Here is a 176,253-nt window from a genome sequence, read left to right as displayed (position 1 = left end):
GAGGCACCGCCAGACGAAAGAGGCGGCAAACAGATATGTTCAACCTACCGCCACCGCGCCACATCTCGACTCTACGCTTTCTGTCCGTTCAGATCGATGACGGCAATGCGAGCTTTCCACCCTGAGCGGCCCTCGGCTCCGGTACCAAGTGTCAGATTTTGACCACTAGCAGCACGGCGCCGCATCTGGAGCACAATGAGGCGCTCCCCTTGGTCTAGTATCGGGTCTTTGACCTCACTGGGGAAGGAAAGCCCGCGCTCCTCCTCCGAGCGCGGGCCGACCGGCTGCTCCCGATCTGCAGTGGGCTGGCTGGGCGGGGGTTGGCCTATCCGAATAGGCGGCCTAGTGTTCTGCCGGAAGCGGCTCGTGCTCCGGCTGGGCATGATGAAATACCTGCCCGAAATCGCGCGCGTCGAAAGTCTGCCCACAAACCGGGCAGGGGATGAAGTGTTTCGATTCGTCCTCTACGGGGCCAGCGTGCGGCTTGCCTCTGTGGCCGGTCCCAAGGATGTCAGTTCTGACCCGCTTCATCTCTTCGGAGCCATCGGAATGAGCACACTAGTGGTGAAAACCTGACGCTCGGTACCCGCAGGGTATGGCAGGAATCGACCCGGAGACCCTTCATGTAGCGAAATAGAAGGAAGGGCGGTATTTTGAGCGATTGAGTCACCTTGGAGGATGCTCATGTCTCTAGATGTCATTGGCGCGGGCTTGGGTCGCACCGGCACGTATTCGCTGAAACTGGCATTGGAGCATCTTGGATTCGGGCCTTGCCACCATATGGCAGACGTGAATGCCAACCCCGAACAGAAAAAGCTGTGGCGCGCCGCTGGCCAAGGACAACTCCCGAACTGGGATCTGGCATATGCCGGCTATCGTTCCGCTGTCGATTGGCCAACGGCGCATTTCTGGCGCGAAGTGAGCGATCACTACCCTGATGCTAAAGTTGTTCTCACAGTTCGTGACCCCGAAGCCTGGTATGACAGCGTGGCGCAAACAATAGGACTTTCGATGGACGCTGCCAGCAATGACCCACAGTCCTTTGGTGTGGCAGTAGTTGGCAATGGTGTCTTTGGAGGTCGCTTTAATGACCGTCATCATGCAATCGCCGTCTATGAAGAACATAACGCTACGGTGAGAGCAACGCTGCCGCCCGAGCGCCTTCTTACTTATCATGTCTCCGAAGGGTGGGGGCCGCTTTGTGCCTTTCTCGGTGTACAATTGCCTTCGGAACCGTTTCCCCGAACCAATTCGACTGCCGAATTTCGTGCTCGCATGGGGCGCTGAACGACCGGTTGCCACCTGGAGCCGCCTTCTGCGCCGGGTACCAAGCGTTAGGCTTTCACCACTAGCAGCAATGGTGTTGTTTCTGGCTGCTGACGAGAGCGCACTCTGGGTTTGCTGGTGTGGATGCTATTTCGAGCGTATTCTCTTCCTTTGGGAAACAAGCCAGGTCGACCTCGATTGGCGGTCGCTTGCGCTCGGCCGCCCCGCTCGGGAGGAGCCTCTGATTGCGATGGCGCGCTTTGCTCACCTTGCCCTTCTCGCCGTCGCCTTGGGATTGTTGCCTGGAATTGCACTGGCTGGGGAGCCTTTCGTCCCGAGCTGGATCAAGAATGATCCCGCAGCCAAGACAGTGGCCATAGAGATTGTTGCCGATTGGAACCAAGTCGAGCGGTACCGCAGGGACAACATCCGGACCGACATTATCGACTTCAACGGTTACTGGGGCGGCAATCTCACCATCGTCGTGCCAGCGGAATGGTCGGTAAAGATCGAGTTCATCAATGGCTCCTCGTCTTTCCGGCACAGCCTGATGCTGACCAGGGTCTACGCTCAGTCAGAGATGCCGGTGAAGTTGACGCCCGAGGATGCGATCTGGGGGGTGTACACCGATCCGCCAGAGGGAATTAAAATCAATGAGCGGAGGCAACTCAACTTTGTTGCGCAGCAGGCCGGTAGCTATTTCCTCGCCTGCGGGAGGCAAACGCATCTAATGGACGGACATTGGATCGGTTTCGGGGTGAGAGACAGCATCGAGCAGGCCGTGGCAATCATAGACGAAACCAAATTTCCGCAGGAGCAGCCCCCAGGACGGCCTTAGGGGCTAATCGAACCTTCCCCGTCCCTGATATCCGCGTCACGCGAGCAATTGTAGTCTCGGCCCGGGACCTCGACTGAGAATCAGCCGAGGCGGTGGCTGGCTGATCATGGTGACTTTCAACGCACTGGACTTTTTCGACTGGTGGGCTCCGTGAGCTGCGAGATGTCTGGACGCGGTTTGTCCCGAAGCAAAAGCGCTCATTTACCAGCGGCTGGATTGTCAACATGGCGCACGATGGTATCCAAATGGTTCAACTCACTTTGCGCCTCAGTCGATTGGTGGCCCCAAACTGTCAACCCTTATACAGGAAAGCCCATCTCCAGGGACGATCCGCTTTGCGCACATTTCTAAACTAGACCAAGGAGCTCTTCAGATGAAAGTACTACGAGATAGGTTGGTTGGAAAGACTTTTAGCAGCTTGGTGAAGTCACTGGATACATGTTCAATAATGTTCTCGGTGGAAGTGCAATTACCGTATACACGGCCATCAAAGCATACATTATGATTAAAATTACTCCAGATATTGTCACCGACGTTACTGACGAGCAAAATGGAGTTTTGTTAACTTTTGGAGAAGACTCGTGGATATTGATTTCTACAGATGATGCCGTCATATCGTCTCCGGAAATTTCGTATTTCAGGACACTGATGGAACTCACATTGTGGAGACCGTCTAGCGGTGCTGTTGCTCACGGCGCTGCAGATGCTGCTGGCTGGCACCACATTCCCCTAAGCGACAAGGGCAACACTGTACGGTTTGGTCGTTCTGGGCGCTGTCATGGCGCTGCGCGAACGGCGGCTGCAATGAGGAAGGACAGGGGACGATGAGCGTCATGGTTATGAGTAAAGGGGCGCCGACATCGGCGGACGATTTTCTAACCGGGCTGAAGGGGCAGCGCGTGCTGGTGACGGCAGGTGCCGGCGGTATCGGCTTGGCCATTGCCGACACGCTGTCGCGGCTCGGCGCGCGTATCGTCGTCTGCGACGTTTCCGACGAGGCGCTGATCGCCGCTTCGGACAAGATCGCCCTCGTCGCCGCGGTCAAGGCCGATGTCTCGCGCGAAGACGACGTCGACCGGCTGTTCGAGACCGTCAACGAAAAGCTCGGCGGCCTCGACGCGCTGATCAACAATGCCGGCATTGCCGGGCCGACCGGCGGCGTCGACGAAATCGAACCGGCGGACTGGCGGCGCTGCATCGACGTCTGCCTGACCGGCCAGTTCCTCTGCGCCCGGCGTGCCGTGCCGCTGATCAAGGCGGCGGGCGGCGGCTCGATCGTCTCGATGTCGTCCGCCGCCGGCCGCCATGGTTACGCTTTCCGCACACCCTATTCGGCGGCCAAGTTCGGCGTCATCGGTTTCACGCAGAGCCTCGCCAAGGAACTCGGGCCGCACGGCATAAGGGTCAACGCCATCCTGCCCGGCATCATCGAGGGACCACGCATCGACAAGGTCATCGCCGACCGGGCCAAGCAGCTCGGTGTTTCGAACGAGGAGATGACGGAGCGCTATCTCCAGAACATCTCGCTGCGCCGCATGACCAGCCCTTATGACGTCGCCGCGATGGTCGCCTTCCTGTTGTCCGATGCGGCGATCAACATCTCCGGCCAGTCGCTCGGCGTCGACGGCAACGTCGAAACCCTATGAGGAGCCCGACCATGGTGAAAGTAGCAATTGTCGGCAGCGGGTTCATCGGACGGGCCTGGGCGATCAGTTTTGCCCGCGCCGGTCATGACGTACGGATGTGGGACCAGTCGCCGGCCGCGACGACCGGCGCGCATGATTATATCGCCGGCGTGCTCGGCGACCTCGCTGCGAACGATCTGCTGCGGGGACAGGCAATCGACGCCGTGCTTGGTCGCATCGCCGTCGTTGCTGAGCTGGAAGAAGCGCTGGCCGATGCGGTCCATATCCAGGAGAACACGCCCGAAAGCCTCGATGTGAAGCGCGAGGTATTCTCTCGGATCGATGCAATTGCCGCTCCGCAAGCGGTGATCGCCAGTTCCACCTCGGCGTTGCTGCCGTCGAAATTCACCGACCATCTGCAAGGGCGGCACCGCTGCCTGGTCGTGCATCCGATCAATCCGCCGTATCTCATCCCAGCCGCGGAAGTCGTGCCGGCGCCATGGACCTCCCCCGAGATGGTCGAAAGGACCCGCGCCTTCCTCGTCGCCGCAGGCCACGCGCCGCTGGTGATGAAGCACGAGCTCGACGGCTTCATCATGAACCGCCTGCAGGGCGCGCTGCTGGAGGAGGCTTTTCGTCTTGTCGCCGACGGCTATGCCAGCGTCGAGGACGTCGATATCGGCATTCGCGACGGGCTGGCGCTGCGCTGGTCGTTCATGGGGCCGTTCGAAACGATCGACCTCAATGCGCCGGGCGGTGTACGCGACTACGTCGAGCGCTATCAAGCAATCTATTCCAACATTTTTCCGCAGACGCTGCGCCGCGTTGACTGGGCCGGCGAGGTCATCGAAACGGTAGAGGCCGACCGCCGCAAGCGGCTGCCGCGGGAAGAACTCGGCGAACGGCAGGTTTGGCGCGACCGCCGGCTGATGGCGCTGGCGGCGCACAAGAAAAAATCGGATCAGGAGTTTGGAAGATGACGGAAACAAGCCGCAAGCCCGGCGCCCAGCTGCCCAAAGGCAAAGTTATCATCACCTGCGCGGTGACCGGGGCGATCCACACGCCGACCATGTCGCCCTATCTGCCGATCACGCCGGACCAGATCGCCGCCGAGGCGATCGCGGCCGCGGAGGCCGGTGCGGCGATCCTGCACCTGCATGCCCGCGACCCCGAGACCGGCAAGCCTGACCAGACGCCGGCGGCGTTCGCCCGCTTCCTGCCGCGCATCAAGCAGGCCACCAATGCCGCCATCAACATCACCACCGGCGGCAGTCCCTACATGAAGGTCGAGGAACGCGTGCGCCCGGCCGCCGAGTTCAAGCCTGAGGTCGCCTCGCTCAACATGGGCTCGATCAATTTCGGGCTCTATCACCTCGTCGACAAATACGAGACTTTCAAGTTCGACTGGGAAAAGCCGCATCTGGAAGCGACGCGCGACCTTGTCTTCCGCAACTCGTTCAAAGACATCGAATACATTCTTGCGACCTGCTACGACAACGGCACGCGCTTCGAGTTCGAGTGCTACGACATTGCCCATCTCTACAATCTCTCGCACTTTGCCGATCGCGGGCTGGTCAAGCCGCCGTTCTTCGTGCAGTCGGTGTTCGGTCTGCTTGGCGGCATAGGCACGCACCCCGAAGTCGTCGCCCATATGAAGCGCACCGCCGACCGGCTGTTCGGCGACCAGTTCCGCTGGTCGGTGCTCGGTGCCGGCGCCAGCCAATTGCGGATCGCGGCCCAATCGGCAGCGCTTGGCGGAAACATCCGCGTCGGGCTCGAAGACAGTCTGTGGGCCGGCAAGGGTAAGCTTGCCAAATCGAACGCCGAGCAGGTGGTGCTTGCCCGCAAGATCATCGAGGGGCTTGGCATGGAAGCGGCGACGCCCGACGAGGCGCGCGAGATCCTGTCACTGAAGGGCGGCGACAAGGTCGCGTTCTGAGGCGGCTCGCGAGATCTGGGCTTATGACTGTGACATCGCGACTGGTGCTGCCAGCAACCGGCGCACCTTCGCCCGCGTCGACACCGGCCGGGGTGGCGCTGCCGATGGGTCGACCGTCGATGCCGAAGGCTTCCTCTGGCATGCCCTCGTCTACGACGGCCGGCTGGTGCGCTATGCGCCCGATGGCAGCATCGATCGCGTCATCGACATGCCCGTCAAGAAGATCACCAGCGTGATGTTCGGCGGACCGAAACTCGACACCCTCTATGTGATCTCGATGGCAAACCGCCGTTACCGCGCTTCCCCGGCGATGGCGTCCTGCGCGGCAGCCTGTTCGCAATAACCGGCCTTGGCATCAAGAGCGTTGCGGAACCACGCTTCGCCGGATGACGGCGGCTGCAAAAGGGGATAGAGGCGAATAAGGAAAACGAGCGCTCGCTCGATTTCTAGACGATGGCGGTCACCTCGCTTCGCTGAGAGTTTGTCCATGAATTTCGACATTCCAGCCCGCACCGAAGATTACCGCGTCCGCATTGCCGACTTCGTCGAGCGTGAGATCCTGTCGCTCGAGGCCGACAAGATGTCCTATGACGCCCATGGAAATATTGCCTTGCCGCTGCTGGAGGCGCTTCGCGCCAAGGCGCGGATGGCGGGCTTGTGGTGCCTGCAGCTCAAGCCCGAAACCGGCGGCGCCGGTCTCGGCAAGATGGACATAGCGGTCTGTTACGAGGAGATGAACCGGTCGATCTTCGGACCCGTGGTGTTCAATTCGGCAGCGCCCGACGATGGCAACATGATGGTTCTGGAGGCGCTCGGCACGCCAGCACAAAAGGAAAAATGGCTGAAGCCGATTGTCGAGGGCAAGGTGCGCTCGGCCTTTGCCATGACCGAACCGCACCCCGGCGGCGGTTCGGACCCTTCGATGATCATGACGCGTGCGAAGCGGCGCGGCGACAAATATGTCGTGACCGGCCGCAAATGGTTCATCACCGGCGCGGAGGAGGCCAGCCATTTCATCCTGATCGCGCGAACCTCGGACGACCCGCGCCATGGTCTGTCGGCTCTGATGTTCCACAAGGATCAGCCGGGCTGGCGCATCATGCGCCGTATCGAGATCATGGGCCCGGAGGAGCATGGCGGGCATTGCGAGCTGGAATTCGATGGGCTCGAAATTCCTGTCGAAGACATGCTGGTCGGCGAGGGCAGGGGCATGAAGGTGACGCAGGTGCGGCTCGGCCCGGCGCGGCTTACCCACTGCATGCGCTGGCTCGGATTGTCCAAGCGCTGCGTCGAGATCGCGCGCGCCTACGCTGCCATGCGCCATGGTTTCGGCCAGCGCCTCGCCGACCGCGAAAGCGTCCAGCTGAAGCTCGGCGACCTTGCCATGCGCATCGAGATCGGTCGCATCCTGGTGATGAAGGCTGCGTGGGAGTTGGACCGCGGCGGCTTTGCCCGCAAGGACGTGTCGATGGCCAAGGTCCAGGTCGCCAATGTGCTGCATGACGCCGCCGATGTGGCGATCCAGATCAATGGCGCGCGGGGCTATTCCAAGGACACCGTGCTCGAATGGATCTACCGCTATGCGCGCCAGGCGCGGCTGGTCGATGGCGCCGATGAGGTCCACAAGATGGTGCTGAACCGTTTCCTCAACGAGGAAGAGAGCAGCTTCTGGCGCTGGACTGTCGAAGGCGAGGCATAGGCGACGCGGGGTGGCATCTCAGGAGGAAAAGATGCCGTTGAATGCGGATTTCGATCCTGCGGCATTGAAGGGCTTTCTCGCGAACCGCTTCGGCGATGCTGTAATGACGCTCGAGCGGATCGGCGGCGGGCAGTCCAACCCCACCTATTTCGTCGACTATGGTGCGCATCGCATGGTGCTGCGCAAGAAGCCGGCCGGGCCGATCCTACGCGGGGCGCATGCCGTCGACCGCGAATTCCGCGTGCTTGAAGCGCTCGCACCGACCAACGTCCCGGTGCCGCGGCCGGTGCTCTATCACGACGGTGTCGAGCCGCTCGGCACGTCCTTCTACCTGATGGAGCGGCTGGATGGTCGCGTCTTCCATGACTGTTCGCTGCCTGGCCTCGTCCCCGCGGAGCGACGCGCCATCTATTTCGGCATGGCCGAAGCGATGGCGAAACTGCATGCTGTCCGTCCCGACGAGGTCGGCCTCGGCGACTACGGCCGGCCCGGCAACTATTTCGAGCGCCAGATTGGCCGCTGGACCAGACAGCTCAGGGAATCGCCGAGTGACAGAATTCCGGCTCTCGAAGCGGTCGCCGACTGGTTGCCGCAGCATCTGCCTGCGGATGATGGACGCGTGTCGATCGCCCATGGCGACTTCCGCCTCGGAAATCTGCTGTTCCATCCCGGCAAGCCGGAGGTGATCGGCATTCTCGATTGGGAGCTGTCGACGATCGGCCATCCGCTCGCCGATCTCGGCTTTTGTTCGATGACCTGGCATTCGACCCCGGACGAATATGGCGGCATCCTCGGCCTCGATCATGCCGCCCTCGATATCCCCAGCCAGCGCGAATTCCTCGACCATTATTTCGCGCACGCCGTGCCCACTGCGCCCCTGGAACGCTTCCACCTGGTTTTTTCGCTGTTTCGTTTCGCGGTGATCTTCGTCGGCATCGCCGACCGGGCGCGGGCAGGCAGCGCGGCGTCGGCCGATGCGGCCGGCAAGTGGCCTCTCGCCGGTCGCTTTGCCGCACGTGCTCAAGAGATCATCCAAGGAGCGAGACCGTGGAGTGGCTCCTGAGGGAGCGTTCGCGCCGGTCCTTTCCCTACCCCGCGGCGTCAGCAATCCAATCCGAGAGGCTTCGCGAAAAACTTCGCGGCACGATGAGTTCGCACGCGGTATCGCCGGTGCGCAGGAAAAGCACGGGCACATGGTGCAAGGATGTCAGTACGGCGCGGCCCGGGGCGGCCGCCGGCGCGGGCCAGTCTACGGCGATACATTTGGAGAGAACCCGCGCGATGTCAGCCCCAGCCATTGTGAAGCGCACGCGACCTTCGCCGAGAGAGACTGAACAGCCGAGATCCGGGTCGACGGCAAGCGAAGGTACTTGCGCGCCGTCGTCGAGAGCCAGCCAGAGACGGCGAGGTGCAACGCGGATCACGAGGAGACCTTTTTGGCGAACCGTCTCTCCGACCGAGGCGGGAAGTTTCGTACCGAGCGACGCCGTGACGCTCTTTTCGAATTGCCTCAGCGTCCCGTCCCAGCCCTCAACCTGGATGAGCGGACAATCGGCCACAGACAGGCTGAACTCCTGCGAAGACATAATGCTAGCCATGCAGCCGCTCCCCCTGCGGATCGAGGAATACCGGCAAGACGATGCGGGCACGCACCGTTTCGGCCTTCATCGGATAGACGGCCACGACCTCGCTTCCTTCGCTAGCGACATCGCCGGCAAGCAAGGCCAGCCCGATATAGTGGCCACGTTCGGGGCTGAAGGTGACGGAAGTCACGCGGCCACGCCCGTGGCCGTAAGGTTTCTCGCCCGGCAAAAACAGGATGGCGCCACCGCGAAGGCGTTTTCCCTCCTCGATGCATTCCAGTCCGACCAGGCGCTGGCGGTCGGGCGCCTGGAAGGCGGGGCGCCGTCGCAGCACGTCGCCGACGAAGCCGGTACGCTTGCCCGCCATGCGGCCGAGGCCAAGATCGTCGAGCGTCGTGCGGCCATCGATTTCAGGTCCGGCGACATGGCCCTTTTCGACGCGCAGCGCGCCGAGCGCCTCGACGCCGTAAGGTTTCAGGTCGAGCGGCCTGCCTGCTTCGAGCAGGCGGCTCCAAAGCTGTTCACCGGCAGTTGCGCCGACATAGATTTCGTAGGCGCGCTCGCCGGAATAACTGAGGCGCAGGATGCGGAGCGCACGGCCCTGCCATTCGCTTTCGAGCAATCCCATATGCGCAAGTGCCGCGTCGGAAACATCGAGAGCGGGAAACGCGGCACTCAGAATTGCGCGGCTTTTCGGTCCGGCAACCGACATCGCCGCCCACTCATCGCTCACCGAGGTCACGGCTACACGCAAATCCGGCCAGGCCGTATCGAGCAGGAATTCAAGACGCGACAGCACGTCGGCGGCCTTGGCGGTCGAGGTGGTCATGAAGAACCGGTTCTCGGCCAGCCGCGTCGTGGTGCCGTCGTCGAAGACGATGCCGTCGTCGCGCAGCATGACGCCGTAGCGGGCACGGCCAACCGGCAGTTTGGCAAAGCCGTTGGCGTAGATGCGATCGAGGAAAATCGCGGCATCCGGGCCCTGGACGTCGATCTTGCCGAGGGTGGAGATGTCCATCAGGCCTGCGGCCTGGCGCACACTCCGCATTTCGGCGACATAGGCTTCGTTCACGTCGAGCCCGGATTGCCTGTAGAAATAGGGCCGCATCCAGAGCCCAACCTCCAGCATCTCGGCGCCGTTCGCCATGTGCCAGTCGTGCATCGGCGTGCGGCGGATCGGCTTGAAATGATGGCCGATGGCGCGTCCGGCAAGCGCACCGATGGCGACCGGCGTATAGGGCGGTCGAAAGGTCGTGGCGCCGGTCTCGGGGATCGTTGCATTGCGTAAGGCCGCCATAGAGGCAAGCGCCGCAAAATTGCTGGTCTTGCCCTGGTCGGTGCCCATGCCGAGGGTGGTGTAGCGCTTCAGGTGCTCGACCGATTCATAGCCCTCGCGATGGGCGAGCTCGATATCCCCGGTCGTCACGTCCATCTGGAAGTCGACGAAGGCTTTTCCACGTCCGAGAGAAGGGATTTCGCGAAACGGGGCCGTGGCGGTCTCGCGGAGATCGAGTTTCGACGGAGCGGGCACCGGCGCCGACTTGCCGCAGAACGATGCCGCCTCGGTGCCGGCGCGATGACCGTCCTCGACGGCATCGGCGGTCGAATAAATTCCCATCATCGAGCCGGCGCCGAACCGGTCCGCCGGAAACGCCCCCGGCACGAAGCCGCCAATGTCGTTGCGATGTTGAGGTTTGACGCCCAGGTGCGAAGTGAGATGCACGGTTGGCGACCAGCCGCCGGACACGCAGACCAGGTCGCAGGCGGCCTCGGACTGGCCGTCCGGTCCGCTGAGCGTTGCACGCCTGACGGCATGGCCGCCATGCAGGTCGACAATGCGCGCTGCGGCCCGCACCATCACGCCGAGCCGTGCGGCTTCTGCGGCAAGTGCTGCGGGTGGTGCTGCGCGCAGGTCGGCAACCGTCACCTCTGCGCCGGCATCGGCAAGGTCGAAGGCGGCGCGCCAGGCGCCGTCATTACTGGTGGCGACGATTATTTTCTTGCCGGGCAGGACGGCGAAACGGTTGAGATAGGTCCGGGCGGCCGACGAAAGCATGACGCCGGGCCGGTCGTTATTCGAGAACACTATTGGCCGCTCGATGGCGCCGGTGGCGAAAACGATCGAGCGGGCGCGAAGCATGGTGAACGTCTGCCGCGCTTCGCCGGCCAGCTGCGGATTGGTTGGGTCGCGTTGCTCGACCAGTCCGATGACATTGCCGTCATAGATGCCGAAAGCGGTTGTCCGCTTCATCAGGGTGACGGTTTCGGAGCTCTCCAGCTCGGCCTCGGCCTGTCTCAACCATGCGGCCGCTGCGCTGTCGGACGGCTCCGCCAGAAGCTGGCCGCCGAGCAGGAAATCCTGCTCGATCAGCGCCACCCGCGCGCCGGCCGCTGCGGCAGCACGCGTCGCCGACAATCCTGCCGGGCCGCCGCCGATGATTGCGACATCGGCAAAGGCATGACTGATGTCGTAGCGGTCGGGATCAGGGTCGGTGCCGGCTCTGCCGAGCCCGGCCGCCTTGCGGATGAAGTGCTCGTAGAACATCCAGGCGCGGCGCGTCGGGCCCATGAAGGTCTTGTAGTAGAAGCCGGCAGAAAGGAACGGCGCCAACAGGCCGTTGACGCTTTGCACGTCAAAGGCAAGCGAAGGCCAGCGGTTCTGGCTTTCTGCGACTACGCCGTCTGCAAGTTCCAGTGTCGTCGCCGGCAGGTTCGGCTCGCGCTTACCTGCGGTTGCGAGCGTGACCAGCGCATTCGGCTCTTCGGGCCCGGCGGACAAGATGCCCCGTGGACGATGATACTTGAAGCTGCGCCCGACCAGGGTGACGCCGTTGGCGAGCAGCGCGGAGGCGAGCGTGTCGCCGCGATATCCAGCCAGCGTCCTGCCATCGAAGGTAAACTCGGCCGGCTGCTCGCGGTCGATACGGCCACCCATCGACAACCGCTTGTGGTTCGAACTCATGCTGGTGATTTCCTGGCCGGCAATTTCCTGGCCGATAATTTCCTGGCGAGATCGACGGATGCGATGGCGTGGTTGCGCGTGTCGCGTTCGACCACCAGCCATTGGCGGCAACCGATCACGTGCTGCCAGAATTCGCGGTGCGGGCCTGCCGGGTTCGCCCTGAGATAGACATAAGCGTACCAGGCCTGCGGATCGGGATCGTCGTGGGCCGGACGCGTGACCGAGGCATCGCCGCCGTAGCGGAACTCGTCATGGTCGCGCAGACCGCAGCATGGGCATTCGATGCGCAGCATTGTCTTCCGCCTCCTATTGCAGCCAGGCTGAGGGGCCGGCGCCAGCCTCATCGAGCGTGTGGCCGGTGCGGAAACGATCGAGCCCGTAGGCTGCGATCAAGGGATGCGGCTTGCCGGTGGCGATCGTGTGGGCGAAGCACCAGCCGGAAGCCGGCGTTGCCTTGAAGCCGCCATAGCACCAGCCGCCGTTGAGATAGAGGCCCTCGATCGATGTCGGGCAGATGATCGGGCTGGCATCGGGCGTCATATCCATGACGCCGCCCCAATGGCGCAGCAGACGGACGCGCGAAATGCACGGCATCAGCGCAATCGCCGCCTCCGCCACCTCGCGCACGACGCCGAGATTGCCGCGCTGGGCGTAGGAATTGTAGCCGTCGAGATTGCCGCCGAAGACCAACCCGCCCTTGTCCGACTGGCTGACGTAGAAATGGTCGGCACCGTAGGCGACGACGTGGTCTACCAACGGCTTCAGCGGTTCGGTGACGAACGCCTGCAGGACGTGGCTTTCGATCGGCAGTTCCAGGCCGGCCTTGGCGCCGAGCACGGATGTATGACCGGCAACAGCGAGGCCGACCTTGCCGGCGCCGATCCGGCCTTTCGTCGTTTCGACGCCGACGATCCTGTCGCCGTCGCGGAGGAAGCCTGTCACCTCGCAGTTCTGGATAATGTCGACGCCATGACCGTCGGCGGCGCGTGCATAGCCCCAGGCGACGGCGTCGTGGCGCGCCGTGCCCGCCCGGCCCTGGAAGATGGCGCCATGGATCGGAAAGCGGGCCGTGTCGGAAAAATCGAGGTAGGGCACCAGCCGGCGCACCTCGTCGCGGTCGAGGATATCGGCATCGATGCCGTTCAGCCGCATGATGTTGGCGCGGTGACTGAAACCGTCGAGCTGATCGGCCGAATGCGCCGTGACGAGCTGGCCGCGTTGCGAGAACATGACGTTGAAGTTCAGCGCCCGCGACATGCCCTCCCAGAGCTTCATCGAGAATTCGTAGAACTGGGTGTTGCCGTCGAGCAGGTAGTTGGAGCGGATGACGGTGGTGTTGCGCCCGACATTGCCGCCGCCGATATAGCCTTTTTCGAGCACCGCGACATTGCGGATGCCGTGGTTCTCGGCGAGGTAGAAGGCGGTAGCGAGGCCGTGTCCACCGCCGCCGATGACGATCACGTCGTAGGCCGGTTTTGGCTCCGCTGCCCGCCAGGCGCGCTGCCAGTTCTTCTGACCAGACAGCGCGTTGCGGAAAATTGAAAATGCCGAGTAGCGAGACATGCGTGCGGGCCTAGCGGACAATCGGGCCGGCCGGCGTGCGGGTAAGCACTTCGGCGCCCGCATCGGTCAGAAGTACGGTGTTGGAGACGAAGTCATCACCGCGACCGGTGCCCATCAGCCACGACAGGATGTGGAAGCTCATCCCCGTCTCGATCTCTAGGTCGGAATCGTGCCTCAAGCCGGTCACCGAATTGCCGCCGGTCCATGATGGCGGCTGGCCGGCGCCGACAAGATAGCCGCAGTGATGGCGGCGATAGTGGGAAAGACCGGCCTCGTCCGCGACTGCCTGCCAGGCAGCGTAGACGTCATGCGCCTTGGCCCCGGGCCGCAGCGCCTCGACGACGGCATCGAACGCCTTGGCGGTCACTTCCGCCATCGCGGCGTCTTCGTCGCTGATAAAGCCGATGCGAACGAGCCGGCCGAGCGGCGCGTGATAACGCGAGATGCAGCCGGACAGTTCGACGAAGACCGGCTCGCCCTTGCGGTAGATCCCGTCGCCCCAGGTCGTGTGCTCCTCGCCCAGGCGCGCGGCCGGGCGGATGAAAGGTCCGAAGCCCGGAGCATGACCGCCGGCGCGGATCATTGCTGAAACACATTGGGCCGCGACCTCCTGTTCGGAAGCGCCGTCCGAGATCGCGGCGATCGCGGCGCCGGCGGCGGCGTCGGTCACTTGTGCCGCCTGACGCATCAGCGCCTGTTCCTCGGCGCTCTTCACCCGCCGCATCCTGTCGACCAGGCCGGAAACATCGCTCCATCTGGCATCGGCCTGCGTCTGGAGTGCGACGGCAAGCCCATGGCTGAGGCCCGCCGTCCAGTATTCGAGGCCGATCCGCTTGCCGGACAGGCTGATCTCCGCAATGACCCGCGCGGCAAGATCAGCTGCCGTTTCGCTGTCGGAATGGCCGCGGAATTCCGCTGCCGTCACCTGTTTTTCGATCGTCACCTTTTCCATCGAGCGGGTGACCAGAACAGGTTTTCCCTCGAGCGGTACGATCAGCAGGTGAGGGGCGAAATATCCCCAGTGATCGAGCCCGGTGAGATAGAAGACGTTCTCGGGCGAAGCAAACACCGCCGCGTCGAGCTTGCGCTCGGCCAGCGCCGTGCGGACCCTGACAAGGCGGCCGGCGATTTCGGCTTCGGAAAACGGATTGCGGTCCATCAGGCGTCCTCGTGCTGGTTACCGGTTTCGTTGCCGGCATGATTCTTTCGTCAGCGACCGGCTTCCCGTCCCCATGCTCAGTCAATGACGATGAGTTCGCGCGCCACGTCGCAGAGGCGTTCGCCGCCGCGATCCGTGACGACGAAGGATTCCGAGATTGCGATGCCGAAATCGTCGAGCCAAACGCCGGCCATGAAATGGAAGCACATCCCGGACTGCATCTCGGTGGTGTCGCCGGGACGAAGGCTTGCGGTGCGTTCGCCCCAATCGGGCGGGTAGGCGAGCCCGACCGGATAGCCGACGCGGCTCTCCTTCTTCAGCCCGTTCTTCCTCAACACTGCCTGCCAGGCGGCTTCCACCTCTTCGGCGGTGTAGCCGGGGCGCGCCTTCTCAAGGCCGGCGTCGACGCCCTCGACGATCGCCTTGGCCATGTCGACGATGGCTTGCGGCGGCTTGCCGAAATGTACGGTCCGCGTCAGCGCCGCATGATAGCGCCGCCGCACCCCGGCGATCTCCAGAATGGCGAGGCCGCTGTCCGGCAGCGGCGCGTCGGACCAGGTCAGATGCGGCGTGCTGGTGCCCTCGCCGACGGGCATCAGCGGACAGATCGCGGCATAGTCGCCGCCCGCTCCAGGCACGCCCATGATCTGTGCGTGATAGATTTCCGCAATGACATGGTTCTGGGGCACGCCGGGCCGCATTTTTTCGATGGCGCGTTTCATGGCGTGCGTGCAGATCGCACCGGCCTCGCGGATCAGCACCAGCTCGGCTTCGGATTTGACCAGCCGCGCCCAGTTGACGAGATCGTGGTTGTTGGCGAAGCGCGCTTCAGGCAGCCCGCTGACGAGATGGGCATGGCAGCGCGCGGTGTAATAATGCGCGTCCATCTCGACGCCGATGCGGGCGTTTCCCCAGCCACGCGACCGGATCAGCTGGGCGAGTTCGTCATAGGGGTGTTCGGCGGGCTGCTGCACCAGCCGTTCCGAGAACGGCACGATGTTCTTCTCCGGCAGGCCGGTGGTCAGGCGTGCGCTCCTGGCGTCCTGCGCCCTGCCGAACCAGATCGGCCGGTCTTCCTCCAGATGGACGAGCACGCATTGCGGAACATAGAACGACCATCCGTCATAGCCGGTCAGCCAGCACATATTGGCTGGATCCTGACAGATGATGAGGTCGAAGCCGGCCTTCTCCATGCGTGACTTCACCCCGGCCAGGCGCTGCGCATACTCCGCTTGCGTGAAAGTCCCGAAACCGCTCGCGCTCGCCACCGAAATCCCACCTACCGGTACGCTGTTTTTCTTAAATTGTGCACAACCAGGGCAATAATTTGTGGTTTGACTACGAATTATCGCCGAATTTATGTGGTTTTTATATCTTCGCTTGCGCAATGTCTAGGGTAGTTGTATACGTCTTATCAAGTGGGTGTCGACCTCGAAGAAGGCCGCGCCCTGGGAATCATCAGTCAGTTGTTCAATGGGAGAAAAGCATGTTCAAATCATCGATATCGCGCCGGATGGTCGTGAAAGCCGCCGCCTGCCTCGCGCTTGCCGCGACATCACTCACGGCGTTGCCCGCTTATGCGGAAACCACCCTCGAACGGGCCAAGAAGGACGGCTACATCCGCGTCGGCTTTGCCAACGAGGCGCCGTTCGGTTACGCCACGCCTGACGGCAAGCTGACCGGCGAAGCGCCGGAAGTTGCCAAGGCGGTGCTCGCCAAGATGGGCATCGCGCAGGTTGACGGCGTGCTGACCGAGTTCGGTTCGCTTATTCCGGGTCTCAAGGCCGGCCGCTTCGATATCATCGCCGCCGGCATGTTTATCAATCCGAAGCGCTGCGCCGAGATCAATTTCTCCGAGCCGTCCTACGGCATCGGTCAGGCCATGCTGGTGGCGAAAGGCAATCCGAAGGGCGTGAAGGACTTTTCCAGCATCAAGGAAAACCCGGATCTCAAGCTCGCCGTGATGGCCGGCGCCGTCGAGGGTGGCTATGCCAAGGACGCTGGCGTCGCCGAAGGGCAGATCGTTGCCTTGCCCGACCAGTCCAGCCTGGTCGCCGCCGTCCAGTCGGGCCGCGCGGACGCTGCCGCACTAACCGCTCTTTCGATCGCCGACATGGCCAAGAAGGCCGACGGCGTCGAATCGACCAAGCCGTTCGGCGAGGTTGCCGGCAAGTCGGTGAAAGGCCATGGCGGCTTCGGCTTCCGCAAGGAAGATACCGATCTGCAGGAGGCGTTCAACGCCGAGCTGAAGACGTTCCTCGGTTCGCCGGAGCACATCGCGCTGGTCGAGCCGCTCGGCTTCGGCAAGGACTACCTCCCCAACAAGACCACCGCGCAGCTTTGCGCGGGCGAGTAGGTTCCCAACTGCTGGCGGCGCGAAAGCGCCGCCCTTTTTCTAGGGGAATCGCATGGGAATCCGTACGCTCGTTGCCATGCTGGTCACCGCGCTTGTCGTGATCGGTGCCTTGGCAACACAGGAATCTTATAAGGTGTTTATGCCGGGGCTGCTGCAAGGCGCGGTCCTGACGATCGAGATCGCTATCCTCGGTAGCCTGCTGGCAATTGTCATGGGCGTGCTGGCGGCTCTGGCAAGGATGTATGGCCCGGCGCCGCTCAGATGGCTGGCCACGGTCTATGTCGAGATCTTCCGCGGCACGTCGGCGCTGGTGCAATTGTTCTGGCTGTTTTTCGTGCTGCCGCAATTCGGCGTCACGCTCAACGCATTTCTGGTTGCCGTTCTGGCGCTCGGCCTGAACGTTGGTGCTTACGGATCGGAAGTCGTGCGCGGCGCAATCCAGTCCGTTGCCCGCGGACAGTGGGAGGCGTGCACTGCATTGAACATGAGCCGCCCCCAGATGCTGCGCCGGATCATCCTGCCGCAGGCTTTCGTCGCCATGATCCCGCCCTGGGGCAATCTGTTCATCGAGCTTTTGAAATCGACGGCCCTGGTCTCGCTGATCACGCTCTCGGACCTCGCCTTCAAGGCGCAGCAAATGAACCAGAACACGTTCAAGACCATTCCGATCTTCACCCTCGTCCTGCTGATGTACCTGGCAATGTCGCTGGTTGTGACCATCGGCATGCGGCTTCTCGAAAGGCGGGCTTCGCTCGGATTGGCGGGGGGGAAGGCAGCATGATCTGGGACTGGGCCTTTGCTTTTGAAATCCTGCCGGTGCTCGCCCGCGCCGCCATCGTTTCCATCGAGGCGACGCTGATCGGTTTTGCGCTTGCCGCCTCGCTTGGCCTGGTGCTGGCGGTCGTCCGCATCGCCGTGCCGTGGACCGGCTGGACGATTTCGGTACTGGTCGAACTGATACGGTCGACCCCGCTGCTGATCCAGATATTCTTTCTCTATTTCGTCTTTCCGAAATTTGGCATCGTGCTCGACGCCTTCACTGCCGGGGTGCTTGCCATCGGCATCCACTACGCAGCCTATTGTTCCGAGGTCTATCGCGCCGGTTTCGACAACATCCATCGCGGCCAGTGGGAAGCCTCGGTCGCGCTCAATCTGTCGGCCTGGACGACGTTCCGCGACATCATCATTCCGCAGGCGATCCCGCCGATCGTTCCGGCGCTCGGCAACTATCTGGTTGCCTTGTTCAAGGAGACGCCATTGCTTTCCGCAATCGCCGTGCTGGAGCTGATGCAGACGGCCAAGATCATCGGCTCCGAAACCTTCCGCTACACTGAGCCGATGACGCTGGTCGGCCTGTTCTTCCTCGCCATGAGCCTGGTTTCTGCCGCGCTCATCCGCTCCCTCGAAGGCCTGCTCAACCGGAGGACCATGCGATGACGGAACAACCGATGGTCCGCTTCGACAATGTTTCGAAACGCTACGGCTCGCTGACCGTTCTCGACGGGCTCAATCTGGAAATAGCACGCGGCGAGAAGGTCTCCATCATCGGCCCTTCAGGTTCCGGCAAGACCACGGTGCTGCGTATGCTGATGACGCTGGAGACGATCAATGACGGCGTCATCTGGGTCGAAGGCGAGCCGCTCACCCACATGGAGAGGAACGGCAAGCTTGTTCCCGCCGATCTCGCGCACATCCGCAAGATCCGCGCCAAGATCGGCATGGTGTTCCAGTCGTTCAACCTGTTCCCGCACATGACGGCGATGCAGAACTGCATCGAGGCCCCGATAACCGTGCTCGGCATGAAGCGCGCCGATGCCGAGGCGCGTGCGGCCGAGCTGCTCGACATGGTCGGCCTGTCGGAGAAGAAGGACCACTATCCCTCGCAGCTTTCCGGCGGCCAGCAGCAGCGTGTCGCCATCGCCCGCGCTTGCGCCATGCGGCCCAAGATCATGCTGTTCGACGAAGTAACCTCGGCACTCGACCCCGAACTCGTCGGCGAAGTGCTTGAAGTCATCCGAAAACTCGGTAGGGAACATGACCTCACCATGCTGATGGTCACCCACCAGATGGGATTTGCCAAGGAATTCTCCGATCGTGTCTGCTTTTTCCATGCCGGCAAGATCTGCGAGCAGGGGCCGCCAAGCGAGTTGTTCGGCGCCCCCAAGAACGAGCGGACACGGCAGTTCCTGCACGCTGTCCTGGAGGCTGGATGACGGTTGAGACGGATGCCACGCCTCTAGCCGTGACCGCCGCGCCGCCGCGCCCGCTGTCGGCGCGGGAGCGGTTCGAGCGTATCTACCGGATACTGCGCGACCGCATCTGCCTGCTCGACTACGCGCCGGGTAGCCATCTCTCCGAGGAAGAGCTTGCCCAGGAATTCCAGATCAGCCGCACGCCGGTTCGCCGTGTCCTGGCGCGCCTCGAATCCGAGGGTCTGGTTCAATCCGTCCATGGTGTCGGCACGATCGTCACCGACGTCGACATCGAGGAATTGCAGCAGGTCTATCACTTGCGCCTGGAGCTGGCGCTCCTCGTCGGCAAGCTTTCGCCGATCCCGCGCACGGCGGACGACCTCGACCGGATAAGGGCACTCATCGCGCGCTGCGATTCCGATGTGCTCAATCCCGACCAGCGCGCTTTCCTGCGCCTCAACATGGATTTTTTCTACGAGCTCACCGCGATGACCGGCAACCAGCCGCTGCGCGAGATCAGCGAGCGCCTGTATTTTCAGGTCGCGCGCGTCGTCCTGAAGATGATGCCGCAGTTGGGCCTTGTGGAGGAGTTCACTGCGTTCCGCCGCGAAATGGAAGAGGTGCTTGCCGCCGCCGAGATTGGCGACTGGGAGTCCATCGGGCACATAAGGCGAGCTCATATCTCGATGAGTTTTCGCCGCATGATGCGTCACGCAGGCGAGGCCGGCACGTCCGGCGGAACTCTGTAATTTACGCTCTGAATTCCCTCTTCCGCCGGGAATGACATTTGCACAAAATCGACTGCCATCGCCATGTCGGGGCCAGGTCGCGCGCTGGTTGCCGTTTGATCCGGCGAGCGCCGGATCACGACCGGCGGACAGCGCTTCGTCGGCTGCCAACCAGCTTCAGCCAAGGCGCCGAATGGAAGGCGCTCATCAGCAAGTACATCATCGCCATTCCGCTCAGTGGTGACGCATCTTGCGCCGCCGAGCAGATCATCTCGGCATCGCCGGTGACGGCCGTCAGCAGCGCCATCATTGCGAAGGTTGGCGCGGCTGCCAGGGATAGCCAGTCGGCCGCGCCGCGGGCGGCGACATTGTCGCTTGGGAAATCGGCAGATCCGCTGCCTGCGGGCGGCATCTTCTGCGTGTGGTTGGAGTGCAGTGTCATCGAACGTCAGCCCTGGCCGTACTCGTCGTGGCGGCGCCACCAGACGCCCGTCTCGTTACGCCCTCGGGGCGCGCGGTCGAGCCACTGATACATGCCCCAGAGGCCGTCCAGTCCGCGCGCATAGGTGGAATAGGCGTGGTAGACGACGCCGTCCTCGAGCACGAACGTGCTCATGCCTGGCCTCTCGCGCGTGTACGTGGCCATGTCTGTTCCGCTCATTGCAGCGAACGTCTCGGAGCCGTCGGCAGTCGTACGCGAGGGTATTTTGGCGAGAGGCGCCTCGCGTACATAGTTGTATTCGATGCCTTCCTCGCGCTGCTGTTCCTCGGTGAACGAAACGTCGAAGTCGAAATTGAAGTCGCTGCCGTGTGAGGAGGCCCAGGGGAACGTCCATCCCATCCGCCGCTTGTACGCCTGCAGCTTCGCGAGCGGTGCCCGCGATACCGCCGAAAGCGTAACGTCGTGGTTGGCCAGGTGGACGACGGAGCCGTCGAATCCGTCCGCGATCGCCGAGCAGGCCGGACAGCCCGCCGTGTAATCGGGCCCGAACATGAAGTGGTAGACGAGGAGCTGCGAGCGCTCTTGGAAGAGGTCCGCCAGTGAAGCACTGCCTTCGTCGGTCTCGAATCGGTAATCCTTGTCGATCCGAACCCAAGGCAATTCCTGCCGCCGCCGAGCCACCTCGTCGCTTTGTCGGGTGAGCTCCTTCTCCGCCTTGAGCAGATCAAGCCGCGCTGCCAGCCACTCCTCACGTGTTCCGGTTCTGTGTGTCGGCATCGTTCGTCTCCTTCCTCGTTGTTCGCACCGTTTTCGATACGGCGCGTTTCGATACAGCGCGCTGGCTGTTGGTCCTGAGATAGATTAGGACCTGATTTCGAATGGTGAGAGTTACAAGTGTGACGGGATTCCGATGGACTCGCTGATCACCGCTGCGGCGCGCGCCCTCGCAACGGGTGATCCCCTCGGCGCATTGAAACGGGTCGCCCTGCGTGACGATGCGCCTGCGCTTGCGCTGCGCGGCATCGCGATGGCGCAGCTCGGCGATCTCGTTCGCGCAAAGGCTCTCCTCAAAAGTGCTGCGCGCGCCTTCGGTCCGAAAGAGGCCGTGGCCCGCGCGAGGTGCGTCGTCGCCGAAGCCGAGATCGCACTCGTCTCGCGCGACCTCGGCTGGCCGGCGAAGGCACTCGACGCCGCGCGGTCGACGCTTGAAAAGCACGGCGACCACGTCAATGCCGCGCATGCGCGCAATCTCGAGGCTCGGCGCCTGCTCCTGATCGGACGCCTCGATGAGGCCGAGCGCAGGCTCGCCGGGTTCGACCCGACAACGCTCCCACCCGCGTCGAGGGCCGCCCACGAGCTGGTGATTGCGGGGCTCGCGATTCGCCGCCTCCGAACCAAGGCGGCGCGCGTTGCGCTCGCTCGGGCCGAGCACGCCGCCCGCCAGGCGGACATTCCCGCGCTGACGGCCGAGGTTGAAGGCGCATCCCTCGTGATGAACACGCCCGCTGCGCGCCTGATCGCCCGTGGTGAGGAGCGCCCACTCCTGCTTGAGGAGGTCGAAACGCTGCTGGCGTCGGGGGCGCTCGTCGTCGATGCCTGCCGCAATGTCGTGCGTGACGACGGCATGATCGTCTCGCTCGCGACGCGCCCGGTCTTGTTCGCGCTTGCGCGCACGCTGGGCGAAGCCTGGCCCGCGGACGTGCCGAGGAGCACGCTCGTCGCCCGCGCCTTCGGCGGCAAGCACGCTGATGAATCGCATCGCGCCCGTTTGCGGGTCGAAGTCGGCCGGCTTCGCGTAGAGCTGCGGTCACTGGCGGACGTGAGCGCGACCAAGCAAGGCTTTGCGCTTAAGCCGCGCCGCCCACGCGATGTCGTGGTGCTGGCGCCGCCCGTCGACGAGCAGCATGCAGCGGTGCTCGCCTTCCTCGCCGACGGCGAGTCGTGGTCGAGCTCGGCGCTCGCAATTGCGCTCGGAGCCAGCTCGCGCACCGTGCAGCGATCGCTCGAGCAGCTTGCGGCAGCAGGCAAGGTGCAGTCGTTCGGTCGCGGACGAGCGCGTCGTTGGATGACCCCACCCGTGCCGGGATTCCCGACAATCTTGTTACTCCCCGGCTCGCTGTCGGGCTACTAGGATAGAAGCATGAAGCGATCTGCAGCCGAAGTCCTCCGCGAATATGGACCCTTTCCGGGTGTCGACCAGGTGGCTGGGGTTACGTTCGACGGTCAGCACGTCTGGTTTGCGTCCGGAGACAGACTGAACGCCCTGGATCCTGCGAGCGGGAAGGTGGTGCGCGCGATCGATGTCGCCGCGCACGCAGGAACGGCCTTCGACGGTCAGCACCTGTTCCAGATCGCCGAAGATCGCATCCAGAAGATTGACCCGAAGACCGGCCAAGTGCTGGCCACGATCCCGGCGCCAGGTGGCGGCGGCGACTCCGGCCTCGCCTGGGCCGAAGGGACACTTTGGGTGGGGCAGAATCGCGGTCGCAAAATCCATCAGATCGATCCCCAGACAGGGGCAGTTCTTCGCACAATCGATTCCAACCGTATCGTCACAGGGGTCACCTGGATCGACGGCGAACTCTGGCACGGCACCTGGGAAGGTGACGAGAGCGACGTCAGGCGGATAGATCCTGAAACGGGAAAGGTCCTGGAGAAGCTCGAGATGCCGCCTGGAACAGGCGTGTCGGGGCTCGAGTCCGATGGTAGCGATCAGTTCTTCTGCGGCGGTGGAAACAGCGGCAAGGTGAGAGCCATCCGCCGGCCGAGGCGAGGCTCCACGAGCAAGTAACCGAAGCGGCGCTCGCGGGCGCGCTTTCCGCCTTGACGAACCGATTGGACCGCACGGCAATGTGGACAGCGCAAACCTGAAGCGATGGAATTGCAACTGTAGGTAGTTTCAACTTGGACAGGTGAAGCCCGCCGCCAAGGCGGGTTTTTTGTCTCGGGGTTTCGGCGCCATCTTTCACAGGCCCGCGAGATCGAGGCTGGCGGCACGAGTTGACCTAACCGTCAGCCACTTCCGGGAGCTTGAGGCCTGGCTAAAAAGCGCGTTTTGTCAAACTGAGCTCGAAGCGCTGTTGGGCTTGTCGCGGCGCTCGACGATGTAGATGTGGTCGGCGACCAGGACCACATCGCCATGCTGGTTGATCACTTCGCAGCGCTCGATGACCCGGCCCGAATCCGGCCGCTTCGGGTCGTCCTCCTTGACCGAGATGGTGGTGCGGGTCTTAATCGTATCGCCGATGAACACCGGCTTGATGAAGCGCAACCTGTCATAGCCGTAGGAAAAGGCGACCGGGTTGATGACGCTTGCCGTCAGCCCGACGCCGACCGAGAAGACCAGCGTGCCATGGGCGATGCGCTGGCCGAACGGCGTCGTCTTCATGAACTCGGCGTCCATGTGGTGAGGAAAAAAATCGCCGGTATGGCCGGCGTGAACGACGAAGTCGGTCTCGGTGATGGTGCGCCCGCTGGTCATGCGCGACGAGCCGATCTGGTAGTCTTCGAAATAGACAGTCTGCTCCATGTCAGGGCCTCGCCGCGATCGGTGTTGCCGGCGCCGCGCTCGATTGGTAGGCGGCTTCAACCAGTGCCATGGTGTTCCAGGCGTCCTCGACGGAACTGACAAGTTCGGCATCCTCGCCTAAAGCGTAGCGCTGGACGTTGGCCATGCGGCCGACAAAGGCGTCCGGAAACCATTCGCCGACGAGCGGCACCGTAATCCAGTCGGCGCCGCCCTTCGGATGGATTTCAAGGATGTCGGGCTCGCCGCGCGGATAGTCGAGATTGAGCCCGAGCTTGAGATAGGCGGCGCCCGCGGTGCCGCAGATGCGAAACTCACAGGCCTGGTGTTTTCGGCCAAATTTATGATCGTGATTGATCGACAGCGCGCAGCGCACGGTGTCGCCATAGTCGAGGATCGCGCTGGTGCGCGTTTGCGCGACCGTGTGGCCGGGATGACCGAGCGTCTTGGCGTGAACGCCTCCGGGATCGCCGAGCAATTGCCGGATCAGGTCGAGATAATGGATCGAATGCATGGCGATCTCGACGCGCGGCGCCTTCAGCAGGAACTCCCAGAGTTGCCAGGGAGTGGCAAGCGCCAGCCAAGCGTCGAAATCGACCAATTCGCCCAGCCAGCCCTTGGCGATCGCATCCTTCAGCGCCAGCATCATCGGCGCGAAGCGGAGCTGGAAATTCACCGCCGCCTTCAGGTTTTTGGAGCGGCAGATTTCGAGGATTTCGGTCGCCTCGGTGAGGTCGCTGCCCATCGGTTTCTGGATCAGCGCCACCGCGCCATCGGGCAACGCCCTGAGCACGCCGGCATGATGAGCCGGCGGGGTCGCCAGGTCGAAGACGACGTTCTTGATCGCTGCGGCTTCCTCGACCGACCGGTAAGCGGCGACGCCCCATTTTGCGGCGAGTTTTTCCGCCTTGGCCTGGTCGGGATCAAAAACCCCGGCGACCGGAAAGCCGGCTTTCCCATAGGCCGGGAAATGCGCATCGCCGACGATCGACCCGGCGCCGAAAATCACGATCGGCCTGGGCTTCGATGGCTTCGCCCAGGACTGGGAGAGCGAGGCTGGATCGAAAACACCATCAGTCATGATGGAAGACTTCGTCCATCGTCGCCCACCACTCGCCTTCCCCACGCGTCGGCAGCGGCTCCTGGCAAGGCATGCACAGCGCCCACCATTCCTGCGTCTTGGGATCGGCGGCCATCTTGGCCATGTCGGCGGCATAGTCGGTACCGTGATATTCGAAATAACTGAACAGCAGGTGCTCCGGCTCGTTGAGATAGATCGAATAATTCCTGATGTTGCAGGCGGAAATCATGGCCAGCACTTCGGGCCAGACGGCGGCGTGAAGCCGCACATATTCAGCGACCTTTTCCGGCTTGAGGCCGAGCACCATTCCCATCCGCTGCATGTCGGGCTCCTACTTTGTCATATCGGTCGTGAATTCCGCGACACTCTTCGCCTCGACGGCGTCCCAATCCCAGTCGATGCCGATGCCGGGCTCGTCCGGCGCCAATGCGTTTCCGTGTTCGATGCGCATTTTCCTGCCCGTCAGCTCGTCAAGCTGGGGAATATACTCGACATATCGGCCGTTCTGAATGGCGCAGGTCAGGCTGACATGCAGTTCCATCAGGACTGCACCGCCTTATTCATATACAAACAAAACATTCACGCGGTCGTCAAGCTTGAAAGTTCTTTGCGGACGGAAGTCTTTGTGCATATATAAAAGCCAAAATTCACTGGAGAAAGCCAAAATTCACTGGCGAGTGTTATGGCGGAGGACGAGGACCGTTATCGCGCCCCGGCGCTCGACAAGGGGCTCGACATCCTCGAGCTGCTGGCCGGCGTCGACGGCGGCCTGACGCAGGCGGAAATCGCCAAGAAGCTCGACCGCAGCCCCAACGAGTTCTACCGTATGCTGGACCGGCTGGTGCGGCGCGGCTACGTCACGCGGTCCGACGGTGATCGTTATTCGCTGACGCTCAAGCTGTTTGGCCTGGCGCAGTTGCACGCGCCGGTGCGGCGGCTGGTTTCCTATGCGACGCCGCTGATGCGTGAACTTGCCGAAACCTCGCAGCAGGCAAACCAGCTTGTCGTCTTTGATCGCGGTTCTGCCGTGGTTATCGCGCAGCAGGAGGCGCCGGACTATTGGGGCATTTCGATTCGCGTTGGCGCGCGTGTCAGCCTGTTCGACACCGGCTCCGGCCATGTGCTGCTGGCGTTCCGCTCGCTGGAAGAGCGGCAGATGATGATCTCCGAACATCTGCGCAGCACCCACAAGCCGCCTCAATCGCCGGAATTCTTTGCCCGCCTCGAGCAAATCCGGCAACGCGGCTATGAAATGATGGCATCGATGCAGACCGCCGGTGTATTCAACCTATCGGCGCCTGTGCTTGGCTCCGACAGCAGGGCGATCGCCGCGCTGTCGATCCCCTACATAACTCTGATCAACGCACCCAAGGCGCCCGACATTACGAGGACGATAGAATTGCTGCTGGCCGCAACCGAAAAGCTATCGCAACTGGCGGGAGCCGCGGCCAAACAGGCGAAATAGATTCTTGTCTGAATGACCAATTTCTACGTGAGATGATTTTAAAACGCCGAAGGAGGAGCGCGCCGTCATGATCTTCGATACCCATCTGCACCTGATCGACCAGTCAGCGCTACGCTATCCCTGGCTCTCCGGCGTGCCGGCGCTCAACCGCGATTTTTCCTACGACGAATATGCAATCCAGGCCCGGCGTGCCGGCATAGAGGGCGCATTGCATATGGAAGTCGATGTCGATCCAGCCGACATCGAGACGGAGACCAGTCATGTGAAAGCGCTGTCACAACGGAAGAACAGCTTGCTGAGGGGGGCGATTGCCTCCTGCCGTCCGGAAGCGCCGGGCTTTGCCGCCTATCTCGAGCGCCAGCGCGCCGATCCTTTCGTCAAGGGTTTTCGACGTGTGCTCCACGTCATGCCGGACGAGCTTTCGGAAGGCGCGCTGTTTCGGGAAAACATCAAACGGCTTGCCGGCACGCAATTGACCTTCGATCTCGTCGTCCTGCCGCACCAAATCCCCAAGGCGATTGCACTCGCCGATCTCGCGGCGGACGTGCAGTTCATGCTCGACCATTGCGGCGTGCCCGACATCAAGGGCCGCAGTGAGCATCCCTGGCGCGAGCATATGGCGGAGATTGCGCGGCGCCCGAACGTCGTCGGCAAAATTTCCGGTGTGGTCGCCTATGCGGACACTGGATCGTGGACTGTCGAAACGCTGCGTTCCTATGTGGAGCACACCATCGAATGCTTCGGCTGGGACCGCGTCGTGTGGGGCAGCGACTGGCCGGTCTGCACGCTTGGCGGCGGGCTTGCGACCTGGGTGGCGGCGACGCACGCGCTGCTTGCCGGTGCAAGCATCGATGAGCGGCAAAAGCTGCTCTCCGGCAATGCGAAGCGGCTTTGGAGTTTGTAAGCGGCTTCAGATCGTCGCCGACGTGCCTCTCGCGGCCATAGAACGACACAAGCAGCACGATCACCAGGCCAAGTGCAGCCTGCACGGTCGACGGCCGGAAGCCGAGGCCGATCAGCAGCGTGGGTTGCCGCGGATCAGACTGTTCATGTTCTCCTTCGTTTAGTTTGGTTTCAGGATTCTCCACCGGCAGCGCCGGGTGCCGGGAAACTCTCCACAAACAGGCGATTGAGATCGGCAACGACGCGGCCGGCATCGTGCTTCTCGGTCAGGCCGAGATTGATGCGATCGGATGCGGCCTGCTGGAAAGTCATGTAGCCATCGTGGCGTGGCCTGACCCAGGCACCCTCGAGCGTGGCGCGGGTGTCCATGTAGAAATTACCGGTGGCTGGGTTGACGGCTGCATCGTCCCAAGCTGCGGCATGGCCGGGCTGGCCGCCGGCCGACGCATAGGGGCCGCGCTGCACCTCGCCGCTGGCGATCCAGTAGGCAAAGTCGATGGCCGCCTGCTTCGCCTTCGAAAAGGCCGACACGGCAATGCCGGTTCCGCCGAGCGCCGAGCCGACCGGACCGGCATTGCCCGCAGCCGGAATGTCCGCGAAGGCAAGGCGGTTGCTCCGAAAGCCGGCGATGGCATAGGAGACATAGCCATAGATCAGCGGCGCGCAGGCGATCCGCGTGCCGGAGCTGGCCATCTCCTCCAGGACGTCGATCGGGTCCATGCCAAGGCAGGCCGGACCGACGAGAGCCGCGACCTCGCGCATCATCTCGAAAACGCGGCTGCCCGTGTCAGGATTTACGTGGGCGCCAGGCTCTTCGACGGCGGGCCGTCCGAGATTGCCGGAAAGCGTGTAGAACACCATCAGCGAATGCGGCGGCCTGAGCGGCAGCAGCACGCGACGTTGCCGCGCCAGGTCGAGCACGTCGGACCAGTTCGCCGGGGCGGCGGAAAGCATATCCGGCCGCCACGCCTGCACCTGGCTCGCCGTGTCGATCGGAAACGCCCACTGCCGGCCTTGCCAGTTGTAGCTCGGATAGGACCGGCCGACGCTCCCCGCCGCCAGCGCCGCGCGCTCCGCTTCGCGGCCAACGACATCGAGTGGCGCCAAACAAGTTTCGGCGGTGATCTGGCCGACATGCGGGTGATCGATGACGATCAAATCATAGGCACGGGCCAGTTCTTCGACCGAAAAGGATTCGAAATCCTGCAGCGAGCGCTTGTCCCATTCTATGGTGACGCCGGTGCGGTGCTTCCACAGCGCCGAACAGGCGACCATCGGATCGTAGCCGCGTGGATGGCTCCAGGTCATGCCTTTGAGCGTCACGTCGCTCACAGTCCGAATTCCTTGCGGATCTTTGCGCTGTGCTCGCCGATGCGCGGCGCGGCCCGCTCGACCTTGGCGCGGACGCCATCGACCCTGAGCGGCGAGCGCGTGGTGAGGATCGAGACGTCATCCTCGCGCGTCACCGTCTGCAGCATGTCGAGCACCTGGAAGCCCTCGCTGGCCATCATTTCCGGCCAGGTCAGCACTTTGGCGCACCAGATATCGGCAGGCTCGAGGATGGCAAGCCATTCGCAGGCCGTCTTCGTCGCGATTTTTTTCGCGATGATCGCCTTGATCTCGTCGCGGGCGGTGAACCAGGTCGACGGCTGATCGCGATAGGGCGCAAGCTCTTCGAGCTCCAGGATATCGGCCAGCTTCGGGACCGGCGTCATCGCGATCGCCAGATAGCCGTCCTTCGCCGGATAGACGCCGTAAGGCGCCGACAGATAGGCATGGGCGCTGCGGAAGGACGATCGCCGCGGCAGGCGGCGTCCGTCATTGAGATGCGTGGTCAGCACCTCGAACTGGAAGTCGACCAGCGCTTCGAGCAGGCTGGTCTCGACATGGCTGCCAGTGGCGGTCACGCCGCGCCGCACCAGTGCGGCAAGGATGCCTTGCGCTGCGGCGGAGCCCGCCAGCATGTCGGCGATCGCCAGGCCGAACGGCACCGGACCCTGGTCCTCATCGCCGTTCAGCCACATCACGCCGGAACGGGCTTGCGCCAGCAGATCCTGCCCGGGCCGCTTGACCCACGGGCCTTCCTCGCCATGGCCGCTGATCGAGGCATAGACCAGGCGCGGATTGATCTTGCGCACCGCCTCGTAGTCGAGACCCAGGCGCTCGATGACGCCGGGCCGGAAATTCTGGATCAGCACGTCGGCCTTGGCCAGCAGGCCGCGCAGCGCCGCAAGGTCGGCCTCGTCCTTGAGGTCGATGGCAAAGCTTTCCTTGGCGCGGTTGATGGCGTGGAAGATTGTAGAGTCGCCGCCGATCTCGGTGTCGCTGAGATAAAGCCGGCGCGACAGGTCACCGCCATCCGGCCGCTCGATCTTGATGACGCGGGCGCCAAGGTCGAGCAACCTCAGCGAGCAGTAGGGCCCGGACAGGAACTGGCTCATGTCGACGACGACGAGCCCGGTCAGCGGCAATTCGGCAATGGCGGCCATTGCCTATTTCTCCGTCTTGCCGGCGAAATCGGCCGGCTTGCGGGACTTCACCGGCTGCAGGTGCTCGCAATAAAGCACGAGCTCTCCTTCGCGATCGCCAGTGCCGACGAACCCTGGAACAGCGAATTGCATGATCTATCCTCCCGTCAATCTTCTTTTGTGAATGGACTTTTCACATATGGGATTGCGTGGCAAGCGTGAACAGGCGAAATTTCGCGCGAATCCGCAGCAGCCAACGCCGGCGGAACAAGGGAGGATTTATGCGGAATGCCTGTCTGGTCTTTGTCGGCAGTCTCAACCGCGAGGCGCCTTATTTTCAGGGCGCGCGCGGCGTCGGGCTCGGCGTCTACAGCTTCGACGAAGAGACGCTGGAGACGAGGAAACTGACTGAGACGGGTGACATCGACAATCCGACCTTTCTGTCGGTGACGCCAGACGGCTCCCACGTCTATGCCAATTCCGAGGTGCTCACCTGGCGCGAAGGCGTGGTCTCGGCCTACCGCTTCGACAGGCAAACCGCCGCGCTCTCCTACATCAACAAGCAGCCGACCCTCGGCAGCATCACGGCGCACAACACCATCACGCGCGACGGAACGAAGCTGCTGGTCGCCAATTACGGCATCGGCGAAGGCGGTCCCGATCGCTCGGTCGTCGTCTATGGGCTGCGCGAGGACGGTGGTCTGACCGCGCCGTTATCGAGCGTCACCCATGCCGGAACGGGCCCCGATACAGCTCGCCAGGAACGCTCCCATGCTCACAGCGTAACCGAGACGATTGCCGGCGGCGTGGCGATCGTCGCCGATCTCGGCATCGATCGGCTTGTCTCGTACCGCATCGGGCGTGACGACAGCCTGACCAGACTGGCGGAGTCGATGCTTGCGCCCGGCGCCGGCCCACGTCACGTGGCGCTGCACCCAGGCGGGCGGTTCGTATTCGTGATGAACGAACTGGATTCAACGGTGGCGTCGCTTGCGCTCGACGATACGTCAGGAAGGCTCTCGGTCATCGACACGAAGCCGGCGGTCCCGGAGCAGGCGCGCGACGGCAATCATTGCGCCGATATCCAGATCTCGCCCGATGGCCGCTTCCTCTACGGTTCCAACCGCGGCCATGACAGTGTCGCGGTGTTTTCCGTCGATCAGCAGACAGGCACGCTTGCGCTGGTCGACTATGCGCCGTGCGGGGGCGCCACGCCGCGCAATCTGGCACTGACCCCCTCGGGCGGCCATCTCTTCTCGGCCAACCAGAACGCCGACCGCATCTCGATTTTCGCGCGCGATGCTGCCACGGGCCGGCTGGCCGACACCGGACGGTTTATCGATGTCGGCACGCCGATGTGCGTGAAGATCGTGCGTTGAAAGCCTCGGTCTCCTTCCAGCAGCGAGGGCGTGCACGGTCCTGTGATTTCGGCTGAGCCATCAGCGTGGTAGCTTCCAGTCGTTCCGCTGCGGAGTCGTCATGCGTACCAAGCTGCTAGAAATCACCCTTGCTATGCTGCTGCTGGTTGGCGGCCTTCCAGCCGGCCATGCGGAAGTGGCCGAGCGGCCGTCGCCTTCGGGCGGCGTTCTGTCGCTGCTTCCGCCGCCACAGGTCTCTGATCATTCGATCGTGATCGCGGGACGTACGCTCAACTATCAGGCAAGGGCCGGCACGCTGTCGTTGCTAGCGGGCAAGGGCGACGTCACCGCGGAAATCTTTCATGTCGCCTACACGCTGCGTCCCGAGCCAAGCCGGGAACCTGATCCCCAGCGCCCGATCACGTTCGTATTCAACGGTGGTCCCGGAGCAGCTTCCGCCTATCTGCATCTCGGCGCGCTCGGTCCGCGCGTGATGGCGACGGCGGCTAATGGAAGTTTTCTCCCATCGCCGCAGCGGCTTTTGGACAACCCGAACACATGGCTCGACGTGACCGACCTGGTCTTTGTCGACCCGGTCGGAACGGGTTACAGCCGCGAAGCACCCGGAACCGAGGCACGCAGCTTCTGGGGCGTCAACCAGGATGCCGCCGCGATGGGCGCCTTCATCCGGCTCTACCTGGCGCAGGCGGGCCGCACGGCGTCGCCGGTGTTTCTTGCCGGCGAAAGCTATGGTGGGTTTCGGGCGGCACTGCTTGCCAAGACGCTTCAGGATGATATCGGCATCACTCCTCGCGGCATCGTGCTCATCTCGCCGGCGCTCGAATTCACACTCGTGCGGCCCGACGAGTTCCAGCCGCTCCACTGGGCGCTTGAGCTGCCGTCGCTGGCGGCGGTGCGCCTGCGCAGCGAAGGCGTCACCGGTTCCGAGCTGCAGGAGCGGTTGGCCGATGTCGAACGCTATGCGCTTGGCGACTATCTCGTCGCGCTTGCCAGCGGGCTCGAACAGGGTGGGCGCCTGGCGAGCCCGCGCGTTGCCGAAATCACCGGCCTGCCGCTCGAACTCGTCAAACGAAACTTTGCACGCATTCCCACCGCCCTCTTCGCCAAGGAGTTTGCGCGGGCAAGGGGCAATGTTCTCAGCGCCTATGACGGCATGATCGAAACCGCAGACATCGCTCCGGAAAGCCCAAGGCCTCGCGGCCCTGATCCGGTGCTCGACCGAAGCGTGCCGGCGCTCACATCCGCCTTTGTCAGCTATATCAGGGAGGAACTGAAATTCCGCACCGATCTAAGCTACCGGCTTCTCAACCGCGAAGTCAGCGGCAATTGGGATTACGGGACGAGCCCGACGCGTCAGGGCTATGTCGGCGTGATGGATGACCTTCAGCAGGCTCGCGTGCTAAATCCCGGCCTCGGCATTTTGATCGTCAACGGCTACACCGACCTGGTGACACCCTATCTGGTGTCACGCTACCTGGTCGGCCAGGTTCCTTCGCTTCCCGGCGCAAAGCCCATCCGCGTCGACCTGCTGGAAGGCGGCCACATGATGTATTTCAGGCCAGACAGCCGGCGCGCGCTGAGAGAGGCCGCGACCGAGCTTTACCAAGCGCCGAAATGAAACGGTTGAAGCCGGGTACAAATGATCTGGATGAGATCGTAGCCGCCTCTTCGCATCAGCGACGGACAAGGCAAGACGAACTGGAGAGACGAGCAAGTCGATGACATCTCAGAATGCAGAGCTGACCTGGCTCAACCCGCCACCGCATCATGCTTTCGGCGACAGCTCCGTGCATGTGCGGACCGGCAAGGAGACCGATTTCTGGCGCGAGACGTTTTATGGCTTCTGGCGCGACAATGGCCACTTCCTCTACCGGCAGGTCGAGGGCGACTTCAGCGCCGAGGTCACCGTCAAGGGGGACTACAAGGTTCTCTATGACCAGGCCGGCTTGATGGTCCGGCTGAGCGAGACGCACTGGGTCAAGGCCGGCATCGAGTTCACCGACGGGCTGGAATATTTTTCCGTCGTCGTCACCAATGATGCTTCCGACTGGTCGTTGGTCAGCATCCCGGCTGGTCCGGACGGCGTCAGGATCCGGCTGACCCGCCATGCCGGGACCATCCGTGTTCAGTATCTTGATGCCTCCGACCATCACTGGAAGCCGGTGCGGCTCGCCTATTTCCCGCCCTCGAAAACAGTCGATATCGGCATGATGTGCTGTTCGCCGCAACGTGAAGGTTTCGAAGCCACATTCAGCGATTTTTCGGTCGGCCCGGCGATCTCGAGGGAACTCCATGACTGATGCGTTCTGTCACCGGATCGGGGCGCCGCTTCACAGCAGCATCGTTCCGACAGCGGAATTGCGCGGCAAGGTGGTCGTGCTCATCGACTGGCCAGCAAGAGAGTCCGGGGCATTCTTTCAGGCACTTGGCTGAAACGGATTGGCGATACGCAGCCCTTCGTCGAGCGCCATCCCATGTTGCATACCTTCTGACCACAGTGTGTCGCAGTCAGCGTGAAGCGCTGCGGCGGCGATCATGGCATCGTAAATGGGAAAGCTGTAACGCTCGGCCAGCGCCAGCCCGGTCTCGTGCGTCTCGATAGTGATGGGATGGACGGTCAGCAGGCCGCGTAGCGTGGCCAGAAACGTGTGGGTCTCCATCCACGACAGCCGCATCTTGCGGCGGGCGACATTGGAGAGCTCGTTGAGAACCTGCACGCTGATCGCGCCGCCAGCGGCGATGGCCATCTCCGCCTGGTCGGCTTTTACGGAATCGCCCGACGCGATATAGACAAGGACATTGGTGTCGAAGAAGCTACCGGGCATTCGCCTCATCCCGATCGAACTTGAAATCGGCGGGAAGGCGACCGCGGAAGGCGCGAAGCCGCTTCAGCAATTCCTCGCGCGCAGCTTTGCGCTTGACGCCGAGTCGTCGGGCTTCGGCGACATGGATTTCAATCTCATCGCCTTCTTTGAGTTCGAGGGCCTCGACCACAACGGCAGGAAGACGGATGGCGAGGCTGTTGCCCCACTTGGCGACCTGCATCACACTCTCCTATGGATATACGTTAAGCGATATGTATATCGTCAGGAAGCTGGGATCAAGAGACCGCTCGATGCCGAAGCTATTGCTGCTGGATGCAAAGACCGTTTCATTCCAACAGAGTTCATCGGGCTGAAAGTCCAGATCCAGAAGCATCCGTCAGCGCGAATGCTTGAAGGTTTCGCCAAACCAGTTCCGCCACTTGGGTTCGCCCTCTGCGGCGCGCTGCTCGGCGTCGTCGCCATAAAGATACAGGGCCATGCTGGCATTTGCGCTGCCGTCGGTACCATAGGTTCCGATCAGGGCGATGCCGGGAGCAGGCGCATTCAGGCGCAGCACGACGAATCGCTGCTTCTCGTCCTGCCGCACGCGTTCGATCATGCCGGATAATCTCTCCGGCTGTTGCGGGCCGCTCCGCTCCTCACCGACGTTTGCGCCGGCCAGACCGAGCGTCTTGGTGAGCCGCCTCCAAGTCGAGAGCTGGCCGGCCTGCGTGTTGGACATGACGCTGAAGCTGGCGGCCTTTTCGCCGGCGAAGTGCGACAGGTAAACGCGCAGCACCTCGAAAAAGCCGAGCCAGCCGCTCTCGAATCCTTCCAACTGATCGTCCCAGTCGTCGGTCGAGGAAAATAGCGAATGGACCATGCGAACAACGCAACGATCACCCGACCGGCTGGTCACGGTGATCTCCGTTGCGACAGGCGGCGCGCTTTCGCTCCACTCGCGTTCGACATAGCCGAAACGGAACGGCGGCTCCCAGATCGTCACTTCGCCGGTGGAGGCTCCATTGGGACCGAAGTCGAAATGAAGCCTGCCGCCGACATGCTCGTCGATCGTGGTTTTTGTGAACCAGGCGGTGTTGCCGGGACCTGTTGCCATTGCCCGCCACACCTGCTCGGGCGTCCCGGGCGTGATGAACTCCATCTCGACCCAACGCTTTCCGGTTTCGTCTTTCTTGATTGGCATGGGAACTCCTTTCAAGGTTTGGCATCGCCAGGGGCAGGATACGACGCCACTACTGGCCGACAGGCGGTCGTTGGCGCGTCCCGATCGACCGCTATAGGACCCAGCGCCGCCGGTAAGATGACATACGACGATGCAGTTGCGACCATCAGGCGTTCGGATAGACCGACCCATTGGCGTTCCTCCGCCGGCTGGACCAGCTTGCAGTCTTCCAGCGCCGCAAATGATACTTCACTCTTTGCCGCGTGAGGCCGAGCCGACTAGCAAGCGAAGCGGCCGATGCAGGTTCCGCAAGCTCCTGGATCAAGCGGGTTTTCATGGGGTCTAAGGCCAGCGCCGCCGCTGCCGGTATCTTAATGACGTCAAACTCAAGCACATTCTTTTCCTCATTGACAAAATATTTTGTCAAGGCAGGGCTATGGCGCATCGTTGCCTTGTCAAGCAATCTGCGCGCCCGTAATCAAGCCGCGCCTGTCACTACTCCTAATGTGCGCGCACCAGCGGCAACTTTGCCGTCATGGGGCTGCAAGTCGGCGGAACTCAGGCTTTTGGCCTCTGACACCATCGCGGTGGCAATTTGTTCTGGAAGGCCGCGCCGGGCGTGGAAACATACGTCACGGTCGGGACCCTCGACCGGCCGACAGGCCTTCGTCTCGGCGAACATATTTATGTCGGCTCGAAATCCGACTTTCGATCTGACCGACGGTCCTGCCTTAGGAATACGAGTGGTAGGACCTGAATCGCCAATCCGCTGCACTAGAATCCGTACCACACCAGAATCCGTAAAGGAGAAGCTTCATGACATCGGACGTGGCAGTTATCGCGGGAGCAGGGCCGGGGCTGAGCGCCTCGCTTGCACGTCTTCTCGCCAAGGAGGGCTTTCGCGTGGTCCTGGCTGCCCGCAACGTCGGCAAGCTGAGCGCGCTGGTCGACGAGACCGGAGCGTTGGCGGTCGTCGATATCGGCATGATGTGCTGTTCGCCGCAACGTGAAGGTTTCGAAGTCACATTCAGCGATTTTTCGGTCGGCCCGGCGATCTCGAGGGAACTCCATGACTGATGCGTGCTGTCACCGGATCGGGGCGCCGCTTCACAGCAGTATCGTTCCGACAGCCGAATTGCGCGGCAAGGTGGTCGTCTCAATCCGACCGGAATCCTTCCGCTTCAACCGGGACAACGACACCACGCAATCTGCGGTGGGACGGGTCGAGGATGTCATCTTCATCGGCAGCAGGTCTTTTTACACTATCTGCCTGGCCGACGGCGTTCGCGCCGTCGGCAGCCATCCACGATGCGATCGAAGACGAAATAGACGAAAGCCGTCATTCCAATCAATCCGCGTGAAATGACGTTGTTGCACTCGAGGCTTACTGCTGTACCTTCAAGGTTAAGGAGGCGTGAGCTTTTATGCTGCTTGAGCGAGAGGGGCCACTTGGAACTTTGTTGGCCAGCGCCGAGAGAGCTGCGGCCGGACACGGCGGGACCGTGCTGGTGGACGGCGAAGCGGGCGTCGGCAAGACTTCCCTCCTGCGCGAATTCGCGGAAAACGCGGATAGGAATTACCGGATGCTGTGGGGCTGGTGCGAGGCGCTCTTCACACCGCGCCCGCTCGGTCCTCTTCAGGACATGGCGCACCTGCTAGACCCCCGCGTGGCGGAGCTGCTCGAGGAGACCGCGGCGCCGGAGCGGCTTTTTCCGGCGTTGTTGAATGCGCTTCAGCACACCAAGGGCACGACCGTGCTCGTCTTCGAGGACATGCAATGGGCCGACAATGCGACACTTGACCTGGTAAGATACCTCGGTCGCCGCGTCTCCCTGCTTCGCACGATGCTGGTGCTCAGCATGCGCAGAGACGAGATAAGTGCCGATCATCCTCTGACCCACGTGCTCGGCGACCTTCCGTCCGTCTCGGTGAGCCGCGTGACCCTGGAACCGCTGTCTTCCCAGGCGGTGACGGTGCTGGCCGAGCAGGCCGGCCGCTCCGCCGACGGGCTTTATCGCATTACCGAGGGAAATCCCTTCTTCGTCACCGAACTCCTGTCTAGCAGTGAGGTCGAATCGGGGCGCGTGCCCGATTCCATACGCGATGCGGTCTGGTCGCGCTTGTCGCGCCTGACCCCAGGAGAGCGCGAGGTGCTGGAGGTCATGAGCATCATGCCGGGCAGCGTTGAGCCGTGGCTGATCCGGGCACTTCTCGGGGACGAGACCGAAGTTCTCGTGGATCAGTGCGTGGGACGGGGATTGCTGCGGCGGGATGTTCAAGGCGCGCTGACGTTTCGCCACGAGCTTGCCAGGGAAGCGACGCTCGACCGCCTCGCTCCGTCTCTCCAACGGTCGCTGCATGCTAAAGTCGAAGCGGCACTCTCCGAACTTCCGGCGGCGCAGGCAAGCGCTCTACTTTCGCGACGGGTGCACCATGCCGGCGGCGCCGACAACGGCGAACGCGTCCTGGAACTCGCGCCGCAGGCCGCCGAGCAGGCCGCGCGTCTGGGCGCGCATAGAGAGGCGGCTTCACATCTGGCGACCGCACTCCGATACGTTTCAGAGGCTCCGTCGGCGCTGGCTGCCCAGCTTTGTGAAGACTGGGCCTACGAGGCGGGCCTGTCACTGTTCGTCTACGATGAAATCATCGAGGCGCGGCATCGCGCCATTGCGATCTGGCGGGAGCTTGGGCGCATCGACAAGGTCGGGGCCAATCTGCGCTGGCTGTCGCGTCTCCACTGGCGCCGCGGAGAGGGGCAGGAGGCGGAAGACTACGCGGATCAGGCAGTGCGTGAAGTGGAGAACCTGCCGCCTGGGCCGGAACTGGCGATGGCCTACAGCACGCGCTCGCAGCTACACATGCTGCATTATCGCTTCAACGAGGCGATCGAATGGGGCGAGCGCGCGATCAGCCTGGCGGACCGGTTGGGTGAGGTCGAGACACGCGTCCACGCCCTGAACAATGTCGGCACAGCGCTGATGTTCGCCGACCGCCCGGGCGGGCGCGAGCGGTTGGAGGAAAGCCTTACCCTGGCGCTCGATCACGGGTTTCACGACCATGCGTCGCGAGCCTATACGAACTTCGCCGAATGCGCGGTAGTGGCCAAGGACTTCGCCTTGGCCGAACGGCTGCTCGCGGAAGGGATTGCGTATTGCGCCAGGCACGACCTCGATTCGGCGGCGCAATACCTGCTCGGCCGGCAGGCACAGCTTCGTACCGAGCAGGGCCGCTTTCGCGAGGCCGAGACGATTGCCCAAGGCGTCATGAATCTGGAACGCCTGCCGATGGTGATGCACCTGCCGGCTCTGACGGAACTCGGCAGGGCGCGGATCCGGCTGGGTGAGCCCAGTGGCGCGGCCCTGCTGGAGCAGGCGCTCCAGGAGGGTCTGACGACCGGCGAGGCTCAACGCGTCATACCGGTTCGCTTGGCGCTGGCCGAGGCCGCCTGGCTTGCCGAGGAGCCCGGCGCCGGCCACGAGCAGCTGACGGCCCTCACCGAAATGGACCTCGACAATTTCCGTCCCTGGGATATCGGTGAACTGGCAGTCTGGTGGCAGCGCTGCGGAATGGCGGGATCGCTGCCGGTGCCGGCCGGCCGCATTCCTTTGCCGCAAGCATTGGAACTCCGCGGCGACCCGATGGCGGCCTCGGCAGAATGGTCCCGCCTGGGTCTTCCCTATGAGTCAGCGCTCGCCCTCATGCAGGTCCGCGGAACCGATGCCGGCGCGGCGCTGGCTCGCGCCGTGGCTACATTCGAGGGCGTCGAAGCGCGCCCCGCGGCAGCGCTGGCGCGAAAGCTGGCGCAGCGCATCGGAGCTGCCAATCAGCTGCCGAAGCAGCGCCGGGGGCCATACACCGTGGCTAGGCAGCATCCACTGGGCCTGACGAGGCAAGAACAACAGGTACTCACAATGATCGCTCAAGGTTTGGGCAACAAGGAGGCGGCACGGCGTCTGTCGCGCTCGCCGCGGACAATCGAGCACCAGGTTTCCGCCGTGCTCGGCAAATTCAACGCAGCAAACCGGATGGAAATTCTGCTCCGCCTTCGCGGCGAGCCCTGGCTTTTGCCGTCGGCAGACGCGCTGCAAGTCCGTGAAAACTAGGCAAGCCCGTGAAAACTAGGAGATCAGCTGCCGGGAAACTAGGTGACAGTACCGATGTGCGCGAATGCCCCCGCGCATAGGTTGCGCTTGTGAGTTTGGAATAGACTGCGAAGCAGTCCATGAGCTCGCCAATCGGAGAGAATAGCAATGATCAGATATTCTACCGCATTTGCGACGGTCTTGCTCGCCACCACGAGCGTGGCCGCGGCCTCGGAACTTGCGCCGGGGAACGGCCACAGCATCCATTTCGGCCACGTCAAAGGCGTCGTCTACTACACGGTCGAGCAGGACGGCTACCGGGTCGTTGCGACCCTGGCTTCAGGGGCCGATGCGCAGCCGATGCGGTTCGTCTCCACGCTCGGACCGGGGCAACACATGGTGATCTCCTTGCCTCAAGCCGTCGGTCAGCCATCTCTCGATTTCGAGATCATGCGGGACGGCACCACGGTTCTCGTGAGCGAGCCCGCTGCCACTCCGATGGCCGATCCGATGGAACAAGCAGCGATCCAGGACGCTCTCGACCGGTGAGCCGGTAATGGGCCGCCGCTCAGCGCGGTCTCGACGGGTGAAACGATGCAGGCCCGCACCGAGGGCCTCGGTTGCGAACGGCCGGCAGATCAAAGCCTTGGACGCCGAGCCGCCGTACATCGAGTGCTTCCTCGAAGTCCACGAGGTTTTCTATGACCAGGATCGAAATGGCGCTCCTTGCCTTCACTTCATTCGATGCGGTTCGCGTTCTCAGATGGCAGCAATTGTCCCGGATACGAACGGTGCGACTGCGGTCTCTTATTGGACCTGGAGCCTTTTCGCCGCATCGCATCTTTTCATTGTCGCCTACACCCTCGTAGCGGTGCGGGACTGGCAGATGGTGACGGCGTTCGCGATCAACGCTGTTTGCTGCATTTCCATCATCCTGCTCGGTTTCATAAGCGCCGTGAGCATCGGAGCCACCGCCGACTGCATGGCGATACCGCTGCATACAAAAACGCGTCGTTCCCGACGGGCGCCTATCGCCTGGAACCGCACGAAAAGTAGGTAATTCCCGCAAAAGCAAGAACACGCCCGCGAAAACTGGGAAACCGGCCGCCCAAAAATGGGTGATCGCACCGATTTGCGTACCCGCCGGCACGCATAGAGTTGGGCTCGCAGCGTGGAAGACTTTCCCAAGATCATTCACGCCTTCCTGATCCGAAGGAAGAGGGCAGTGGGGTGAGGCACAGGAAGCCGCCGACGGCGTCGAAATCGCGCGCCGTCGGCGGGTGCGCGCACCGATCCTTCAAGTCGGTAGCGCCGCCCCTCTGCGATCCACGCAAGATCAGGAGGGTGCCGTTCGAATTCGCCCTAATCCCGCAGCAGATCGAACATCAGTTTGAAGAAGCGGTCCGCATCGACCTCGTGCGCGGTGCGGGCATTGTCCTTTTCGCTACGCAGGGGCCATTCACCACAACAGCGGCTGTGCTGGCGCCGAAACCCTCGATGTCATAACAATCCAACCGCACTACTCGATTGCGGCGGATCACGGAGGACCGGATGGCGACGGGACGTTGTCTCTGCGGCGGCGTGCGCTACGAGATTGCAGGCGAGCTTGCTCAGCCGATCGCCTGTCATTGCTCAATGTGCGCGCACCGGCGGCAACTTTGCTGTCATGGCGGGCTGCAAGTCGACCCTCGACCGGCCGACCGGCCTTCGTCTCGGCGAACATATTTATGTCGGCTCGAAATCCGACTTTTACGATCTGACCGACGGTCTGCCTGAGAAACACGAGTGGTAGGACCTGAATCGCCAATCCGCTGCACTAGAATCCGTACCACACCAGAATCCGTAAAGGAGAAGCTTCATGACATCGGACGTGGCAGTTATCGCGGGATCAGGGCCGGGGCTGAGCGCCTCGCTTGCACGTCTTCTCGCCAAGGAGGGCTTTCGCGTGGTCCTGGCTGCCCGCGACGTCGGCAAGCTGAGCGCGCTGGTTGACGAGACGGGCGCGCTGGCGGTCGAGACGGACGTTGCCGATGTTGCGTCGGTCGAAAACCTGTTCGACGTCGCCGACAACGCCGGTCCGCTGTCGCTTGTGGTTTTCAACGCCAGCGGCCGCGCCCGCGGACCGATCGCCGACCTCGAACCCGAAGCGGTCAGACAGGCATTGCTGGTCGGCGCCTATGGCGGGTTCCTGGTCGGCCAGCAGGCCGCGCGCCGGTTGCTTTCCCGCGGCTCCGGCTCGATCCTGTTCACCGGCGCCACCGCCAGCGTCAAAGGGTTTCCGGGTTCGGCCGGCTTTGCCATGCCAAAGTTCGGCCTGCGCGGACTGGCCCAATCCATGGCCCGCGAACTTGCGCCGAAAAACATCCATGTCGCGCATTTCATCATCGACGGTGTGATCGCGGCGAACGAGCCCGGACAGAATAGGCCCGGACAGGCCGGCGAACCCGACCGGCAGGATCGCCGGCTGTCTCCGGACGCGATCGCCGAAACCTATCTCGCAATCCACCGGCAGCATCGCAGCGCCTGGACTTGGGAGCTCGAACTCAGGCCGTGGGTCGAAAATTTCTGAGTCTCTGCCGGACTGCAATTCGTGCATGTGTTTGCCATGACGCCTTCATGCCATGGAACACCCGTTCGGACGTTATTTGCCTGCTGGCCGCTAAACGCATAGCGGACTTTCTTCCATTGGCATCGAGATTGGATCGACCATTGCTTTGATCGCAACGACCTGCGTGTCACCGTAAGGGCCTGATCCAAGCCCGAGGCAGGAGGAGGTTGACCATGGCCAGGATTGTACCCGTGCTCGATCTCAGCCGTCTCGAACAGGGCGCGTCGGAGCGTCGGACCTTTCTGTTCGACCTGCGCACGGCGGCCCGCGATGTCGGCTTCTTCTATCTCAGCGGCCACGGAATTTCGGCTGTGGAGATCAACGAGGTGCTCGACGCCTCGGGCCGGTTCTTTGCCCTGCCGGAAGCCGACAAGCTGGCCATCGAAATGGTCGAGTCCCCGCAATTCCGCGGCTACACGCGCACCGGTGGCGAACTGACCAAGGGCAAGGCCGATTGGCGCGAACAGCTCGACATCGGCGTCGAGCGTCGACCCACACCACAGGGGCCGGGCATTCCTGCCTGGACGCGGCTGCAAGGGCCGAACCAGTGGCCTTCGGCCCTGCCGGAACTCAAGCCGGCGCTGCTGGCATGGCAGACCAAGGCGACGGCGGTGGCGATCCGCCTGCTGAAGGCTTTCGCGCTGTCGCTCGACCAGGTCGAGGACGCTTTCGATCCGATCTATAGCGGTGAGCCCAACCACCGCATGAAGATCGTGCGCTATCCCGGACGCGACGCAACCGGCGGCGACCAGGGCGTCGGCGCGCACAAGGACGGCGGTTTCCTGACGCTCCTGCTTCAGGACGAGAATAAGGGACTGCAGGTCGAATATGACGGAAGCTGGGTGAATGTGGATCCCATCCCCGGAACGCTGGTGGTCAACATCGGCGAGCTCCTCGAACTGGCATCGAACGGTTATCTCAGGGCGACGGTCCACCGTGTCGTCACGCCGCCGGCCGGTGTCGAGCGGATTTCCGTTCCGTTCTTCTTCAGCGCCCGGCTCGATGCGACGATCCCGTTGCTCACCCTGCCTGAAGAACTGGCTGCCGAGGCGCGCGGACCGGCGAGCGATCCGGACAATCCGCTGTTTCGCGACGTCGGAACCAACGTGCTGAAAAGTCGCCTGCGCTCGCATCCTGACGTGGCGCGCCGGCACTATGCCGATCTCCTTGAGACGAGGGCGTCACCTGTCTGAAGACGTCTGAGCAAATAGAACGGGAATTTTCGTTATCCCGACGGCTTTGGAATTTTGTTCGTCGCCAACACGCCCAAACAAGCTCAAGCAGGTAAGATCGTTCGACGGTTTCCTCCCATTCCGTTGAACGGCGTTCCCCTCTGAAGGTTGTAACCTTCTTTTGGCCGGGCCGTATTCGAGCCCGGCCATTTTTTTCCGCGCTCCCTTGGCGAAGGCGCCAGAGCCGCGCCTTCAAAAAGCGCGTCGCGTCATAAGGAATTCACGCGACGCGCTTTAAGTTCTTGTTTTTATGCATGTCGTCATCCCAAAACCGCTGCGCACTTTTGGGCGACATGCATTAGCTTCCCGCCAACGACAATCCACGGGCGCGTTCGCACAGCAGGGCAAGCAATTCGCTGCGCCGCGCTTCCGGTGTGTCGACCGGCAACACGAAGCAAAGGGTCTTGTTGATGGCGCCGTAGCTATCGCGGATGGGCGCGGCCATGCACCACGTGAAGCGGTCGGCGAGGGCGGCGGTCTCGCTGAAACCTTGCCGGCGGGCCAGGGCGACATCGCTGAAGAATTCGGCTGGCGCAATGACGCGGCCGTCGGGCAGCTTGTAGTCGCCAGGCGGGATGAAGTCCTTCAGCTCTTCCTCACTCATATGGCCGAGCAGGAGCCGCCCGGACGCCGTCCAAGGGATCGGCACCTCGACCCCGACATCGCTTGAAATCCGGAACGGGCCGGATGAGTCCCGGCAATCGAGAACGATATATTTGTTTCCGCGCAGGCCGCACAGTTGCACGGTCTCGCCTGTCTCCGCGGCCATCTTGTCCAGCGTCTCTATGATGCGCCGATAGTGGGCGTTGTGATGCGAATAGGCCCAGCCGAACAGATGCATAGCCCGCCCGAAATAGACGTAGCCTTCCGTCCCGACATTTTCGAGCATTTCGGCTTCAAGCAGGCTGTTGACGATTTCGTAAGTGGTCGAACGCGGTGCACCGATCATCTTGGCGATGTCGCCGACGCGCATCGGCGCGCGGTGCCGCAAAAGCGCTTCCAGCAGCATGATGACGCGGTCGATGCCGCGGCGTCGTTCGCCATTGCGCGGCTCGGCGCCGTCGTCCGTTTCGATCAGACCAGTGACGCCATCGCTCATGTCGGCCGCATCCGTGCAAAAATCAATTCGGCCCTCGTCTCAAGACGCTTGAAAGATGTCAAGGCTCAGTCTAGCATCCCATTTGTCCGATATACAGACATATTGTCCGAAATATCAGACAATAACGAGCCAGGCGCAGAAAGTTCTGACGAGAAAACAGGCGGTTTCCGGATGCGGCAACCGGCGGGTTTTCTCGTCTCGACCCCGCACGTCCGGGCCTAACCTCAGAAGGGAACAATCATGACGAAATCATCGTTTTTCGCATCCGCCAGCGCCCTTTGCCTCGGTCTCCTCCTGAGCCTCGGCGCCGGTTCGCAGGCCAATGCCGCCGCCAAATGCATCAATGGCGACCGCAAGGCGCCGTACACGATCGGCTGGGCCAACATCTATTCCGTGCCGACCTGGATGAAGCAGACACAGGGCACGATCGAAGCCGAAGTCGAGACCCTGAAGAAGCAGGGGCTGGTCGACAAGCTTGTCGTAACCGACGCCCAGGGCGACGCAAACGTCCAGATCCAGCAGATCCAGTCGATGATCGATTCCGACGTTGACGCCATCATCCTGATTGCCGGCTCGTCGACCGCGCCGGCGCGTGTGCTGGCGGACGCCTGCGCCAAGGGCATCGCCATCATCAACTTCGACAGCCTCGTCGACACCGACCAGGTGACCGCCAAGGTCAACACCGATTCCGCCCAGTGGGGCGATCAGGCGGCCAAGTTCCTGATCGACGCGATCGGCGGCAAGGGCAAGATCCTCATCCTCAACGGCCCGGCCGGCGTTTCGGTCAGCGACGATCGGCGCAAAGGCGCTGACGCGGCGCTCAAGGCCCATCCTGACGTGACGGTCCTTGCCGAGACCAACACACCCTACAATGTCGCGCCTGCACAGGAAGCCGTCACCAGCCTGCTGTTCGCCAATCCCGAGATCGACGGGATACTGTCGCTCGGCGGCGCCTTGTCGGCGGGCGCGGTGCTCGCCCTCGACAAGCAGGGCCGCGAACAAGTGCCGATCACCGGCGAGAATGCCCGCCAATTCCTCGAACTCTGGAAGGAAAAGGGCCTCAAGAGCTGGGCAACCATGCAGCCGAACTGGCTCGGCGCTTTCGCCACCTACACCGCCGTCCAGGCGCTGGAAGGCAAGGATGTGCCGGCTTTTGTCAAGATCCCGCTGCCGGTGATCGACAATTCCAATATCGATCAGTACCTCGCACGGGCGGCCGACTTTCCGGCCGACGGCTATATCTATTCGCCCTACGACGAGGAGTTGTTCAAGAAACTTCTGGCTGAGCAATAAGCCTGAAAGGTCGCAGAAAGTGCTGGCCACGGCTCCGCTTCTTGCCGCGCGGGGGGTGTCGAAGTCCTTCTTCGGCAATCCCGTCCTGCGCGATGTTTCCATCGCTCTCCAGCCGGGCCGCGTGCATGCGCTGCTCGGCGAGAACGGCGCCGGAAAGTCGACGCTGATCAACCTTTTGTCCGGTGCCTTGCGCCCGGACGGCGGGGCGATCGAGGTCGATGGGCGCCCGGTGTCGCGCATGAGCCCTGCCTATGCGCAACAGGCAGGGATTGCCGTCGTCCAGCAGGAACTCAGCCTGACGGCCAGCCTCTCGATCGCCGAGAACATCGGCCTTGGCGCCTATCCGCGCCGGTTCGGTTTGCTCGACTATCCCGAACTCGCAGTGCGGGCCAGGGCAGCATGCGACCTTGTCGGACTTCACGAACCGCTCTCGATGCCGGTCGGACAATTGTCGCTTGGCCGCCGGCAGATGGTGGAGATCGCCAAGGCGCTTTACCGCCGGCCGCGCGTGCTCATTCTCGACGAACCCACTTCATCGCTTTCGGCAACCGAAACGAAAGTCCTGACGGACCTGTTGGAGAGGCTGCGCGGCGAGGGCATCGCCATTCTCTACATTTCGCACCGGCTGAACGAAGTCATGGCGCTGTGCCAGCACGTCACCGTCCTGAAGGACGGCACCTGCACGGCGGACCGCACCCTGGAAGGAACCGACGCCAGCGGACTGGTACGGCTGATGGTCGGGCGCGACCCCGGCGACCTCTTTCCGCATTGGCAGCCTTCGGCATCGACTGCCAACGCCATTTCGGTTCGCAATTTTTCGGCCGGCCTGATGCGCGATGTCAATCTCGACATCAGGACGGGTGAGGTGCTTGGCATCGGAGGTCTGGTCGGGCAAGGGCAGGAAGATTTGCTGCTCGGCCTCTACGGTGCCATTCCGGCCAGGACGGCATCCGCGATCGTTAAGGGGGCTTCGGGTTTGCCCAGCGGTGTGCCGAAAGCCAACGCGCTTGGCCTCGCCTATGTCCCGGCCGACCGCAAGCGCGAGGGCCTGCACCTGATCCATTCCATCATCACCAACATGATGCTGCCCGCTTTCGCAAGACTGCCGGCGCTGAAGCTGCGCAGCCGCCGTGCCGAGCGCGAGACGGCAAGAGGTCTCGCTGCCCAGCTTGGCATCAAGGGCGACCTCGACCGGCCGGCGCAGGCCCTCTCGGGCGGCAACCAGCAGAAGGTCGCGCTGGCGAAATGGATGCCGCACGACCCGCTTGTGCTTCTCCTCAATGACCCGACACGCGGCGTCGATGTCGAGACCAAGCGCGAAATCTACATGATGCTTCGCAACTTCGCCGCCGCCGGCAAGGCGGTCGTGCTGCTCAGTTCCGACACACCCGAACTGGTGCACCTTTGCGACCGCGTCGCGGTGGTCCGGGAGGGTCACATCGTTGCCATGCTCGAGCGCGGCGCGCTGAGCGAGGAAGCGATCGTTTCCGCCGCGATGGGCGCCGAACAGCGAAAGGTGGCGGCGTGAATACGGTGGCTCCCTCAGGGCAAGCCGGCGCTCTCTACTGGCCGGTTCAACTGCGCCGCAATGTCGGCGTGCGCAGCCTGTTCGCCGTGGTCATGGCGTTCCTCGTCGCCTATGGCTTCCTCTTTCCTGGCCTCTTGACCGCTTCCGGCTTCGCCAAATTCACCCAGAGCTGGTTTCCGCTGGCGCTGGTCGCCATGGCCCAGGCGATCCTCATGCTCACTGGTGGCATCAGCCTGGCGATCGGCGCAATGGTCAGCCTGGGCGCGGTGATCGCCGCGACGACGATGACCGGGCCGCTGGGCGTAGCCGGCGGTGCCGCTGCGGTGGCGCTGACCGGTGTCGGCATCGGTGCCGCGACCGGGTTCATCGTGGTGAAACTTCGGTTGCCGGCGATCGTGGTGACGCTCGCCGGCTCCTTCATCATCGGCGGTGCTGCGCTGCTCATCCTGCCGAGACCCGGCGGCGCCATTCCAGAGTGGCTGTCGGACCTGCTTGCCGGCAACACGCCCGCAGCCTTCGTGCTGCTGATGCTCATAGTCCTTCTGTGGAAGCTCTATCTCGCCACGCCGCTTGGTTTGAGCCTCTATGCTGCCGGCGAGAATCCGGTCGGCGCCTATCGCTCCGGCGTGCCGGTCGATGGCGCACGGATAGCGGCTTACGCGATCAGTGGCCTGCTTTGCACAGGTGCCGGTCTGTTCGTTGCCGCGCAAACGGGTTCGGGTGATCCGGTCATCGGCACGGCCTTCACGCTGAATTCCATCGCCGCCGCCGTGCTCGGCGGCATCGGCTTCCTCGGCGGTCAAGGCACGATGCGCGGCGCTCTTGCCGGCAGCCTGCTGCTCAGCCTGATGATCAGTGTGATGTTCTTCCTCGGCTTCACGCCGGTCGCCCAGTATGTCGCACAAGGCCTCATCATCATCGGGGCGGTCGCCATCCCGCAATTCCGCAAGGTGCAGCAATGACAGCATGGAAAGAGAGCGCAGGCGGCAGGCGCGCCCTGACAACCCTGCGCAGCCGGCCTTTTCTCACCGTTGCCATCGTTGCCGCGGTGTGGATCGTCGCGAGCTTCGTTTCGCGTGGCTTCGGCGCCTATGGCCATTTGCGCTATCTGGTCGAACTGGCCGCGGTAATTGGCCTGGTTGCGGCGGGCCAGACCTTCGTCGTGATTGCCGGCGGCATCGACCTTTCCGTCGCGGCTATCGTCACAGTGAGCGCCGTCAGCCTGCCGCTGCTGTCGTGGCAGGGGGATCCGACCGGGCTCACCGCCGTCCTTGCCGTCCTTGCATTGACGACGACAATCGGTCTGGTGAACGGGCTGGGCGTGGCGCTGCTGCGCGTTCATCCGATGATCATGACCCTGGCCATGGCGACATTCCTGCAGGGTCTGCTGATCATCATCGCCGGCGGCAGCGCCGTGACCGCCGAAAACCCGCTGGTTCGATGGCTCGGCAATGCGCGGCCGGCCGGTATTCCCGCAGGTGTGCTCTTGTGGGTGGCCGTCTCCGTGATCGTTCTGGCCGCAATGCATGCCACATCCTTTGGAGCACGGCTCTTCGCCATGGGCGCCAATCCGCTCGCCGCGGCACTGTCAGGGGTTCCAGTGACCTCGACGACGCTGGCGGTCTACGGCATCAGCGGCTTCACTTCAGGGCTTGCGGGCGTGCTGGTGCTCGGCATGAACGGGCAAGGCTATGTCGGGATCGGCGATCCCTATCTGCTCGCCTCGATTGCGGCCGTGGTGCTCGGCGGCACCTCGATCCTCGGCGGGCTCGGCACCTATGCCGGCACCATCCCCGGCGCCATCCTGCTTGTCACGATTACGGCTCTGATCACCGTCGTCAACGCATCACCGGGCTGGCGCAGCATCCTGTTCGGTTCGCTGATCCTGGGGCTGCTGCTTCTCTCAGGCAGGGAGCAGGCCCGCCGATGACATATCGTCCAGCCGGTAGATGCGCCTTGCGTTGCCGAAGAACAGCGCCGTCTGCTCGTCTGCGGAAAGCTCCCCGGCAATGGCCTTGAAGCTATCATATAGGGCATCGAACGACGCGTGCAGACCGGCTACGGGGAAGTCACTGCCGAACATCGCGCGCTCCGTGCCGAAACAGTCGATGCAATGCATGACAACCGGGCTCAGGCTGTCGAGTGTCCAGTCATGATCGTAGGCGACCAGATCCGATATCTTGATGGCGACGTTGTCACACTGGGACAAAAGCCGAAGCGCTGCGCGCCACGCCCGCATTCCGTCGGCGTCGCGATCGATCGGGCTGCCGCAGTGGTTGAGAACGAACTGCTGGTTCGGATAGGCCGCTGCAAGGCGCGCTACACCGGCGAGCTGGCGCGGAAACACCATCAGGTCGAAAACCAGCCGGTGGCCGGCAAGCAGCGCCAGGCCGGCACGCCAGGCTGGGTCGTCCATGATGTCTTCACGGGCAGCGAAACGGCGGGCAGGATCTGGATCCCAGCTCAGTATGTCGCGCACGCCGACGACACGGACGAATGCCGCCTGCGCCTCGACCAGCGCCGGCGCTTGGCGGTTCGCGAGCGGGACGTGAACGACGTAGCGGGCGGCCACACCCCGCGACTTGTCGAGCGTTTCAAGCCATCGCGTTTCGCCGACGCAGTCATCCCCGGCCCAACCGGCCTCGACATGGACGGTGGCGACGACATTGTGCCGGCTGGCATCGCGCAAGTAGTCCTCAGGAAGATAGTTTCGCCGCAAGGGGCCAAGCTCGCCCAGGCCGCCGCGTTCGCCAGCCGTTGTGGCGAGCCAGGGGTGCCGGCCGAGGCCGAGATCCCAAAGATGATGGTGGGCATCGATGATCGGTCCGGAGTAACGCTTTGGCACGCATCTCTCTCATGCTGTGGCCGGCATCGGAAATCGATCCGGACTTCATCCTGCGAAGGCGAAAGGACTAGCACCGCATGACCGAAAACTCACCCATGCCGGCGCTCGCGACCGATGAAAATTTCCTGCTTGACGACCGTATCCGCGGCGTGCCGCCCGGCACCTTCGGGCTGGACAGCAGCCTTGTCGCATCTGAGCGCTGGCATCCGGCTGATGGGCGCATGTCGTTGCCGGTGCTGACCCTCGACGAGGAGGCCTTCATCGCCAATCGCGACCTGTTTCTGCGCTACGCGCGCGAACAGGGCGCCATGATCGCGCCGCATGCCAAGACCCCGATGGCGCCCGACCTTGCTCGATCGTTGGTAGAAGCCGGAGCATGGGGCACGACCGTCGCGGATATCAGGCAGGCCGCGGTGATGCTCAGAGCCAGGCTCCCTCGGCTGATCATCGCCAACGAGGTTGGTGGATCAGGTGGCGCGAACCGGCTCGCAGCCCTTGCCGGTGCCTGGCCAAGCGCCGAGCTCTTCGTCTTCGCCGACTCTGTCGCCGCCGTGAATGCACTTGCCGAAGCCTGGAGGGCCAAAGCGACGCTGCCGCCGTTGCGCGTGCTCGTCGAACTCGGTGCGGGGAGGGCAGGCGCGCGGACCACTGCCGAAGCCGAGGCGATCGCTGATGCAGTTGATGCAGCCGGCGGATGGCTGCTGATCGCCGGCGTCGCAACCTACGAAGGTGCCGCGGCGCAACCCGATCCTGGCCGCACCGATGAGGCGATCTGCGATCTGCTGGCGATGACCGCCGACATGTTCCTGCGGCTGCGCGCCCGCGTCGGCGGCGATGTGCCGATGATCGTCACGGCCGGCGGCTCGGTATTCTTCGATAAAGTGGTCGCAGCGCTTTCGCCCGCCGTTTCCAGGGACGGCAATGCGACGCTGGTGTTGCGCAGCGGCGCCATCTTCTTCCACGACCATGGCATCTATGATCGCTCACTTAGCGCACTCGATGCCCGCAAGGGCTTTGCGGTCGGCGGTGTCAGTGTTTCCGCACGAAATTCGTTTCGTCCGGCTTTGCGCCTGTGGGCCGAGGTGCTGTCGCGGCCGGAGCCCGGCCTTGCGATATGCGGCATGGGCATGCGCGACGCGTCGTTCGATCAAGGCTTTCCGATCGTGCTCGCGGTCTTCCGGGCCGGCATGCCGCTGCCGGTAGCGCGCGCCGAGGTCTTCAAGCTCAACGACCAGCACGCCTTCCTGACAATCGCGCCGGGCGACGACATTGCCGTCGGCGACGTCGTTGAATTCGGCATCTCGCACCCCTGCACCTGCCTCGATCGCTATCGCGTGATCTTCGGCGTCGACGCGGCCGGGCATGTCCGACACGCCTTTCCCACCTATTTCGGCTGACCGGATATTGCGGCGGCCCAAAGCGAACTCGAAAGGATCCGATATGATCAAGTATTTCCAGTCCGGCTCCCGCATGTCGCAGGCGGTCGTCTATGGCGGCCTCGTCCACATCGCAGGCCAGGTAGCCGACAATCGCAAGGCCGGCATCGAAGACCAGACCAGCGATGTGCTCTCAAAGATCGAGGCGCTTTTGGTCGAGGCCGGCAGCAGCAAGTCGAAGCTTGTGGCGGTCAACATCTTCCTGCCGCAGATCGGCGACTTCGACGCCATGAACAGCGTCTACGATGCCTGGGTGGATCCTCAACGCCTGCCGGCGCGGGCCTGCGTCGAGGCGCGTCTCGCCGATCCCGACCTCCGCATCGAGGTCACAGCGATCGCCGCCGTCTGAGTTGCCGCCATGCACACCGGCCTCACCCATACGCTCGACTTCGACCGGGACGGCAAGACATCAGGTTATCTCAGCATTCCGTTCTCGATAGACCGTTCGCCCTATTTCCAGGTCAAGGTCCCGATCTGCCTCATACGCAACGGTGAAGGCCCATCGCTGCTTCTGATAGCCGGCAATCACGGTGACGAATATGAGGGCGAGCTGTCGCTGGCAAAGCTGATCCGCCGGCTGGATCCCAAGCGGATCAAGGGCCGCATCACCATTCTGCCGATGGCGAACGCACCGGCGGTCATGGCCGCCAAACGCTGTTCGCCGCTCGATGGCGGCAATCTCAACCGAGCCTTTCCCGGCGATCCGTTGGGCACCCCGACAAGCCGGCTTGCCAATTTCCTGGAGACGGAACTGTTTCCCCGCCACGACGTCATCTTCGATATTCATTCGGGCGGCACCTCGATGGAGCATCTTCCCACGGCGCTCATCGAGCGCAATACCGATCCCGACAGGCATGGGCGCGGGGTGGAGCTGATGCGGTCGCTCGGCATGCCGTATGGGTTCGTGGCCGACAATGGCCGGGCCTCGCCGACCTCAATGGGCGCAGCCCGCCGGGCCGGCGCCATCGGCGTCAGCGGCGAGTTCGGCGGCGGCGGCACCGCCACAGTCGATACGATGGCGATTACCGCTCGCGCGATCGACAGTCTGATGGTCGCCGTCGGCGTGCTCGAAGCGCCGGTCCTTGCGCCCGAGTCAAAGCCTTCGGCGCCGACGCGACTGCTCTCGCTTTCCCGGCACAATCAGGGCCTCTACGCCACCCGCCGCGGCTGGTTCGAACCCGCCGTCAGGCTCGGCGACGGCGTGAGCGCCGGACAATTGGCTGGCTGGTATCATGACCTCGAACGGCTCGATCTTGCCGAGGAAGCCCTGCATTTCGCCGAAAGCGGTATCGTACTTTCGCGCCGGCTGCACACGATGTGCGAGGCAGGAGACTGCCTCATGCAAATCGCCGAACCGGTGGAAGGCTGACGGGAGCCCAATCGGCGTTTGCTCACGGCGCCATTGCAGAAAACTGAGGATATTTCATGCAGCTTTCGATGTGGACCTACCCCTGGGATGTCCAGGATTTGGGCTTGGAGACGGTCGAACGCGATCTCGTCGAGCGTGCCGGGCTCAACATGATCAGCTTGGCGACGTCCTATCATGCCGGCCGGTTCCTGCAGCCGCGCAGCCCGCGCCGCAAAGCCTATTTCCCGGAGGACGGCACGATCTACTTCAAACCAACCGCCGCGCGATGGGCCGATCTCGTGATCCAGCCCAAGGTGGCGGACGTGATCACGGAAGGTGGCGACGTTCTGGCCGAACTTGTCCAACGGCGCGAGGCAGGCGGACTCCAAGTGTCATGCTGGACGGTCTGCCTGCACAACACCCGCCTCGGCATGCTTTACCCGCAAGCTGTCACCCGCAACGCCTTCGGCGACCCCAACTATTACAATCTCTGTCCGTCACATCCGGATGCGCGCGCCTATGTCCGTGCGCTGGTCGCGGATATCACGCATACTTACAAGCCGGACAGGATCGAACTTGAAAGCCCGTCCTTCATGGGCTTCGCCCACGAATACCATCACGAGAAGGATGGTGTCGGGCTGACGCCGGAAGACGACTTTCTTCTGTCGCTGTGCTTTTGTCCGTCCTGCCTCGCCCGCGCCGCTGCTGCCGGCATCGAAGGCCAGGCGGCGTGTGAGCTCGTCAGGCAGTGGATTGCCGAGGCGTGCGAGCGCGCGGTGCCTGAGCGGCGCTTTCCCGAATTTCCCGCAAGTGGCCTAGACGCCTTTCTGCCCTGGCCGCAACTCCACGCCTATCTGTTGTGGCGGTTCGAGCCGGTGACCAGCCTTGTCGCCGAGCTGCGCGAGGTTGCCGATCCGGGGACACGTGTCCTCATCATCGACCTGAAAGACGGCTGGCTCGGCGGCTGCGATCTGGCAGCGCTCGGCAAGGTCTGCGACGGGGCGATCCTGTGTGCCTACGATATGCAGGCCGGCGATGTCGCAGGCCTGACGGCGGCTGGCCGCACCGCGCTCGGAGCAGAGAAATTCCTCGGCGTCGGCTACCGGCTCTTCTATCCGGAAATGGCAGGTCCTGAAATCCTCGCCGCCAAGGTGAAACCGGCGCTGGCGCCGGACGTCGACGGTATCAATTTTTACAATTACGGTCTTGTCCCCGCCGCACGACTCGATTGGGTGCGTGCAGCACGACCTGTTTGAACAAATCGATCAATGTGCCGCAGTCTAGCTGTTAGTCCAGGTCCGGTCCTCGAACCGTGAACCTGGAACGGGACTGCCGGCTTTGCCGTAAGCGATCCATATGCGCCTGCCTTCCACGCTGCGTCGCGTAGGAGGCGGCAGATGCAGAAGGGTGCGCGACCGAAAAAGCCAGGTGACGTGACATGACAGCCGACGCCCTGTTGTCGCCGGCAGCGGTGTCCGGCTTCGTGTTCGGCCTCGGGCTTATCTTTTCCCTCGGCCCCCAGAACCTCATGCTGATCCAGGCGGGACTGACGCGCAGCCACCCCTTTGCGGTCGCTTCCACCGGTTACGTCTCGGAAATCGCTTTGGTGACCATGGGAATCGGCGGGCTTGGAACGCTGCTGACGCACCATCCCGCAATCTCCGGTGTTCTGCAGGCGGTATGCGCCGTATTCCTCGCCTGGTGGGGCGCGCGCACCTTGCTCAACATCAGCCGCAAACGCAGGACGGCAGCTGCCACGACAGGCGGCAAGTCCCGATCTCGGGCGATCGGGTCGATGCTTGCCGTCACCTGGCTCAATCCTCTGGTTTGGCTCGAGGCGATGTTTCTCGTCGGCGTTCTCTCGTTCAGCTACGGCAGCGAGGAACAGGCGGGGTTCGCAGCCGGGTTCCTCACGGCCTCCGCAATCAAGTTCTATGGCTGGAGCCTGGCCGGGGTGAGCCTGTCGCGCCGCTTCGACCGCCCGATCTACCGCAGGCGGATGGACGCGATCGCCGGTCTCGTTCTGATCCTGGCAGCCCTTCTCCTGGCTGCAAACATCCTGCACGGAGCTCGAGTGATGACCGCCGGACCGACGATAGCCCAGGATTTCGTGAGACAGCGCGGCATATAGACTTCAGCGCGTGTGCCGCACAAGATAGGGGTCGACCAAGGCGCGTATTTCCACAGCGGGCGCCGCTTCTCCGGCAGCACGCAGCGCCCGTTCGTAGCGCGCATAATCGTCGACCGCGCCTTCGAAATCATGGCGCGACAGCCGCTCCTTGATCAGCGCCTTGCAGACGGGGCCGGCATCCGGATAGAGGTCCAACGTCCTCAGATAGATCGAGCGCGCTTCATGGGCGTTGGTCGCCTCCAGCCGCTGGCCGATCCGCAATGCGAGATCGATCAGATCGCGACGCACTTTTTCAGCGGCGGCGAGCGACCAGAAGCTGGCTCGCTCGTGCAGAAACAGCGGACCGGGGAATGCGAGGAAGAGCGCTTCCGCTTCCGGGCGCAGTCCCGCCGCCCCGCCATTGACGGTCGTGACGGACCTGAGCCGTGTATCCCAGTCGGCGAGGTCGACCCAGACCTTGTCCGATGCGAGGCGAAGCTTGCTTTCGCGCTGGACGATGAGGTCGGTCCGCCCGAGCAGCTTGCGCAGCCGATGCAGCGCTTGCTCGCAGGCCGCCCGCGCCTGATCGCCGTCGAGGTCGGGCCACAGCCAGTCCTGAAGGGTCTCCAGCGAGCAGGTGTTGTCTTTCGAGATCGCCAGCACCCGCAGTATGTCGAGAGCCTTCGTCGGTGGCTTGGCGCCGAGAGGGAGAGGCTTTCCGTCGAGGTCGAGCCGAAAGCCTCCGAGAACGTGGACCTTGAGCGGCCATGGCCAGGCCGCGGGCCGCCGCTGCGGCACATCCAGCCGGCGTTCCCCGATCAGCGACCGGCAAAGCTTGGGCTCGATGCCGCGCTCAAGCGCATCGCCAAGCAGTTCGGCGAGCAGGCCCGGAACGTTGAGGAGCACCATTGGCCAGCTGATGTCGCGCAGCGCCTCCATGAAGAGCTTCAGCCGATCGCGATAGTGCGGATCCCCGTCCCACAGGCTCTCCAGCGCGGCCGCTGCCAGAATGCATATCTCAGTCCGTTTGCGGGCGCCGCCGTCCAGCCGCGGCAGCAAATCGTCGAGAAACGTGGCGGCTTCGCGCGGCTTCCTGTCGGCGAGCAGCACCTGGAACTTCGTGATATAGTGTGCCCAGCGCTCGACCATCGGCTCGTTGGCGGCCTCGCTCGCCGCCATGAAACGCTCGCAATCCTGATAGGCGGCCGCGAAATCGCCTTGCCTCGCATGAAGCGTAGCGTAGCAATTGGCGACGACGGTGACTTGCGTGCTGAAACGGCTGTCAGCGATCTCGGCCAGGCGCTCAACCACCTGCTGGAACTCGGCAAAATCGTTGCGGAACTTCATCTGCATCTGAAGGTGATAGAGGCCACCGAACTCCACGCCCTTAAGCGATTCGCGCTCGCCGATGGCGATCGCCTCCCGCAACGCCGCTTCGGCCGAAGGATAGGGAAAACCCCGTCTCTTGTAGGGAAAATAACGGCCGCTCTTGGCGCCAAACTCGACCAGCCACATGCCGAGGACCCAAGGCAGCATCTCCTTGTCGCTCAAATCGTCAACGACGCTGTCGACGGCCTTCGTGAACAAATCGGCCCGCATGATCGATACCGAATGCTCGATCAGGGATTCGCTGGCAAGCAGCCGCAAGCCGCTCGGATCCTGCTCGGGATTCCGGGTCAACCGCTGCAGGAGTTCGGTTTCCAGCGCTTGTCCGGCCTGGCTGTTGCCATAGTAGTCGTCGCCGAAGTTCAGCGCCCGCACCATGCCGATGCGCACCAGCATCGCTTCCTCCGAAGGCAGTTCCGGCAGGCCGCGCTCGATGATTTCGAACGCCCGGCGAGTCCAGGCCGAAAGACCCTCGTAGGTGCGCCAACTGTCCGTCTTGACCAGCACCGCGCGCGACACCGTAAGACAAAGCCCGCGCTGATCGTCGGCCTCGCCAAAGGCGTGCCATGCCTTCGACAGCCAGTGCTCTGCCGCCGCGTCGTCCGGCATGTGGGCCACGCCCAGCCAATAGAAATGCCAGCCATTCATGAAAGCTTCCGGCAACCGGCCGACCCATTCGATGAAGGTTGTCCGATGTCCCTGCGCCAGCACGGCCTCCGCCCGGCTCAGCATGAGTCCGTTCGCCCGGTCCCAGTCCTCTGCCTGCAAGGCGAGGTGTATGGCTTCGTCATAACGACCGGCGTCAGCGAGGACCTTTGCCGCCCTTTGTTTGAGCGACTTCTGCTCTTCAATCGGCACACGCTGCGCGAAGCGTCGGTCGAGGAAGTCCCGCAAGAGGTCGTGCAGGTGGAAGACGTCGCGGCTGTTTTCCGTTCGCGTGACCAGCAACTGTCGCTTGTAAAGCCTGTCGAGCAGCTTTCCCGCTTCGCCCGACCCGATCATAACGTCCGCCAGCTCGGCGCTGATCTCGGGCAGCAGGTTCAGCTTCAGGAGCATTTCCTGGTCGGCGGCGGGGAGGGAAAGGAAGAAATGACGGCCGAGAACGTCCGACAGGGTGTTCTGCCCGCCGGGCGCTGTCCCGTTCGTGTCGTCAGGTCCGACCGCCGAGCCGTGATCAGCGAGGAGAACCAGCCCGATCGCCCAGCCGCGCGCCGCTTCGACATCGACTGAAACGGCGCCGTTCCTCGAACGCAGCTTGACGAAATCGCGTGCTTCCGATGTCGAGAATTCGAGCGCCCACCGGTCGATAACGGCCAGTTGACCCTTGAGAACGAGATCGCCCAATTCCTCCTGAGGCAGCGTGCGCGAGACGCAGATGCAGCGGACCGTGTCAGGAAGTTCACGGAACATCACGGAAAGCACCGCCCGGAATTCGGGCGTGTCGGCATCGTGCAAATCGTCGAGGACCAGAATGGTGCCGGGTTTCAGCCGCGCGAAATAAGCCCTGAAGAAGCGCCTGGCGAACTCCTTCGGCTGCTCAGCATACTCCACGCCGAACACCGGCATGTCCGCGGCCGAGGCAAGTGACTGCGCCAGATATTGAAAGAAGCGCGCGATATCCTGGTCGCCCTCATCGATGCGGAACCACACATGCGGTGCCGCGACGCTTTCGAGGTAGTCGATGACCGCCGTCGTCTTGCCGTAGCCGGCCGGCGCCGCCACCCAGCATATGGTTGATCGCGATTTCAGGTCGATCGCATCGAGAACGCGGTTCCGCCTCAATATCCTGGCGCTGCGCGGCGCCGCAAGCTTGGCGATCCGGCCTGTGCCCGAGAGCGGGCGCTTCGCATCGGCTTCAACTGCGTCTAGGGCGGTCATGGGGGCTCCCGCTCGACCAATCATCGAGCGTCGGTCGTGCCGCCATGACCGTCCCGCCGCCCAGATTGACCTTAGGGTAGCGCAATCATGCGACAATTCGTAGGGGCTTCGCAGATGAAGCGGCAATGGGCCGATTCCGGGGGTGCGGACCCCGATCTGCGCAACCCGAAATCAGGCAGCAGACGGGGCCGAATTGCGAGAGGGATTGGGCGACCGGTCGATCCCGCGCTCCGTCTTCGACCAAATGCGGTAGACTTTCAGAACATTGCAATTCCCTCCGATTGGCGAGATCATGGGCTGCTTGGCAGTCCTTTCCAGACTCACGAGCTCATCGTTTGCGCGGCAGCATCCTCGCACATCGGTAAGGTCACCTAGTTTCCCGGCAGCTGATCTCCAGTTTTCGCGAGCTTGCCAGTTTTCAATCATGTGACCTTCTACGCCTTCCTTCTGGACAGCCATACGACAACCCGTGACCCGCAACAGACATTAGGAACGTCAGAGACGCGCTATTACCAGACATTGTGCGGCTCGGTGGCGCACGCTTGGGCGCGGACATTGTTCGAGAAAAGTTAAGTCTCGTAGTAGTGAAGCTCGAGCAGCAGGCACCCGGTATGCGACCGGAAGGGACCATGATAGACGCCAGGCGGCCGGCAGGCGTAGGTGTTCGGGGCAAAACTCAGCGACGGCTCTTCGACTGAAGATCCGCCGACGATGAGATCTCCCGATACGAGATAGACCTCTTCCCAGTATTCATGCACGAACGGCACCGTCGTATAGGTGCCCGGCGCAAACCGCAGCAGCCGCGTTCGGTGCCCGGTCTTGCCCGCGTCGTCGAGCCGGCCGGCGAGAATCTTCTGCTCGATGCCGGGCGGGTAACCAGGTGGCGAATGCCAGTCCTCCCCGGTCATATCGATCGTGTGAAATTCCTTGTGTTCCTTTCGGATCGGCATGGCATACCTCAAGCGGCAACCGGAGCGGCACGGTCGACTTCGTCGTCCAGCGAATAGCTGTCAAGCATGTGGTCGACCAGCTGCGTGCAGCGGTCCCAGTCGAAGGTGCGGAAGCTGTGCCCCTTAGTCACGAAGGTGGCGCCGGCATAGAACATCTCGTATTGCGTGTGGCGCGAGGCGAACTCTGAGCCGATCGCATCCCAGGCCAGCTTGAAGAATTTTACCCGGCCCTTCGACGAAGTGACCGGCGATTGCTGTGTCTTTTCAATCAGACTGCACAGCTCCGGATCGGCGAAATCCTGGACGGAAGACGGCAGCATGATCAGTCCACCGCCCGCCAGGTCGCGCAAGGCGAGGATCACCCCGGCATAGAGTTGCTGTGTCAGCACCTGAGCCGAATAGAGCGTATGCGCGTCGGGCACGAAATAGGCGCCAAGAATGCGGCCCTTCACCTCCATGGCGTGTACTAACGCGTCGACCATGGTGTTCTGAGCGGCAAGCACTCCCAGCGTCTCGCGCACCTGCGGAAAGTTGATGACGCCGTTGGTCTCGGCGATGCGCCGGGCGATGCCGACAAGGAAGCGCATTTTCACCATCAGGCGGATCTGCGCCTGGTAGTTCTGGAAGACATGCGCCGGCGTGGCATGGAACTGCCGTTGGCACATGGCGATGTCCCCGTTGATGAAGACGCGCTCCCAGGGAACTTTCACATTGTCGAAGTAGAGCACGGCATCGTTCTCGTCGAAGCGGCTGGCCAGTGGATTATCGAAGACACTGGCGGCGCTCTCCTCGTAGGATTTGCGCGACAGGATCTTTAGCCCGCCGGCATTCATCGGCACGGCGAAGGACACAGCATACGGCTCGTCGCCTTCGCGCAGCGGCTGGATGCAGGTGACGAACACCTCGTTTGCCATGATGCCGCCGGTCGCCAGCATCTTGGCGCCGCGGATTGTCAGGCCTGCTGCGTCCTGGTCGACGACGCCGGCGGTGAGGAAGCGGTCTTGCTGCTCACCCGCGGACTTCGAGCGGTCGGCCTGTGGATTGATGATGACGTAGGTGAGATAGAGTTCGTTGTCCCGGGCGTAGCGGTAATAATCGGCAAGTGCCGCGGCTCGCACCTTGTCATAGGCCTCGAAGACCTCGATCCCCATGAACATGCCGGAAATGCAGGAGGCGACATGGTCTGGGGCGCGGCCAAGAAAGCCGTAATGAAGCTCCGTCCAGGTTTCCAGCGCCTTGCGCCGTTCGACGAGCTCGGCATGGCTGCGCGGCAACTGCCAGATGCGATTGGCCCGCTGGCCGCCGCTATCGGGAACTTCAAAGGTCATCAACGCCCGGTTATCCGGCCGCGCCTGGAAGTCGTAGAGCGTGCCGACCGACCGGATCGTCTGGCGGAAGGCTGGATGCGTGGTGACGTCGCCGGCCGTCTGGCCATCGATATAGACTTGCCTGCCATCTCTCAGCATCTCGATATGCTGCGCCCCAGTCTTGATCATCTTACCCTCCGCGATCAGTAGTGGATGTCGAGCGGCCAAAGCGGCGCCGCGAACTCCGTTGGCTGCAGTGATGCGTAGCGCCCCTTGCCGAAAACGAGCGGTTGCCGGTCGGCGAAGGACTGAAAATGCTTCACCCTGGCGATGAACAGCTCGTGGTCGCCGGCTTCGTGCCTAGCCCACGGCTCACAGTCGAACAGCGCCGCCGCGCCGGGCAGCACCGGGGCGCCAGAGCGGCCTTGCTCGAACCGCATCCCCTCCCACTTGTTGGAAAGCGGCTTGGCGAAGCGGTTGGAAATGTCCTTCTGATTTTCCGAGAGGACGTTGATCGTGTAACTGGCGGCCTTCTGCCAGAGCGGTAAGCCGGCTGAACGACGGTCGATGCTGAACAGGACGAGGGGTGGATCGAGAGAGAGCGAGTTGAACGAACTCATCGTCATGCCGAGCTGCTCGCCATCGGCCACACAGGTGACGACGCAGACGCCGGTCGGAAACTGTCCCAGTGCCTGGCGGAACGCGCGCACGTCGAAAGCCGTTTCCCTGTCGATGATCATGCCCGGCCCTTTCGGCACCGATCTGTTAGATCACGATAATCAATTCACCAATTCCGTTGACCAACTGCCTGGCGAACCCCGCCGCCTTCCTCTTACTGCGCCGCAACCGCCGGACTGCGCTCGGCTGCAACCGAACCCCAGCCTGCCGCGATCGGCAGCCGCAACGCGACCAGCGTCCGCGCCAGATGCTGGGCGACGGCTGCGGCCGCCTGTTCGGGCTGTCCGCGGCGTATGCCCTCGACGATCGCTGCGTGCTCGGCAAGCACGCTGTCGCCGCGTCCGCCGGAGATTGTGATAGCGCGCACGCCCATCCGCAATTGGCGGTCGCGCAGGCTCTCATAGAAGTCGGCGAGCACCGGATTGCCGGCGGCGCGCACGATCGTACGATGAAAGTCCCGGTCACATTCGATGAACGCAACGGTGTCGTGTTGCACCTCCACCTGCCGGGCCATTAGCCTGTCGAGTTCCGCGGCAAGCATGTCGCCGAAGCCGGCCGCCTGCCGTGCGCACCACTCTTCCACCAAGCCGCGTGCCTGCATCACCGCTTCGATCTCCGTCTCGGTGATCGGCGGTACATAGGCGCCCTTTTTCGGCACAATCTGCAGGAGGCCGTCTGCTTCGAGCCTCAACAGCGCCTCGCGCACTGGCGTCCGCGACGTTCCCGTCTCGCGGCAAACCTCAGCCTCGGTAAGGAACGTGCCCTCGCGGCTAGGCAAGGTCAGCACATATTGCTTCAGCCAGCGGTAGACGATGTCCTGCGCAGCATCGGCGCGCTGGCCTATGGCAGGGCGTTGTGATTGATAGGGGTTAGTCATAGACAGAATGTATACATGTCGTCGACGATAAGGTCAAGCTAATTTTCGACCTGGCTGCGCCGAGCGTAAACGTCAAGAAATGGCGCTAGCTTCACATTCCGGTGTCAGCTCAGACGGCAAGATTCCATCCGGGGGCCTGTTGCATCGGGGTAACCAAGTGTGGCTTTTCACCACTAGTTTCCGGCAGCTGATCTCCTAGTTTTCGCGAGCTGCCTAGTTTTCAATCATTACGACAATTGGTAGTGGCTTCGCAGATGAAGCGGCAATGGCCGATTCCCTGGGGGTGCGGACCTCGATGTCTGCGTAACCGGAAATCAGGACGCGGAGGAGACTGAATTGTGTGAGGCAATGGGCGATCGGTGAATCCCGCACTCCATCTTCGACAGTCCGCTCCAGCGACCCGCGCGCGGATTGTCCGCGCTGCCGCACGCGACCGTGCAGGGCGCGCAGCCGATCGAGAGGAAGCCTTTTTCGAGGAGCGGATGCCGGGGAAGATTGTAGTGATCGAGATAGGCCTCGATCTGTTGGCGAGTGAAGCGGGCAAGCGGATCGATCTTCAGACGCCCGTCAGTTTCCTCGAGCGTCGGAACATCCGCGCGAAGCCCGCCATGATATCGCTTGCGACCGGAAATCCAGGCCTTGAAGCCGGTCATTGTATTTTCGAGCGGCAGAACCTTGCGGATGTGGCAGCACCGGTCCGGATCGCGGCGGTGCAGCGATCCAGCGCCGTCGAGCGCCCGCAAGACATCCGATTGAGGCGTGACGACGCGCAGATCGGTGAGGCCGAGCAGAGATGTCAGCTGCGCGCGATAGGCGATCGTTTCCGAAAACAGTTTTCCGGTGTCGAGCGTGATGACGGGGAGCGAACGGTCGATCGAGGCCGCCATATGCAGCAGCACCGCGGATTCCGCGCCAAACGAGGACACCAGCGCTATGTTCCCACAAAACAGGTCACTGACGAGCGGCGCCAGCAGCTCGGGTCCGTCGAGATGGTTCAGCTCTGCGATGAGGGCTTCATACATGGCGGTTCGGCCGATCAAAAACGGTGGTGGCGTGACGAGGCCGCATCATAGCTTCGCCACGAAATCGAGGAGCGCCTGGCGGTCGGTCTCGTCCAGGTCGAAGAAGCGGTCGCGCACGATCTGCGCTGTGCCGCCATGGGCGAAGACGGCATCGCGCAGCGTGGTCGCGCGGCCGTCGTGCAGGTAACGTTGGCGCAGGCGGATGCCGACGAGCGGCGTGGTCCGCCATTCGGCGCCGATGGCGTCGCCCTGGACGATCTTGTCGTCGAGCGCCGGCCCCATGTCGTGCAGCAAAAGGTCGGAGTAGAGCTGGACTTCGCCGTTGACACCCTCCAGCGCCGGCACATGGCATTTGGCGCAGCCGGTCGAGGCGAAAAGCCGTCCGCCATGGCTGCCGAGCATAGCGCTTTGGCTCGATGAAGGTGATGCGGCCCGGAAGGTCGCCGAGAACGGGATCAGCGCAGCATAGGCTAGGGCCGCCGACAGAGCCACCCCGACTAGGCCCACGCCGACCAGGCGCCAGGCGTCGCCGGCTTCTCCGAGCCGGCCGACCCGGGTGGTGATGCCAAGCGCGATCATCACCATCAGGAACAGGAACTGGTCGATATCGAGGATGACGCGGCGCAGTTGCGGATTGAGGGTGATCTCCGAATTGAGCATCACCACGCCGATGAACGCAACGATGAACCACGGGAACGGGAGCGGTGCGGCCTCTTGCGCCTTGCGACGGCTGCGAAACACCAGGCTGGCGGCCAGCAGAACCGGGACGAGCATCAGCACTTTGCTGAGCTTGACCAGCGTGGCGGTATTCAGTGCGCCGTCGGAAATGGCGAAGGAGGCGCCGTAGACCTGCGCCAGTTCGAAAATGCTCGCCCCGACGAACACACCATAGAGGCGGTCGTCGAGATGCGGCAGCCAACCGCCCAGGAACATGACCGGATAGGCGAGCAACGCCACCGTGCCGCTCAGCGTGATCAAGGCGATGGCGATGCCGGCGCTCTGGTCGCGTGCACGCACGAGCGCGGCCATCGAGAGGATCGCCGCGGCGCCGCAGACGGCGCTGCCGACCGCGACAAGCAGCGCGATCTCGGCGTCGAGCCTGAACAGCCTGCGCACGATGGCGTAGAGCAGCGTCAGCACCAGGATCAGCTCGATGGCCGCCACCGCGAGCGGCATGAACCCCAGGTCCAGGAACAGCCGCGTCGTGATACGGAAGCCGACCAGCACCACGGCGAGCCGCAACAGATAGCGCTTGGCGAAGTCGAGCCCTGGGCGCAAGGCGTCCGGACAGGCGAAGCTGCTGCCGATCAGCAGCCCGAAGAGCATCGCGACGAGCACCGGGTTGCGCGACAGCGGCTCGCCCAGTCCGCCGGCGATCCAGCCGGCCGCAAGGGCGAGTGCCGCAGCAACGATGATGCCGGGCAAGACGGGGCGCATTTTTTCCGGCGCATGGGAGAGCGTCAGGGCGAGGCTCATGGCTTTGCCCCATCGGGCAGGCGGAGCGCTCGCAGATAGGAGGCGACCGCATCGATCTGTGCGGAATCGCCCTCGATCGGCTGCGCGCCCGCCTTGCCGCTGACAGTCGCGCTGGTGACGCCGAGTTCGTTTGCGAAAGCGTTCGCCACCATATCTTCGAGGGTGGCCATGTCAGCCTTCCAGCCGTATCGGCCGACGCGCGATGCGCCTTGGGCGTCGACGACATGATGCGCGCGGCCTTTGATGCCGTCGCCCTTGCTGACCGCCTGCGCTTCGATGACGCTGTCGGGTATCTCGTCGATCCTGGCGATCCCGTAGAGAGCCAGCGGCATGCGCAGCGAGATCACATTGGCCTGGCGCGGCATCGCCGCCGGCACGGTCGCGTTGCCGGCGCCCCCGTCGAGTGTATAGCGCCTGGCGACCGGACTGTTGGGATGATCGATCGGAACCGCGCGCCCAGACCCCGGATCCATATGGGCTATTCTGCGCGCAAAGTGGCCTTCATCGACGCTCGCGCCGCCAGGGCCGGGATGGCAGGCCACGCAGGACGTTGCATTGAACAATGGGCCGAGGCCCATCCGCGGCGTGATATCGGTCTGGAACGACTTTTTTCCGCGCGCCGCAAGATTGGCGTCGGCGGCAGCGCTCTGTGTCTCCTGCGTCGCTGCCGCCGCGCCGTGCTCATCGAAGGCCCCAACCTCGACGAGCGCCCCTTCGTGGCCCGGAAATCCCGGAACCTCGCCGCCAATCGTTATCCAGATATGCTGTGCGTCCGCCGACGTCGCGATCGCGTGAAGGCGATCGGGCCCGAGGGGTCCGAGACCGGGAACGTCGATCGTCGCCCGGGCGAGAAGCCGGCCGTCCTGGCTCAAGCGCAGCAGCGAGCCGTCGCCGCGATTGGCGACGAACAGATCGGACCCTCCGGCCAGCGTCGTATGGCTCGAGAACTGCGGATTAGCGATTTCGGGAATGGCGGCGGCGACATCGACCGGGCGGTCGAATTCCGGCAGCGAGATCGTGCGGGCCCTGGCGACCGTGAAATGCCGCCGGTCGTCTTCCAGTTCAAGCAGCACCAGCCGGTCGCGGCCCGGATCGGCGATGTAGAGAGCGCGGTCCGGGTTCCACTTGAAGGCGATGCCGATGACGCCGGGATCGTCGCCGATGCCGTGGCCGGCACTCACCGTGCCACGGTCGGTGCTTGCCGTGCCCTGGCCGGTGCTTGCCGTGCCATGGCCGGTGCTTACCGTGCCAGGCCCGGCCAAGCCGTCGACGCCGTCCTGGACATGGATTTGAACAACGCCGCCATCCGCGGTGACGGCGGCGAAAACGGCAAAGCCGCTGCCTCCGGCGACGGACCGAGAAACGCCGTTCCGAGCGCGCCCGTCTGCATTCCGCCCGATGTCAGCTGGCCGCTTGCCCGATAATTCAGCAGCTTGCCAAGCCAGCCGCTGGGCTGTGCTTTCGGCGTCTGCTCGCGATCGGTATGCCGGCCGGCAAACACGCCGCCGGCCTCGCGGCTTGGCGCGTTGGCGAGTGGCGCACCGTCGGGGTCGACGACGGTGACGCTGCCCTCGCCATTAATCCCGCTAGGCGCGTTAGCGATCCAGGGCCTTCCGAAGGCGTTGTTGATCGAAATATATCGCGGTCCGGATGCGGCTGCGAAGCGCGCGGTTCGGGCTCCGGCATTGTACCGCTGGTTGAGAAACCGTTCGCTCTGCGCCGTGTAGAGCTGAACCCTCCCATCTCCATTGTTGAGCTCTTGCGGAACGATAATGGTGCCATCGGACTTGCCGGCGCGCGGATCGATGGACAGGATCGCCCCGGCCTCAAGCGCCGGATCGCCCGGTGGTGCGCCGAAATTGCTGCCCACGGCCACCAGAACCCTGAGCGGATCGAGCACCCGCCCTTCGCGCGTCGCCATAAGGAATTCCGGATTTCCCGGTATCGGCCCGCCGACATGAAAGCGCCCCACCTCGCGCACGCCGGCCACGTCGGGCAGCCCGACCGCGACGATGCGAGCGCTCAGGCGCCAATCGGGAGTCTGCTCCCCAGCGACACCCGAAGCCGGCAGCAGGCTAAGAAATATCGCCGCTGCCTTCGACCGCGTCCGGCGTGAAGAAAAATCCGACAGCACGGACCATCGCCGGGTCTGATGAGTCCCGACGAAATCTGTTGCGGCCACTGCACTGCCTGTTCGCATCGCGAGGTCTCCGCCAGTCGCAAGCGCTTCGTGACGCCTGCCACTCACGGTGCAACTTTCGAACACCCGCGCTTACGGATCGCTTACGGCATTCGGCGTGACTGGCTCGCCGAGCATGCTGCTATGATTTGAGGTCAGCTGCCGGCGCGAGTGGCAGGTCGTTCAGCCGGCCGGAACGCTCTCCAGTCGCTCTCTGCCGGCTTTTGCGATGAAGCTGCGCCAACCGCCATAGGCTGAAATGTCGACAGCCTGTGACAACCCGGCGGTTTCGACCAGGAAGCCTTTGGCCGATGTCCCGTCATCGAGCTCGATCGTGCCTATGCCGAGCGGCGGCGGGATCGCGGCCACGAAGCGTCCGAACGCGTCTGCTGAAAGCCGCCAAACCTCGACATCGATCGACTTCCCGTTGCCATCGGCAACACGCACGAGCCCCGGCTTCGGCACGGATTGGCCGGCGAGTGCGTAGAGCTGATAGGAAGCAACCGTCCTGGCGGCTCTGCTCAATCGCGCACCAAGCGCGCATAGTTGGCCGTTGAGCGGCATTCCCGACAGATGCGCGCCGACGACCACGATCTCGATCATGCCGTCATCGAACTCCGGGATTTTGGCGACATTGGCAGGCATCGCCCAACCTGTCGCGCCAAGGTCGAGACCGCTGGCCGCATGGAGCTCGCTGGCCAGCGTCGCCGTCAAGGCGTCCTTGCCGGCGGCGGCAAGCAAGGTGACGCTCATCGGCAGATCGTCGTCGCGCTTGCCCGTCGGTATGGCGATGCCACACATGTCGAGCAGATTGACGAAGTTGGTGTAGGTGCCGAGCCGGCTGTTGGTGACGATCGGATCGGCCAAGACGGCGCCGACGGTGTAATGCGTCGGCGCCGTCGGCACGCAGAAAAGGTCGACCGACGCTATGACCGGCGCGAGCCTGGCCTTGTAGGCCTGCAGCGCATAGAGGCCTTTGAAAGCATCCGCTGCGGAAAGTTTTCGCGCCCCGCCGATGATCTGGCGCGTCACCGGATGCATGGCTGCCTCGTTCACGTCCATGAAATCCGCGATCGCCGCATAGCGCTCGGCCACCCAGGCGCCTTCGTAGAGCAGGTTGGCGGTGGCGTAGAAATCGCCGAAGGGGATTTCGATCAATCGGCAGCCGAGCTGTTCCAGCGTCCGCAGCGCCGTTTCGAATCCCGCCTGCATGGCCGCGTCGCCAAAAAATTCCCGGTCCGTCTTTGCCGGAACGCCGACAGACAGCACGGATGGGCGCGGACCGAGCGGCGCCGCCGCGATAGCGCGCGAATAAGGATCGGCGTCGTCCTCTGCCGCCGCGGCCCTGAAGACGCTGTAGGCGTCATCGACGGTGAGTGCGAAGACGGAGACGCAGTCGAGCGTACGGCAGGCCGGCACGACGCCGGCGGCCGACAGCGCGCCGACCGTCGGCTTCAGCCCGACGATGTTATTGAGGCCGGCGGGGATACGGCCGGATCCTGCGGTATCGGTGCCGAGCGCGAAAGAAACAATGCCGTGCGCCGTCGCCACGGCCGAGCCGCACGAGGAACCGCCCGGCACCAGTTTCGGATCGATCGCGTTTCTCGGGATCGGATAGGGCGTGCGCACGCCGACTAGCCCGGTGGCGAATTGGTCGAGATTGGTTTTTCCGACGACCAGCGCGCCGGCCGCCCTCAGACGCGCGACGACGGTGGCGTCTTTCGCCGGCAAGTAGGCATATTCGGCGCAGGCGGCCGTGGTCGGCATGCCGGCAACATCGATGTTGTCCTTGACCGCGAACGGCAAGCCCCAGAGCGGCTTTGCCACGGGATCGAATCCGCCGAGTGCCTCGGCTTCGGCGAGCAGGTCCGCCTTGCCCGCCAGATGGATGAAGATGCCTGGATCGTCCGCTTTCGCTATGCGCTGAAACACGGTTTCAATAATGGTAGCGGCCGACATGCCGGAGGCATAGGTCGCGTGCAGGCTGCCGATATCGAAGCGGATGTCGCTCATTTCGCCTCGTCCAGAATGATCACCGGCAGATTCCACTGGATCAGCACGACGCAGCCGTGTTTCGTCCACACCGAATGCTCGGTCCCGACCGGGTTCAGGATCACGCTTCCGGGAAGATAGTCGCCATTCTCGTCGCTCTGGGTGCCTTCCAGCACAACGATGGTTTCCAGTGCGACATGGCGATGGCGCGGCACGCCGGCGCCGGGCCGATAGTTCAGGATCGCGACGGAGGGTTCGGCCGGTCCGCCCTTGAGCAGCCAATGCACCGTGATGCCTTCGCGAAAATGCTCGAATGCCAGATCTCGCCAGCCCCCATGGATGAGAGCCGGGTATGCAATGTTAGGCATCCGCAATTCCTTTGAGCACCTGGTCCGTCATCGCCGTCCAGCCGACGATCGCGCCCTGCGCCCTGATCATGGCCAGTGCGGCCGCCTTGAATTCCGGAAAATAGCTTTCCGTCGCATCCTCCGCCAGAAGGCATTCGTAGCCGCGGTCGTTGGCCTCGCGCATCGTCGTCTGCACGCAGACTTCCGTCGTGACTCCGGCGAAGACGAGCTGCTGCACGCAGAGCCGCTTCAGGTCCTCGCCGAAGCTGGTAGCGTAAAACGCGCCCTTGCCGGGTTTTTCGATGACGATTTCGCCAGGCAGCGGGGCCACCTCGTCGAGGATCGCCGTTCCCGGCTCGCCGACGACCAGCACGCGGCCCATCGGACCGACATCGCCGATCCGGATCGACGGATTGCCGCGATTGCGCTTGGCCGGCGGCAGGTCCGAAAGGTCTGACCTGTGGCACTCCATCGTGTGGATCACCGGCAGGCCGGCGGCGCGAAATCCCTGGATCAGTCTCTTCACCGTTGGCACGATCGCCACCACCCGGCCGACGTCGTTGCCGAGGCTGGCGCCGAAGCCGCCCGGCTCGGCGAAATCGCGCTGCATGTCGATGACGACCAGCGCCATCGCCTCAGGCTTGAAGGCAAACGGAAACGGCAGCGCGTCGATCTCTGCCATCAGTGATGTCCCGCCATGTGCTCGCCGATCGTCTGCACGCTCGCCTTAGCGATCGGCGTCTCGTAGACCAGCGCGCCGTCGGACATGACGAAGATGCGGTCCGAAAGTTCAAGGAGCTCATCGAGATCTTCCGACATCAGCAGCACCGCCGCGCCGGCGTTGCGCGCCTTCATGATACGGGCGCGGATTTCGGCGACGGCAGAGAAGTCGAGGCCGAAGCACGGGTTCGAAACGATCAGCAGATCGACCTCGCCGGTCAGTTCGCGGGCGAGCACAGCGCGCTGGACGTTGCCGCCGGAGAGCGATGAAATCGGCGAGGCGAGCGAGGCGGTCTTGACCTTGAACTGCTCGACCAGGCGCGTCGCATAGTCCCTGATGGCGCTCATCCTGATCCAGTTGATCGGTTTGCCGGCCTCGTTCAGGTCGAAGGTCCGGAAAGCCATGTTTTCGGCAACCGTCATCCTCGGCGCGCAGGCATTGCGCAACGGTTCCTCCGGGATGAAGCGCACATTGAGCGTGCGTGCCTCGGCGCGGCTGGCGCCGTAGGGCGATCCCTTCACCAGAACGTCGCCGGCATCACGCGTACGCTGCCCGGCAAGGACTTCTAAAAACTCCTTCTGGCCGTTGCCGGAAATGCCGGCGACACCGACGATCTCGCCGGACTTCACATCGAGCTCGCCGATATTGATGGTTTTCAGGCCGGTGCGGTCGGGCGCCTTCAGTGACTTCACCGTCAGAATTTGCCTGGCATCGGCCGGCACTGGAGCGCGCGAATCGAGCGCGGCAATCGGCTGGTCGCCGATCATCATCGCCGCCATCTGCTTGTGAGACAGCTCCGATACTTCCCCAGTTCCGGTCAATCTGCCCTTGCGCAGCACCGTGATGTCGTCGGCGAACGCCGTCACCTCGTGGAATTTGTGTGAGATCATCAGCACGGTGAGGTCGCCCGCCTTGGTCATGTCGCGCACGAGGCCCAGCACTTCCTGCGCCTCGCCGGGGGTCAGCACCGACGTCGGCTCATCCAGCACCAGAAAGCTGCGGCCGAGATAAAGCTGCTTGATGATTTCGAGCTTCTGTTTCTCGCCGGCGGCGAGTTCGGCCACTTTGACGTCGAGCGGCGCCTTGAACAGCATCCGCTCCATGAATTGGGCAAGTGCGGCGCGCTCCTTGCGCCAGTCGATAATTCCCGGCACCTTCTCGCGGGAAATGACCAGGTTTTCCGCACCCGTGAGCGACGGGACCAGGGTAAAATGCTGGTAGACCATGCCGAGGCCGAGCGCCGAGGCGTCCTTCGGACTGGCGATCGTGACCTCGCGGCCGTCGACCAGAATGTCGCCGGCGGTCGGGTGATAAAAGCCCATGATGCATTTGACCAGCGTCGACTTGCCCGCGCCGTTTTCGCCAAGCAACGCATGAAACGTTCCCGCCGGCACCTTTATGGACACGTCGTCGAGCGCGGTGAAGGCACCGAAGCGCATGCTCATGCCGATCGTCTCGACGCCGACGGCCTTCATGCCGCTTTCACGCATCACGACACCCTCATGGCAACTGGGCGACGAAGGACGCCGAATTGGACACCGCGCCGAACACGCCGCCTTGCATCTTGATCATCTTGATCGCGGCGAGATGGTTGCCGTAGTCGGTCGCCCCGCAACAATCCTCCAGCATCACGCATTCGAAGCCGCGGTCGTTGGCTTCGCGCATCGTCGTGTGCACGCAGACGTCGGTGGTGATGCCGGTCAGCACGATGTTTTCGATGCCGCGCTGGTTGAGGATCAGCTCCAGGTCGGTGGCGCAGAACGAGCCCTTTCCCGGCTTGTCGATGATCGGCTCGCCTTCGGCCGGATAAAGGTCGGGGATGATGTCCCAGCCCGGCTCGCCGCGCACCAGGATGCGCCCGCAGGGTCCGGGATCGCCGATGCCGGCATTGATACGGCGCGAACGCCAGCGTTTGTTGGCTGGCAGGTCGGCGAGATCGGGTCGGTGGCCCTCGCGCGTATGAATAATGGTGTAGCCCTTCGCCCGCATGGCAGACAGCACGGAACTGATCGGTTCGATCGGCGCCCGCACCAGCGAGAGATCGTAGCCCATATGATCGACATAGCCGCCCGGCCCGCAGAAATCGGTCTGCATGTCGATGATGATCAGCGCCGTGTTGTCGGGCCGAAGCTCGCCATTGTAGGGCCATGGATAGGGATCGGCATCGATGTAGCGTTGCGTGACCTCGGCTCTGGCGTTCATTGAGAAAAACTCCAGTCTGGAAACGTCATTTGGTGATCGACAGTTCGCCCGGCGCGCCGGCCAGCGAACGGCTCGGCGACGAGGTGGCGATCATGATGACGAGGGTGAGAATGTAGGGTGCGGCGTAGAACAGATAGTAGCCTTGCGTGACGCCGACCGATTGCAGCGCCGGCCCGAGCGCGCCGGCGCCGCCGAACAGCAGCGCGGCGGCAAAGCAGCCGAGCGGGTTCCAGCGCGCGAAGATGACCAGCGCCACCGCCATCAGCCCCTGTCCCGACGAAATGCCTTCGGTCCAACTGCCGGGATAGTAGAGCGACAGATAAGCGCCGCCGATGCCGGCCAGCGCGCCGCCGATACCGGTGGCGATGAGGCGCACCGTATTCGGGTTGAGGCCCATGGCGCGCGCGGCGTCGGAACTGTCGCCGACCACGCGCAGGATCAGGCCGGCGCGGGTGTTGCGGAAAGCCCACCACAGGAACACGGCAAGTGCTGCGCCGATCAGGAACAGCACATTGACGTTGAGCGCCGCCTGCACCTGCGGAACGTCGGACCAGCCGCCAAAAGGGATGGCCGGCAGGTCGGGCGCCGAGGGTTGGATGAACGGTTTGCCGAAGAAGAAGGCGAGACCCGAGCCGAACAGCATCAGCGCAATGCCGATGGCAATGTCGTTAACCCCACGGAATTTGCAGATCCAGCCGTGGAACAGGCCGAAACAAAGACCGGCGGCGGCGGCGGCCAGCAGACCGAGCCATGGCGAGCCGGTCATCACCGCGACGGCATAGGCGGTCATCGCGCCGAACACCAGCGTGCCTTCGAGACCGAGATTGATGCGCCCCGAACGCTCGGTGATGGCTTCGCCCAGCGACACGAAGATGAAGGGCGTCGACACGCGGATGGCGCCGCCGAGCATGGCGAGCGGAACGCCCCAGAAGCCGATCTCGGTCGAGTCCATCAGGCAATCCCCTTCAAGAGATCGGGCCCCTTCAAGAGATCACCCCTCTGCCAGAGGTCGGGATTGAAGGCCTTGAAGCGGCCGTAGAAGGTTTCGCTGAACAGGATGACGACGAAGAGCATGCCCTGCAGCACCAGCACGGTGGCGTCGGGCAGGTCCATGCGGCGCTGGATCAGCCCGCCGGAGGCGTCGATGCCGCCAAGCAGGAAGGCGACCGGGATGATGGCGAGCGGATTGTGGCGGGCGAGGAAGGCGACCAGGATACCGGTATACCCATAGCCGGCGGCGAGCGAGGCGTTGGCGCTGCCTTGCACGGCGGCGACTTCCAGCATGCCGGCGAGGCCGGCGAAGCCGCCGGCCAGCGCGGTGAAGCCGACGATCAGCGGTCCGACGGCAAGTCCCTGCACCTGGGCTGCCCTGACATTGCCGCCGGCGATGCGAGCGGCGAACCCCCAGCGGGTCTTTTCGATCAGCAGCCAGGACAGAATGCAGGCGATAACGCCGACGACCAGACCCCAATGCACGTCCATGCCCGGAATATTGCCGATGCGGTAGGCCTCCGCCAGCGGCTCGGTCGACGGTTTGTTGAGCGAGGCAGGATCGCGCAGCGGCCCTTCCACCAGATGGTTCATCAGGGCGATGGCGATATAGGCCATCAAAAGGCTCGATATGGTTTCGTTGACGGCACGGTAGTGGCGTAGCGCGCCGACGGCACCGATCCAGATGCCGCCGGCGGCCAGGCCCGCCACGCCCATGGCTAGAATAACGAAAAAGGCGGGGGCACCGCTGGTGGCCACGCCCATCGCAGCCGCGGCAACGCCGCCCAGCACGATCGCGCCTTCGCCGCCGATGACGACAAGGCCGAGCCGGGCCGGCAGTGCCACACAGAGCGCCGCAAGCAGCAAGGGTGCGGCCCGCGACAGCGAGTTCTGGACCGAGAACCACGAGCCGAAGCCGCCGCGCCACATCATTTCATAGAGCTGCGCTGGCGATTTGCCGACCAGCGCGATGAACAGGCTGAACAAGGCCATGCCGACGATCAGCGCCGCGAGCTGGATGACGAAGGCCTCCGCCCGCCGGGCGATCCATTCGAGCGCCGTCGGATAGCCCCGGGCGCCGAGCATCACTGGCACGCTCGCACTGCTCACGGTGTCTGCCATGGCCCCCGTCTCCGATCCATGCTCAAGCGGTCGAGCCGACGACACCCTCGACGAGATAGTCCATGCTTTCCAACTCGATCGCGGCTTCGACGAAGGTCTGGCCCTCGGTTGCGACGACGTCGCCCTTGTTGTTCTTCAACGGCCCCTTGATCACCGAAAAGCCGCCCTTCATCATTTCGGCGAGCGTGCCGTCGAACTGGGCGCGCGCCGCCTCGCTGACGGCGGGGCCGAGCGGGCTCATCTTGACGAAGCCGTCGGCCAGTCCGCCGCGCGTGAAATTGGGCAGCGGCTTGCCGGCCATGAGGTCGTCGACGAACATCTTGTAGACCTTCGCCCAGTTCCATTCCGCGCCGGTCAGATATTTTTCCGGCGCCAGCGGGCTCTGATTGGCATGGTAGCCGCAGATGAAGGCGCCGCGTCCCGCCGCCGTTTCGACCACGACTTTCGGGCTGTCGACATGGCAAGTGATGACGTCGGCACCCTGATCGACCAGTGCATTGGTGGCTTCCGCCTCCTTGACCGCCAGCGACCATTCGCCGGTGAAGATCACCTGGCAGGTGATGGTCGGGTCGACCAAGCGTGCGCCGAGCAGGAAGGAATTGATGTTGAGCAGGACCTGCGGAATGGGCTTTGCGGCGACGAAGCCGATCTTCTTGGTCTTGGTGGCGTGGCCGGCGGCGACGCCGTTGAGGTACTGGCCCATGCCGATATAGCCGAAATAGGAACCGGCATTCATCGGATGCTTGTCCTTGTTCCACATGCCGCCGCAATGGCGGAACTGCATGTCGGGGAATTTCTCACACATGGCCAGCATATGCGGATCGAAATAGCCGAAGGAGGTCGGGAAGATCAGCGAGGCGCCGTCGAGGTTGATCATCGATTCCATCGACTTCTGGACATCGACCGTTTCGGGGACGTTCTCCTCCTCGACCACGGAGATGCCCTCGATGGCCTTCAATGTGGCGGCACCCTCGGCATGCGCCTGGTTGTAGCCGTAGTCGTCCTTCGGTCCGACATAGATGAAGCCGACGGTGACGGCAGCGGCGAACGCCCTGCTGATCGGGAATGACGCCGAGGCCAGGCCGAGCGCCGCTCCGGCGGCGGAGGTCTTGAGCAGATCGCGGCGGCTAAGCATGAATCTCTCGGTCATGTGAATGCTCCCTGTTGGACCCTTTCCGGGTCGATTAATTCCCTTCTCGTAAAAGTGCATGCAATCGCCGTGCCAGTTCAAAAGTCGGAATTTATCCAATTAAATCAGTTGGCGTGCCGATTTGCCGTGCTCAAGCGAAAGGCAATTGCATACACTTTTTGCCTTTCAATTAGCCAGTTTGACATCTAGATTAAAATAAAGGCATAGAGGGCGCGCCCGAGTCGAAACTTCCGGCGAGCCACTTGCCGCACGGCCGCGAAAAAGACTGGACGGAGGAGAATTGTCGGGGAAGCGCAGCTTGATCAGGTCGGGCACGACGGTCGATCAGATGGTGAGGGCGATCGGCGACCGGATCGTCACCGGCTTCCTGCGCCCCGGCGAAAAGCTCGACGAGGCCTCGCTGGCTGCCCGTTTCGATGTGTCGCGCACCCCCGTCAGGGAGGCGCTTGGCCGGCTGAGCGCCATGGGGCTGGTCGAAAGGCGGCCCAACCGCGGCGCCACCGTCGCCGTGGTGACGCAGGAGCATCTTGCCTCGATGTTCGAGAGCATGGCCGAGCTTGAAGCGATCTGCGCGCGGTTCTCGGCCGAGCGCATGACCGCCGGCGAACGCCGCGCGCTCGAAATCGAGCACCAGGCATCGGCGCGCCTCGTGCAGTTGGGTGCGGAGGAGGACTACGAGTATTTCAACACCGAGTTCCACACTCGGCTCTATCGCGGCGCGCACAGCAAGCACATCTATGAACTGACCGTCATGACACGCAGCCGGCTGGCGCCGTTCCGGCGCGCGCAGTTCATGCTGCCGGGCCGCCTGGCCAAATCCTGGCAGGAGCATGACGTCATCGTTACCGCAATCATGCGCGGCGACAGCGCTGCCGCAGGACATGCAGCCAAGGATCACGTTTCCATCGTCAGCGAGGCGAGCGCCGTCTTTGCAGCGGTTGACCCGATGAAACCGGCGGCGGATTCGTTCGGAGTGTCTTCCTTGTAGTGAAAATCTGACGCTTGGTACCCGATGTGGAAGACGTTTTTTCCGACCCACCCCATCGCAGACTCTCGCCCAATGGACTCGCAGCGTGGCCCCCAATACAATCCCGGTCCCGTGGGCCTCCGAAGGCTGATGCATGACATGGCAGAAGAACGCGTCCAACGCCGCCTTGCTGCGATATTGGCAGCCGATGTGGTCGGCTACAGCCGCCTCATGGAGCGGGACGAGGCTGGGACCCTTGTTGCCATCAAGTCCCGTCGCAAAGACATCCTACAGCCACTGCTCGCCAAGCATAATGGCCGCATCGTCAAGCTGATGGGTGACGGGGTGCTGGTGGAATTTGCCAGCGCCGTGAATGCTGTCCAATGCGCGGTCGAGCTCCAGAACGCGATGGCAGCTGCCAACGCCGACGTGCCCCAAGATTCCCGGATTGTGCTGCGCGTCGGAATCAACCTGGGCGACGTGATGGTCGAAGGCAGCGATCTCTATGGTGATGGAGTCAACATCGCGGCTCGGCTCGAGGCCTTGGCTGATGCTGGGAGCATCGTCGTCTCTCGCACTGTCTTCAACCACGTCCGGGGCAAGGTGAAGCTCGGATTCGATGATCTCGGCGAGCAGCAACTCAAGAACATCGCCGAGCGGGTGCGGATCTACCGACTGCGGCCGGACCGCGAAGCGGCGATGGCGCGGCCTGCCTTGGCGCTTCCCGACAAGCCGTCGATTGCCGTTCTGCCGTTCACTAACATGAGCGGCGATCCGGAGCAGGAGTATTTCAGCGACGGCATGGTGGAGGACATCATAGCGGCGCTGTCCCGGGTGCGCAGCTTCTTCGTGATCGCGCGGAATTCGAGTTTCACCTACAAAGGCAAAGCGGTCAATGTGAAGCAGGTCGGGCTCGAACTCGGCGTGCGTTACGTGCTGGAAGGGAGTGTCCGCAAGGCGGGCAATCGGGTCAGGATCACGGGACAGCTCATCGAGGCGGAAAGCGGGAATCATGTCTGGGCTGATCGCTTCGATGGCAGTCTCGAAGACGTATTCGAACTGCAAGATGGGGTGACCCAGAGCGTGGTCGGTGCGATCGCTCCGAAGCTTCAGCGAGCGGAAATCGATCGCACGTCGCGAAAGCGAACCGAAGATTTGACTGCTTACGACTTTGTTCTGCGTGCCCTGCCGCATGCCTGGTCAGGGTCGCCCGAAAGGAGTGCAATCGCCCACGATCTCCTTCAAAAAGCAACCGCCGTCGATCCTTCTTATGCGTATGCTTACGCGATGGCGGCCTGGTCTTTGATGTTCAGCAAGAATTCAGGTTGGCGTTCTTGGCGGCCCGACCAGCAGGAGTTGTGTGTTCGGTTTGCCAGGGAAGCGCTCAAGCTCGATATGGAAGATCCAGCCGTACTGTGGGCATCCGCTACGGCGCTCGCAAGTGTCGTACACGAACATGAACATGCTCTCGAGCTGATCGAGCGCTCGTTGGCAATCGACCATAATTCCGCACAGGCCTGGGCAGCAAAAGGTTGGGTGACTTCCTGGATCGGACTTGATGGGATCCCTTCGTTGGAAAGGGCAATGCGATTGAGCCCGTTGGACCCGCTGTTGTACCTTTTTCATGCCTCGATTGCTGAGTGCCACCTTGCGGCAAGAAGGCACGAGATGGCATTGGAATGGTCTCTCCGCGCCATGCGAGAACATCCAGAACCTCCTCCATTCGTGCGGCGGGTGCTCGCCGCCTCGTACGCTCGCCTCGGGCTAGTTGAAGAAGCGCGACGGGTGGTGGCAGGCATACTGGCGGAAAGCCCAAGCTTTACTGTGAGGACCTGGCTAGAGATAACCGCCCAGCGTGGTCCGCACGTCCAATACCTCGCTGAGAGCCTCCGTCTCGCTGGGCTCCCCCAGTGAGTAGGCATCGAGTCGCACGCGTCAAAGAGAATCTCCAGTCGGACTCTTATGTCAAGCGGGAACCACTAGCAATCAGGCAAACTGCCCAATCCGTCGGCGATGCGATGATTTTCGCGTCACTCGTGCGAATGCTCGAAGCCGCACAGCTCCCACAAATGCCGGCCTTTTGGCACAATTCGGCTTGGCATGCTCCTTGCTTCGTTGATGGTGTGCAGAGCGTCTAGGGTTCCGGCCGCGACAAAGCGGTGCTGGTCCAAGAGATGCGACCGCCAGGGATGCACTGAGGCATCCGGCGGAACACGGCGGGCCAAAATCCCGGGAGAACCCTGCACGGGTTTGCTGGCGCGAACCTCTCCCGGATGCGCGCTCCGCAAGCCCCAACATAAAGTCCGGACGCAATCCGGATCGCGAACAGGGGTACGCAATGCTTCGCAAGCTGGCCGCAATCATCCTAGCCGCATCACTCAGCCTTCCCATCGTTTCCGCCGCCGACGCGGCGCCCAAGAAAGACTTCAAGATATGCTGGTCGATCTATGTCGGCTGGATGCCGTGGGGCTATCTGTCCGATAGCGGCATCATGAAGAAATGGGCTGAAAAAAACGGCATCAATGTCGAGATCACCCGCATCAACGACTATGTCGAAAGCATCAACCAGTATACGGCCGGCGGTTTCGACGGCTGTTCGATGACCAACATGGACGCGCTGTCGATCCCCGCAGGCGGCGGCGTCGACACCACCGCCTTGATCATCGGCGACTTCTCCAACGGCAACGATGCCGTGATCCTCAAGGACAAGGCCGCGCTCGCCGACATTGCCGGCCAGAAGGTCAATCTCGTCGAGCTCTCCGTCTCGCATTACCTGCTGGCGCGGGCGCTGGACACGGTCAAGCTCGCCGAGAAGGACATCACCGTCGTCAACACGTCCGACGCCGACATGGTCGCCGCCTACGGCACCAGCGACGTCACCTCGGTCGTTACCTGGAACCCGCTGGTTTCCGAGATCGTCGCCATGCCGGGTGCGCAGAAGGTTTTCGATTCCTCGCAGATTCCCGGTGAGATCATCGACTTGATGGTCGTCAACACCGAGACGCTGAAGGACAATCCGGCGCTGGGCAAGGCGCTTGTAGGCGCGTGGTACGAAGCGATGGACCTGATGACCTCCGACACGCCGGAAGGCAAGGCAGCCAAGGAGGAGATGGCCAAGGCGTCCGGTACCGACCTCGCGGGCTTCGACGCGCAGCTCGCTTCGACGGCAATGTTCTTCGACCCCGCCAAGGCGGTCGAGTTCACCAACGGCACCGAATTGCCGAAGACGATGGATCTGGTCCGCAACTTCCTGTTCAGCCACGGTATCCTCGGCACCAATGCCACGAGTGTCGACGTGGTCGGCATGAGTTTTCCCGACGGATCCACGCTGGGCGACGCCAAGAACGTCAAGCTGCGTTTCGATCCAGCCTTCATGGCCGAGGCCGCCACCGCAACGCCCTGACATGCTGGCCAAGGGAATGAGTGCCAGGGATGCAGTCTCGGAAACGGGCGGGGAGGGTACGCGCCCTCGCCAGCCAAAGCCGAGGGTGCGCCTTCGCTTGATCAATGCGAGGGTCTCGCGCGGCGGCGCCTTGTTCCTCGGCGGCTTGCCGTTCTTGTTCGTGGCAATCGCCTATCTGATCGCTTCGGCGCAACGACTGGCGGTCAATCCCAGCGACAAGCTGCTGCCCTCGCCGGCACAGATGTGGTCGGCCTTTCTTGACCTGGCGACGGTTCCGGACAAGCGCTCCGGCGACCTCATCCTGTGGGTCGATACCTATGCCAGTCTCCTCAGGCTGCTCGCGGGCGTGGGCGTGGCCACGTTTGCCGCGCTTTCGCTCGGCATCGCCATTGGCTTCATCCCGCGGGTGCGGGCGTTCCTGCTGCCGTTCGTCACGGTCGTCTGCGTCATCCCACCGCTGGCGCTGCTGCCGATCCTGTTCATCGCGCTCGGCCTCGGCGAAACGGCCAAGATCACGCTGATTGCCCTTGGCGTCGCGCCGGTGATGGTGCGCGACATCGCCAACCGGGTGCTGGAATTGCCGTCCGAACTGGTCGCCAAGGCGCAAACACTTGGCGGCAACAGCTGGACCATGATCTTGCGGCTGGTGCTGCCGCAGGTCATGCCGCGACTCATCACTTGCGTGCGGCTGGCGCTCGGGCCGGCCTGGCTGTTCCTGATCGCCGCCGAAGCCATCGCCTCGACCGAAGGGCTGGGTTACCGCATCTTCCTCGTCCGCCGCTATCTCTCGATGGACGTCATCCTGCCCTATGTCGCCTGGATCACGCTGCTTGCCGTCATCACCGACTGGCTGCTGGTGCGGCTTTCCCAAGCGGTGTCCCCTTGGGCGCACCCAGTGGAGACCGGATGAGCCGCATCGTCGTTCACGGGCTGGAAAAGAGTTATGGCGATGCCCGCGTGCTCGAGCGGGTCAACGTCACCGCCGAGGCCGGCGAATTCCTGTCGCTGGTCGGCGCCAGCGGCTGCGGAAAATCGACATTCCTGCGCATTCTGCTCGGCCAGGAGCAGCAGAGCAGCGGTGTCGTCATCGTCGGCGATGGCCCGATCGTGCCCGAGCTGACGCCGCAGCGCGGCATTGTCTTTCAGCGCTATTCGGTGTTTCCACATCTGACCGCCATCCAGAACCTGCTGCTGGTCGAAGACTTTCGCTCGGGCGGGCCGTTTGGCCGCGTCTTCGGCGCCAGGCGCAGAAACGCCAGGCAAGAGGCCGAGGCCATGCTGGCGCGCGTCGGGCTCGCTCATGCGCGCGACCTTTATCCGGCATCGCTTTCCGGCGGCATGCAGCAGCGGCTGGCAATTGCGCAGACCTTGCTCGGCCGTCCGCAGATCCTGCTTCTCGACGAACCGTTCGGGGCGCTCGATCCCGGCATCCGTGTCGAGATGCACGACCTGCTGACCGAGCTCTGGACCGAGCACGGCATGACGGTGGTGATGGTCACCCACGATATCGGCGAGGCCTTCAAGCTCGGCACCCGCGTGCTGGTCTTCGACAAGGTGCGCCACGATCCGCAGTTCCCGTCCGCTTACGGCGCGACGATCACCTACGATCTGAAGCTCGATCGCAAGACCCGGGCTTCCTCTCATCACTTGGCCAAGGTGGCCGCGATCGTCGGGACGACCCGACCGGAAACAGCAATGGCGACGACGGCGTCGTAACGGAGACCGTGAATGTCCAGAAATATCCCCGAACGCAATCACCGCCGCGCAGGCCTCGTCACCCGGGGGGCCAGGGAACGCTTTCACCACCCCGATTTCGACGCGCGCGGCACGCAGGGCTGGAAATCGATCGAGGCCGAGGGCAAGCTGCCGGAAAGCGGCTGGCGCAAGGAGCAGCAATGGGCGCTCGACATGGGCCTGCCGGGGTCGGAGTCGATCGTCGACAAATCGATCCCGACATTCGCGCGCGGCGAGCTGCCGCATTTCGCCGGCATCAACACCTTTCTCAAGGCGCCCTATGTCGAGAACGTCCGCGATGTCGGCAAATATGATGCTGCCGTCATCGGCATCCCTTTCGACAGCGGCACCACCTACCGGCCGGGAACCCGCTTCGGGCCGCAAGGCATTCGTCGCATCTCGGCGCTCTACACGCCGTACAATTACGAGCTCGGCGTCGATTTGCGCGAGCAGATGACGCTGTGCGACGCCGGCGACGTCTTCACCATTCCCGCCAATCTCGAAAAGAGCTTCGACCAGATCACCAAGGGCGTCAGCCATGTCGCCTCGTCCGGCGCGCTGCCGATCATGCTGGGCGGCGACCATTCGATCGGTTTCCCTTGCGTGCGCGGCATCGCCGACGTGACCTCGAAACGCATCGGCATCATCCATTTCGATCGCCATATCGACATCCAGGAAAAGGATCTCGACGAGCGCATGCACACCACGCCCTGGTACTGGGCGACCAACCTGCCGAACGTCTCGGCGACCAATCTCGTGCAGCTCGGCATCGGCGGCTGGCAGGTTCCCCGCTACGGCGTCGCCGAGGCGAGGAAACGCGGCACCAACGTGCTGACCATTGCCGACATCGAGCAGATGGGCCTCGAGAAGGCGGCGGAAATCGCGCTCGAACTCGCATGGAAAGACACCGACGCCGTCTACATCTCCTTCGACGTCGACAGCCTCGATTGCGGCTTCGTGCCCGGCACGGGCTGGCCTGAGCCAGGCGGCTTCCTGCCGCGCGAGGCGCTCAAGCTTCTGGGATTGGTGACGGCACCCGGCATTTGCGGACTGGAAGTGGTCGAGGTTTCGCCGCCTTACGACACGTCGGACATTACGGCGCTGTTCGGTGTGCGGGTCGTCGTCGAGGCGCTCGGCTCGATGGTCGCCCACGGTAATCTCGGCAAGCACAAATCCATCATCGACAAACCGGCGAGTTTTTAACCATGCACGATGATCACCACCACAGTCACGATCATGGCGATGGCCATCATCATCACGGGCCGAACGGCCATCATGACCATCCGCACGTCCTCGGCCACAACGGGCCCGCGGGCAAGCCGCTGCAATGGCAGACGCCGCATCTGCCGGACCAGGCTCACGAGCCGCCGGCCGATCCAGCGACGGTCGACCTCGACCTTGTTGAAACCGCCTTCCTCGAAGGCTTTGCGCGGGCGCCGGACCCATCCAGCTTTCTGCGCCTGGCCGGCATACCCTTTGTCGGCGAGACGGCAGACGGCGTGCGGCTTCATCTGCTTCGCGTCGAGACCGAGGATCTGGTCGACGTCGGCGCGGTCATGCCGCTCGTCGGCGGCACCGGCGTCGCCTATCACCCGTTGCCGGCGCGCCTGACATCGCACCGCCGCCGCCTCGCTTTCATCTATCACGATGGCAATGAGCAAAAGCCGCTCGGCTTCGCCGCGGCGCGCGCCCTTGCAGACCGTTCCGCCGCTTCGCAATTCGCCGTTCCCGGCCACTGAAACCAGAACCCGTCACTCTCATCGAACAGGTACAACCATGAAAACATTTGCAAGACTTGGCATCCTTTCAGCCCTCGCCGCCCTCACACCGTCGCTGGCGTTTGCCCATAGCGGCGGCGCTCACATCCATGGCTTTTTCGCCGGCCTCGAACATCCGCTCCTCGGCATGGACCATCTGCTTGCCATGATCGCGGTCGGCATCATTGGCGCTCGCGCCGGCGGGCGCAGTATTGTCCTTGTCCCCCTGGCCTTTGTCTCGGCCATGGTCGCCGGAGCCTTGCTCGGCATGACCGGCATCGGCCTGCCTTCCCTTGAAGCGGCCATCGCGCTGTCGCTTGTGGTCTTCGGCGCCATGGTCGGTCTTGCCAGGCCGCTGCCGCTGGCCGCCGCAGCAGCATTGACGGCCCTGTTCGGCCTCTTTCACGGCAACGCCCACGGCCTTGAGGTTCCCGAGAGCGCCGGCGGCATCGCCTACGCCGCTGGTTTCATGCTCGGCTCGTCGATGCTGCATGCGATCGGCATTCTGTCCGCTGTCAAGCTGGCTGGTTGGCCGATGACGGTCCGCACCGCGGGGCTCGCCACCTCGCTGGTTGGAATGGCCATGGCGGCCCAAACTTTCTGAGTGTGGCGATCAAGCGCAGGCAGTCGGCAAACAGAACTGGAATGCAGATGAGCCAGAAATTGTCGATGAGGCTGCGGCGCATTCGCGATTTGCTGTACCAGATCCTGAAGATCCGTGCCGAGCGGCTTTGAAGGGCGCGGTTATCGCGTCCCTCCGGTCGAAATGAGCGTCAGAACTCGAGCGCCTGCCTGAGCGCCGGACCGCTCCTGATGCGCAGATCGAGGTCGGCCTCGATATGGTCGATGTGGTGCAGCATCAGTGCGCTGGCGCGTTCGGAATTGCCATTTTCCAGCGCCTCTAGGATATTCATGTGCTCGCTATGGCCGCAGCTCGAGACGCCCGAGCGGCCATAGAGCGCGATCACCAGCGATGAACGCGCGACCAGTTCTTCCATGAAGCGCTGGAGGATGATGTTTCCGGCGACCGACGCCAGCAGCAGGTGAAAATCGCCCGAAGCCTTGATCTCCGATCGTCTTGCGCTCGGTCCGCGTTCGGCAATGAAGCGGCCTTCTTCCTCGAGCTGCGCCTTGAAGGCAACGACATGCGCCGACGTCATCCGCCCGGCCGCGGCGATTGCGATGCCGGGTTCGATGAGCCTGCGCGAAGCAAAGACCTGGCGCGCTTCCTCCGGCGACGGATTGGCGACGAAGGCGCCGCGGTTGCGCTCGGTCCGCACCAATCCCTCAAAGGAAAGCATCTGTAGCGCCGCGCGCGCCACGGTGCGGCTGACATCGAACAAAGTGCCGACCTCGCCTTCCGACAGCTTGGTTCCGGGCGCCAGCCGACGATCGACGATCGCGTCGCGCAATTGGTCGCGGATCGTCTGGGCGCGATCCTCGTTGGCACTGTCGACAGCAGGGAAAGTCTGGTCGGCTATATTCATGATGGTAGTCCCTGCACCCCTTCTACCCTGAATCGGGTCGCGTGCACGAGGGCCAAAGTGAATACGATGTCAGAAAAGATTGCATACGATTTTTGCGAGAATCGCCCGCTATCGCCTATAATTTGTGCATTGCATAAGCATGCTGTTTCGGCAGGCAGCCGGATGCAATCCCGATTTCCCCAAGGTTTCAATCGCTTGCGGCCGAAGTAGGGCAATTGGCATGCATGATGCTTTGCTTAAGTTGATTTAGAGAGGAAGCCGGATGTCCAAAGCCGCCGAAATCGACATCGTGTCCGTTTCGAAAATCTATGGCGCAACGACTGCCGTCGAAGACATCAGCTTGAAAATCCCCGCGGGAACCTATTGCTGCCTGCTCGGGCCGTCCGGCTGCGGCAAGACCTCGACGCTGCGCATGATTGCCGGGCACGAGAGCATATCGAGCGGCGACGTGCGTCTCGGCAACACAGTGGTCACCGACCTGCCGCCGGCCAGGCGCGGCACCGCCATGATGTTCCAGTCCTACGCGCTGTTTCCGCATCTCGACCTGGTCGACAATGTTGCGTTTAGCCTCAAGATGAAGGGTGTCGGCAAGGAGGAGCGCCGCGCCAAAGCGCTCGATATGCTGAAGCTGATGCAGATGGAGGGCTATGCCAGCCGCCGCCCGGCGCAGCTTTCGGGCGGACAGCAGCAACGCGTCGCTCTGGCCCGCGCGCTGATCACCGACCCCGAAGCGCTGCTGCTCGACGAGCCGCTATCGGCACTCGATCCATTCCTGAAGATCCGCATGCGGGCGGAACTGAAGAAGCTGCAGACCTCGCTCGGCATCACTTTCGTCCACGTCACCCACAGCCAGGAGGAGGCGATGGCGCTCGCCGACCTGATCGTGGTTATGAATGACGGCCGCATCGAGCAGGCGGCGCATCCGCGCGTCGTCTTCGAGCGGCCGGCCACCGCGTTCGTCGCCCGTTTCATGGGCGATCACAACGTCGTCTCCGGCCGCGTCAGCGGCAGCCGCGACGGCATGGTTGTCTTCGATGTGCCGGGTGGCGCCTCGCTAGCGGCCAGCGGGCAGGGCAGGGCGATCGGCGAGCCGATCGATATCGCCATTCGTACCGACCATGTGCGGATCGGTGATCCGCCGGCCACCGGGCTGGGCTTCACCGGCATCGCCTCCAACGTCGAATACCGCGGCTCGACCGTGAAGCTCTCGGTCAATGGCGCCGGCATCGAGGATTTTACGGTGATCGTCGACGACACCAGCTTCTTCGCCAAGCCGGTCGCCGTCGGCGACGCGGTGCCGATCGCCTGGGACGCCGAGGACGCGATCGTCCTTGGCCGTCTCGATTCCTGAACCAGAACAACCAATCAAAACAGGGGAACTGACATGACCAACACCACCGACAAGAAGACAGGAATTTCCCGCCGCTCGCTGCTCAAGACCGGTGCTGCCGCCGTCGGTTTTGCCGCCGGTTCGGGTGCCATATCAGGGTTCCCGACGATCTGGGCGCAGAACCCGATCACGCTGCGCCAGTTCGGCACCGGGGTGTCGAACCTCAACGCCATTGCCGACAAGTGCAAGGCTGATCTCGGCATCACGCTGGAGATGACGGCGACCGATTCCGACGCCGCCGCCCAGCGTGCTGTAACCCAGCCGGACAGTTATGACATCGCCGACATCGAATACTGGATCGCCAAGAAAGTGTATCCGTCCGGCGTGATGCAGCCGATGGATGTCCAGAAGCTGAAATATTACGACAAGATCGTACCGCTGTTCATCACCGGCAAGCTGACGCCCGACAGTGTCATCGCCCAGGGCACTGCGCCGCATACGGTCGGTTTCGTCGAGGCGCAGGACGCCAAGACCTTCGCCAAGGAGCCGACGCAGTGGATGACGATGGTTCCGACCATCTACAACGCCGATACGCTCGGCATCCGCCCCGACCTTGTCGGCCGCGAGATCACCACCTGGGCTGACATCATGGATCCGGCCTTCAAGGGCAAGGCCGCCATTCTCAACATCCCGTCGATCGGCATCATGGATGCGGCGATGATCATGGAAGCCATGGGCAACATCAAATATGCCGACAAGGGCAACATGACCAAGGAGGAGATCGACAAGACGATCGACTTCCTGATCAAGGCCAAGCAGGACGGCCAGTTCCGGGCATTCTGGAAATCGTTCGACGAGAGCGTCAACCTGATGGCTTCAGGCGAAGTGGTCATCCAGTCGATGTGGTCTCCGGCGGTCGCGGCGGTGCGCTCCAAGGGCATCGCCTGCAAGTACCAGCAGCTTAAGGAAGGCTATCGCTCGTGGGGCGGCGGCCTTGGCCTGGCGGCGCATCTCAAGGGCGCCGAGCTCGACGCCGCCTACGAGTATATCAACTGGTACTTGTCCGGCTGGGTCGGCGCTTACCTCAATCGCCAGGGCTACTACTCGGCCGCCATGGATACGGCCAAGCAGTTCATGTCCGAGGACGAATGGGGCTACTGGGTCGACGGCAAGCCGGCCAAGGGCGATATCATGGCGCCGGACGGCAAGATCATGGAGAAGGCGGGCGCCGTGCGCGACGGCGGCTCCTTCGTCGAGCGCATGGGCAAGGTCGCCTGCTGGAACTCGGTCATGGACGAGGACCGCTACATGGTGAGGCGCTGGAACGAGTTCATCGCTGCGTAGCGCAAGGCAGCAATAGCTGAGATGTTGCATTCCTTCGCGCCCCCCTCTGTCCTGCCGGACATCTCCCCCACTTGGGGGGAGATTGGCAGCTTCGTTGTTGGCTCCTCTTCTTGCAATGTTGGAGATTGGCGAAAGCAGCGGCGACGGCCGATCTCCCCCCAAGTGGGGGAGATGTCCGGCAGGACAGAGGAGGGCGCGAAGGATCGTACCTTGCCAGATTATCGGCCCTCCGCGACACGCCAGGGCTGTTCCAGATGACTGTGACTCTCGATCAGCCTATAGCCGCTACCAAACCCGCCAGACGACGCCTGTCTCTTGCCCACCTCGTCCCCTACCTCCAGGCGACACCGCTGGCGCTGATCCTCGGCGCGTTCCTTTTGCTGCCGATCCTGATGATCGCCGTGGTCTCCTTCTGGGATTACGATTTCGCGGCGATGTACCCGGATTTCCTGACCACCAACTATTCCGACACGCTCGGCTCCTGGGTCACCTGGAAAACCTATCTGAACACGCTGAAATACGCTGCCATCGTCTGGGCGCTGACGCTGTTCATCGGCTTCTGGGTCGCCTATTTCCTCGCCTTCCATATCAGGACCACAGCCATGCAGATGGTGCTGTTCCTGGTCTGCACGGTGCCGTTCCTGACCTCCAACATCATCCGCATGATTTCGTGGATTCCGGTGCTTGGCCGCAACGGGCTGGTCAACTCGACGCTGGTTGAGATCGGGCTGATCCCGAAGCCGATCGAATGGCTGCTCTATTCCGAATTCGCCGTGGTGCTGGCCATGGTGCATCTCTACACGCTGTTCATGGTGACGCCGATCTTCAACACGCTGATGCGAATCGACAAGTCGCTGATCGAGGCCGCGCGTGATGCCGGCGCGTCCGGCTGGCAGGTCCTGTGGAACGTCGTCATTCCGCTTGCCAAGCCGGGCATGGCGATCGGCACCATCTTCGTCGTCACGCTGGTGATGGCCGACTTTTCGACGGTGCAGGTGATGTCCGGCGGACAGAGCGCCTCCGTCGCGCTGATGATGAAGAACCAGATGTCGCTGCTGCAATATCCGGCGGCCGCCGCCAATGCGGTCGTGCTCCTGGTGCTGGTGCTGCTGATGGTCGCCGGCATCCTGCGCATCGTCGACATTCGCAAGGAGCTGTGAGGCGATGAGCCACGACAAGCGCCCACTCGAATTTTACGTGCTGGCGGCCTTCTTCGCCCTTTTCGTGCTGTTTCTCTACGGCCCGCTCTCGGCGATCCTGATCCTCTCTTTCCAGGGCGAGAATGGCGGGCTGACATTCCCATTGAACGGCGTTTCGCTGCACTGGTTTGCCAATCTGTTCGAGCGCCAGGCAGTCGGCGATTTCGGCGGCAGTTTCAAACGCTCCTTCATCCTTGGCCTGATGGTGATGGTCGTGACCGTTGTCGTGTCGCTTCTCGCCGGTCTTGCCTTCCGCCAAAAATTTCGTGGCGCCACCGCATTGTTTTATCTGGCCGTCGCCAGCCTGGTCGTGCCGTCGATCATCATCTCGCTCGGCATTGGCGTCGTCTTCCAGCAGATCGGCTTTCGTCCCGCCTGGTACACGTCCGCCTTTGGGGCGCATCTGACATGGACCTTGCCTTTCGGCGTGCTGATCATGTTCGCCGTCTTCAACCGGTTCTCGCCGGCCTATGAGGAGGCCGCGCGCGACCTCGGAGCGTCGTCCTGGCAGACCTTCGCGCATGTCGTGCTGCCGATGATCGCGCCCAGCCTGATCGGCGTCGGCCTGTTCGGTTTCACCCTGTCCTATGACGAGTTCGCCCGCACGCTGATGACCTCGGGCACGTTCAACACGTTGCCGCTCGAAATCTACGGCATGACGACGAATGTAACGACGCCGGTGCTCTATGCGCTGGGCACCGTGACATCAGTATTTTCCTTCCTGGTGATCCTGCTGACGCTTGGCGCAATCGTCTATGTCGGGCGTCGCCGAGCGCGTGCATGAGACCTTCAGTGCAAATCCTCGTTGTCAATCCGAACACCACCGCCAGCATGACCGAAACCATTGCAGCTGCGGCGCGGTTGGTCGCCGGCGCCGGTACGGACATCGTCGCCGTGACCTCGACGATGGGTCCGGTTTCGATCGAAGGCTACTATGACGAGGCGCTTGCCGTGCCGGGCCTGCTGGTCGAGATCGCCGCCGGCGAGCGCTCGGGCGCGCAGGCCGCGATCATCGCTTGTTTCGACGATACCGGCCTCGATGCCGCGCGCGCCATGGCCAACATTCCGGTTATCGGCATTTGCGAGGCAGCGCTCAGCACGGCCTCGTTCATCGCCCAGCGCTTCACCGTCGTCACCACGACCGAGCGCTCGCGCGTGCCGGTCGAAGGGCTGGTGCAGCGCTATGGCATGGCGGGGCGGGCACGCGTGCGCGCCGCCGATATCCCGGTGCTTGCTCTCGAAGATCCGGCATCGGACGCGATCCTGAAATTGCGGGGCGAGATCGCGCGCGCGCTCGACGAGGATCGCGCGGAGGCCATCGTGCTCGGCTGCGCCGGCATGGCCGATCTCGCAGCCGAGCTGCAGCGGGAACTCGGCGTTCCGGTCATCGACGGCGTCGGCGCAGCGGTCAAGCAGGCCGAGGCCTTGATCGCGCTTGGCCTGTCGACCTCCAAGCGTGGCGCCTATGCAGGCCCACTGGCAAAGCCTTATCGTGGCGCATTGAAATCCTTCGCCCCCGGATCTGTTGCCGCCGAGTGACCGCAATGCGCCGAACGATCAGAACGCTCGCACTTGACGAAGTAAAAATCCTTGTCGACTGGGCGGCAGCGGAAGGCTGGAATCCCGGTGTTGGCGATGCCGTGGCGTTCCAGGCAGCGGATCCCGAGGGCTTCATCGGCGCCTTTGTCGATGGCGAGATGGTGGCCGGTATTTCTGCTGTGGCCTATGGCGACGATTTCGGTTTCATCGGCCTCTACATCTGTCGGCCGGACCGGCGCGGTGAGGGCCATGGCAAGGCAGTCTGGGACGCCGGCATGGCGCGGCTCGGCAACCGCACGATCGGCCTCGATGGTGTCGTCGAGCAGCAGGCCAACTATCGCAGCATGGGTTTTGCGCCGGTCTACCGAACGATCCGGTTCGTCGGATCGCCGGATGTTCCGGCAACCGCCGACAGTGGTATTCGCACCATAGACCCGGAACTCATGCCCAATGTGCTGGACTACGACAGCCGCTTCTTTCCCGCTCCGAGGCGATCCTTCCTGGAGCACTGGCTGCGTCCGCCGCACATGGCGCTTGCGATCGTCAAGGACGGCGTAATCGAAGGGTACGGCGTCGCGCGCCGATGCCGAGACGGTTGCAAGATCGGGCCGCTTTTTTCCAACAGCCTGGACGCGGCAAGTCGTCTCTTCGCCGCGCTCGCCGGCATCTCCGGACCCGGAAATGTCCATCTCGACGTGCCCGAGACCAGCGGGCAATTTGCAGTTCGGCTGACGTCCGCCGGCCTTCAACCGGGCTTCGAAACAGCTCGAATGTACAAGGGAAAAGCGCCGCAGTTAGCGCAATCCGGGGTCTTTGCAATAACGACCTTGGAGCTTGGTTGATTGGACGCAGGGTGGCCCTAATATAGCGGCTTGGCCATGTGCCGGGGCGCCGGCCATTCCGTTGTGATCCCGGGCTGCACCGGCCGCTCCAGATAGGTCGACAGAACCACATAGCTTCGCGTCGAGGTGACGCCGGGCGTTTCGTAGAGACGCGACAGCAGGCCTTCGAGCGCCCGAGTATCCTCGGTGCGGACCTTGATCAGCATGCATGTGTCGCCGGCCACCGAATGAATCTCCTCGACTTCGGGGTGCTCGGAAATCGCCATCAGTTCGGGGGTCTTTCCCCAGCCCTTGGTGTCGATGTGCACGAAGGCGAGCAACGGCTTGCGCACCGCCTTGGGATCGATGATTGCCGCGGTGTTGCGGATGGCGCCGCTGCGCCGAAGCCGCTTCACCCGTTCGTGCGCTGCCGGCGGCGACAGGCCGACGCGATCACCGAGCTCGGCATAGCTGACGGTGGCGTCGTCGACCAGAACGCCTAATATCTTTCGGTCGGTTGCGTCGACATCGCGGGCAGCAGGCCTGTTCTGCAGAATGCCATCTGTTTCTTCATCCATGGTGAAATTCCTTATTGATACAGAATTTAATACGGCGATTATCGTCGTATGACGAACAGTGATCAAGTCGCAACATTGACGGCAAGGCCGCCTATCCCGGCGCTCGCCTATCTGCTCACCGGATGCATCGCCGTGATCGGCTCCAACTCGCTGGTCCTCGGTCCGATAGCACCGGCGGTGGCGGCGTCGTTTGCGACAAGCGTGCCGGCTGTCATGATCGCGTCCGCCGCGTTCGGCCTCGGCACATCGGCAAGCGCCTTATTCCTGGCGCGCTATATCGATCGGCTTGGCGCTCGCCGCATGCTGCAAGGGGCGTTGCTGCTGCTGGCGATAGCGCTCCTCGCCAGCGCCGCCGCGCCGAAGGTAACGGCGCTGGTTGCGGCCCAGCTTCTCGCTGGCATCGCCGCTGGCGTCGCCATGCCGGCAATCTACGCCAGCGCCGCTGCGATCGCGCCGCCTGGCCGCGAAAGCGGGACGATCGGCGTCGTGCTGACCGGATGGACCCTGAGCATGGTCGCCGGCGTCTCATTGTCGGCGGTGCTTGCCGATCTGCTGCACTGGCGCGCTGTTTTCGCGGCGGTCGCAGCGCTTGCGGCGCTTGCATTGACCGGTCTTACGCTGACGTCGCTAAGCGATGTCAGGAAAAGCGGCCCGGCGCCGACGCCGCTCGGCGCCTTGGCCGTTCCCGGCATAGTGCCGCTTCTGGTCGCCTGCGGCGCCTTCATGACCGCCTTTTACGGCGTCTATGGCTATCTCGGCGATCACCTTCACAACGGCTTGGGACGGCCGGTCAGCGCCAACGGCTTGGCCGCGCTCGCCTATGGCGCCGGCTTCGGCATGGCGGCACTTCTCGACGGCGTGATCGATCGGCTTGGCGCGCGACGCGTCATGCCGTTCGCCTATCTGCTCGTCGCGATCGTCTATGTCGCGCTCGCCGCGGCAGGCGGTAGTTTCCATCTGACCATCGCGATGGTCGCGCTCTGGGGCCTTGCCAATCATTTCGGGCTGAACGTCCTGGTGATGCGCCTCTCGGCGCTCGATCCGGCGCGGCGCGGCACGATCATGGGTTTGAACAGCGCGGTGACCTATCTCGCGGTGTTTGTCGGCACCACTGCCTTCGGGCCGCTTTATTCCAGCTTTGGTTTTGCGGCATCTGCAATGGTCGCAGCGCTGCTCATGCTGGTTGCCGCTTCGGCGGCGGCGTGGCGTTCGCCGCGGCCCGTGTAGTCGCGGAGCCACGCGGCGGCAGAGCTTGCGCTCCCCTCCTGTCCTTCGACAAATGCAAATGAAAGTGCGATAGCATCCGGAAGGACGCGGCGCTGTATACCGGTATCCGGTTGTGAGCCTGTCTGGACATGCGATGAACATGACGCTTGAAACCACCGCCGACCCTTCGCCGAAAGAGCTCGCTTTTCTCGGGGAGCGACTCAGCGCGTTCAACGACAGCGATGTCGGTACGGCCAACAGGCAGGCGCTCGCCGTGTTCGTGCGCGATGAGCGCCGTGCGGTTGTCGGCGGCATCTCGGGATATACCGCCTGGGGCTGGCTCTATGTGCAATGGCTCTGGGTTGATGAGCGACTTCGCGGCCGGCACATGGCCGGCAGGATGCTGGACGCAGCCGAACAGGAAGCCGTCGCACGCGGCTGTCATGGCGCCTTGATCGACACTTTCAATCCGAAAGCGGCAACCGTTTATGAGCGTCAGGGATATCGGCCGTTCGGCGTGCTTCCCGATTTTCCCGTCGGCCGCAGCCGCGTCTTCCTGCAGAAGAAATTGTCGACTTGATCAGCCGGCAAGGCGCCCGCCGCGCATCGGCTGCGGCACACCGGTGGTGGTCGGGAAGCTGATCGGCAGGCCCCTGAGCACGCGGACCGCAAGGAAGGCAAAGCACTCCGCCTCGACCGCGTCACCCTTCCAGCCGAGCGCCTCCGCCGGCACGGCTTCGACGGCGGCGCGGCTGGCAAGCATGGCCATGATCGTCGGGTTGTGGCGGCCGCCGCCGCTGACCACCAGCCGCTTCGGCCGGTGCGGCAGGAGGTCGAGCGCCCTGCCGACGGCCGCGGCGGTGAAGGCCGTCAGCAGTGCGGCGCCGTCCTCGGCGTTCATCCCATCCGCCATGGCTGCGCCGAAATCGAACCGGTCCAGCGATTTCGGGTAGGGCTTGGCCAGGTAGGGATGCTGCAAGAGCTTGGCCAGCCGGGCTTCGTCCACAGTGCCGGCGCGGGCGAGCGCGCCGTCGCGATCCATTTCGCCAAGCCCTTTCGATTTGATGAAATCGTTCAACGGCGCATTGGCCGGTCCGGTGTCGAAGGCGACGACATTGTCCTTGCCGTCCCACCAGGTGATGTTGGCGACGCCGCCGAGATTGAGCACCGCCGTGTAGCCGCTGATATCGGCATCGCGCAGCAACGCGGCATGATAGGCGGCCGACAGCGGCGCGCCTTGCCCGCCGGCGCGCATGTCGGCCGAGCGGAAATCATAGGCGACCTTGGTGCCCAGTATGGCATGCATCAACGCTCCATCGCCGAGCTGGCGGGTCTGGCCGAGCCGGCCGGTTTGCGGGGCGCGATGCAGCACGGTCTGGCCATGGAAGCCGACGACGCCGATATCGGCCATCGTCAGCCGATAACTTTCGACCAGATCCTTGACGGCCGCCGACTGGGCGCGCGTCAGCGCTTCTTCGGCTTCGCGAAAGATTGCCGGCTCCGGCCCGGTGAAACTCCAGGTCCTGGCCTGGCGCAGCGTCTCCTCCAGCAGGCTCCGGATCGACCTGGGGTAGGGCGCCAGCGTGTAGGTGCCGAAATCCGCGATCCGCTCGCCGTCGGTCTTGATCAGCGCGACGTCGATATTGCCGTCCAGCACGGTGCCGGTCATCAGGCCGACGGCCCAGATTGGTTCCCCACTTTTCGCAATCATCACTTGTTAGGCTCCGTTGACGAGATCGCCGACCGATTGGCGAATCTCGATAATCCCGCTGTTGACGTGTCGGATGGATCCGGTTGGTGAGCAAGGTCGATGCCTTGCCTTTGTCGAAGTCGATCCGTCCTGTATACCAGTATCCCGGTATCCAGGCGGCTTCACAGCGTCTTTTCGCCTATCGCCTTTCGCAGAAACCCGCCCGCATTGTCGAGCGCCTTCCGCGCCTCTTCGATGCCCATCCCGGTGATTGTCACCAGTATCGCCAGCTTGACGTCTTTGCCGGTCTGGTCGAGCGCCCGTCGTGCCTGCTGCGCTGTGCAGCCGGTGGTCTGCATCACGATCCCAACCGCCCTGGCGACGAGCTTTTTGTTGCTGGGATTAAGGTCCACCATCAGGTTCTGATAGCTCTTGCCGATCCGGATCATGCTGGCTGTCGTCAGCATGTTGAGAACCAGCTTTTGCGCGGTTCCCGACTTCAACCGGGTCGAGCCGGCGAGAACCTCGGGGCCAACAAGCGGAGAGATGGCAATGTCGGCAATGCCGGCAATGACTGACCTGGGATTGCAGGAAAGCGCCACGGTCGTTGCTCCCACCTGCCTTGCATAGGTCAAGCCGCCGATGACGTAGGGTGTGCGGCCGCTGACCGCGATGCCGACCACGACATCGTCGGCGGTCAACTTGATGTCCTGCAGTGCCTTCATGCCTTGTTGCGGATCATCCTCGGCGCCTTCCACAGCCCGCACCAGCGCTTTGGGGCCGCCCGCGATCAGGCCGAGCACCATGTCCTCGGGCACGCCAAATGTTGGCGGACACTCCGAGGCGTCGAGAACTCCCAACCGGCCGCTCGTGCCGGCGCCCATATAGACAAGCCGCGCGCCTTTTTGAAACGCACTAACGATCCGGTCTACCGCGGCAGCAATTTCCGGAATGACCTTCTCGACGGCGGCCGGAACGCCGCTGTCCTCGTCATTGATCATGCGCAGGATATCGATGGTCGGCAGCAGGTCGATATCCATCGTCCTCGGGTTCCGATCCTCGGAAACCAACCGCTCCAGCTCCGACATCAACTCCTGTTCATTCATCCGCTTACTTTCAAACTTCTTGTCATCGGCATCAAGTAATGTGATGCGGCGCCAAGCGTTGACCAGTACCAGCGGCTGGCATTGGCGGACCCTGTTGGTCCAAACAAATGTTGACAACATCATCTGTTGTTGATCAGTGTTCAGTGATGATTGCGCGGGCCGGGTGAGGCGATGGACGACCTTGGAGCACAGGAACAAGCGGTTCTGGATCTCATCGCGGCGAACCCTTTCGCCGGCCAGCAGGACATTGCGAGCGCGCTCGGCATTGCCCGTTCGACCGTCGCGGCCCACATCGTGCAGCTCGTCAACAAGGGCTACATTCTTGGTCGCGGCTATGTGTTGCCGGCCTCGAAGCGCATGATCTGCATCGGCGGCGCGGTTCTGGACCGCAAGTACCACGCCAAGAAGGATCTGATCTTCGGGACGTCGAACCCGGTCGACGGCTATCGCAGCTTCGGCGGCGTCGCCCGCAACGTCGCCGAGAACCTTGTCCGCCTCGGCGTCGACGTAAGCTTCGTTTCGATTGTCGGCGACGACGAGACCGGCCGCTCGCTGGTGCGGCATCTGCGCGACCTCGGCGCCGACGTCAGCCAGGTCATCACCACAACGGAGCGGCCGACGGCGGAATATGCAGCGATCCTCGACCTCAATAACGATCTCGTGCTCGGCATCGCCGACATGGAGATCTTCGATCTGCTCTCGCCCTCCTATCTCGACCGCTTCTGGCCGCATCTGGCTTCGGCGACTTGGGTGTTCATCGACTGCAACCTGCCGGCCGCGACGATCGCAGCGCTGATGTCACGCAAGCAGGGCGCGCGCTTCAAGCTCGCCGTCGACACGGTCTCGTCGCCGAAATCGACACGCCTGCCGAAGGACCTGTCCGGCATCGACCTTTTGTTCACCAACCATGACGAGGCCAATATGATGCTTGGCATCACCGATGCCGACAAGCGGCTTAAGCCGAAGGAGGCTGCTGCAGCGCTGCGCGCGGCCGGCGCCAGCGAGGTGATCGTGACCATGGGCGCGCATGGATTTGCGGTCGCGACCGAAGGCGGGGTGGCAACGATGCGTTCCGTCCCGGCCCGCGCCGTCGACATCACCGGCGCCGGCGACGCAATGATTGCCGGCACCATGTACAAGGTGCTTTCGGGCGATCCCGTGCTCGACGCGGCGCGCACCGGCGCGCTGCTCGCCACACTGACCACCGAGAGCGAATCCAGCGTTCATCCTGATCTGTCGCCGCGCTTCCTCACCGCCGGCATGTACCGCATTCCCGCCTGAAAGCGAGACGACCCTGAAAGCGAGACAACCATGAAACCTTCACTTCTCCACCTGAACGACGAAGTCGCGGCAGCAGTTCAAGAAGGCCGCGCAGTGGTGGCGCTGGAATCGACGATCATCACCCACGGCATGCCCTATCCGGCCAATCTGGAGACCGCGCGCGGTGTTGAAACCGTGGTGCGCGAGAACGGTGCGGTGCCCGCCACGATCGCGGTGGTCGCCGGCAAGATCAAAGTCGGGCTCGGTGACCGGGAGCTGGAGCAGCTGGCAGCGGCAAAAGACGTGGTCAAGGCCTCCGGGCGCGACCTCGCCGCCATCATGGTGCGCGGCGGCTCGGCCGGAACGACTGTCTCGGCGACGATGCGGATCGCCGCACTCGCCGGCATCGGCATTTTCGCGACCGGTGGCGTCGGTGGCGTGCATCGTGGCGCCGAGGCCACTTTCGATATCTCGGCCGACCTGACCGAACTCGGCCAGACCGGCACGACCGTCGTCTGCGCCGGTGTGAAATCGATCCTCGATATTGCAAAGACGCTGGAATATCTGGAGACGCAGCGCGTGCCGGTGATTGCCTATCAGAGCGACGATTTTCCGGCCTTCTATACACGCTCCAGCGGATTGAAAGCCGATCACCGCCTCGATACGGCCGAGGACATTGCGCAGGCCATGCTGCTGCACGAGCAGATCGGCTCGGGCACCGGCATCCTCGTCGCCAATCCAATTCCGGAAGTGGATGCGCTCGATCCGGCCTTCATCGACGGCACGATCACGGCAGCGGTGGCAGAGGCCGAGACACGCGGCATCGGGCGCAAGGACCTGACGCCGTTCCTGCTCGCCCGCATCAACGAGCTTTCGCAGGGTCGCAGCCTGAAGGCCAATATCGCGCTGGTCCGCAACAACGCCGTGCTCGCTGCCCGTATTGCCGTGGCGCATGCGGGATTGAAGCCCGTGGGCAGATAGACTCAAGCACCCGGCCAGCGCTACCGGCCTTCGATCTCCAGCCTCATTGGGGCGGCACGTCACGTATGCTAGCCGCCGGTGCGAGGTCGAAGACCCGCCCGGCATTGAGGATATTGTTCGGATCGAAAGCCGCTTTCAAGCGCCGCATGGCCGCGATCTCGGCATCGCTGCGCACCAGGTGCAACCATTCCTTCTTGTCGAGGCCGATGCCATGCTCGGCCGAGACGCCGCCGCCGGCCGCAGCCACGCTGCGATAGACGATGTCATATGCCGCCGCCGGATCCACCGTGCGCACCTGATAGTGCAGATTGCCATCACCGAGATGGCCGAAGACGTAGATGTCGGCGTTGCGGTCAACGGCCTGGACCGCAGCTTCCGTTTCCCGCAGGAAAGTGCCCATCCTCGCCAGCGGGATGCTGACATCGACGCCGACCACGCCTTTTATCGAAAACAGGAAGCGATTGGCGTCCTCTCGAACCGCCCACAGCGCGCGGAATTCGCGCGGCGACTGCGAGACCACTACGTCGTCGATCACGCCGTCCTCGACCGCCTGCATCAGCACATCGGCAAAACGTTCGCCGTCGCGGTCGGGCTCGCTGCCCTGTATCTCGGCCAGCACATAAACGGGCGAGCCGACGGGCAGCGGCGCCGGCGCGTCCATGCCGGCGATCATGGCGCCGTAGAGCGGTTCGAAATTCACCTCATAGGCCGAGAGCAAGGGTCCGAGCTTCTGCCTGAGCAGCGCAAGCAGCGCGATCGCCGCGTCGAGCGAAGCAAGCGCGCAGAAGGCGTTGACCTCGGTGGCCGGCTTCGGGTGCAGCCGCAGGCAGGCCCGCGTGACGACGCCGAGCGTGCCTTCGCTGCCAATGAATAGCTGGTTGAGATCATAGCCGGAATTGTCCTTGGGCAAGCCCTTGAGCGACGTCAGGATGCTGCCGTCGGCAAGCACCGCTTCCAGGCCGAGCACCTGCGCGCGGTACATGCCATAGCGCAGCACGCGGATACCGCCGGCATTGGTGGCGACATTGCCGCCGACCGTGGCCGTGCCGCGCGCGCCGATGTCGACGCCGAACAGCAAGCCTGCCGCATCGGCCGCGTCCTGCACCATCTGCAGCGGCGCGCCGGCCTCGGCGACGATCGTCGCCGCCTCGCGGTCGGGAGTCTCGATCGCCGTCATGCGCTCCAGCGACAGCACCGCTTCGCCGGGCTGGATGCGAGCCGCACCGGCAAGCCCGGTTCGGCCGCCCTGGACGACAAGCCTCTGCCGCGCCTCGTTGCACAGGCGCAGTATGTCCGCCACCTCGCCGGCAGTGCGCGGACGCAAGACGAACTCCGGCGGTGCGCCGGTCTTGCCGTCGGGATCTTCCCTGTAGCGCGGTCCGGCCTCGTCGGCCGAAACGATCGCTGATCTGTCCAGCCGTTTTTCCAGCCGCGACAGGAGCTCGGCGACCTTCTGTGACATGGGGGCTCACTCGTTCGCCCTAGGCGCCTCGGCCTCGGCGCGAACCAGCTTGATGTCGGCTCCCGCCGCCCAGGCGCCGATATCTTCCCGGCGCAATGCCGCCGCCATCATGTCCGGAAACAGATCCGGCGTGCAGGCGAAGACCGGAATGCCAAATGCGGCAACCGAACCTGCCATTGCCGGATCGTAGCCGGGCCGGCCTTGGTCGGTCAGTGCCAGAAGCACGACGACATTGACGCCGGATCGAACCAGCGCCGCCAGCCGCCGCAGCAACTCCTGGCCATTGCCGCCTTCGTAGAGGTCGGTGATCAGCACCAGATGCGACTTGGTTGGCCGCTCGATACGGTCGGCGCAATAGGCAACTGCCTGGTTGATATCGGTGCCGCCGCCAAGCTGCACGCCGAACAGTACTTCGACGGGATCGCTGAGTTCTTCGGTAAGGTCGACGATGGCCGTATCGAAACAGACGAGCTTGGTGCGCACGACCGGCAGCGAGGCCATCACCGCCGCGAAGATCGAGGCGTAGACGACCGAGCTTGCCATCGAGCCGGACTGGTCGACACAGAGAACGACTTCGTCAAGATCGACCAGCCGGCGCTGCTTGCGCATGAAACCAACCAGCTTCTCCGGCACGATAGTTTTGTGCTCGGGCTGGTAGTGGCGAAGGTTCGCCGAGATGGTGCGCTGCCAGTCGATATCGCGCGCACGCGGACGGTTGGTGCGCTTCGATCGGTCGAGCGCGCCGCGTATCGCCTCGGCGGTCTTCTGCTCCAGCTTCTGCATCAGCTTGGCGACAATGTCGGCGATGATCGTGCGGGCGATGTCCTTGGTCTTGGCCGGCATGACCGAGCGGAGCGAAATCAGGTCGGCGACCAGGTTGACGTCCGCCTCGATCGCCTTGAGGAACTCCGGCTCCATCAGCATCTGCTTCAGGTCCAGCCGTTCGAAAGCGTCCTTCTGGACAATCTGAACGACCTGCGCGGGAAAGAAGGAGCGAATGTCCCCCATCCATTGCGCAACGCGCGGTGCCGAGCGGCCAAGACCGCCACGCCGCTTGCGCGGGTCACTGGCCGCCGCGCTGGCACCATCGCCGTAGAGAGCATCGAGTGCCGCCGAAAGTCGTTTGTCGTCGCTGGAAAGTGCCGCCGACGCCTCGTCATCGGCGCCGATCGCCAGGCGCCAGCGGCGCTCCCCTCCGGCATCTGCAGTGAGTCGGCCGGGCTCGTTCATTTCGCCCTCGTCATCCATTGCCGTTTCCTCCCATGAGCAATGGTCCAAGCCGTTCCAGGTGTCGGCGCCATGCCTCGCCGCCATCCGGCGTCGGCGTCAGGCCAGCCGGCAAGCGCGCGGCGCGGCCGAGAACCGCTTCGATCAGCCGCCGGCGCTCCATGCTGTCCAGATTGGAAAAGACGCGGCGCAGCAACGGCAGGTGCGCGATGAAAGCATCTTCGTCGAGAGATTTGAGCCAGGAATCGACCGCGCCGCGCAGACCTTCGTCATAGATCAGCCGTTGACCGGCTGTGCTGAAGAAGCCCTCGAAGAACCCCGCCGCCTCGGCGACTGGCGTGCCCGGCGACAGGCGTCGCCCGAGCAGCCCGGCTGCGGCTTCGGCGGACAGGCGGCCGGCCTCGTAGAGCAGGTGCGCGGCGCATCCGGCCAGCAGCGCCGTCGCCCGCGACCCCTCCAGCACGGCAGCCAGCCCGTTGCGCCATCCGTTCAGCACGTCTTCCCCGGGCTCGACCAGCCTGATCGCCTCATCGGCCTTGCGCATCGCGCTAGCCAGCGTCGCGGCGGCCTGCTCATCCAGGTCGCGTGCCGCATAGGGAAGCGCGATCGCACCTTCGACGATCAGCCGCTCCATGAGGCCGGAAAGCCGGTTCGTCTCCGTTTTGCGGGCCTCGCCGTAGCGGATGATGTCGGCGAGCGGCGGCACCGAGGCCAGAATCTCCAGGCATTCGCTGCTGCGCGCCGCGCGCGCCTCCAGGGCCGCGAGACCGGCCGTCGATGCTTCCGACAGGCCTGCCGTGATGGCGCCCTGGACCAGTGCCGCAAGAGTATCGAGGGTCGCTGCGGCTTCGATCATCTGGATCAGGCGGCCGTTGGCAGCCTTTTCGATGGTCGGCCCGTAGATCAGGTTCTCCACCAGGCGAACGGCATATTCCGGCTCCCAGGCCAGGGCCCACCGCTCGCGGAAGGTGCCACGGCTGCGACCGGCGTCCGTCAACTTGCCCCAATGCACGCCAAGCACGTTCAGCCGATGCAGCAATGTCGAACGAAACAGCCCGCTGTCGCTTCGCAGGTCGACGGATAGTTCCCGCTCCAGCGCTTCAGGTTTCAGCCGCGCCGCCTTCTGGTTGCGCTGCAGATCCTCGATCAACGGCGCCAACGGCGTGTCGGGTGGAATTTCGCCGACGTCCGCACCTAGAAGCAGCTCAGCCTCGACCAGGGCCCACAGCAACGCTTCGCCATTGAACAGAGCCGCAATTGCGGCGTCGCGCAATTCCTCAAACCCGGGTTTCGGCCGCTCGCGAATCGCGGCGAGCGTGCGGGCGAGCCGCTCCGCTTCGATCAGCGAAGCGGTCGAGACCAGGTGACCCTTCACCCGCAGCACCGCTGCAATCATTGCAAGCCACAAGCTTGCTGCATCGCGCCGGCCGCGCGTGCGCCAGAGATGCTTGCACCAGCCGGGTGCGACGACGCCCGCGCCATAGCCGTAGCCCAGCGCCAGACGCGGTCCCGTCCACGGCGCCCATGTCATCGTGCTCTTGCGCCTTGCAATCCCCTTAAGCAGGGCTTGATCGTTTTTCTGCGTGTGTGTCGCCTGCAGTGCCGGCACATGCCACGCCCCGCAGACGACGGCGATAGGTCCGTCGAATTCCTTGCGCGCCGCAGCGATTTCGAGCCGCATATGCGCTTCGCGCTGGGCCTCGAACTGCGCGATCGAGCCTTCACCATCCCTCAGCATTATCATCGCGTCGGAGATGGCCGCGAATATGGGGCCTGGTTCCGGATTCTGCTCGATGATGTCCGACCACCAGCTTTCGCCATCCTCATAGCCGGCGGCGCGGGCCAGCGTGCCTATCGGATCACGCCGATACGGAGCCACATCGTCACGCTCGCTTGCTTCTTTCGCTTCGTCAGCATCGACTTTTTCCGCGCCGTCGACCGCCGCTTCCGAGAAGCGCGCCGACGACGGCAGGTCGATGAAGCGCAACGCCGCCTTGTTGTCCACGGCCCAAAGGACCGCCTGATATTCCGGCGAGAACTCGGCGAATGGCCAGAAGCTTGTCGAAGCCGGATCCTCCTCCGGATAGCAAAGCAGCGCTACCGGCAGCTGCATCTCCGGGCGGGCCAGCAACGGCAGTAGTGCGGAGGCATCGATCGGCCCCTCGATCAGCACGGCGACCGGCTGCAAATCCTGCAATGCCTGCACAAGGCTGTCGGCGGAACCCGGCCCGTGATGGCGTATGCCGAAATAGGCGACGTCGCTGTGCCCCATGGCGCGTCAGATCGCTGCGTTCAGGGCCGCATAGTAGCCGGCATAGTCGGGCCGCTTCTTGAGCACTGTTTCCAGATATTCCTCAAGCACTGCCTTGTCCTGTACCGGGTCTTTCACGATCGCGCCGACAAGGCTGGCGGCGAGACCTTCGGCGCCGAGCTTGCCGCTGTCGAACCACGCCGCCTGGCTCAGCCCGCCAACCATCGTCGCGATCGCCTCGGCGGTCGACAGCGAGCCCGAGGGCGTCTTCAGCGTCACCTTGCCGTCGGCGGTCGCACCGGACCGCAATTCCCGGAAGATGGTCAATACCCGGGCTATCTCCTCGACGACATTTTTCGGCACCGGCAGGTCGAGCCCGCCGGCCATCTCATCGACCCGCTTGGAGACGATCGCCACCTCTTCAGCCATATCTTCCGGCAATGGCAGCACCACGACATTGAAGCGACGCTTGAGTGCCGAGGAGAGCTCATTCACACCTTTGTCCCGATTGTTTGCCGTGGCGATGATGTTGAAGCCGCGCTGGGCATAGATCGATGTGTTCAATTCCGGGATCGGCATCATCTTTTCTGAAAGCACGGTGATCAGCGTGTCCTGCACGTCAGAGCCCATGCGGGTCAGTTCCTCGAGCCGGCAGAGCTTGCCGGTCTGCATGGCGCGGTAGAGCGGCGTCGGCACCAATGCTTCCTGGCTCGGGCCCTTTGCCAGAAGTTGTGCATAGTTCCAGCCATAGCGGATCTGGTTCTCGTCGGTGCCGGCCGTGCACTGCACGATCAGCGTCGAGTCGCCCATGATGGCGGCGGCCAGATGTTCCGACACCCAGGACTTGGCCGTTCCGGGAACGCCGAGCAGCAACAGTGCGCGGTCGGTGGCGAGCGTTGCCACCGCGGTCTCCATCAGTCGGCGGCGACCGACATATTTTGGCGTTACCGGCGTGCCGTCACCGGCCTTCCCGCCCAGCAGATAAGTCAGCACAGCTTGTGGCGAGAGGCTCCAGCCGGCAGGCTTTTGCCTGTCGTCACCGCGCGCCAGCGCCTGCAATTCAGAGGCATAGGCCTGCTCGACCGGGAGACGGATGGCAGCGTTCATATGAATTCTCCGGATTGATCATGTCTCGGTTCTAGACTGATGTTCGGCCAGCGCCGCGTTGAGACGCAGGACACCGAGTGATGGGGCTGCGGGCGGCATGCCGGCCGCGACGACCTCGTCGATCAATTTTGCTGCTGTGGTCGCCGTGGCAAGGAAGCCGATCGTTTCCAGTATATCGTCGGCGCCCCGGCGCATGGCGTCGTCGTTTCCCGCAACGGCGGAACGCAGCACCGCAAGAGCCGACCCATTCGAAAGATCGTCCCATTCCAGCCACCCAGCATCAATGCCTTCCGCCAGATTGATCGCGTTGAGGTAATTCGCTTGCTTGAGGATCAGCCGGACGAGGGCTCGTTTTCTGCGACTGTCCAGGCGCGGCGTCAGGTGCAGTACGAACAGCGCTGGCTTGCCGCCATCGGCGACAAGTGCGTCCGCCATATGCGTCACCGCGGTGTCGCTCCCCGAAGCGGCGACCATTCGTGCGATCAGGATGTCGGCATTGTTGTCGGCGCCGAATTGCCAGGCGCCTATGAACTCAGGTTCGGTAGCACTGAACCGCGCGGCCAGGTCGACCAGATTGCAGGTCTCGAACAATTCGGCGCGACGTTTTTCCTGCGCCGGCGATTTCAATTTCGCCGGCGTGTAGATGCTGCGGCGGCGGATGAAGCCGGACTTGCCTTCGCTGATGAAAGCGGCGAGTTCAGCTGCGGGATCATCCGGTCCGCCATCGTTTGAACGGCCGTGCTCCCCCAGCCTTGCCAGCAGCCGGCCAGCCAGTTCACGCACCTTGCCGGACCTGTCGGCGGAGAGGCTTTTAAGGAACGGCGCGTCCTCAGGATTCAGGCCGAAGCGCATGAGCTCGACGAGCGCAAGCCTGACCTCGGCGGGCTCGCCCGATGCCTTGGCCTCGACCAGCAGTCGAGCCGAAGCCGGTTTACTGCGGCGCATGTCTGCCAGCGCGATGCGTCGCGCGGCGGGATAGAACTCATCCCAGTTATCCGCCGTCAGTTTCTCTTGCGGGGCATGTCTCTCGCCGTCCAGGCTTGCTTGCCAGTCGATCCAGGGAGCGTAGACGTCCGGACTGTTCTGATCCGACGCGACGGGCATCCAGTCCATCGGATGAAGGACAAAGCCGCGGCTGGCGACAAGCGTCACCACGCGCGTCTTGCGTCTCGCGTCGGCGGCATGTTTCAGAGCGGCTCTGAACAGCGGCCGCAACCGCTCCGGCAGCATAGGGAGCGCAAGCCTGGGCAGCGGCGGCCGGCGCTTGAGCGTCTTCGGCGCCGCCGGCCGCAGGGCGACGTCGAGCGCCTGTGCTGCGATTGCCAGGAGCCGGCGCTCCTGCTCGTCGGGACTTGCACCGCCGGCGATTGTCTTCCAGGCGGTTGGAGCCAGATCGAACGTGGCTCCGCCGGTGATCCAGCAATCGCGCATTGTCGCCAGGCCAGTTTGCTCGCTCTCATTCACGACAGGTCAAGCCTCCCGAACCCGCTTTGCGCCGCCAAGAGGTCAAGCCTGGCGCCATCCCAGAGCGCTGCCGTGGCCGCAAGGTCGAGGCCGAGCAATGTTTGATTGACGGCGCCTGCGATCGGCAAGGCGATCCCTTGCGGATCGTCCGCGGCCTGCCACCAGCCTGTGCCGCGGTCGTCGACCAGGATCGCACCAGGCGGCAGCATGAGAGGACAATCGGTAATCCAAGGCGCAGCATCCTGATAGGAAGCATGTGTGGCGAGTGGGTCCTTTGCGCCAATGCTGAAATCAGGCCACGCGCCGGACATCACTTCACCCATGCGTTCCGCCACCAGTGCGCGAAGCGGCTTGCGTGATGGATAGAAGACCAGCCGGGCACCGAAACGATCGCCCGGTGCAAAAGCGTTGGACCGGCGTCCGGCAGAGGCCGGAAAATAATCGAGCAGCACGGCAAATTGCGGGGTAGCGCTCTTCAGATCAAGCAGCCAGGTCGAATGGCTGACGAGACCGTCACGGCGGCTCTCGATCTTCTCGCCCAGAACCTCCCAGAAGCTTTCGACCTGTCTTGCATCCGGATTGGCCAGGACCTGTTCGCGGGTTTCAGAGGTCGATACGAGGCGCTTCAGCTCTGGGTCGTTGGGCGCCGACCGCCACGCCTTGGCCAGCAGCACAAGCTTGCCGAGCTCGCGGATCGCCGCATCCGGTTTTTCCTCGCCGCGCAGCGCCATCAGCCGCGATGGGATCTCGTCGATGCGACCGGCAAGCGCGGTTGCCTTCATGTCGACCAGCCGCGCGGCAATCCGGCGGCAACGGTCGCTGCTGCCGTCGACAAACCCGGAAAGACCAAGCCGCAACTGATCGGCGATCCATTGATCGAGTTCATCGAGCGCCGCCGACACTGCTTGTCGTGTGTCTTCCGCCCGCTTGCGCTGCGCTGCCTCTCGACGCTCCACCGCCGCAACGTCTTCGACGGCCGCGCTCTCGTCCGACCGTGCGGCGTCATCGATGCTCTTGGCTGCCGCACCTTGTATCGATTGCGCTAGCGGTGGCGTCGTCTTCCTGCGCCTGCCAAGCCAGTCATTCACCCATTCCGGCGAGGATTCGGCCGCGGCAAAACTGGCTGGCGCGGTGGCGGCAATCCACATCAGGGCCAGCGTGTGCTTGCACGGGAATTTTCGCGACGGGCAGGTGCATTTGTAGCCGTGATCGCCAGTGTCTACCACCACCCGATATGGATTGGAGCCGGAGCCCTGGCATTCACCCCAGATGAGCGCCTGCTGCTCATTCTTTTCAAGCCGCGGCCAGTTCGATCGCTTGGTCAGCTTGGAGGCGGCGCTCAGCGACGCTTGATCAGGAGCAAGCGCCTCAATGGTCTTCAAATCGAATTCCAAGCCGCGCCCCTCGTGACTCGAACCAAACACCTGTCGCCAGGATAGATAGCCGTTTGTGAAGAATTATTGTAGCTCTCGTGAAGCGAAGATCGATACGTCTCTGCCCCTATTCTCCTAATGTGCCCGAATCCGCCTGATCCGCAAGCGACGTCCACCGCCATTCGGCAGGCGGAGGACTTCCAGCAAAGCGCGGCGTTTGGCGCCGGCCAGCCCAGTTATGCGCTCAGGTGGACGGGAGCAGGCCTTGGCGGCCCATGCAACTGGAGGTCGCCTGAAGCAAAGAGGGGCGTCAGCCTCTGCCTTTCAGGAATTCGATCACCATTGCTGCCGTCCAGGTGAAACGGCCGCCGCCGAGCGGTTCGCCGCTGAGCGGATCGTAATATTCGGCAAAGCCGCTATCGGCGATGAGATCGAGGCTGGACTGGGTGATATGCCGGGCGACATCTGCACAGCCGGCAGCAGCAAGGCCGTCGGCGATCATGTAGTTGACCACCAGCCAGACCGGGCCGCGCCAGTAGCGTTTGGCGTCGAAGCGGGGGTCGTCGAGATCGTGCGACGGGACGATGTAGCCCGCCTTGCCGGCGATACGCTCGATGGTGGCGGCGATTGCAGCAGTGCGGGGTTTCGGGATGGCCGAGAAGACCGGCAGGATGCCTCCGACGGAGGCGCTGTCGACGAGCTTTCCGGCGACGCGGTCGAGGCAGAGATATTGGCCGTACGTATCGCTCCACAGCCGCTCCATCGCCGAAAGCCCTTTTTTGGCGCGGCTGCGGTTGGCGTCGGCGATCTCCATTTCGCCAAGCGTCTCGGCGAGATCGGCAAGGTCGGCCGCTGAGCGGATCAGGATGGCGTTGAAGCCGGGATCGACGATCTGGAAGGGTGAGGCATCGTGCAGCTTTGGATTGTCCCAGCCAAGTGCGCGAAAATGCTGCAGCAGCCAGAGGTAGCGGTCATATTGCGCCTTGGTCGGCCGGTGCGCCGGGTCGGCATGCAAGGTGTCGCGGCGCGTGTAGGGCTCGACGCCTTCGGTCGGCACACGCTCGAAGGCGTCGTCCCAGTCGATGGAATTGTCGCGGCCGGACTCCCATGGATGAATGATTGCGACCAATCCTTCGTCCCTTGGATCGCGGTTTTCGTAGAACCAGCGATGCCAGGCGTCGATCTTCGGCAGCAGCGCGCGGGCGCGCTCGGCGGCCAGTTTTTTGTCCCTGGCCCGGTCGAACAGGCGGCGAACGGCAAAGCCCGCCACCGCCGGCTGGGTGATGCCGGAGGTGGCAGTTGGGCGGTTGGTTCTCCAGACCTCCGGCCCGGGGAAATAGCTGTCGTTCAGGACATGAAAGACGATATGCGGCACCATGCCGTCCGGCCATTGATGGGCGAACAGCGTCTCGATCTCGGTCCAGGCGCGCGCCTCGTCATAATGGGCGAGACCGAGCGCGGTCAGGCAGGAATCCCAGTTCCACTGGAACGGATAGAGGCCCTTGGTCGGGATGGTATAGTCGCCGTGGTCGTTTTCCCTGAGCACCTCGACGGCACGGGCGATGGTTTCGTTGACGGCAAGAGAGATCATTGAAGCGTTCGTACTTTCAGGATTGAAGGGCGTTGGCGCGATTGAAGGGCGTTGGCGGGATCAAAGGGCGTTGGTGGTTTCAGGATCGAACCAGCGGATGCGATCGGCTTTGGGCGCAAGTCGCAGGTGTTCGCCGACGGCGATCGCGGCATTCGATTCGAGGATGGCGCGAAACAGCCCACCCTCGACATCGCAGGTGACCAGCGTGTGCGGACCGAGCGGCTCGACGACGCGCACGGTGGCATGCAGCCCCTCGTCACTTGCGTCGACATCTTCGGGGCGAATGGCGAATTCAATTTTGTGCTTGTCCGATTTGGGGCCGGGCAGCGTCAGGCCGGCGACGGTCCAGCTTCCGTTCGCAGTCTTCGTCGCGGGGATGAAATTCATCGGCGGATTGCCGATGAAGGAACCGACGAAGCGGGCGGCCGGGTTGCGATAGACCTCGACCGGCGAGGCGGCCTGGACGATATGGCCCTGATGCATGACGGCGATGCGGTCGGCGAGGCTCATCGCCTCGACCTGATCGTGAGTGACATAAATGGTGGTGGTCTTGGACGCGGCGAGCACGCCCTTGAGTTCGGCGCGCATTTCGAGCCTGAGCAGCGCGTCGAGATTGGACAGCGGCTCGTCCATCAGGATGACGTCGGGCTCCATGGCGAGCGCGCGGGCGACGGCGACGCGCTGGCGCTGGCCGCCGGAAAGCTGGCCCGAATAGCGTTTCAGCAATTGCTCGATATGCATGAGCTCGGCGGTGCGGTTGACGCGGCGTTCGACCTCTTGCTGCGCCAATTTCTTCATGCGCAGGCCGAAAGCGATGTTTTCGAACACTGTCAGATGCGGAAAGACCGCATAATTCTGGAACACCATGGCGATGCCGCGGTCGCGCGGCGGCAGATGATCGACGCGACGGCCGCCGATCCAGACCTCGCCCTGGCTCGCCGTTTCCAATCCGGCGACGATCCTGAGCAATGTCGTCTTGCCGCAGCCCGAGGCGCCGAGCAGCACCATGAACTCCTGGTCGGTGATGGTGAGGTCTATCGAATGCAGCGCGGTGAAGCCGCCGAAGCGTTTGGCCACTTGTTTTATGGCGATCTCAGCCATCGGCTTTCTCCCTATCGCGCGTCATCGGTTGGCGATCCCCCACATGGCGAACAGGTATTTGCGGACGGCGAAGATGAAGATCAGCGCTGGGATGACCAGTGCAGCCCCACCTGCGAATTTGAGATAAAGCGGCGACTCGCCCAGGCTCTGCAGCAGGAAGGCGGTCAGCGTCCGGTTCTCTATGGTGAGCACGGCGGCGGCAAACACCTCGTTCCAGGAGATGGTGAATGCAAAGACCGCCGAGGCCGCGATGCCGGGCAGTGCCAGCGGCAGGATGACCTTGCGAAACGCCTGCAGGCGGGTGCAGCCGAGCGTCCACGCCGCTTCCTCGAGCTCTACCGGAATGCCTGAGAACAGCGAGAAGGTGATCAGCACCGCGAATGGCAGCGCCAGCGTGGTGTGAACCAGCGCCAGCCCGATGGCGGTGTCGTCGAGGCCGGTGCGGATGAACATCACCGCAAGCGGCAGCGCCAGCAGCGGCAGCGGAAAGGCGCGGGTCATCAGCACCAGGAAGCGGAACGTGCCCTTGCCCGGAAAATCGAAGCGCGATAGCGCGTAGCCGGCGGGCGCGCCGAAACCGATCGAGAGGATCATCGTCAGCGTGGCGACGAGGACCGAGTTCCACAGCGCACGGCCGACGCCGGCGAAATTGATGAAGAAAGACAGGCTGCCGAAATTGAAGGAAGGGAAGAAGCGTTTCGGAAAGGCAGTAACCTCTTCCGGCGACGACAAGGCATTGACTATCAGGAGATAGATCGGCAGCAGCACCCAGACCGAAAGCAGGATGACGGTGGCGACCAGCAGCCAGTTGCCGGCCTTGCGGGTCGCGGGCGCGGCGATTGGGATCTCTGCGACGGCGCTCATATGCGCGCTTCCTTCGGCACGCGCAGCACCCGCAGGAAGAACAGCGTGAGCCCGACCGAGATGGCGAGGATGAGCAGGGCGAAGGCGGCGGCAACGTTGCGGTCCTGCAACGAGAACTGCCAGTTGTAGGTCTCACCCATCAATACCGGCAAATTGGTGCCGCCGAGCGCCGCCACCACGGCGAAAACCTCGAAGGCGAGGATAACGCGCAGGATGATCGCCGTCTGCAGGCTGGGGCGCAGCAAGGGCAGCGTGATCTTGACGAAGCGGCTCCACGGGCTCGCGCCAAAGACCTCGGCCGCCTCGTGGTATTCCCGGGGGATGAGCCCCATGCCAGCGACCAGGATGACCATCATGATCGCAGTCGCGCGCCAGATCTCGGCCAGTATCACTGCGACGAAGATGGTCAGCTTGCTCTGGTAGCCGAGGAACATGACGGGCCTGTCGACGAGGCCGAGGTTCGACAGCAGAGTGTTGAGGAAGCCGGACTGGTCGAAAATGGCGAGCCAGATCAGCCCGGCGGCGAGATCGGAGATGCCGAGCGGAATGGCGAAGATGTAGAGCGCCGCACCCCGCCCGGTTTCGAGCCTGGACACGACCGTAGCCATCAACAGCGCCATAACCAGCTGGATCGGCACGACGATGGCTGCGAGCAGGATGGTGTTCCAGAAGGCGACCGGGAATTTCCAGTTGCCGGTCATGGTTCGAAAATTGTCCAGCGTGAAGCCGCCGTCACGGGTGAAAGCCTCAAAGGCGACCAGCGCGAACGGGTAGAGGAAGAAGACGCAAAGGAACAGCGTCGCCGGCATCAGCAGCAGATAGGGCAGGGCCTTGCCGTGCATGGCATGTCCTTTGGCGTGGTGCGGGCTGGCGCCCGGAACGCAACAGGTTCCGGACGCCCCTCGGGAGGTTTCTAGTCGACCGGGCAGGCGCCTTCGGACGGCTTATCGGGTGCCCAGCAGGGCGCCTTGGCCTGGTCGATGAGGGCCTTGAGCGCCGTCGCCTGTTCCTCGATCACGCCACGCACATCCTGGCCACCGAGCACGATACGCTCGAAACTGTCGACATAGACCTGGTTGAACTTGCCGCCGAGATCGCCGAGTCCCGTCGGCAGCAATGCCGGCAGCGCATCCGGCGCACCGGTCATGGTGGCGATCACCGGGCCGAGGGCTTTCACCGAGGCCGGCATGTCGTCGGGCAGATTTACGTCGACCACGGGGAAGAAGTTGGTGGCCTTGAGCGTCGCGATCTGCGTTTCCGGCTTCAGCATATAGGCGACCAGTGCCTTGGCCTTGTCCATGTCCGGCGAAGTCTTGGGGATGGCGACGCCGGCGATCACCGGCATGTAGCCGCGACCCGCCGGCCCCGCGGGCGCTGGGAAGGCGACGAACTCGTCGGGCTTCTGGTTGAACGCATCGGCAAGCCGCGCCACATGGTCGAACGCCACCCACACTTCGCCGGTGAGAAGCGGCTCCTGCATGAAGGCATAGCTGGTCGAATTCGGGTTGGTGTACTGCCACAATTCCTTGAACTTGTTCCACGCGGTCTCGGCTTCCGCCGAGCGGAACTTCGTCACCATCGAACCGGTGTAGGACGGGTAGAGAAAACCTTCGAAGAAACGGTGCTTCAGCCCCTTCGGTCCGGCCGGGAAGCCGAATTTCGGCGAGCCGGTCTTCTCGGCGATGTTCTTCGCCCATTCGATCAGCTGGTCATAGGTGATGGTGTTGAGATAGGTGCCTGCCGGCAGATATTGCAGCGCCTGCTTGTTGGCCGCCATCAGGAAGGTGGCCTGCATCCACGGCAGATATTTCTGTTCGCTTGTGCCGAGCATGCCGAGTTTCTTGTAGGCTTCGTTGAGCTTGACACCGCCGACATCGACGCCGGACAAATCGACAAGGTCCGCACCGACCGTGGAGAAGTCACCGTGCAGGCCGCCGAGCGCGCCGATGGTGCCGGAACCGGCCTGCAGCTCGGCCTGGAGGCGGGTGAGCCAGGGCCCGTCCTCGGCGACCTGATAGTCGACCTCGCCGTCAAAAGTCTTCAGCACCTCGCTGCGCATTTTCTGCGTCTCTTCCACAGGCCGCGCCTGCGTCGACCAGAACAGCACCTGGGCCTGCGCACCGCCGATCGCGATCGACAGCGCGAGTGCGGCGCCGGCCAGTGTCTTCAACGCATTCATCGTGGTCTTCCTCCCTGGTTGTGCGCCGTCCCAGCGTCAGTTTTGTCCTGTGGGTGCCGGGCCATGGCTTGCCCGCGAAACCAATGTCGACCGGATCAGCCGTGTCAGCGGCGCGGCGGACTTGTCGCCGATGACGGTCAACAGCATCTCGCCGATCTCGCGCGCGCATTGGCGGATCGAGGCATCGAATGTGGTGAGGCCGGGCGGTGCATAGGCCGAGGCGGCGATGTTGTCGAAGCCGATGACGGAAAGGTCGCGAGGGATGACCAGGCCGGCGCGGGCGGCCTCTTCCATGACGCTGAGCGCCAGCTCGTCGAACAGCGCGACGATAGCCGTCGGCCGCTCGTCAGCATGCAGCAGCCGGTTGATGGCCTGGATGCGGGCGCCGCGATCGAAGCGCGGGGCCGTCGCTACATCGAGCCTGACCGACGGATCGCCTCGGCGCGCGATCGCTGCGGCGAGCCCGTCTTGCCGCAGATGGCGAAACGTCATCGGCTCGGCGATCGTCACCAGGCCGAAATGGCGGTGCCTGAGATCGTAGAGCATGTCGAAGGCTTCACCGAAGGCGTGCGCGCCATCGGTGTCTAGCCAGTTGTAGGCGAAGTCGGTGTCGAGCAGTCGGCCATGGGCGACGAATGGGAAATTGCGTTGGCGCAGATAGGCGAGCCGTTCGTCGACCTCGGCGATGCGGGTGACGACGACGCCATCGGCGCGTCCGGATTCGACAACATGGCGAAGCACGGAAAGTTCCGACTGGCCTTGCGCCGCGGCGGCGAGGATCAGGTCGGTGCCATGCGAAACCAGCCCTTCGCCAAGCCCGGTGACGAATTCGCCAAGGAAGGAATCGACCAGATTGGGGCCGCGGATCGGCAGCACCATGCCGACAAAGCCGCTGCGGCCTGAGACCAGCGTGCGGGCTGCCGTGTTGGGCACGTAACCGGCCTGGCGCGCGGCTTCAGTGACGCGCTCGCGCGTCTTCAAGGCGATCTGCTGATGGCCGGCAAGCGCCCGCGACACCGTGGTGATCGACAGGTCGAGCTGCGCGGCAAGTTCCTTGAGCGTGGTGACGCGGGCCGGCACCGATCCTCCCGAACAAAGTGTTTGAAGCGTTTGTAATGGGTTTCGGTCAGATTGCAAACGTTTTAAATCCCGGCCGAGCCAATGAGGTGTCGATGGCTCTACAACGGGCCGAACCCTGTTTTTGGCCCGCTTAGCGTGATTTGAACCACGTGGCGCTTGACTCCGGCGGCGGCTTGTGAAAAATTTTGCATCAACTGATAAAAATATCTTAGGGCGGAAATGGTTGGTTTTGGAAACGGCCTGCTGCGCGATGATGAAACCAGTATGGCGACACGTGCCGCCTGGCTTCATTATGCTGGCGGCCTGACCCAGTCGGAGGTCGCCAAGCGGCTTGGCCTGACCAGCCTCAAGGCGCATCGCCTCATCACCAAGGCCAATCAGGAAGGATTGGTCAAAGTCTATATCGACGGCGAAGTGTCGGAATGCGTGGCGCTCGAAGACGATTTGTCCAGCCGCTACGGTCTCGACTATTGCGAGGTCGTTCCCGACTTCGATGGCGAAGACTTGCCGCTCAAGGCGCTTGGCATTGCTGGCGCGCAATTTCTCAAGCGTGAGATCGAACGCGGCGAGGATACGCTGATCGGCGTCGGTCACGGCCGCACGCTGGCCGCCTGCGTCGAGTATCTGCCGCGCATATCTGCCGAAAAAACCCGCTTCGTCTCATTGCTTGGCGGCCTGACGCGCAAGTTCTCGGCCAATCCGCACGACGTCATTCACCGCCTTGCCGAACGGACTGGCGCGGAAGCCTATGTGATGCCGGTGCCGATGTTCGCCAACACGGTCGAGGATCGAACCGTGCTGCTCGGGCAGAAGGGCATCAGCGAGGTCTTCGATCTCGGCAAGGCCGCCGACCTGCTCATTGCCGGCATCGGCACCGCCGAGCGCGAGGCGTCGCTGGTCGCCACCGGCATGATCGAAAAGGGCGAAATGGAAGAGATTCGCCGCAATGGCGGCGTCGGCGAACTGCTCGGCCATTTCTTCGACGATGCTGGAAAGGCGGTCGAGACGACGCTTTCCAACCGGGCGCTGGCGCTGGCGCGCGAAGACATCAGCAATCGCAGGATTGTCGCCGTCGCCGGCGGCAAGGTGAAGGTTCGTGCCATCAAATCGGTGTTGGAGGGCCGCTATCTCAAGGGCTTGGTCACCGATGAGCGGACGGCGCGATCACTCGTGGAGCAGACGTCGGTCGGGTAGCCGGCAGCCATTCGATTGAAACTACCCTGTGGAGGAGAAGACACATGCATGAGAAAGAAAAAGACCTGATCGATGCGTTCCTGCGCGGACAAGTTGATCGTCGTGGGCTGATCAAGGGTCTTGGCGCGATGGGCCTTGCCGCTGGCACGGCCGGCACGCTGCTCAATCTGGGGCAGACCCGTGCGCTGGCGGCGGACTTCGACTGGCAGGCGCACAAGGGCAAGACCATCAAGCTCTTGCTCAACAAGCATCCTTATGCGGATGCGATGATCGCCAACCTTGAAAACTTCAAAAAGTTGACCGGCATGGAAGTCGTCTACGACGTGTTTCCGGAAGACGTCTATTTCGACAAGGTCACCGCTGCGCTGTCGGCCAGCTCGCCTGAATACGATGCCTTCATGACCGGCGCCTACATGACCTGGACCTATGGCCCGGCCGGCTGGATCACCGACCTTAACGAGTGGATCAAGGATCCGACCAAGACCAACGTGAACTATGCCTGGGACGACTTCCTGCCCGGTGTCAGGAAGTCCTGCGCCTGGAACGGCCAGCCTGGCGGCGTGCTCGGTTCCGACGACGCCAAGCAGTGGTGCATTCCGTGGGGCTTCGAACAGAACAACATCACCTACAACAAGGGTATGTTCGACAAGGTCGGCGTCAGCGTTCCCGGCAATATGGACGAGATGGTCGCTACGGCGGCCAAGCTCACCAAGGATGTCGGTGGCGGCGTCTACGGCATCGGCGTGCGCGGCTCGCGCTCCTGGGCGACGATCCATCCCGGCTTCCTGTCGGCCTACGCCAACTTTGACCAGAAGGACCTGAATGTCTCGGCCGACGGCAAATTGTCGGCCGCGATGAACACCGCCGAATCCAAGGCATTCCACAAGCAGTGGGTCCAGATGATCCAGGAGAGCGGCCCCAAGGACTGGTCGACCTACACCTGGTATCAGGTCGGCACCGATCTCGGCGCCGGCGCCTCGGCGATGATCTACGACGCCGACATCCTCGGCTACTTCATGAATGGCGGCGACAACAAGATGGCCGGCAAGCTCGCCTTTTCGGCCTTCAAGGCCAATCCCGCCGCCAAGGCGCCGACGCCCAACATCTGGATCTGGTCGCTGTCGATGTCCAACTTCTCGAAGGACAAGGACGCCACCTGGTATTTCATGCAATGGGCATCCGGGCCCGAGCATGCACTGTTCGGTGCGACCAAGATGGACTTCGTCAATCCGGTGCGTCAGTCGGTCTGGAACGACCAGATGTTCCGCGAGAGGCTGAACAAGAGTTATCCGGGCTATGTCGAGATGTTCGACGTCTCGGCGCCGGGCGCCAGCATCAAGTTCACCCCGCAGCCGCTGTTCTTCGATCTCACCACCGAATGGGCGGCGACGCTGCAGAAGATGGTGGCCAAGGAAGTGCCGATCGACGAAGGCCTCGACATGCTGGCCACCAGCGTCGACGGCCAGCTCAAGGAAGCCGGGCTCGGCTGAGTCCTGGCGGCCGGCTGACCCGCTGCTGCGGGCCAGCCGGCCATTCCACTGCGAAGCGGCGCCTGGGAGCATCGGCCCCAAAAGTGGAGACCGGTTTTGGGAAAATCCGATGCTCAAACACTGGCGGTGCCGCCACTCGCCCAACCGGCCGCCTAGCTCCCTGGGCGGCCGGCAGGGCGAAGCAACAGAGATGACGGGTGAGCAACGATGACTGCGGCGACAATGCAAAGAAACAGGCCTTCCGGCTTCAGGATAAGCAAGAAAGTGCTGCCCTATGTCCTCAGCCTGCCGGCCTTGCTCGTCTGTATCGGCATCCTGATCCCGTTCTTCACATCGGTCGTCTATTCGTTCCAGCGCTACCGGCTGAGCCAGCCCTGGGCGCGGCAGTTCAACTGGGGCGACAACTATATCTCGTTTTTCACGGACCCGAGGTTCTGGAACACGCTGGAGATATCGCTGCTCTATGCCGGCATCACCGTGCTGCTCGAACTGCTTCTCGGTCTCGGCATCGCCATGCTGCTGCAGAAGCGCTCGACGCTAAACAACTTCATCTCGATCATGCTGTTGATGCCGCTGATGACGGCGCCGGCGCTTGCCGCGCTGATGTGGAAGCTGATGACCAATCCCGGCTTTGGCGTGCTGAGCTATCTCGCCAGCCTGATCGGACTGCAGGATTTCCGCTGGGCCTCGTCGCCGTCGACCGCGCTGTTCACGGTGGTCCTTGTTGATATCTGGGTCTACACGCCCTTCATCATGATCCTGCTGCTTGCCGGTCTGCGCAGCCTGCCGACGCAGCCCTTCGAGGCGGCAGCACTTGACGGCGTGCCGCGGAGTTTCGTGTTCTTCCGCATCACCTTGCCGATGCTGACACCCTACATCCTGACGGCGACGCTGTTCCGTCTGCTGGATTCCATCCAGCAGTTCGACATCATCTATGCCATGACCCAGGGCGGTCCGGGCGATACGCTGACTGTCTTCCAGGTCGAGGCCTACCTCAACTTCTTCCAGTCGACCAATGTCGGCCGCTCGGCGGCGCTGATGATCATCCTGTGGGCGATCACCTATTTCCTCTCCAACATTTTCATCAAGAACTGGCTGCGGCTGCGCGAACGCGCTCGCGGCCAGGCATAGGAGGCTGAGATGGAACACACCTCGCTTCTCGAACGCATCCTGCGCGGCATTGCGCTGACGCTGGTCGTGATCTTCTTCATGTTCCCGATCGTCTGGATCCTCATGATGTCCTTCCAGACCAACGAGACCATCCTGCGGATTCCGCCGCAGCTTGTCTTCAAGCCGACGCTGGCCAACTACACCGCGCTGATCACCGGAAAGCTGACGACGGCAGCCGGCACGCTCGACATCGCCTTCATGCGCAACCTCTGGAATTCGGTGTTCCTGTCGGTCACCTCGGTCGCCGTCGCGCTGCTGCTCGGCGTTCCCGCCGCTTATGCCTTTGCCCGGCACAAATTCCGCGGCTCGGAGGACATTGCCTTCACGCTGCTGTCGTTCCGGTTTGCGCCGGCGCTGCTGGTGCTGCTGCCGCTGACCCTCTATTTCCAGAAGCTTGGACTGGCCAACACCTATATCGGGCTGATCTGGGTCTATCAGCTGATCTGCCTGCCGCTGATCCTGTGGATCGTGCGCGGCTATTTCGAGGACATCCCAGCCGATATCGAATATGCCTACCGCATTGCCGGCCACTCCTGGTTCGCCACCTTCCGCAAGATCGCGCTGCCGCTCGCCGGCCCCGGCATCGCGGCGGCCGGCCTGCTCGCCTTCATCTTCGCCTGGAACAATTTCGTTTTCGCCCTCGTGCTCGCCTCGGCCGACAAGCAGCCGGTGACAGTCGGCGCGCTCGCCTTCATCACCTCCTCCGGCATCCAGTACGGCCAGATCTCGGCAGCGATCGTGCTGTCGATCACCCCGACGCTGGCGCTTGCGCTTTACGCGCAGCGCTATCTCGTCGAAGGCCTGTCGCTCGGCGCGGTGAAAGGATAGCTCCGATGGCCAGCCTTGAATTGCGAAATGTCGTCAAACGCTACAAGAGCCAGACTGTGCTCGACAATCTGTCGCTGAGCGTCGCCGATGGCGAAATCCTGGTCCTGTTCGGACCGTCCGGCGCCGGCAAGACGGTGCTGCTGCGGCTCGTCGCCGGCGTCATCGATCCCGATGAAGGAAAGATACTTATCGGCGGCGAGGACATGACCGACCTCGACGCCGAGTTCCGCGGCGTCGGCATGGCGTTCCAGAATTTCGCGCTGTTTCCGCACATGACCGCCTTCGACAACATTGCGACACCGCTTCAGGCCAAGCGATCGTCGCAAAGTGCGATGAAGTCGGGCGTCGAGAGCGTCGCCAAGCTGCTGAAGATCGGCCACGTGCTCAGCCATAAGCCACGGGCGCTGTCCAACGGCCAGAAGCAGCGCACCGCACTCGCCCGCGCTCTGGTCGGCGCGCCGCCGGTGCTCCTGCTCGACGACCCCTTGCGCAACGTCGATGCCAAACTGCGCTTCGAGATGCGGCTCGAACTACCGAGGCTGCTGGCCGACCGTGGCGCGACCGTCGTCTACGTCACCCAGGACTACAAGGAGGCCATGGCGCTCGGCGACCGCATCGCGGTGATGTCGCAAGGTGTCATCAAGCAGCTCGGCACGCCCGAGCAGATCTATGGCGAGCCGGCCAACATCGAGATCGCGCGGCTGTTCGGCGATCCGACCATCAACCTGCTCGACGTCAAGCCGTCGCGCGATGCCAAGGGCATCTATGTCGGCCTGTCGAATGTTCAGGTCCATCTGACGGGCGCCTATGACGCGACGGTCGGCCGCGATTGCGTGATCGGCCTGCGGCCCGAAGCGCTGCGCTTCGTCGACGAAGGCACGCCCGCTGCCATACCGGTGACTGTCGAGGCGGAGACGCCGCTCAACGAAAAGATCGTCACACTGGTGCGCACCGTGCGCGGCCGCGAAATCCTCGTCTCCCGGCCGGCCGGAACACCGGGTCAAACCGAGGGCAGGGCCCACATTGCCGTCGACGGCAAAAGTGCGCTGCTGTTCGATCATGCCAGCGGCGACCGCATCGGCGCCAGCAACGTGGTCAATCTGCGCAGCGGAGAAGCGGCATGAGCCAGAGCGCACTCGCCATCTCAGGCGTCGACAAGTTCTACGGCCCGATCGACAGGGGCGTGCACGCCGTCCAGAACCTGACGATCGAAATTGACAAAGGCGAGATCGTCGCACTGCTCGGCTCGTCCGGCTGCGGCAAGACCTCGACATTGCGCATGATCGCCGGCTTCGAGGAGGTCTCGCGCGGCACCATCTCGGTTGCCGGCCGCAAGGTGCATGCGCTGCCGCCGGTCAGACGCAATGTGGCGATGGCGTTCGAGGGCTATTCGCTCTATCCGCCGCTGACCGTGCGCGAGAACATGGCGTTTGCGCTGAAGGCGGCCAAGCTGCGGAAAAGTGACGTCGATGCGAAAGTTGCCAGCATCGCCAAGCTGCTCGAAATCGAGGACGTTCTTGAGCGCTATCCGAGTTCCATCTCCGGCGGCCAGCAGCAGCGCGCCAGCCTCGGCCGGGCGCTGATCCGCGAGGCCGACCTGCATCTGCTGGATGAACCGATGGGCCAGCTCGAACCGCAGCTTCGCGCCGTGCTGCGCGGCCGTATCAAGCACTTCATCAAGGAGCGCGGCCTGACCGCGATCCTGGTCACCCACGACCAGACCGAGGCCAACGCGCTTGCCGACCGGATCGCGGTGATGGAAGGCGGCGTGTTGCAGCAGTTCGACACGCCCGACATGCTCAAGCAGCGGCCGGCCAACCTGTTCACCGGCACCTTTGTCGGCGAGCCGCCGATGAATGTCTTCGAAGCCTATGTCGGCACGGCTGCCGACAAGATCAATCTGCGACTGCCCGACGGACTTTCGCTCGATTATGACAAGGACGCGTTCAGCGGCTCGGTTCGCGACGAATTGCTCAAACGGCAGCGGGTCGTCATCGGCATCAGGCCCTATGCTGTTCGCCGCTCGAAGGACGGCGTGCCGGCCACGGTTTCGGCCAACCAATGGCTCGGCGACCAGACGCATATCGCGGCGGATTTCGCCGGCGGTTCGCTGGTCCTGGTCGAACACGACCGGACCCGGCTGGAGCTTGGCGCGCCGATCAATATCAGCATCGATCCGAAGAACCTGCACATCTTCGATCAGTCCAGCGGCATGGCCATTTCGCACGGCATGGAGCTTGCCTGATGGGGGATGTGCTGATCGGCATCGACGCCGGCACGTCTGTCATCAAGTCCGTCGCCTTCGACACGGCGGGCCGGCAGCTCGCGGCCGCGGCGGTGCCGAACCGGTATGAGACCTTGCCCGGCGGCGGCGCCGAGCAGGATCTGGCGCGCACCTGGGCCGATACCGCGACCACATTGCGCCAGCTTGCCGACAAGGTGCCGGACCTCGCCAGCCGCACCATCGCCATCGCCGTGACCGGGCAGGGCGATGGCACCTGGCTGATCGACAAGGATGGTGAGCCGGTCGCCAAGGGCTGGCTGTGGCTCGATGCGCGCGCTGCCGCGATAGTCGAGGAGATCCGTGCGCGGCCCGATGACCGGCTTCGCTTCGAAAAGACCGGCAGCGGGTTGGCCGCCTGCCAGCAGGGACCGCAACTTGCCTTCATGAAGCGCAACGCGCCTGACAGGCTTGCCGATGCCGCGACAACATTCCATTGCAAGGACTGGCTCTATTTCAAGCTGACCGGCGAACGCGCCACCGATCCGTCCGAGGGCACCTTCACCTTTGGCGACTTCCGCACCCGCGGCTATTGCGACGAGGTGCTTGAGGTGCTCGGCGTCGCCGATCTCAGGCATCTGCTGCCGCCGATCGTCGACGGCACCAGGCATAGCGCCGGCCTGTCGGCGGCGGTTGCCGAAGCGACCGGGCTGCTTTCCGGTACGCCGGTGGTGCTGGCCTATGTCGACGTGGCCTGCACCGCGCTCGGCGCCGGCCTGCTCGACCGCGAGCGCAAGCCCGGCTGCTCCATCATCGGCTCCACCGGCATGCATATGCGGCTTGCTCAGACGCCGGACGAGGTGCTGCTCAACGAGGCCAGGACCGGCTACACGATGACGATGCCGGCGCCCGGCGTCTTTGCGCAGATGCAGTCGAACATGGCAGCGACGCTCAACATCGATTGGATCCTTAGCCTCGCCTCCGGTATTCTCGCCTCGCAAGGCATCACCCGCAGCAATGGCGAGATGATCGCGTTGATCGACGAATGGATATCGTCATCTGAGCCGGCATCGCTGCTCTATCAGCCCTATGTGTCGGAAGCCGGCGAGCGCGGGCCGTTCGTCGATGCCAATGCCAGAGCCGGTTTCGTCGGCATTTCGTCGCGGCACGGCTATGCCGACATGGTCCGCGCCGTTTTCGAGGGACTGGCATTCGCGTCGCGCGATTGCTACGCCGCCATGGGGCCGCTGCCGAGCGAAATCCGGCTGACCGGCGGCGCCGCCAGAAGCCCGGCTCTGCGCAAGATCCTGGGCGCTGTCGTCGGCGCCGACATTCGCACCAGCCAGCGCGAGGAAGCTGGTGCGGCGGGCGCCGCGATGATCGCCGCGGTTTGCGTCGGCCAATACAAGTCGATGGACGAATGCGTCGGCGAGTGGGTCACGCCGCTGCTGGGTGCGGCGGAGCCGGGCGACCCAGAACTTGCCGCGATCTATGAGCGGGCGGTTCCGTCCTACACCTTGGCGCATGAGGCGCTGCGGCCGGTCTGGCGGTCGATGGCCGCATCCAGGGCAAACTGAGAAGTCGAGCATGCGTAGGAAGATTGCAATCATTGGCGACCGCTTCATGCTTCCCGAGGTGTTTCGCGAGAAAATCGAGAAGGCCTGCGGCGACAATCTCGACATTCGCACCCTTGAGGCGGCCTGGCCCGACGAGCCGATGGAATTCGGCAATGCGGCGCTCGGCCTCGACAAGGTCAAGGAGTATTTTGGCGATCCGGACGAGGTGGTCGATTTCATTGGCGACGCCGAGATCTTCGTCACCCAGCTTGCGCCGCTCTCCGAGACTATGATGCAGCGTCTGCCTGCGCTGAAGCTGGTTGCGGTCTCGCGCGGCGGCCCGATCAACATTGACATGGCTGCCGCCAGGGCCCACGGCATCACCGTCGTCAATGTGCCCGGCCGCAATGCAAGTGCTGTGGCCGAGTTCACCATCGGCGCCATCCTTGCCGAGACGCGGCTGATCCGGGTCGGCCACGAAGCCTTGCGCAAAGGGGAATGGCGCGGCGATCTCTACCGGGCCGACCGCACCGGCCGCGAGCTCAACGAAATGACCGTCGGCGTCATCGGCTACGGCAATATCGGCACCAAGGTTGTCCGCCTGCTGCGCGCCTTCGGCTGCCGCATCCTGGTCACCGATCCCTATGTGCAACTGAGCGCCGAAGACCGCAATGACGGCGTCGAACTGGTCGCGCTCGACGATCTCCTGTCCCGCTCCGATGTGGTCACGCTTCATCCCCGGGTGACTGAGGAAACCCGCGGCCTGATAAACAAGGACACCATCGCTCGGATGAAGCCGGGGGTGATCTTCGTCAACACCGCGCGCGGGCCGCTGGTCGATTACGACGCGCTTTACGATGCGCTGGTCTCAGGCCATATCGGCAGCGCCATGCTGGAGACGTTTGCGGTCGAGCCGGTGCCTGCCGACTGGCCGCTGCTGCAGCTTCCGAATGTCACGCTGACGCCGCATATCGCCGGTGCTTCGGTGCGCACGGTGACCTATGCGGCCGAGCAGGCGGCCGAAGAGGTGCGCCGCTTCATCTCCGGGCTCCCACCGGTCAACCCATGCTGAAGGTCGCGCCAGCCATGAAACACTATCCAGGCATAGAGGGCCCGGCGAGATGAGCGGCGCCACTGACATCGTCGATCTGTTCGTCATCGGCGGCGGCGTCAACGGCGCCGGCATCGCACGCGACGCAGCCGGCCGCGGCCTTTCCGTCATCCTGTGCGAAAAAGACGATCTGGCCGAAGGCACCAGTTCGCGATCGGGAAAGCTCGTCCATGGCGGCCTGCGCTATCTCGAATATTACGAGTTTCGGCTGGTGCGCGAGGCGCTGATCGAGCGCGAAGTGCTGCTTGAATCGGCGCCGCACATCATCTGGCCGATGCGCTTCGTGCTGCCGCACAGCCCTGACGACCGGCCGGCCTGGCTGGTCCGGCTCGGCCTGTTCCTCTACGATCATCTCGGCGGCCGCAAGCGGCTGCCGGCCACCCGCACGCTCAACCTGCGCACTGCGCCCGAAGGTGCGCCGATTAAGGATGCATTCAAGCGCGGGTTCGAATATTCCGATTGCTGGGTCGACGACGCCCGTCTCGTCATCATCAATGCGCTCGACGCGGCGGAACGGGGAGCCAAGGTCCTTACTCGGACCGCCTGCACCGCCGCCCGGCGTGAAAACGACCTGTGGTCGGTGGAGATGCGAGACAGCCGAACCGGCGTCAGGACGACGGTTCGGGCACGGGCACTGATCAATGCCGGAGGTCCTTGGGTCAACGACATCATCAACCGCGTGGCCGGCCAGAGCTCCAAGCGGAATGTGCGCCTGGTCAAGGGCAGCCACATCGTCGTGCCGAAATTCTGGGAAGGGCGGCAGGCCTATCTCGTCCAGAACAGCGACAAGCGTGTGATCTTCATCAATCCCTACCAGAACGATCTGGCCGTGATCGGCACCACCGACATTCCCTATGACGGGCGGCCGGAAGATGTGAAGGCTGATACCAGCGAGGTCGACTATCTGATCAGGGTGGTCAACCGCTACTTCAAGCGTGAGCTTGCGCGCAGCGATGTCATCTACTCGTTCTCGGGCGTCAGGCCGCTCTATGACGACAACGCCGACAATCCGAGCGCGGTGACGCGCGACTATATTTTCGAACTCGACGCATCGGCCGGGCAGGCACCGCTGCTCTCCGTCTTCGGCGGCAAGATCACCACCTTCCGCAAGCTGGCCGAGCACGCGCTGGACCGGATCGCCCCGTTCTTTCCGAAAATGGGCAAGCCGTGGACTTCGAAAGGCTACCTGCCGGGTGGTGATATCGCCAATGCCGATTTCGAGCAGTTTCTCGGCGATCGCGGCCGCGAATATCCCTGGATGCCGGCATCGCTGGTCAAGCACTATGGCCGGCTCTACGGCACCAGGACGCGCGTGCTGGTCGGTGCGGCCAGGTCGCTCACCGATCTTGGGCGGTGCTTCGGCAAGGATTTTTTCGAACGCGAGGCCAATTATTTGTTCGAGCATGAATGGGCGCTGACCGCTGTCGATATTCTCGAACGGCGCACCAAGCACGGCCTGCATCTGTCCGCCGCAGAAAGAGCCGCCTTCGAGGACTGGTGCGCGAGCCGACTGGTGAAAGCAAGCTGATGGCCTTTACGCTTTCCCTCAACACCAATCCGCTGGTCAACCGTTTCGCCGAACCGGACGATCTGATCGACGCGATCGCCTATGACATCGGCATCAGGCACGTGCAGCTCACGCACGAATTCGTCAATCCCGGCTGGCCGGCGGCGACGATCTCGAAATTCGTCCGCCTGTTCCGCACCGCGCTCGACCGCACCGCTGTGCGCGTAACATCCGGGATGACCGGTCCCTACGGGCGGCTCAACCATTTTGGCCATCCCGACGCCGACGTGCGCCGCTACTACGTCGATTGGTTCAAGACCTTTGCCGACATATCGGCCGAGCTCGGCGCCGGCGGCATGGGCACCCAGTTCGCGATCTTCACGCACAGGGATTTCGACGATCCCGAGCGTCGCACGCGACTTTTCGACATTGCGCTGGAATGCTGGCGTGAGGTCGCCGAGCACGCCAAGGGGGCGGGTTTGACCTACCTTTTTTGGGAGCCGATGTCGGTCGGCCGCGAATTCGGCCATACGATCGAGAGTTGCTGGGCACTGCACAACCAGATCGAAGCAGCCGGCATGGCCATCCCGTTGAAGATGATGGTCGATATTGACCACGGCGACGTGACCTCGAGCAACCCGGCCGACATCGATCCTTATGCCTGGGCCGAAGCCTTTCCCAGGGTATCGCCGATCATCCACATCAAACAGTCGTCGATGAACAAAGGCGGCCATTGGCCGTTCATTGCCGCTTACAACAAGGACGGCCGCATCACGCCGGAAAAGCTTCTGGAGACGGTTCGCCGCGGCGGCGGCGTCGACAACGAGATCTGCCTCGAACTGTCGTTTCGCGAACGCGAGCCGGCCGACCACCAGGTCGTCGCCATGATCCGCGAGTCGGTCGACTACTGGGCGCCGTTCATCGAGACTGGCAGGGCGGCGATTTTGCCGCGAACCGAGTAGAACCGGCGGGGCAATTGGACGAATCCCCCTCACCCGGATTGCCAACCGAATTGCGAAGGGCAATTCGGGGCAATCCGACCTCTCCCCGAGGGGAGAGGAGACCGCCAGCGTTGCCGCCAGCCTCTTCTCCCCAGCGGGGAGAAGGTGGCCGCGAAGCGGCCGGATGAGGGGGAGCCTTACTCAGCCGAATTTCGGGTCGAGACTGCCCGACTTGTAGCGCTTGGCCATTTCCGAGACCGGCAGCGGCTTGATCTTGGGGGCGTTGCCGGCGGTGCCGAACTGCTCGAAGCGCTCCTTGCACAGCTTCCTCATGGCGGCCATTGCCGGCGTCAGATATTTGCGCGGATCGAATTCGCTCGGATTCTCGGTCAGCACCTTGCGGATCGCGCCGGTCAGCGCCATGCGGTTGTCGGTGTCGATGTTGATCTTGCGCACGCCGTGCTTGATGCCGCGCTGGATCTCCTCGACCGGCACACCCCATGTCGGCTTCATCTGGCCGCCATATTTGTTGATGATCTCCTGCAGCTCTTCCGGCACCGAGGACGAGCCGTGCATGACGAGGTGCATGTTCGGCAGCCGGCGGTGGATCTCCTCGATCACGTTCATCGCCAGCACCGCGCCATCCGGCTTGCGCGAGAACTTGTAGGCGCCGTGGCTGGTGCCCATGGCGACGGCCAGCGCGTCGACATGCGTGTCCTTGACGAACTGCACCGCCTGCTCCGGGTCGGTCAGCAACTGGTCGTGGCTGACGGCGCCTTCGACGCCATGGCCGTCTTCCTGTTCGCCGCCGCCCATCTCCAGCGACCCGAGAACGCCGATCTCGCCTTCCACCGACACACCGCCCCAATGCGCCATGTCGACGACGCGGCGCGTGATGCCCGAATTATAATCGTAATCGGCCGGCGTCTTGCCGTCCTCCTTCAGCGACCCGTCCATCATCACCGAGGTGAAGCCATACTGGATCGCGGTCACGCAGGTCGCTTCGTTGTTGCCATGGTCGAGATGCATGCAGACCGGGATATCGGGGTGGATTTCGACCAGCGCGTCGATCAGCTTGGCCAGCACGACATCGTTGGCATATGCGCGGGCGCCGCGGCTCGCCTGCAGAATAACAGGCGATTTGGTCTCCTCGGCGGCCTCCATGATGGCGAGGCCCTGTTCCATATTGTTCATGTTGAACGCAGGTACGCCATAGCCGTGTTCGGCGGCATGGTCGAGCAATTGTCTCAATGTGATGCGAGCCACCCAATAGTCTCCCGTATTTGGTTTCAAGCCTATGGTTGCGAGCCGTCCGGTCGTCGTTCAGCTCACTGATGCTTCTGGCCGGATTTCCAGTGAACCGCAACCTTTGGCCAAGGCGCCGGGAGCAATTCTTGTTACAGGACAGCAATCAGAAGCGAGTAATATCCCAAAGAAACGTAACATCATCACAAAAAAATTGGCGCCTATGCGATTTCCTCTGTTATAATAGCCTTGGCTCGCCGTTTTGCCCACTGTGGATTCGCAGCGAGCCGGATTCAGGAAACAGGCTGGACAATGAAGAGCGACGGCCGGCGGCAAGGCATTATGGATTTTCTGGTGGACACCGGCACGGCCAGTGTCGACGAGCTTGCCTCGCGCTTCGGTGTATCGAAGATGACCGTCCATCGCGACCTGGACGAGCTCGAGGAAAGCGGCTTCCTGCGCAAGGTGCGCGGCGGCGCCTCGATCCAGCCAAGCGGCCTTTTCGAGAGCGATTTCCGCTACCGTCAGAAGCAGGCCGGTGCGGAGAAGCAGCGCTTGGCGGCTGCCGCAGTGGCGATGATCGAACCAGGCCAGACGGTGATCATTGACGACGGCTCGACGGCCGGCGGCATTGCGCGCCACCTTGCGGATCTCCGCCCGCTTACCGTGATCTCCAACAATCTGGCTGTCATACAGGATCTGGCCGGCGTTGGCGGGATCACTCTGATCGCGCTCGGTGGCCAGTACAGCAAGAAGTTTCACGGTTTCTTCGGCTTGCTTGCCGAGGACACGTTGAGATCGTTGCGCGCCGATGTGGCCTTCCTGTCGTCGTCTGCCATCCACGGCGCTTCCGCCTTCCACCAGGACCAGGAAGTGGTCCATACGAAGCGGCTGATGATGGCCGCCGCCGCGCGTAAATATCTGCTGGTCGATCACGGCAAGTTCGGCCGCACGGCGCTGCATTTCCTGACCGATCTCAAGGCGTTCGACGCCGTCTTCACCGGTCGCGAACTGGAACCCCAGATGCGCGAGGTGTTGGATGGCGCCGGCGTTTCGCTAACACTAGTCGAGAAGGTTTGAGGAGGACGCATGGTTTACTGGGTCGGCACAAGCTGGAAAATGAACAAGACGCTTGCAGAGGCGACTGAATTCGCCAAGGCGCTGGCGGGATTCGTTCCCGGTTTCGACGACCGCATCCAGCCCTTCGTCATCCCGCCCTTCACGGCGGTCCGCGAGGTCAAGAAGGCGTTGGCCTCGACGCGGGTCAAGGTCGGCGCCCAGAACATGCATTGGGCCGACGCCGGAGCCTGGACCGGGGAGATCTCGCCCGTGATGCTGACGGATTGCGGGCTCGACCTCGTCGAGCTCGGCCATAGCGAACGGCGCGAGCATTTCGGCGAGACCGACAAGGCGGTCGGGCTTAAGACCGCAGCGGCGGTAAAGCATGGGCTGGTGCCGCTCATTTGCGTCGGCGAGACATTGGCGCAACGCAACAGCGGCCAGGCCGATGCGGTGCTGGCCTTGCAGGTGCATGGCGCGCTGCAATACCTCGAAGGTCAGGCAAAGGCGGCGACGATCCTGTTTGCTTATGAGCCGGTCTGGGCGATCGGCGACAAGGGCATTCCGGCAAGTGCAGACTATGCAGATAGGCAGCAGGCGCTGATCAAGAGGATCGCCGGCGACCTCCTGCCGGCCATACCGCCGGTGCTTTATGGCGGCAGCGTCAATCCGCAAAATGCCGCGGAGTTGATCGGTCAGCCTCATATCGACGGACTATTCATCGGCCGCTCCGCCTGGCAGGCGGAAGGTTACATCGACATCCTTCAGCGCGCTTCGGCGGCGCTCTGAATCAATCGGACAGGAAAGGACAAAAAAATGAAAATTGCCATTGGAGCCGACAGTGCTGGCAAGCCGTTGCTCGACGTCATCGCCGCGCATCTCGCCACCAAACCCGGCCTCGCCGTCAGCGACCTCAGCCAGGCAGGCTACTACGCCGACCTGTCGCAGAAGCTCGCCCAGACCATCCTCGACGGCGAGAACGATCGCGGCATCCTGTTTTGCGGTACCGGGATCGGCGTTTCCATCTCGGCCAACAAGGTGCCCGGTATTCGCGCCGCACTCACCCACGACACCTATTCGGCGGAGCGCGCAGCCAAATCCAACAATGCCCAGATCATCACCATGGGTGCCCGCGTCATCGGCCCGGAACTGGCCAAGTCGATCGTCGACGCCTGGCTGGCATCGGAGTTCGACGAAAAGGGACCGTCGGCCGGCAATGTCCAGGCGATCGACAGGCTCGACGCGGCGAAGCTGGGCTAACCCAGGCTTTTCCGCATCGCACCAATCACGGTGACGGCCGATGCGGCGCCGGGGTCCATATGCCCGAGCGATCGTTCGCCGAGCCGCGACGAGCGGCCCTTCGCAGCGATCATGTCCTTGGTCGCCTCGGCGCCCCGTTCGGCTGCTTGAAGCGCCGCCTCAAGGCTTTCGGACACAGTCTTGCCTGAGGCATGCGCGGCCGCCGCTGCTTGCGCCGCCGGCAGCCAGGCGTCGACCATCGTCTTCTCGCCGATCTCGGCCTTGCCGCGATCCTGGATGCCTTGCGCCATCGCCTGGAACAGGGCGATGAAATCGGCACCCACCAGCGTCGCCTTGCCCTTGACGGCGGCCGCACCACGCATGAAGGCCGTCGCATAGAGCGGACCTGACGAGGCACCGACGGCGTTGAGAAACGATTTCGCGGCTGTGTTGAGGAGAGCTGTCGGCTCGGTCGCCGCGAGGTCCAGAGAAGCGAGCGCATCGCGTACCGCGCCAAAGCCGAGCGCCATGGCGATGCCGTGATCGGCGTCGCCGATGACGCCGTCGAGTTGGCAGAGCCTGTCCTTGTCGGCTTCGATCGCCACCGCGATCGCATCGAACATTGTTTTCAGATCGGCTGCGTCGATGGATGTCATGGATGCTGCTTTCAGCCGGCGCGGAACATGGCGCAGTCGCAAGGATGGTCGAGCATCGTTTGCAATTCATCGTCGAGATGCATCAGCGTCACCGAGGCGCCGGCCATTTCGAGCGAGGTGCAATAATTGCCGACCCAGGTCGCGTGAACTGACACGCCGATGTCATCCAGCCGACGCTTCACGCGCCGGTTCATGATGTAGAGCTCCATCAGCGGCGTCGAGCCGAGCGAATTGACGAGCACAGCAACCTTGTCGCCACGTGCCGGCGCCATCTCGTCGAAGATCTTGTCCAGCATCTCGTCGGTGATCTCGTCGGCTGTTTTCAGTTTTCCGCGCGCGATGCCCGGCTCGCCGTGAATGCCCATGCCGATCTCCATCTCGTCCGGCCCGATCTCGAAATTCGGCCGGCGGGTCTGCGGCAGCGAACAGGGCGACAGCGCCACCCCCATGGTGAAAGTATGGTCGTTCGCCTTCCGGGCGATGCGCTCGCATTCATCGAATGAGAGCATCCGGTCGCAGGCGGCACCGGTAGCCTTGAAGATAAAGAAATTGCCGGCGACACCGCGCCGCTTTTGCCGCTGGTCACGTGGCGCCGATGCCACGTCGTCAGTGGTCAGCACGGTGCGCACCTCGATGTCATCCATCGCCGCCATCTCTGCGGCCATGTCGAAATTCATCACGTCGCCGGCATAGTTGCCATACATGAACAGCACGCCGGCACCGCCGCTGGCCGCCTTGGCGCATTCGAGGATCGGGTCCGGCGGCGGCGAGGCGAAGACATTGCCGATCGCCGCCGCGTCGGCCAGCCCCTTGCCGACGAAACCGAGGAAGGTCGGCTCGTGGCCCGAGCCGCCGCCGATGACGAGGCCGACCTTGCCTTGGCGAGGTCCATCGCGGGCGATGATGGAGCGCGGACTTCCCTCAGCGCTTTTGAGATGGCGGGGATGCGCGGCCAGGATGCCTTCCAGCATCTCGTCGACGGTGCGGTTGCCGTCATTGATGATCTTCTTGGTCTGCATCTGCATCCTCCCGATTTCGGTATTTTCGCAGATAGTACAGCGTGTTACCGGGATTTCCACCCGGGGACGGACATTTCACGCGGCGATGCGTTCGCGCGCGGCCAGGATCTGCACGCAGGCACTGGCTGCCTCTTTGCCCTTGACCTGGAAGTGCTCGAAGAAGAAGCGGTGATGCTCCGCACTGTCGTGGTAGTTGTGCGGGGTGAGCACCGCCGAAAGCACCGGTACGCCGGTGGACAATTGCACATTCATCATGCCGTCGATGACCGCGCTCGCCACGAATTCATGCCGGTAGATGCCGCCATTGACGACAAATGCCGCGCCGAGGATTGCGGCATAGCGACCGGTCTCGGCAAGCGTCTTTGCATGCAGGGGAATCTCATAGGCGCCCGGCACATCGAAGACATCGACGGCAAAGCGTTTCTCTCCAAGGACCGCAAGTTCGGCCTGGAACGCCTCGACGCACTGGTCGACGATGTCGGCGTGCCAGCGTGCGCGAATGACGGCAACGCGGATCGTTTCATAGTCTTTCTGGGAATGCTGATTCATGGGTCCATCCTTCCGTTTCGATCCAGAATCAGGACGCACGATACGGAATCCGACCGCGAATGCGGACCGTCTTCCGTTCGTTCTCTTCCATCCGGACTGTGACCGTCGGCTCCGGAATCACACCGGATCTGCTGACCCCTCCGGCTAACCGGAAAGCGCTCGCGGGCTTGGGCCGAAACCCTTACCGCCGGTGGGGACTTTCACCCCGCCCTGAGAACATTGACGGAGTTTGTATGGAAGGGGAGGGCGATGCTGTCAACCGCCGAGTCCATCGCGGATGGCGCAGAAATAGCGATCGGTTCCGGACCTTGTCACCCTTGAGGGCAAGAGAGGCGCGGGCAACCTGCCGCGTCAAATGGCGATCACGGGCAAGGCAGGCAGAACCTTGTCCAAGGTGATGGGAAATTCACGCACTCGCACGCCGGCCGCGTTGTAAATGGCGTTGGCGACAGCAGCCCCCGCACCGCAGACGCCGAGTTCGCCGAGACCCTTCGCGCCAAGTGGATTGGCCTTGTCGTCATGTTCCTCGAGGAAGACGACCTCCATCTCGGGGACGTCGCCGTTGATCGGGACATGATACTCGGCAAGGTCGTGATTGACGAAGTGGCCGTAGCGCGGGTCGAGCACCGTCTGCTCCATCAGCGCCGCGCCGATCCCCCAGGTCATGCCGCCGATGATTTGCGAGCGCGCGGTCTTGGCGTTGAGGATACGGCCCGCGCCCATCACAGCCAGCATCCGGCGCATGCGGATCTCACCGGTATCGCAATCGACAGCGACCTCGGCGAAATGCGCTCCATAGGAATGCTGCGAGTAGGCCTTGTACGACTCGGTGGCAGCGCCCGCGGCCACGGAGCCTTCGGCCTCGAACCCGTCGGGAGCGATCCTCCCGATGAGATCGGCCAGACTTGCCGACCGCTGGCCGACCCTGACCTCGCTGTCGGCAAAGCTTGCCTCGGTGGCGTTCGCGCCGCGCAACGGTGAGGCTTCGCTCGACTGCGCCGCCTCCAGGATACGTTGCTTGAGGGCGTTGCAGGCGTTATGCAGCGCCGAACCCGCGCTCGCGGCGCCCCAGGACCCGCCGGAGCCGGCGGTACGCGGGAAGCGGCTGTCGCCAAGCTCCACTTTGACGGACGAGATCGGCAGGCCGAGGCTCTCCGCAGCGATCTGGGTCAGGATCGTATAGCTGCCGGTCCCAATGTCGGTCATGTCAAGCCGCGCCGTCACCCGACCGTCCCCGTCGATCGCAACCCGCGCCGTCGCCGCGCCGATGTAGTTCGGACGGATCGCCGCTGCCATGCCGTAGCCGATGAGCTTCCGGCCCTCTCGGATGCTGCCCGGTGTCGGGTCTCTCCGCTCCCAACCGAAACGGCGGGCGCCTTCCTCCATGCAGGCGACGAGATTGCGGGTGGAGAACGGCACGCCGCGCTCGGGATCCTGTGCCGGTTCGTTGCGGATCCTGAGTTCGATCGGGTCCAGGCCGAGCCGCTCGGCGAGTTCATCCATGGCGCATTCGAAAGCCAGCATGCCGGGCGCTTCACCGGGCGAGCGCATCCATTCGCCGCGGTTGATATCCAGCGGAACCAGGCGATGGCGGGTGACACGGTTCGGCGCCGCATAGAGCGAGCGGGCAAAAACTGCCGTTTGCTCGCAGTATTCCTCGAAGCTGGACGTTGCGGACCAGACATCGTGCGCGATCCCGGTGAGCCGCCCGTCGGTGTCCGCGCCGAGACGTACCTGTTGGATCATCTCTGCGCGGTGTCCGGCATTGGCAAACATCTGTTGTCGCGTCAGCGCGATCTTCACGGGACGCTGCAGGACCTGCGCTGCAAGCGCGGCCAGGATCGTATCGGCATGGGCAATCAGCTTGGAGCCGAAGCCGCCGCCGATGAAGGGGCTGATGATGCGCACACGCTCTGGCGGGATGCGAAGCGTGCTGGCGACTCCAGCCCGGAAATTCGCGAGGGTCTGCGCCGATGTGTGGATCGTCAGCTCGTTGCCTGACCAGGCGGCGAGCGTCGCATGGGACTCCATCGGATTGTGATGTTCGAAGGGGGTCCGGTAAGTAGCATCGATCTTGACCGGAGCCGCAGCAAAGGCGCTCTCGAAGTCGCCGATCACGCTGTCGGTCTCGAAGCCGGCATTGGTTCGTTTTGGTGCGTAGGCGTCGGCCTTATGTCCCGGCAAATCGTAGACGCCCGGCTCCTCGTCGTAGCGCACTTTGATGAGGCCCGCGGCAGCGCGTGCCGCCTCGAACGTCTCCGCGACGACGAGCGCGACGGGCTCGTCGTAATACCGCACCCGCTCGCTGCTGAGCGCGGGCCGGGCGCGTGTGAAGACCTCTGGCACGGTCGGCGTGACCGCCGGGCCGAAATCCGGCTGGGGCGGCGCATTCCGGTGCGTCATGACGAGCAGCACTGCCGGCGCCCGTTCGGCTTCGGCCGTGTCGATCTCGGCGATGCGCCCCTTGGCGACGGCGGCGCCGAGAATATAGCCATAAGCCATATCATCCAGCGCATTCTCGTAGGCGTAGGTGGCACCGCCTCTCACTTTGAGCGGACCGTCGATACGGTCGATCGGCCGCCCGATGACGCCATTGCGTGGTTCGGACGTACGGCTCTCGCTGGTCTTCGTCTCTGTCATCGTGTCACCTCACGCACTCTCGACGGCAGCAGCGAGCGTGTGCCGCATCGTCCGCTTCGCCAGCGGGATCTTGAAATCGTTGCCGCCATGCCCGACTGCTCCGGCCAGCGCGGCTTCAGCCGCGTCGGTAAAGGCGTCGTCGGACGCCGCCGCTCCGGCGAGCGTGCGCTCCGCCTCCGTCGCGCGCCAGGGCTTCGCTGCAACGCCGCCCATGGCGATCCGAACGCTCCGGATACGATCGCCGCTCTTCTCGACGATTGCTGCCACCGACACCAGCGCGAAAGCGTAGGAGGCACGGTCGCGTACCTTGCGGTAAACCTGCCGGCCAGGTGGCGGGGGCGGCAGGGTGACCGCGGCGATCATCTCGCCGTGGCGGAGCGCGGTCTCGACATGGGGCGTCGCCTCGGGCAATCGATGGAAATCACCGATCGGGATCGTGCGGGTCTCGCCGCCGGGCGATATGGTCTCGATCCTGGCGTCGAGTCCGGACATGGCGACCGCCATATCGGAGGGATGCACCGCGATGCAGGCTTCGCTCGCGCCGAGTACGGCGTGCATACGGTTGAAGCCCTGAAGCGCCGCGCAGCCCGAACCCTGCTCGCGCTTGTTGCAAGGCATGTTGCGGTCGTAGAAGTAGGGGCAGCGCGTACGCTGCAGGAGATTGCCGCTGGTCGAGGCCTTGTTGCGTATCTGGCCGGACGCTCCCGCCAGCAGCGCTTGCGTGAGCATCGGGTAGCGCGACCTCACCCGCGGATCGGCGGCGAGATCGCTGTTGCGGACCTGGGCGCCGACCCGAAGCCCGCCTTCCGCCGTCTCCTCGATCCGATCGAGCGGCAGCCGGCTGATGTCGACGAGATGCGCTGGGCGCTCGATCTCGAGCTTCATCAGGTCGAGCAGGTTGGTGCCGCCGCTGATGAATTTGGCGTCCGGCCGCGCCGCAACCGCGGCGGCTGCCTGCTCGGCACTTGCCGCACGTTCATAAGTGAAGGATTGCATTGCTCACGCCCCCTCTGCCGCGTCGCGGATTGCAGCGACAATGTTCGGATAAGCGGCACAACGGCAGATGTTGCCGCTCATCCGCTCGCGGATCTCGGCATCGGTGAGAGCGACGGAAGCCGCCGCTACGTCGGCGCTCGCATGGCTCGGCCAGCCGGCCCTGGCCTCGCCCAGCATACCGACTGCGGAGCAGATCTGGCCCGGCGTGCAGTAGCCGCACTGGAAACCATCGCGGGCGACGAAGGCGGCCTGCACCGGATGCAGCCGGTCACCCTCGGCAAGGCCCTCGACCGTGGTGATCTCGTCGCCCTCATGCATTGCGGCAAGCGTCAGGCAGGAATTGATCCGGCGCCCATCGATGAGCACCGTGCATGCGCCGCACTGGCCGTGATCGCAGCCTTTCTTCGAGCCGGTGAGGCCGAGATGGTTGCGCAGAGCGTCGAGCAGCGTCGTCCGCGGGTCGATCTCGACGGCAAGGTCCTTCGCGTTGATCCGTAGCGACATCGGCATCGTCGGTACCGGCGTCGGAGAGGCGACCGCCGTGACGGTGTCGGCCGGCTCTGCGTCGACCGGTATACCGGTAGCCAGGAGCACGCCGGTCGCCACCCCGCCCTCCAGCACCGTTCGACGCGTCGGCCCGCTCCTGTTGTCTGTTTTGGCCATGCATGATCTCCCAGTCCTGTCACTCGTCGACACTGAAGCTGGGGATGCGCGCGGCGGCTTTCTTTCAAGAAACCGGCGGCAATGTCAGAATTCCGGAGAAGAATTCACCCGATAGACCCGAGGCGTCATGCCCCTGAGGCGCCGGAAGGTCGTGGTGAAGTGGCTCTGGCTTGAAAAGCCGAGGCGAAAGGCAATGGTACCGATCGACAAGCCCGTTTCGCGCAGCAGCATTTCCGCCCGCCGCACCCGTTCCTCGATCACATAGGCATAGGGCGCAAGGCCGGTCGTCGCCTTGAATCGGCGCGCAAAACTGTCGACGGCCATTCCCGCGACGGCTGCCAGCTCGCTTAGCGAAATGTCGGAATTCATATGTGCATCGATGTAAGCCCGAACTCGACCAAGCGCCCGACGGCTGAGACAGCCGTGACGTATGGACGGGTGTTGCTCCCGGTTCAGGTTGGCCACGCGGAGGCTGACGAGGGCGACCAGATGCTCGACATAGGCAGTGTCCGGCTTGTGGCCGAGTGCCATCTCGTCGCGAAGCGAACTCAGGAGCGTGGCGACGACTATGTCTTTCTTGTTCACCAGGATCGGCAGGTCTCTCAGGCGTTCGCATCCGGGAAGCCCAATATCGGGATCGATCCACAAGGCTGAATAGGAGAGATTTACGTCGCGATAAAAGCCGAGCCGCTCCGCGCCTGCGGGGACGAAGGTGAGGACTCCGGGCCGGTCCATCCCGTCGTAGAGGGATCTTGCCTCGTGCCGGATGGATGTGTGGGACGTTCCGCCTTCTTCGGTCAGCACGATCAGATGATGAGGGGCTGTCCAGCGGAGCTCCGCCTCCCGGCACGCCCACCGCCGATTGTCGAAAACGATCGAGGAGCTGACCCATGACGCGGTTTGCAGAGGCTCCGACTTCTCCTCCTGGCTCCGAACCCGTCCGTCACCAAGCAACGGTCTGAATGACATCGCGGTATCCCCGCTGGTTCACTCACGGAGCCGTGGCCAGCCCCGGCTTGAGCGTTGTGCGCCGCCCCGCCGCTACGCATACGGCGGTTTATGTGGGACAGGCATCGCGCGTTGGTAACCGCGCAGTGTTCAAGAAGTCGTGAGATCGGTCAAATCCAGCGCGCCTTCTGTCAACCGCCGAGCCCATCGCGGATAGCGCAGAAATAGCGATCGGTTCCGACCTGCCCGCCCTTTAAGGCAACCTCCAGTCCTTCGATCGCCTTGACGCGCGAGTGGGCGACGCAAAGCGGCGAGCCCGGCGAGTCGGGCAGCGGCATCCGCACCGTCAGCGCATCGACGCCCATCTGGCCGAGTGCGTGGCTCGACGTGTCGCCGCCGGCGATGACCACGCGCTGCAATTTCTGCTCGACCGTCAGCTCGCGAAGAAGTTCGCCGAGGCCGCGGCCAAGCTTGTGGCGGGCGCCTTCCTGCCGGTCGATTTCGGCGCCACGGTCGGCTGCTGGTCCAAGCGCCGTGTAGAGGACGACGCTGCGCCCGGCTTCCAGGCTGGCGCGACCGGCCAAGACCGCGCGCGCAATCGCGTCGCCGGAGGCTTCGGAAACCAGTTCGATAGGATCCACCTCGATCCCGTCGAAACCGTCCGTCAAAGCATGCCGTATCTGCCGCTCCGTTGTCGGCGAGCAACTGCCCGAGACCACCGCGATCCGGTCGGCCGCACCCGGGGGCGAAAAGCCGGGCTCGGCACGGACAATCCCGTCAGACGCCCATTCAGCCAGCAGCGCATATTCGATGCCCGAAGAGCCGACGACGAAAGTGCCGCCAGGCCTGCGAACGCGCCATATTTCCTTGCCGGCAAGCGCCTGAGTCTCGCGGCTGTCGACATCCAAAAGCACGATATCGCTGCCATTTTCGGCCAGACGATCGAACGCTGCCGAGCGCGATGCCGACTGCAGCGTCGCCAGGTCGACCAGCCCCGAGGTGAGGTCCGTCTGGCGCGACAGATGGATCAGCAGGTCGGATTCATCCATCGGTGTGGTCGGGTGGCGGCTCATCACGGGATGGCGATCGATACGGAAATATTTGTCGCGGTAGGCCGCAAACAGATGGCCGAAGGCGGTATACCGCTTGAGCTGCGGCGCGCCGACCACCAGCGGCACGCTGTCTTGGCTAAACACCGAGCGGCCGATCTCGATGGCGCGGCCGATGCTGCCGATCGTCGGGCTGGAATCGAAAGTCGAGCAGACCTTGTAGTGGCAGATCTCGGCGTTCAGCGCCTTCAGCCAGGCGAAGGCGTGCTTGAGATGCGTGTCCATCCATTGTGGTGTCTCGCTACGGCTGGTGCCGGCGAGGCCGATGGCACGGCAATGCCTGAACTGCGCAAGCAGCGCCTCGTCCGGCTGGCGCATGAACAGCACGGTCGCCACACCGCCGAGCTCGAGCGCCTCCATGACGTCGGTCGAGCCGGTGAGGTCGTCGCCATAGTAGCTCAGAAGCAGGTTTTGCATGGCGTCGCTTTGCTCAGGCCGCTTTGCCGTCGCCGAACTTTTCGATCGACCGCGCCAGTTCGGGATGGGTCAGGGCGAACTCCGCCAGCGGGATGCCCTCGACCGCCGCCTGCCAGGCTTGCTGCACGGCGCGGACGCCGGCACCCGGCCCGCCCGGGTGGCTGACGATGCCGCCGCCGCAGAGGTAGAGGAGATCGACCGTTCGGCCGGTTCGCTCGAAGGTTTCGGGAGCCTGTCCGCCCCATTGGCCGGAGCCGGCGACCGGCAGTGCGCAATCATCAGGCGAAAAGATCGGCATGGTCACCGCCTTGAAGGATTCGACGAATGACCAGTCCGGCTCCCAATATTTCGAGGCGATGCCGTTGATCTGGAACTGATCGACGCCGAGCAGCCGCCAGAATTGCTGCCAGACCTTGAAGTCCATGCCAAGGCCCGGGTGACGGGTGAGAATGTCCCAGCCGTTGCGGTGGGCGTGCAGCACCAGGCTGGAGCGCTTTCTGAGGAAGGCCATGCCGCCGAAGCCGACGGAATTGATGTTGACCACCGCGCAATTGCCGCCGGCCCGCGCCACCAGATCATGGTTGCGCATCATCTCGTCAGGGTCGGCATGCGAGATGCCGAAGGCATACATGACCTTCTTGCCGGTCTTCTGCTCATGGTCGAGGATCAGCGGCATGATCGCCTTGACCCGTTCCGACAGAGGCGAATAGGCCGGGCTCATCAGCTTCTCGTCGTCCTTGATGAAATCGACGCCGGCGGCGATCAGCTCACCGACCATCTCCGCCGTCTCGGGCGGGCGCAGCCCCAGCGCCGGCTTGACGATCGTCCCGATAATCGGGCGGCCCTCGACGCCGGTCAGCCGGCGGCTGCCGGCGACGCCGAATTGCGGGCCCGGATGCGCTTCCCGGTATTCGTCCGGCAACTTCAAGTCGACGACGCGGATGCCGGACAGGCCCTTGATCGAAAAGGCGCCACCGATGGCGATGGTCATCAGCGCCGAAAGGTCGGTGCCGATGGCATCGAGCGGAAACGCGATATCGACATCCGCGCGCTTGAAAGGCCCGTCGCCGGCTTCGGGAAGGGACGGGCGATCGGCGTCCGGCAGATGCCTAATCGCAAGAACACGCGCCGCTACCCGCGCCTTGAGCTCCTCGGTCTCGCCGGCCAGCGCGACGAAGGTTCCCGTCGACTGGTCGCTGGCGATCTTGGCCGCCAGCGCCTCGATGCTGCCTGAGGTTTCGATGCGGTAGGTGAGGGTGATCATAGTTCGAAAAAAATTCCCTGATCCTGGAAATCTGGTATAATGAGTACATAAGTATTGCAAGCGATATCCTGCTCGGCACGCATTCCGGGATTCGTGATGGCAATGCTAAACGAGACCGGTCAAGGGAGTGATTCGCGACGATGAACCGTTCGGAGCCGATCGTCCGGCGCAAACTTTCCGACGAAGTATTTTTGAGACTGAAGCGCTTGATCACCAGCGGCGAATTGCAGCCGGGCGATGACATGCCGTCGGAGCGCGAGTTGATGGAACGCTTCGAGGTCGGCAGGCCGGCGATCCGCGAAGCGATGCAGGCGTTGAGCAATATGGGTCTCGTCGCGATCTCGCATGGCGAGCGGGCGAAAGTGCTCCAGCTGACCGCCAAGTCGATCATCAAACAGGTCGACGGCGCGGCCAAGATCATCCTGTCGTCGTCGAAGGACACGCTGGAGCACCTCAAGAATGCCCGTATCTTCTTCGAGCGCGGCATGGTCAGGGAAGCCGCCGAAAAGGCCACAGCAGAGGACGTTCAGCGGCTGCGGGCAACCGTTGCCGAACAGCGGAGCTTCCGCGGCGATTCCGAGGCCTTCATATCCGCTGACATGAAGTTTCATACCCAGATCGCGGCAATATCCGGCAACCCGATTTATGTCGCGGTCAGCGAAGCGATGCTTGGCTGGCTGAAGGAATATCACACCGAGATGCTGATCTGGACCGGCAAGGAAAAGTTCACGCTGACCGAGCATGAAGAGATCATCGGGCGCATCGAGCAGAAGGATGCGGACGGCGCCGAAAAGGCGATGATCAAGCACCTCGAGCGCTCACGCGCGCTCTATGTGATGAATTCCGGCAGCTGATTCACCCGATCCGGGTGATCGCGTAAGGCGTCATCACAAGGTGGCGTCGTTCGAACCCGGAAATATCAACCGTCACTTCGCTCGCCGTCAGGTTCGCTAGCCACATGACGGTCTTGCCCGAAGGAGAACGGGCGGCCAGCGTGAGCACCCGCGTCTCATCGCTCGTCCTCGCCGCCACGTGCCTGAAGCCGGCCAGTTCGCAAAGCCCCTGTACGGCCCGGAAGATCGGCCTGGCGTCACCTTCGCCGACGGGTTCCCCGGATGCCGCCAGCACGCCGAAGGATCCGGTAAAACTGGACAGCGTGAGCATCTCCAGTCTGGCCGGCGCGACGCGCGCGGCGTAGCCGATCGTCCATGCAGCCGCGAACAGGCCGGCATGGCGCGGATCCCGGTCGGCCATGGCAATGCGCTGATTGTGCGGGTTGGCCTTGGTCGCGCCGCCATAAGGGTTCTGCCGCATGGCGATGGTCGACGGGCCGATCCGGTAGGGTTTTGCCCCGAAGATCGCCCGCACCGATGCGGTGATGAACGGCAGCGCCTCCAGCGATTGCATGACGCTGAGATCGTCGGCGGCGTGCACGATCGGACAGGTGCAGTGGGTGACGAAATCGAGCAGGTCGGCGGGAACACGCTTGCGGTTGAGTTCGGTGAAATAGCTGAACATGCCGCCGCCGAGGCGGATGTCGGGGAAGGCCCGCCGCGCCCCTGTATAGACATCTTCAAGCGGCGGACATTCGGGCCAGGCGCTGCCCGGCGGCGTCGACTGCCGGTCGACCGAAGGTGAAACGGCAATGTCTGAGAGCTTCAGCCCGGCGTGACGCATCATGCCGGCGACGCCTGAAAGCTCGGCGTCGAGATCACCCTCGCAGGAAACGACGCATTCAAGCGTCGTCTCGACCGGGTAGGCGGCAGCAAGCCGGGCATAGGACTGCAAGACGTCGAGGTCGTGGCCGCGCGTCGGATCGTAGTGGAACATCAGCTGTTGCGGGCCAAGCGCCGACAGTGCCGGCAGGTTCGCAAGCGCTGCCTCGACCTCGCCCGGATAGATGATCACGCCGATATCCGGCAGCAGCGGTCCGGCTTCGCCGAGCTCGATGCGGACAGGTTCGTCGGCTGCTTCGGCGGCAGGCACTTTCCCGTCGCAGGTCACACGCAGACTGATCGTCTGGCGCAGAGTCTCGCGGGCGGGGAGCATATAGGGCCACGGCAGCGCGAGCGGCCGGACATAGGTCTTGTAGGACGCATCCGACCAGTTGCGCTGGTCCTCCATTTCGAACGCATCGCCTTCCATCCGGCATTCGGCGATAACGCCGGGCCGGACCTCATGGGTGATCGCCCGCAGATCCTTGAAAGGCTGCCAAGGGTCGATCAGATGCGGAAGCTTTGTTTCCACCACGCTGCCGTCGGTGTGCTCGACCGTGACCGGGCTGCCGGCCAGGCCGGCGATTGGATGCAGGATGCAGAAACCGCAGCGATTGGTTTCGAAATCGCTTTCGGGGAGTGCGCTCACGTCGAAAGCCAGATGGCCGTCGGCGGAAGCCTTGATCGTCGCGCGAAAGTCGAGCCGGCTTCGCTCTGGTCCGGCACAACTTGCCGAATAGCTGACGGAGAAAGTGTCGGCGCCCTGGTCGATGACTAAATCCGTAAGCGCCGGCTCATAGGTACCCCAGTCGCGATCCCGGACGATGTAGGCGATGGCGCGCAGCACTTCGATGCCGCCATGGCGGATGGTGCGCAGATTGCCGTTGACGAAGTCGGCGGTGAGCGCGCCGGCGCGCAGCCCGACCGGCTCGGCCTCGACCGCATGCGTGCCATAGAGGAGGAAGGCGTCGGCGGTCATCCGAGCAAAGCGTCGAGCTGCACCGGTTCACGGCTCGCAGCACCTGCATAGGCGGCTTCGACCAGCGCCAAAGTCCTAAGATTGTCCGCTCCCGAGGTTGCCGGCTCGGTCCCGTTCGCCAGGCAGTCGACCCAGTGCTTTTGAATGGCGACGACGCTTTCCTGGATGTTGTGCCATGGGCGCGATGCCCAGGGCAGCAGCGGCGGCGAGACGTCGCTGACCATCGTTCCGTTTCTGCCGGTGACGGTAAGCTGGTAATCTTGTGCAAGCCGGATCGTGCCATCGCTGCCGTCGATCTCGACCAGCGTCTGCGGAAACGGTTCGGTCGCGAGCTTGGTCGCATAGCTGCAATCGACCACGGACGTTGCGCCGCTCTTGTGGTCCATCAGCATGGTAGCGACGTCCTCGCCGGCAATGTTGGCATTAATGCGAGCGGTTCGTGTCGTGATCGTCGCCACGTCGCCCAGCAAAAAGCGGGCAATGTCAAGACTATGGATGCCGAGGTCCTCGATAATGAAACGCTTTCCCGTCGCCAGATAGGGCTGGCCGGAAAACACGTCATAGGCCGAGCGGAACGAAACCCGTCCGAAGAAGGGCGTGCCGATGTCGCCGCTGTCGAGCACGGCACGCACCGCCTGGATCGGCGACTGCCAGCGAAAATTTTCATGCACCATCAACGGCACGCCGGCGTCAGTGCATGCCTTCACCATGGCCTTGGCGTCGGCAAGCGACGGCGCGAATGGTTTTTGGCAGATCGCCGGAACGCCGTGCCGTGCTGCCATCTCGACGAGCGAACGATGGCTCGGCGCGGTGGTGGCGATATCGACGAAATCCAGGCTTTCGCCGGCGAAAAGTGCTGCCGCGTCGGTGTAGCGTCGCGCGATACCGAACTGGTCGCCGACGACCGTGAGCCGTTCCGGGTCACGGTCGCAGAGGGCGACGATCGAGACATTGGCGATTTCGCGCCAAGCGTGCATCTGGTTGACGGCAAAGAAGCCGCAGCCGATCAGCGCTCCACGCAGTTCCGCCACCATCAGCCTGCCTTTGCCATCTGCATCAGCGTCACGCGGCTCTGCAGCCGGCGCTGCGCCTGGTCGACGACGACGGCGACGATGATGACGAGGCCCTTGATCACCATCTGCCAGAACGAGCTTACGCCCATCATCACCAGCCCGTCCGAGAGAATGCCGATGACGAAGGCGCCGACGATAGTGCCGCCGATCGTGCCGCGGCCACCCGACATCGAGGTGCCGCCGAGCACCGCCGCGGCGATGGCGTTGAGCTCGAAGCTTTCGCCGGTCGCCGGATGCGAGGCCATCAGTTCGGACGAGATGATTAGGCCGACGATTGCCGCGCAAAAGCCAGAGAACATGTAGACGAACATCTTCACCATATTGACCCTGACGCCCGAAATCCGCGCCGCCCGTTCGTTGCCGCCGACGGCGAAGATGTGGCGGCCGAGCGGGGTGTATTTGGCCAGATAAGCCGCCCCAAGTGCTACGACGACAAGAATCCATATCGAGACCGGCAGGCCGAGCAGCCGGCCGGCGCCGAGAAAGCCGAATCCTGTCGTGCCCAGATCGGGCTTGCCGACGAGGTTCGGGAAGGTGCGGCCATCGGACGACAGCAGCGCCAGGCCGCGCGCGACGTAGAGCACGCCGAGCGTGGCGATGAACGGCGCGACATTCAGCCTGGTGATCAGCAATCCGTTGACTGCGCCGATCAGTATGCCGACCGCAAGTGTGATCAGTGCGATCTCGAAGACGTTGAAATAGATCGTGTAGCCGATCTGCAGGTCGATGCCGTTGAGCACGAGATAGCCCGCGACCATGCCGCACAGGCCGACGATCGAACCAACCGACAGGTCGATGCCTCCGGTGATGATGACGAAGGTCATGCCCATGGCCAGGAAGGCGTTCAGCGCCACGTGCTTCGACATCAGGATCAGATTGGCGGCCGACAGGAAATTCGGCGCTGCGATCGAGAAGAAGATCAGGACGGCGATCAGCGCGATGAACGTCCTCGCCTTCATCAGCGTCAGCAGCACGGAGCCGTTCGAGGCGGAGGCAACAGACGCCTTGGCCGGGAAATCAGTCATGGGCGTGGCTCTCCGTGTGCGGGACCGGCCCGTGACCAAGCGCCGATGCGGCGACAAGTGCCGCCTCCGTTGCCTCAGCGCGATCGAACATGCCGGTCAGTTTTCCATTGCTCATCACCGCGATCCGGTCTGACAGCGCCATCACCTCGTCGAGATCCGAGGTGGCGAAAAGTATGCCCAGTCCGTCGCGGGAGAGTTTGCGCATGGTGCGGAAGACGTCGGCCTTGGCGCCGACATCGATGCCGCGGCTTGGTTCGTCCATCAACAGCACCTTCGGTCCGGTGAGCAGCGCCTTGCCGATCACCACCTTCTGCTGGTTGCCGCCCGACAGCGACGAGACCTCCTGCGCCGGGTCGGCGACCTTGATCGCCAGCTCCCGCACCATCTGCGTCACCGCCTGGTTTTCCCTGGCGCTGCGGATATGGAACAGGCGGACAAACCGCGACAGGCTGGCCAGCGTCAGATTGCTGGCGACCGAGAGGATCGACACCAGACCTTCGCGCTGGCGATCCTCGGGGATCAGCGCCAGCCCGCGCCGGATGCGCCGTGTCGTGTCGCGCTCCTTCACCTTCTTGCCGGCAATGAAGATCGTTCCGGTTGCATGGCCGTGGCGACCCATGATGCAGTCGAACAACTCGCTGCGACCGGCGCCCATCAGCCCGTAAATGCCAAGGATTTCGCCGGCACGCAGCGACAGCGAGACATGATCGACCGCAAGCCCGCCGGTCACGCGCGGCAGGCAGACGTCCTCGGTGCGGAATATCTCTTCGCCCGGAACGTGGCCGTCGGCCTTGGCGAAGTCCTTGGCGTCCGAGCCGATCATCTGCCGCACGATCCATTGCGTGTCGACTTGTCTCATCTTCTCTTGGCCGGTGATCCGCCCATCGCGCAGCACGGTGATGTAGTCGCCGATGCGGATCAGCTCCTCGAGCCGGTGCGAGATATAGACGATCGCCACGCCGCGCGCCTTGAGGTCGGCGATCACCTTGAACAGGATCTCGACTTCCGCCGCACTCAGCGCCGAGGTCGGTTCGTCCATGATCAGGATCCGCGCATCGAGCGAAACCGCCTTGGCGATCTCGACCAGCTGCTGCTGGCCGATGCGCAAATCCTCGACCAGCATATCGGGCCGGATGCCGGCTTCCAGGCGCTCGAGAAATTCCGCCGCGCGGCGCTCCTGTTCGCGGCTGTCGATCTTGCGGAACCGGTTGGTGATCTCGCGCGTGGCGAAAATATTCTCGGCGACCGTGAGATTGCCGAACAGGTTCAGCTCCTGGAACACCATGCCGATGCCGCGGCTCACGGCGTCCCCCGACGATGAGAAGGAAACCTCCTCGCCCTCCAGGAGAATGCGGCCGAGCGTCGGCTGTTCGACGCCGGCGATGATCTTCATCAGCGTCGATTTGCCGGCACCGTTCTCGCCGACCAGCACGTTGACCGCGCCCTTGCGCACCTCGAAATTCGCGCGCTTGACCGCGACGGTGCCCGAGTAAACCTTCGAGACGTCTTCCAGTTTCAGGATGATATCGTGATCGATGGCGGCATTCATGGCTTCGGCCCGATCTCTGCCTCCGCCGGCGTCACCAGCGGCAGGTCCTGGCCGCTGCCCATGGCATAGGCGCCGACAACCCTAACGCTCCGGCCCTCCAGCGCTTCGCGCGGCAGCTTGGAAAGCACTGTCCTGTCGGCATAGATGTTGAACGCCTTGCCGAACTGGGCGAAGTCGATCTGGTTGGTGAAATCGTTGAACTGGATGAAGTCGAGACTGTCGCGCAGCGCGGTGCCACGCATCGCCGGTCCGATCTGCACCCGCGCATCCGCCTTGCCGTCGCCGTCGGCATCGACGTCCATGGTCGCCGCGCGTGACTGTGTATTCGCCGTGACCACCTTGCCTTCGAGGTGAACCGCAAAGGTCCATGGCGAGTTCGCCTGCTTCTTCGGATTGCCATACTTGGCGCCGGCAGCCGCTGGATCGGCTTTCGCCAGGGCATGAACCTCGGGAAACGGCCCGGCCTTCTGCTGGAGATAGGGCACCACCTTGGCAGCCCAGATATCCCCGACCATCTTGTCCGCATTGAAGACCGGCGCTTTGCCGTCGTTCTCTCCGGATGGTGTCGGCAGGATCTTGCAGGCGGTCAGGCTGATGCCGAGTATCGCAGCAAGGATCGGCGCGGCGAGGATCGACCAGGTCTGCTTGTTCAACATGTCGGCTTGTTCGGCATGGCGGTCAGGGCACCCAGGAAATGGAAGCAAGGGACGAGCCGGAAGCTCGTCCCTTGCGATTGATGTTACGCCGGCTCAGTTGGTCAGCGCGAAGGTTTCCAGCTTGGCGGCATTGTCGCTATTGATCAGGACGCAGTCCATCAGCTGCTTTTCCTCGGCCGGAGACTTCTTGTTCTTGATGAAGTCGTTGGCCTGCTCGACTGCCATCTGCGCCTGCGCATAGGCCGGTTGCAGGACTGTGGCCTTGATGCCGCCAGAGGCGATCGAGTCGCGCACGTCGTTCGATCCGTCGAAGCCGACGACAATGACGTCCTTGCGGCCAGCGGCGGCAAGCGCTGCATAGGCGCCCATCGCCATCGTATCGTTGCCGGAAATCACGCCCTTGATGTCCGGGTTGGCCTGGAGGATCGATTCCATCTTGGAATAGGCCTCGGTCTGGCTCCAGTTGGCCGACTGTTGCGCCACCATCTTCAGGTCCGGATAGTCGTCGATGACATCGTGGTAACCCTTCGAGCGGATGCCGGCATTGGTGTCGGATTCCTTGCCGACCAGCTCGACGAAATTGCCCTTCTCGCCCATCAGCTTGACGAACTCCTGCGCGCCGAGCTGGGCGCCCTGGTAGTTGTTGGAGACGATTTGCGCGACGGCGACGCCGGTGGCGTTGATCTCGCGATCGATCAGGAACGAGGGAACACCCGCATCCTTGGCTTTCTGCACGGCGGCGACGGTGGCGTCGGCGCCGGCATTGTCGAGGATGATCGCCTTTGCGCCGCGGCCGATCGCGGTGTCGATCAGCTCGGACTGCTTGTTGGCGTCGTCGTCATGGACAAGCACCAGTGCTTCGTAGCCGAGTTCCTTGGCCTTGGCTTCCGCGCCGACGGCTTCGGCCTTGAAGAATGGATTGTCGTGCGAGGGCGTGATGATGGCAATGAAATCCGCCGCGTAGGCGGGTGCGGCGGTGCCAAGCGCCAGCATGCCGGCGAAAGCCGCAAGTGTCATTCTGCGAGTGAGTTTCATGATTTCCTCCCGTTTGAAAAAGCCTGTGCCTCCGCGGCCCAGGCTAAAATGCATCCCAGTTCGCCAGGCGGATCGCGTCCGTGTCGCGGATCGGTCATTTGCCGGCTCACCTGGGCGGATCATCCTGTTCGATTCCGTCCCCAGGCTGCCCCTCCACCTGCCATCTACCCAACTTTCAGCCCGGCCTCGGCTTGCCAAAGCCATTCCAACAGCTAAGCCAACTGGTATAATGAGTCAATCACAAATTCAGATGATATGTATCTGATGAGCAGCGAGCGGCTCCTGCATCTGCCACCGGCCATCGGAGAGTCATCCACCAAGACCGATACTTCGTTCCCTACGATGCGCCGGCAGCTGGCCAAGCCGGATAACCACCACCGTAAGGGGTATGATACGCGGGGTGAGAGCGTAATAAGTAAGTAAAGAGGAGACACTCCTAAGCCTTATTCGGTGCTCAGCGGTACGCGCGGGCTTTGCTAGTATCGCGCTTTGGTTGTGGAATTTCTCCGCGGCCCCAGCCTGCGCGCGGGTTTCCTTATGAATCCGTTCGCGGCAAGGATCGCGTTGCCGGTGAGGTTCAGCTATGAATTTTGTGCAGAGTTCCAGGCCGTCATCCTGCAGTCCCGCGCTAAGCTTTGCTGACCGACGGCATTTGGCTTCATTTCGTGGCATCTGCGGCAGGAGCTGCAGCGCCATGTTGTGCCTCATTTCGTTCTGTATCATCCTGCTGCTGGAATCCGCTGCACACGGTCGGCCGAAGGCTGACGACAGACTTGCCCCGCGAGACACGATCGAACTGCACGTTTGGCGATGGACTGCCTTGCGCGATGGCGTTTTGGAGGCGTTGCAGCTCAACCATACTTTCACCATCGACTCGGCTGGCACGCTTGACCTTCCAGTGATCGGGAACATTGCCGCCGCAGGTCTGCGTGAGGAGGAGCTGGCAGAGCTGATTTCCGATCGCTTGCAAGTCAGAAGCGGCCGTCAAGAACGGGCGGATACAACCGTCAAACTGATACAAAATCCGCCCTCGGACATCACAGGTTCGGTGGAACACCCGGGCAAACAAAAAGCGCCCGAATCGCCGGCAGACGCAGCCGACGACAGCTCTTCGGCCGTGGCTTCGGAACGCGCCAGTGTCGAGAAGGGCCAGGCCGGGGCGCAACCGAGCGTGCGCGGTTCCCACACACGTTGGGAGCCTGCAGCGGAGCAGCAGCAAGCTCTGGAAGGGGAACGGTTGAAAATGAATGAATTGCTGAATGAGCTGTCGGCCGCTCGTATGGAAGTCGCGGCAGCTCGCGGGGAAGCACTTGCGGCTCGCCAGACTGCTCGCAACGATGCCGTCCGAGACAATCAGAACCTTGCGACGGCGCGTCAACGGGCTGCCGCCTTGGTGCAGGAACTCGATGCGGTGCGGACTGACCGCGGCGCACTGGAACAGAAGCTCCTTGCGGCGCTGAGGGAAGTCGACGCGCTCAGGAAGAGCGTGCAGCCGGCCCGCGGTGATCATGAGGGCCGCGAATTGGCGGCGGCGCGAGCGGAACTGGGCGCGATGCAGCGCGGCGCACGCGACGCCAGCGCGCAGGCACGTGCGGTAGCCGACATGATGGCTGAACAAGGACAAGCCCTAAAACAGCAACGGCGAAGAGCCGAAGAGCTCGCGCTCGATCTGGAAGTGGCGCAACGCGAAGTCAACGGCTTAAAGGCCAAAGCCATTCTCGCGGATCACGAGAAGGCCGCCATGCTTGAAGCGCGTCACTCTATGGAGGCCTCTCTGGCTGAGGCGCAGCGAGCGCTTGATGAGGAGAGGCACAAGGCTGAGCGCTTCGAACGCGAACTCACCGCGGCGCGCCAAACTATCGACGCTCTTAAGACAAGCGCAAATCTGGCTGTGGTCGCGCAGACCAACGCCATCAAGGACCGACAGGTGGCCGAGGCGGCTTTAAAGCGAGCTGGCGACGCACTCGAACTGGAACGCGAACGGGCAGATTCAGCCGCACGTGATCTCGACAGGGCTCGCCGGGAACGCGACGCGGCAAAGCAGGTAGCGAGCCGCGTCTCGATAGAGCTGAGCGTAGCGTTGGAGCAAGAACGCAACAAGGCCATCGGTCTAGCCCGCGACCTCAGCGCCGCGCGTAAGGCAATTGACCTCAGCAAGGCCCAGGGTGAGCGTCGCACTGAGCGTATGAACCGCGCTCCGAAAGCACGTGCCACCGCAACTTCACGTGCAGATGTGTCTGCGCGCTCGCGACCAGCCCGTCAACCGGGGTTGCGGGAAAACCGCAAAGTGAAGGTCAAAAGGCCATCGCGACCTGTCCTGGTGGCGACCATCGCGCTTCCCGACGCATTGCTCCCGACGCGACCGCCGAAGCTCGGCTCTCGCTAGCGAGGGCTGATGGCGGAGGGCGTTTCCGTGGGCCGAAATACATGCCGCAGGAGGAATATGGTAATGAATAAATATGTCGCAGCCGCATTGACAATCGCGATCGCAATTGGCCCTGCCTCGGCTCTTGACGCGGGGCTTGGCGGTAAACTTGGCGGTGTCGGGGTCAGTGCTGGTGTGAGCGTCGGCTCGAAAGGCGCCTCTGTGGCGGGCGGCGCGAGCGTCGACGGAGTAGGGGGAGCAAGCCTTGGCGGATCGCTCGGCGCGGGCAAAGGATCGCTCGGTGCCGGACTTGGCGTCAGCGGCAACCTCGGCGGCGCAAGCGGCGGCCTATCCACAGGTGTCGGTGTGGGCGACCGTTCGTCCGGATCGGCCGCGGGCTCTGGGCAAGTCGCGAGCGGCAGTGCCGGCATCACGCCTGCCACCGCCAAGGCCAAGGCCGCGAGACAATTCGCCGTACTGCCGCGCGCGCTCAGGCCTTCCGGAACTGGTCGCGACGCGTTGGCGCCGATCACCAATGGCTATCCGTTGGGATTTGTGGCGCCACTGAAAGCGAAACCCGGTATCCCACAAGCTGTGGTGCGCGCCTGCCGCACGGCGATCGCGTCGGCTGCGGCGCCCCTTGGTGCCGTGCGTGTTCACGCGGTAAGCGCAGGTCCGTTGCAGCAACGTCGGGGCGCACTCACGGCGCGGATCGAGGTGCGCATACACTACGCAAGACAAGGCGGCATCGAGGTTCGGCAGGCGCGAGTCGGCTGTCGCCTCGATGCGGCGGGCAGGGTCACCGCGGTGACATAGGACGCGCCTCTCACGCAAAGGGTAGCACGAGAAATACAGTCAGGATTGGCCAGCGTTGCATGAGATTGCCCCTCCTCGATGCCGGGCCACAACCGCATTGTTGAGGGAGCAAATCAATCAATGAAAAGCCGCCCGGGCGGACGGCTCAAAATGCTTCCATGATTTTCAGTTACTTCCGCCTCAGGTGATGCGCTGGATGCTGGCCGCGATCTCCTCAGGCTCGAAGACCCGCTTCCAGTCGTCGCGCATCAGCACTGGCTTGCCGAACTCGATGGCCTTGTTGCAGGCGTCGGAGAACACGCCCTTGGTCTCGCCGAAGATGACGGCGCCGAGCACGTTCATGTGGCCAAGCAGGAAGTCGAGCGCGGCCTGCTGGTCGACGCCGCGGGCGACGACCTCGTCGACCGCTTCCTTCATGACGACGAGCAGGGAGGCGCAGACGGTCTCCGAAAGGCCCGGCTCGAGCAGCGCCATCTGGTCGACGGTGACGCGATGCGACCGCATCACTGGAGCCCATATGATCTTGGCGATCGCTTCGCCCTTGGCGAAATCTTGCTCCGGTCCCTGCATCAGCGCGCTGACCATATGCTGCTTGGCCTTGACGCCGCCGAAATAGTCCTTCTTGGCCGCCATGTCGGTCTCGTCGTTGAAGATCGGCGGATGACAGGGATGGGTGACGAAATAGGTCAGGTCCGGCCGCTTCGGCAAATGGCCGGCGAAAGGTGCTGCGGCGTCGAGCACGACGACCATGGTGCCGGAAGCAAGCTTGCCTTCGATGCTGGCCGCAACCTTGCCGATATGGGTGTCGGGAACCGCGAGGATCACCACCTCGGCGCCATTGAGCGCCTCGTCGGCGCCGACCGCGTCGATGCCCAGCCCCGTCTTCAGCCGCTCGCGGCCGGCGTCGCTGACCTCGACATGGCGTATGGTGTAGGGAGAGCCGCGAAAATTGGTCGACAGGCGGTAACCCATTTTGCCGCCGGCACCAAACAGCGCGATCGTTGTCATCTAGCCGTACTCCTGATCTCGAACGATGGCCCTGCCGATCGTCACCTTAGTAACTGGTATAATCACACTACCATGGATTGGCAATCCGATTTGGGACGAACGAGTTCAAGAGAGCCAATTCCATTGGCGCAGTCCCGCGCCGTGGCTGCGCCACTTGGTGGCGGCCTTCTCGGGATCATGAGGTGGATCGACATCGGAATGCCCGAGTCTTGTAGACGCAGATCTTTTGCATTGCCCGCGAGGGCGGGTCTTTTCAGGGTCCGGCGAGACCGGCAGTCCTGACGTTTAGGCGGTGGTCCGCTGCCAACCGTTTCAGCAGTATTCGTGGGTGCAGGATCATCAGCGTCCGGGAAACATCGCCTTCAAACCTTCGCGCGAGGCCTTGGCGACGCCGCGTTCCGTGATCAACCCGGTGACCAGCCGTGCCGGCGTCACGTCGAAGGCCGGGTTCGCCGCGGGCGTCGTCTCCGGCGAGATGCGGACCTGCGCGATCTCGCCATTCGCGGTCTTACCCCAAACCAGCGAGACCTCGTCGCTGGAGCGCTGTTCGATCGGGATTTCGGAAAGCCCGTCACCCACCGTCCAATCGATCGTTGGCGAGGGCAGCGCGACATAGAACGGCACGTCGTTGTCGGCGGCGGCCAGCGCCTTCAGATAGGTGCCGATCTTGTTGCAGACATCACCGTCGGCGGTGGTGCGGTCGGTGCCGACGATGACCATGTCGATCTGGCCGCGCTGCATCAGATGGCCGCCGGCATTGTCGACGACCAGCGTATGCGGCACGCCGTGGCCGGCCATCTCCCATGCGGTCAGCTGGGCGCCCTGGTTGCGCGGGCGCGTTTCGTCGACATAGACGTGAACGGGAATGCCGGCTTCCGTAGCCAGATAGATCGGCGCCGTGGCGGTGCCGTAGTCGACGGTGGCCAGCCAGCCGGCATTGCAGTGGGTCAGGATGTTTACCGGTTCGCCCGGCTGCTTGCGCGCCGCGATGTCCTTGATGATTTCAAGCCCATTGACGCCGATGGCGCGGTTGAGGCCGACATCCTCGTCGGCGATTTCACCGGCGCGCCGGTAAGCCGCCTGGGCGCGTTGTTCAGATGGAAGCGGCCGCAGGAAACCTCGCATCTCATCGAGCGCCCAGCGCAGATTGATCGCGGTCGGGCGTGTTTCGTGCAAGACCTCCCAGACGCCGTCGAGTGCCGCATCCGAAGGATCGTCGGCCATTTGCATGGCGACGCCATAGGCTGATGTGACGCCGATCAGCGGCGCGCCGCGCACCCACATGTCGCGGATCGCCGTGGCGATGCCGGCAACGGTGCCGACTTTTTCCACGCGGAAATCATGCGGCAGCCAGCGCTGGTCGATGATCTCCACCGAACGCCCGTCGTCGCTCAGCCAGATGGTGCGATAATGGCGGTCGCCGACGTTCAAATTCTGTTCTCCTGTTCGATCAGCGCGGCCAATTTGTTGACCTCGTCGATGCTGTGGATCTGGCGCCGGTTGACGGCGATGTGACGGCCGAATTTCAGCGCCTTTGCCTCACATGTGGCGCGCAGATCCTCGTCGGCAATGGTCTCGAAATCGGCGTTGTGCGCGAGGCCAAGAATGCGCCGGTGCACCTCGACGCCGGCAAAGCCCAGCATGTCGGTCCAGACCTGATGCAGCATGTGGTCGAGCGCCTGTTCGGCGCCAAGCCTGTCGCCCTGATCCTCGAACAGGCTCTTCTGGTAGAGCATGCCCGTGCGCTCGGTTCGCCACAGATGCGAGAACTCGGTGCGGAACACCGACCATGTGTCGACCGTCACATCGAGCAGATATGCGCGCATGGTGTCGCGCTTTCCATCCTGCTCGTGGCCACGCTGCGAGAAGAACGCCATCCAGAAATTGGCGAGCAGCATGCCGACGTCGAAGGCGATCGGGCCGTAGAAGGCGAATTCGGGATCGATCATCCGCGTTTCTGTCGCGGTGACCATGATCGAGCCGGAATGCAGGTCGCCATGCAGCAGCGTCTCCGCATTGGCCGCAAAAATGTGCTTCAGCCGCTGCGCCTCGACCTTGAGATCGCGGTCCGCCCGCAACTCTGCGACGATGCTGTCGAGCTGCGGGCTCGTATGCCGGTTCATCTTGGCGTCGAAATACGGGTCCGAGAACACCAGGTTCTCGGTGATGTCGCAGAGCTCGACATTGTCGGCGAACAGCGCCAGATCGGCTTTACGGTCCTTGGTCGCCATATGCAGGTCGGAGCCGCGAAACAGGGTGCGGGCCATGAACAGGCCGATGTCTCTCGCGATGTTCGGCAGCTGCCGGCCCTCGATCAGCGCGCGCCGCAGGATGATGTGCGGCGACAGATATTCCATGATGATCAGCGCCTGGCTCTCATCGAAGTGATAGATCGCAGGCACCGAACCTGGCGCTCTCGCCTCCTGCCGCGTCAGCGCGTGATACTCGAAGAAGGAGCGCTTCAACGGCAGCGGCCAGCTGTCGCCGACCAGGCGGACATAGGGTAGGGCCTGCTTGACGACGGCCGCACCCGTGGCGCCCTCGACGATGAAGACCAGGTTCAGATTGCCGTCGCCGACCTCGCGGACCTTCCAGCGGCTTGTATCTTTGCCGATATGCGAACACAGGGCATCGTTGGCGCCGAGGCGTGCTGCCAGGGTGTCGACCGATAGTGCTTCGAACGGCAATTTCCCAGTCATCCTCACCCTCCCGCTGATGTGCTCCCATCATAGTGGAGCCATGGCGGTTGATCCAAGCTAGGAAGCTCTCTGGCAATTGTCAATCGTGTTGACAATTGCCGGAACAGCCCCTAGCGTCGTGGTCATGGAGAAACGAATGGGCAATAATGCCGTGTTCCGCGTGCACGGCCTGAGGAAGTCCTTTGGCCATATCGAGGTGCTTGGCGGCGTCTCGCTCGATTTGCACGCCGGTGAAGTGACCGTGCTGATGGGCGCCAACGGCGCCGGCAAATCCACCCTGGTCAAGATCATAAGCGGCGTCTACGAGCGTGGCGGCGGCACGATGAGCCTTGCCGGCCACGACTTCGCGCCCCAGGACTTTGCGCTCCAGGATTTCGCGCCGAATACGCCGGCGGAGGCGATACGCGCCGGTGTCGTCACCGTTCATCAAAACATCAATGATGGTGTCGTAGCCGACCTCGACGTCGCCACCAATTTGACGCTCGACAGGCTGAGCGGCAGCGGCGCGCCGACCCTGTTCAATCCGGGCCGGGTGCGTCGCGAGGCAAAGGCGGTTGCCGACCGCATGGGGCTGGCCATCGACCTGAGAGCCCGGATCAGCGATCTCTCGCTGGCCGACCGCCAGATGGTGGCGATAGCCCGCGCCATGGCACATCAGCCGAAAGTGCTGATCCTCGATGAGCCGACGTCCTCTCTGTCCAGCGCCGAGGCCGACCGGCTTTTCGCGCTGCTCGACAGGCTTCGCGAGCACGGCGTCGCAATCCTCTACATCTCGCACCGCATGTCGGACATCAGGCGGCTTGCCGACCGTATCGTCTCGATGCGCGACGGCGTCATCTCAGGCGTTTTCGACCGCAAGCCGCTCGACTATGAAGGCGCGGTCAACGCCATGCTCGGCCGCAAGATCCACCTCGACCGGATCGTCGCCAGGAATTCGGCCAGGCCTGTCCTGACTATCGACGGGTTGCGCATTGCGCAAGGCGCCAGGCCGATCGCGCTGACGCTCGGCGACGGCGAAGTCGTTGCCATCACCGGCCTCGTCGGCGTCGGCAAGACCGCGCTCGCCGAGACGCTGTTTGGCGTGCGCAAGCCGCTGTCCGGCACCATGATGCTGAACGGCAAACCCTATGCTCCGGGTTCGACAGGCGAGGCGATCGCCGCCGGCGTATTTCTCGTCGCCAAGGACCGGGGCGAAAACGGGATCGTTGGCGACTTCAACATCCAGGAAAATATCAGCCTGCCGTTCCACAGGCGGATGTCGCGTCTGGGCGTTCTCAAGCGCCGCATCGAGCGCGCCACCGCCCGCCGGCAGATTCGGGAACTGGGCATCGTCTGCCGCTCGGAGAAGGACGAAATGTCGGCGCTTTCCGGCGGCAACCAGCAGAAGGTGATGGTCGCGCGCTGGATGTCGCAGGCCGCAAAACTGTTCATCCTGGACGAGCCGTTTCAGGGCGTCGACATTTCCGCCAGGCGCGATATCGCGGCCAAGCTGCGGGCGAGCGCGAACGGCCGTGCGACGCTGCTGTTCGTCACCGAACTCGACGAGGCGCTGGAGACCGCCGACCGCATCCTGGTGATGTCGGAGCAGACGATCGTTGGCGAACATCGCAACGCCGACGTCGACCTCGAGCGTCTGCTGGCCGAAGTGGCGGGCGGGCCGCTGCACAGCGCAGCGTGAGGCGGGCAGATAATGGGACGTGGAATGGAGAGGGCATGAGTTCGGGTTGGGTAAGGATGGCAGCGGCGCGCGACCATGCCATTCGCTATGGCTTCATCGTTCTGCTGTTCGGGTTGATCGCCTATTTCGCCGTCGCCGCCGATGGCTTCGTCTCGCCGCAGAGCGCCGTCTTCATCTTTCAGTCCGTCGCTATCACCGGCGTGCTGGCGCTCGGCGTCACCGCCACCCTGGTCGTCGGCGGCTTCGACCTGTCGATCGGCTCCGTCGCCACCAGCGCCATGATGGCGGCCGCCTATGTCATGGTGGTGCTGGAGCAGAACGCTGTCGTCGCGGTTGTCGCCTGTCTCGCGATCGGCGCCATCGTCGGGCTCATCAATGGCTGGCTGATCGTCTATATGCGCGTGCCGGATCTCCTGGCGACGCTCGGCATGATGTTCCTGCTCGTCGGTTTGCAACGCATCCCGACCGAGGGCCGCTCGATCGCCACCGGCATGACGATGCCCGACGGCTCGGTCGCCAACGGCACGTTCGGCGCCGCCTTCCTGGCGCTCGGCCGCCACCGCTTCGATTTCTTCATCCCGAACCTCATCCCGGTTTCGGTGGTCGTCCTGCTCGTGCTTGCAGTGATGATCTGGTTCTTTCTCGAATACACCCGTTTCGGACGCATGATGTATGCGGTCGGCAGCAACGAACGGGCTGCCGAACTCGCCGGCGCGCCTGTCAAGGCATACAAAATCTGGGCCTACGTTATCTCAGGGGTTTTTGCCTCGATCGGCGGCATTTTGCTCGCCGCGCGGCTTGGACGTGGCGACATCGCCTCGGGTAATAATCTCCTGCTCGACGCAGTGGCGGCGGCGCTCATCGGCTACGCGGTCCTCGGCGCCGCCAAGCCGAACGCCTTCGGCACGGCCGTCGGCGCGGTGTTTGTCGGCGTGCTGCTGCAGGGCCTGACGATGATGAACGCGCCCTACTACACGCAGGATTTCATCAAGGGCTTGGTTCTCGTGGTTGCCCTTGTCTTCACCTTCGCCCTTTCCGGCAGGGGCAAGAGATAGGATTTCGACAGATAGGATTTCGACCGGCTGAAATTTGAGTTCAACAAGTGGAGGAAACAACATGAAGATCACAAGAAGACTTTTGGCGAAGGCAGCACTCGGGCTTGCCGGCGCCGCGCTGCTGATGCAGGTCCCGGCGATGGCGCAGGACAAGCCGGCGCCGTTCGACAAACCCGGCGCCGTCAAGATCGCGCTGGTCCGCTATCTCTCGACCGGTGACTTCTTCCAGGCCTACCTTTCCGGCGTCGAAGCGCAGGCCAAGGCGCTTGGCGTCGATCTGCGCGTCCTCGACAGCCGTCAGGACGCTGCCCTTCAGGCAGACATGGTCGACCAGGCCATCGCGCTCGGCGTCCAGGGCATTATCATCCAGCACGGACTGACGGAATCGATGAAGGAAGCCGCCCAGCGCGCGGTCGACGCCGGCATCAAGGTCGTCGCCTTCGACGTCAATGTCGAAAACCCCAAAATACCGCAGATCGAGCAGTCCGACCGCGACCTCGCGCGCCTCGCGCTCGAACAGGCGATCAAGGACAATGGCGAGAGCTGGAAGGCCGGCTACGTCTACGTCGCCGGCATCGCGCCGCTCGACCGCCGCAACGAGACCTGGGTCGACTTCAAGAAAAAATATGCGGGAATCAACGAGGCGGCGATGTTCGGCACTCTCGACAATCCGATCGCCAATTCCGTCGCCAACCAGGCCCGCTCGGTGCTGTCGGCCAACCCCGACATCAAGGTGATGTTCGCGCCCTATGATGAATTCGCCAAGGGCGTGAAGATCGCCGTCGACGAGGCCGGTCTGTCCCAGGACATCAAGATCTATTCGGCCGACATCTCGACCTCCGACATCGCCGCAATGCGCGAGCCCGACAGCGCCTGGGCGGCAACAGCCGCGACCAATCCGGCTGTCGTCGGCCAGGTCTCGGTGCGCGCGCTGGCTCAGCTTTTGGCCGGCGAAGACCCCGGCCATAACGTCATCGTGCCGCCGACGCTGATCACCCAGAAGGACCTGATCGACAAGGACATCAAGAACATGGAAGACCTCTCGGCCAAGCTGCCGCAGTTCGCCCATGCCGATGTCGCGATGCCGGCCTGGATGCCGAACCCCAACGCCAAATAGCTTTTTGCGGCAGGCAAAAGAAAAGCGCGGCTTTCGGGCCGCTCTTTTTGCGTCTGGACTGTTCTTGAGCCTACCGCAGCGCCGCCGCGATGTTGCCGCCATCCACCGTCGTCACATCGGCGGTGGTCCGCTCGGCCAGCGCCTGATGCAGGAAGGCCTGGGCCACGTCTTCGGCCGTCACTTCCTGGCCGAGCAGGTTGCCCGCCATGTATTCCTTCTCCGACACGCCGCGCGCGCCCGAACGGCTGGCGATCATGGCGTCGGTCAAAAGCCCAGAACGGATGCGATCGGCGTTGACGGCATTCGAGCGGATGCCATGCGCGCCGTAGTCGAGGGCATATTGCCTGGACAGGAACAGCGTCGCCGCCTTTGGGACGCCATAGGCGCCGAACTTCGGCCCCGGATTGATCGCCTGCTTGGAGGTGTTGAACAGAAGCACGCCGCCGGTGCCCTGTTCGAGCATGATGCGCACCGCGTTCTGCGCCGCCGACTGGTGGGCGAAGAAATTGAGTTCGAAGCTCTTGCGCAAAGTGGCGTCGTCGAGCTCACCGATCCTGCCCTCCCAGGCCGCACCGGCATTCGAGACCAGAATGTCGAGGCCGCCATAGACGGCGACCGCCTTGTCGAACGCAGCGCGCATCTGCGCCGGATCGGTGATGTCGGCGCCGATGCCGATCGAACTGTTGCCTGCCTTCTTCGCCGCTTCCGTCGCCCTTGCCGCGTCGAGATCGACAACGACGGCATGGGCGCCGTTGTCGGCGAACAGCTTTGCGGTGGCGGCACCGATTGCGCCGGCGCCGCCGGTGACCAGCACAACCTGGCCGGTCAGCGGCTTCGGCTTATTGGCGGCGAGCTTGGCCTGTTCCAGCGACCAGTATTCGAGCGGGAACAGGTCGGCTTTGGACAGCGGACGGAAATCGCCGACCGCTTCGGCGCCGCGCACCGCCTCGATCCACATTTCGCCGACGTCGGAGGCGATCTTCGCGTCCTTCAGTGTGCGGCCATGGCCGAACATGCCGAGGCCCGGCACCAGCGTCAGCCGCGGCATCTGGTCAAGCATCGTGCGCTTCACATCGTCGAGCGCGTCGTTGGTTTCGAAGTAGGTGCGATAGTTGTTGGCGAACGTCTCGACATGTTGGCGGATGACGGGTTTGTAGTCGCCGACCTTGTCCGCGTCGGGCGCCGGCAGCGCCATCGGTCCGGTCTTGATGCGGATCGACAGGTCGGGTGTCGACACGCCGCGCCCGGCATAGTCGGCAATGTCAGCCGAATTGATGAAATCGACGATCGCGTCCGAGGTGCGGAAATCGCTGATCATGCGGTCGAAGCGGCCTTCGCCGCGCGCCACCGCCACCGCGCCGCGCAGCATCGGCGCAATGTCTGCAGGCTTCGCCAGCCTGGCCGGCAAGGCCGCCTTTTCGGTGCGTGGCTTGCCGTGGCTGGCGATGAAATCCTCGGCAAGGTTCACATAATGGATCATCCGGTCATAGGCCTGTTTGGCATCGTCACCGAAGGTGAAAATGCCATGCTTGTCGAGGATCAGGCCTTCGACCGTAGGGTCGGCATCGAAAACATCGGCCGCCGCCTTCGCCAGGTCAAAGCCTGGCATGATGTAAGGCACGAACCCCATCTTGCTGCCGAAGACCTTCTTGCTCAGCGCCTCGCTGTCCTCCTGGTCGACAATGGCCAGGATGGCGGTCGAGTGCGTATGGTCGACGAACTTATGCGGCAGGAAGGCGTGCAGCAGCGTCTCGACCGAAGGGTTGGGCGAAGACGGATCGATGAGGTTTACCCGCTGCAGGGCGACCATATCTTCGTCGGAGAGTTTTTTGAGCGACCGCGCCTTGAGCAGCGCGCCGAGCTTGACCGCCGGCAGGCCCTGCGGCTCGATGACGCCCATGTCCCAGCCGCTGCCCTTGACGCAAAGCACGTCCCATTCGTCGCCGACGAGATCGGTGGCCTTTGTCTTGCAGGAGGTGTTGCCGCCGCCATGCAGGACAAGCCGCGGTTCGCCGCCCAGAAGCCTGGTCGTATAGACGCGCAGCGCCAGGTCGCGGGCCACACCCTTTTTTGCATAGTCGGCAACCAGCTTCTCCGCGTCGCCGTCGTTCCACAGGTTCTTCATGTTCGCTTCGTCCGATTTGCTCGTTGTGAAACAGGAATGCCGCGACGCCTTGATGACAATGCGTCCGCGGCGGAGTTTGCGTGCCTAGGCGACCTTTTCCGCTGCCGGTCCGGCATGGTCGAGCAGCCGTCGCGCCATCCGAGCGCCGACCACCAGATGCGTGCACAGCCCACCTGCGATCGCCGCCACCAGCGGTCCGAATTTGCTGTCCTCCTGCACCACCACGAGGCGCTTTTCAATCTTGCGCAGCGATGACAGCTCCGCCGAAATGATCCGCCGGTTGTAGCTGCAGTCGAGCGCCTTGCCTTGCGCGTCGATGATCTGCCCGGCGATGACGCCGGCAGCCCCGGCACGGCGCAGCACATCCATTTCGCTAGCCGTCAGCGCGCCGCATTTGACGACATGGCTGTCGGCGTCGACGGTGCCGACCGAGTAAAGCGCCAGATTGCACGCACTGATGCCCGACAACTGCTCGCGGATCACCGGCTCGGCGCGCAGGCCGCGCGCCAGTTCTTCCGTCGTCAGCACCAGCGGTGCATAGAAATTGAGCCCCTTGGCGTTGAGCCGGCGTGCGATTTCCATGGTGCATTGGTCGGGCCGGTAGGAATAGGGGGCTCCCAGATTTCCGCAGAGCTGCACCACCGTGACGTCCTGCAGATCGGCATAGGACATGATGTCGGCGATCGTATAGATGGTCCGCCCCCAGGCGACGCCGATGCGGTCGCCCCTCTTGATCAGTTCGAGAAAGACGCTTGCCGCCAGCACCGCGATGTCGGTCGACGGATCGGCGACATGGCCGTTTTCCGGCGCTATCCAGACGGCATCGAGCTTCAACGCGTCTTCAAGCTTGCGCGCCAGGACATCGTCGGTGAAAAGCTGGGTCGAGGTCGAGATGTTGACGATGCCGGTCTCGCGCGCCTTGCGCAGATACATGGCGACCGAGGCTCGGGAAATCTTGAGCTGGCTGGCCACCTGGTCCTGGCGCAAGCCGTGGGCATAGTAGAGCCAGGCGGCCTTGTGAATAAGCTGTTCTGCCGGTCGGATCGCCATGCCATCTCCTTGCTGACATTATTCACGGCTCTCGACAAAAGTCAAACCGAGCGAGGGTAAACGATGCCCTTTCGCTTGCTTTATCTAGATCATCATTGTGCCAAATGCGCCCTATCGTGGCATCGTTGGTGGTGACGGGCCGGAAGCCTGTGGGGTAGAAGGTCTCGATCAGACATTACAGCGCCGCGCGTCCTTTCGGACGCGCAAAGGACGCTGTAACACTTTGATCTTGCGCATGCCCCCGAAAATCGATTCCGATTTTGGGGGGCATGCGCCAGGGGAGGACGGGATGGGAAATCCCTACGAACAGGATCTCGACAGGAATCCAGCCAACCACCAGCCGCTGACGCCGCTCAGCTATCTCGAGCGGGCGGCAAAGACCTTTCCCGATCATGTCGCTATCATCCATGGTCGCCAGCGCACGACCTATCGTGATTTCTGGCGGCGGTCGCTGAAGCTTGCCTCGGCGCTGCAGAGGCGCGGCATCGGCAAGGGCGACACCGTCACCGTGATGTTGTCCAACACGCCGCCGATGCTGGAAGCGCATTTCGGCGTGCCGATGATCAAGGCGGTGCTGCATTCGCTCAACACCCGCCTCGATGCCGCGGTCATCGCCTTCCAACTCGACCATGCCGAAACCAAGGTGCTTGTCGTCGATCGCGAATTCGCAAATGTCGTCAGCGAGGCGCTGGCGCTGGCTAAGGTAAAACCGCTGGTCATCGACTATGACGATCCCGAATACGCCACTGATGCCCCTTATCCCAAGGGCGAGCGGATCGGCACGCTCGACTACGAGAACTTCGTCGCGGGTGGCGACGAGGATTTCGCCTGGCCGATGCCGGACGACGAATGGGATGCGATCTCGCTCAACTACACTTCCGGCACCACAGGCAATCCCAAGGGCGTCGTCTATCATCATCGCGGTGCGGCACTGATGGCCTACGCCAACACCATCCATGCCAGTATGGGTAAGCATGCGGTGTATCTGTGGACGCTGCCGATGTTCCACTGCAATGGCTGGTGCTTTCCATGGACGCTGGCCGTGCAGGCCGGCACCCATGTCTGCCTGCGTTGGGTGCGGCCGAAGCCGATCTATGACGCCATTGCCGATCATGGCGTCACCCATCTGTGCGGCGCGCCGATCGTGATGTCGGTGTTGATCAATGCCAGGGACGAGGACAAGCGGCAATTTCCGCAGACGGTCACCTTCAGCACGGCCGCGGCACCGCCGCCGGAAGCAGTGCTGTCGGGCATGGCCGATGCAGGCTTTGCGGTCACTCACCTCTATGGCCTTACCGAGACCTATGGCCCGGCCGTCGTCAACGAATGGCATGGCGAGTGGGACGGGCTCGACAAGGGTCTCAGGGCGGCGAGGAAGGCCAGGCAAGGTGTGCGCTATGCCGCGCTCGAGGATCTGACAGTGATGGACCCCGAGACGATGGAGGAGACGCCGGCCGACGGCGAGACGATCGGCGAGGTCATGTTCCGCGGCAACATCGTCATGAAGGGCTATCTGAAGAACCGCAAGGCGAGCGACGAGACCTTCGCCGGCGGCTGGTTCCACTCGGGCGACCTCGGCGTCAGGCATCCCGACGGCTATATCCAGCTCAAGGACCGCTCCAAGGACATCATCATTTCCGGCGGCGAGAACATCTCCTCGATCGAGGTCGAGGAGGCGCTCTACAAGCATCCTGCCGTCGCCTCCTGCGGCGTCGTCGCCAGGCCCGACGACAAATGGGGCGAGGTGCCGGTCGCCTATGTCGAGCTGAAGCCGGGCGGGACGGCGACCGAAGCCGAGATCATCGATCACTGCCGCGCGCTGCTCGCCCGCTTCAAGGTGCCGAAGGCGGTGATCTTCGCCGAAATCCCGAAGACCTCAACCGGCAAGATCCAGAAGTTCAGGCTGAGGGAGATGGCGAAGGCCAGTGCACCACAGCTTTGAGCCAGTCGCCGCTGGCATCCAGCATGAATGAACCTTTCAGTCGTGCCCGACGACATAGCTGTGTTCCGATTACTCCGCAGTCGCGGAGGTAATCCAAAATCGGGGATAGAACACATGAAGAGCTTACTCTTGCTTGCCGGGACAGCCGCCCTCGGCCTTGTTATCGTCTCTGGATCGATTGCACCCGCTGAAGCCGCCGGATGCTATTATCGGTTGTACCATGACGGTCATGGCGTCGTGACCGGAAAACTCGCAATACAGGGATACGCCTCCGCCGCCAAACTGGACAACGCCTGCGATCGCGCGCGTCGCGAATGCAATCGCCGCTTCGAGCGAGCGCGCAAAAAGGGAAATATCCCTCGTAGCGGCCCGCGTGATGTGCGCTGCATTCGCACAGCGGCGGGATAAAACGTGTCGCTCTAATGCATGTCGCGCAAAAGTGTGCAGCGGTTTTGCGATAACGACGTGCATAAAACAATAACCTAAAGCGCGTCGCATGTGCCCGGTCAAACGCGACGCGCTTTAGGGTGCCGGCCGGCCATCGCCAAGACGCGAAGGTCGGCTGTTGCTTTCGAGTGTCGAAGGCGGGCACGGACATTGACCTCGACACGGCTCGGGCGCCAATTAATTGCAACCTCGCAAGCTCACAACCAGGCTCGGTCCCGACGGGCATTTACCGCGCCAGATCCGCATGCGATCGCGCCGCACAGAAAGTGCCGCCTCTTTCAACGGCATGTCGAGCCCGATATACTTGCTCATGGTTGTTCTCCGTTCGATGCTTGGGCCCGGCGTCCAGTCGTGAGCCCGTATTTCCATCTTATCGGGGAACAACCACCCGCTCTTCAATGCCGTGACCTTCCGGCCTTGGCGGATCGCTCCCGCGATTGCCTCGCAGCGGCTGGATCGGCTGAACGGAGCAAACAAGATCACTCAGTGTCGGATCGAGCGCCTCCCGATCGTCCTCGATACAGAACCAAGAAGATTAGCAGGAGGAGCATTCCAATGGAGAACACGGCGCGCGACGCCGAGGCACACATCCAGGCGCTCATCGAGCGTTGGGCGAATGCCGTGCAGCAGCAAGACCTGGAGACAATCATTGCGGATCACGCGACGGACCTTGTGATGTTCGATGTCCCACCCCCGAACGAACTCAGGGGAATTGAGGCCTACCGCGATAGCTGGGGCCCGTTCTTCGAGCACTTCAAGCAGGGCGGCGTTTTCGCGATCGAGCGGCTGGATGTCACGGCGGGCGACCGGGTTGCTTTTGCTACCGCATTGCTGCGGTGCGGCACCAGGGAAGAGCTTGAAAAGGACCCGGCAACCCGCCTCCGGCTCACCGTCGGATTACGGAAGGAAGGTGACCTTTGGATCATCGCTCACGAGCATCACTCGTATCCTTACAAGCCGGACTGAGCAGCGCATCGGGGTCAAGCGATCGTGACAGCGCGAGTGGTGCAATTGGCGGAGGAGGAAACTCATGCCGGTTCTCAGAACATCAGAGCCTGAAGGTCAAGACGAGATCCTTCCTCGGCCATGGGCGCGAAAAGCCGCCGCGGTCAGGAAAGCCGGGCGGATCGTCGCCCTGACCGGGGTCATACTGCCGCTTCTCATGATCGGCGGGATGAAGTTCACGGCTGTTGAGATCGAGGCGTTGAGGCCGCTGATCGGCGGCACGCCTTGGCTCGCCTGGATGTATCCCGTATTTGGTGAAGCCGGTGCCTCTTATGTGCTTGGCGTCGTCGAGATCGCGACCGCGCTTCTCCTGATTGCCTCTCCCTGGTCGACGCGCGCCGGTGTCGCCGGCGGGGCATTGGCCGCCCTGATTTTCCTGGTCACCTGTTCGATCATGGTTGCCCTGCCGATCTGGGAGCCTACGCTGGGCTTTCCCGCGCTCGGTCCCGCCGGTCAGTTCCTGATCAAGGACATTGCGCTGCTCGGCATCGCGATTGTCGTACTGGGCGAAAGCCTGAACAGATTAAACAAATCCGCTACCTAAGCGAATCCAGGCGAGTGGCAGACCACGCCATCCGCACAGCCGCGCCAAATGGCGGGGCTCCGCCTGCTGCGACATCGTGGGACAGGCACAGCTTCGCTGCCTGCGCGGCCACCCGGACTACACCTTCGACTAGATCGAAAACGCCCCGCTCGCCACCACAATGCCGCGTCCAGAGACGCTCACTGAGCCGGCATCTACATCTACCTCGATGATGCTGGTACGTCCGAGCGCCGTGCCTTGCTCGATCTTGATTACGCCGGGCTGTGCAAGACCGTGTGCAACGAGATGTGCGGCGAGCGGACCAGCCGCCGTACCGGTTGCCGGATCCTCGGAAATGCCAACAGTCGGGTTGAAAAAGCGTGCATACGCCGTGGTTTCGGGCAGCCGTGGATCGAGTGAGAAGACGTAGCAGCCTTCCCCGCCGATCTGGTTGAGCAGGTCGAAAAGCTGTTTGGCATCCGGCGAAATCCGGTCGACGGCTTCGCGATCGCGGATCGGCACCAGGAGATGGGCAGCACCGGTCGAGACCACCTGGCAAGGCACGACCTCAGCCGCTATTTCTTCAGTATCAAGGCCGAGTGCCGTGGCAAGAGCGCCAAGGTTTGAGAGCTGCCGGCCGGCCGCTGGGGCTTCTTGCTGCATAATGATCTTTTCGAGTTTCCCTTGGCTTTGCCAGATAGCCAATGGATACACCAAGTCGCCGATCTGTTGGTGAAACCATGTTGGCCCATCGCCCAGATCGAGCCGCCCCGCTGCAGCGAGCCACCACCAAGCCCCTAGCGTGTTGTGGCCGCCAGCACCGAAAACCTCTACGCCTTTCGGCGTGAAAGAGCGCAACTTCCAGTCGGCGTCCTCCCGGGTCGCCGGTAGCACAAAGGTTGTCTCGGACTGGTTGAACTCACGTGCAATGTTCTGCATGATCTCGAGCGCCAACTCGCCACCGCCGTCGACCACCGCAAGTGAATTGCCCGTCAGCGGCTCTACCGCGAAGACATCGACGAAATGAAATGGAATTGTTCTGCTCATGGTTTCCTCCGATGACCTGCGGGCCCGTTTCAGTCGTTCGGCTGAATGTTTGGACGGTTGCCAATGTCCTGCATTGCAGAACAATCTCTAGCGAAGATGCGAGAGCACGTTGAGCAGTTTGCCGGTCGGGTCGGCAATGAAGAAACGTCTTACGCCCCACGGTTCGTCGGTCAAATCATAGACCAGTCTGCAACCGATCTCGTTTGCGCGAAGATAAACCGCGTCGACATTGTCGACCTCGATCGACAGATCGGGCACCGGCGCGCCTGAGCCGCCCTCGCTGGCGATGCTGATCTGGGGGATGGTGGTTTCGCTGGACGCCAGCGTGACGAGCCACCCGTGATCCATGACGGCATCGAGCCCGAACAAGTCGGTATAGAACTTCCGAACATCCGGAATGCTGTCTGTGGCGATATTCGAGACGATGCGCAGCACGGTCATCCCAACTCTCCTTTCCGCGGCTTGGATGATAACGCATTGCTGCGCGCCGCGGAGCACGTCTTGAATAAAATAAGGCGCCCGATCACCTGAGCCTGGCGGGTGGCCCGTGCACGGCCCGCAGCAGGCTTCATTAACGCTGTTCACGCCCAAGTTGTGTCAACAGATGTCACCAGTCGCCCAAGACGGATAATGTCGCAGTTGACAGGCGGGCGATTTCGAATTACGAGTGACGAAATTCAAAATTCGTCACTCGTAATTGAGCTAATGAAACACGATGAATGATACCCTTGATACCCTCGATACGGCGGCCGACGTGGTCCGGCAGGAGAATGTCGCGCGCATCCTCGATTGCGCAGAGCGGCTGTTCCGCCACTACGGCTATGGCAAGACCAACGTCGCCGACATAGCTCGTGAACTCGGCATGTCGACGGCCAACATCTACCGTTTCTTCGCCTCCAAGGTCGAAATCCACCAGGCCGTTTGCGGCCGCATGCTCGCTACCTGCTACCAACTGACCTACGACGCCTGCCATGGTCCCGGAACAGCCAGCGAAAAGCTTCGCCGCTACGTTCAAACTCATTATCAGTGGACCCGCGACACCATGCTCGACCAGGAGAAGGTGCACGAAATGGTCGTCGTTGCCATCGAACGCGATTGGCATGTCATCGAGAAGCATATCGACAGGATCCGCGGCTTGGTGGCGGAGGTGATCAGCGACGGTATCGCAACCGGCGAGTTTGCCGATCAGGACCCGGAAGTCGCTTCGCGGTGTTTCAGCGCCGCTATCATCACCCTCTGTCATCCGCAGATGGTCGCCCAGTGCCTTGCCAAAAAGAATCGGGCGATGCCGGACGAGCTTATCGAGTTTGCGATCAGGGCCTTGAAGAAATGACCGGCGTCCGCCGGTCGTCGACAATCCATATCCAGTTCGGGAGTACGCAAGTGCCTTTGTCCAAATCCATCATGAACAGGCTGCCGGCCATTGGTCCGGCTCTGGTCGTCGTCGCGGCGCTTGGGCTCGCCGGCTGCTCGCAAGAAAAAGTGGAAGTCAAGGACATCGTCCGGCCGGTCAAGGTCGTCGAGATCGCCAAGGCGAACGATACCCGAGAGCTTTCCTACTCCGGATCGGTGCGCGCCCGCACCGAGATGAACCTTGGCTTCCGCATCAACGGCAAGATCACCGAGCGCTTGGTCGACATCGGCCAGCGCGTGAAGCCGGGCGATGTTCTTGCCCGCATCGATCCCGCCGACTACGACCTTTCAGTCAACAGCGCCGAGGCCAGCCTCGAGGCGGCCGAGCGGCAGGTCGAGACGACAGGCCTTGCCCGCCGTCGTGCCGAACAGTTGTTTGCCAAGAACTTTGCATCGAAATCGCAGCTCGAACAGGCGACGCTCAGCTATGATCAGGCGGTCGCCACCCGAAATTCCGCCCGCTCAGCGCTAGACCAGGCGAAAAACCAGGTCCTCTACACCGACCTCAAGGCGGACAGGAGCGGCATCGTCACATCAGTCGCCGCCGATGTCGGTCAGGTGGTCGGCTCCGGCACGCCGGTTGTGACGGTTGCCGTTGATGGCGAAAAGGAAGTGCTGATCGCCGTTCCGGAAATGGATATCGCCCAGTTCAAGCCGGGCAAGAATGTCAAGGCAAGCTTCTGGTCCGACGATGCGTTGACGCTCGACGGCAAGGTCCGTGAAGTCGCCGGCAGCGCCGATCAGCAGTCGCGTACCTTTGCCGTTCGCGTCAGCCTGCCCAACGATCCGCGCGTGCTTCTCGGCATGACCGCGAACATCGAGGCTTCGGCGGCCAACAGCAGCCCGCAAAGCGTATCGATCCCGTTGAGCGCACTGGCGCAAAAAGATGGCCAGCAGATCGTCTGGACCGTGGACCGCAACGGCGAGACCGTCCATGCGCGTCCGATCAAGGTCGCCGAGTTCACCGCCGACGGCGTGCATGTTGCCGAAGGATTGAAACCCGGCGACGTCGTCGTTGCGGCGGGCACGCAATTCATGGCCGAAAATCTCAAGGTCAAGCTGCCCGGCGATGCGGTGCAACAGTCCGCATCGGCGGACGATGATGGCGACGTCGCCAAGCGCGTGCGCTGACGGCCAAGAATAAAACGGCTTTTCCTCGCATCGGCGCAAGCCGCGAGGTCAAGCGGTTCATGGTTTCCGGGCGGCAGGGTGCCCGATTGTCGAGACGTCAGGTCGATGTAACCCCCCACATCGATCCTTGCGTCCCACCGCGATGAGTGTCTCTCCGCTCGGAAAGCCTCGCCGCCCGGAAGCCAGCATTAGAAGCTCCGTGGGCATGCCGTGTGCGTGCGCTGACGATCAGACAAATGGACTGGCGCTATGACCACCGACACCAATGAAAAGCGGCCCTTCAATCTTTCGCGCTGGGCAATCGGGCACCCGAGCATTGCGCGGTTCCTGTTCGGCTTGATCATCGTTGCCGGTGCGCTCGGCCTGATGCGCATGGGCCAGAAGGAAGACCCGGACTTCACCTTCCGCGTCATGGTCGTCCAGGCTGTCTGGCCGGGGGCCTCGATCCAGGAGATGGAGGACCAGGTCGTCAACAAAATCGAGCGCAAGCTGCAGGAAACCCCGCATCTCGATTTCGTCCGTTCCTACACGCGCGCCGGCAGCGCCATCATCACCTTGCAGGTGGAAGGCGACACCAATCCCACGCAAGTCGCGGATGCCTTTTACCAGGTGCGCAAGAAGGTCGGCGACATCGCCAATGAGCTGCCTCAGGGGCTGCTCGGGCCCTACTTCAACGATGAGTTCGGCGACACTTTCATCACCTTGCATTCGATCAGCGGCGATGGCTACAGCTATCCCGAGCTGAAGAAATTAGCCATCCAGGCGCGTGACATGCTGCTGACGACGCCTGGCGTCGAAAAGGCCGTGATCATCGGCGACCAGCCGGAAAAACTCTACATCGACGTTTCGTCCAAGGTGCTAGCCGAGCGTGGCCTGACGCTCACCGATCTGCAGAACGCGATCAAGGGCCAGAACAATGTCGATCCGGCAGGCTCGGTCGACACCGGCCAGCGTTCGGTGCGCATCTCGGTCGAAGGCAACGTGACGGAGGCGGCCGACATTCGCGAACTTCGCCTGCGCGCCGGCAACCAGGTGACGCGCCTCGGCGACATCGCCACCGTGACCACAGGCCTCGAAGACCCCTATCAGCGCAAATACCGCTTCAACGGCCACGACAGTGTCCAGGTTGGTGTCGTCATGGCCAAGGGCTTCAACGTCACCGATGTCGGCAAGGAGGTTGAGGCGACCTATCACCGCTTCGAAGAGGCGTTGCCTTACGGCGTTTCGGTCGATCAGATCGCCGACCAGCCGGAAGTCGTCAGGGAAGCGGTGACCGAGTTCATGGAAGCGCTTGGCGAGGCGCTGTTGATCGTGCTTGTCGTCTCGTTCCTGACGATCGGCTGGCGTTCGGGCCTGGTGATCGCGATCACCATTCCGCTCGTTCTGGCCGCCACCTTCGCCATCATGTACGAGATCGGCATCGATCTGCAGCGCATTTCGCTCGGCGCGCTGATCATCGCGCTCGGCCTGCTCGTCGACGACGCGATGATCGTCGTCGAAATGATGGAGCGCAAGCTCGAGGAAGGACTGGTCAAGGTCGAGGCGGCGAGCTTCGCCTATACCTCGACGGCCTTCCCGATGTTGTCCGGCACGCTGATCACCACGGCCGGCTTCATTCCGGTCGGCTTCGCGGCCTCGACGGCCGGTGAATACGTACGCACGCTGTTCTACGTCGTCGGCATCGCGCTGGTCGTCTCCTGGTTCGTGGCGGTCTACTTCACGCCGTGGCTTGGTCATATGATCCTCAAGCAGCGAAAACACGCCGGCAGCCATCACGATGTTTTTGATACGCCCTTTTACCGCCGGCTTCGCGCCACCGTCGGCTGGTCCGTGCGCCACCGCATCATCGTGCTGGTCATGACACTGGTGACCTTCGCAACCAGCCTGTGGGCGTTCCAGTTCATCCCGCAGAATTTCTTCCCGCAGTCATCGCGTCCGGAAATCCTTGTCGACCTCTGGCTGCCGGAGGGCACCAGCATCAAGGAAGTCGAGACGCAGGCCAAGGCGCTCGAAACCAGGATGATGGACGACAAGGACAAGCGCTTCATCGCCACCTATATCGGTGAGGGCGCGCCGCGCTTCTTCCTGCCGCTCGACCAGCAGCTTCGCAATCCGAACTTCGCCCAGCTTCTGGTGATGGCCAATGACGAACCGGCCCGCGAACGGCTGATCGTCAAGCTGCGCACCATTCTGGCCGAGGATTTCCCGTCGGTCCGGGCCAAGGTCGACCGCCTGTTCCTCGGGCCACCCACGGGCTGGCCGGTGCAGATGCGCGTCATGGGCCCGGATCGCCAGGAGGTGCGCCGCATCGCCGACGAGGTGAAGGCGAAGTTCCAGGCAAATCCGCTGCTCGAGGCCGTTCACGACGACTGGCTGGAGCCGGTGCCGGAGATGAAGCTGGTGATCGACCAGGATCGCGCCCGGGCGCTCGGCGTCACCTCGCAGCGCATCCGCCAGGTGCTGCAGGCAAGCATGTCGGGGGCGCCGCTCGATGATTTCCGCGACGGCGAGGAGACCGTTTCGATCGTCGCCCGGGAACCGGCGGTGAGCCGCCACCTGCTGTCGGCGGTCGACTCGGTCTCTGTCCCGACGGATTTCGGTGGCTTCGTGCCGCTGTCGCAGGTCGCCAAGGTCGTCCCGGTGCTGGAGCAAGGCGTCGAATGGCGGCGCGACCGCCTGCCGACCATCAGCGTGCGTGCCACGCTGCCGGATGGCGTGCAGTCGAACGATGTCGTCATGAAGATGTACAGCGAAATGCAAGGCCTGCGCGACGGTCTGGCACCCGGCTACAACATCGAGATCCAGGGCGGCGCCGAGGATTCGGCCGAAAGCCAGGCCTCCATTGCTGCGAAAGCTCCAATCATGCTGGCCGTCATCGTCGTGCTGCTGATGATCCAGCTTCAGCACTTCGGCAAAGCGATGCTGGTGCTGGCGACCGGTCCCCTCGGCATCATCGGCGCGGCGGCGGCACTTTTGATCAGTGGCGCACCGTTCGGCTTCGTCGCCATCCTCGGCGTGATCGCGCTGCTCGGCATCATCATGCGCAACTCGATCATCCTGGTCGACCAGATCGACCAGGATATCGCGGCCGGCATGGAACGCTCGGAGGCCATCATCGGCTCGGCGGTCCGCCGTTTCCGGCCGATCATGCTGACGGCGTTGACGGCGGTCCTGGCGCTGATCCCGATTTCGCGCGGCGTCTTCTGGGGTCCGCTCGCCTATGCCATGATGGGCGGAATCCTCGTCGCCACCGTGCTCACCATCCTCGTCCTTCCGGCAGGCTATGCCTTGTTCTTCGGCAGGGAGCGCAAGAAGGCCGAAGATGCGGAGCAGGCGGCCGAGCCGGAGCTGGCAGAAAACGACGACAGGCCGCGACTGGCTCTGGCCGCCGAATAGAGCTGTTGGCAGATGTGACGTCCAGGGGTTAAATCCGCCCACCGGCAGGAGCGCAGGAGGACATCATGACCGTAGCTCAGACACCGGTGGCGCTGCGCCGGCCGATCGACGGACGCCACCGCCAGATGTTCGTCGATGGCGCCTGGGTCGACGCCCGCTCGGGCCGCACCATGGAAACCCGCAATCCAGCCACCGGCGCGGTCATTGCCACGGTGCCGCGCGGCGACCGCCAGGATATCGATCTGGCCGTCTCCGCGGCGCGCAAGGCCTTCGACGGGCCGTGGAGCCGGTATAAGTCCTATGAGCGGCAGGTGCTGCTGCTCAGGATCGCTGACCTCTTCGAAAAACACTGGGACGAGATCAGCCGGTCGGACACGACCGACATGGGCATGCCGATCATGCGCACCCGCGCCAACCGCAACCGCGTCATTGGCATGTTGCGCTATTACGCCGGCATGGCGACGTCCCTGCATGGCGAGACGATCGAGAACTCGCTGCCGGGCGAAATCGTTTCCTTCACCCGCAGGGAGCCGGTCGGCGTCGTCGGCGCCATCATCCCGTGGAACGCACCGACGGCCGCTTCGATCTGGAAGATCGGGCCGGCGCTGTCGACCGGCTGCACGGTGGTGCTGAAACCTTCGGAAGAGGCGCCGCTGACGCCGCTTCTGATCGCCGACCTCATGAACGAGGCCGGCGTCCCGCCAGGTGTCGTCAACATCGTGACCGGCACCGGCGCCGAGGCAGGTGCGGCACTTGCCGAGCATATGGGCGTCGACAAGATTGTCTTCACCGGCTCGACGGCAACCGGCCAGTCGATCGTCCGCGCCTCGGCCGGCAACCTCAAGCGCGTCTCGCTGGAGCTCGGCGGCAAGTCGCCGGTCGTCGTCTGCGCCGACGCCGATCTCGACAAAGCGGTGCCGGTGGTGGCGATGTCGGTGTTCGCCAATTCCGGCCAGATCTGCATCGCCGGCTCGCGCCTGTTCGTCGAACGCTCCATCCATGACGAGTTCGTCGAGCGGCTGGCGGCCTATGCCGAGGGTCTCAGGATCGGCGACGGCATCGATCCGGCAACCGAGATCGGCCCGCTCGTCTCCGAAAAGCAGCTGCAACGGGTCGCCGCGTATCTCGAAGCCGGCACGGCGGAGGGCGCGACCCTCGTTACCGGCGGCACTCGCGTTGTGGAGGGTGCGCTGGCCGCCGGCAATTTCGTCGCGCCGACCGTCTTTGCCGGCGTTTCGGACGACATGAAGATCGCGCGCGAGGAGATCTTCGGGCCGGTCATTTCGGCACTGCCGTTCGACACGCTCGATGAGGCGGTCGAGCGAGCCAACAACACGCCTTATGGTCTTGCAGCGGGGGTCTTCACCCGCAATGTCGCCACCGCGCACCAGCTATCGCGAAAAATCCGCGCCGGCTCGGTCTGGGTGAACACCTATCACGCCATAGATCCGGCCGTGCCTTTCGGCGGCTACAAGATGAGCGGCTATGGCCGCGAGGGCGGTGCCGAGCACCTCGACGAGTATCTCAACACCAAGGGCGTGTTCATCAAGATCGATTGAGCGATCCGCCTGCCAATCCTCCACCGCGGCGCTGACCGCCAAGATGCCGGCAAAGCCTGAAACAAAAAACCCGCCTCGGCGGCGGGTCGTTGCTCGGGTAGTGTCTCAGTTTGAAATCTGATTTTTCGCTTTGAGCGAGATCGGGTCCGTCTCGATTAGCCGAAGCGATCTCACCATGTCGGCAGTTTGAGTCTTGTAATTGAGAAAATGTGGCGTGGTGAGGTGCGCCTCATAGGCCGCTTGATCAGCGTAGCCTTCAATCACCAGCACCTTATCGCGGCTTCCCTTGACCGACAGCGCGTACAGGAAGATGACCCCAGGTTCTAGCCGCACCGAGGCTTCAATCTCTTCTGATAGGAGTGCGCCGTAAGCCTCGATCTGGTCGGGATCGATCTCCAGTTCTGCTATCCTGACAATCATTCGCTATTCCGCTTCTTGTACCGGTCGCAATGCGCATGACGCGGACGGCGTTGCCGATCACGTCGGCGGGGCGCTTCTGGCCTTTAGATCCGGTTGGCATGGCTACTCTCCTGAAGCGGCGGGCACGGCAGATCGGCATATGAGCAGAAAACGCAGCAATCGCCGGCTAAGGGCTTCAGGAGTACCCTGCAGTTTTTGCATTCGTAGAAGTGAACGCAGGCGTCGGTCGGCATCGTTTCCACAGACTGGTGCCCACAGTCCGGGCAAGTGATGGTGCTCTCAAGCTTCATTGCCGCCAATGCTTTCCGCTAAGCATATAGGAGTTCGGCCCGGATCGCGACAAGCGCGGCGTCAAATTTCAAACTGAGACACTACCCGACCTCGCGATCGCGAGCTTCCAGTGAGCGAGCTTGCGACGAGCCTCTGGAAGCAAATCGGATCGAGCGCGCCGGTCCGCACTCGATCCTTTCAGGCCAATATCAGATGACGAACAGCCAGTTGGCGAGCAGCATCACAGCGACGCCGGCGATCAACGTCAGGTAGGGCAGGATGCCCGCCTTTCTGACGGCGAGATCGGACGATTTCATGCCGAGATCAGCCAGCATGTGGTCGGGGAATTTGCCCTTGTCCTGGATGTAATGCCGGAAGCAGAACACCGGGATGATCAGGGCAGCCGTGATCAGTCCTGCCCACAGCGCCATCGGGTTCCAGACCTTGGCGCCGGCGCCCATGAAGATCATGTTGACATAGGAAAAGATGGCGCCGACGCCGAGCAGCCAGCTCGGTGCCTTCCACGGCCGCGCGAAATGGCCGTTGTCAATGCGATGGATCCAGCCGGCATTGAGGTTGAGGAAGTTGAAGATGATGTATCCGCAATTCGACACGGCGAGGATGAAGAAGAAGCTGGTTGCATCTGCCGAAGCGATGGCCAGCACGAACAGATTGAAGATCAGGTCGGTCCACATGGCGCGGGTCGGGGCGCCGTGTTCGTTGACATGGCTGAGATAGCGCGGCAGCCAGCCGTCGACGGAACCTTGGTAAAGCGTGCGCGAGGACCCCGCCATCGCCGTCATGATGCACAGCACCAGGGCCAGGATCATCAGCATCACCAGAAGGCTATGGATCAGCTGGCCGCCACCGACCATGCCGGCCAGTGCGTCGGCAACGCCGGAGCCGTCGACGATCGGGGTCGCCAGCATGCCGTTCAAGCCGAGCACGCCCTGGAAGGTGAACGGCACCAGGATGAACAGCAGCATGCACAGCAGGCCGGAATAGAAGATCGCCTTGAAGGTGTCGGTGCCGGGATTCTTGAACTCGGAGGTGTAACAGACGGCGGTCTCGAAACCGTAGGTCGACCAGGCGGCGATGAACATACCGCCGAGAACTAGCGTCCAGCCGGCGATGTTCCACGCCCCGGGCTCGGGCGCATAGGCGGCCGCGAGCGGCACCAGCGGCGAGAAATTCGCCCAGTCGATCTGGCCGGTGAGGATCGGCACGACGCCGACGATCAGCATCGGAATGATGACGAACAGGCCGATATATTTCTGCACATTGGCGGTGCCAAGGATGCCGCGATGCTGGATGGAGAAGATGATCAGCATCAGCACCGCACCGATGAAGAAGGTGGCGTTGAAGGTGAAGGAGACCGGGCCCAGCGTGTGCCCGTAGAGCGTCCAGTTGCGGATCGCCGGTGTGGCGGCCGCGCTCACCGCCGTGATGGCGTCGGCGGCACTGGTCCCCGTATTAGCGGCGATATAGGCGGCGACTTCCGGTGAGGTGTCGGTAAACAGCGGCACCGGCGCCAGCGCGTTGAGGATGTAGGCGGCGGCGATCGAGCAGCCGAGCGACAGCACCGGCGACCAGGCGAACCAATTGCACCACACCGAAAGCGGCGCGATGAACTTAGAATAACGCAGCCAGGCGGTGGCGCCATAGATCGAGGCGCCGCCGGACTTATTCGGAAACAGGCCGGCGATTTCCGCATAGGTGAAGGATTGCAGGAAGCCCATGATCATGGACACGGTCCAGATCAGGAAGGCCAGCTTGCCGGTCGTGCCGGCAATGCCGCCGATCGAAAACAGGACAAGGGCAGGAACGCCGCTTGCCACCCAGAAGGCGCCGCGCCAATCGATGTTCCGGTGCAGCTTCCCTTCGGCAGCCGGCACCAAGGCAGAGACTATCGTGCTCATTTACGTGAATTCCCCATTTTGATGTTCCCCATCGGCGACGGCCGACACTTCGCGATGCGTCACCGCCGCACGCGTTGAACGATTTCGGGCGTTTTCCGCTCAGTAGTATTTTTTTCTTGGGAGTGAAGATTGACGCGTCACGCTTTCACGTCAAGCGTTTTTGTGAAGCTATGCACATCGCAGATGTCGGACATGCTCTTACCTTCTCCCACAAGGGTGTTTGGACTGGGGACATCGCGAACAGGTGTGCGAGGACATCGCGAACAGTTTTGCGCATTGTGCGCGAGGGGGTTC

Annotated in this window: 162 protein-coding genes, 6 pseudogenes and 2 riboswitches; of the genes and pseudogenes, 86 read left to right on the top strand and 82 right to left on the bottom strand. The window is 63.2% G+C overall.

Annotated elements, in window-relative coordinates:
• The first annotated feature begins 366 nt into the window (after positions 1–366).
• The 10 genes from AC0L3N_RS20665 (at position 367) to AC0L3N_RS20620 (ending at position 8,430) form a co-directional block, all read left to right on the top strand.
• On the top strand, positions 367–576 hold the full coding sequence (locus tag AC0L3N_RS20665) for a hypothetical protein (RefSeq protein WP_473549281.1): 210 nt from the start codon (positions 367–369) through the stop codon (positions 574–576).
• Positions 577–684: 108 nt separating this feature from the next.
• Positions 685–1,287 carry a sulfotransferase family protein gene (locus AC0L3N_RS20660; protein ID WP_473549280.1) on the top strand — a complete coding sequence of 201 codons (603 nt, stop codon included), beginning with the start codon at positions 685–687 and terminating at the stop codon, positions 1,285–1,287.
• 70 nt (positions 1,288–1,357) lie between these two features.
• On the top strand, positions 1,358–2,104 hold the full coding sequence (locus AC0L3N_RS20655) for a sulfocyanin-like copper-binding protein (RefSeq protein ID WP_473549279.1): 747 nt from the start codon (positions 1,358–1,360) through the stop codon (positions 2,102–2,104).
• Between the two features lie 438 nt (positions 2,105–2,542).
• Positions 2,543–2,932 carry a hypothetical protein gene (locus tag AC0L3N_RS20650; RefSeq protein WP_473549278.1) on the top strand — a complete coding sequence of 130 codons (390 nt, stop codon included), beginning with the start codon at positions 2,543–2,545 and terminating at the stop codon, positions 2,930–2,932.
• An 11-nt stretch (positions 2,933–2,943) separates the two neighbouring features.
• The gene (locus tag AC0L3N_RS20645; RefSeq protein ID WP_473549290.1) at positions 2,944–3,750 is read left to right on the top strand and encodes an SDR family oxidoreductase; all 807 of its coding nucleotides are present in this window, start codon (positions 2,944–2,946) and stop codon (positions 3,748–3,750) included.
• Between the two features lie 11 nt (positions 3,751–3,761).
• Positions 3,762–4,709 carry a 3-hydroxyacyl-CoA dehydrogenase gene (locus AC0L3N_RS20640; protein ID WP_473549277.1) on the top strand — a complete coding sequence of 316 codons (948 nt, stop codon included), beginning with the start codon at positions 3,762–3,764 and terminating at the stop codon, positions 4,707–4,709.
• The gene (gene kce / locus AC0L3N_RS20635; RefSeq protein WP_473549276.1) at positions 4,706–5,668 is read left to right on the top strand and encodes a 3,5-dioxohexanoate:acetyl-CoA acetone transferase; all 963 of its coding nucleotides are present in this window, start codon (positions 4,706–4,708) and stop codon (positions 5,666–5,668) included. The genes AC0L3N_RS20640 and kce overlap by 4 nt, the downstream gene beginning before the upstream one ends.
• A 13-nt stretch (positions 5,669–5,681) precedes the next feature.
• On the top strand, positions 5,682–6,011 hold the full coding sequence (locus AC0L3N_RS20630; protein ID WP_473549289.1) for an SMP-30/gluconolactonase/LRE family protein: 330 nt from the start codon (positions 5,682–5,684) through the stop codon (positions 6,009–6,011).
• 144 nt (positions 6,012–6,155) lie between these two features.
• Positions 6,156–7,367 (top strand): acyl-CoA dehydrogenase family protein, encoded by a 1,212-nt coding sequence (locus tag AC0L3N_RS20625; protein ID WP_473549275.1) that lies wholly within the window; start codon positions 6,156–6,158, stop codon positions 7,365–7,367.
• Positions 7,368–7,398: 31 nt separating this feature from the next.
• Positions 7,399–8,430: a phosphotransferase family protein gene (locus tag AC0L3N_RS20620; protein ID WP_473549274.1), complete on the top strand. Its 1,032-nt coding sequence runs from the start codon at positions 7,399–7,401 to the stop codon at positions 8,428–8,430.
• 25 nt (positions 8,431–8,455) lie between these two features.
• Here AC0L3N_RS20620 and AC0L3N_RS20615 read toward each other — a convergent pair whose 3' ends face one another.
• From AC0L3N_RS20615 to AC0L3N_RS20590, 6 genes are all read right to left on the bottom strand, one after another.
• Positions 8,456–8,965: a sarcosine oxidase subunit gamma gene (locus AC0L3N_RS20615; protein WP_473549273.1), complete on the bottom strand. Its 510-nt coding sequence runs from the start codon at positions 8,963–8,965 to the stop codon at positions 8,456–8,458.
• Positions 8,958–11,912 carry a sarcosine oxidase subunit alpha family protein gene (locus tag AC0L3N_RS20610; RefSeq protein WP_473549272.1) on the bottom strand — a complete coding sequence of 985 codons (2,955 nt, stop codon included), beginning with the start codon at positions 11,910–11,912 and terminating at the stop codon, positions 8,958–8,960. Before AC0L3N_RS20610 ends, AC0L3N_RS20615 begins: the two co-directional genes overlap by 8 nt.
• The gene (locus tag AC0L3N_RS20605) at positions 11,909–12,205 is read right to left on the bottom strand and encodes a sarcosine oxidase subunit delta (protein ID WP_473549271.1); all 297 of its coding nucleotides are present in this window, start codon (positions 12,203–12,205) and stop codon (positions 11,909–11,911) included. The genes AC0L3N_RS20610 and AC0L3N_RS20605 overlap by 4 nt, the downstream gene beginning before the upstream one ends.
• A 13-nt stretch (positions 12,206–12,218) precedes the next feature.
• On the bottom strand, positions 12,219–13,475 hold the full coding sequence (locus tag AC0L3N_RS20600) for a sarcosine oxidase subunit beta family protein (protein ID WP_473549270.1): 1,257 nt from the start codon (positions 13,473–13,475) through the stop codon (positions 12,219–12,221).
• Positions 13,476–13,485: 10 nt separating this feature from the next.
• The gene (locus AC0L3N_RS20595; protein ID WP_473549269.1) at positions 13,486–14,634 is read right to left on the bottom strand and encodes a M24 family metallopeptidase; all 1,149 of its coding nucleotides are present in this window, start codon (positions 14,632–14,634) and stop codon (positions 13,486–13,488) included.
• 77 nt (positions 14,635–14,711) lie between these two features.
• A complete protein-coding gene (locus tag AC0L3N_RS20590; protein ID WP_473549268.1) occupies positions 14,712–15,902 on the bottom strand; it encodes a M24 family metallopeptidase in 1,191 nt (396 codons plus the stop codon).
• Between the two features lie 218 nt (positions 15,903–16,120).
• Here AC0L3N_RS20590 and ehuB point away from each other — a divergent pair, with 218 nt between their 5' ends.
• The 5 genes from ehuB to AC0L3N_RS20565 are packed head-to-tail and all read left to right on the top strand — an operon-like array spanning position 16,121 to position 19,931.
• Entirely contained in the window at positions 16,121–16,990 is an 870-nt protein-coding gene (ehuB, locus tag AC0L3N_RS20585; RefSeq protein ID WP_473549267.1) for an ectoine/hydroxyectoine ABC transporter substrate-binding protein EhuB, read from the top strand.
• Positions 16,991–17,042: 52 nt separating this feature from the next.
• Entirely contained in the window at positions 17,043–17,771 is a 729-nt protein-coding gene (gene ehuC, locus AC0L3N_RS20580) for an ectoine/hydroxyectoine ABC transporter permease subunit EhuC (RefSeq protein WP_473549266.1), read from the top strand.
• Positions 17,768–18,427, top strand: a complete 660-nt coding sequence (ehuD, locus tag AC0L3N_RS20575) for an ectoine/hydroxyectoine ABC transporter permease subunit EhuD (RefSeq protein WP_473549265.1) — start codon at positions 17,768–17,770, stop codon at positions 18,425–18,427. Before ehuC ends, ehuD begins: the two co-directional genes overlap by 4 nt.
• The gene (ehuA, locus tag AC0L3N_RS20570) at positions 18,424–19,203 is read left to right on the top strand and encodes an ectoine/hydroxyectoine ABC transporter ATP-binding protein EhuA (RefSeq protein ID WP_123146816.1); all 780 of its coding nucleotides are present in this window, start codon (positions 18,424–18,426) and stop codon (positions 19,201–19,203) included. Before ehuD ends, ehuA begins: the two co-directional genes overlap by 4 nt.
• Positions 19,200–19,931, top strand: a complete 732-nt coding sequence (locus tag AC0L3N_RS20565) for a GntR family transcriptional regulator (protein WP_473549264.1) — start codon at positions 19,200–19,202, stop codon at positions 19,929–19,931. The genes ehuA and AC0L3N_RS20565 overlap by 4 nt, the downstream gene beginning before the upstream one ends.
• 115 nt (positions 19,932–20,046) lie before the next feature.
• Here the strand turns inward: AC0L3N_RS20565 and AC0L3N_RS20560 are convergent, their stop codons facing one another.
• Both AC0L3N_RS20560 and AC0L3N_RS20555 read right to left on the bottom strand, forming a co-directional pair.
• Positions 20,047–20,352, bottom strand: coding sequence for a hypothetical protein (locus AC0L3N_RS20560; protein WP_473549263.1), 306 nt, complete (start codon positions 20,350–20,352; stop codon positions 20,047–20,049).
• Between the two features lie 6 nt (positions 20,353–20,358).
• On the bottom strand, positions 20,359–21,129 hold the full coding sequence (locus AC0L3N_RS20555; RefSeq protein ID WP_473549262.1) for a DUF899 domain-containing protein: 771 nt from the start codon (positions 21,127–21,129) through the stop codon (positions 20,359–20,361).
• 133 nt (positions 21,130–21,262) lie between these two features.
• Here AC0L3N_RS20555 and AC0L3N_RS20550 point away from each other — a divergent pair, with 133 nt between their 5' ends.
• Together AC0L3N_RS20550 and AC0L3N_RS20545 are read left to right on the top strand one after the other, a co-directional pair.
• The gene (locus tag AC0L3N_RS20550) at positions 21,263–22,483 is read left to right on the top strand and encodes a helix-turn-helix domain-containing protein (RefSeq protein WP_473549261.1); all 1,221 of its coding nucleotides are present in this window, start codon (positions 21,263–21,265) and stop codon (positions 22,481–22,483) included.
• 9 nt (positions 22,484–22,492) lie between these two features.
• On the top strand, positions 22,493–23,143 hold the full coding sequence (locus AC0L3N_RS20545; protein WP_258119532.1) for a Vgb family protein: 651 nt from the start codon (positions 22,493–22,495) through the stop codon (positions 23,141–23,143).
• A 267-nt stretch (positions 23,144–23,410) separates the two neighbouring features.
• Here AC0L3N_RS20545 and AC0L3N_RS20540 read toward each other — a convergent pair whose 3' ends face one another.
• The 4 genes and pseudogenes from AC0L3N_RS20540 to AC0L3N_RS20525 form a co-directional block, all read right to left on the bottom strand.
• A complete protein-coding gene (locus tag AC0L3N_RS20540) occupies positions 23,411–23,881 on the bottom strand; it encodes a MaoC/PaaZ C-terminal domain-containing protein (protein ID WP_473549260.1) in 471 nt (156 codons plus the stop codon).
• 1 nt (position 23,882) lies between these two features.
• Positions 23,883–24,959: a Gfo/Idh/MocA family protein gene (locus AC0L3N_RS20535; RefSeq protein WP_473549259.1), complete on the bottom strand. Its 1,077-nt coding sequence runs from the start codon at positions 24,957–24,959 to the stop codon at positions 23,883–23,885.
• Positions 24,952–25,281, bottom strand: a complete 330-nt coding sequence (locus AC0L3N_RS20530) for an L-rhamnose mutarotase (RefSeq protein WP_473549258.1) — start codon at positions 25,279–25,281, stop codon at positions 24,952–24,954. Before AC0L3N_RS20530 ends, AC0L3N_RS20535 begins: the two co-directional genes overlap by 8 nt.
• Before the next feature lie 9 nt (positions 25,282–25,290).
• Positions 25,291–25,503, bottom strand: a pseudogene (locus AC0L3N_RS20525) (mandelate racemase/muconate lactonizing enzyme family protein); the annotation flags it as partial.
• 138 nt (positions 25,504–25,641) lie between these two features.
• Between AC0L3N_RS20525 and AC0L3N_RS20520 the strand changes: the two are divergent.
• Together AC0L3N_RS20520 and AC0L3N_RS20515 are read left to right on the top strand one after the other, a co-directional pair.
• Positions 25,642–26,424: an IclR family transcriptional regulator gene (locus AC0L3N_RS20520; RefSeq protein ID WP_473549257.1), complete on the top strand. Its 783-nt coding sequence runs from the start codon at positions 25,642–25,644 to the stop codon at positions 26,422–26,424.
• A 67-nt stretch (positions 26,425–26,491) separates the two neighbouring features.
• Positions 26,492–27,328 carry an amidohydrolase family protein gene (locus AC0L3N_RS20515; RefSeq protein ID WP_473549256.1) on the top strand — a complete coding sequence of 279 codons (837 nt, stop codon included), beginning with the start codon at positions 26,492–26,494 and terminating at the stop codon, positions 27,326–27,328.
• 170 nt (positions 27,329–27,498) lie between these two features.
• Here AC0L3N_RS20515 and AC0L3N_RS20510 read toward each other — a convergent pair whose 3' ends face one another.
• From AC0L3N_RS20510 to AC0L3N_RS20500, 3 genes and pseudogenes are all read right to left on the bottom strand, one after another.
• Complete coding sequence (locus tag AC0L3N_RS20510; RefSeq protein ID WP_473549255.1) at positions 27,499–28,659, bottom strand: extracellular solute-binding protein; 1,161 nt, start codon at positions 28,657–28,659, stop codon at positions 27,499–27,501.
• On the bottom strand, positions 28,656–29,816 hold the full coding sequence (locus tag AC0L3N_RS20505; RefSeq protein ID WP_473549254.1) for a CaiB/BaiF CoA transferase family protein: 1,161 nt from the start codon (positions 29,814–29,816) through the stop codon (positions 28,656–28,658). Before AC0L3N_RS20505 ends, AC0L3N_RS20510 begins: the two co-directional genes overlap by 4 nt.
• Positions 29,817–29,819: 3 nt before the next feature.
• A pseudogene (locus AC0L3N_RS20500) lies at positions 29,820–29,906 on the bottom strand (amine oxidase); the annotation flags it as partial.
• A 170-nt stretch (positions 29,907–30,076) separates the two neighbouring features.
• Here AC0L3N_RS20500 and AC0L3N_RS20495 point away from each other — a divergent pair.
• The 3 genes from AC0L3N_RS20495 (at position 30,077) to AC0L3N_RS20485 (ending at position 33,474) form a co-directional block, all read left to right on the top strand.
• On the top strand, positions 30,077–31,174 hold the full coding sequence (locus tag AC0L3N_RS20495; RefSeq protein WP_473549253.1) for a lactonase family protein: 1,098 nt from the start codon (positions 30,077–30,079) through the stop codon (positions 31,172–31,174).
• Between the two features lie 100 nt (positions 31,175–31,274).
• Complete coding sequence (locus tag AC0L3N_RS20490) at positions 31,275–32,792, top strand: S10 family peptidase (RefSeq protein ID WP_473549252.1); 1,518 nt, start codon at positions 31,275–31,277, stop codon at positions 32,790–32,792.
• Positions 32,793–32,892: 100 nt separating this feature from the next.
• On the top strand, positions 32,893–33,474 hold the full coding sequence (locus AC0L3N_RS20485; protein ID WP_473549251.1) for a DUF1349 domain-containing protein: 582 nt from the start codon (positions 32,893–32,895) through the stop codon (positions 33,472–33,474).
• Between the two features lie 117 nt (positions 33,475–33,591).
• Here the strand turns inward: AC0L3N_RS20485 and AC0L3N_RS20480 are convergent, their stop codons facing one another.
• The 4 genes from AC0L3N_RS20480 to AC0L3N_RS20465 form a co-directional block, all read right to left on the bottom strand.
• Positions 33,592–33,999: a PIN domain-containing protein gene (locus AC0L3N_RS20480; RefSeq protein WP_473549250.1), complete on the bottom strand. Its 408-nt coding sequence runs from the start codon at positions 33,997–33,999 to the stop codon at positions 33,592–33,594.
• Positions 33,989–34,219, bottom strand: a complete 231-nt coding sequence (locus AC0L3N_RS20475) for an AbrB/MazE/SpoVT family DNA-binding domain-containing protein (protein WP_473549288.1) — start codon at positions 34,217–34,219, stop codon at positions 33,989–33,991. Before AC0L3N_RS20475 ends, AC0L3N_RS20480 begins: the two co-directional genes overlap by 11 nt.
• Before the next feature lie 156 nt (positions 34,220–34,375).
• The gene (locus AC0L3N_RS20470) at positions 34,376–35,182 is read right to left on the bottom strand and encodes an SRPBCC family protein (protein WP_473549249.1); all 807 of its coding nucleotides are present in this window, start codon (positions 35,180–35,182) and stop codon (positions 34,376–34,378) included.
• Between the two features lie 145 nt (positions 35,183–35,327).
• Positions 35,328–35,624, bottom strand: coding sequence for a hypothetical protein (locus AC0L3N_RS20465; RefSeq protein WP_473549248.1), 297 nt, complete (start codon positions 35,622–35,624; stop codon positions 35,328–35,330).
• Positions 35,625–35,977: 353 nt separating this feature from the next.
• Here AC0L3N_RS20465 and AC0L3N_RS20460 point away from each other — a divergent pair.
• From AC0L3N_RS20460 to AC0L3N_RS20410, 11 genes and pseudogenes are all read left to right on the top strand, one after another.
• Positions 35,978–36,133, top strand: a pseudogene (locus AC0L3N_RS20460) (SDR family NAD(P)-dependent oxidoreductase); the annotation flags it as partial.
• A pseudogene (locus AC0L3N_RS20455) lies at positions 36,134–36,238 on the top strand (DUF1349 domain-containing protein); the annotation flags it as partial.
• Positions 36,231–36,527, top strand: a complete 297-nt coding sequence (locus AC0L3N_RS20450) for a TOBE domain-containing protein (RefSeq protein WP_473549247.1) — start codon at positions 36,231–36,233, stop codon at positions 36,525–36,527. The pseudogene AC0L3N_RS20455 and the gene AC0L3N_RS20450, both read left to right, overlap by 8 nt.
• Before the next feature lie 58 nt (positions 36,528–36,585).
• Positions 36,586–39,264 carry an ATP-binding protein gene (locus AC0L3N_RS20445; RefSeq protein ID WP_473549246.1) on the top strand — a complete coding sequence of 893 codons (2,679 nt, stop codon included), beginning with the start codon at positions 36,586–36,588 and terminating at the stop codon, positions 39,262–39,264.
• Positions 39,265–39,411: 147 nt separating this feature from the next.
• Positions 39,412–39,792 (top strand): hypothetical protein, encoded by a 381-nt coding sequence (locus tag AC0L3N_RS20440; RefSeq protein WP_123146835.1) that lies wholly within the window; start codon positions 39,412–39,414, stop codon positions 39,790–39,792.
• A gap of 97 nt (positions 39,793–39,889) precedes the next feature.
• Entirely contained in the window at positions 39,890–40,303 is a 414-nt protein-coding gene (locus AC0L3N_RS20435; protein WP_473549245.1) for a hypothetical protein, read from the top strand.
• A 284-nt stretch (positions 40,304–40,587) separates the two neighbouring features.
• Positions 40,588–40,749: a hypothetical protein gene (locus AC0L3N_RS20430; RefSeq protein ID WP_473549244.1), complete on the top strand. Its 162-nt coding sequence runs from the start codon at positions 40,588–40,590 to the stop codon at positions 40,747–40,749.
• A 45-nt stretch (positions 40,750–40,794) separates the two neighbouring features.
• Positions 40,795–40,848: pseudogene (locus AC0L3N_RS20425) on the top strand (hypothetical protein); the annotation flags it as partial.
• A gap of 61 nt (positions 40,849–40,909) precedes the next feature.
• On the top strand, positions 40,910–41,035 hold the full coding sequence (locus AC0L3N_RS20420) for a hypothetical protein (RefSeq protein ID WP_473549291.1): 126 nt from the start codon (positions 40,910–40,912) through the stop codon (positions 41,033–41,035).
• Positions 41,036–41,101: 66 nt separating this feature from the next.
• Entirely contained in the window at positions 41,102–41,812 is a 711-nt protein-coding gene (locus AC0L3N_RS20415; protein WP_473549243.1) for an SDR family NAD(P)-dependent oxidoreductase, read from the top strand.
• Positions 41,813–42,024: 212 nt separating this feature from the next.
• Positions 42,025–43,044, top strand: a complete 1,020-nt coding sequence (locus AC0L3N_RS20410; protein ID WP_473549242.1) for an isopenicillin N synthase family dioxygenase — start codon at positions 42,025–42,027, stop codon at positions 43,042–43,044.
• Between the two features lie 337 nt (positions 43,045–43,381).
• Here AC0L3N_RS20410 and AC0L3N_RS20405 read toward each other — a convergent pair whose 3' ends face one another.
• On the bottom strand, positions 43,382–44,182 hold the full coding sequence (locus AC0L3N_RS20405) for an IclR family transcriptional regulator (protein WP_473549241.1): 801 nt from the start codon (positions 44,180–44,182) through the stop codon (positions 43,382–43,384).
• Positions 44,183–44,422: 240 nt separating this feature from the next.
• Here AC0L3N_RS20405 and AC0L3N_RS20400 point away from each other — a divergent pair, with 240 nt between their 5' ends.
• From AC0L3N_RS20400 to AC0L3N_RS20385, 4 genes are read left to right on the top strand one after another with little or no spacing between them, the layout of a single operon-like run.
• Positions 44,423–45,475, top strand: a complete 1,053-nt coding sequence (locus AC0L3N_RS20400) for a substrate-binding domain-containing protein (RefSeq protein ID WP_473549240.1) — start codon at positions 44,423–44,425, stop codon at positions 45,473–45,475.
• Between the two features lie 19 nt (positions 45,476–45,494).
• A complete protein-coding gene (locus AC0L3N_RS20395) occupies positions 45,495–47,003 on the top strand; it encodes a sugar ABC transporter ATP-binding protein (protein WP_473549239.1) in 1,509 nt (502 codons plus the stop codon).
• A gap of 5 nt (positions 47,004–47,008) precedes the next feature.
• Positions 47,009–47,965, top strand: a complete 957-nt coding sequence (locus AC0L3N_RS20390) for an ABC transporter permease (RefSeq protein WP_473549287.1) — start codon at positions 47,009–47,011, stop codon at positions 47,963–47,965.
• On the top strand, positions 47,962–48,933 hold the full coding sequence (locus tag AC0L3N_RS20385) for an ABC transporter permease (RefSeq protein ID WP_473549238.1): 972 nt from the start codon (positions 47,962–47,964) through the stop codon (positions 48,931–48,933). The genes AC0L3N_RS20390 and AC0L3N_RS20385 overlap by 4 nt, the downstream gene beginning before the upstream one ends.
• Here the strand turns inward: AC0L3N_RS20385 and AC0L3N_RS20380 are convergent.
• Positions 48,907–49,848 carry an amidohydrolase family protein gene (locus AC0L3N_RS20380; protein WP_473549237.1) on the bottom strand — a complete coding sequence of 314 codons (942 nt, stop codon included), beginning with the start codon at positions 49,846–49,848 and terminating at the stop codon, positions 48,907–48,909. The two genes, AC0L3N_RS20385 and AC0L3N_RS20380, sit on opposite strands and share 27 nt — an antisense overlap.
• Positions 49,849–49,925: 77 nt before the next feature.
• On the opposite strand from AC0L3N_RS20380, the gene AC0L3N_RS20375 reads away from it, so the two are divergent.
• From AC0L3N_RS20375 to AC0L3N_RS20355, 5 genes are all read left to right on the top strand, one after another.
• Positions 49,926–51,245 (top strand): alanine racemase, encoded by a 1,320-nt coding sequence (locus AC0L3N_RS20375; RefSeq protein ID WP_473549236.1) that lies wholly within the window; start codon positions 49,926–49,928, stop codon positions 51,243–51,245.
• A 43-nt stretch (positions 51,246–51,288) separates the two neighbouring features.
• On the top strand, positions 51,289–51,633 hold the full coding sequence (locus AC0L3N_RS20370; RefSeq protein ID WP_473549235.1) for a RidA family protein: 345 nt from the start codon (positions 51,289–51,291) through the stop codon (positions 51,631–51,633).
• Between the two features lie 9 nt (positions 51,634–51,642).
• Entirely contained in the window at positions 51,643–52,653 is a 1,011-nt protein-coding gene (locus tag AC0L3N_RS20365) for a succinylglutamate desuccinylase/aspartoacylase family protein (protein WP_473549234.1), read from the top strand.
• A 56-nt stretch (positions 52,654–52,709) separates the two neighbouring features.
• A complete protein-coding gene (locus AC0L3N_RS20360) occupies positions 52,710–53,888 on the top strand; it encodes a hypothetical protein (protein ID WP_473549233.1) in 1,179 nt (392 codons plus the stop codon).
• A 182-nt stretch (positions 53,889–54,070) separates the two neighbouring features.
• Positions 54,071–54,763, top strand: coding sequence for a LysE/ArgO family amino acid transporter (locus AC0L3N_RS20355; RefSeq protein ID WP_473549232.1), 693 nt, complete (start codon positions 54,071–54,073; stop codon positions 54,761–54,763).
• Positions 54,764–54,766: 3 nt separating this feature from the next.
• On the opposite strand, the gene AC0L3N_RS20350 is transcribed toward AC0L3N_RS20355, so the two are convergent.
• The 17 genes from AC0L3N_RS20350 to AC0L3N_RS20270 all read right to left on the bottom strand — a co-directional run bounded on the left by AC0L3N_RS20350 (position 54,767) and on the right by AC0L3N_RS20270 (position 75,019).
• Positions 54,767–58,006, bottom strand: a complete 3,240-nt coding sequence (locus tag AC0L3N_RS20350; RefSeq protein ID WP_473549231.1) for a winged helix-turn-helix domain-containing protein — start codon at positions 58,004–58,006, stop codon at positions 54,767–54,769.
• Positions 58,007–58,575: 569 nt separating this feature from the next.
• A complete protein-coding gene (locus AC0L3N_RS20345) occupies positions 58,576–58,956 on the bottom strand; it encodes a cupin (protein WP_473549230.1) in 381 nt (126 codons plus the stop codon).
• A gap of 8 nt (positions 58,957–58,964) precedes the next feature.
• Positions 58,965–60,452, bottom strand: a complete 1,488-nt coding sequence (locus tag AC0L3N_RS20340) for a 4-hydroxyphenylacetate 3-hydroxylase family protein (protein ID WP_473549229.1) — start codon at positions 60,450–60,452, stop codon at positions 58,965–58,967.
• A gap of 14 nt (positions 60,453–60,466) precedes the next feature.
• Positions 60,467–61,003: a flavin reductase family protein gene (locus AC0L3N_RS20335; protein WP_473549228.1), complete on the bottom strand. Its 537-nt coding sequence runs from the start codon at positions 61,001–61,003 to the stop codon at positions 60,467–60,469.
• A gap of 92 nt (positions 61,004–61,095) precedes the next feature.
• Positions 61,096–61,818, bottom strand: coding sequence for a GntR family transcriptional regulator (locus AC0L3N_RS20330; protein ID WP_123146842.1), 723 nt, complete (start codon positions 61,816–61,818; stop codon positions 61,096–61,098).
• A gap of 314 nt (positions 61,819–62,132) precedes the next feature.
• Positions 62,133–62,840 (bottom strand): phosphoadenylyl-sulfate reductase, encoded by a 708-nt coding sequence (locus AC0L3N_RS20325; protein ID WP_473549227.1) that lies wholly within the window; start codon positions 62,838–62,840, stop codon positions 62,133–62,135.
• 45 nt (positions 62,841–62,885) lie between these two features.
• Positions 62,886–64,316 (bottom strand): YeiH family protein, encoded by a 1,431-nt coding sequence (locus tag AC0L3N_RS20320; RefSeq protein ID WP_473549226.1) that lies wholly within the window; start codon positions 64,314–64,316, stop codon positions 62,886–62,888.
• On the bottom strand, positions 64,313–65,578 hold the full coding sequence (locus tag AC0L3N_RS20315) for a hypothetical protein (protein ID WP_473549225.1): 1,266 nt from the start codon (positions 65,576–65,578) through the stop codon (positions 64,313–64,315). The genes AC0L3N_RS20320 and AC0L3N_RS20315 overlap by 4 nt, the downstream gene beginning before the upstream one ends.
• Positions 65,557–66,516, bottom strand: coding sequence for a hypothetical protein (locus tag AC0L3N_RS20310; protein WP_473549224.1), 960 nt, complete (start codon positions 66,514–66,516; stop codon positions 65,557–65,559). The genes AC0L3N_RS20315 and AC0L3N_RS20310 overlap by 22 nt, the downstream gene beginning before the upstream one ends.
• Before the next feature lie 162 nt (positions 66,517–66,678).
• On the bottom strand, positions 66,679–68,508 hold the full coding sequence (gene atzF, locus AC0L3N_RS20305; RefSeq protein ID WP_473549223.1) for an allophanate hydrolase: 1,830 nt from the start codon (positions 68,506–68,508) through the stop codon (positions 66,679–66,681).
• Positions 68,505–68,855, bottom strand: coding sequence for a cupin domain-containing protein (locus tag AC0L3N_RS20300; RefSeq protein WP_473549222.1), 351 nt, complete (start codon positions 68,853–68,855; stop codon positions 68,505–68,507). Before AC0L3N_RS20300 ends, atzF begins: the two co-directional genes overlap by 4 nt.
• Entirely contained in the window at positions 68,848–69,516 is a 669-nt protein-coding gene (locus AC0L3N_RS20295) for a cysteine hydrolase family protein (protein ID WP_473549221.1), read from the bottom strand. The genes AC0L3N_RS20300 and AC0L3N_RS20295 overlap by 8 nt, the downstream gene beginning before the upstream one ends.
• The gene (locus tag AC0L3N_RS20290; protein WP_473549286.1) at positions 69,516–71,045 is read right to left on the bottom strand and encodes an ABC transporter ATP-binding protein; all 1,530 of its coding nucleotides are present in this window, start codon (positions 71,043–71,045) and stop codon (positions 69,516–69,518) included. The genes AC0L3N_RS20295 and AC0L3N_RS20290 overlap by 1 nt, the downstream gene beginning before the upstream one ends.
• A gap of 10 nt (positions 71,046–71,055) precedes the next feature.
• Positions 71,056–71,757, bottom strand: coding sequence for a biuret amidohydrolase (gene biuH, locus AC0L3N_RS20285; protein WP_473549220.1), 702 nt, complete (start codon positions 71,755–71,757; stop codon positions 71,056–71,058).
• A gap of 25 nt (positions 71,758–71,782) precedes the next feature.
• Positions 71,783–72,709, bottom strand: coding sequence for an ABC transporter permease (locus AC0L3N_RS20280; RefSeq protein ID WP_473549219.1), 927 nt, complete (start codon positions 72,707–72,709; stop codon positions 71,783–71,785).
• Positions 72,709–73,833 (bottom strand): ABC transporter permease, encoded by a 1,125-nt coding sequence (locus tag AC0L3N_RS20275; RefSeq protein ID WP_473549285.1) that lies wholly within the window; start codon positions 73,831–73,833, stop codon positions 72,709–72,711. Before AC0L3N_RS20275 ends, AC0L3N_RS20280 begins: the two co-directional genes overlap by 1 nt.
• Positions 73,834–73,891: 58 nt before the next feature.
• Positions 73,892–75,019 carry a BMP family ABC transporter substrate-binding protein gene (locus AC0L3N_RS20270; RefSeq protein WP_473549218.1) on the bottom strand — a complete coding sequence of 376 codons (1,128 nt, stop codon included), beginning with the start codon at positions 75,017–75,019 and terminating at the stop codon, positions 73,892–73,894.
• Between the two features lie 298 nt (positions 75,020–75,317).
• Between AC0L3N_RS20270 and AC0L3N_RS20265 the strand changes: the two genes are divergently transcribed.
• The 6 genes from AC0L3N_RS20265 (at position 75,318) to AC0L3N_RS20240 (ending at position 82,326) form a co-directional block, all read left to right on the top strand.
• Positions 75,318–76,007, top strand: a complete 690-nt coding sequence (locus tag AC0L3N_RS20265; protein WP_473549217.1) for a GntR family transcriptional regulator — start codon at positions 75,318–75,320, stop codon at positions 76,005–76,007.
• Between the two features lie 138 nt (positions 76,008–76,145).
• Positions 76,146–77,900, top strand: coding sequence for an adenylate/guanylate cyclase domain-containing protein (locus AC0L3N_RS20260; protein WP_473549216.1), 1,755 nt, complete (start codon positions 76,146–76,148; stop codon positions 77,898–77,900).
• 209 nt (positions 77,901–78,109) lie between these two features.
• Positions 78,110–78,224, top strand: a riboswitch (guanidine-I (ykkC/yxkD leader).
• Between the two features lie 100 nt (positions 78,225–78,324).
• Positions 78,325–79,389 carry a putative urea ABC transporter substrate-binding protein gene (locus AC0L3N_RS20255; protein WP_473549215.1) on the top strand — a complete coding sequence of 355 codons (1,065 nt, stop codon included), beginning with the start codon at positions 78,325–78,327 and terminating at the stop codon, positions 79,387–79,389.
• 85 nt (positions 79,390–79,474) lie between these two features.
• A complete protein-coding gene (locus AC0L3N_RS20250; RefSeq protein ID WP_473549214.1) occupies positions 79,475–80,299 on the top strand; it encodes an ABC transporter permease in 825 nt (274 codons plus the stop codon).
• Entirely contained in the window at positions 80,296–81,105 is an 810-nt protein-coding gene (locus tag AC0L3N_RS20245) for an ATP-binding cassette domain-containing protein (protein ID WP_473549213.1), read from the top strand. The genes AC0L3N_RS20250 and AC0L3N_RS20245 overlap by 4 nt, the downstream gene beginning before the upstream one ends.
• Positions 81,106–81,117: 12 nt before the next feature.
• Positions 81,118–82,326, top strand: coding sequence for an agmatinase family protein (locus AC0L3N_RS20240; RefSeq protein ID WP_473549212.1), 1,209 nt, complete (start codon positions 81,118–81,120; stop codon positions 82,324–82,326).
• Here AC0L3N_RS20240 and AC0L3N_RS20235 read toward each other — a convergent pair.
• On the bottom strand, positions 82,323–82,859 hold the full coding sequence (locus AC0L3N_RS20235; RefSeq protein ID WP_473549211.1) for a hypothetical protein: 537 nt from the start codon (positions 82,857–82,859) through the stop codon (positions 82,323–82,325). The genes AC0L3N_RS20240 and AC0L3N_RS20235 overlap by 4 nt on opposite strands.
• Positions 82,860–82,899: 40 nt before the next feature.
• Here AC0L3N_RS20235 and AC0L3N_RS20230 point away from each other — a divergent pair, with 40 nt between their 5' ends.
• Complete coding sequence (locus AC0L3N_RS20230) at positions 82,900–83,484, top strand: HupE/UreJ family protein (RefSeq protein WP_473549210.1); 585 nt, start codon at positions 82,900–82,902, stop codon at positions 83,482–83,484.
• A 169-nt stretch (positions 83,485–83,653) separates the two neighbouring features.
• Here AC0L3N_RS20230 and AC0L3N_RS20225 read toward each other — a convergent pair whose 3' ends face one another.
• Entirely contained in the window at positions 83,654–84,367 is a 714-nt protein-coding gene (locus tag AC0L3N_RS20225) for a GntR family transcriptional regulator (protein WP_123146877.1), read from the bottom strand.
• A 262-nt stretch (positions 84,368–84,629) separates the two neighbouring features.
• On the opposite strand from AC0L3N_RS20225, the gene AC0L3N_RS20220 reads away from it, so the two are divergent.
• The 6 genes from AC0L3N_RS20220 to AC0L3N_RS20195 all read left to right on the top strand — a co-directional run bounded on the left by AC0L3N_RS20220 (position 84,630) and on the right by AC0L3N_RS20195 (position 90,621).
• Positions 84,630–85,718 (top strand): ABC transporter ATP-binding protein, encoded by a 1,089-nt coding sequence (locus AC0L3N_RS20220; RefSeq protein ID WP_123146878.1) that lies wholly within the window; start codon positions 84,630–84,632, stop codon positions 85,716–85,718.
• A 33-nt stretch (positions 85,719–85,751) separates the two neighbouring features.
• Positions 85,752–87,041, top strand: coding sequence for an ABC transporter substrate-binding protein (locus AC0L3N_RS20215; RefSeq protein ID WP_473549209.1), 1,290 nt, complete (start codon positions 85,752–85,754; stop codon positions 87,039–87,041).
• A 254-nt stretch (positions 87,042–87,295) separates the two neighbouring features.
• Positions 87,296–88,201, top strand: coding sequence for an ABC transporter permease (locus AC0L3N_RS20210; protein WP_473549208.1), 906 nt, complete (start codon positions 87,296–87,298; stop codon positions 88,199–88,201).
• A 4-nt stretch (positions 88,202–88,205) separates the two neighbouring features.
• Positions 88,206–89,024: an ABC transporter permease gene (locus tag AC0L3N_RS20205; RefSeq protein WP_473549207.1), complete on the top strand. Its 819-nt coding sequence runs from the start codon at positions 88,206–88,208 to the stop codon at positions 89,022–89,024.
• A gap of 8 nt (positions 89,025–89,032) precedes the next feature.
• Positions 89,033–89,779: an aspartate/glutamate racemase family protein gene (locus AC0L3N_RS20200; protein WP_473549206.1), complete on the top strand. Its 747-nt coding sequence runs from the start codon at positions 89,033–89,035 to the stop codon at positions 89,777–89,779.
• 5 nt (positions 89,780–89,784) lie between these two features.
• A complete protein-coding gene (locus tag AC0L3N_RS20195) occupies positions 89,785–90,621 on the top strand; it encodes a GNAT family N-acetyltransferase (protein WP_473549205.1) in 837 nt (278 codons plus the stop codon).
• Between the two features lie 17 nt (positions 90,622–90,638).
• Here the strand turns inward: AC0L3N_RS20195 and AC0L3N_RS20190 are convergent, their stop codons facing one another.
• A complete protein-coding gene (locus AC0L3N_RS20190; RefSeq protein ID WP_123146884.1) occupies positions 90,639–91,178 on the bottom strand; it encodes an Lrp/AsnC family transcriptional regulator in 540 nt (179 codons plus the stop codon).
• A 48-nt stretch (positions 91,179–91,226) separates the two neighbouring features.
• Between AC0L3N_RS20190 and AC0L3N_RS20185 the strand changes: the two genes are divergently transcribed.
• Together AC0L3N_RS20185 and AC0L3N_RS20180 are read left to right on the top strand one after the other, a co-directional pair.
• The gene (locus AC0L3N_RS20185) at positions 91,227–92,405 is read left to right on the top strand and encodes an MFS transporter (protein ID WP_473549204.1); all 1,179 of its coding nucleotides are present in this window, start codon (positions 91,227–91,229) and stop codon (positions 92,403–92,405) included.
• 133 nt (positions 92,406–92,538) lie between these two features.
• Complete coding sequence (locus tag AC0L3N_RS20180) at positions 92,539–92,964, top strand: GNAT family N-acetyltransferase (RefSeq protein ID WP_473549203.1); 426 nt, start codon at positions 92,539–92,541, stop codon at positions 92,962–92,964.
• Here the strand turns inward: AC0L3N_RS20180 and AC0L3N_RS20175 are convergent, their stop codons facing one another.
• Together AC0L3N_RS20175 and murQ are read right to left on the bottom strand one after the other, a co-directional pair.
• Positions 92,965–94,095, bottom strand: coding sequence for an anhydro-N-acetylmuramic acid kinase (locus tag AC0L3N_RS20175; RefSeq protein WP_473549284.1), 1,131 nt, complete (start codon positions 94,093–94,095; stop codon positions 92,965–92,967). It abuts the gene before it with no gap.
• A 161-nt stretch (positions 94,096–94,256) separates the two neighbouring features.
• Positions 94,257–95,180 carry an N-acetylmuramic acid 6-phosphate etherase gene (murQ, locus tag AC0L3N_RS20170; protein WP_473549202.1) on the bottom strand — a complete coding sequence of 308 codons (924 nt, stop codon included), beginning with the start codon at positions 95,178–95,180 and terminating at the stop codon, positions 94,257–94,259.
• Positions 95,181–95,351: 171 nt separating this feature from the next.
• On the opposite strand from murQ, the gene AC0L3N_RS20165 reads away from it, so the two are divergent.
• Both AC0L3N_RS20165 and AC0L3N_RS20160 read left to right on the top strand, forming a co-directional pair.
• Positions 95,352–96,461, top strand: coding sequence for a carbohydrate kinase (locus AC0L3N_RS20165; RefSeq protein WP_473549201.1), 1,110 nt, complete (start codon positions 95,352–95,354; stop codon positions 96,459–96,461).
• A 30-nt stretch (positions 96,462–96,491) separates the two neighbouring features.
• A complete protein-coding gene (locus AC0L3N_RS20160) occupies positions 96,492–97,421 on the top strand; it encodes a pseudouridine-5'-phosphate glycosidase (protein ID WP_473549200.1) in 930 nt (309 codons plus the stop codon).
• 43 nt (positions 97,422–97,464) lie between these two features.
• On the opposite strand, the gene AC0L3N_RS20155 is transcribed toward AC0L3N_RS20160, so the two are convergent.
• The 12 genes from AC0L3N_RS20155 to AC0L3N_RS20100 form a co-directional block, all read right to left on the bottom strand.
• Positions 97,465–98,883, bottom strand: coding sequence for an FAD-binding oxidoreductase (locus AC0L3N_RS20155; RefSeq protein ID WP_473549199.1), 1,419 nt, complete (start codon positions 98,881–98,883; stop codon positions 97,465–97,467).
• Between the two features lie 6 nt (positions 98,884–98,889).
• The gene (locus AC0L3N_RS20150; protein WP_473549198.1) at positions 98,890–100,131 is read right to left on the bottom strand and encodes a VWA domain-containing protein; all 1,242 of its coding nucleotides are present in this window, start codon (positions 100,129–100,131) and stop codon (positions 98,890–98,892) included.
• Positions 100,124–102,382 carry a DUF5682 family protein gene (locus AC0L3N_RS20145; protein ID WP_473549197.1) on the bottom strand — a complete coding sequence of 753 codons (2,259 nt, stop codon included), beginning with the start codon at positions 102,380–102,382 and terminating at the stop codon, positions 100,124–100,126. The genes AC0L3N_RS20150 and AC0L3N_RS20145 overlap by 8 nt, the downstream gene beginning before the upstream one ends.
• Before the next feature lie 6 nt (positions 102,383–102,388).
• Positions 102,389–103,468, bottom strand: coding sequence for an ATP-binding protein (locus tag AC0L3N_RS20140; protein WP_473549196.1), 1,080 nt, complete (start codon positions 103,466–103,468; stop codon positions 102,389–102,391).
• 18 nt (positions 103,469–103,486) lie between these two features.
• The gene (locus AC0L3N_RS20135) at positions 103,487–104,932 is read right to left on the bottom strand and encodes a DUF5691 domain-containing protein (protein ID WP_473549195.1); all 1,446 of its coding nucleotides are present in this window, start codon (positions 104,930–104,932) and stop codon (positions 103,487–103,489) included.
• On the bottom strand, positions 104,929–106,314 hold the full coding sequence (locus tag AC0L3N_RS20130) for an SWIM zinc finger family protein (protein WP_473549194.1): 1,386 nt from the start codon (positions 106,312–106,314) through the stop codon (positions 104,929–104,931). The genes AC0L3N_RS20135 and AC0L3N_RS20130 overlap by 4 nt, the downstream gene beginning before the upstream one ends.
• Before the next feature lie 301 nt (positions 106,315–106,615).
• The gene (locus tag AC0L3N_RS20125) at positions 106,616–107,896 is read right to left on the bottom strand and encodes an amylo-alpha-1,6-glucosidase (protein ID WP_473549193.1); all 1,281 of its coding nucleotides are present in this window, start codon (positions 107,894–107,896) and stop codon (positions 106,616–106,618) included.
• Positions 107,897–107,956: 60 nt separating this feature from the next.
• Entirely contained in the window at positions 107,957–108,997 is a 1,041-nt protein-coding gene (locus AC0L3N_RS20120; protein WP_473549192.1) for an ABC transporter ATP-binding protein, read from the bottom strand.
• 21 nt (positions 108,998–109,018) lie between these two features.
• On the bottom strand, positions 109,019–109,861 hold the full coding sequence (locus AC0L3N_RS20115; RefSeq protein WP_473549191.1) for a carbohydrate ABC transporter permease: 843 nt from the start codon (positions 109,859–109,861) through the stop codon (positions 109,019–109,021).
• Positions 109,858–110,703 (bottom strand): carbohydrate ABC transporter permease, encoded by an 846-nt coding sequence (locus AC0L3N_RS20110; protein WP_473486061.1) that lies wholly within the window; start codon positions 110,701–110,703, stop codon positions 109,858–109,860. Before AC0L3N_RS20110 ends, AC0L3N_RS20115 begins: the two co-directional genes overlap by 4 nt.
• A 71-nt stretch (positions 110,704–110,774) precedes the next feature.
• The gene (locus tag AC0L3N_RS20105) at positions 110,775–112,040 is read right to left on the bottom strand and encodes an ABC transporter substrate-binding protein (protein ID WP_473549190.1); all 1,266 of its coding nucleotides are present in this window, start codon (positions 112,038–112,040) and stop codon (positions 110,775–110,777) included.
• A 36-nt stretch (positions 112,041–112,076) separates the two neighbouring features.
• Entirely contained in the window at positions 112,077–113,120 is a 1,044-nt protein-coding gene (locus tag AC0L3N_RS20100) for a substrate-binding domain-containing protein (RefSeq protein ID WP_473549189.1), read from the bottom strand.
• A 219-nt stretch (positions 113,121–113,339) separates the two neighbouring features.
• On the opposite strand from AC0L3N_RS20100, the gene AC0L3N_RS20095 reads away from it, so the two are divergent.
• From AC0L3N_RS20095 to AC0L3N_RS20050, 10 genes are all read left to right on the top strand, one after another.
• Complete coding sequence (locus AC0L3N_RS20095; RefSeq protein ID WP_292186922.1) at positions 113,340–114,314, top strand: sugar-binding transcriptional regulator; 975 nt, start codon at positions 113,340–113,342, stop codon at positions 114,312–114,314.
• A gap of 44 nt (positions 114,315–114,358) precedes the next feature.
• Positions 114,359–115,804 (top strand): ABC transporter substrate-binding protein, encoded by a 1,446-nt coding sequence (locus AC0L3N_RS20090; RefSeq protein WP_473486057.1) that lies wholly within the window; start codon positions 114,359–114,361, stop codon positions 115,802–115,804.
• A 207-nt stretch (positions 115,805–116,011) separates the two neighbouring features.
• Positions 116,012–116,935 carry a carbohydrate ABC transporter permease gene (locus AC0L3N_RS20085; protein WP_077381507.1) on the top strand — a complete coding sequence of 308 codons (924 nt, stop codon included), beginning with the start codon at positions 116,012–116,014 and terminating at the stop codon, positions 116,933–116,935.
• A 9-nt stretch (positions 116,936–116,944) separates the two neighbouring features.
• Positions 116,945–117,802 (top strand): carbohydrate ABC transporter permease, encoded by an 858-nt coding sequence (locus AC0L3N_RS20080; protein WP_095518160.1) that lies wholly within the window; start codon positions 116,945–116,947, stop codon positions 117,800–117,802.
• Positions 117,803–117,807: 5 nt separating this feature from the next.
• On the top strand, positions 117,808–118,926 hold the full coding sequence (locus AC0L3N_RS20075; protein WP_473549188.1) for an ABC transporter ATP-binding protein: 1,119 nt from the start codon (positions 117,808–117,810) through the stop codon (positions 118,924–118,926).
• Positions 118,923–120,047 carry an ABC transporter ATP-binding protein gene (locus AC0L3N_RS20070; protein ID WP_473549187.1) on the top strand — a complete coding sequence of 375 codons (1,125 nt, stop codon included), beginning with the start codon at positions 118,923–118,925 and terminating at the stop codon, positions 120,045–120,047. Before AC0L3N_RS20075 ends, AC0L3N_RS20070 begins: the two co-directional genes overlap by 4 nt.
• Positions 120,047–121,600, top strand: coding sequence for an FGGY family carbohydrate kinase (locus AC0L3N_RS20065; protein ID WP_473549186.1), 1,554 nt, complete (start codon positions 120,047–120,049; stop codon positions 121,598–121,600). Before AC0L3N_RS20070 ends, AC0L3N_RS20065 begins: the two co-directional genes overlap by 1 nt.
• 10 nt (positions 121,601–121,610) lie before the next feature.
• Entirely contained in the window at positions 121,611–122,651 is a 1,041-nt protein-coding gene (locus tag AC0L3N_RS20060) for a 2-hydroxyacid dehydrogenase (protein WP_473549185.1), read from the top strand.
• 49 nt (positions 122,652–122,700) lie between these two features.
• Positions 122,701–124,218: a glycerol-3-phosphate dehydrogenase gene (locus AC0L3N_RS20055; protein ID WP_473549184.1), complete on the top strand. Its 1,518-nt coding sequence runs from the start codon at positions 122,701–122,703 to the stop codon at positions 124,216–124,218.
• Entirely contained in the window at positions 124,218–125,159 is a 942-nt protein-coding gene (locus tag AC0L3N_RS20050) for a sugar phosphate isomerase/epimerase family protein (protein WP_473549283.1), read from the top strand. Before AC0L3N_RS20055 ends, AC0L3N_RS20050 begins: the two co-directional genes overlap by 1 nt.
• 180 nt (positions 125,160–125,339) lie before the next feature.
• Here the strand turns inward: AC0L3N_RS20050 and fba are convergent, their stop codons facing one another.
• Positions 125,340–126,404, bottom strand: coding sequence for a class II fructose-bisphosphate aldolase (gene fba / locus AC0L3N_RS20045; protein WP_095483847.1), 1,065 nt, complete (start codon positions 126,402–126,404; stop codon positions 125,340–125,342).
• Between the two features lie 291 nt (positions 126,405–126,695).
• Here fba and AC0L3N_RS20040 point away from each other — a divergent pair, with 291 nt between their 5' ends.
• Genes AC0L3N_RS20040 through derI form a run of 3 tightly spaced genes read left to right on the top strand, consistent with a single transcriptional unit; the run spans position 126,696 to position 128,702 of the window.
• Positions 126,696–127,463, top strand: coding sequence for a DeoR/GlpR family DNA-binding transcription regulator (locus tag AC0L3N_RS20040; RefSeq protein ID WP_473549183.1), 768 nt, complete (start codon positions 126,696–126,698; stop codon positions 127,461–127,463).
• A gap of 9 nt (positions 127,464–127,472) precedes the next feature.
• Positions 127,473–128,231, top strand: a complete 759-nt coding sequence (locus AC0L3N_RS20035; protein ID WP_473549182.1) for a triose-phosphate isomerase — start codon at positions 127,473–127,475, stop codon at positions 128,229–128,231.
• A gap of 27 nt (positions 128,232–128,258) precedes the next feature.
• Positions 128,259–128,702, top strand: coding sequence for a D-erythrulose-4-phosphate isomerase (derI, locus tag AC0L3N_RS20030; RefSeq protein WP_095483850.1), 444 nt, complete (start codon positions 128,259–128,261; stop codon positions 128,700–128,702).
• On the opposite strand, the gene dhaL is transcribed toward derI, so the two are convergent.
• From dhaL to oiaX, 9 genes are all read right to left on the bottom strand, one after another.
• Positions 128,699–129,337: a dihydroxyacetone kinase subunit DhaL gene (gene dhaL, locus AC0L3N_RS20025; RefSeq protein WP_473549181.1), complete on the bottom strand. Its 639-nt coding sequence runs from the start codon at positions 129,335–129,337 to the stop codon at positions 128,699–128,701. The genes derI and dhaL overlap by 4 nt on opposite strands.
• Positions 129,338–129,348: 11 nt before the next feature.
• Positions 129,349–130,356 carry a dihydroxyacetone kinase subunit DhaK gene (locus AC0L3N_RS20020; RefSeq protein ID WP_473549180.1) on the bottom strand — a complete coding sequence of 336 codons (1,008 nt, stop codon included), beginning with the start codon at positions 130,354–130,356 and terminating at the stop codon, positions 129,349–129,351.
• A 75-nt stretch (positions 130,357–130,431) separates the two neighbouring features.
• The gene (locus AC0L3N_RS20015; RefSeq protein WP_473549179.1) at positions 130,432–130,905 is read right to left on the bottom strand and encodes a 6,7-dimethyl-8-ribityllumazine synthase; all 474 of its coding nucleotides are present in this window, start codon (positions 130,903–130,905) and stop codon (positions 130,432–130,434) included.
• Positions 130,906–130,980: 75 nt separating this feature from the next.
• Positions 130,981–131,127, bottom strand: a riboswitch (FMN riboswitch).
• Positions 131,128–131,256: 129 nt separating this feature from the next.
• Entirely contained in the window at positions 131,257–133,545 is a 2,289-nt protein-coding gene (locus tag AC0L3N_RS20010; protein ID WP_473549178.1) for a xanthine dehydrogenase family protein molybdopterin-binding subunit, read from the bottom strand.
• A gap of 9 nt (positions 133,546–133,554) precedes the next feature.
• Entirely contained in the window at positions 133,555–134,541 is a 987-nt protein-coding gene (locus AC0L3N_RS20005) for an FAD binding domain-containing protein (protein ID WP_473549177.1), read from the bottom strand.
• 3 nt (positions 134,542–134,544) lie between these two features.
• Positions 134,545–135,204, bottom strand: a complete 660-nt coding sequence (locus tag AC0L3N_RS20000; protein WP_473549176.1) for a 2Fe-2S iron-sulfur cluster-binding protein — start codon at positions 135,202–135,204, stop codon at positions 134,545–134,547.
• An 84-nt stretch (positions 135,205–135,288) separates the two neighbouring features.
• A complete protein-coding gene (locus AC0L3N_RS19995; RefSeq protein WP_127289621.1) occupies positions 135,289–136,173 on the bottom strand; it encodes an AraC family transcriptional regulator in 885 nt (294 codons plus the stop codon).
• A gap of 170 nt (positions 136,174–136,343) precedes the next feature.
• Positions 136,344–137,678, bottom strand: coding sequence for a four-carbon acid sugar kinase family protein (locus AC0L3N_RS19990; RefSeq protein ID WP_473549175.1), 1,335 nt, complete (start codon positions 137,676–137,678; stop codon positions 136,344–136,346).
• Positions 137,679–137,691: 13 nt separating this feature from the next.
• Complete coding sequence (oiaX, locus tag AC0L3N_RS19985; RefSeq protein ID WP_473549174.1) at positions 137,692–138,942, bottom strand: 3-oxo-isoapionate-4-phosphate decarboxylase OiaX; 1,251 nt, start codon at positions 138,940–138,942, stop codon at positions 137,692–137,694.
• 140 nt (positions 138,943–139,082) lie between these two features.
• On the opposite strand from oiaX, the gene AC0L3N_RS19980 reads away from it, so the two are divergent.
• Positions 139,083–139,796 (top strand): transcriptional regulator NanR, encoded by a 714-nt coding sequence (locus AC0L3N_RS19980; protein ID WP_123146913.1) that lies wholly within the window; start codon positions 139,083–139,085, stop codon positions 139,794–139,796.
• 1 nt (position 139,797) lies between these two features.
• Here AC0L3N_RS19980 and apnL read toward each other — a convergent pair whose 3' ends face one another.
• From apnL to AC0L3N_RS19950, 6 genes are all read right to left on the bottom strand, one after another.
• Positions 139,798–141,636, bottom strand: a complete 1,839-nt coding sequence (apnL, locus tag AC0L3N_RS19975) for a D-apionate lactonase (protein ID WP_473549173.1) — start codon at positions 141,634–141,636, stop codon at positions 139,798–139,800.
• Positions 141,633–142,667: a Gfo/Idh/MocA family protein gene (locus AC0L3N_RS19970; protein WP_473549282.1), complete on the bottom strand. Its 1,035-nt coding sequence runs from the start codon at positions 142,665–142,667 to the stop codon at positions 141,633–141,635. The genes apnL and AC0L3N_RS19970 overlap by 4 nt, the downstream gene beginning before the upstream one ends.
• 2 nt (positions 142,668–142,669) lie before the next feature.
• Positions 142,670–143,734, bottom strand: a complete 1,065-nt coding sequence (locus AC0L3N_RS19965; protein ID WP_473549172.1) for an ABC transporter permease — start codon at positions 143,732–143,734, stop codon at positions 142,670–142,672.
• Positions 143,727–145,283 (bottom strand): sugar ABC transporter ATP-binding protein, encoded by a 1,557-nt coding sequence (locus AC0L3N_RS19960; RefSeq protein ID WP_473549171.1) that lies wholly within the window; start codon positions 145,281–145,283, stop codon positions 143,727–143,729. The genes AC0L3N_RS19965 and AC0L3N_RS19960 overlap by 8 nt, the downstream gene beginning before the upstream one ends.
• Positions 145,280–145,939 (bottom strand): DUF2291 family protein, encoded by a 660-nt coding sequence (locus AC0L3N_RS19955; RefSeq protein ID WP_473549170.1) that lies wholly within the window; start codon positions 145,937–145,939, stop codon positions 145,280–145,282. The genes AC0L3N_RS19960 and AC0L3N_RS19955 overlap by 4 nt, the downstream gene beginning before the upstream one ends.
• Before the next feature lie 93 nt (positions 145,940–146,032).
• Positions 146,033–146,974, bottom strand: coding sequence for a substrate-binding domain-containing protein (locus AC0L3N_RS19950; RefSeq protein WP_473549169.1), 942 nt, complete (start codon positions 146,972–146,974; stop codon positions 146,033–146,035).
• A gap of 694 nt (positions 146,975–147,668) precedes the next feature.
• On the opposite strand from AC0L3N_RS19950, the gene AC0L3N_RS19945 reads away from it, so the two are divergent.
• On the top strand, positions 147,669–149,360 hold the full coding sequence (locus tag AC0L3N_RS19945) for a polysaccharide biosynthesis/export family protein (protein ID WP_473549168.1): 1,692 nt from the start codon (positions 147,669–147,671) through the stop codon (positions 149,358–149,360).
• A 63-nt stretch (positions 149,361–149,423) separates the two neighbouring features.
• Complete coding sequence (locus AC0L3N_RS19940) at positions 149,424–150,155, top strand: hypothetical protein (RefSeq protein ID WP_473549167.1); 732 nt, start codon at positions 149,424–149,426, stop codon at positions 150,153–150,155.
• A 180-nt stretch (positions 150,156–150,335) separates the two neighbouring features.
• On the opposite strand, the gene AC0L3N_RS19935 is transcribed toward AC0L3N_RS19940, so the two are convergent.
• From AC0L3N_RS19935 to mtnK, 3 genes are all read right to left on the bottom strand, one after another.
• Positions 150,336–151,163, bottom strand: coding sequence for a phosphogluconate dehydrogenase C-terminal domain-containing protein (locus tag AC0L3N_RS19935; RefSeq protein ID WP_473549166.1), 828 nt, complete (start codon positions 151,161–151,163; stop codon positions 150,336–150,338).
• A gap of 339 nt (positions 151,164–151,502) precedes the next feature.
• On the bottom strand, positions 151,503–152,594 hold the full coding sequence (mtnA, locus tag AC0L3N_RS19930) for an S-methyl-5-thioribose-1-phosphate isomerase (protein ID WP_473549165.1): 1,092 nt from the start codon (positions 152,592–152,594) through the stop codon (positions 151,503–151,505).
• On the bottom strand, positions 152,591–153,862 hold the full coding sequence (gene mtnK, locus AC0L3N_RS19925) for an S-methyl-5-thioribose kinase (RefSeq protein ID WP_123146922.1): 1,272 nt from the start codon (positions 153,860–153,862) through the stop codon (positions 152,591–152,593). The genes mtnA and mtnK overlap by 4 nt, the downstream gene beginning before the upstream one ends.
• Positions 153,863–153,998: 136 nt before the next feature.
• Between mtnK and AC0L3N_RS19920 the strand changes: the two genes are divergently transcribed.
• The 3 genes from AC0L3N_RS19920 to AC0L3N_RS19910 all read left to right on the top strand — a co-directional run bounded on the left by AC0L3N_RS19920 (position 153,999) and on the right by AC0L3N_RS19910 (position 157,712).
• Positions 153,999–155,540: a sugar ABC transporter ATP-binding protein gene (locus AC0L3N_RS19920; protein WP_473549164.1), complete on the top strand. Its 1,542-nt coding sequence runs from the start codon at positions 153,999–154,001 to the stop codon at positions 155,538–155,540.
• 35 nt (positions 155,541–155,575) lie between these two features.
• Entirely contained in the window at positions 155,576–156,595 is a 1,020-nt protein-coding gene (locus AC0L3N_RS19915) for an ABC transporter permease (RefSeq protein WP_473549163.1), read from the top strand.
• A gap of 61 nt (positions 156,596–156,656) precedes the next feature.
• Complete coding sequence (locus AC0L3N_RS19910) at positions 156,657–157,712, top strand: substrate-binding domain-containing protein (protein WP_473549162.1); 1,056 nt, start codon at positions 156,657–156,659, stop codon at positions 157,710–157,712.
• A 70-nt stretch (positions 157,713–157,782) separates the two neighbouring features.
• Here AC0L3N_RS19910 and AC0L3N_RS19905 read toward each other — a convergent pair whose 3' ends face one another.
• On the bottom strand, positions 157,783–159,837 hold the full coding sequence (locus tag AC0L3N_RS19905; RefSeq protein WP_473549161.1) for a bifunctional aldolase/short-chain dehydrogenase: 2,055 nt from the start codon (positions 159,835–159,837) through the stop codon (positions 157,783–157,785).
• Positions 159,838–159,921: 84 nt separating this feature from the next.
• On the bottom strand, positions 159,922–160,887 hold the full coding sequence (locus tag AC0L3N_RS19900) for a sugar-binding transcriptional regulator (protein WP_473549160.1): 966 nt from the start codon (positions 160,885–160,887) through the stop codon (positions 159,922–159,924).
• 289 nt (positions 160,888–161,176) lie between these two features.
• Here AC0L3N_RS19900 and AC0L3N_RS19895 point away from each other — a divergent pair, with 289 nt between their 5' ends.
• Positions 161,177–162,829, top strand: coding sequence for an acyl-CoA synthetase (locus AC0L3N_RS19895; RefSeq protein ID WP_473549159.1), 1,653 nt, complete (start codon positions 161,177–161,179; stop codon positions 162,827–162,829).
• Between the two features lie 114 nt (positions 162,830–162,943).
• Entirely contained in the window at positions 162,944–163,237 is a 294-nt protein-coding gene (locus tag AC0L3N_RS19890; RefSeq protein ID WP_133254706.1) for a hypothetical protein, read from the top strand.
• A gap of 240 nt (positions 163,238–163,477) precedes the next feature.
• Here AC0L3N_RS19890 and AC0L3N_RS19885 read toward each other — a convergent pair.
• Positions 163,478–163,588 (bottom strand): annotated as a pseudogene (locus AC0L3N_RS19885) (IS110 family transposase); the annotation flags it as partial.
• Positions 163,589–163,831: 243 nt separating this feature from the next.
• On the opposite strand from AC0L3N_RS19885, the gene AC0L3N_RS19880 reads away from it, so the two are divergent.
• On the top strand, positions 163,832–164,242 hold the full coding sequence (locus AC0L3N_RS19880) for a YybH family protein (RefSeq protein ID WP_123146928.1): 411 nt from the start codon (positions 163,832–163,834) through the stop codon (positions 164,240–164,242).
• Between the two features lie 64 nt (positions 164,243–164,306).
• The gene (locus AC0L3N_RS19875) at positions 164,307–164,825 is read left to right on the top strand and encodes a DUF417 family protein (protein WP_473549158.1); all 519 of its coding nucleotides are present in this window, start codon (positions 164,307–164,309) and stop codon (positions 164,823–164,825) included.
• Between the two features lie 129 nt (positions 164,826–164,954).
• Here the strand turns inward: AC0L3N_RS19875 and AC0L3N_RS19870 are convergent, their stop codons facing one another.
• Together AC0L3N_RS19870 and AC0L3N_RS19865 are read right to left on the bottom strand one after the other, a co-directional pair.
• Positions 164,955–165,935, bottom strand: coding sequence for a PhzF family phenazine biosynthesis protein (locus tag AC0L3N_RS19870; protein WP_473549157.1), 981 nt, complete (start codon positions 165,933–165,935; stop codon positions 164,955–164,957).
• 3 nt (positions 165,936–165,938) lie between these two features.
• Complete coding sequence (locus AC0L3N_RS19865; RefSeq protein ID WP_123146931.1) at positions 165,939–166,292, bottom strand: VOC family protein; 354 nt, start codon at positions 166,290–166,292, stop codon at positions 165,939–165,941.
• A 274-nt stretch (positions 166,293–166,566) separates the two neighbouring features.
• Here AC0L3N_RS19865 and AC0L3N_RS19860 point away from each other — a divergent pair, with 274 nt between their 5' ends.
• The 4 genes from AC0L3N_RS19860 to AC0L3N_RS19845 all read left to right on the top strand — a co-directional run bounded on the left by AC0L3N_RS19860 (position 166,567) and on the right by AC0L3N_RS19845 (position 173,350).
• Positions 166,567–167,184, top strand: a complete 618-nt coding sequence (locus tag AC0L3N_RS19860) for a TetR/AcrR family transcriptional regulator (protein ID WP_123146932.1) — start codon at positions 166,567–166,569, stop codon at positions 167,182–167,184.
• 71 nt (positions 167,185–167,255) lie between these two features.
• Positions 167,256–168,395: an efflux RND transporter periplasmic adaptor subunit gene (locus tag AC0L3N_RS19855; RefSeq protein ID WP_425294084.1), complete on the top strand. Its 1,140-nt coding sequence runs from the start codon at positions 167,256–167,258 to the stop codon at positions 168,393–168,395.
• 249 nt (positions 168,396–168,644) lie between these two features.
• Positions 168,645–171,791 (top strand): efflux RND transporter permease subunit, encoded by a 3,147-nt coding sequence (locus tag AC0L3N_RS19850; protein WP_473549156.1) that lies wholly within the window; start codon positions 168,645–168,647, stop codon positions 171,789–171,791.
• 65 nt (positions 171,792–171,856) lie between these two features.
• A complete protein-coding gene (locus AC0L3N_RS19845) occupies positions 171,857–173,350 on the top strand; it encodes an aldehyde dehydrogenase family protein (protein WP_473549155.1) in 1,494 nt (497 codons plus the stop codon).
• Positions 173,351–173,455: 105 nt separating this feature from the next.
• On the opposite strand, the gene AC0L3N_RS19840 is transcribed toward AC0L3N_RS19845, so the two are convergent.
• From AC0L3N_RS19840 to AC0L3N_RS19830, 3 genes are all read right to left on the bottom strand, one after another.
• Positions 173,456–173,770, bottom strand: a complete 315-nt coding sequence (locus tag AC0L3N_RS19840; protein ID WP_473549154.1) for a putative quinol monooxygenase — start codon at positions 173,768–173,770, stop codon at positions 173,456–173,458.
• 83 nt (positions 173,771–173,853) lie between these two features.
• A complete protein-coding gene (locus AC0L3N_RS19835) occupies positions 173,854–174,060 on the bottom strand; it encodes a GDCCVxC domain-containing (seleno)protein (RefSeq protein ID WP_473486021.1) in 207 nt (68 codons plus the stop codon).
• A gap of 189 nt (positions 174,061–174,249) precedes the next feature.
• Positions 174,250–175,959: an APC family permease gene (locus AC0L3N_RS19830; protein WP_473549153.1), complete on the bottom strand. Its 1,710-nt coding sequence runs from the start codon at positions 175,957–175,959 to the stop codon at positions 174,250–174,252.
• Positions 175,960–176,253: the final 294 nt, after the last annotated feature.

Source organism: Mesorhizobium sp. WSM4807, assembly GCF_055811615.1.
Note: the sequence above shows the minus strand (reverse complement) of the source record. Positions and strands in the feature narration are given on the sequence as shown.

Excerpts from the sequence above, each read along its gene's own strand:
- AC0L3N_RS20090 (WP_473486057.1), top strand. The coding sequence starts at position 114,359 with ATGCATGAGAAAGAAAAAGACCTGATCGATGCGTTCCTGCGCGGACAA.
- AC0L3N_RS19950 (WP_473549169.1), bottom strand. The coding sequence starts at position 146,974 with ATGAAACTCACTCGCAGAATGACACTTGCGGCTTTCGCCGGCATGCTG.
- AC0L3N_RS20595 (WP_473549269.1), bottom strand. The coding sequence starts at position 14,634 with ATGGACCGCAATCCGTTTTCCGAAGCCGAAATCGCCGGCCGCCTTGTC.
- AC0L3N_RS20610 (WP_473549272.1), bottom strand. The coding sequence starts at position 11,912 with ATGAGTTCGAACCACAAGCGGTTGTCGATGGGTGGCCGTATCGACCGC.
- AC0L3N_RS20050 (WP_473549283.1), top strand. The coding sequence starts at position 124,218 with ATGGCCTTTACGCTTTCCCTCAACACCAATCCGCTGGTCAACCGTTTC.
- AC0L3N_RS20450 (WP_473549247.1), top strand. The coding sequence starts at position 36,231 with ATGACTGATGCGTGCTGTCACCGGATCGGGGCGCCGCTTCACAGCAGT.
- AC0L3N_RS20440 (WP_123146835.1), top strand. The coding sequence starts at position 39,412 with ATGATCAGATATTCTACCGCATTTGCGACGGTCTTGCTCGCCACCACG.
- AC0L3N_RS20230 (WP_473549210.1), top strand. The coding sequence starts at position 82,900 with ATGAAAACATTTGCAAGACTTGGCATCCTTTCAGCCCTCGCCGCCCTC.
- AC0L3N_RS19835 (WP_473486021.1), bottom strand. The coding sequence starts at position 174,060 with ATGAAGCTTGAGAGCACCATCACTTGCCCGGACTGTGGGCACCAGTCT.
- AC0L3N_RS20405 (WP_473549241.1), bottom strand. The coding sequence starts at position 44,182 with ATGAGCGATGGCGTCACTGGTCTGATCGAAACGGACGACGGCGCCGAG.
- AC0L3N_RS19920 (WP_473549164.1), top strand. The coding sequence starts at position 153,999 with ATGGGCAATAATGCCGTGTTCCGCGTGCACGGCCTGAGGAAGTCCTTT.
- AC0L3N_RS19895 (WP_473549159.1), top strand. The coding sequence starts at position 161,177 with ATGGGAAATCCCTACGAACAGGATCTCGACAGGAATCCAGCCAACCAC.
- AC0L3N_RS20365 (WP_473549234.1), top strand. The coding sequence starts at position 51,643 with ATGCACACCGGCCTCACCCATACGCTCGACTTCGACCGGGACGGCAAG.
- AC0L3N_RS20280 (WP_473549219.1), bottom strand. The coding sequence starts at position 72,709 with ATGGACTCGACCGAGATCGGCTTCTGGGGCGTTCCGCTCGCCATGCTC.
- AC0L3N_RS20330 (WP_123146842.1), bottom strand. The coding sequence starts at position 61,818 with ATGACTAACCCCTATCAATCACAACGCCCTGCCATAGGCCAGCGCGCC.
- AC0L3N_RS20555 (WP_473549262.1), bottom strand. The coding sequence starts at position 21,129 with ATGCCGACACACAGAACCGGAACACGTGAGGAGTGGCTGGCAGCGCGG.
- AC0L3N_RS20055 (WP_473549184.1), top strand. The coding sequence starts at position 122,701 with ATGAGCGGCGCCACTGACATCGTCGATCTGTTCGTCATCGGCGGCGGC.
- AC0L3N_RS20000 (WP_473549176.1), bottom strand. The coding sequence starts at position 135,204 with ATGGCCAAAACAGACAACAGGAGCGGGCCGACGCGTCGAACGGTGCTG.
- murQ (WP_473549202.1), bottom strand. The coding sequence starts at position 95,180 with ATGAATGAACAGGAGTTGATGTCGGAGCTGGAGCGGTTGGTTTCCGAG.
- AC0L3N_RS20190 (WP_123146884.1), bottom strand. The coding sequence starts at position 91,178 with ATGGATGAAGAAACAGATGGCATTCTGCAGAACAGGCCTGCTGCCCGC.
- AC0L3N_RS20445 (WP_473549246.1), top strand. The coding sequence starts at position 36,586 with ATGCTGCTTGAGCGAGAGGGGCCACTTGGAACTTTGTTGGCCAGCGCC.
- biuH (WP_473549220.1), bottom strand. The coding sequence starts at position 71,757 with ATGAACGCCAGAGCCGAGGTCACGCAACGCTACATCGATGCCGATCCC.
- AC0L3N_RS20005 (WP_473549177.1), bottom strand. The coding sequence starts at position 134,541 with ATGCAATCCTTCACTTATGAACGTGCGGCAAGTGCCGAGCAGGCAGCC.
- AC0L3N_RS20195 (WP_473549205.1), top strand. The coding sequence starts at position 89,785 with ATGCGCCGAACGATCAGAACGCTCGCACTTGACGAAGTAAAAATCCTT.
- AC0L3N_RS19995 (WP_127289621.1), bottom strand. The coding sequence starts at position 136,173 with ATGTCATTCAGACCGTTGCTTGGTGACGGACGGGTTCGGAGCCAGGAG.
- AC0L3N_RS20245 (WP_473549213.1), top strand. The coding sequence starts at position 80,296 with ATGAGCCGCATCGTCGTTCACGGGCTGGAAAAGAGTTATGGCGATGCC.
- AC0L3N_RS20625 (WP_473549275.1), top strand. The coding sequence starts at position 6,156 with ATGAATTTCGACATTCCAGCCCGCACCGAAGATTACCGCGTCCGCATT.
- AC0L3N_RS20645 (WP_473549290.1), top strand. The coding sequence starts at position 2,944 with ATGAGTAAAGGGGCGCCGACATCGGCGGACGATTTTCTAACCGGGCTG.
- AC0L3N_RS20335 (WP_473549228.1), bottom strand. The coding sequence starts at position 61,003 with ATGATCATCGACAGGGAAACGGCTTTCGACGTGCGCGCGTTCCGCCAG.
- AC0L3N_RS19890 (WP_133254706.1), top strand. The coding sequence starts at position 162,944 with ATGAAGAGCTTACTCTTGCTTGCCGGGACAGCCGCCCTCGGCCTTGTT.
- AC0L3N_RS19905 (WP_473549161.1), bottom strand. The coding sequence starts at position 159,837 with ATGAAGAACCTGTGGAACGACGGCGACGCGGAGAAGCTGGTTGCCGAC.
- AC0L3N_RS20150 (WP_473549198.1), bottom strand. The coding sequence starts at position 100,131 with ATGGATGACGAGGGCGAAATGAACGAGCCCGGCCGACTCACTGCAGAT.
- derI (WP_095483850.1), top strand. The coding sequence starts at position 128,259 with ATGAAAATTGCCATTGGAGCCGACAGTGCTGGCAAGCCGTTGCTCGAC.
- AC0L3N_RS20080 (WP_095518160.1), top strand. The coding sequence starts at position 116,945 with ATGGAACACACCTCGCTTCTCGAACGCATCCTGCGCGGCATTGCGCTG.
- AC0L3N_RS19945 (WP_473549168.1), top strand. The coding sequence starts at position 147,669 with ATGTTGTGCCTCATTTCGTTCTGTATCATCCTGCTGCTGGAATCCGCT.
- AC0L3N_RS20485 (WP_473549251.1), top strand. The coding sequence starts at position 32,893 with ATGACATCTCAGAATGCAGAGCTGACCTGGCTCAACCCGCCACCGCAT.
- AC0L3N_RS19860 (WP_123146932.1), top strand. The coding sequence starts at position 166,567 with ATGAATGATACCCTTGATACCCTCGATACGGCGGCCGACGTGGTCCGG.
- AC0L3N_RS19980 (WP_123146913.1), top strand. The coding sequence starts at position 139,083 with ATGAACCGTTCGGAGCCGATCGTCCGGCGCAAACTTTCCGACGAAGTA.
- AC0L3N_RS20065 (WP_473549186.1), top strand. The coding sequence starts at position 120,047 with ATGGGGGATGTGCTGATCGGCATCGACGCCGGCACGTCTGTCATCAAG.
- AC0L3N_RS19965 (WP_473549172.1), bottom strand. The coding sequence starts at position 143,734 with ATGACTGATTTCCCGGCCAAGGCGTCTGTTGCCTCCGCCTCGAACGGC.
- dhaL (WP_473549181.1), bottom strand. The coding sequence starts at position 129,337 with ATGACATCCATCGACGCAGCCGATCTGAAAACAATGTTCGATGCGATC.
- AC0L3N_RS20420 (WP_473549291.1), top strand. The coding sequence starts at position 40,910 with ATGGCGGGCTGCAAGTCGACCCTCGACCGGCCGACCGGCCTTCGTCTC.
- AC0L3N_RS19850 (WP_473549156.1), top strand. The coding sequence starts at position 168,645 with ATGACCACCGACACCAATGAAAAGCGGCCCTTCAATCTTTCGCGCTGG.
- mtnK (WP_123146922.1), bottom strand. The coding sequence starts at position 153,862 with ATGACTGGGAAATTGCCGTTCGAAGCACTATCGGTCGACACCCTGGCA.
- AC0L3N_RS20515 (WP_473549256.1), top strand. The coding sequence starts at position 26,492 with ATGATCTTCGATACCCATCTGCACCTGATCGACCAGTCAGCGCTACGC.
- AC0L3N_RS19880 (WP_123146928.1), top strand. The coding sequence starts at position 163,832 with ATGGAGAACACGGCGCGCGACGCCGAGGCACACATCCAGGCGCTCATC.
- AC0L3N_RS20075 (WP_473549188.1), top strand. The coding sequence starts at position 117,808 with ATGGCCAGCCTTGAATTGCGAAATGTCGTCAAACGCTACAAGAGCCAG.
- AC0L3N_RS20095 (WP_292186922.1), top strand. The coding sequence starts at position 113,340 with ATGGTTGGTTTTGGAAACGGCCTGCTGCGCGATGATGAAACCAGTATG.
- AC0L3N_RS19845 (WP_473549155.1), top strand. The coding sequence starts at position 171,857 with ATGACCGTAGCTCAGACACCGGTGGCGCTGCGCCGGCCGATCGACGGA.
- AC0L3N_RS20270 (WP_473549218.1), bottom strand. The coding sequence starts at position 75,019 with ATGACCGAGAGATTCATGCTTAGCCGCCGCGATCTGCTCAAGACCTCC.
- ehuD (WP_473549265.1), top strand. The coding sequence starts at position 17,768 with ATGATCTGGGACTGGGCCTTTGCTTTTGAAATCCTGCCGGTGCTCGCC.
- AC0L3N_RS20295 (WP_473549221.1), bottom strand. The coding sequence starts at position 69,516 with ATGGCAGAGATCGACGCGCTGCCGTTTCCGTTTGCCTTCAAGCCTGAG.
- ehuC (WP_473549266.1), top strand. The coding sequence starts at position 17,043 with ATGGGAATCCGTACGCTCGTTGCCATGCTGGTCACCGCGCTTGTCGTG.
- apnL (WP_473549173.1), bottom strand. The coding sequence starts at position 141,636 with ATGACCGCCGACGCCTTCCTCCTCTATGGCACGCATGCGGTCGAGGCC.
- AC0L3N_RS20545 (WP_258119532.1), top strand. The coding sequence starts at position 22,493 with ATGAAGCGATCTGCAGCCGAAGTCCTCCGCGAATATGGACCCTTTCCG.
- AC0L3N_RS20145 (WP_473549197.1), bottom strand. The coding sequence starts at position 102,382 with ATGGGGCACAGCGACGTCGCCTATTTCGGCATACGCCATCACGGGCCG.
- AC0L3N_RS20255 (WP_473549215.1), top strand. The coding sequence starts at position 78,325 with ATGCTTCGCAAGCTGGCCGCAATCATCCTAGCCGCATCACTCAGCCTT.
- AC0L3N_RS20215 (WP_473549209.1), top strand. The coding sequence starts at position 85,752 with ATGACCAACACCACCGACAAGAAGACAGGAATTTCCCGCCGCTCGCTG.
- atzF (WP_473549223.1), bottom strand. The coding sequence starts at position 68,508 with ATGAGCGACATCCGCTTCGATATCGGCAGCCTGCACGCGACCTATGCC.
- AC0L3N_RS20615 (WP_473549273.1), bottom strand. The coding sequence starts at position 8,965 with ATGGCTAGCATTATGTCTTCGCAGGAGTTCAGCCTGTCTGTGGCCGAT.
- AC0L3N_RS20360 (WP_473549233.1), top strand. The coding sequence starts at position 52,710 with ATGCAGCTTTCGATGTGGACCTACCCCTGGGATGTCCAGGATTTGGGC.
- AC0L3N_RS20660 (WP_473549280.1), top strand. The coding sequence starts at position 685 with ATGTCTCTAGATGTCATTGGCGCGGGCTTGGGTCGCACCGGCACGTAT.
- AC0L3N_RS20125 (WP_473549193.1), bottom strand. The coding sequence starts at position 107,896 with ATGATCTCTCTTGCCGTCAACGAAACCATCGCCCGTGCCGTCGAGGTG.
- AC0L3N_RS20115 (WP_473549191.1), bottom strand. The coding sequence starts at position 109,861 with ATGAGCGCCGTCGCAGAGATCCCAATCGCCGCGCCCGCGACCCGCAAG.
- AC0L3N_RS20105 (WP_473549190.1), bottom strand. The coding sequence starts at position 112,040 with ATGAATGCGTTGAAGACACTGGCCGGCGCCGCACTCGCGCTGTCGATC.
- AC0L3N_RS20340 (WP_473549229.1), bottom strand. The coding sequence starts at position 60,452 with ATGATCAAGACTGGGGCGCAGCATATCGAGATGCTGAGAGATGGCAGG.
- AC0L3N_RS20620 (WP_473549274.1), top strand. The coding sequence starts at position 7,399 with ATGCCGTTGAATGCGGATTTCGATCCTGCGGCATTGAAGGGCTTTCTC.
- AC0L3N_RS20155 (WP_473549199.1), bottom strand. The coding sequence starts at position 98,883 with ATGTCACAGAAGGTCGCCGAGCTCCTGTCGCGGCTGGAAAAACGGCTG.
- AC0L3N_RS20530 (WP_473549258.1), bottom strand. The coding sequence starts at position 25,281 with ATGCAGCGGATGGGAATGGTGCTCGGCCTCAAGCCGGAAAAGGTCGCT.
- AC0L3N_RS19940 (WP_473549167.1), top strand. The coding sequence starts at position 149,424 with ATGAATAAATATGTCGCAGCCGCATTGACAATCGCGATCGCAATTGGC.
- AC0L3N_RS20535 (WP_473549259.1), bottom strand. The coding sequence starts at position 24,959 with ATGACTGATGGTGTTTTCGATCCAGCCTCGCTCTCCCAGTCCTGGGCG.
- AC0L3N_RS19840 (WP_473549154.1), bottom strand. The coding sequence starts at position 173,770 with ATGATTGTCAGGATAGCAGAACTGGAGATCGATCCCGACCAGATCGAG.
- ehuA (WP_123146816.1), top strand. The coding sequence starts at position 18,424 with ATGACGGAACAACCGATGGTCCGCTTCGACAATGTTTCGAAACGCTAC.
- oiaX (WP_473549174.1), bottom strand. The coding sequence starts at position 138,942 with ATGATCACCCTCACCTACCGCATCGAAACCTCAGGCAGCATCGAGGCG.
- AC0L3N_RS20345 (WP_473549230.1), bottom strand. The coding sequence starts at position 58,956 with ATGCCGATCCGAAAGGAACACAAGGAATTTCACACGATCGATATGACC.
- AC0L3N_RS20310 (WP_473549224.1), bottom strand. The coding sequence starts at position 66,516 with ATGCGAACAGGCAGTGCAGTGGCCGCAACAGATTTCGTCGGGACTCAT.
- AC0L3N_RS20035 (WP_473549182.1), top strand. The coding sequence starts at position 127,473 with ATGGTTTACTGGGTCGGCACAAGCTGGAAAATGAACAAGACGCTTGCA.
- AC0L3N_RS20350 (WP_473549231.1), bottom strand. The coding sequence starts at position 58,006 with ATGACCGCCCTAGACGCAGTTGAAGCCGATGCGAAGCGCCCGCTCTCG.
- AC0L3N_RS20185 (WP_473549204.1), top strand. The coding sequence starts at position 91,227 with ATGACGAACAGTGATCAAGTCGCAACATTGACGGCAAGGCCGCCTATC.
- AC0L3N_RS19990 (WP_473549175.1), bottom strand. The coding sequence starts at position 137,678 with ATGCAAAACCTGCTTCTGAGCTACTATGGCGACGACCTCACCGGCTCG.
- AC0L3N_RS20260 (WP_473549216.1), top strand. The coding sequence starts at position 76,146 with ATGGCAGAAGAACGCGTCCAACGCCGCCTTGCTGCGATATTGGCAGCC.
- AC0L3N_RS20560 (WP_473549263.1), bottom strand. The coding sequence starts at position 20,352 with ATGACACTGCACTCCAACCACACGCAGAAGATGCCGCCCGCAGGCAGC.
- AC0L3N_RS20605 (WP_473549271.1), bottom strand. The coding sequence starts at position 12,205 with ATGCTGCGCATCGAATGCCCATGCTGCGGTCTGCGCGACCATGACGAG.
- AC0L3N_RS20505 (WP_473549254.1), bottom strand. The coding sequence starts at position 29,816 with ATGGCCGCCATTGCCGAATTGCCGCTGACCGGGCTCGTCGTCGTCGAC.
- AC0L3N_RS20520 (WP_473549257.1), top strand. The coding sequence starts at position 25,642 with ATGGCGGAGGACGAGGACCGTTATCGCGCCCCGGCGCTCGACAAGGGG.
- AC0L3N_RS20640 (WP_473549277.1), top strand. The coding sequence starts at position 3,762 with ATGGTGAAAGTAGCAATTGTCGGCAGCGGGTTCATCGGACGGGCCTGG.
- AC0L3N_RS20470 (WP_473549249.1), bottom strand. The coding sequence starts at position 35,182 with ATGCCAATCAAGAAAGACGAAACCGGAAAGCGTTGGGTCGAGATGGAG.
- AC0L3N_RS20060 (WP_473549185.1), top strand. The coding sequence starts at position 121,611 with ATGCGTAGGAAGATTGCAATCATTGGCGACCGCTTCATGCTTCCCGAG.
- AC0L3N_RS20565 (WP_473549264.1), top strand. The coding sequence starts at position 19,200 with ATGACGGTTGAGACGGATGCCACGCCTCTAGCCGTGACCGCCGCGCCG.
- AC0L3N_RS19865 (WP_123146931.1), bottom strand. The coding sequence starts at position 166,292 with ATGACCGTGCTGCGCATCGTCTCGAATATCGCCACAGACAGCATTCCG.
- AC0L3N_RS19915 (WP_473549163.1), top strand. The coding sequence starts at position 155,576 with ATGAGTTCGGGTTGGGTAAGGATGGCAGCGGCGCGCGACCATGCCATT.
- AC0L3N_RS20010 (WP_473549178.1), bottom strand. The coding sequence starts at position 133,545 with ATGACAGAGACGAAGACCAGCGAGAGCCGTACGTCCGAACCACGCAAT.
- kce (WP_473549276.1), top strand. The coding sequence starts at position 4,706 with ATGACGGAAACAAGCCGCAAGCCCGGCGCCCAGCTGCCCAAAGGCAAA.
- AC0L3N_RS20600 (WP_473549270.1), bottom strand. The coding sequence starts at position 13,475 with ATGTCTCGCTACTCGGCATTTTCAATTTTCCGCAACGCGCTGTCTGGT.
- AC0L3N_RS20475 (WP_473549288.1), bottom strand. The coding sequence starts at position 34,219 with ATGCAGGTCGCCAAGTGGGGCAACAGCCTCGCCATCCGTCTTCCTGCC.
- AC0L3N_RS20175 (WP_473549284.1), bottom strand. The coding sequence starts at position 94,095 with ATGATTGCGAAAAGTGGGGAACCAATCTGGGCCGTCGGCCTGATGACC.
- AC0L3N_RS20480 (WP_473549250.1), bottom strand. The coding sequence starts at position 33,999 with ATGCCCGGTAGCTTCTTCGACACCAATGTCCTTGTCTATATCGCGTCG.
- AC0L3N_RS19900 (WP_473549160.1), bottom strand. The coding sequence starts at position 160,887 with ATGGCGATCCGACCGGCAGAACAGCTTATTCACAAGGCCGCCTGGCTC.
- AC0L3N_RS19960 (WP_473549171.1), bottom strand. The coding sequence starts at position 145,283 with ATGAATGCCGCCATCGATCACGATATCATCCTGAAACTGGAAGACGTC.
- AC0L3N_RS20210 (WP_473549208.1), top strand. The coding sequence starts at position 87,296 with ATGACTGTGACTCTCGATCAGCCTATAGCCGCTACCAAACCCGCCAGA.
- AC0L3N_RS20400 (WP_473549240.1), top strand. The coding sequence starts at position 44,423 with ATGACGAAATCATCGTTTTTCGCATCCGCCAGCGCCCTTTGCCTCGGT.
- AC0L3N_RS19935 (WP_473549166.1), bottom strand. The coding sequence starts at position 151,163 with ATGACAACGATCGCGCTGTTTGGTGCCGGCGGCAAAATGGGTTACCGC.
- AC0L3N_RS20120 (WP_473549192.1), bottom strand. The coding sequence starts at position 108,997 with ATGGCTGAGATCGCCATAAAACAAGTGGCCAAACGCTTCGGCGGCTTC.
- AC0L3N_RS20240 (WP_473549212.1), top strand. The coding sequence starts at position 81,118 with ATGTCCAGAAATATCCCCGAACGCAATCACCGCCGCGCAGGCCTCGTC.
- AC0L3N_RS20165 (WP_473549201.1), top strand. The coding sequence starts at position 95,352 with ATGGACGACCTTGGAGCACAGGAACAAGCGGTTCTGGATCTCATCGCG.
- AC0L3N_RS20040 (WP_473549183.1), top strand. The coding sequence starts at position 126,696 with ATGAAGAGCGACGGCCGGCGGCAAGGCATTATGGATTTTCTGGTGGAC.
- AC0L3N_RS19830 (WP_473549153.1), bottom strand. The coding sequence starts at position 175,959 with ATGAGCACGATAGTCTCTGCCTTGGTGCCGGCTGCCGAAGGGAAGCTG.
- AC0L3N_RS20180 (WP_473549203.1), top strand. The coding sequence starts at position 92,539 with ATGAACATGACGCTTGAAACCACCGCCGACCCTTCGCCGAAAGAGCTC.
- AC0L3N_RS20355 (WP_473549232.1), top strand. The coding sequence starts at position 54,071 with ATGACAGCCGACGCCCTGTTGTCGCCGGCAGCGGTGTCCGGCTTCGTG.
- AC0L3N_RS20020 (WP_473549180.1), bottom strand. The coding sequence starts at position 130,356 with ATGCAGACCAAGAAGATCATCAATGACGGCAACCGCACCGTCGACGAG.
- AC0L3N_RS20070 (WP_473549187.1), top strand. The coding sequence starts at position 118,923 with ATGAGCCAGAGCGCACTCGCCATCTCAGGCGTCGACAAGTTCTACGGC.
- ehuB (WP_473549267.1), top strand. The coding sequence starts at position 16,121 with ATGTTCAAATCATCGATATCGCGCCGGATGGTCGTGAAAGCCGCCGCC.
- AC0L3N_RS20225 (WP_123146877.1), bottom strand. The coding sequence starts at position 84,367 with ATGAATATAGCCGACCAGACTTTCCCTGCTGTCGACAGTGCCAACGAG.
- AC0L3N_RS20550 (WP_473549261.1), top strand. The coding sequence starts at position 21,263 with ATGGACTCGCTGATCACCGCTGCGGCGCGCGCCCTCGCAACGGGTGAT.
- AC0L3N_RS20375 (WP_473549236.1), top strand. The coding sequence starts at position 49,926 with ATGACCGAAAACTCACCCATGCCGGCGCTCGCGACCGATGAAAATTTC.
- AC0L3N_RS20220 (WP_123146878.1), top strand. The coding sequence starts at position 84,630 with ATGTCCAAAGCCGCCGAAATCGACATCGTGTCCGTTTCGAAAATCTAT.
- AC0L3N_RS20110 (WP_473486061.1), bottom strand. The coding sequence starts at position 110,703 with ATGCACGGCAAGGCCCTGCCCTATCTGCTGCTGATGCCGGCGACGCTG.
- AC0L3N_RS20015 (WP_473549179.1), bottom strand. The coding sequence starts at position 130,905 with ATGAATCAGCATTCCCAGAAAGACTATGAAACGATCCGCGTTGCCGTC.
- AC0L3N_RS20655 (WP_473549279.1), top strand. The coding sequence starts at position 1,358 with ATGGTGTTGTTTCTGGCTGCTGACGAGAGCGCACTCTGGGTTTGCTGG.
- AC0L3N_RS20160 (WP_473549200.1), top strand. The coding sequence starts at position 96,492 with ATGAAACCTTCACTTCTCCACCTGAACGACGAAGTCGCGGCAGCAGTT.
- AC0L3N_RS19875 (WP_473549158.1), top strand. The coding sequence starts at position 164,307 with ATGCCGGTTCTCAGAACATCAGAGCCTGAAGGTCAAGACGAGATCCTT.
- AC0L3N_RS20140 (WP_473549196.1), bottom strand. The coding sequence starts at position 103,468 with ATGAACGCTGCCATCCGTCTCCCGGTCGAGCAGGCCTATGCCTCTGAA.
- AC0L3N_RS19955 (WP_473549170.1), bottom strand. The coding sequence starts at position 145,939 with ATGTTGAACAAGCAGACCTGGTCGATCCTCGCCGCGCCGATCCTTGCT.
- AC0L3N_RS19855 (WP_425294084.1), top strand. The coding sequence starts at position 167,256 with ATGAACAGGCTGCCGGCCATTGGTCCGGCTCTGGTCGTCGTCGCGGCG.
- AC0L3N_RS20325 (WP_473549227.1), bottom strand. The coding sequence starts at position 62,840 with ATGTATGAAGCCCTCATCGCAGAGCTGAACCATCTCGACGGACCCGAG.
- AC0L3N_RS20290 (WP_473549286.1), bottom strand. The coding sequence starts at position 71,045 with ATGCGTGAAAGCGGCATGAAGGCCGTCGGCGTCGAGACGATCGGCATG.
- AC0L3N_RS20205 (WP_473549207.1), top strand. The coding sequence starts at position 88,206 with ATGAGCCACGACAAGCGCCCACTCGAATTTTACGTGCTGGCGGCCTTC.
- AC0L3N_RS20650 (WP_473549278.1), top strand. The coding sequence starts at position 2,543 with ATGTTCAATAATGTTCTCGGTGGAAGTGCAATTACCGTATACACGGCC.
- AC0L3N_RS20415 (WP_473549243.1), top strand. The coding sequence starts at position 41,102 with ATGACATCGGACGTGGCAGTTATCGCGGGATCAGGGCCGGGGCTGAGC.
- AC0L3N_RS20300 (WP_473549222.1), bottom strand. The coding sequence starts at position 68,855 with ATGCCTAACATTGCATACCCGGCTCTCATCCATGGGGGCTGGCGAGAT.
- AC0L3N_RS20410 (WP_473549242.1), top strand. The coding sequence starts at position 42,025 with ATGGCCAGGATTGTACCCGTGCTCGATCTCAGCCGTCTCGAACAGGGC.
- AC0L3N_RS20320 (WP_473549226.1), bottom strand. The coding sequence starts at position 64,316 with ATGAGCCTCGCCCTGACGCTCTCCCATGCGCCGGAAAAAATGCGCCCC.
- AC0L3N_RS20085 (WP_077381507.1), top strand. The coding sequence starts at position 116,012 with ATGACTGCGGCGACAATGCAAAGAAACAGGCCTTCCGGCTTCAGGATA.
- AC0L3N_RS20275 (WP_473549285.1), bottom strand. The coding sequence starts at position 73,833 with ATGCTCGGCGCCCGGGGCTATCCGACGGCGCTCGAATGGATCGCCCGG.
- AC0L3N_RS20540 (WP_473549260.1), bottom strand. The coding sequence starts at position 23,881 with ATGGAGCAGACTGTCTATTTCGAAGACTACCAGATCGGCTCGTCGCGC.
- AC0L3N_RS19910 (WP_473549162.1), top strand. The coding sequence starts at position 156,657 with ATGAAGATCACAAGAAGACTTTTGGCGAAGGCAGCACTCGGGCTTGCC.
- AC0L3N_RS20490 (WP_473549252.1), top strand. The coding sequence starts at position 31,275 with ATGCGTACCAAGCTGCTAGAAATCACCCTTGCTATGCTGCTGCTGGTT.
- AC0L3N_RS20370 (WP_473549235.1), top strand. The coding sequence starts at position 51,289 with ATGATCAAGTATTTCCAGTCCGGCTCCCGCATGTCGCAGGCGGTCGTC.
- AC0L3N_RS20385 (WP_473549238.1), top strand. The coding sequence starts at position 47,962 with ATGACAGCATGGAAAGAGAGCGCAGGCGGCAGGCGCGCCCTGACAACC.
- AC0L3N_RS20495 (WP_473549253.1), top strand. The coding sequence starts at position 30,077 with ATGCGGAATGCCTGTCTGGTCTTTGTCGGCAGTCTCAACCGCGAGGCG.